Below are 226,906 nucleotides of genomic sequence, written 5' to 3' on the forward strand. Positions count from 1 at the left end.
TCACCGTCACCGGCGCTTCGTCGGTCTCGATGATCACGGCCTCGAACTCGGACATCGACGCCTATCTCGACGGTGTGCAGTACACGCGGATCACCGGGGCGAGCAGCTGGTCGACGCTGTCGACCGAGACGGTCAACGCCGACGGTGACACCGAGCTCACCGATCCGACGTCCTCGGACCTGTGGCGAACGGTGGAGACGCAGGACAGCCCCCTGACCATCGACGTGGCGGACTTCTACGCCGGAGAGTCCGGAGAGGACGAGCAGGTGTATCGCGCGATCCTGCTGGTCACGGACGGGTCCTCGGCTGGCGCGGACTCCGTCAGCATCACCTGGCCGGTCGACGACACCAACGAGTGGGTGCCCTATGCCTACGCGGGAGGTGCCGCGGTCGCCGTGGTCGGGCTGATCCTGCTCGTGCTCTCCCTCGGCTCCGGTCGCCGTCGGCGCGGTGAGGGCGAGATCGACGAGGTCGAGGCCGCCGAGGACGCCCTGGGTGACGATGCCCTCGACGACGAGGATGTCCCGGAGGTCGAGGCCGCCGACGACGCCGAGGACGCCGAGGACCCCGGGATCATCACCGTCCCGGGCGGTGCAGCGCGCACGCACCGCGCTGACGATGAGGAGCCCGGCGGGGAGGAGTCCGACGAGGCCTCCTCCGAGGAGACGACCGACGCGCTGCCCAGGATCGACGACAGCGATCCGCAGGACAGCGAACCGAAGGACACGGAGGAGCCCCGATGACCCGCAGCCCTCGCCATCAGCCCGGACTCGGCCGACGCGGTCTCCTGCTGGGCGCCGGCGGCATCCTGGTCTCCGGGGTGCTCAGCGCCTGCTCCCAGGAGGAGGACATCCCACCGGCGCCGCCGACGGGTCCTGAGCTCGCGGCGCCCACCCCGATCGCCGACGCCGGCCAGTTCGGCACCTATGTCGAGGAGGTCAACAGCGCCCTCGTCTCGGCCGATGAGGCGCTCGACGCCGATGAGCTCGCACCGCGGGTGACGGGATCCGCGGCCAGCTTCCGCGAGAAGATGTACGCGATGATCAAGGAGGACGACGCGTGGAAGGACTCCGTGTCCACGCCGTCGGCCGAGCTCATCGTCCCGATGACCTCGACCTCCGAGGAGTTCCCCCGCACTGTGCTCGGTCTGGTCTCCGACTCCGCGGAGAGCGGCGTCCCCTTCTTCATGGTCCTGCAGCAGCAGGATGCGAAGTCCCCGTACACCACATGGGGATGGGCTCAGCAGGCGCAGGACGTGGAGATGCCGACCGTGCCCAGCGACCTGGTCGGGTCCGAGCCCGTCGCCCTGGATGCGGACGGCCTGGTCTCCACGCCGTCGGATGCGCTGGCGCTGTATGCGAAGGTCCTCAGCGACGGCGATGCGGCGGATCCCGATGACATCCTCGCCGAGAACCCGTATCAGACCAACGTCCACGCGCAGATCCAGGCGGAGCGCGAGATGCTGAACCAGGTCCAGAACGCCGAGGACGCCGACCGCGACGAGTACGCCACCATCAAGGAGGTGTACACCGTCGGCGAGGAGGAGTTCGCGGGTCTGCGCACCGACGACGGGGGAGCGATCGTGATGGCGACGTTCACCTCCACCCGCACCATGACCCTCCTGAACGAGGCGACGGTGACGCTGGACAGCGACAACGAGTTCTACGGGCGCTACATCGAGCTCATCGGAACATCGACCCTGACGGAGAAGTTCGTCCGCTCCTTCGGGACCACGGTGGCGCTGTTCATCCCCTCCGCCGAGGCCGGCGGACAGATCCAGCCCATCGGCGCGACCCGCGTGCCGCTCGGGGCCAGCGGGTCCTGATCCCAGGGTCTCCCTGCGAGAGCCGTCATCACTAGACTGGTGCGGTCCTGACTCAGACGACAGACCTCGACGAAGGAGCATCTTCGTGACAGATCCCTACGGCATCATCGACCTCGGTTCGCTCAGGCAGCCCGCCGGCGGGGCAGGCGGCTCCACCGGTGCTGGCGGCACAGGAGCTCCGGGCGCCCATGAGGTCACGGTCACCGAGCAGGGCCTCGAGCAGCTGGTCGCGGACTCGCAGAGCGTCGCGACGCTGCTGGTCGTCACGAGCGGGAGAGTGCCCGAGGGCGACGCTTTCCTCCAGGGGCTGCGCGACGGCGTGGACCGACGTGGCGGTGCGGTGAGGCTGGCCGTCGTCGACGCGGACACGCAGCCGAGGGTCGCGGCCGCTCTGCGCGTCCAGCAGCTGCCGACGCTGCTGCTCCTGGTGCTGGGCCAGCTGCAGCCGATCACGCAGTCCGTGCTGCCTGCGGAGGAGATCGAGAACCTGCTCGGTCAGGTCGTCGAGCTCGCCCGCCAGCAGGGCCTGGACGTGAGCGCCGCCGACGGCGCCGACGCCGCAGAGGAGCCCGCCGAGGTCGAGGAGCCGCTGCCGCCGCTCATCGCCGAGGCCTATGAGGCCATCGAGAAGGGCGATCTCGACGCGGCCGTGGACGCCTATCGTCGTCAGCTGCAGCAGAGCCCCGCCGACGCCGAGGCCAAGGCCGGGCTCGCCTCCGTGGAGCTCATGCGGCGCACGGCGGATGCGGATCCGTCGACCGCCCGCACCGCGGCCGCGGAGAACCCGACGGATCTCGGCGCCCAGTTCCTTGTCGCTGATCTCGACATGCTCGGGGGTCACGTCGAGGACGCCTTCGCGCGACTGCTGGACCTCCTGCGCGGCGCCGACCCGGAGACCAAGGACTCAGTCCGGGGACGCCTGCTCGAGCTGTTCGAGGTCGCCGGTCCTGAGGACCCCCGGGTGCCCCCGGCCCGCAAGCGCCTCGCGAACCTCCTCTTCTGAGACGCCCGCCGTCGGTCGACGATCGCCGGGCGGCCCCGTCGAGGATGCGGGCGGCACCCGTCGGGGAGCTCGGCGTCAGTGCTCGCGAAGGCGCTCGGGAATCAGCACGACGGACCCCAGCGGCGGAACGGACAGGCGCACCGAGTGATCGCGTCCGTGACTGGGCAGCGTCTCGGCATGGACCTTCCCGAGGTTGCCGACGCCGCTTCCGCCGTAGACGGTCGCGTCGGAGTTGAGGACCTCGAGCCAGGCACCGCCCTCGGGGAGCGGGATGCGGTAGTCGATCCACGGTTCGGCGGCGAAGTTGATGACCACCACGACGGGGTCGCCTGCGCTGTCGCGTCGGACGAAGGCGATGAGGTTGTGGCCGGCGTCGTCGCCGATCAGCCATTCGAAGCCACCGGGATCCTGGTCGCGCTCGTAGAGGGCGGGGAACTCGGCCTGGAGGGCGTTGAGGTCCTTCACCAGCTGCTGCACACCGCGGTGCAGCGGGTACTCCAGCAGCCACCAGGGCAGTCCCGCCTGCTCGGACCATTCGTTGCCCTGCGCGAACTCGCACCCCATGAACAGCAGCTGCTTGCCGGGGTGGGTCCACTGCAGGGACAGGTAGGCGCGCGTCGACGCCGCCTGCTGCCAGTCGTCCCCGGGGGCCTTGCGCAGCAGCGAGCCCTTGCCGTGGACGACCTCGTCATGGCTGATGGGCAGCACGAAGTTCTCGGAGTACTGGTAGACCATCGAGAAGGTCAGCTCACCATGGTGGTGCTGGCGGTTGATCGGGTCCTCGCCGAGGTACACGAGGGAGTCGTGCATCCAGCCCATGTTCCACTTGAAGCCGAATCCGAGCCCGCCCGCATCGGTGGGCCGGGTCACCCCGGGGAAGGAGGTCGACTCCTCGGCGATCATCACGATGCCGGGGGCGCGCTTGTAGGCGGTGGCGTTGGCCTCCTGCAGGAAGGCGATGGCCTCGAGGTCCTCGCGCCCACCGTCCCGATTGGGGACCCATTGGCCCTCCGCGCGCGAGTAGTCCAGGTACAGCATCGAGGCGACGGCATCCACCCGCAGGCCGTCGACATGGAACTCCTCGAGCCAGTAGCAGGCGTTGGCGACCAGGAAGTTGCGCACCTCGTTGCGTCCGACGTCGAAGACGTAGGTGCCCCAGTCCGGATGCTCTCCGCGGCGCGGATCCGCGTGCTCGTACAGCGGCGTCCCGTCGAAGCGCCCCAGGGCCCACTCGTCCTTGGGGAAGTGGGCGGGCACCCAGTCCATGATCACGCCGATGCCCGCGCGATGCAGGGCATCGATAAGGTGCCGGAGCTGGTCGGGCGTGCCGAGCCGTGAGGTGGGCGCGTAGTAGCCGGTGACCTGATAGCCCCAGGAGCCCCCGAAGGGGTGCTCGGCGAGCGGCATGAACTCCACGTGCGTGAAGCCGGTCTCCCGGACGTAGTCCACGAGCTCGGTCGCGAGCTCCTCATACCCCAGCCCGGGGCGCCAGCTGCCCAGATGCACCTCGTAGATGGACATCCGGGAGGTCACGGGGGAGGTCTGCGCACGCTCGGCCAGCCAGGCGTCGTCGGACCATTCGTAGGTGCTGTCGGTCACGATCGAGCCGGTCGCGGGCGGCACCTCCGCACGGCGGGCCATCGGATCCGCCTTGTCCCGCCAGACGCCGTCGGCGCCCAGGATCCTGAACTTGTAGACGTCGCCCTCCCCGACTCCCGGCAGGAAGATCTCCCAGACCCCCGACGCGCCGAGCGAGCGCAGGGCGCTCCCACGGCCCTCCCATCCGTTGAACGAGCCGACGACCTGCACGGCGCGCGCGTTCGGTGCCCAGACGGCGAACGAGGTGCCGGGGACGCGATCGACGGTGCGCACATGCGCTCCCAGACTGTTCCACAGCTCCTCGTGGCGGCCCTCGCGGATCAGATGCAGGTCGAGCTCGCCGAGAGTGGGCAGGAAGCGGTAGGGCTCCTCGAGATCGACCGGGTCCTGGCCCTCCTGCCAGGTGACGCGGATCCGGTGCCGACGCAGCTCCGGGCGCTCGACGACCGCGACCCAGACGCCGTCGTGCTCGTGCGCCATCGGCTGGGCCGTGCCGTCCTCGAGGACGACCTCCACGGCGTGGGCGAACGGCTTGAGGGTGCGCACCGTGATCGCCCCGTCGTACTCCTGCGCCCCCAGCACCGAGTGAGGATCGTGATAGCTCCCGGTCGCGGTCGCGCCGAGCTCGTGCGCGCCGACGGGCAGTGCGTCGGGCACCGCGGTGTTCTCAGCCATGACGGTCCTCCTCGGGATGGATGATGCGCAGCACGTGCGCCGGCCGGTCCGTGGCGCTGAGGATCACGTACGGATCGCGATCCCAGCTGAAGCGCTCGCCGGTGAGCAGGTCCTCGACCTCGAAGCGGTCGCCGACGCCGAGGGCTCCGGTGTCGAGGTGGATCGTCGTCCAGGCGTCGGCATCGTGCCGGGTCAGGGAGACCACGAGCACGGTGTCGGGCTCGCCGGTGCCGCTGTCTGCCGCATCGAGGTGCTTGGAGTAGACGACCACCTGCGGATCGTCGGCCTGATGGAAGCGGATCGCGGTGAGGGACTGGAGCGCGGGGTGCTCGCGTCGGATCCGGTTGAGATCCGTCAGCAGCGGCTCGAGGCTCTCGCCGCGCGTGAGGGCTCCCGTGTAGTCGCGCGGCCGGTACTCGTACTTCTCGTTGTCGATCTGCTCCTCGGCGCCGGGCCGCGGCACGTCCTCGACCAGCTCGTAGCCGGAGTAGATGCCCCAGGTGGGCACGAGGGTCGCGGCGAGGACGGCCCGCAGGACGAAGGCCCGGCGACCGCCCGAGGACATGAACGGCGTGAGGATGTCGTGGGTCGTGGGCCAGAAGCTCGGCCGCATGTACGGAGCCGCCTCGACCAGCTCCTCCAGGTACTCCTGCAGCTCCTCAGGACTGTGCCGCCAGGTGAAGTAGGTGTAGCTCTGGTGGAAGCCGACCTTGCCGAGCGTGTGCATCATCGTCGGGCGGGTGAACGCCTCGGCCAGGAAGATCACCTCGGGGTGCTTCTCGTCGAACTCGGCGAGGAGCTCCTCCCAGAAGCGCACCGGCTTGGTGTGCGGATTGTCCACGCGGAACAGCGTCACGCCGTGCGACACCCACATCTCGAGCACATCGCGTATCGCCGCGTAGAGGCCCTCGTAGTCGGTGTCGAAGCTGAGGGGATAGATGTCCTGGTACTTCTTGGGCGGGTTCTCGGCATAGGCGATGGTGCCGTCGGGTCGCACGGTGAACCACTCCGGGTGCTCGCTCACCCACGGATGGTCGGGCGAGCACTGGAGGGCGACGTCCATGGCGACCTCGAGCCCCAGCTCCTTCGCGCGACCGACGAAGGCGTCGAAGTCCTCCATGGTGCCCAGGTCCGGATGGATCGCGTCATGGCCGCCGTCGGCCGAGCCGATCGCGTACGGCGAGCCGGGATCCCCGGGACGGGTCTCCAAGGAGTTGTTGCGGCCCTTGCGGAAGGCGGTCCCGATCGGGTGGATGGGCGTCAGGTAGGCGACGTCGAAGCCCATCGCGGCGATCCGGTCGAGGGACTGCGCCGCGGTCGAGAGGGTCCCGGAGACCCAGCCCCGGCCCTCGTCGAAGCGGGCGCCCTCGGAGCGGGGGAAGAACTCGTACCAGGAGCCGTACGAGGCGAGGCGCCGGTGCACGATCAGAGGGTGGGGACCGGAGACGGTGACGCCCTCGCGCAGGGGCCGCTCGTCCAGAAGTCCTCGCAGATCCGCGGCCAGGGCAGGGGCGACGCGTGCCGCGGGGGAGAGCGTGGTCTGGGCCAGGCTCTCGAGCGCTGCGCGCACGACCGGACCGTCGGAGGCGGGGCGTGCGCCCTGCTCGATCTCGGCCAGGACGCGGCCGAGCACCTCGATGCCCTCCGCGCAGACGAGCGCCACGTCCATGTCCACCGGGATCTTCACCTCGGCGGTGTGCGCCCAGGTGTCGTACGGCGAGGAGAACGCCTCCACGCGGAAGGCATGGTGGCCCGTGGCCTGTGGACGGACCCTCGCCTCCCAGAGATCCAGTCCGGGATTCGTCGGGCGCATGCGGGAGACGGTCTCGGTGCCGTCGGGTGCGATCAGCACGACCTGCACTCCCATGGCGTCGTGGCCCTCACGGAAGGCGTTGGCGACCACGGTGATCGTCTCGCCCTCGGCGCACGAGGCGGGGAAGCGGCCTCCGTCGACGACGGGGGAGACCAGCATGATCGGGATGCGGCCGACGCCGGCGTCGAGGCCCGCCGACGGCGCCTCGGCCGACGGCGAGGCAGCAGCCGGCACGACGCCCGACGGCGAGGACGAGGTGCCCGGGAGGTCAGAGGGTGGGGGTGCGGAGGGCGTCTTCGCGGACGGTCCCGGATCTGCGGGGGCTCCGGTGGCCCTGCGGCGCGCGCTCCTGGCGTCGGCGGCGGGGTCGGTGGTCCCTGGCATGGCTACTCCTGCCTGATGTGCGGCGCCCACGGGCGGGGCGTGGTGACGTGGTTCACGATAGTCGGTCCGGGGTGCTGATACCGACCACGATCACGCTCCCGCCGGGCACGGCGACCTCGCCCCCTCGCAGCGGTGACGCGGGCAGGTCCCCCTGCCGCTCCAGGGAGCTGTCGAACAGCAGGCGGGCCGGCCCCTGCGGCCACGGAGCCTCCGGCAGACGCACCGTGCGATCCTCGTCCTCCGCGCTGAGGATGATCAGCAGATGCTCGGTGGTCTCCGCGCCGTCCGGGCCCGATCCCGGCAGCCCCGGCCGCAGCATGGCCAGCAGATGGCGCGTCGGGTCCATCCAGTCCTCATGGGTGAGGCCCCGGCCGTCGGCCCCGAACCAGGCGACCTGCCCCGGGTCCAGCGCCGTGGGATCCGCAGGGCTCAGGAAGTCCGGACAGCGCAGCTGACGATGCGCCCGGCGCAGCGCGATCAGGGTGCGCACGCTGTCGCGCAGGGCGCTCGCATCGTCGTCGACCGTCCAGTCGACCCACGAGATCTCGTTGTCCTGGCAGTAGGCGTTGTTGTTGCCCTGCTGGCTGCGGCCGAGCTCGTCGCCCGCGGTGAGCATCGGAGTGCCGGACGCCAGCAGCAGCGTCGCCAGCACGCTGCGCGCGGTGCGACGCCGCGCCGCACGCACCTCGGCGATCGGCACCGTCGGATCCTGTGCGGCGCTCGCGGGCGCCTCCTCGCCCTCGACCCCATGGTTCCAGGATCGGTTGTCGTCCGTCCCGTCGCGGTTCTCCTCGCCGTTGGCGAGATTGCGCTTGGTCTCGTAGACGGTCAGGTCGTGCAGGGTGAAGCCGTCGTGCGCGGTCACGAAGTTGACCGACGCCCAGGAGGAGCGGAGGCTGCGCCCGGCCGGAAGATGCTCGGGATCCGTCCTCGCGAACAGATCCCGGGACCCGGACAGCCGGGTCGCGAGATCGCGCACGCCGCCGATCGCGGGGTTCCCCGTGCGACGGCGCATCCCCCGATCCGAGAGCCAGAACTCGCGCACGTCGTCGCGGAACGCGTCGTTCCACTCGGCGAAGGGGACCGGGAACCCTCCGGTCTGCCAGCCCCCGGTCCCGACATCCCAGGGCTCGGCGATGAGCTTCACGTCGCGCAGCACCGGATCCGTGCAGATCGCGCGCAGCAGAGGATGGTCGGCGCGGAACCCGCGGTCGTCGCGCCCGATCGTCGTGGCGAGGTCGAAGCGGAAGCCGTCGACATGCACCTCCTGCACCCAGTAGCGCAGGGAGGCGAGCACCAGGTCCACCACATGCACGGAGCGCGGATCGAGAGTGCCGCCCGTGCCGGTCACGTCGAGGATGCTGCCGTGGTCGTTCCAGTAGTACTCGCGGCTGTCGAGCCCCCGAAGGGAGAGGGAGGGGCCGTCGTCGCCGCCCTCGGCGGTGTGGTTGTACACGACGTCGAGGATCACCTCGATGCCCTCGGCATGCAGGGCGCGGACCATCTCCTTGACCTCATCGAGCACAGCCTGCGCGCCCGCCCGCTGGGAGGCGGCTGTCGCCAGCGACGGCTCCGGAGCGAAGTACGACAGGGTCGAGTAGCCCCAGTAGTTCGTCAGCCCCAGCCTCGTGAGGTGGGGCTCGTCCATCCTCGCGTGGATCGGCAGCAGCTCGACCGCGGTCACCCCGAGGTCCCTCAGGTGCCCGGTGACAGCCGGATGCCCCAGGCCCGCGTAGGTGCCGCGCTGTGCGGCCGGGACTCGCGGGTGCCGCGCCGTGAAGCCCTTGACGTGCAGCTCGTACAGCACGGTGGACGCCCAGTCCACCATCGGGCGCAGATCGTCGCGCCAGTCGAAGGTGTCCTCGACGACCACGGACCACACCGCCGAGTCGGCGTCGTCGAGCTCGCTGCGCTCCGGCTGGTCGCCGCGGCGCGCGAGCATCGAGTCCACCTCGAAGGGGAAGAAGGAGCTCAGCAGCGGGGATGCGTGGGAGACGCCGCGCCCCCACGGATCCAGCAGCAGCTTGCGAGGATTGCAGTAGAGGCCCGCGGCGGGATCCCACGGCCCCTCCGCACGCAGGCCGTAGCGCGTCCCCGGGACCATCCCGGTCACATGGTCCCAGTGCAGGCCGGCGTCGACGTGCCGCAGACGGCGGCGGTGCTCGGTGCCGCCCTCGCGCACGCACAGGTCCACGGCCGACGCCCGGGGAGCGGCGACGGCGAAGGTCCCCCTGCCGTGCTCGTCGACCACCAGACCAGGAGCGGTGGGAGCGACCGGCAGGGTCGCGCGATCGATTCGGTCAGCATCCACGCGCGCATTCTTCCACTCCCCGTCCGTGGAGCGTCCACCATCGATGGAGGGACTGCCGCTAGGATCGGCCCGGTGCCCCGGCCGCACCGGGGACGCGACGGGGGAGCGCACGACGGACGGGGCCGATGCCCGAGGCGGACAGGCCGAGCCCGTCGTGGGTGCCCGGCGGGTCCGCCCGCCGTCGACCGCAGCAACCGCACGCCAGACGCACGACGGGGAGACGCAGCACATGAGCCAGCCACCCAGCCCGCAGACCGCACGCCCGGGAGGGCCCGTCGCGGCCGGCTCGCCCGCGGCCCCCGCTCCGGCGCGTCCCGGACCCGGACCGAGCGCGCAGAGCGCAGCCCCGGGGGCAGGTCCGGGCGTCGCGGGTCCCGGGCAGCAGCGCCGCCCGGAGTCCTTCTCGTCCTCAGCGGCCGCGGTCCCTCCGGCGGACATGGAGCGCGCCGCCTCGATCGTGCGGACGATCACCGGGGTGTTCCAGTCCCGCGTCGTCGGCCAGGAGAATCTGCGCCTGACCCTGCTGACGGCGCTCGCCGCGGGCGGCCACGTGCTGCTGGAGTCCGTGCCCGGCCTGGCCAAGACCACGGCGGCGAGCGCCCTCGCCTCCGCGATCACCGGCTCCTTCTCGCGCATCCAGTGCACCCCGGACCTCATGCCGAACGACATCATCGGCACCCAGATCTTCAACTACGGCTCGGGCACCTTCACGACGCAGCTCGGCCCCGTGCACGCGAACGTCGTGCTGCTGGATGAGATCAACCGCTCGAGCGCCAAGACCCAGTCCGCGATGCTCGAGGCGATGCAGGAGCGCCAGACGTCGATCGGCGGCGAGGTATATCCGCTGCCCGAGCCGTTCATGGTGCTCGCCACCCAGAACCCGATCGAGGAGGAGGGCACCTACGTCCTCCCCGAGGCGCAGATGGACCGCTTCCTCATGAAGGAGATCCTGACGTACCCGCGCCCCGGGGAGGAGCATGAGATCCTCGACCGCTCGACCGCGGGCAGCCTCACCGGGCCCCGCCAGGCTCTCGCGGCGGTGTCGCTGGAGGACATCCGCTTCCTGCAGGAGAAGGTCGATGACGTCTACGTCGACCCGGCTGTGAAGCGCTACATCATCGACCTGGTCTTCACCACCCGCGGATCCGGCCCCCGCCCCGTCCCGAACCTGACCCAGTCGGTGCGGGTGGGAGCGAGCCCTCGCGGATCCCTGGCGCTCATGCGCGTGGGCCAGGCCCACGCGCTGATCCACGGCCGCGACTACGTGACGCCGGACGACGTGCGCGCCATGCGGTACGGCGTCCTGCGCCATCGCCTCGTGCTCACCTTCGACGCGCTGGCCAGCGGCATCAAGCCCGAGCAGATCATCGACGCGGTCTTCCACGCCGTGCCGATGCCCTGAGAGCGACCTGGGGGAGACGGATGGCGACCTCGCTGATGACCCGGGTGAAGGCCCGGGTCGACCTGCACACCTCGAACCGGGCTCGCGGTCTGATCCAGGGCCGTGGGAAGTCCCTGTTCAAGGGCAGCGGCGAGGACTTCGACGACCTGAAGTACTACCAGCCCGGGGACAAGATCTCCGACATCGACTGGAAGGCCACCGCCCGTTCCGGGGAACCGCTGATCCGGCAGTTCAACGAGGAGCGGGTGCGGCACCTGTCGATCGTGGCGGACACCTCCTCGGCGATGGCCGCGACCGCCGCGGACGGCACCTCGAAGCGCGATGCGATGGTGATGGCGGCGGGTCTGATCTGCTTCCTCGGCCAGAAGAACGGCGATCTGGTGGGGCTCGTCGGCGGCTCGCAGGAGCGCCCGATCCAGCTCCCCTCGCGCTCGAGCGACGGGCATCTCGAGCTGCTGCTCCGCTCGATCCAGCAGGGGGCGACCACCGCCTCCTCAGCGCCCGACAGCTCCTGGCTCCTCGAGCGCGCCTTCCGGGTGACGACCCGCTCGACGCTGATGACGATCATCACCGACGAGGCGCATCCGAGAGTCGAGGACTTCTCGCTGCTCAGACGCCTCACGACGCGGCATGACGTGCTGATGATCCGCATCGCCGACGCGGATCCGCTCCTCTCCGAGGACCTCGGCCACGAGGTGGTGGACGTGCTGGACCCTCGGGAGATCGCCGAGCTGGCCCGCACCTCCCGGCGCGTCCGGCGCGACGTGGAGGCGTACCGCCGGGCACGCACCGACGGCATCTCCGAGATGCTCGACCGGCTGCACATCTCCCACGTGCTGACACAGGGCGAGTCGACCGTGGTCGAGGACATGGTCTCCATGCTGCGATCGAGGGAGTACCGCCATGCCCATGCCTGAGGCCATGGGGCGGCTGCTCGCCGACCCCTCTCCCGAGCAGATCATCGATCCGCCCCAGTACTCGATCGCCTGGCTGATCCTCGCCCTGCTGTGCGTGCTGGTGATCGTCGCGCTGATCGTGGGGACCCTGCGCATCACGCGTGCGATCGAGAAGCGCGCCGCCTACCGGGGCCGGCCCACGGACGTCGAAGGGCTGAAGGCCGAGTTCCTGCGCGCGGTCAACGACATCGCCGAGCGCCATGACGTCGGGGGGCTCGACGCCCGCGCCGGCCACCACGAGCTCACCGGCGTGATGAGGCGGTTCGTGCGCCGCACCACGGGCCACGACGTCACCAGCCAGGACTTGGCGACGCTCCGCGCCGACGAGCGCACGCGCGAGGTCGGCGACCTCATAGCGACGCTCTACGAGCCCGACTTCGCCCTCTCCTCGGACGCGGAGCTGCGCTCCTCGGTCCGCCGCGCGCGGGAGGTGATCCGCCGATGGTCATGATCCTGTGGTGGGTCGCCGCTCTGCTGCTGCTGGCCGCGATCGCGGTCTGGGGGATCACCTTCTGGAACCGCCGAGCCATGCGGAAGTCCCCGGTGCTGGTGGCGAACACGTCCTACATGAACCGGATCCCGAGCTTCGCCCGAGCTCAGCGGACGGCGAAGGTCCTGCGTGTGCTGCAGGTGGGCCTCGCCGTGGTCGGCGTGGTCGCAGCATCGGTCCTCGCGGGGCGCGTCGCGACCGAGCGGATCGAGACGCCGTCGTTCGCGTCGCGCGACATCGTGCTGTGCCTGGACGTGTCCAGCTCGATGTACCAGTACGACACGGAGATCCTGCAGACCTTCGCCGAGATGGTCGACGACTTCGACGGGGAGCGTGTGGCGCTGTCGATCTTCAACTCCACCAGCCGCACCGTCTTCCCCCTGACGGACGACTACGACCTGGTCCAGCGCGAGCTCGAGGAGGCATCGGAGGCCATCGACTTCGACGAGTACGGGTACCGCCTGGGCAGCACCGACTACTCCGACGAGAAGGTGCGCCAGTACGTCGACTTCGTCGAGGGGACCCAGGGCATCGCCGAGGAGGCGTCCATCGTCCCCGACGGGCTCGCCTCCTGCGGCATGCTCTTCGACCAGGCGGAGCAGGACCGGTCGCGGTCGATCATCTTCGCGACGGACAACGAGGTCAACGGGACCCCGATCTACTCGCTGGACGAGGCCGCCGAGTCGGTCGCAGCCCGTGACATCGCGCTCTACACCTTCTATCCCGGCGCCTTCGAGTGCGAGGCGACCTGTCGGGATGAGCTCGAGACCGCGACAGAGGCGCACGGCGGGAGCATGTTCGAGTCCTCGGACCCGAACGCGATCCCCTCGATCATCCAGCAGATCCAGAAGACGCAGGCCACCGACATGGGAGCGACCCCGAGCGTCATCCGCACCGATCGTCCGCTGCCCGCGTTCGTGATGGTCCTGGTCTCGCTGGTCGCCGTCCTGCTCCTGGGATGGAGGGCACGATGAGGCTCGAGCCCCTGATGTCCCTCTGGGTGATCGTCCCGCTGTTCACGGCGATGGTCGCGCTGTGCGTCGTGCTCCTGGTGCGCCGTCCCCGCCAGAGGGTCGCCTGGCTGCGGCGTACGCTGATGGTCCTGCTGCTGCTGGTCGTCGCCCTGAGGCCGGTCACGCCTCTGGAGGGGGAGCAGACCCAGCGGATGAACGCGAACGTCTTCTTCGTGGTGGACCGCACGGGTTCCATGAACGCCGAGGACTACGACGGCGACCAGCCGCGTCTGGAAGGGGTGAAGGCCGACATGCTGCGGATCATGGACATGACCGAGGGCTCCCGATACGGGGTGATCGCCTTCGACTCCACCGCGACGCAGCAGCTGCCGCTGACGACCGACGCCGGTGCCGCGACGGCATGGATCGACACCCTGACCACTGAGGCCACGGCCTACTCCCAGGGGTCGAACATCGACCGTCCGCTGGTCACCCTGGTCACCGAGATCCAGCAGACCCGGATCGACGACCCCGACTCCTCGATCCTCGTCTACTTCCTCTCCGACGGCGAGAACACCGACGGGGAGGAGTCCGAGTCCTTCGCTCCGGCGGCGTCCCTGATCGACGGAGGCGCGGTGCTCGGCTACGGCACCGAGGAGGGCGGTCCGATGAAGGCCCAGGGAGGCGGCAGCGACGGCGAGTACATCACCGACGGCTCCGGCCAGCAGGGCATCTCGCGGATCGACGAGGACCAGCTGCGGACGATCGCCGGCCAGATGGGCCTGCCGTATCTCCACCGCACCGACCCGGAGGCGGAGATCGAGGGCACCATGGAGGGCATCACCCTCACCCCGGTGCCGATCGAGAGGTCTCGCCGGGTGGCGAGCTTCGAGGACTGGTACTGGATCGCCGCGATCCCGCTCGCGGCCCTGATGATCTGGGAGCTGGGGGAGATGACCTACCGCCTTCCGCGGCGGCTGGACCGCCAAGACATCCGAGGAGCCCAGCGATGAGCGCACCGTCCGCACCGTCGGCGCCACCCGTACCTCCTTCCGGGCCGGGCGGACCAGGATCCCTGTCCGCCGGCGAGGGGTCCTCGAGAGGAGCGTCCGGTCCCTCGGGCGCATCGGGGAGCGCCGACGGATCCGGCGCGCTCGCCCAGGAGATCCCGAGGCGTGCGGGAGACTTCGGGCTGAACGTGAAGCGTCTTCGGCGCGTGCGGATCATCGTCTTCGCGATCCTCGCCCTGCCCATCGCGGTGCTCGCACTGCTCGCCCTCAAGTTCGTGTCGATGCCCCTGACGCAGGCCTGGCACGACGGCGCCTACGACGACGGCCGCTACGACACGGCGATCGAGCGCCTCGAGCCGGTGCAGGTGGCCAACTGGTTCGAGCCCTACCTCCCTCATCTGACGGAGGGCACCGACCTCCTGCAGCAGGGCAAGAACGCCGAGGCCGAGGAGGAGCTGCGCATCTCCCTCCAGGAATGGCAGAGCGGCAGCGACCTCAACCAGCCCCTGCATGCCCAGTGCAAGATCATCAACAACCTCGCCATCTCGATCGAGCGTCAGGCCGATGAGATCGAGGATGCGGGGGAGCGGGCCGATCGTCTCTATGAGGCGGAGGAGCTGATGGCCGCCTGCGCCGGCGGCGGCGGAGAGGGCGAGGGCCAGGGCGGCGGAGGCGGCGAGGGCAACGAGGACGAGGAGACCACGGGGGAGAACGGGGAGCGGATCCAGGAGAAGCGCCGCGAGGCCGACGAGGAGGCTGGGAACGACCCCGACGATCGCGCCACCGAGCAGGGCGGAGGCTCCCCCATGGATCCGGGGGATCCGACCCGGGAGGATCCAGAGGGCGAGGAGGATCCCGAGGAGACGGTCACGGACGGGCCCAGCACGGATCAGTCCAAGGACGACGAGGTCGAGCAGCGGAACAAGGACGCCCAGGGCGGGGACGGAGAGACCGATCCCGGCGGCGAGGACGAGGACCCGGTGCAGCCATGGTGACGGGGCGCGGCCCGGTGCGCCGCGTCTATCTCGACCACGCGGCGACGACCCCGCTGCGCCCGGCCGCCCGCGACGCCTTCCTCGAGGCGGCCGCCGCGACCGGCAACCCCTCGTCGATCCATGCCTCCGGACGTGCCGCGCGCGGCACCCTCGACGACGCCCTCGAGAGGATCGGCGAGCTGCTGGGCGTCCCCTCCTCCTGGCTGATCATGACCTCAGGCGGCACGGAGGCGGACAACATCGCCGTGCGGGGGGCGGCCCTCGGGATCCGCGACTCCGACTCCTCGCGCAGCGCAGCCGCGGTCTCGGCGACCGAGCATCCTGCCGTTCTCGCCACGGCGGGTTCGCTCGCCCGCGGACCGGAGCCTCTGGACGTCCGGGTGCTGCCGGTGGACGGGCAGGGCATGCTGCGCTCGGAAGCGGTCGCCATGGCGCTGGCCGACGGCGCGGTGAGCGTCCTCAGCGCGGCGCTGGTGAACAACGAGACCGGGGCTATGCAGGATCTGGGTGCTCTGCGCGCTCTCGCCCAGGGGCACGGGACCCTCGTGCACACCGATGCCGTGCAGGCGGCCGGGCACGTGCCGCTGCCGGTGCCCGGCGAGGACGTCGACATGATGACCCTGTCGGGCCACAAGATCGGCGCGCCCGTCGGCACGGGTCTGCTGGTGGCCCCTCCCGACATCCCCCTGGCCGCGATCAGCACCGGCGGAGGGCAGCAGCGCGGGGTGCGATCCGGCACGCTCGACGCTCCCGGTGCCGCGGCCTTCGCGGCGGCGCTCGCGGAGGCCCTCTCGGAGCAGGAGAGGGAGGCCGAGCGCCTCGGCAGGCTCTCGGAGCTGCTGCGCGCGGGCATCCGTCGGACGGTCCCGGATGCTCGACTCACGCTGGATGGCACCACTCCTCGCTCGGGGTCGATCGTCCATGCCGTCTTCCCCGGAGCGGACACGGATGCCCTGCTGTTCCTCCTGGACCAGCAGGGCATCGACTGCTCCGCCGGTTCGGCCTGCACCGCTGGCGTCACACAGGACAGCACTGTCCTGGCGGCGATGGGGATCGTCGGCTCCGATGCCCGGGCAGCGCTGCGCATCTCGCTGGGATGGACCAGCACCGAGGATGATGTGGGCTCGCTGCTGGAGGTGCTCCCGTCGGCTCTCGAACGGGCACGTGCGGTCGGCTCCCTGATGGGCTGAGGGCTCTGGCAGCGGCACCGGCGGCGGCACGGGCAGCGGCACGGGTGCCGTCGCGCATGTCACGGTCCGCAGTCACGGCGGGAGAGGCTCGCCTCCGTAGACTGTGCGGGGCGATGACGCGGTCCTGACGATTCGGTGCGGCATCGCCCGGAGTATGCCCGGTGGCAGCTCCCGGAGCCTCCGGGGCGACGACCGGCGTCGACGGAGGTGCAGGCGGAGGAGGTGCCGGGTCATGAAGGTGCTCGCAGCGATGAGCGGCGGAGTCGACTCCGCGGTGGCCGCAGCCCGCGCGGCGGAGGCCGGGCACGAGGTGGTCGGCGTGCACATGGCCCTGTCGAAGGACCGCGACCAGCGGCGCACCGGCTCGCGAGGGTGCTGCACTGTGGAGGACGCCGCGGATGCCCGCCGAGCCGCGGACCGCATCGGCATCCCCTACTACGTGTGGGATCTCTCCGACGACTTCCATGATCTCGTCGTCGAGGACTTCCTGTCCGAGTACGCCGCCGGCCGCACCCCCAACCCGTGCGTGCGCTGCAACGAGCGCATCAAGTTCGCGTCCCTCCTCGACCGGGCGACGATGCTGGGTTTCGATGCCGTGTGCACGGGCCACTACGCCTCGGTGCGGGCCGAGGGCCCAGGCGGTGCCCCGTCGCTGCATCGCTCCCGCGACAGCGCCAAGGACCAGTCCTACGTGCTCGCCGTCATGGGGCCTGAGGCCGCGGCGCGCTCCCTGTTCCCGCTGGGGGACATGGAGGACAAGGCGCAGGTGCGTGCCGAGGCCCGTGCTCGCCGTCTGGGCGTCTCCACCAAGCCGGACAGCTACGACATCTGCTTCATCCCCGACGGCGACACCCGCGGATTCCTCGAGAGGAACCTGGGGGAGGCCCCCGGCGAGGTCGTGGACGCCGACGGCACCGTGCTGGGCAGCCATCGCGGCACCCATGGGTTCACGGTCGGCCAGCGCAGGGGGCTGGGCGTCGAGCGTCCTGCCCCGGACGGGCGCCCCCGCTACGTGGTGGACGTCGATCCCGCCTCCCGTCGCGTGGTGATCGGTGCCTCCGAGCTCCTGTCCACCTCCGAGCTCGTGGCCAGCGATCCGGTCTCCTTCGACGAGCTGGTGCCCGGACGCGCGGTGTCCGCGCAGATCCGCGCCCATGGCGAGGCCATCCCCGCCAGCATCCTCACGACCCCCGGGGGTGAGGATCGGCTGCTGCGCGTCGCGCTCGAGCGACCCGTCCGCGGCGTCGCCCCTGGGCAGACCCTGGTGCTGTACGACGGGGACCGTGTGCTCGCGGCAGCCACCCTGGAGCGGCGCGCATGAGCGCAGCCGCACCCCTGGTCACCGTCGCCGGCGACGGCAGCTTCCGGGTCCCAGCCGGGGACGACGGCGCGGACGGTGCCCTGGATGCTCCGCTGGCCGCGCTCGTCCGCCTGCGTGGCCTGCTGGGGGACGATCTCGACCCGCAGATCGCGACCCGGCTGCCGCTTCCCGCCGCGCTCGGCACCGACCCCACCGATCATCTTCTGCCCGGGACGCTCTCCCTGCTCGCAGGGACCACCGGTGACCTCGCCCCCTACGGCTGGCGGATCGGCCCCGGCCTCGGCCGTGCATGGGCGCATGCGATCGAGACGCGCGAGCTGATCCGGGACGCCGCCCGGATCGCTCTGCTGGGCTACGAGGGCCCGCTGCAGTCCACGGTGCTCGGCCCGGCCTCGCTGGCCGCCGCCACCTACCTGTCCAGCGGGGAGCGCACGCTCAGCGACCCCGGCGCCGTGCGCGACCTGCCCCTGCTGCTCGCAGAGGGCCTCTCCGAGCAGCTCAATGCCCTGCGCGAGAGGATCCCCGGCGCTCGGCACCATCTGCTGGTGCGGGAGGACGCCGTCGCGGCCGTCGTCGGGGGCACGGTGCCGACCCCGTCCGGGAGGCGGCGCTACGACCCGGTGCCGCCGCCGCAGGTGGGGGAGCGCTGGCAGAGCCTGCTGCGGGCGCTGGAGTCGGATGCCGGGCTCCCCGCGGAGCAGGTGACCCTGGGAGTGGGCGCCGATGCGCGCCTGGTCGTCGCCGCCCGTGGGGCCGGTGCCCGTCGGCTCGCCCTGGTCCCGCGTCGTCTGCCCGGCCTCGCCGGGACGGGCCGGGCGCTGTGGGAGCAGTTCGCGGAGGCGCACGACGCCGGCTGCGCGCTCGAACTGGTGGTGGATCCGCGCCCCGGAGGGCGGATGGAGCGGGAGCTCGACGCCGTGCTGCAGATCTGGCAGCAGCTCGGGCACAGCGCATCCGACGCCGCCGGGTTCACCCTCATCGCCCACACGGGGGCCTCCCACCTCGTGCACGCCGGTCAGGTGGATCCTGCCGCGGCGCCGCGAGCCACGGACCTGCTGGACGAGTCGGCGCTCGAGGCGCTGCTGCGTGCGGCCCCGGCCTGGGCGGAGCGGGTCGCCGACTGAGCGTCGTCTCTGCGAGGGGGAGAGGCCCGAGCGTCGGCCCCATGCGGGACAATGGCATGCGTGACGCACGACGACACCCCCACCGCTGCCGAGCTCGACTCCCGGACCCGTGACGCGCAGGAGCGCATCGCGGAGCTCACCGCCCGCATCGAGCGCGCGCGCGAGGAGTACTACGAGCACGATGCCCCGTCCCTCAGCGACGGCGAGTACGACGCGCTCGAGCGTGAGCTGCGGGAGCTCGAGGAGCAGAACCCGCAGCTGGCGAAGGAGGACTCGCCCACCCGCACCGTCGGCGGCCGCGCCGCCGAGGGGCTCGCTGCGATCGATCACGCCGAGCGGATGCAGAGCCTGGACAACGTCTTCTCCGTGCAGGAGCTGCGGGACTGGTGCGCCCATGCGGGTGCCGAGATCGGCAGCGAGGTGCGGTGGCTGACCGAGCTGAAGATCGACGGCCTCGCGATCAACCTGCGCTATGAGCATGGGGAGCTGGTCACCGCCGCGACCCGCGGCGACGGCCGCACCGGCGAGGACATCACCGCCAATGCCCTGCGCATCGAGGGGATCCCTCAGCACCTCGCCGGGGAGGGGCATCCCCCGCTGGTCGAGGTGCGCGGCGAGGTGTACATGCCCACTGCGGACTTCGAGCGTCTGAACGCCTTCCAGGAGGAGCTGCGCGATCGGGCCGTCGCGGAGTCCCGCACCCGATGGGAGTCCCGTCAGTCGACCTCCCGTCCCTTCGACGAGGAGCGCGAGCGCCTGGCCGCCACGCGACGGTTCCCGTCCTTCGCCAACCCCCGCAACACGGCCGCGGGCGGTCTGCGTCAGCAGCTCGACAAGAAGGAGGGGCTGGAGCGCGAGGCCGGCGAGGCACGGCTGGGTGCCCTGAGGCTCACCGTCCACGGCCTGGGCGCCTGGCAGGAGCCGCCGGTCGGCTCCCAGAGCGAGATGTACGACCTGCTCGCCTCATGGGGGCTGCCCACGAGCCGCTACCGGAGCGTGGTCACCTCGATCGATGAGGTCGTCGCCTATGTCGAGCACTATGGCGAGCACCGCCACGACGTGGAGCACGAGATCGACGGGATCGTCGTGAAGGTGGACCACTTCGCCCAGCAGCGCCGCCTCGGGTCCACTTCCCGCGCCCCCCGCTGGGCGATCGCCTACAAGTATCCGCCGGAGGAGGTCACCACCCGTCTGCTCGACATCCAGGTGCAGGTGGGTCGTACTGGACGCGTCACCCCCTTCGGCGTGATGGAGCCTGTCAGGGTCGCGGGCTCCACCGTCGAGAAGGCGACACTGCACAACCAGTTCGAGGTGGAGCGCAAGGGCGTCCTCATCGGTGACATGGTGCTGCTGCGCAAGGCCGGGGACGTGATCCCGGAGATCCTGGGTCCCGTGGATGCGCTGCGCGACGGCTCCGAGCACGCCTTCGTCATGCCCGAGCGCTGCCCTTCGTGCGGCACCGGCATCCGACCCGAGAAGGAGGGGGACAAGGACTGGCGCTGCCCGAACACCCGGGACTGCCCCGCTCAGGTCACCGGCCGCGTGGAGCATGCCGCCTCCCGCGGCGCCTTCGACATCGAGACCCTCGGCGAGGAGAGCGCGATCGCGCTGACGGACCCCGAGGGCCGCCGCGAGGAGGCGCTCGCCGCGCTGCGCGCCGGACACGCGATCTACCTCCCCGTGCGTCGCGAGGAGGAGTTCGATTCCCCGGCCTTCGTCACGGTCCGCGGCGGACAGGAGTCCCAGGGGACCGATGGAGTCCCCATGCTCCGCATCACCGAGCAGACCGCCGGGCTCCTGCCCTCCCCGCAGGAGCCTGTGGTCACCACCGGTGCGAACCTCTTCGACATCACTCCTGAGCAGCTCGAGGAGGTCTCCGTCTGGCAGCCGCTGCGCCGGGACGGGGAGCCGACCGGCAACTGGCAGCTGGTCCCCGTCTTCTGGTCCCGCGCGCAGTGGCGCTACTACAAGTCCCGCAGCAGCTGGACGCTCACCAGGCCCGCGGCTCCCGGCGCCAACACTCTGAAGCTCATGGATGAGCTCGCCAAGGCCAAGGACCAGCCGCTGTGGCGGGTGCTCGTGGCGCTCTCGATCCGTCATGTGGGCCCCACCGCGGCACGATCGCTCGCCACCGCCTACGGCTCGATGGATGCGATCCGCGAGGCGGACCTCGAACAGCTCACCGAGACGGACGGGGTGGGCGGCATCATCGCCGAGTCCGTCCGCGAATGGTTCGCGGTGCAGTGGCATCAGGAGATCGTCGAAGCCTGGGCCGAGTCCGGCGTGCGCATGGCCGACGACGTCGCCGAGGGCTTCGTCAGGACCCTCGAGGGGCTCACCGTGGTGGTCACCGGCGGGCTCGAGGGCTTCACCCGCGACGGCGCCAAGGAGGCGATCATCTCCCGAGGAGGCAAGGCGTCCGGCTCCGTCTCCAGGAAGACCGACTTCGTGGTGGTGGGGGAGAACGCCGGCTCGAAGGAGACGAAGGCTCGGGATCTGGGCCTGCGGATCCTCGACGAGGCCGGCTTCGTGATGCTGCTGGAGGGCGGCCCGGAGGCTGTCGCTCAGCCGGAAGCAGTGGAGGACGACGCCCCCTGAGCGCCCGATGATGCATCGCACCGTGCTCGCTGCCGGGCGCTGGCACTCCCTGGGTCTCCGCGCGGACGGGACGGTGCTCGCGGCAGGAAGCGACCCTGCTGGCGCCTGCCGTGCGGAGGACTGGCGGGAGATCGTGTCGGTCGCCGCCGGAACCGTCCACGCGGCGTCGAACACGGGACGCTCGCACTCCGTGGGCCTGCGGGCGGACGGCACGGTGCTCGCCACCGGCTGGGATGCGCACGGCCAGTGCGCGGTGGAGGGATGGCGCGGCATCGTCGCCGTCGCCGCCGGCTGGCGACGCACGGTCGGACTGCGGGAGGACGGCACCGTCGTCGCCGTCGGCCGCGCCGCTGAGGGGGCCTGCGAGGTCATCGACTGGCGGGACATGACAGCGGTCGCCTGCGGAGACTGGCACACCGTCGGGCTCGCGGCCGACGGCACGGCCCGAGCCGCAGGCAATGATGCGCGCGGTCAGTGCACGGTCGGCGGATGGCGGGATCTGCGCGCTGTCAGCGCGGGGCACCTGCACACCGCTGGTCTCCGGGCCGACGGCCGGGTCCAGCTCGCCGGTCATCTGCCGGGGGCCGCCGAGGTCACCGCCTGGGAGGGCGTGGTGGAGATCGCCTCCGGCAGCGACCACCTCCTGGCGCTGCGTGGTGACGGCCGGGTCCTGCTCGCCGGGGCAGAGGAGCAGCGGCCTGCTGTGGGGAGCTGGGACGAGGTGATCGCCCTCGCCGCCGGCGCACGCCACAGCCTGGCCCTGCACAGGGACGGAAGGGTGCTGGCCGTGGGGGACGGCATCGTCGACCTCGACGGGATCGCCGCTTGGGATCTCGGCCCCCAGGGACTCGATGCGCTTCAAGGGCCGGTGGAATGACACCGGGTCGCGCGCATTGGGCTCCTTCGGGGTCACCCGGGTGCGCAGGAGGCCGAAGACGCAGCGGAGTCGACGGTGCCGCGCCTGCTGAGGTCCGTCAGGGGCACCTCATCCCAGGCCCTGCTGCCCGGACCAGCGCTGCGCGGCCACGTCGGCGGCGCGAGAGATCAGATCGTGGATCTCCGGGTAGATGGCCAGCGCGCTGACCCTGATATCCATGCGTCCTACCCCTCTGTCCCCTCTGTCTCCTCCGTTCGCTCTGCCCGGACCCGCTGCGCCGAGCCCATCCGTCACCGGCACGAGCACGATGAGGCACGCCTCGTGCTGCTGCGGAGCCTCATGCCTGCTGGGCCAGCGCGAGCGGCAGCACCGGTCCGGCACCGACTCGACGCAGGAGCCGCGCGGCGATCGTCATGGTCCAGCGCGTGTCGATCACGTCGTCCACGAGCAGGATCGGCGCCCCGTCCAGGGCCTCGAGCCGTGCCCGCAGCTCCTCGCCCACGGCGAGACGATCCCACAGCGCCGCGACCCGGAATGCGCTGTTGCGAGCACCGCGCAGCGGGGCCGCGTCGGGAGAGAGGTCCAGCGCGCCCAGGTCCTGCAAGCGGCCGATCGAGGCGATGCCCTCGGCGAGCGAGCCGACCAGCTGCGGCCGCGTCGTGGAGGGGACGGCGACGACGGCCTCCGGCCGCTGCTGCCAGTCCCATTCCTTCAGCACCTCGACGATCCGGTCGCCGATGCGGGAGGGCACGGTGGCGTCCACCGGATGGCCGTGCTGGTCGGTGCGCAGGAGATCCCTCAGCGGCACGGCCCACCCGAGGTCGGACATGCGGGCGATGACCCGCCCCTCCTCGGCGCGCTCGCCCGCGGGGATGCGACCCTTGGGAGCGCCTGGTCCCAGCAGACGGTCCAAGCCCGAGGGCCAGGTCCCGCGCGGCTCCACGGGCACACCCACGCGGTCCAGCAGGGCGGAGACCCGAGCGTCCTCGTCGGCGGTCCCGGCACCGTCGCCCGCGGTGCCCGGGCCGGCGCCCTCGCCGACCGCTCCTGGCGCGTCGGGCGCCGGATACCAGGGGCCCGTGCACACGTCGCAGCGACCGCACGGGGCGGCTGTCGTGTCGTCGAGCTGTCGGGCCAGGAACACCATGCGGCACTGCTCGGGGCCTCCGGCGAGCTGCTCGTAGGCGATCATGGCCTGCTGCTCCTCGCGGCGCGCCCGAGCCACGGTCTCGTAGCGTTCGGCGTCGTAGCGCCAGGGGGCTCCGGTGGCGATCCATCCGCCCTTCACGGACTGCACGGCGCCATCCACGGCCAGCACCTTGAGCAGCAGCTCGAGGGCGCCGCGGCGCACGTCCACCCGCGCCTCCAGGGCCGGCGTGCTGAGCGGGCCACCCGATTCGCCGAGCGCGGTGAGCACCTGTGCGGCGGACTCGGGGGAGGGCATGGAGGCGGTCGCGAAGTACTCCCAGATCGCCCGGTCCTCGCGGCCCGGGAGCAGCAGCACGTCGGCTCGGTCGGTCGCGCGGCCGGCACGGCCGACCTGCTGGTAGTAGGCGACGGGGGAGCTGGGGGCACCGAGGTGGACCACGAAGCCCAGGTCCGGCTTGTCGAACCCCATGCCGAGTGCACTGGTCGCGGCGAGCGCCTTCACCTCGTCGGCCTTGAGCGCCTGCTCGAGCTCTGCGCGCTCCTCCGGATCGGTGCGTCCTGTGTAGGCGCGCACGCGCCGACCCGGACGGTCCAGCAGGGTCGCGAGGTCCTCCGCCGCAGAGACCGTGAGGGTATAGATGATCCCTGATCCCTCGAAGGAGTCCAGGTGCCTCACGAGGTAGTCCAGCCGCTGTCGGTCGTCGGACAGGCTCAGGGATCCCAGGCGCAGGGACTCGCGGGTGAGGGCGCCGCGCAGCGTGAGGACCTCTCGCCCCCGGGCGCCGGATCCGTTGTCGGCCCTTCCGCCGTCGGCCGGTCCGCCGTCGGCCGCTGCCCGCGGGCACATCGTCCCCAGCTGCTCGGCGACGTCGGCGACCACTCTCGAGTTCGCGGTGGCCGTGGTGGCGAGCACGGGCACGTCGGGGCCGAGCTGCCCCACCAGATCGCGCAGTCGCCGGTAGTCGGGGCGGAAGTCATGCCCCCAGTCGGAGATGCAGTGCGCCTCGTCGATGACGAGCAGGCCGCAGCGGTCCACCAGGCGCGGCAGCTGCTGCTCCCGGAATCGCGGGTTCACGAGCCTCTCGGGGGAGACCAGCAGCACGTCCACCGCATCCTGAGCGAGCCGCTGCTCGATCTCCTCCCACTCGGTGGGATTCGCGGAGCTGATCGCCTCCGCCCGCACCCCTGCGCGGGATGCTGCGGCCACCTGATCGCGCATGAGGGCTATGAGCGGTGAGACGATGAGCGCAGGTCCTGCTCCGCGCCGCCGCTGCAGGAGGGCGGCCAGGAAGTACACGGCAGACTTGCCCCAGCCGGTGCGCTGGACCACGAGCACCCGGCGCCTGTCGGCCACCAGAGCCCGGATGGCCTCGAACTGGCCGGTGCGGAATGTCGCGTCGGCCCTGCCTGTGAGGGCGCGCAGCGCGTCGAGGGCCTCGGTGTGCAGGGCGTCTGCGGTCGGGGAGGCAGATGCGGCGGTCGTCTCGCTCATGCCTCCAGTGTGACCGTCGGATACGACCGGTGGGCTCCGCTCGCCCCGCTGTGGACGACCAGCAGTGGGGAGGAGCGCATTCCGACGCCCGAGGACCGGGTGAGGCGGGACCCGCAGTCGAGCCGGAGGCGGGCCGGAGCAGAGGCGGGGACGGGCGCGGGGCGGCGCCGTTACCGAGTCGACGCCGGAGCATCCATATGTCGGACACCGCTTCTGTTGCGTAATTCGCTGAGTCTAGCCTCAGCCAGCTCTGACATGGCGGTGAGGGCTCCCGGCTCCGGACCCACCGCCTCCGTCGTCGGGACGGACCGAGCGCGGTGGACCAGGAGGAGCCATGGCACGCACCCACCGCACCGGCACCGGGCTGTACGACGCGACGGCGGAGCACAGCGCCTGCGGCGTCGGATTCATCGCGCGCAAGGACGGCATCCCCTCCCACGACGTCATCCTCCGCGGCGATGCGGCGCTCTGCGCGATCCCCCATCGCGGCGGCATGTCCGCCGAGGGCGTGGGCGATGGTGCGGGCGTGAACATCGATCTCTCCGCCGAGTTCTACTCCGCAGTGGTCGGGCGCGCCCTCGAGCCGGGGCGGTTCGGCGTCGCGAACCTCTTCCTCCCCGACGACCCTGCGGAGGAGGACGCCGCGCTGCGGCTCGTCGGCCGCTCCCTCGAGGAGGCCGGCCTGGCTGTGCTCCTCGACCGCGAGCTGCCGGTCGACGAGAAGGTGCTGCGACCCGCGGCCGTCGCGCTCCAGCTGCCCATCCGTCAGTGGGTGTTCGAGGCGCCCGAGAGCATGGACCGCAGCGACGCGGATCGTGCCGCCTATGCGGCGCTGCTGGCGATCGAGGCAGAGGCGTACTCCGAGCCCTCGCTGCGAGGCCTCTACCCGCTGTCCCTGTCCACCCGCACCCAGGTGCTGAAGGGGCGGCTGAACTCGAACGAGGTCATCCCGTACTTCCGTGATCTGGTGGATCCGCGCCACAGTGTGCGGACCCTCTACTTCCACACCCGCTTCTCCACCAACACCGAGCCGCATCCGACGATGGCGCAGCCCTTCCGGATGATGGCCCACAACGGCGAGCTCAACACGGACCGCAAGAACCGCCTGACCGACGAGACCGTCGCCCGTGCCCGCTCCCGCAGCATCGTGCGCCCGCCCGGCCAGTCCGACTCCAGCCGCCTCGACCAGACCCTGCACAGCCGAGTGCTGGACGACGGGCTGGACATCGTCGAGGCGGTCGTCTCCCTCATGCCGCCGGCCTGGGAGAACGACACGACGCTGCCGCAGGATGTGCGGGACATGCTCGAGTTCTTCTCCCTGTACGAGGAGAAGAACGACGGCCCCGCCGCGGTGATCTTCTCCGACGGCGACGTCGTCGGCGCGCGACTGGACCGGCTCGGCCTCCGCCCCCTGCGCACGATCGAGACCGAGGAGTACCTCATGGTCTCCTCCGAGGCCGGGCAGCTGCACGCTCCCGCTGAGGAGGTCGTCTCCCGCGGCCGCATCGAGGCCGGCGGGATGCTGTTCCTCGACCATCGCACCGGGGAGATCAGGGGAACCCGCGAGACCCTCGAGATGCTGGCTGCGCGCCGCGACTACGCGGAGCTCGTGCGCCGCGCCCGCGTGCGGATCGACGAGATCGACGTCGAGGACGTCCAGCGCGGACGCAGCACGCTCGGCTACGACGGCGATCTCACCGTCGACGGTCGGTTCGTCGCCTACTCCCTGAACCAGGAGAGCTTCCGGTTCATGCTCGACCCGATGCTGTCCACGGGTGCCGAGCGCATCTCCGCGATGGGCTACGGGAACGCGATCAACGCGCTCTCCGACCAGGAAGGAGGGATGGCGAAGTACTTCTCGCAGCGGTTCGCGCAGGTCACGAACCCTCCGCTGGACTCGATCCGCGAGGCCGACGGCATGAGCTTCCGCGTGGCGCTCGGCGCCAAGCCCGATGGTCAGGGCGATCCGGCCGAGCAGGGCACCCGCCAGATCGTCGTCGACTCCCCGATCCTGTCCCACCTGGACATGGTCCGGCTTCGCCACCAGGATGTCGCGCCGCTGCGGCGCATGGACATGCTCTTCGAGCCGCACCCCCATGACACGGCGCGCAACTCCCGCAGCATGCTGAGCGCGCTCGATCGGCTGTGCGACCAGGTCGAGGACTTCGCCCGCGCCGAGGGCGGCATCGCCGTGCTGACCGACCGCGCCGTCGACTCCCGCCGCGCACCTCTCCCGCTGCTGCTGGCCCTGGCCGCGGTCGACCAGCGCCTCATCGAGGCCGGTCTGCGACTGCGGGTCTCCCTCGTGGCGGAGAGCGGCCAGCTCCCCAGCTCCCATCATGTGGCCTCGGCGCTGGGCTTCGGTGCGAGCGCCGTGTACAGCCTCAGCGCACGGCTGCGGGCCGAGCAGAAGCATCCCGTCCCGACCGTCGCCGCCGAGGACCAGACCGAGGCGGACCGCGCTGCGGACCGCTTCCGCAAGGCGGCGCTGAAGTCGCTCGGAAAGACGATGGGACGCGTCGGGCTGTGCACGGTCGAGAGCTATATCGGCGGTGAGTTCTTCGAGCCCAACTATCTCGACACGAACGACCCGGTCCTCGCGCGGTGCTTCCCGCACCTGGACGCCCCCGTGGGCGGCGTCGGCTTCGACCGCATCGCGCTCGCCGCCGCCCAGTGGCATGAGCGGGCGCTCGCGGTGCTCGAGGAGAAGGACGTCCCCCTGATCGGCCTGTTCAAGGAGCGCTCGGAGGGCGCCGGCCACTCCTTCGGGGTGACCGCCGTGCGCGGCTTCGGCACCATGACCGACGAGCCGCTCGCGCTGCCGAAGGCCGACGACGACTCCGAGGGCCTGCGGATGCTCACCCTCGGCCAGCTCGAGGGAGCCTTCGGGCTCGACGACGGCGCGTACACGAACGCGGGCTTCGGAGAGCTGACCGACGAGGAGATCGACACCTTCGAGATCACCCGCGGCTATCGCGAGTTCGTGGACGCCACTCTCGCCGAGCGCGACCAGCGCCCTTCCGCCCTGCGTGATGTCCTCTCCCTGCCGCCGGACCTGACGGGGTCCCTGACTGCGGAGGACTTCGCCGACCGGCTGGACGGCCTCTCCCTCACGGGCAACGCGTCGATCACCGTGCGCGGACTGCGCGTCGAACGGGCGGGTGAGCGGGTCCTGCTCTCGCTCGGCGACGCGGAGCCGGGTCGCCACGAGGCCCTCGGTCACTATCTGACCAGCCGGTTCCCCGGTGAGATCGTCGACATGGAGGCGAGCCCCGAGCATCTGCGCGTCGTCGCTCGCGGCCGCGCACGCGACCTGCTGGAGCTGCTCGAGGCCGCGCCGGCGAGCATCCCGCTCGAGCAGGTCCAGGACGCTCACGAGATCACCCGCACCCTCGCCTCCGGAGCCATGAGCCATGGCGCCCTGGTCGCCACGGCCCACGAGGCCGTCGCCCACGGCACGAACATGGTCGGCGGCATGTCCAACTGCGGCGAGGGCGGGGAGCATCGCACCCGCTACGGGACGATCCGCGGATCCCGGATCAAGCAGTTCGCCTCCGGACGCTTCGGCATCTGGACCGGCTATCTCGCGGATCCGCAGCTGCAGGAGCTCGAGATCAAGATCGGTCAGGGCGCCAAGCCCGGGGAGGGCGGGCAGCTGCCCGCCCCCAAGGTCACGGTCGACATCGCCGCAGCTCGAGGCGGCACCCCTGGCGTCGAGCTCATCTCCCCGCCGCCGCACCACGACACCTACTCGATCGAGGACCTCGCCCAGCTCATCCACGACTGCAAGGCCGCTCGCGTCCGCGTGATCGTCAAGCTGGTGTCCTCTGAGGGCATCGGGACGATCGCCGTCGGCGTCGCCAAGGCCGGAGCCGACGTGATCAACGTGGCCGGCAACACCGGGGGCACCGGTGCCGCAGCGGTCACGAGCCTGAAGTACGCGGGGCGCTCGGCGGAGATCGGCATCGCCGAGGTCCACCAGGCTCTGCAGGTCAACGGTCTGCGCGACAAGGTGGTGCTGCGCTGCTCGGGAGCCCACCAGACGGGTCGCGACGTGGTCGTGTCCGCGCTGCTGGGCGGTGACAGCTTCGAGTTCGGCACGACGGCGCTGATGATGCTGCGCTGCGTGATGGCCAAGAACTGCAACATCAAGTGCCCTGCCGGACTGACCACCAACCCGGAGGCCTTCGACGGCGACCCGCGGGCACTGGCGCAGTACCTGCTGAACATCGCCCACGACGTGCGCGGGATCCTCGCCTCCCTGGGGATGTCCAGCCTGCGCGAGGCCCGCGGCCGCAGCGACCTGCTGCAGCTTCTGGATCATCCGGCGAGCGTCGGCCGCCTCGACGTGCGCTCCATGCTCGAGCGCGTCGACGAGAAGCACGTGACCGATCCGGTCTACCTCGAGAAGGACTTCGCGCTGGACGACTCGCTGCTCGAGCGCGTCCGGGAGGCGCTCATCGAGCAGAGGAGCACCTCCCTCGAGATCGAGGGGGTGCAGCTCGGCAACCGTCACAAGTCCGTCGGCGGGCAGCTGTCCATCGACATCGAGCGTCTGCTGAACAATCAGCTGGCAGGATCCGTCGTCGATGCGCTCCCGGCCGTCCGCCGTGACGACCGAGGTCGCGCGACCCTCGTCGAGGACGCGCTGGTCGTCCGCTCCACGGGCGCCGCCGGACAGTCCTTCGGCGCGTTCTGCAACGATGGCATCCGTCTCGAGCACACGGGCGTGGCCAACGACGGCGTCGGCAAGAGCCAGAGCGGCGGCCGCATCATCGTCCGCAGCCCCGGCGGAGGCTCCGCGGAGCCCGGAGGGAACGTGCTGATCGGGAACTTCGCCCTGTTCGGAGCGACAGGCGGACGCCTCTTCGTGGAGGGTGAGGCCGGAGACCGCTTCGCCGTGCGCAACTCCGGTGCGACCGCCGTCGTCGAGGGCATCGGCGAGTTCGGCTGCGAGTACATGACCAACGGCGCGGTGCTGAACATCGGGGCGTTCGGCAAGGGGCTCGGCAACGGCATGAGCGGTGGCTTCCTCTATCAGTACGATCCCGACGGCGAGCTGGCAGGCAAGGTCAGCCACGACTCCCTGCTGGTGACGCGGCTCAGCGACGCCGGAGACGCCGCCTACCACGAGGACGCGGCGAAGCAGCTGCTCACCTGGCACCTCCAGGCCACCGGGTCGGAGCTCGCCGCGGCGCTGCTCGCCGACTGGGGGACCACCCGAACGCACCTGTACTGCGGCATGCCGCGTGCGCTGCTGCTGTCGCAGGATGCCGAGCGCATCCTCGCCGCCGCCACCCGCAAGGAGCTGCAGGATGAGCTGGTGACCTCCCTCGCCGGAGACCGCCTGCGCGCCCTCAGGTCGACTCTGCGCAGCGGAGGTCTCGTCGCCGATGGCCGTGCCCCCGGGGCGGGTGCCGCGGGGCTGGCCGATCGTGTCGCCCTTCTCGCCGCCTCGGCGGTGATCACGAGCGCCCGCGACGTCGCCCGAGACCGGGACCCGGCGCTCGCCGCAGCCGGTGAGGCGGCCGTCGAGGCCGCCGCCCACCGCCTCATCCTGACCGAGGACTTCTTCGTCATGCAGAAGGTCGCCAAGCATCTGCGCAGCGCGCTCGACGATCTCGACGACCTCGAGCTCGCCACGCTGATCTCGGCCAAGCGTCTGGCGGACTACCGCACCTCGCTCGAGGAGCGCAATGTTCGGGACATCGACGCCCCCGGCACGCGTGCCTGGATCGCCGATCAGGAGCGGCGCAACGCCGAGAGGGTCGATGAATCGCGCTTCGACCGCGCCCTCGCCGACGCCTCGCTCGAGGACCTCGTCCGCACCTGGCGCGAGAGCCAGCAGGAGGTGGACGCGTGAGCACGACCCTGTTCTCCCTCGCCCCGTTCAGCGACGTCCAGCGCGCCTGGCTCGAGGGATACCTCGCCGGCATCGATGCCGGACGCGCCGAGAGCGCCCAGAGCACCGGTGCGACCCTCACGGTCGACGTCCTGTACGGGAGCCAGACCGGCAACAGCGCCGATCTGGCCGAGCAGTTCGCCGCTTCGCTCGGGGACGCAGGCCTCGGAGCCCGTGTCCGCGAGCTGGATGACGCGGGCATCGCAGGACTGACCGACGCCAGCCACGTCGTCGTCTTCACCTCCACCTACGGCGAGGGGGAGATGCCCGACGGCGCCGGCCTGCTGTGGGAGGAGCTCTGCGCCCCGGACGTCGCCCGCCTGGACGGCCTCCAGTACGCCGTCCTCGCCCTCGGGGACAGCGGCTACGACGGCTTCTGCCAGGCCGGTCGGATGCTCGACGAGCGCCTCGCCGAGCTCGGCGGGACCCGCATCGCTCCGCGGGTCGACTGCGATGTCGACTTCGAGGAGCCCGCCGCCGCATGGTCCGAGGAGGTCAAGGCGCTGATCTCGGCGATGGCACCGGCCGCGCCCGTCACACCCGTACCCGTCGAGACTCCCGGTGCGGCCCCGCGGCCCCGCTCGAAGTGGACGCGGAAGAATCCCTTCCCGGCGCGACTGGTCGAGAACCGCCTGCTGTCCGGTCCCGGCAGCGCCAAGGAGATCCGGCACTACGAGATCGACCTCGCGGACAGCGGCATCACCTACAGCGCGGGCGACGCTCTCGCGGTCGTGCCGCGCAACGACCCGGCACTGGTCGCGGCGCTGCTGTCCGAGCTCGCCCTCGACGGTCGTGAGGAGGTGGAGGGCATGACGCTGGAGGAGGCGCTGAGGACGACCCGCGAGATCCGCACCCCCGGGCGCGATCTGCTCGCGCATCTGGCCGCAGGGCATCCCGACGGCGAGCTCTCCGCTCTGCTCGGGAAAGAGGACTCCTCCGACCTCGAGGCCTGGCTGTGGGGCAAGGACCTGCTCGATGTCCTGCGGATATGTCCCACCCCGAGGATCAGCGCCACCGAGCTGCTGGGGCTGCTGCGTCCGCTGCAGCCGCGCTCATACTCGATCTCCTCGAGCCCGCTGAGCAGTCCCGACCGCATCCACCTCACCATCGCGTCCGTGCGCCACGGCGAGGACCGTGAGCGCGGAGGCGTGTGCTCCACCTTCCTCGCGGACCGGATCGGCGCCGACGAGGACCTGGGCATCTTCCTCCAGCCCAACTCCTCCTTCAGCGTGCCCGAGGACCCCTCCGCTCCGGTGATCATGATCGGGCCCGGCACGGGCATCGCACCCTTCCGGGGCTTCCTCCACGAGCGGGCCGCCTCCGGTGCCACCGGCGGGAACTGGCTGTTCTTCGGGGACCAGCACCGCGCGAGCGACCACCTCTACGAGGAGGAGCTCGAGGATCTCGCCGAGCGGGGTGTGCTCACCCGGCTGGACCTCGCCTTCTCCCGGGACCAGGAGGAGAAGGTCTACGTCCAGACCCGCATGCGCGAGAGCTCCGCGGAGATCTTCGCCTGGCTGCAGGACGGCGCATACGTGTACGTCTGCGGCGACGCCTCCCGCATGGCCAGGGACGTCGAGCAGGCGCTGCTGGACGTCCTCGCCGAGCACGGCGGCGGCGAGGACGCGGCCCAGGAGGCCCTCGCCGCGCTGAAGCGGGAGAAGCGCTATGTCCGAGACGTCTACTGAGGAGAGCACGTGCCCTGCGCCGATGATGGCGCCCGTTGCGACTGCGGAGGGAGATGGTCGTCCCGCCCTGTCGGCACCGCGGAGGCCCTCGACGTCCTGCCGCGGCTCGACCTGGCCATGGCCAGCACCGACGTCTCCGCTGTGCGGATCGATCAGGCAGCGCTCTATGCGGACGTCCAGGAGACCGGGACCGCGCTGAGAGCGCCGGCGGGGCGCATCAGCCTGCGGGTGGATCCGTATCTCCTGCCCGGCGGCAGCACCATGGCGACGCGACCCGATGGTCAGCGTGCGCTCCTGCTCGGCACGGGACGGGACCGGCCGCCCCGGCATCGGGTCGGGATCCGGGCCGACGCCTCCGCTGCGATCCTCGACGATCTTCCCGGCGCCACGTCGGCCGTGCGGGGCGTCGTGGGCGATCCCCGGATCCCGTGGCAGGAGGCCGATCAGATCGCGCAGCTCGACACCCTGGTCCGCGGAGGCTCGTTCGAGCGACGGCGCGCGCTGGGAGAGGTCTATCCGGAGCAGGCGGCCTCCGTGGATCTGCGCTGCCTGCCCGAGATCCTGCTGCACCTGTGCGGCATCGGTCTCCCGCTCAGCGTCGCCGTGGTGGGCGAGGGGATCGCGCACCTGACCACGGGCAGGATCGCACTTGTCGAGGAGCGCGTACCGGGAGAGGTCGAGACCGTGCTGGACAACGCGATGGTGGGCATCCGCACCGACCGCCTGCGGGAGATGCTGCTGGTGGTCTCTCACGGACCCTGCGGTCCGACGCCCTCCCTGGAGCTCTACGATCCCCGTGGTGAGGTGGTGCTGGTGCTCACGCAGATCGGAGCGGTCGGGGCCGCCAGGCACTCCGCATGGGCGGACATGGCGCACTCCCTGCCCCCCCCGGCCCGGGGATGACCGCATGACGACGACCGGGGCCCGATGCCATGCGACGGGACCTCTGCCATGCGATGGGGGACCGCGGGGCGGCCTTCAGATGTCGTAGCCGGGGCCGGCCTCGCGCTCCTTCTCGGCGCGCTGCCGCTCCTCCTCGGCATCCTCGGCCGCCTGACGTCGCATGCGCTCCACGGTGGACTCGGCATCGCGCATCGGATCATCCTTCGTCGCGAGTGCCCGGCGCATGCGCCGCTCCAGGAGCTGCGCCTCCCGGATCCGGGGGTCGTCGGAGAGCTCCTCCTCGTCGTGGGGGTCGTGGGAGCCGTAGTCGATGCTGGGGTCGACGGTCATGACGGGCACCTTCCGGTCGAGCTGCAGTGTTCTCCGGGTACGGCAGTCTAGTCCGTCGGCGGCCGCTCCCCGATACGATCCCCTGATGAGCCGCACCAGCCGCACAACCCGCCCCGCCCGGTCCTCCCGCCGCACGGGAGCCGGTTCGGGGACGACAGGTCGGGGGATGGTCCGAGCCGCAGCACCACTGCACGGCAGACGCCTCGTCGAGACGCTGATCGGGGGCTGGCGTCCGCTCGCACGGATGGATGCGGACGGCTTCGCCCTGCTGCGATCGCGCGGGGTCACCCGTCGTGCGAACTCCGTGGTGCTCATCGATCCTCCGGCCGACGACGCAGCGCTCGCGTCCGCCGTCGACCGCATGGAGCAGCTGGTCGCGCTCACAGGAGGGGCTCCGGTCTTCCGCGTCTTCTCCCCGGAGGCGATGGGGTCGACGGGGCCGACGGCTCCGAAGGGTCCGAAGGCTACGACGGGGAAGGCTGATGGCGCGGTCGGCGCGGTCGGCGCGGCCGACGGGCTCGAGGACCACGAGCAGGCATGGTCACCGCTCGAGGCGCTGCTGATCGAGCGCGGTTATACCGCCGAGGGCACGAGCCGCATCATGGAGATCGCGCTGGACACCGGGCGACTCCCTGCCCCGGACGGCAGGGCCCGGACCGAGGTCGGTCCGCCGAGCGCGAATTGGGAGGAGGCAGCCTGGAGGCTCGCTCCACGCTCCGAACCGGGAGCTCGCGAGACCCTCCACGACATCATGGCCGGCACCCCTGCGGTCCATGTCGCGATCGAGGACGAGGAGCACCGGCTCGAGGACGGAAGAGCGCTCGCGGTCGGGCGGGCTGCGATCGTCCCGGTCGGCCGGGGTGCCGCCGCAGTGCTGAACCGCGTGGCCGTCGCCCCCGAGGTTCGTCGGCGCGGGCTCGGGACCTCGGTGTCCCGGAGCCTCCTGGCGGCTGCCGCCGTCCAGGGGGCCGAGCGTGCCCTGCTCGAGGTCGAGGACGACAGCACCGCGGCCATCGCCCTGTACCGCGGCCTGGGCATGGTCCGCACCGGCGAGTACCGCTACCGGGTGAGAGCCTGAGCACTCTCTGGGGCGCTCGCCGGCCGGTGCCATGGTCACGAGGCGGTCGCTGAGCGGCCCGAGCCTCGGCCGGCCCGGCCGTCGGCCTAGAATGACCGCATGCCTACCATCGGACGAGACGACGTCGTGCGCCTCGCCGACCTCGCACGGATCCAGCTCAGCGATGAGGAGGTCGACCGCCTGGCAGGCGAGTTCGACGCCATCATGGACGCTGTCGCCTCCGTGTCCGAGGTCGCGAGCTCCGACGTCCCCGCGACCAGCCACCCGATCCCGATGACGAACGTGTTCCGCGAGGACGTCGTCACCACCACCCTGACGCAGGAGCAGGCGCTCGCCGCCGCGCCCGATGCGCAGGACGGCCGCTTCGCGGTCCCGCAGATCCTGGGGGAGGAGTGACCGCATGAGCGAGAGCACCGAGAGCACCGCGGGGGACGTCATCCGGCTCAGCGCCGCCGCGCAGTCCGCCGCGCTCGCCGCAGGGGAGGTCTCCTCCGAGGATCTCACCCGCGCGCACCTGGACCGCATCGCCGCCGTCGACGGCGACCTGAACGCCTTCCTGCACGTCTCGTCCGACGAGGCGCTCGCGACCGCCCGCGCCGTCGACGCGAGGCGCGCGGCGGGCGAGGAGCTGCACGCCCTCGCCGGCGTGCCCGTCGCCGTCAAGGACGTCATCGTCACCGAGGGCACGCCCACCACCGCGGGCTCGAGGATCCTCGAGGGCTGGATCCCTCCCTACGACGCGACGCTCGTGGAGAAGCTCCGCGCAGCGGGTCTGCCCATCCTCGGCAAGACCAACATGGACGAGTTCGCCATGGGCTCCTCGACGGAGACCAGCGCGTACGGCCCGACCCGGAACCCGTGGGACCGCGAGCGGATCCCCGGCGGCTCGGGCGGCGGCTCGGCCGCGGCGGTGGGCGCCTTCGAGGCGCCGCTCGCGATCGGGACCGACACCGGCGGCTCGATCCGCCAGCCCGCGTCGGTCACCGGGACCGTCGGCGTCAAGCCCACCTACGGATCCGTCTCGCGCTACGGACTGATCGCCATGGCCAGCTCGCTGGACCAGGCCGGCCCCTGCACACGCACCGTCGAGGATGCTGCGCTGCTGCACGAGCTGATCGCCGGTCACGATGCGCGCGACTCGACGTCCCTGCCGGATCCGGTCGGCGCCTTTGCCGCGGCCGCCGGCCGGAAGGACGTGAAGGGCCTGCGGATCGGCGTCATCGAGGAGCTCGAGGGCGAGGGCTTCGCTCCCGAGGTGCAGGCGCGCTTCACCGAGTCGCTCACCCTCCTCGAGCAGGCCGGCGCCGAGATCGTGCGCGTGTCCTGCCCGAACTTCCGTTACGCGCTGGGCGCCTACTACCTGATCATGCCGTCGGAGGCGTCGAGCAACCTCGCGAAGTTCGACGGCATGCGCTTCGGCCTGCGGGTGATCCCCGAGGACCATCCCACCGCCGAGTCCGTCATGAAGGCCACCCGCGGAGCCGGCTTCGGCGCCGAGGTCAAGCGGCGCATCCTGCTGGGCACCTACGCCCTGTCCGCCGGCTACTACGACGCGTACTACGGCAGCGCCCAGAAGGTGCGCACGCTGGTCCAGCGCGACTTCGCCGCCGCCTTCGAGAAGGCCGACGTGCTCGCCTCGCCGACCGCTCCCACCGTCGCGTTCCGCCTCGGCGAGAAGGTCGACGACCCGCTGGCCATGTACATGAACGACATCGCCACCATCCCGGCCAACCTCGCCGGGACGCCCGGCATCTCGCTGCCCAGCGGCCTCGCGGAGGAGGGCATGCCCGCCGGCATCCAGTTCCTCGCCCCGGCCCGCGGCGACGAGCGCCTGTACCAGGTCGGCGGCGCTCTCGAGGCGCTGCTGGAGGACTCCTGGGGCGGCCCGCTGCTGGGCAAGGCTCCCGAACTCGCAGGAGGTGCACGATGACCGCAGCGACCCCGGTCGACTACGACGAGGCGATCGAGCGCTACGACCCGGTGCTCGGCATCGAGGTCCACGTGGAGCTCGGCACCGCCACCAAGATGTTCGACGGCGCGCCGAACGTGTTCGCCGCCGATCCCAACACGGCGATCACTCCGGTGTCCCTGGGGCTGCCCGGCACCCTCCCCGTCGTCAACGGCAGAGCCGTCGAGCATGCGATCCGCATCGGCCTGGCGCTGAACTGCCAGATCGCCGAGACGTGCCGCTTCTCCCGGAAGCAGTACTTCTACCCGGACCTGACGAAGAACTTCCAGACCTCCCAGTACGACGAGCCCATCGCCTTCGACGGCTGGGTCGACGTCGAGCTCGAGGACGGCGAGGTCGTCCGTGTGGAGATCGAGCGCGCTCACATGGAGGAGGACGCCGGCAAGAACACCCACGTCGGCGGCTCCACCGGTCGCATCCAGGGCGCCACCCACTCCCTGGTGGACTACAACCGCGCTGGCGTTCCGCTGGTCGAGATCGTCACCAAGCCGATCCCGGGCACGGGCGCGAGGGCTCCCGAGGTCGCCGCCGCCTATGTCCGCACCCTGCGGGACATCTTCCGGGCGCTGGACGTCTCGGAGGCGAGGATGGAGCGCGGCAACGTCCGGGCCGACGTCAACGTCTCCCTCCGCACCTCCCCGGAGGCGCCGCTCGGCACCCGCACCGAGACCAAGAACGTGAACTCGTTCCGGTCGATCGAGCGCACCGTCCGCTCGGAGATCTCCCGTCAGGCGGGTGTTCTGGACGCCGGTGAGGCGGTCATCCAGGAGACCCGCCACTTCCATGAGGACACGGGCGACACCTCCTCGGGGCGCGTGAAGTCCGACGCCGAGGACTACCGCTACTTCCCCGAGCCCGATCTGGTGCCGGTCGCTGCGAGCCGCGAGTGGGTCGAGGAGATCCGCCGGAGCCTGCCCGAGCTGCCGGCGGCGCGCCGGCGGCGCCTGCTGGGCGAGTGGGGCTTCAGCGACCTCGAGATGCGCGACGTCATCAACGCCGGTGCGCTTGACCTCATCGAGGAGACCGTCAGTGCGGGAGCCTCTGCGCAGTCCGCTCGCAAGTGGTGGATGGGTGAGCTCGCCCGCACCGCCCGCGAGCAGGAGGTCGAGATCGAGGCGCTGGCCGTGACGCCCGCGCAGGTCGCCGAGCTGCAGGGCCTGATCGACGCCAAGAGGATCAACGACAAGATCGCCCGCAAGGTCCTCGCGAAGGTCCTCGAGGGCGCGGGGGAGCCGGCCGCGATCGTGGAGGCCGAGGGTCTCGCCGTCGTGTCGGACGATTCGGTGCTCACCACCGCTGTGGATCAGGCGATCGCCGACAACCCCGACGTCGTCGCCAAGATCCAGGGCGGCAAGGTGCAGGCGATCGGTGCGCTGATCGGTCCGATCATGAAGGCTACCCGCGGCCAGGCCGACGCCGGCAGGGTCCGAGAGATCATCATGGAGAAGCTCGGCGTCCAGGGCTGAGACTCCGCTCGGCCCCACGGCCCTTCGGCCGCTCGGCCGCCTGGCCGACGACGCCCGGTCCCGCGCATCGCGGGGCCGGGCGTCGTCGTCCTCGGGCGTTCTCTCCTCCGATGGTGCGGAGAGCTCGCTTCTCTCACGTTGTACGCTGCATGACCTGGGAGAACGTCGGATCGTTCGAGCCTGTACGATCCCTCCATCGTGCACGCGACCGGGACCGTGCGGTGGATGGGGGAGGTGCTGATGGGCCGCTGGATCGTTCGCCTGCTGCTGCTCGCGACGTCGGCAGTGCTGCTGATCTGGGCGTACGAGGGGCTGACGGGCACTGACCAGTCGACGTCGAAGCTGCCCTTCCTCTCGGGCCCGCATGGAGGCTATGGCGCGATCATCATGGTCGGTGTCGCCTGGGGCTTCCTGCTGATGACTCCGGGGGCCGACCTCTTCGGCCGGAGCCCGTCCTCGCCCTCGGCGGGCGGCCTCGCCGCTCGACGCATGACCGAGGTGGCCGTGGCCACGGTCATCGAGATGAGCCCCACGGGAGTGACGATCAACGACGTCCCGCAGTACGACCTGTTCCTTCGGGTGGCTCCCAGCGGGCAGGAGGAGTTCATCGCCCGGATCCGCACCCTCCTCGGCGTCCTAGAGCTGGAGGCGGTGGGCCCGGGGGCGCCGCTCCCGGTGCGCTATGACCCAGCGTCGAAGGAGGCTGTCGCCCTCGCGGACACGGAGGACCCCCAGGTCCGTGAACGGCTGCTCCGCTGGCGCATCGACGAGGGGCTGATCGAGCCGGCGCTCGTCGGCGCCCGCACCCGGGGCATCTCCTCACCGGCGAGCGTGGTCTCCCTGCGGCCGACGGGCGAGCGTCGGCACGGGCAGGTGCAGCTCGACGTCAACCTGCTCGTCACACCCGATGATCGCAGTACTCCATGGAACGCCTCCACACGGGTGTTCCTGTATCCGCAGGCGCTCTCGCGCGTGCAGGTGGGCTCGCCCGTCGTCGCGATGTACGAGCCCCATGCGCCGCTGCTGGTGGCGCTCACCCTCGAGGCTCCGGAGGTGCATTCCCGATGACGAGCTCCGCTTCTCTTCTGGACATCCTGGTCTGGCTCGCCCACTTCCCTTCCACCCACGGCTTCGTGATGATCTTCATCGCGGCCTTCAGCATCGCCGGCCTCCTCGCCCGCTCCTTCGGCGGGTCAGGCGGCGATGCCCGGCTGCGGGCGCTGCGGGCCGAGGCAGGGCAGGCACCCGCCGGCGGCGACGCAGCGCGTCGGATCCTTCAGGGTGTGCAGAGGCTCTTCTATCGCGCTCTCGCCCTGGTGGTGATCTCCGGTGGCGTCCTCGGCCTGTGCGCGGTCATCTTCGGTCCCCTCACCGGCGGCTACATCCTCGAGCATGGTCTGGAGGCGCAGGGCGTGTACGACGGCGAGGTCGTGCGCTTCACGGCGGAGGACGGCACCGAGTACGTCCTGCCCTTCGACTTCTTCTCGACCCCGATCTCGCCGAGCGACGCCTTCCTCTTCAGCGATCAGCCTGTCGTAGTCCGCTATCTCGAGGGCCATCCGCAGGCGTACATGGTCGACGGCGAGGCCAGCGGCGCCTACTGATCGCTCTCGTCCTGATCGCTCTCGTCATCGGCCGCGGTGCTCGCGAGATGCTCGACGCCCTCGCGGGTGCGATCGTCGAGCGGGAGGTAGGTGATCAGGTTCAGCTCCGGCACATCCTGGGGGACGAGGTTGACCTGCTCGAAGGCGAGGCACCCGACGACGGGATGGGTGAATTCGCGGCGTCGTGAGGTGAAGCGGCGGACCTCTCCGGCATCCCACACCGCAGCGAACTCCGGACTGACGGCACGCAGGTGCCGGAGCAGCCGCACGTGCTGTGCCGTGCTGACGCGGGGGCCCGCCTCCGACCGGTATTCGGCGAGGAACTGGCGGCTGGTGACCTCCCACTGGGGGAGCATGGCGCGCACCCGCGGGTCGGTGAAGACGAACAGCAGCAGATTGCGCTCGGACGGATCGGCGTCGGCGACCCCGGGGAAGAGGCCCTGGTAGGAGCGGTTCCAGGCGGCGATGTCCCAGTGCGGCGCGAGGGCGAAGGCGGGGGAGGGGGACAGGGCGTCCAGCAGGTGCTGGACATGCGCCGGAACGGGCTCCGGCTCGGAGAGCTCCGGACGCGGAGCCGGGGCGAAGCCCGCCAGCCCCAGCACGTAGTCGTGCTCTGCCTCGGTGAGGCGCAGGTTGAGCGCGACCGCGTCGATGACCTGGCGGGAGGGATTGATGTCTCGCCCCTGCTCGAGCCACGTGTACCAGGTGACCGAGACGCCGGAGAGGAAGGCGAGCTCCTCGCGCCGCAGGCCCGTGGTGCGCGCTCGGCCGACGGGCGGGAGGTCGTGGTCAGCACGTGAGGCGGCGTTGCGACGGCTGCGCAGGAAGGCGCCGAGCTCCTTGCGGCGAGCCTCGTCCATCGACATGCGGGAACGCTCCTGAGGGCGGTATGTGCGACGGGCAGAGCCTGCCGTCGGGCTGAAAACTATCACTCTCACCACTAGTAGTGAGACCGTCTTGGTCAGTTTGCTGACGCCGTGGCCTAATAGGAGCATGCCTCAGCTCCGTTCCCGCACCTCGACCCACGGCCGCAACATGGCCGGCGCCCGCGCTCTGTGGCGCGCCACCGGCATGGAGAAGTCAGACTTCGGCAAGCCGATCATCGCCATCGCGAACTCGTACACGCAGTTCGTCCCGGGTCATGTCCACCTCAAGAACCTCGGCGACCTGGTCGCCGGTGCGGTCAAGGAGGCCGGCGGCATCGCTCGCGAGTTCAACACCATCGCGGTGGACGACGGCATCGCCATGGGGCACAGCGGCATGCTCTACTCGCTGCCCTCGCGGGATGTCATCGCCGACAGCGTCGAGTACATGGTCAACGCGCACTGCGCGGACGCGCTGGTGTGCATCTCCAACTGCGACAAGATCACCCCGGGGATGCTCATGGCGGCGATGCGCCTGAACATCCCGGTCGTGTTCGTCTCCGGCGGGCCGATGGAGTCCGGGAAGCCGGTCGAGGGCGTGGTCGAGCACCGTCTCGACCTGGTGGATGCGATCTCGCTCTCCGCCGACGACTCGATCACCGATGTGCAGCTCGCGGAGATCGAGGAGAACGCCTGTCCCACGTGCGGCTCGTGCTCCGGCATGTTCACCGCCAACTCCATGAACTGCCTCACCGAGGCCCTGGGGCTGTCACTGCCGGGCAACGGCACCACCCTCGCCACGCATGCCTTCCGCAAGGAGCTGTTCCTGCGCGCCGGTCGCACCGTCGTGGACCTGTGCCGCCGCTACTACGAGGAGGACGACGAGTCAGTGCTCCCGCGGAACATCGCCACCAAGGCGGCGTTCTCCAACGCCATGAGCCTGGACGTGGCGATGGGCGGCTCCACCAACACCGTGCTCCACATCCTCGCCGCGGCGATCGAGGGCGAGGTGGACTTCGGCCTGGAGGACATCGACCGGCTCTCCCGCTCCGTGCCGTGCCTGGCGAAGGTCGCGCCGAACAGCCAGAAGTTCCACATCGAGGACGTCCACCGCGCCGGCGGCATCCCCGCGATCCTCGGGGAGCTCAGCCGGGCGGGCCTGCTGGACCACTCGGTGCACTCGGTGCATGCCCCGGACCTCGACACCTGGCTGGGGGACTGGGACATCCGCAGCGGCCGCACCACCGAGGAGGCCGAGGCCTTCTTCCACGCCGCCCCGGGCCGGGTGCGCACCACCCAGGCGTTCTCGCAGACCGCCCTCTGGGAGGAGCTCGACTACGACGCCGAGGGCGGGGCCATCCGCGCTGTTCCTCACGCCTACACCAAGGACGGCGGGCTCTGCGTGCTCAAGGGCAACCTCGCGACCGATGGCGCGGTCATCAAGACCGCCGGCATCACCGAGGACCTGTTCCACTTCGAGGGCACCGCGGTGGTCTGCGACTCCCAGGAGGAGGCGGTCCAGAAGATCCTCGACAAGACCGTCTCGGCCGGGGACATCGTCGTGATCCGCTACGAAGGGCCGCAGGGCGGGCCCGGCATGCAGGAGATGCTCTACCCGACGTCCTTCCTCAAGGGGCGCGGACTGGGCAGGACCTGTGCGCTGATCACCGACGGCCGCTTCTCCGGCGGAACCAGCGGCGTGTCCATCGGGCACATCTCCCCGGAGGCCGCGGAGGGCGGTCTCATCGGGCTGGTCGAGGACGGCGACCGCATCATCCTCGACGTCGACAAGCGGCTGCTCGAGCTCGATGTCCCCGATGAGGAGATCGAGCGGCGTCGTGAGAGGAAGGGGCCGCTGCCGTGGCGCCCCGAGAACCGTGACCGCCAGGTCTCGCAGGCGCTGAAGGTCTACGCGCACCTGGTGCGCTCGGCGACCTACGGCGCGACCCGCCGGCCCCTGGACTGACCCGGGCCCGACGGCCGACGACATGCGGAGGGCGGCACCTGCTCGGCAGGTGCCGCCCTCCGTGCCCTCCGGATGCCCGTCAGTGCGGCATGTCCGCCGGCACGATCGGCTGCGACCGCGAGGCCGAGCCGACATCATGAACTCCATGAGCAGATGCCACGAGCTGTGCGTCGACAGCTCGGGCTGGGTGCCGACGGCTCGGGCTGGGCGCTGACGGCTCGGGCTGGGCGCTGACGGCTCGGGCTAGGCGCCGACGGCGGCGCGGAACCGGTCGACGACGATGTCCGCCACCAGGGGATGGTCGCCGAGGGGAGCCGCCACGGCGTCGGCGCCGACCTCGTAGAGGGTCGACTGGAAGTACCCCGGCACCAGCAGATAGCTGGCCACGAGCACGCGACCGCCCTCGGGCAGCTGCGATCGGGCGGCGGCGACGGCCTCGGGAACGGTGGGCGACGCGGCGGCGATGAAGGCCGTGGACACCTCGCGTCCCAGCTCCCTGGCCAGGAGCGCGGCCATCCTGGTGGCCATCTCCTGCCCCGCCCTCTCGCGAGTGCCGGCCACGGCCATGACCACGGCATCGCCGGAGGCGAGTCCGGCTTCCGCGAGGCGCTCCGCCATGACCGTCGCGAGGCGCGGATCCGGGCCCAGCGGGGAGGCCGCGAGAGCGCTGAACCCGTCGATCGCGGCGGCGACGTCGTGGCCGACGTGATAGCCGGTCGACAGCAGCAGCGGCACCACCACCGCCTCCACCTCGTCGTCGCGCCGTGTTCGGGTCGCGTCCCCGAGCGGACGGGCGACCTCGCGCACGACCTCGTCGAGCTCGGGGGACTGCACGTCGACATAGGCCTCGCGGACCTCTGCGTGCGGCAGCAGCTCATCCACCTGCATGAGGAGGGACCGGACCACGTCGCGGCCCTGGCGGCTGCGGGTGCCATGGGCGCATCCGACGAGCACGGGACCCGCCGAGCGGCGGACCGCCGCCGTGCGCTGGACCTCCACGGCCTCGGCGCGGCTCTCCCTCGCTCGCGCCGCCGCCTCGCCGGCGGCGGTGACCTCCTCGGTCGGCACCAGCGCGGACGGCCCTTCGGGACCGGGCTCGCGCAGCGCCTCACGGCCGGAGCCGTGCACCTCGTCCACCGGCTCGGGCGGCACCAGGAACCCTGCTTCGGCAGTGCGGCCGACGACGATGACGGCCGGGAAGCCGATGCCCTCGTCCCGGACGATGCGCTCGATCGTCCCCAGCGTCCCGTGGACCTGGCGCTGCCCCTCCATCGTCGCGTTCTGCACGACCGCGACGGGCACCTCGGGGGAGATCCCGTTCAGCAGGGCCTGCGAGACGAGGCGCGGCAGCCAGCCCACGCCCATCATCAGCACGGTCGTCGTGCCCGGATCGGCGATCGCCGCGAGGTCCGCCGGCCCCAGATCCCCATGGGCGTTGACCACATGCACCGCGACGGCGGTGCCACGATGCGTGACAGGGATGCCGCCCGCGGCGGGCCCGGCGATCGCCGAGGTCACCCCGGGGACGACCTGCACCGGGATCCCCGCGGCCGCGCAGGCCAGGACCTCCTCGCCGCCGCGGCCCAGCAGGAACGGGTCCCCGCCCTTGAGCCGCACCACCCGTCGTCCGGCACGGGCCTGCCGGATCAGGACCTCCTCGATCTCGTGCTGGCGCATCGACGGCCGCCCAGGGGTCTTGCCCACCGGGATCACCTCGACGCCCTCGTCCAGGAGGTCGACGATCGCCGCCGGCCCCAGCCGGTCCACCACCACGACATCGGCCTGCCGCAGCAGGGCGAGGCCGCGCACGGTGATCAGGTCGAGCGCCCCCGGCCCCCCGCCGACGAGGGCGACCGCACCGGGGTCGAGGACGACGTCGGACAGTCCCTCCGCGCTCAGCGCGCCGGCAGACGCCATCAGGAGCCGGCCCCGGCGGTCGCGCCCGTCGTCCCGCTGCCCGTCGTCCCGCCGCCCGCCGTGTCGCGGGCCGACGGGGAGCCCGGGGCGATGCGGCGCGGCCCGGTCGCGACGAGGACGCGGCCGTCGCGGATCTCGACCTCGAAGACATCGAGATCGCGCTCCTCGCCGCCGGCGGCGTCGAGGACCTCGCCGGTGTCGAGGTTCCACACCTGCTTGTACATGGGAGAGGTCAGCGTCGGCACAGCGACCGATCCCGATCCGCCGTCGGTCCCCGCGGCCCCGACCACGTGGCTGCCGACGATCCCGCGCGAGAGCACGTTCGCGTCCGAGTACGGATCATGCTGCTGCACGGCGCGCACGCTCCCGTCCTCGAGCCGGAAGAGCGCCACCTGGCGCTCTCCCAGGATCGCGCCGGCGCCCCGCTCGGGCATCAGCTCATCGAGCGCGCACACGTCGATCATGCGGTCTTCCTCGTTCATCAGTGCTCCTCCTCGTCACCGAGTACCGGGGCATTGTCGCCCATCGGCGTCATCGCGTGCCCTGCCAGCTCACGGACGCGCGCCGGATCGCTGTCCGTGACAGCGTCCTGGGGCGAGGACGGTCGCACCTGTCCGCGCGACGGGGCGAAGGACAGCTCGGGATCGCCCATCGTCGGAGCGTTGATGAAGGTCACGAAGCGACTCATCCGGGACGGGTCCGCGAGGGTCTCGGCCCACTCGTCCACGTAGGTCTCGACGTGGCGCTCCATCGCCGCCTCGAGCTCGTCGCCGATGCCCAGGACATCGTCGACGATCACGCGACGGAGCTCCTCGATCCCGCCCGGTCGCTCCTCGACCCAGCGCGCGGTGCGTTGCAGGCGATCCGCCTCCTGCACGTAGAGCATCAGGAAGCGGTCGATGCACCGCACCAGGGTGTCATCGTCGAGATCCTCCACCAGCAGCTGGGCGTGAGCGGGCTGCGAGCCCCCGTTCCCGCCGACGTACAGGTTCCATCCGCGATGCGTCGCGATCACGCCGACGTCCTTCGCCCGCGCCTCCGCGCACTCGCGCGCGCAACCGGAGACGCCCACCTTGATCTTGTGCGGGGAGCGCAGGCCCCGATAGCGCCTCTCGAGCGAGACCGCCATCGTGGTGGAGTCCTGCACCCCGTAGCGGCACCAGGTCGAGCCCACGCACGACTTCACCATGCGCAGCGACTTGCCGTACGCATGTCCGGACTCGAAGCCCGCGTCGATCAGCCGCCTCCAGATCTCCGGCAGCTGATCCAGGCGCGCTCCGAACATGCCGATGCGCTGGGCGCCGTTCAGCTTGAGGTACAGACCGAAGTCCTTGGCGACCTCCGCGACCACCGCGAGCTGCTCCGGAGTGACCTCCCCGCCAGGCATCCGCGGGATCACGGAGTAGGTGCCGTTCTTCTGGATGTTCGCCATGACATGGTCGTTGGTGTCCTGCAGGGACCCCAGCTGCTCGCCGACCGGGCTGTGCAGCTCGCCGGAGGTCGAGCCGAGCGTCGAGAGGATCGAGGCGACCGTCGGCCGGCAGACCGCGCAGCCGCGGCCCGTGCCATGGGCGGCGACGATCTCGGTGAAGGTCTTCTGCCCGCCGTCCTTGACGAGCCGGTACAGCTCGGCGCGGGACATGGCGAAGTGCTCGCACAGAGCCTTGGAGACGGTGATGCCGTTCTTCTCGAGCTCCTTGTTCAGCAGCTTGGTCAGCGTGGGCACGCACGAACCGCAGACGGTGCCCGCGGTCGTGCACTCCTTGACCTCTCCCACCGTGCGGCAGCTGTGCTCGGTGACGGCTCCGCGGATCGTTCCGGCGTCCACGTTGTTGCACGAGCACACCACCGCGTCGTCGGGCAGCTCCGTGTCCGCCATCGCGCCGGCGCCCTCCGGAGCGATCACCGCCGACGGATCCGCGCCGAGCTTCCGCCCGGTCAGCGGGCGCAGCTGCGAGTACAGGGAGATGTCGCCGACGAAGACGCCGCCCAGCAGGGTCTGCGCGTCGTCGCTCATCACGAGCTTGCGATACTTGCGGTTGACCGGGTCGACGAAGGACACCTCGAGGGCGTCCGGGCTGAGCGCGTTGACGTCGCCGAAGGCCGCCGCGTCCACGCCCACACCTTTGAGCTTGGTGCCGTCCTCGGCACGGCGATGCGTGCGCTCACCGCCGAGCAGACGGTCGACGACCACGTCGGCCATGTCGTTGCCGGGCGCGATCAGGCCCGCGCACACGCCGTCGAACGAGGCGCACTCGCCGACCGCCCAGATGTCCGGGTCGGAGGTCTGGCAGGCCTCCGAGACGACCACGCCGCCGCGCTCGCCGATCGCCAGCCCGGCTTCGCGGGCGAGCCGATCGCGGGGGCGAATGCCGGTCGAGAAGACGACGACGTCGGCCCCGACCTCGCTGCCGTCGGTGAGCTCGGCGGTGGCGACGGCGCCGTCCCCGGCGGGGCGGAACGCGGTCGCACCCACACCGGTGCGCACGGCCACGCCCATGTCCTGGATCAGCAGGCGCAGCATCTCGCCGCCGCCCTGGTCGAGCTGGACCGCCATCAGACGGTCCGCGAACTCGACGACCGTGACCTCGACGCCGAGCTTCTGCAGCGATGCCGCGGCCTCGAGACCGAGCACTCCGCCGCCCACGACGACGCCGCGCAGCGGCCGGTCGAGGGCGCCGCCGCGCAGACGGGTCCACTCCGCCAGGCGCTCGACATCCTCGACGGTGCGGTAGGAGAAGGTGCCGGGGAGGTCCTTGCCCTCCGCCCGCGGCGCCCAGGCCCAGGACCCGGTGGCCAGCACCAGGCGGTCGTAGCTGAGCACCGTGCCGGAGAGCGTGGTGATCGTGCGCCCGGCGCGGTCGATGGACTCGGCCTTGTCACCGGTGCGCAGCCTGATGCGCGGATCGTCCCAGACGCTCGCATCCAGCTCGAGCATCTCGCAGCTGCGGGAGGAGAACCAGTTCGACAGGTGCACGCGGTCGTAGGGGCGCTGCGGCTCCTCGCCGACGACGGTGAGGCTCCAATCGCCCTCGGGATCCTGCGCACGCAGGCGTGCCGCGACGCGATGGCCGGTCATGCCGCCACCGATGACGACGATGCGCGCGCCGTGAGGGAGGGCGCTGCCGGTGGGAGAGGTGAGGGGAGAAGGGCCGGGTGAGGTCATGAGCGGGACTCGCATCCTGTTCCGAGGGACGACGACAGGACCACGGTATGGCCCGATATGGGCTCTCCGCAGGACTTTCGGCGCGCCGGTGCAGGTCCTCGCACCGTGCCCGCAGGCTGCCGACGGGGTCGCGTCCGCCTCCGCACAGCACGAGGCCGGGATCGCCCGGTGGGGCGGTCCCGGCCTCGTGATCGGACGGCTCGGATCAGGTCCTCAGGCGCGCAGCTCGGCGCCGACCATGCCGGCGGCGAGGGTGTTCCCGCCCTGCGGATCGATGACCACGAAGGATCCGCCCTCCCGTGAGGAGCCGTAGGGCTCCAGCGGAAGGGCCTCGGCGAACACCAGGTCCGCCTGGACCAGGTCGTTGAGCTCCGCGCCATCGGTCGGCACGCGCTCGAGCGTCGTGACGTCGAGCTTCTCGTGGATGCCGGTGACGCGGGCCTGGACGGTCCGGGAGCCGTGCTTGACCAGGACTCGGGCGCCCTCGCGCAGCGGGGACTCCGAGAGCCAGCACAGGACCGCCGAGGCGGACTGCGCGGGCACCGGCAGGTCGCCGCCCGCCAGCAGGTCCCCGCGCGAGATGTCGAGCTCGTCGGCCAGTCGGAGGGTCACCGACAGGCCGGCGTCGGCCCGCTCGACGGACACGTCGGCGCGATCGATGCCCACGACCCGGGTGCGGCGCCCGGAGGAGGCCACGCCGATCTCGTCGCCGACCGAGATCGCCCCCGACGTGATCAGCCCCGCATAGCCCCGGTAGTCCACATGGGCCGGGTCGACGGCGCCCTGCTGCGGGCGGATGACCAGCTGCACGGGCAGGCGGAAGGGCCCCTCGCGCAGATCCTGGCCGGGCTCGAGGGTCTCGAGCAGCTCGAGCAGCGTGGGTCCCTCGTACCAGGGGGTCTGGTCGGACGGGGTGACCACGTTGTCCCCGCGCAGGGCGGAGACGGGCACGACCTGCAGGTCGCGCAGGGAGAGCGCGCCGGCGATCTCGTCGAGCTGGGAGACGACGGTCTCGTGCACCGAACGGGGGTCGTCGACCAGGTCGATCTTGTTCAGCGCGACGATCACGTGCGGCACGCGCAGCAGCGCGGCGATCGCGAGATGGCGGCGCGTCTGCTCGACCACGCCGTGGCGGGCGTCGACGAGCATGACGACGACGTCGGCCGTGGAGGAGCCCGTGACCATGTTGCGCGTGTACTGCACGTGACCGGGGGTGTCGGCGAGCACGTAGGAGCGCTCGGCGGTGGCGAAGTAGCGGTACGCCACATCGATGGTGATGCCCTGCTCGCGCTCGGCCCGCAGGCCGTCGGTCAGCAGCGCGAGGTCGGCGAGCTCGCCCTTCCAGCCCCGCTGGCGGCTGGCGGCCTCGACGGAGGCCAGCTGGTCCGCCAGGACGGACTTCGTGTCGTGCAGCAGTCGCCCGATGAGGGTGGACTTGCCGTCGTCCACGCTGCCGGCCGTGGCCAGACGGAGCAGGGTCGGGGCGGTGCGGCCCTCGACGTCCCCGGCAGGGTCGAGGAGGATGTCGGCGGTGGTGCTCATCAGAAGTAGCCCTCCTTCTTGCGATCCTCCATGGCGGCCTCGGAGATGCGGTCGTCGGCGCGGGTGGCCCCGCGCTCGGTGATGGTGCTGGCGGCGACCTCGGCGAGGACCGCCTCGACGTCATAGGCCACCGACTCGACAGCACCGGTGCAGGACATGTCGCCCACGGTCCGGTAGCGGACCGTGCGGACCTCGGGGGTCTCGCCGTCCCGCAGGCCTCCCCATTCCCCGGTCGACAGCCACATGCCGTCACGGCGGACCACCTCGCGCTCGTGCGCGTAGTAGAGGGAGGGGAGCTCGATGCTCTCCCGGGCGATGTACCGCCACACGTCCAGCTCGGTCCAGTTCGACAGCGGGAACACGCGCACGTGCTCCCCCGGGCGGTGACGGGTGTTGTAGGTGTGCCACAGCTCGGGCCGCTGGTTCTTGGGGTCCCAGTGGCCGAAGGCGTTGCGGAGCGAGAAGATCCGCTCCTTCGCGCGCGCCTTGTCCTCGTCGCGGCGGCCTCCGCCGAAGACGGCGTTGTAGCGCCCCGCCTCGATGGCGTCCAGCAGCGGGATCGTCTGCAGCGGGTTGCGGGTGCCGTCGGTGCGCTCCTGCAGGCGACCGTCGTCGATGTAGTCCTGGACCGATGCGACGACGAGCTCGACGCCCTTCTCCGCGACGGCCCGGTCGCGGAACTCGAGCACCTCGGGGAAGTTGTGGCCGGTGTCCACATGCAGCACGGGGAACGGCACCGGGGCGGGCCACATGGCCTTTGCCGCCAGATGCAGCATCACCACCGAGTCCTTGCCGCCGGAGAACAGCATGACCGGGTGCTCGAGCTCGGCCACCACCTCGCGGATGATGTGGATGGCCTCGCTCTCGAGGACGTCCAGGAGGGAGGAGCCGGCATCGCCGGTCCGGACCTCCTGGGTGGGCTGGGCGATGGCGGTCATCGGTCCTCCTTGTCGGTGCGGACGGAGATCAGGTTGAGGACGGTGGGGACGGACGCCGCCGGGGCGTCTCCCGTGCCGTCCGAGCTGGATTCGGCGGTGCTCGAGCTGTCCGCTGCGGCGTCGACGCCCCCGGAGGCGGGGTGCAGGCCGCACTCGGTCTTGGCCGAGCCCGCCCAGCGCCCGGAGCGGGGGTCGTCGCCGGGGGCGACGGGCAGGGTGCAGGGTGCGCAGCCGATCGAGGGGTAGCCCTGGTGGATCAGCGGATTCTCCGGCAGGCCGTGATCGCGCGAGTACGCCATCAGACGGTCGAAGGACCAGGTGACGAGAGGGTTGATCTTCACCAGGCCGAAGTTCTCGTCGAAGGTCACCACAGGGGTGCTGGCCCGGGTCGGCCCCTCGTCGCGGCGCACGCCGGTGACCCAGGCGTCATAGCCGCCGAGGGCCTTCTTGAGCGGCGCCACCTTGCGCATCCCGCAGCAGGAGGCGGGATCGCGATCGTGGAGCTTCGGACCGAACTCGGCGTCCTGCTGGGCGACGGTCCTCTCGGGAAGCACGTCGACGATGGTCACGTCGAGCTCCGCGGCGACGCGGTGCCGGGTCGCGAGGGTCTCCGGGAAGTGGTATCCGGTGTCCAGGAACAGCACGTCCACCCCGGGACGCTCGTCGGCGACGACGGCGGGCAGCACGGCGTCGGCCATCGAGCAGGCGACCGTGAGGCCCGTGCCGAAGGTCTCCGCCGCCCAGGCGGAGGCCGCGGAGGCGAGCTCCTCGGGACCGAGCTCCTTCTCGAGCTCGGCGAAGCGGGCGGCACCCTCCTCGGCGAGGGCCCGAAGACGGGTCGTGCGCTCCTCAGGGGACTCCAGGCGGGCGTCCGCCTGCTCCCGGGCGGTCGGATGATGCGCGGTGGTCATCGCAGCTCCTCGTCATCGGCTCGGTGCGCCCAGGCCGCGAAGCTCTCCCCGTCCTCGCGCGAGTCCACGAACCTGCGGACGACCCGCTCGACATAGTCGGCGAGGTCCGACGCCGCGACCTTGTGCTGGCGGAGGGTGCGTCCCAGCTGAGGCTGCTCCTGAGTGTGGTCCGTGAGTGATCCTCCCAGGTGCACCTGGAAGCCGGGAACCTGCTCGCCGTCCGCGGTCGTGATGATCTGGCCCTTGAGACCGATGTCCGCGGTCTGGATGCGGGCGCACGAGTTCGGGCAGCCGTTGACGTGCAGGCTGATCGGCTCCTCGAGCTTCTCCTGGACGTCGGCCAGGCGTCGTTCGAGCTCGTCGACGGTCCTGGCCGCGGTGTCCTTGGTGTCCACGATCGCGAGCTTGCAGAACTCGATGCCGGTGCAGGCCATCGTCGACCGGCGGAACGGGCCGGGCCTGGTGCTCAGGCCCAGGCCCCCGATGCGCTCGACGGCCTCGTCGAGACGATCGGCGGGCACACCGAGCACCACGAGCTTCTGGAAGGCGGTCAGGCGCACGGCGTCGGCCCCGAGGTCCTCGACGATCTCGGCCAGCCGTGTGAGCAGATCGCCGCCGACCCGACCGACCGTCGGCGAGGCGCCGATGTAGTAGCGGCCGTCCTTCTGCAGATGCGCGCCGACGTGGTCGCCGGGCCCGACGGCCCTCTTCGGCGCAGGGCCATCGGGAAGCGCATAGCCGAGGTACTCGGTCTCGAGCACCTCGCGGAACTTCTCCGTGCCCCAGTCCGCCAGGAGGAACTTCAGACGGGCCTTGTTGCGCAGACGGCGGAAACCGTAGTCGCGGAAGATCCGCACCACGCCGTGCCAGACGTCGGCCGCCTGCTCCTCGGAGACGAAGGCGCCGAGGCGCTCTGCGAGCCGCGGGGTGGTCGACAGGGCGCCGCCCACCCACAGGTCGTAGCCGGGGCCCAGCTCAGGATGCTCGACACCCACCAGCGAGATGTCGTTGATCTCGTGGACGACGTCGAGGCTGGGGTGCCCGGTGATCGCGGTCTTGAACTTCCTCGGCAGGTTCGCCAGCTCGCGGTCTCCGATGTAGCGGCGCTTGATCTCGGCGATGACCGGAGTGGGATCGATGATCTCGTCGGCCGCGATGCCGGCGACCGGGCTCCCGAGGAAGCCGCGCGGGGTGTCTCCGCAGGCGGTCGTGGTCTCGAGCCCCACCGTGTCGAGGCGGCGCCAGATCTCCGGCACGTTCTCGATGTCGATCCAGTGGTACTGGATGTTCTGCCGGTCGGAGATGTCCGCGGTGCCGCGGGCGAAGTCCGTGGAGATGCCGCCGAGCACGCGCAGCGCCTCGGGGGAGAGGGCGGCGCCGTCGGTCCGCACCCGCAGCATGAAGTAGCGGTCCTCGAGCTCCGTCGGGTCGAGCTGGGCCGTGCGCCCGCCGTCGATCCCGGGCTTGCGCTGGGTGTAGAGGCCCCACCAGCGGAACCGGCCGTGGAGATCGTCGTCCGTGATGGAGTCGAACCCCTCGATGGCGTAGGTCTCCTCGATCCGCTGGCGGACATCGATGCCGTTGCCCGCCGCCTTGACCTCCTCATTGCTGTTCAGAGGGGTCGTGCCGTCGACCTTCCACTGCCCCTGCGGCTTGCCCGAGCGCGAAGGACGGACGCGGGCGGGCGCGGGGGCCTCCTGGGTGAGGGTGGCGGCGGACGAGGTCGTCGCGGTGTCGGTGCGATCCATGGGCCCATAGTGGCCCGTTATGGGGGCGAGTACAAACGCTTGGGGGGAAATGTGACGCCGTGAGTCCGTCTCCCCGCACCTCGTGCCCGATCGAGCACCCGAGGGATGTGGCCCACATCGCTGAGGGTGCCCTCACCTGCGCGGATCTCCGCAGTCAGCCATGCCGTGGCCGCCGTCGGCCGATCCTGCCCGGGCCGGCGTCCGCGCCCGCCCGCCGTCTCGGGATCCGGACCGGTCGCGCACGACCCTGTGGAGGGCCTAGGGTGTGGGGCATGCAGACGAACCTTCTCGTAATCGACGCGCGCGGCTGACGCCCGCTCGTTGTTCGAGAACGTCTCCGCGCCCCTCCAGAGCCCCAGGCCGAGGGGCTTTTTCGTGTCCGCATCGCGGGTGCGGACCTGCCGGGGAGGGGCAGACGGGCGGCGGTCCGCCCCATTCCACAGGTCCGAGACGACGAAGGAGTTCCGATGACCGGACAGAAGATGACCGGTGCGCAGTCGCTGGTCGAGTCCCTCGAGCATGCTGGGGCCGAGGTCGTCTTCGGCCTTCCCGGCGGCGCGATCCTGCCGACCTACGATCCGCTGCTGGACGCCAAGCGCCTGCGCCACATCCTCGTGCGGCATGAGCAGGGAGCCGGGCATGCCGCGAGCGGTTATGCGCACGCGACGGGGAAGGTCGGCGTGTGCATGGCGACCTCCGGCCCCGGCGCCACCAACCTCATCACCCCCATAGCGGACGCGCAGATGGACTCGATCCCCATGGTCGCGATCACGGGGCAGGTCGGATCGAGCTTCATCGGCACCGACGCCTTCCAGGAGGCGGACATCGTCGGCATGACGATGCCGGTGACCAAGCACAACTTCCTGGTCAAGGACCCCGCAGAGATCCCGCGCACGATCAAGCAGGCGTTCCACATCGCCTCCACCGGCCGCCCGGGAGTGGTGCTGGTCGACGTCACCAGGGACGCCCAGCAGGCCACCGCCGAGTTCGAGTGGCCCGAGGGCCTGGACCTCCCCGGGTACCGACCCGATGCGCGGCCCCACCACAAGCAGATCCGCGAGGCGGCCTCGCTGATCCTCGAGGCGAAGCGTCCGGTCTTCCTGATCGGCGGCGGCGTCATCCGCGGTGCGGCCTCGAAGGAGGTCACGGAGCTGGTGGACATCTCCGGCGCTCCCTTCGTCACCACCCTCATGGCGCGCGGTGCGCTGCCCGACTCCCATCCCGGCCACCTCGGCATGCCGGGCATGCACGGTGCGGTCGCTGCGGTCTCCGCCCTGCAGCGAGCGGACCTGATCATCGCGATCGGTGCGCGCTTCGACGACCGCGTGACCGGACGTCTGGACTCCTTCGCTCCCGGCGCGAAGATCATCCACGCCGACATCGATCCCGCGGAGATCTCCAAGAACATCGAGGTCGACGTCCCGATCGTCGGCCAGGCGAAGGATGTCGCGACGGCCCTGGCATCAGAGCTGCGCACGCGCCTGGCCGCATCCGATCCACGCGACTACGAGGCCTGGTGGGCCACCCTGTCGATGCTCCGGGAGACCTATCCGCTGGGCTGGACGGAGACCGCCGACGGGCTCACCGCGCCGCAGAAGGTGATCTCCCGCATCGGTGCGATCTCGGGCCCCGAGTCGATCTACGTCGCGGGCGTGGGCCAGCACCAGATGTGGTCCAGCCAGTTCGTGAAGTACGAGCACCCCAACACCTGGATCAACTCCGGGGGCCTGGGCACGATGGGATACTCGGTGCCCGCCGCGATGGGCGCGAAGGTCGGGCAGCCGGACCGCGCGGTCTGGGCGATCGACGGCGACGGCTGCTTCCAGATGACGAACCAGGAGCTCGCGACCTGCGTGATCAACCAGATCCCGATCAAGGTCGCCGTGATCAACAACAGCTCGCTGGGCATGGTCCGCCAGTGGCAGAACCTGTTCTACGAGAAGCGGTACTCGAACACGGACCTGAACACCGGCCACGGTTCGCGGCGCGTGCCCGACTTCGTCAAGCTCGCCGACGCCTACGGAGCCGCGGGCCTGCGCTGCGAGCGCGACGAGGACATCGACGCGACCATCGAGAAGGCGATGGAGATCGACGACCGCCCGGTGGTGGTCGACTTCACGGTGAGCGCCGACGCCATGGTGTGGCCGATGGTGCCCTCCGGCGTCTCCAACGACGAGATTCAGATCGCGCAGGGCATGAGCCCCGAGTGGGAGAGGGACATCTGACCATGACCGCCATCGATTCCGCGGCCTCGCCGAACACCCAGACCCTGTCCGTCCTGGTGGAGAACAAGCCCGGCGTGCTCACGCGCGTCGCCGCCCTCTTCGCCCGGCGCGGGTACAACATCTCCTCCCTCGCCGTCGGACCGACGGAGCATCCGGAGATCTCCCGCATCACGGTCGTCGTCGACGTCGACCAGCATCCGCTCGAGCAGATCACGAAGCAGCTCAACAAGCTGGTGAACGTGCTCAAGATCGTCCAGCTCGATCAGCGCCAGACGGTCCAGCGCGAGCTCATCCTCATCAAGGTCTCGGCCGACAACTCCACCCGCACCTCGGTGCTGGAGATCGTCCAGATGTTCCGCGCCAAGGTGGTCGACGCCGCCTCGGACGCGGTCACGATCGAGGCCACCGGCACCGACGACAAGCTCGCCGCGCTGCTGGGGATGCTCGAGCCCTTCGGCATCCGTGAGATCGTCAAGTCCGGAGCGGTCGCCATCGGCCGCGGCGGGCGGGCGATCACCGATCGCAGCCTGCTCTCCTGACCCCGGGAGAACGGGCCGGACGGCCGGGGCTCATCACGGAGAGCCCCGGCCCGACGAGGGTGTCTCGAATCCGGAGACCCTCTCTCATAACGTAAGACAACTGGCGATAGGATCCTTCCATCGTCGGCACACCGCCGCACATCACGCACGCAAGGAGCACACACGTGGCTGAGATCTTCTATGACGACAACGCAGACCTCTCGATCATCCAGGGCAAGAAGGTCGCCATCATCGGCTTCGGCTCGCAGGGCCACGCCCACGCGCTGAACCTGCGCGACAGCGGCGTCGAGGTCCGTGTCGGCCTCCGCGAGGGTTCGAAGTCGGCAGCGAAGGTGCAGGAGGAGGGGCTCGTCACCGGGACGGTCGCCGAGGTCTCCCAGTGGGCCGACGTCATCATGATCCTGACCCCGGACCAGGACCAGCGGAAGGTCTACGCCGAGTCCATCCAGCCCCACCTGTCCGAGGGCAAGGCGCTCGCCTTCGCGCACGGCTTCAACATCCGCTTCGGCTACATCGAGGTCCCCGCGGGTGTGGACGTGCTGCTCGTCGCCCCGAAGGCGCCCGGCCACACCGTGCGTCGCGAGTTCGTCGCCGGCCGCGGCATCCCGGACATCGTCGCGGTCGAGCAGGATGCCTCCGGCCAGGCCTGGGAGCTCGCGCTCTCGTACGCCAAGGGCATCGGCGGCACCCGCGCGGGAGTCATCAGGACGACCTTCACCGAGGAGACCGAGACCGATCTGTTCGGTGAGCAGGCCGTGCTGTGCGGCGGCGTGAGCCACCTGGTGCAGGCGGGCTTCGAGACCCTCACCGAGGCCGGCTACCAGCCGCAGATCGCCTACTTCGAGGTGCTGCACGAGCTCAAGCTGATCGTCGATCTCATGATCGAGGGCGGCATCACCAAGCAGCGCTGGTCGTGCTCCGACACCGCCGAGTTCGGCGACTACGTCTCCGGCCCGCGCGTGGTGACCGACGAGACCAAGGCCGCCATGAAGGCGATCCTCTCGGACATCCAGGACGGCACCTTCGCCAAGCGCTTCATCGACGACCAGGACAACGGCGCGGTGGAGTTCAAGGAGCTGCGCGAGAAGGAGGCCTCGCACCCGATCGAGTCCGTCGGCAAGGAACTGCGCAAGATGTTCTCGTGGAACCAGGACTCCGTGGACTCCGACTACGTGGAGGGGTCGGCGGCACGCTGATCCCGTCGGCCGGGTTCTGAGCCCGGCCTCGGACGCGGAGGGTCCTGCATCGCCGGTGCGGGACCCTCCAGCGTCAGGAGCGGTCACGACGGGGTGGCCGACCCCAGCTTCCTGCACCACCCCATCCCGGGCACGTCTCGGATCATGACCGCCGTGATCGCATGGCGGACACGGACGTATCCTTTCCTCGGCCCTGCTCGCGCCGCCATCCTTCCGGAGGTAAACCCTGTGACCCGTCCCGTCGTTCTCATCGCCGAAGAGCTCTCACCCGCCACCGTCGACGTGCTCGGCTCCGGCGTCGAGGTGCGCCATGTCGACGGCACCGACCGCGCGGCGCTCCTGTCGGCGGTCGCCGACGCCGATGCTCTCCTCGTGCGCTCCGCCACCAGCGTCGATGCCGAGGTGTACGCAGCGGCGAGCAGACTCAAGGTCGTCGCCCGTGCGGGCGTGGGCCTGGACAACGTGGACGTCCCCGCCGCCACGCAGGCCGGCGTGATGGTCATCAACGCCCCGACCTCCAACATCGTCTCCGCCGCGGAGCTCGCGATCTCGCTGATCCTCGCCTCGCTGCGCAACGTCGCCCGTGCCGACGCCTCCGTGAAGGCCGGCCGCTGGGACCGCAAGAAGCTCAGCGGCATCGAGCTGCTCGGCAAGACGGTCGGCGTCGTCGGCTTCGGGCGCATCGGCCAGCTCGTGGCCGAGCGCCTCGCCCCGTTCGGCGTGACGCTCCTGGCCTACGACCCCTACGTGAACCACACGCGCGCCGCGGAGCTCGGTGCTCGGGTGGTGGAGCTCGATGAGCTCATGCGGGAGGCGGACGTCGTCACGGTGCACATGCCCAAGACTCCGGAGACCACCGGCCTGATCGGCGCCGAGCAGTTCGCCGTCGCCAAGCCCTCCCTGCACGTGGTCAACGCAGCCCGCGGCGGCCTGATCGACGAGGAGGCCCTGTACGAGGCGCTGACCTCCGGGAAGATCGCCGGCGCCGCCCTGGACGTGTACAGCTCGGAGCCCCCGGCGAAGTCGCCGACGGCATCCAAGCTCCTCGAGCTCGACTCCGTCACCCTGACGCCGCACCTGGGCGCCTCCACCGCGGAGGCCCAGGAGAAGGCCGGCATCGCCGTCGCCAACTCCGTCCGCCTGGCCCTGGCCGGCGAGCTCGTCCCCGATGCGGTCAACGTCGCCGGCGGCGCCATCGATGATCTCGTGCGTCCGGGCGTGGCCCTCGCTGATCGTCTCGGTCAGCTGTTCACGGCGATCGCAGGCGGTGCTCCCGAGGTCCTCGACATCATCGTGCGCGGCGAGATCGCCTCGCGCGACGTGACGGCGCTGAAGCTCTCGGCACTGCGGGGGATCTTCCGCAGCGTCGTGACCGAGCAGGTCAGCTACGTCAACGCACCGGTGATGGCCGACGAGCGCGGCATCACCGTCCAGCTGGTGACGGAGGAGGAGTCCGAGCGGTTCCGCAACGTCGTCGCGATCCGGGGCACGCTGCGCGACGGCAGCGTCGTCCATGTGGCCGGCACCCTGAGCGGCACCGAGCAGGCGCAGAAGCTCGTCGGCATCGGCGATCACGCCCTGGACGTGCCGCTCAGCGACCATCTGCTGATCATCCGCTACGAGGATCGGCCGGGCCTGGTCGGCCAGTACGGCGCGAAGCTCGGTGAGGCCCGGGTGAACATCGCCGGCATGCAGGTCTCCCGCCTGGGCGACGTCCCCGGCGCCGAGGCGCTCGTGATCCTCAACCTCGACGAGTCCGCGCCGCGCGAGCTCGCCGACGAGATCGGCGAGGCCATCGGCGCCCGGTCGATCCACGCCGTCGACCTCGTCTACTGACAGCTGCCGAGCAGGCATCCGCATCCCATCGTCGATCCCGCTGACACCAGCATCGCCCGCCCGCGGGCGGAGTACCGGAGGACCCATCCCATGAGCACCACGTCCGCATCCGAAGCCGGCTCCGCGCTGCGCCTCGCCGTCATCGAGGGCGACGGCATCGGCAAGGAGGTCGTCCCCCAGGGGCTGCGGGTCCTGCGGGCCGCTCTCGAGCCGTCCGGCATCGAGGTCGAGACCACGGCCTTCGACCTCGGGGCGGGCCGCTGGCACCGCACGGGCGAGACCCTCACCGATGAGGACATGGCCCGCCTCGCCGAGCACGACGCGATCCTGCTCGGCGCGGTGGGCGACCCCGATGTGCCATCGGGCGTGCTGGAGCGAGGACTGCTGCTCAAGCTCCGCTTCGGCTTCGACCACTTCGTGAACCTGCGCCCGACCCGCCTGTTCCCGGGGGCCTCGACCCCGCTGGCCGATCCTGGCGAGATCGACTTCCTGGTGGTACGCGAGGGCACCGAGGGGCCGTACGTCGGCAACGGCGGGGCCATGCGCGTGGGCACCGAGCTCGAGGTCGCCACCGAGGTGTCCCTGAACACCGCCGTCGGCGTCGAGCGCGTGGTCCGCTACGCCTTCGAGCAGGCGCAGCTGCGCCGCCGCAAGCTGACTCTGGTGCACAAGCACAACGTCCTCGTGCATGCCGGGCACCTGTGGCGCCGCATCGTCGAGTCCGTAGGGGAGGAGTTCCCGGAGGTCTCCGTCGACTACGCCCATGTCGACGCCGCGATGATCTACCTGGTCACCGATCCCTCCCGCTTCGACGTGATCGTCACCGACAACCTCTTCGGCGACATCGTCACCGACCTCGCGGGTGCCGTCGGCGGAGGCATCGGCCTCGCCGCCAGCGGCAACATCAATCCCACGGGGGCCTTCCCCTCGATGTTCGAGCCGGTGCACGGTTCGGCCCCGGACATCGCGGGCAAGGACCTCGCCGATCCCACCGCCACGGTGCTCTCGGTCGCCCTGCTGCTGGACCATCTCGGCCACGCCGAGGCCGCCGCAGGCGTCCGCGCCGCCGTCGAGGCCGATCTCGCCGCCCGCGCGGAGCTCGGTCCCCGGGGCACCATCGCCATCGGCGATGCCCTGGTCGCCGCCGTGTCTGGTCGCTGAACCACCCAGCATCACCCCGTCCCGTCAGGAGTCATCGATGAGCGCGCTCACCTTCACCCCGTCCACGGCCACCCGTCGCGTCGGCGACGACGAGCGCGCCGCCATCCTCGCCGACCCCGGCTTCGGAGACCACTTCACCGACTTCATGGCGCATGCGCGCTGGACCGAGGGATCCGGCTGGTCCGAGGGGGAGATCCTCCCCTACGGCCCCCTCGCGATCTCACCGTCCTCCGCGGTCCTGCATTACGCGCAGGAGATCTTCGAGGGCCTCAAGGCCTTCCGCCATGAGGACGGCTCGGTGTGGACCTTCCGGCCCGAGCGCAACGCCGCGCGCATGCAGCGCTCCGCGCAGCGCCTGGCGCTTCCGGAGCTGAGCGCAGAAGACTTCCTCGCCTCGCTGGAGGCACTGGTCGCGGCCGACGAGCCCTGGGTCCCCGCACCGGCGGGGGAGACCTCGCTGTACCTGCGTCCGTTCATGTTCGCGAACGAGGACTTCCTCGGTGTGCGGGCATCGCGGACCGTCGACTACTACGTGATCGCCTCTCCGGCCGGTGCGTACTTCCCTCGTGGCGTGCAGCCGCTGGTGGTGTGGGTGACCGATGAGTATGCGCGGGCGGGCGCCGGCGGCACGGGAGCGGCGAAGTGCGGCGGCAACTACGCCTCCTCGCTGCTCGCGAAGAAGGAGGCCGGTGCGAACGGAGCCGACGAGGTCATGTTCCTGGACTCCGAGACGCACACCTGCGTCGACGAGCTCTCGGGGATGAACGTCTTCGTCATCACGTCCGACGGGAGGATCCTCACCCCGTCCCTGACCGGATCGATCCTCGAGGGCGTCACCCGCGAGTCGATCCTCCGGCTGGCCGCCGATCGGGGTCTCGAGCCCGTCGAGCAGCGCCTGGTCCTCGCGGACCTGGTCAAGGCCATCGACGCCGGCGAGATCGTCGAGATGTTCGCCGCGGGCACCGCGGCGGTCATCAACCCGATCGGGGAGCTGCGCGCCACGGGCGGCAGCTGGACCATCGGCGACGGCGGATCGGGGGAGGTCACCCTCGCGCTGCGGGACGAGCTCACCGGGATCCAGTACGGGCGGGTCGAGGACCGTCACGGCTGGCTGCACCGACTGGTCTGATCGGGACATGAGCACCATGGCCGACGACGTCCTCGGCGCTCCCGCGCCGCTGGACGGCTTCCATCTGTACGACACCACTCTGCGGGACGGCTCCCAGCAGGAGGGGCTGACCCTCTCCGTCTCCGACAAGCTCGCGGTCGCGCGTCTGCTCGACGAGCTCGGAGTGACCTACATCGAGGGCGGGTGGCCCGGCGCTGTTCCGCGCGACACCGAGTTCTTCGAGCGCGCGCACGACGAGCTGGAGCTGACGAGCGCGCGCCTCGCGGCCTTCGGCGCCACCCGCAAGGCCGGTGTCGACGTCGCGGAGGACCCGCAGGTCGCAGCGCTGCTGGCGTCCGGCGCACCGACCATAACCCTGGTCGCGAAGTCCGACCTCCGCCACGTGACCGGGGCGCTGCGCACCACGGGCGAGGAGAACCTCGCGATGGTGCGCGAGACCGTCGAGCATCTCGTCGGCGCCGGGCGCGAGGTGTTCGTCGACGCCGAGCACTTCTTCGACGGCTTCCTCCACGACCCGGACTACACGACCGCCGTCGTGTCCGCCTCGCTCTCTGCGGGCGCGCGCGTCGCCGTCCTGTGCGACACGAACGGCGGCATGCTCCCGCATCAGGTGACGGAGATCGTCGAGGAGCTGCGCCGACGGCTCGCGGCCGCCGGCATCGTCGACCCGCGCCTGGGCGTGCACACCCACAACGACTCGGGGTGCGCGGTCGCGAACGCTCTGACCTCCGTGCGCGCAGGCGTCAGCCATGTCCAGGGCTGCATCAACGGCTACGGCGAGCGGACCGGCAATGCCGACCTGCTCACGATCCTCGCCGATATCCAGCTGAAGATGGGCGTCGACCTGGTGCCCGAGGAGACCCTGGCCGACATGACGCGGATCGCCCACGCCATCGGCGAGATCGTCAACATGCCCGTCAGCCCGCGCTCCCCGTACGTCGGCCAGAGCGCCTTCGCCCACAAGGCGGGGCTGCATGCGAGCGCCATCCGGGTGGATCCGGACCTCTACCAGCAGATCGATCCGCGCCGAGTGGGCAACGACATGCGCATGATCATCTCCGACATGGCGGGGCGCGCGAGCATCGAGCTGAAGGGCCGGGAGCTCGGATTCGATCTCACGGGCCAGCAGAACCTTCTCACGCGCCTCGCGGCGACGGTGAAGGCGCGCGAGGCCAAGGGATACTCCTACGAGGCCGCCGACGCCTCCTTCGAGCTGCTCCTCCTCGACGAGATGGAGCGCCTCCCGCGCTACTTCGAGGTGGAGTCCTGGCGGGCCATCTCCCATCAGCTTCGCGACGGCTCCCTGGAGACCGAGGCGACGGTCAAGCTCCACGGCGACGGTGCCGGTGCGGCGAGGGCGGTCGAGATCGCCGAGGGGAACGGTCCGGTCAACGCCCTGGACACCGCGCTGCGCCGGGCGCTGAGGGGCCGCTTCCCGATCATCGACGAGCTCGAGCTGCAGGACTTCAAGGTCCGCATCCTCGACTCCCAGCACGGCACCGACGCGACCACCCGTGTTCTCGTGCGCACGGCGGGAGCGGGCCTCGAGTTCCAGACCGTGGGGGTCGGCCCCAACATCATCGAGGCCTCCTGGGAGGCCATCGTCGATGCGTACACCTACGGGTTCCACAAGGCAGGGCTCTGACCGACGCCGTGGGCCGCTTCTCCGCTCTCGCTGCTCGAACCGGGGACAGCCGGGGGCGCACCGGCCTAGCCTGAGACCATGACCACCTATGTGCTCACCGCCATCGGCGTCGACCGCCCCGGCCTCGTCTCCGCCCTCGCCGCCGTCGTCGACGAGCATCGCGGCAACTGGGTCGACAGCCAGATGTCGCTGCTCGCCGGGATGTTCGCCGGCATCGTCGAGGTCGAGCTGCCGCCGCAGAGCGTCCCCGGCCTGCTCGAGTCGCTGACCCGTCTCGAGGAGGAGGTCGGCCTCGCGGTCTCGGCGACGCCGTCGCGAGGACCGAGGGCCGACGAGGACTCCCAGGTCCTGCACCTGCACCTGCTGGGCCAGGACCGCAGCGGCATGGTGCGCGAGGTGTCCACGGCCCTCGCCGTCTCCGGCGCGACGGTCGACGGCCTGCGCAGCTGGACCCGCGCGGCACCCGAAGGGGGCGGGCTGCTCTTCGAGGCGGAGATCGAGGCGCGTCTGATCGCCGGAACCGAGATCGCTGCCGTGCAGGAGGCGCTCGAGCGGATCGCCGCGGAGCTCATGGTGGACATCGAGGTCGACTCGCTCGTGTGAAGGCTTCTGCCCCCGGGGTCCTGCACGTCTGCGGGCTCCAGCGCGCCGTTCGTCCAGGGTGCCGGGGTAGGACGGACGCATTCTGGCGGCGGAGAGCGCGGCTATCCCATGCGATGCGCGTCACAGGGCGTAGGGTGGTTGCTGACACGTTGCCAGGAACCGAGCTCGTGAGGCCGAAGGTCCCGTGAGCGGGGCCGATGGTCGAGCAGGCTTGGTCCGTACCAGTGCCCGAACAGGAACGGCCGGATCCCAGGGTCCGCCGACCGCCCGTCATAGTGGAGGTCCACGGATGTCCGCAGTCCCTTCGCCCAGGCCGAACACCTCGTCACCGACTCGGACCACGACCTCCGGCACCGCCGGCTCGTCCGTCGATGCAGCGTCCTCCATGCATCCCGGCGCCTACCGGGCACTGCTGCTCGCGACCCTGGGCTTCGGCGCCAACTTCTGGGCCTGGGCGCTGCTGAGCCCGCTCGGCCCCATCTTCGTCGAGCGCGGGATCGCCCCCGAGGCGTCCCTGATCGTCGCGATCCCCGTCCTCGTCGGCTCGCTGGGACGCATTCCGATCGGCGCCCTCACCGACCGCTTCGGCGGCAAGGTCCTCTTCCCGCTGGTCACCCTGGTGACCGTGATCCCGGTGCTCTTCATCGGCTTCGTCGGGCAGTACACCTACGCGACGCTGCTGGTCGGCGGGTTCTTCCTCGGGATCGCCGGCACCACCTTCGCGATCGGCGTGCCGTACGTGAACTCCTGGTTCCCGCCCGCGAAGCGGGGCATGGCCACCGGCATCTACGGCGTCGGCATGGGTGGCACCGCCATCGCCGCGTTCACGACCGTCCCGCTCGTGAACGCCGGCGGCAGCGCCACGCCGTTCGTGGTCACCGCGATCGCTCTGGTCGCCTTCGCCGTCGTCGCCTGGTTCCTCATGCCGACCTCTCCGGACTGGGCGCCGTCGAAGCGCAGCATCGTCGCCCAGACGGCCTCGGTCATGAAGATCAAGCTGACCTGGCAGGCCTGCTATCTCTATGCGCTGTCCTTCGGCGGCTACGTCGCGTTCTCGGTCTTCCTGCCGACGATGCTGAGCACCTGGTACGGCCTCGAAGCGTCCGACGCCTCCTTCCGCATGGCCGGCTTCGTGATCGCCGCGGTGGGCATGCGTCCGATGGGAGGCGTGCTCTCGGACCGGATCGGCGCACCGAAGACCCTGCTCATCTCCTACATCGTCGTCGCCGTCTGCGCGCTCGTGCTGATCTTCCGTCCGGCGCTGATGCCGCTGGGGACGATCGACTTCATCCTCATGGCCGCTGGCCTCGGCCTCGGGTCGGGCGCCGTGTTCGCGCTCGTGGCCCGCACCTCCGAGCCCTCGATGGTCGGCTCCGTGACCGGGTTCGTCGGCGCCGCCGGCGGTCTGGGCGGATTCGTCCCGCCGCTGGCGATGGCGGCCGTCCATCGCGCCTCCGGGAGCTACTCGCTCGGCGTCGCCCTGCTGCTGCTGGCGACCCTCGGAGCGATCGCCGTGACGCTCGTCGTCGCCCGACGTCGGAAGTACCCCGCCCCCGATCCCGCCTGAGACGGCGGTCGGCGCTCCGAGAGACGTCGACCGCCCCGTCATCCGGCCGCTCGACCTCCCCCGACACACCACCGCGAAGGAGCACCCCATGACGATCCAGGACCGAGAAGGACGTCAGGACGCCGAGACCTCTGCAGGGTCGGGCTCCGCAGGAGCGGCGCGCGGCGGGGGAGGGGACGTCGGGATCGACAGCCCGGCGTGGGATGCGCTGATCGGTGCGCGCAGGATGTTCAGCCGCTCCGAGAGGATCACGGACGACAACCGCGAGACCCATCGGGTCGGCGGACGCAGCGGGGACTCCTTCTATCGTGAGCGCTGGAGCCACGACAAGGTCGTGCGCTCGACCCACGGGGTCAACTGCACGGGCTCGTGCTCGTGGAAGGTGTACGTCAAGGACGGTGTCATCACCTGGGAGTCGCAGGAGACGGACTATCCCTCGGCGGGTCCCGACAAGCCCGAGTACGAGCCCCGCGGGTGCCCGCGCGGCGCCTCCTTCTCCTGGTACACGTACTCGCCGACGCGCGTGCGCTACCCCTATGTCCGGTCCGAGCTGCTGCGGATGTACCGCGAGGAGAAGGCGAAGGCGCCCGGTCATGATCCGGTCGAGGCCTGGAGGGCGATCGTCTCCGATCCGCAGAAGGCGATGCGCTACAAGCGTGCGCGCGGCAAGGGCGGCCTGGTGCGTGCCGACTGGGACGAGACGATCGAGATGGTCGCGGCCGCATACGTGCACACGGTCAAGGAGTACGGCCCGGATCGGGCCACCGGCTTCTCGCCGATCCCGGCCATGAGCCAGGTGTCCTTCTCCTCCGGCGCCCGCTTCCACCAGCTCATCGGCGGCTCCATGCTGTCCTTCTACGACTGGTACGCGGATCTTCCGCCGGCGTCCCCGCAGGTCTTCGGCGACCAGACCGACGTCCCCGAGTCGGGGGACTGGTGGGACGCCGCATATCTGATCATGTGGGGCTCCAACGTCCCGCAGACCCGCACCCCGGACGCCCACTGGATGACCGAGGCGCGCTATCGGGGCCAGAAGGTGATCTCCGTGGCCCCGGACTACGCGGAGTCCGTGAAGTTCGCCGACGAGTGGCTGGCCCCGAACCCCGGCACCGACGCGGCCCTCGCGATGGCGATGGGCCACACGATCCTGCGCGAGTTCTACGTCGAGAAGGAGACCCCGTACTTCACCGCGTACTCCAAGCAGTACACGGACCTGCCCTTCCTCGTGCAGCTCGAGAAGCGCGACGACGGCGACCTCGTCCCCGGGAAGTTCCTCGTCGCGACCGATCTCGGCAGCGCCTTCACCCCGGAGGCGGACACCGAGCACGGCGACTTCAAGCCCATGGTGCTCGACGCGGTCACCGGCTCGCCCGTCGTCCCCAACGGCACCCTCGGGCATCGGTACTCGGCCGACGGCGAGGGCCGATGGAACCTCGAGCTGGGGGACATCGATCCCGCGCTGAGCCTGCTGGGCCATCACGAGGACGTCGCCGAGGTGCTCATGCCCCGCTTCGACACCGCGGGCCAGGGAGGCCGTGGCGACGTCGTCCGCGGCGTGCCGGTGCGCACGGTCGGCGGGCGCACCGTCACCACCGTCTTCGACCTGCTGCTCGCCGAGTACGGGGTGGGTCGCGAGGGGCTGCCCGGCGAGTGGGCCGCAGGCCCCGAGGACGCCGACGCCCTGTACACCCCCGCCTGGCAGGAGGCCATCACCGGGGTGCCCGGACCGGCCGCGGCCCGCATCGCGCGCGAGTTCGCGCAGAACGCGATCGACTCCGGCGGCCGCTCGATGATCATCATGGGGGCAGGCACCAACCACTGGTTCCATTCCGACACCATCTACCGCTCCTTCCTGACGCTCACGAACCTCTGCGGCACGCAGGGCGTCAACGGCGGCGGCTGGGCGCACTACGTGGGCCAGGAGAAGGTCCGGCCGATCACGGGCTGGCTGCATCTGGCCAACGCCCTCGACTGGTCCCGGCCCCCTCGGCAGATGACCCAGACCACCTACTGGTACATGCACACGGACCAGTGGCGCTATGACGGATTCGGGGCGGACACGCTCACCGCGACCACCGGCGCAGGGCGCTTCGCGGGAACCACCACGGCCGACGCCGTCGCCCTCTCCCAGCGCCTGGGCTGGCAGCCGTTCTTCCCGCAGTTCGACATCTCCTCCCTCGACGTCGCCGATCGGGCGAAGGAGGCCGGGCGCGAGACCATCCCCTATCTCGTGGACTCCCTCAAGGACGGGTCGATCCGGTTCGCGGCGGAGGATCCGGACGCACCGGAGAACTTCCCGCGCATCTGGTCGATCTGGCGGGCCAACACCCTGGGATCCTCCGCCAAGGGTGACCAGTACTTCTTCCGCCACCTGCTGGGGGTGGACTCCTCCGTCACCGACGCGGAGACCCCCGAGCAGTTCCGTCCTCGCGACGTCGTGTGGAGGGAGGAGGCACCGATCGGCAAGGTCGACCTCATGCTCACGCTGGACTTCCGCATGACCAGCCACACCCTCCATTCCGACGTCGTGCTGCCGGCCGCGACCTGGTACGAGAAGCATGATCTCTCGACGACGGACATGCATCCGTTCGTGCATTCGTTCAACCCGGCGATCTCCAACCCCTGGGAGTCCCGGACGGACTGGGAGACCTGGGCCTCCATCGCCGAGAAGTTCTCGGATCTGGCGACGTCCCATCTGGGCACCCGCACGGACGTCGTGGCCTTCCCCCTCCAGCACGACAGCCCCGGGGAGCTCGCGACCCCGCGCGGCGAGGTCAGGGACTGGAAGCGCGGGGAGTGCGAGCCGATCCCCGGCAGGACCATGCCGACGCTGGTCGAGGTGGAGCGCGACTACACGCAGATCCATGCGAAGTTCACCTCGGTGGGACCCCTGCTGGACACGCTCGGCGCGACCACCAAGGGCGTGACCTACGACGTCAGGAAGTACGTCGAGGACCTCGGCCATCTCAACGGCGTGCACCATCACGGTCCCGCCGCCGGGCGCCCGAAGCTCGAGACCGATCTGCAGGCCTGCGAGTTCATCCTCAGCCTGTCGGGCACGACCAACGGGCACATGGCGACGGAGGGGTTCAAGACGCTCGAGAAGCGCACCGGCGTCCACCTGCACGATCTGGCCGGGGAGAACGAGGGCAAGCGGATCCACTTCGCCGACACCAAGGCGGCTCCCGTCCCGGTGATCACGAGCCCGGAGTGGTCGGGCTCGGAGTCCGGCGGACGGCGCTACAGCCCCTTCACCATCAACGTCGAGCGCAAGAAGCCCTGGCACACCCTCACCGGGCGCCAGCACTTCTACCTCGACCACGACTGGATGCTGGAGATCGGCGAGGCGCTGCCGGTGTTCCGTCCCCCGCTGGACATGACCGCGCTGTTCGGGGAGAAGCCCGTCGGTCAGGACGACGGGACCTCGATCTCGGTGCGCTACCTGACGCCCCACAACAAGTGGTCGATCCACTCGATGTACATGGAGAACTTCTTCATGATGAACCTCTCGCGCGGCGGGCAGACGATCTGGATGAGCGTGGAGGATGCCGAGGCCGTCGGGATCACCGACAACGACTGGATCGAGGCCGTCAACCGCAACGGCGTCGTCGCCGCGCGGGCTGTGGTCAGCCACCGCATGCCCCGGGGCACCGCGTACATGTACCACGCGCAGGACCGCACGGTGAACGTGCCGCTGACCGAGCGCGACGGCAAGCGCGGCGGAATCCACAACTCGCTCACCCGCATCATGCTCAAGCCCTCCCACCTGATCGGCGGATACGCGCAGCTGTCCTACGCCTTCAACTACTACGGACCCACCGGGAACCAGCGCGACGAGGTGACGGTCATCCGCCGGCGCACCGCTCCGGTCGAGTATTGAGTCGAGCACCGATCACCCGCTGACGATCCCCCGTCGGAAGGAACCCCGCAATGCGAGTCATGGCCCAGATGTCGATGGTGATGAACCTCGACAAATGCATCGGCTGCCACACGTGCTCCGTCACCTGCAAGCAGGCCTGGACCAACCGAGCCGGCACGGAGTACATCTGGTTCAACAACGTCGAGACCCGTCCCGGTCAGGGATATCCCCGCGGCTACGAGGACCAGGAGAAGTGGAAGGGCGGCTGGGAGCTGGGCTCCAACGGACGCCTGCGGCTCAAGGCCGGCGGACGCATCAAGAAGCTGCTCACCCTGTTCTCCAACCCCCGCCTGCCCGGCATCGAGGACTACTACGAGCCCTGGACGTACGAGTACGACAAGCTGCTCAACGCCCCCGCCCAGCAGGACACCATCCCCACCGCACCGCCGAAGTCGCTGATCACCGGCGAGAAGGTGCAGGTGCAGTGGTCGGGGAACTGGGACGACGATCTCGGCGGCACGTACCTGCACAAGGACAAGGACCCGATGCTCAAGGGCATCGAGGACAAGGTCCAGTTCGAGTTCGACCAGACCTTCATGTTCTACCTGCCCCGCATCTGCGAGCACTGCCTGAACCCGACGTGCGTGGCGTCGTGCCCGTCGGGCGCGATCTACAAGCGCGAGGAGGACGGCATCGTCCTGGTGGACCAGGACGGCTGCAGAGGCTGGCGCATGTGCATCACCGGCTGCCCCTACAAGAAGATCTACTTCAACCACCGCACCGGCAAGGCCGAGAAGTGCACCTTCTGCTACCCCCGCATCGAGCAGGGCGAGCCGACCGTCTGCGCGGAGACCTGCGTGGGACGCCTGCGCTACATCGGCCTGGTCCTGTACGACGCCGACAAGGTCACCGAGGCCGCCTCGACCCCCGATGAGAAGGACCTCTACCGGGCCCAGCGGGACCTGATCCTGGACCCGAACGATCCGGAGGTGATCGCCGGGGCGAAGGCGGCAGGCATCCCGCACGACTGGCTGATCGCCGCGCAGAAGTCGCCGACCTACAGGCTCATCAAGGAGTACGAGGTCGCGCTGCCGCTGCACCCCGAGTACCGGACCATGCCGATGGTCTGGTACATCCCGCCGCTCTCGCCCGTGGTCGACGTCGTCAAGGACACCGGCTACGACGCCGAGGACGCCGACAACCTGTTCGCCGCGATCGACGCGCTGAGGATCCCCGTCGAGTACCTCGCGAACCTCTTCACCGCCGGCGATGTGCCCACGGTCGAGCGGGTCCTGTACCGGATGGCGGCGATGCGCTCCTACATGCGGGACATCAACCTCGGGCGCGAGCCCAAGGAGGGCATCGCCAACGCCGTCGCGATGACGGGCGAGTCCATGGAGGAGATGTACCGTCTGCTGGCGATCGCCAAGTACGAGGACAGGTACGTGATCCCGGTCGGGCACCACGAGTCCGCGCACTCCCTCGAGGGCACCGGCACCGACTGCCCGCTGAACTCTCCCGGCGGCCCGGGCATGGGCATGTCGCTCCCCGAGGAGTCGCTGGGCATGGCCGGCCCCGGATATGTCACCAAGCGGCAGCAGAACGGTCCCGCCGAACGCCCCCACGGCGTGACGGTCAACCTCCTGAACTGGGACGGCAAGGGCAGACCGGACGGTCTGTTCCCGACGCCGTCGCCCTCGGCGGGCGGCGTCTGATGGGTGCGCTGGCCAGGCTCCTCGGCCGACGCGGAGACACCCCCGACGGCACCGATCCGTCGCCGGCGACGCCGTCGGGCCGGTCCCTCGCGACCCTGCCGGCTATGCCGGGGGCACGGGTCAAGGACCTCCTGCACGCCTCCGGCATGTCGACCCCGCAGCTGCGGGCCTGCTGGCTCGCGGTCTCCTGGCTGCTGAGCTACCCCGACGCGGCGACCCGCGAGCGACTGGGGCAGGTGCGCGCGCTCGCCGAGGAGGCTGCCCCCGTCTCTCGAGACCATCTGCTCACGACGATCGACGCTCTGGAGTCCCGGGACGCCCTGGACCTCCAGGAGGAGTACGTGGACACCTTCGACACCCGGCGCCGGGGCTGTCTGTACCTCACGTACTTCAGCCAGGGCGACACCCGTCGGCGGGGGATGGCGCTGCTGCGGATCAAGCAGGACTTCCGGGCGGCCGGAGTCGAGGTCGGCAGCAAGGAGCTTCCCGACCATCTGCCGCTGGTCCTCGAGTTCGCCGCAGTCCATGATCCCGAGCGGGGAGCGAAGATACTCCGCTCCAACCGTCCCGGTGTCGAGCTGCTGCGCCTGCATCTGGCGGATGTCGGCTCGCCCTGGCACGGCGCCCTCGCCGCGCTGTGCGCGACGCTCCCGCCGCTGGACGCCGACGACCGCGCAGCCGTCCTGAAGCTCGCCGAGGAGGGACCCGCGGAGGAGACCGTGGGCCTGGACGGGTACGGGCTCGACGGCGACGCCGCGGACCTCGCCGGACAGACCTTCGCCTCGGCCTGCGGATCCGACGCCGCCGCGCCCGGACCCGTCCCCGTGGACCTGATGAGAGGAAGGCCCTCGTGAATCCCGATTCCGTCGCCGCGACCCTGCTGTGGATCGTCTATCCGTACATGGTGCTGGCCGTGTTCGTGCTGGGGCACGTGTGGCGCTTCCGCGCCGACCGCTTCGGCTGGACCAGCCGCTCCAGCCAGATCTACGAGTCGAAGCTGCTGTCGATCGGCTCGCCGATGTTCCACTTCGGGATCATCGGGATCTTCTTCGGCCATGTCGTGGGCTTGGGCATCCCGAAGTCGTGGACCGAGGCCATCGGCATCTCGAACCACATGTATCACCTGATGGCGGTGACGATCGGCCTGGCCGCGGCGGTCGCCTGCGTCGGCGGTCTGCTGATCCTGCTGTACCGCCGCCGCACCAACTCCAGGGTGTTCGGCGCCACGACGGTGAGCGACAAGATCATGTATCTGCTGCTGAGCCTGGTGATCCTGTTCGGCGTGCTGGCCACGCTCGTGCACTCCACCTTCGGCGTCTATGACTACCGCGAGGGCGTGTCGATCTGGTTCCGCGACTTCTGGACGCTTCGCCCGACGACGGACCTGATGACGCAGGCTCCGATCTTCTTCCAGCTGCACGTGCTGAGCGCGCTGACGCTGTTCGCGGTGTGGCCGTTCACCCGGCTCGTGCATGTGTTCGCCGCACCGATCGGGTACCTGACCCGCCCCTACATCGTCTACCGCAGCAAGGATCCCGCCAAGGAGGCCGAGCGCCGCGGCTGGGAGAAGGTGAGGTTCTGATGGGCGGGCATGCCGATGGCCGTCACGGAGCTGGCCACCACGGAGCTGGCCGTCCTCCGGTCACTGAGCAGGAGGACTGGGAGTCGGTGCTCCTGCCCTGGATCCGGGAGGTCCAGGACGGCCTCGGGATCGCCGACAGCGTGATCGACGTCGACCGTGTGCACGCGATGACCGGTGTGGTCGCCGGGGAGGTGCAGCGCTCGATGGCTCCGATCTCGTCCTTCCTCGTGGGACTGGCGATGGGGCGGGGCGCGGAGCTCGAAGACGCCTGCGCAGCGGTCGAGCGGATCACCCTCGCACCCAGCAGGGCATCGGCCGGGGCCGACGAGCAGGCGACCGGTCGACAGGACGAGCAGCCGGCAGGCCGACCGGACGAGCAGCATGCCGGCCTGCGGAAGGCCGATCGCGTGCGCTGATCGGCTGCGGGTCCGACGGGTGAGGATCGTCCGGAGCCTTCGACGGGGCGCTGCATCTCAGGATGCGGCGCCCCGTCGTCTGCATCCGCGGGTCGGCATGCGCGGGTGCAGGGACAGCGTGTCGTCGACCTGGGCCGGGGGCGAGGCCCGACGTCCCTCGTGACTCTTCCGTGACCATACGTCCTGCGCACGCGCCGGACCCCTCGCCCGACAGCGACGACGGGCGACGCTGTCGGCGACCGCAATCCTCTCGTGGAAGCCGAGGCACGCCCGTGACAGCCGAGACCTCTGAGACCGTGCAGGCAGCCGGAGGTCCGGCCCGGGCTTCCGCCGATGGCGCCGTCGGCACCGTGGATGCCCCGGTCGTCGCTCCTGTCGCAGACCCCGGCGGCGCAGGGCGGAGCTCCGCCCAGGCTGCTGCGGGCGCGACCAGGGCACCCGCGGGCGCGACCAGGGCGCTCGTGCTCGCGACCCTCGGCTTCGCCGTGAACTGCTGGGCGTGGGCCCTGCTCAGCCCGCTCGGACCGGTGGCGGTCGAGCGGGGCATCGCCCCGACGTCGGCCCTCGTCGTCGCGATCCCCGTGCTGGTGGGATCGCTCGGGCGCATACCCGTCGGCGCTCTGACCGACCGCTTCGGCGGCAGCGCCATGTTCAGCGTCGTCTCCCTGCTGGCCGTGGTGCCCGTGCTGTTCCTCGGCCTCATCGGCCAGTACACGTATCCGACCCTCCTGATCGGCGGGTTCCTCCTGGGCGTGGCCGGCACGGTGTTCGCGATCGGGATCCCGTACGTCACCTCCTGGTACCCGCCGGCGCAGCGGGGGAGGGCCCTGGGGATCTTCGGCATGAGCATGGGCGGCACGGCGATCGCCGCCTTCACCACGGTCCCGCTGCTGACATCCGTGGGTGACCGTGCGCCCTTCGTGCTGACCGCCGTCGTCCAGGTCGCCTATGCGGCCGTCGCCTGGCGGTGGATGCCGACCTCGCCGACGTGGTCGCCCAGCGGGGGAGACATGGTCGCGCGGACGGTTCGCGCACTGCGCCACCCGGTCAGCATCCCTGCGGCCTATCTCTACGCGGTGTCCTTCGGCGGATACGTCGCCTTCACGGTGCTGCTGCCGACGATGCTGGGTGTGCGGTACGGCCTGAGCGCGGCCGATGCGTCCTTCCGCATGGCCGGCTTCGTCGTCGTCGCGGTGCTGCTGCGACCGGTCGGCGGGATGCTCGCCGATCGGATCGGTCCGGCCCGGACGCTGTTGATGTCCTATGCGGTGGTCGGCGCGTCCGCCGCCGCACTGGCTCTGCCCCTGCCGCTCATGCCCCTCGGGTCCCTCGCCCATCTCGCGGCCGCCGGAGGTCTCGGGCTCGGCTCGGGCGCGGTGTTCGCCCTGGTCGGCAAGGTCGCCGAACCTTCGGAGGTCGGCGCGATCACCGGTCTCGTCGGGGCCGCCGGAGGCCTGGGCGGGTTCGTCCCGCCCCTCCTGATGGCGGCGATCCTCTCGGCCACGGGAACCTACGCCCCGGGGTTCGTGCTGCTGGCGCTCGGCGCGGCCGCCGCAGCGATCGTCACCGCGCGCCTGGCCCGCAGCTGAGCTCTCAGTCCCCGAAGCCGCCGATCTCGCCGACGCGGGTGATCGCGAGGACCGGCTCGCCCGCCTCGTCGGTCGCCTCGAGGTCGAGCTCCGCCTCGATCGCCCAGTCGTGGTTCCCCTCGGGATCGTCGAGCAGCTGGCGGATGCCCCACAGCCTCGACTCCTCGGTGATCTGCAGCAGCTTCGGCGACCGGGCTGGGCCGTCGATGCCGACCTCGTCGTAGGTGTCGTAGTACTCGTCCATCGCCTCCGCCCACGCCCGGCGGTCCCAGCCTGATCCGGCGTCGAGCTGCCCCAGCCGCTCCTCCCGCTCGAAGGCGAAGTGCTCGACCCTCTGCCACATGGCTGCGCGCACCATCGTGCGCAGGACCTTCGTCTGCGCGGAGAGCCCTCGGGGACTGCTGGGGCGCACCTCGGAGGCGGCGTCGGACTCGGGATCCTCCGGATGCGAGAGGGCCTCCCACTCGTCGAGCAGGGAGGAGTCGATGCCCCGCACCAGCACGCCGAGCCATTCGATGAGGTCCTCCAGCTCATCGGTGCGCAGATCCTGGGGGATGGTACGGCGCATCGCCTGGTAGGCGTCCGAGAGGTAGCGCAGGACGATGCCCTCGGAGCGCTGCAGCCCGTAGCGCTGGACGAACTCGGAGAAGGTCTGCCCCGTCTCGTGGATCTCCCGGACGATCGACTTGGGGGAGAGGTCCGACTCCCGCACCCAGGGATGCGTGCGCCGGTAGATCTCGAGCGCGGCCTCGAGATCCTCCGCGAGCGGCTTGGGCCAGGTGACCTCGTCGAGCCGCGCCATCCGCTCGTTGTACTCGACGCCGTCGGCCTTCAGCTCCGCGAGCAGCTCACCGCGCGCCGCGTTCTGCTGCGCCAGCAGGATCTGGAAGGGGTCCTCGAGGATCGCCTCGACGATCGAGATGGTGTCCATCGTCAGCGTCTCGGACTCCTCATCGAGGGAGTCGATCATCGCGATCGCGAACGGGGCCAGCGGCTGGTTCATCGTGAAGTCCAGCTGCAGGTCCTCGACCAGCACGATGCGTCGGCCCAGGTGATCGGGCTCGGGCAGGATCTCGACGATGTCGGCGTCCCGGAGGCCGCGCAGCAGCTCGATCGCCTCGCGGGCGAGCTTCAGCTTCTGGGTGGGCGTCTGATGACTGGAGAAGATCAGGTGCCGTCCTGCCGCGACTGCGCTGCCGGGCCGGGAGATCAGGGCGAGCAGCATCGAGGCGGTGATGCGCAGATGCGGTCGCAGGGCCTCCGGCTGGTTCTGCACGAGCCGATCGAGGTTCTGCTCCGACCAGGAGACTGCTCCCTCGGGGACCCGCGGCTTCGGCTCCTTCTTGCGCTTCTTGGCGCTGTTGGGGGCCTTCCCGGACTCCTCGCGAGCCCTCTGCTTCGCCCTCTCGCGCTCGAACTCGATGGTCCAGGTCGGTGCCTGCACGACGACATGGCCCACCGTGTCGAAGCCCGCGCGGCCCGCGCGCCCGGCGATCTGGTGGAACTCGCGCGTGTTCAGCAGACGCATCCGCCTGCCGTCGTACTTCGCGAGTCCCGTCAGCAGCACCGTGCGGATCGGCACGTTGATGCCCACCCCGAGCGTGTCGGTGCCGCAGATGATCTTCAGCAGCCCGGACTGCGCGAGCCTCTCGACCAGACGACGGTACTTCGGCAGCATGCCGGCGTGGTGCACGCCGATGCCCTCCCGCACGAGCTTGGAGAGGATCTGCCCGAACCCCTTGGAGAAGCGGAAGTCGCCGATGATCTCCCGGATCCTCTCCTTCTCCTCTCGCGTCAGCACCTTCGTGCCCAGCAGCGCCTGCGCCTGCTCGAGGGCGTCCTTCTGCGTGAAGTGGACGATGTACACGGGAGCGTCGCGGTCCTGCAGGATCGTGGAGATCGTGTCCGGCAGGGGGTCGAGCGACCAGCGGAAGTCCAGCGGAACAGGGCGCGGGGCGTCGGCGATCACGCTCACGTCCCGCTCGGTCCGCTCCTCGAGGTCCTCCACGAACCCGGTCACGTCCCCGAGGGTCGCGCTCATCAGCACGAACTGGCAGCGGGGCAGCTCGATCAGGGGAACCTGCCAGGCCCACCCGCGCTGAGGATCGCCGTAGTAGTGGAACTCGTCCATCACCGCGAGGCCGACGTCGGACGTCGCTCCGTCGCGCAGCGCATGGTTGGCGAGGATCTCTGCGGTGCACACGATGATCGGCGCATCGTGGTTCACCGCCGAGTCGCCCGTCATCATGCCCACCATGTCCGCGCCGAACATCTGCACCAGGTCGAAGAACTTCTCCGACACCAGCGCCTTGATCGGAGCCGTGTAGCAGGCCCGCTCGCCCCGGGCGACCGCCGCGAAGATCGCCGCGTAGGCGATCGTGGTCTTGCCCGATCCGGTGGGCGTCGCCGCGATCACATGATCCCCCGCGGCGATCGCCAGCAGCGCCTCCTCCTGATGGGGATAGAGGGTGCGGCCGACGGACTCCTGGGCCGCGACGAACCCGTCCACGATCGCCTCCTGTCCGGCAGGGGAGGCGGCATCGGGCAGGAACGGGGAGAGGAGGGGCATGGGGCCAAGTCTGCCAGGCGGCCCGCGTGCTCTCGAACTCCCGGCGCTCAGCGCAGCAGCGGTTCGATCTCCGCGAGGATCCGGGTCCGCAGGGCGTCGGCGCCGACCGCCAGCTCCCGCTGGCGCCGCACGTACTCGGCCTTCCCCGCAGCCGTCTCGATCGGGACGACGCCGTAGCCCAGCGGCCTGACGTCGTAGGGGCTCGCCTCCATGTCCAGCACGCGCGTGGACCGGGCGTGCTCGAAGCAGTCCAGCACCAGCGAGGACGGCAGCAGCGGCGTCAGCTTCATCGCCCACTTGTACAGGTCCATCCCCACGTGCAAGCATGCCGGGTTGTCGAGCGCCACCTGCGTGGACCGGTCCGGCTGCAGCGCGTTGCGCGGGGCCGACGACGGTGTGAAGAAGCGGAACGCATCGATATGGGAGCACACCAGGCTCTCCCTCTCGACCACCGCGTCGGTCTCCGCCTGGCCGAGCCGCAGCGGCAGGTCCTCGTGCCGCTGCTCGCCCTCCCGGAGACCGTGCACCATCGCCCACTCATGCAGCCCGAAGCATCCGAACTGCGGCCGACGCGCCTCGAGCGTCGAGGACGAGAGCAGGCGCGCCATGAAGCCCAGTGCGGAGGCCCGCTCGGACAGATAGCGCTCGACGTCGGCCCGGCGCAGCACTCGCCCGCACGACGTGGGGGAGGCGGGGGAGCCGGAGCCCCCGGGGCCCGCTGAGCGCTCGGTGCCGGTCGAGCCCTCGGCGCCGGTTGAGTCTTCGGCGTGATCGATGTACCAGGAGCGGCGGCCAGCATCGTCGACGTCAGCGATGGTGCTCATGCCGTGCTCGTCGACGTCGGCAGCGGCGTCGTAGGCGATCCGCCACCCGGGATGCCAGCGGCGCAGCCGTGCGGGGGAGAACGGATAGTAGGAGAACAGGAAGTCCTCGACGGGGTGCTTCTGCCCGAGCCGGCGCCGCTCGCGATGCCCGGCGGTCAGGGCATCGGCCCTCTCCTCGTGCTCCCGGCGCGCCTGCGCAGCCTCTTCGAGCGACAGGACGCTCGTCGGTGCGGCGAACGGGGCGGCGGTCACGACGGCTCCTGTGATGCAGACGGGTGGGATGGGCGACCCTTCCATCGTACGAGCGGAGCGCCGTGGAGGCGCTGTGCGGTCGACCTCAGCGGTGCTGAGCCGTCGGCCTCGACCCGGGTCAGCTCCTCCCCAGAGGCCCTGCTTCCACATCCGACGACGGGACCGTGCGGAGCGGTGCCGGGTGCGCCTAGCGTGCGGGGACCGGGATGCGCCCCCGGTGCCACCGGATCCGCCGACCGCGAGGAGCAGCCCCCATGACCGACATCGACGACGTCCGCTCCTGTCACGGATCGCAGCGGCGATCCGACATCACTCCCGACGCCCTCTGGCCCGAGATCGGATTCCGTCGCCCGGATGAGCTCCTGCGTCGAGGGCCCGACGGTCCGCCCGCACTCGCCGACGACGAGCTCTGCGTGATCCGTCGTGAGGACGGTGACGACTGCTACCTCCGCGCGACCCTGATCCTTCCGATCGTCGGCGGGAGCGGGTGCATGGTCTACGGGCCCTGGGCCCAGGTGTGCGCCTGCTCCTTCTACGACTACTGCGATCGCTTCGACGATCCCGATCATCGTGTGCGCTATCCCGGGGGACTCGCCACGGCGATACCCGGCTACGACGACGTCCTCGGTCTTCCGCTGCAGGTCGTCACCCAGGGTGCGCAGCGTCCCCGTCTCGTGCCGGAGCCCGACGTCGACCATCCGCTCGTGCGCGACTTCTATGACGGGATCACCGGTGCGGAGGCGGAGCTGCGCCTGCGCTCGCTGCTGCTGATCCGGCAGCGGCCATGACATCACCCGGGCATGCGCACGGGCATGGGGACCTCTCCCCATGGACGCATCGCGCCGAGCGGCGGAGGATGGCCGAAGAGCGCGCGTCGTCGGCGACCTCCGGGATGGCGATGGCGTGCGCCGCGCACCGAACCCTTTCCCCCGAGGAGCACACCATGTCGACCACCCGCACCCGCACCCGCCGCGTCCTGGCCCCTCTCGCCCTCGCAGCCATGGGCGCGCTCGCGCTGAGCGCCTGCAGCTCGAGCGTCTCCGCGGACGACGTCGAGGAGCAGATCAGCACGCAGTACGAGGACCAGATGGGCGCCGCGCCCGATGAGGTCACCTGCGATGAGGACCTCCCTGCCGAGGTGGACTCCCAGATCTCCTGCTCGATGACCGTGGAGGGCCAGGAGGTTCCGCTGACGGTCACGGTCACCTCCGTCGAGGACGGCACTGCCAGCTTCGACATCGAGGTCGCTGAGTGACCCGCGCCTGATCTGCAGGTCCCGACGGCATCGTCCGACGTCGTCGGCACTTCTCGCCGTCGCAGCCCCCGGGGCGGAAGCACCCCCGGAGGGCGGCGTCGCGACGCCCTAGACTTGCGCCCATGCGCATCGCCCGATTCACCACCGGTGAAGACCCCATGTACGGCATCGTCCAGGACCGGGACGGTGAGGACATGGTCTTCGGCATCACCGGCGACCCCCTGTACACCGAGATCCGTCCCACGGGCGCGATCCATCCTCTCGCCGACGTGCGACTGCTCGCCCCCGTCATCCCGCGCTCCAAGGTCGTCTGCGTCGGCCGCAACTACGCCGCCCACGCTGCGGAGCTCGGCAACGCGGTGCCCGAGAGCCCGCTGCTGTTCCTCAAGCCCAACACCGCCGTCATCGGCCCCGGTGATCCCGTCGTGCTGCCGCCCTACAGCAGCGAGGTCAGCCTCGAGGCCGAGCTCGCGGTCGTGATCCAGCGGATGGCCAAGGACGTCGACCCCGAGAGCGTCGCCGACGTCATCCTCGGGTACACGTGCGCCAACGACTTCACCGCGCGCGATGCCCAGCGCGAGGAGAAGCAGTGGTTCCGAGCCAAGGCGTTCGACACGTCCTGCCCGATCGGCCCGTGGATCGAGACCGATCTGGATCCCGCCTCCCTCGCGATCGGATCCTCGGTCGACGGCGAGGTCGCCCAGGAGGGCACCACTGCCGACATGCTCCGCTCCGTGCCGGAGCTCGTCGCCGAGATCTCCCGCGTCGTCACGCTGCTCCCCGGGGACGTGATCCTCACGGGAACACCGGCCGGGGTGCGCACGGTCGAGGCCGGTGCCAGGGTCGACGTGACCATCGAGGGGATCGGCACCCTCACCAACCCCGTCGTGCGGCGCTGAGCACCCTCACCCGCTGAGCCCCCGACCTTCCGCATACTCCGTCCGTCGCCCGATCGCCGCCGGACGCCATCGCCCCTCGTCCCCGGTGACAACCGCCGGGCTGACGAAACCTTCGAAGGAGAGACCCCGCGTGACCCACGCACCTGCCTCCGCACCCACCACCGACGCCACCGGCGCCGAGGTCCGCGTGCGCTTCTGCCCGAGCCCCACCGGCACCCCCCACATGGGGATGGTGCGCACGGCACTGTTCAACTGGGCGCACGCTCGCCACCACGGCGGCACGCTCGTCTTCCGCATCGAGGACACCGACGCCGCCCGCGACAGCGAGGAGTCCTACCACCAGCTGCTCGACGCGATGCGGTGGCTCGGCATCGACTGGGACGAGGGCGTCGAGGTCGGCGGTCCGGACGGCCCCTACCGGCAGTCGCAGCGCGGCGAGATCTACCGCGACGTGATCGAGAAGCTCAAGGCCGGCGGCTTCATCTACGAGTCCTACTCGACCAACGAGGAGATCCGTGCCCGGCATGAGGCCGCCGGACGAGACCCGCAGCTGGGCTACGACGGTCACGACCGCGATCTGACCGACGAGCAGAAGGCCGCCTTCCGCGCCGAGGGCCGGGAGCCCGTGTGGCGTCTGCGCATGCCCGACGAGGACATCGTCTTCGAGGATCTCGTGCGCGGTGAGATCACCTTCAAGGCCGGTTCCACTCCCGACTTCGTCGTGGTGCGGGCGAACGGGCAGCCGCTGTACACGCTCGTGAACCCCGTCGACGATGCGCTCATGCGCATCACCGATGTTCTCCGTGGTGAGGACCTGCTCTCCTCCACGCCTCGCCAGATCGCGCTCTACCGTGCACTCATCGAGATCGGGGTGGCGGAGACGATCCCGCGCTTCGGCCACCTTCCGTACGTGATGGGGGAGGGCAACAGGAAGCTCTCCAAGCGCGACCCGGAGTCCAATCTCTTCCTGTACCGGGAGAAGGGCTTCCTGCCCGAGGGAATGGTCAACTACCTCGCACTGCTCGGCTGGGGCTACAGCGCGGACCAGGACATCTTCAGCCGCGAGCAGATGGTGGAGCGCTTCGACGCCGCCGATGTGAACCCCAACCCGGCGCGGGTGGACTTCAAGAAGGCCACGGCCATCAACGCCGACCACATGCGCCTGCTGGCTCCGGCGGAGTTCACCGAGCGCATGATCCCCTACCTCCAGCAGGACGGGCTCCTGGAGGAGCCGCCGACCGCCGACCAGCTCGCCCTGCTCGAGTCCGCCACCCCCCTGGTGCAGCCGCGGATGAACCTGCTGGGAGAGGCGCCGGACATGCTGCGCTTCCTGTTCGTCTCCGATGCCGACCTGGTCATCGAGGAGGACGCGCTCAAGAAGCTGGGGGAGGACCCGGTCGCGGTGCTCGATCGTGCGATCACCGAGGTCGAGGCGGTCCCGGAGGGTGCCTTCGACGCCTCAGCGCTCGAGGAGCGGCTGCGCGCCGCCATCGTCGAGGACATGGGCATCAAGCCGCGTCTGGCCTTCGGGCCCCTCCGCAGCGCGATCTCCGGCCGCCGCATCTCCCCGCCGCTGTTCGAGTCCATGGAGCTCCTGGGCCGGACCTCGAGCCTGACGCGTCTGCGAGCTCTGCGCGAGAGGCTCGCATCTGCGTGATGACCTCCCCGAACGCTGTGAGGCCGGGTGGTCAGCCTCACAGCGTTCAGGGCCCGTTTCGATTTGTGCGGGCGTCCGCCAGCGGGTAGTGTTCTATCTCGTTGCGGCACGGAAGTGCGAAACAGCAGAGGCTCCGGAGTGTTCAGGGAATCGGCTGGATCGCGTTGTGGAAGTGTTCGCTCACCATGGGGTATGGTGTAATTGGCAACACAACGGTTTCTGGTACCGTCATTCTAGGTTCGAGTCCTGGTACCCCAGCGCTGATCGATTCTTCGGAGTCGAGCAGTCCGCGCCCCGTTCGTCTAGCGGCCTAGGACGTCGCCCTCTCACGGCGGTAACACCGGTTCAAATCCGGTACGGGGTACGACGCAGGATCCTCGGATCCTGCGGGAGCCCCGTTCGTCTAGCGGCCCAGGACGTCGCCCTCTCACGGCGGTAACACCGGTTCAAATCCGGTACGGGGTACGGACAGGAGCCGGTGCCATATGGCACCGGCTCCTTCTCGTCTCCGCGCCTTTCTCCCCATGCACAGGAGATTGCTGGTCAGCGGCTCGGATCTATGGTCAGGCGTCGTCGCGCAGGGTATCGTCGGACTATGACGCCCATCACAAGACCGAGGATCACTGTCGGCGTATTCGACGCCGAGGAGTCGGATCACGCCGTGCGATGGGGCGCGCGCCACGCGCACCGTGTCGGCGGGACCCTGAACCTCGTCCACGCCTTCGTCTGGACCGAGCTCGACGTCAACACCGATCCCGTTCCCGGCCTGACCGGATCGGGGATCCGTGCCGCTGCGAACGGGCTGATGAAGGACGCCGCAGCCATCGCTCGCGCAGAGCATGAGGATCTGGAGATCTCCTCGCAGATCATCGACGGGAACGCTGTCCCGGTCCTCGTCGAGACGAGTGAGGAGTCCGACGTGATCGTCCTGGGCGGGAGAGGGCTGGGTCGCCTGCTCACCCTGATCGTCGGATCCAAGAGTCTCGCCCTGGCCGCACGATCCCACTGTCCGGTGGTGGTCGTTCGCGGAGCCGTCGACGCCGAGGGGCCCATCGGCCTCGTCCACCATGAGACCGCCACCGAGCATGTCCAGCGCGCCGGGGACCTCGCCCTCGCCTATGGCCGGGACATCGCCCTGATCGTGCGCGCCACGACCACCCCGGAGCAGGCCGAGGAGATCCTCGCCGACATCCGCGGACGCCTGAGCGTCACGCATCCGCAGGTCTACGTGCAGGGCGTCCATGCCGCCGCCTCCAACGGCGCCCGCGAACTCGTCCAGGCCAGCCAGGACGCCAGCATCATGGTCGTCGCGGGGGAGCGGACGGCGCCCGATGCGCCGGTCACCGCGCCGCGGCAGCTGGTGACCGTGCTGCGCTACGCCAACACTCCCGTGTGGATCGAGCGCGACTGACTCCTGAGCCCCGCTCGCCGCGCCTTGCGCAGCGAGCTCCGTGCCCGGAGGGCGGGGTCAGCGGTGCACTGCGCCCAGCGGTGAGGCGCAGCGACCGTGATGTCCTCAGGAGCCGGCGCGGCGCAGCAGCTCGGTGAGGTGGTTCGCGCTGCTCATCACCGAGGCGGCGTGGAGGCGACCGGGCTGACGGGTGATGCGTTCGATGGGGCCCGAGACGCTCAGGGCGGCGACGACGCGACCGTTGGGGCCGCGGACAGGTGCCGACACCGATCCCACACCGGGTTCGCGCTCCCCGATGGACTGCGCCCAGCCCCGGCGGCGGACCGCGGAGAGCTGGGTGGCGGTGAAGCGTGCACCGAGCAGGCCCCGGTGGAGTCGGTCGGGCTCCTCCCAGGCCAGGAGGATCTGGGCGGCGGATCCGGCCTTCATGGTCAGGGCCGAGCCCAGCGGCACGGAGTCGCGCAGGCCGATCGGACGCTCCGCGGCGGCCACGCAGATGCGATGGTCGCCCTGGCGCCGATAGAGCTGGGCGGACTCGCCCGTATGGTCGCGGAGGGCGGCGAGCACCGGTCCGGCGGATGCCAGCAGGCGGTCCTCCCCGGCCGCCGCCGCGAGCTCGCCCAGGCGCGGGCCGAGGATGAAGCGGCCCTGCATGTCGCGCGAGACCAGATGGTGGTACTCGAGCGCCACGGCGAGGCGGTGCGCGGTGGGTCGGGCCAGTCCTGTGGACTGGACGAGCTGCGCGAGCGTGGCGGGGCCGGCTTCGAGAGCCCCGAGAACGATCGCGGCCTTGTCGAGCACGCCGACGCCGCTGCCGTTCTCCTCCGGTGGGGTGTTGTCCATGCACCGATATTGACGTCTTATTTTGTGAGACGCAAGTGCATGGCCCTAGGATCCCTCCGACCATTGACCTTGCACCCGCACCACGGGTGCGCAGCGACACCACGTCGGCCCAGCGGAGGGACGGCGACGAGAAGCATCCGCATCACGGGTGCGAGGAGGTAACGATCATGGCGGGCACGCTCGCGGAGAAGGTCTGGGCGGATCATGTGGTCCGCCGCGGTGAGAACGGTGAGCCGGATCTGCTCTACATCGACCTCCAGCTCCTGCACGAGGTCACCAGCCCGCAGGCCTTCGACGGCCTCCGCCAGGAGGGGCGCGCCCCGCGACGCATCGACCAGACGCTCGCGACCGAGGATCACAACACCCCCACGATCGACATCGACAAGCCGATCGCGGATCTGACCTCCCGCACCCAGATCGACACGCTGCGCCGCAATGCCGAGGAGTTCGGCGTGCGCATCCACTCCCTCGGCGACAAGGACCAGGGGATCGTCCACGTGGTCGGTCCGCAGCTGGGACTGACCATGCCGGGGATCACGGTCGTCTGCGGCGACTCGCACACCTCGACGCATGGCGCCTTCGGTGCGCTGGCCTTCGGCATCGGCACGTCCGAGGTCGAGCATGTGCTGGCCACCCAGACGCTCCCCCTGAAGCCGTTCAAGACCATGGCGATCACCGTCGACGGCGATCTCAAGCCGGGCGTGACCGCGAAGGACATCATCCTCGCGGTGATCGCGAAGATCGGCACCGGCGGCGGCGCCGGATATGTGCTCGAGTACCGCGGTGAGGCGATCAGGAAGCTCTCCATGGAGGGCCGCATGACGATCTGCAACATGTCCATCGAGGCGGGCGCCCGCGCCGGCATGATCGCTCCGGACGAGACCACCTTCGAGTACGTCAAGGGTCGCCCTCATGCCCCGACCGGTGCGGACTGGGACGAGGCCGTCGCCTACTGGCGCACGCTGCGCAGCGACGACGACGCCGTCTTCGACGCCGAGGTCCACATCGACGCCGACGCCCTCGAGCCCTTCGTCACCTGGGGCACGAACCCCGGCCAGGGCCTGCCGCTGTCGGCGGCCGTCCCGGCCCCGGAGGACTTCACCGACGACACCGCGCGCGTGGCCGCGGAGAACGCCCTGCGCTACATGGACCTGGTCCCCGGCACCCCGCTGAAGGACATCAAGGTCGACACCGTCTTCATGGGGTCGTGCACGAACGGACGCATCGAGGACCTGCGCGCCTTCGCCTCCATCGTCCAGGGTCGCCGCAAGAGCCCGGACGTCCGCGTGATGGTCGTGCCGGGCTCCGCCCGCGTGCGCCTGCAGGCCGAGCAGGAGGGGCTGGACCGCATCTTCCTCGAGTTCGGTGCGGAGTGGCGTCAGGCCGGCTGCTCGATGTGCCTGGGCATGAACCCCGACCAGCTGAAGCCGGGAGAGCGCGCCGCCTCCACCTCGAACCGCAACTTCGAGGGACGCCAGGGCAAGGGCGGGCGCACCCATCTGGTCTCGCCGGTCGTCGCCGCTGCGACGGCTGTGCGCGGCACGCTGTCCTCGCCGTCGGACCTCGATCCGGTCGACACCCTCTCCGCGGTCGCCTGAGCCCCCGCGCCGGACCCGCACGCAGATTCTCCAGGAGCACCTGATGGAAGCCTTCACCACCCACACCGGCATCGGCGTCCCGCTGCGCCGCAGCAACGTCGACACCGACCAGATCATCCCGGCCGTCTACCTCAAGCGCGTCACCAAGACCGGCTTCGACGACGGACTGTTCAACGCCTGGCGCACCAACGATCCCGACTTCGTGCTCAACCGTCCGGCCTACGCGAAGGGCTCCGTGCTCGTGGCGGGCCCCGACTTCGGCACCGGCTCCTCGCGCGAGCATGCGGTGTGGGCGCTGCGCGACTACGGCTTCAAGGCCGTGCTCTCCTCGCGCTTCGCCGACATCTTCCGGGGCAACTCCGGGAAGCAGGGCCTGGTCGCCGGCGTCCTCGCGCAGGACGACATCGAGCAGCTGTGGAAGATCCTCGAGGAGGCGCCGGGGACCGAGGTGACCGTCGATCTCGTCGAGCGCCAGGTGCACGCGGCGGATGCGACCTTCCGCTTCGACCTCGACGACTACACCCGCTGGCGGATCATGGAGGGGCTGGACGACATCGGTCTGACCCTCCGCCATGAGGAGGACATCACCGCCTTCGAGGCGAAGCGCCCTTCCTGGATGCCCAAGACGCTGCCGGCGCGCACGGCCGACTCGGTCTGACCCCCGTTCACCCGGCTCACCGCGACCCAGGTTCCCGGACCTGGGTCGCGGTGCGTCCGGAGACTGCTCCGGTATGGTGACCTGGTCAGAATCCGGGCGCCCGGGCGCCTGAGCCTCGAAGCAAGGACACCATGACCTCGACATTCCATGTGCGCGGAGGACGGCCGCTCGACGGCGAGATCACTGTCCGCGGTGCCAAGAACCTCGTCTCGAAGGCGATGGTGGCCGCGCTGCTGGGGGAGTCCCCGAGCATCCTCCACTCGGTTCCGGACATCCGCGACGTCCAGATCGTCTCGCAGCTGCTGTCGATCCATGGCGTGAAGGTAGAGCGGGACGTCGCCGGCGGCACCATCCGCATGGATCCCTCGAACGTGGAGCGAGCGCATGCCACGGAGATCGACGCCCACGCCGGCAGCTCGCGCATCCCGATCCTGTTCTGCGGTCCGCTGCTGCACCGGCTGGGGGAGGCGATCATCCCCGACCTCGGAGGGTGCCGCATCGGCGATCGGCCGATCAACTATCACCTCGACGTGCTGCGGAAGTTCGGCGCGGTGGTGGACAAGCGGGAGATGGGCATCTCCATCACCGCGCCGAACGGCCTGACCGGGACCCGAATCCATCTGGAGTACCCGAGCGTCGGCGCGACCGAGCAGGTGCTGCTGACGGCGGTGCGTGCTCAGGGCATCACGGAGCTGTCCAACGCCGCGGTGGAGCCGGAGATCGAGGACCTCATCGCGGTGCTGCAGAAGATGGGGGCGCTCATCACCCTGCAGACCGATCGCACCATCACGATCGAAGGGGTGGAGCGCCTCGGAGGCTACGAGCACGTGGCCATCCCCGACCGGATCGAGGCAGGCTCCTGGGCGTGCGCGGCGCTGGTCACCCGGGGATCGGTGTTCATCCGGGGCGCGCAGCAGAAGCCGATGGCGACGTTCCTGAACACCTTCCGTCGCATCGGCGGGGGCATGGACATCACCGATGCCGGCATCCGCTTCCACCATCCCGGCACGCCGCTGCGCGCGGTCGCCGTGGAGACCGACGTGCATCCGGGCCTGATGACGGACTGGCAGCAGCCCCTGGTCGTCGCGCTCACGCAGGCCGACGGCATCTCCATCGTGCATGAGACCGTGTACGAGAACCGCCTGGGGTTCACCTCGGCGCTGAACGACATGGGCGCACGGATCCAGGTGTACCGCGAGTGCCTGGGCGGCTCCAGCTGCCGGTTCGGGCGGCGCAACTTCAACCACTCCGCGGTGATCTCCGGGCCGACGCCTCTGCGGGGCGCCGAGATCACCGTCCCCGACCTGCGCGGCGGCTTCTCGTACCTGATCGCGGCGCTCGGCGCGGAGGGGGAGTCCACGATCCACGGCATCGACCTGATCGATCGCGGGTACGAGCTGTTCCGCGAGAAGCTCACGGCGCTCGGCGCCGAGTACTGGGAGGACTGATCCGCCGATGAGCCACGACGGCGACACCACCGACCTCGCGGGACACGTCGAGGACGTCGACGGCCAGCTGCTCGAGCCGACATCCAGCATCGAGGGCGCGGCCGTCGGCGGGACGACGTCGGCCGCAGCGTCCTCGATCGCCTTGCGGGACATCCCGATCCCGGACTACTGCGATGTCGTGATCGTGCCGACCGGCGGCGTCGACGAGCAGGATCCGCGGGTGTGGGCGGAGGCGATCTTCTCCCACGAGAACACGCCCCTGACGAAGCGGGGTGTCCGCGCCCTGCGCGACGAGGCTGTGCGTCTGTTCGACATGGTGCCTCCTCCGGAGAAGGAGTACGCCGCCGATGAGGTGGTCGGAGGCGAGGCCCTGATCAAGGACGACGACGACCGGTGGCGCATGCGGATCGGCGTGGCCGTCCTCCCGGGCGGGAAGCTGCTCCAGGTGACCACGGCCGTCCAGTTCCGGTCGATCCGCGGTCGCGTGGCCTTCGCCCCGAGGCGGCTGATGCATGCCGCAGCGGTGAACACCCTCGCCCGTCGGGCGCCGACGACGATCCGGCGGCGTGCCATGGTCGCCGGGCGTTCGCCGGTGCGGTCGGTGGGCGGCCAGGCCGCCCGCAGGGCCCTGGGCCGCGGCCGCGACGCGGTCGCCGACTGATGCGCGGACGCGGGCCGTCGGTCGGTCGCGGACCGTCCGACGGGGTCGTCGATCTGCCGCCGCCGGCGCGCACGCCCCTTCGCCGCAGCTGGGGCCTCGGGGCGGCGCGTCCGCCCGAGCGCAGGGCGGGCGCCGTGATCGGTCTCGCCCAGATCCCCCTGCGACCTCTGCTTGCGGTGATCTCACGACCGCTGTGGCTGGGCGCGGACCGGTTCCCTGCACGCGGAGGTGCAGTGGTCTGCGGAAATCACACGGGGCCGCTGGACGCGCTCGCGTACGGGCACCTGCTGCAGGCCTCCGGCATCGCGCCGCGGTTCCTCGCCAAGGAGGCGATGTTCCGCGTTCCCGTGCTGGGGACGCTGCTGCGGGCCACCGGCCAGGTACCGGTGCATCGCGGTTCGCGTCGCGGGCAGGACGCCCTGGCCAGTGGCCGGGAGGCGCTCGCGCGCGGAGAGATGATGATGATCTTCCCCGAGGGCAGCTACACGCGGGATCCCGAGGTGTGGCCGATGCGCGGGCGCCTCGGCGCGGCGCGCCTGGCGCTGTCGACGGGGGTCCCGCTGGTCCCGGTGGCCTGCTGGGGCTCACGGGCGCTGTGGCCCGTCGGCACTGCGCTCCCCAGACCCGGCCGGGGGCGGCGCATCATCATGAGCGTCGGGGAGCCGATCCGTGCCGAGCGCCGCGAGGGGGAGAGCGAGCATGCGGCCGCCGTCCGCGTGACGGGCGAGGTGATGGCGGCCATCGCCGCGCAGCTCGGCGCCCTGCGCGGGCAGACGCCTCCGACGACCCTGCATGATCCCGCCTCGGACGCTCTGCGACCGGAGAGCGGGCAGAAGCTCAGCCGGGAGGATCTGCACTGCCTGCGCGACGCCGCCGCAGCGGCGCTGGTGCGGGCGCAGACCGCCCTCCCGGAGACTGCCAACGCGCAGGACGGGACCGAGCCGGGCGGCAGCGAGCCGGGCGGCACCGAGCAGGGCGGGACCGAGCCGGACGGCATCGGGAGGCACCGCACCACGGAGGAGACCGGATGAGCAGAACCCGTCTGGCTGTGCTGGGCGCCGGGAGCTGGGGCACCACCTTCGCCCAGGTCCTCGACGACGCCGGCGCCGACGTCGTCCTCTGGGCGCGGCGGGAACAGGTCGCTCGGGAGATCGAGCACGAGCACCGCAACAGCGCCTATCTCGGCGAGCACGAGCTGCCGTCCGCGCTCCGGGCCACCGCGTCGATCGCGGAGGCCCTCGAAGGGGTCGACGGGATCGTCGTGGCCGTCCCCGCGCAGTCGCTGCGCGCCACGCTCGGGAGCTGGAGGGAGGAGCCGGGCCTGGCCGGAGGGCTGCCGCATGTGCCCGTGCTGTCGCTGGTCAAGGGCATCGAGCGGGGGACCGACGCCCGGATGAGCGAGGTCCTCGCCGACGGCGGCGGTGTGCCCTCGGAGCTGGTGGGCGTCCTCTCGGGACCGAACCTGTCCGGGGAGATCGCCGAGCGGCGGCCGTGCGCCTCGGTGGCGGCCGCTCCCGCGCAGGAGCTCGCCGAGACCTTCGCCTCGTGGTGCGACGCACCCTACCTGCGGGTGTACACATCGACGGATGTGGTCGGGGTCGAGATCGCCGGCGCCGTGAAGAACGTCATCGCGATCGCCGTCGGCGCCGCGTCGGGCCTGGGCCACGGGCACAACACGACCGCGAGCCTGATCACCCGGGGGCTCGCCGAGATCACTCGCCTGGGCGTCGCCCTCGGAGGTCGCCGCGAGACCTTCGCAGGGCTCGCGGGCATGGGCGATCTCGTGGCGACCTGCGCCTCCCCGCTCAGCCGCAACCACCGCCTGGGGCTCGCCCTGGGACGCGGGATGGACGTCGCTGCGGCCGCCCGCGAGGTGGGTCAGACAGCGGAGGGCGTGGCCACGGCGCGAGCCGTCGCGGATCTCGCCTCGCGCCTCGGGGTGGACATGCCGATCACCCGTTCGGTCGTCGCCGTGGTGGACCAGGGCGCGGGGATCGAGCAGGTCACAGCGGCCCTGCTGGCGCGATCCGTGCGTCCCGAGTGACTACGCTTCCCCCTATGAGAACGACTGTCGCCCTCCTCTTCGGCGGCCGCAGCGGCGAGCACGGCATCTCGTGCGTCACCGCCGGCGGCATCCTCGGTGCCATCGACCGCGAGCGCTATGACGTGGTCGCCGTCGGCATCACCCGCGAGGGTCGCTGGGTGCGGGTCTCCGAGGATCCCGCCGACTGGGCCCTTGCGGACGGCGAGGCCCCCGAGGTACCCGACGACGGTGCCGAGGTGCTCCTGCCGCCCGGGCGCAAGCTGCCCGGGGAGAGGGCCGTGCTGCGCACGGTCGACGCCGACGGTCGGATCGTGCCGCTGGCAGGCATCGACGTGGTGCTGCCGCTGCTGCACGGGCCCTACGGAGAGGACGGCACCGTCCAGGGGCTGCTGGAGATGCTCGACATCCCCTATGTCGGCAGCGGCGTGCTCGCCTCGGCGACCGGCATGGACAAGGCGGCCACGAAGGCCGTGCTGCAGGCTGCGGGGATCGCCTGCGCTCCCGGCATCGTCGTCCACGAGGACCGTTGGGCCCAGGGCGCCGAGCAGGTGCGAGCGCACCTCGAGGCGCGTCATCCGCTGCCCTGGTTCGTCAAGCCCGCCCGCGCTGGCTCGAGCCTCGGGGTGAGCCGCGTGACCAGCGTCGATGAGCTGGACCAGGCGATGAAGACTGCTTTCGCCGAAGACCCGAAGGTGCTCATCGAGGAGGGCGTGGTCGGTCGGGAGGTCGAATGCGGCGTGCTCCAGGGCCGCGACGGCGCCGAGCCGCGCACCACCGTCCCCGGTGAGGTGCGGGTGGGGGAGGACCTCGACTTCTATGACTACGAGGCGAAGTACTTCGGCAAGGGCACCGTCGTGATCGACGTGCCGGCAGCGCTGCCGGATGCGCAGCTGGAGGAGGTCCGCGACATCGCCGCGCGCGCCTTCGAGGCTCTCGGCCTGGAGGGCCTCTCGAGGGTGGACACCTTCGTGACCCCCGAGGGACGCGTCATCGTCAACGAGGTCAACACCATGCCCGGCTTCACCCCGTTCTCGATGTTCCCGGTGCTGTGGGAGAACATGGGAGTCACCTACTCCGAGCTCATCACCGATCTCCTGGAGCAGGCCCGCACCCGTCGCATCGGCTCGCGCTGAGCGCACCGCATCCGCACCGGCATCGGTGTCCGCACCGGATCTGTGCTGAGGCTGCGGATCCCTGCTCCTAGCCGACGTCCTCGACGCCGACGCATCGGGCGCTGACCGTGGTGGCGGCGTCCACCACGCCTGCGAGGTCCAGGGCCGCGGCCGAGGGCTGGTCCGGCGCGACCGTGCGCGGGACGGAGATGTCGAGCGCAGGGCTGCGACCGAAGGTCGTGTATGTCACGATGCCGTCCTCCTCCTTCACGATCCAGTCCACCTGCACGCCCGAGGCATCCTCGAGGGTCGTGCACATGTCGGTCGTGGGCCCTGGATCCGTGACGCCGCAGCGCAGGGCGATCGTGTCCTCGCCGGTTCCCCAGGCGGCCGTGCCCTGGCTCGTGGTCTCCTGACGCGACTGCCCCAGGAGCGACTCGGGCAGGCCGAGCACGATGTCGGCGCAGGCCGGGTCGGAGGCATCAGCGCCGGCCGGTACGGAGACGGCGCCGCAGGAGGTCAGACCGGCCAGCATGACGAGACCGCCGACCAGGGCGAGACAGCGGGATCGGAGCACGCCGAGAGCCTATCGGGGATCCCTGGACGGGGCCGTCGGGCGGTCGGCGGAGCCGCCGTCGGGCAGACTGTGCTCATGACCGGAACCGCGCACCTCGGGGAGGCCGGGCTGCTCGCCCGGATGCTCCCGCAGCTGGCCGTCGATCCGCGCACCGAGGTGGGACCCGGGGACGACTCCGCGGTGATCGAGCTCGCGTCCTCGCAGCTGGTGATCTCCACCGATGCGGTGGTCGAAGGATACGACTTCCTGCGCACGACGACGACCGCCCGCTGGCTGGGAGCGCGGATCGCGGTGCAGAACCTCGCCGATGTCGCAGCGATGGGGGTGCGCCCTCAGGCGCTCGTCGTCGCGATCTCGGCTCCCCGCGGAGAGGATCCCGCCGTCTTCGTCGGGATCACCGAGGGGTGCGCCCGGCGAGCCGAGGCCGACGGCGCGAGCATCGTCGGCGGGGACCTGGGGCGCTCCGACGCGCTGACCGCGACCGTCACCGCCGTCGGCGCGCTCGAGCCGGGGCAGGAGCCGGTCCGGCGGTCCGGAGCCCGCCCGGGCGACGTCCTCGCGATCGGGAGCGAGCAGCTGGGCCGCTCCGCCGCCGGCCTCGCGCTCGTGCTCTCCGGACGCGTCAGCATGGACTTCGCCTCAGGTGAGGATCCAGACATCCGTATCGACGGGTTCGACGGGTTCGGCGGGGTCGAGGGGGCCGGCGGGGTCGAAGGGTCCGACGGGGCCGACGGACTCGACGGGTTCGCCCGCGGGCTCCTCACCTGGCATGACGCTCCGGATCCCGATCTGTCGCTCGGATGGACCGTCGGCCGGGGCGCGCACGCGATGATCGACCTGTCCGACGGGCTCGTGCGGGACGCCGGCCGGCTCGCTGCGGCGAGCGGTGTGCTGGTCGACCTCGACCGGTCTGCGCTCGAGGCCGATGCCGCGCATCTGGCACCGATGGCGCGGAGCCTGGACGCCGATCCCTGGCAGTGGGTCCTCCACGGCGCCGAGGAGCACGCCATGCTCGCGGCGTTCCCGCCCGAGGCGGTGCCCGAGGGCTTCCGCCCCATCGGCCGGATCCGTCCTGCCGGCACCGCCGTCCCAGGCTCCGGCACCGTCGTCCCTGCCGACGGGCACCCGGGCGTGCTGCTCTCGGGGGCCGCAGTCCCCGTCGGCGGCTTCGATCACTTCTCCTGAGGCGTTCCGGGGCCGACGTTCCAGGGCCGGCGTCTCAGGGGCCTCGACGCTCGGCCCGCGCCCGCGCCCCCGGGCCGAGCGCCGAGGCATCCGACAAGGTGGGAGATGGCGGTGCGGGAGCGGGACTAGGCTGGCCCCCGGCCATCTCCCGATAGCCCCACTCCCAGGAGGAGCATCATGCCGATCGCCGTGAAGGCACTGCAGAAGACCGGGCCCGAGGAGCCCTTCCGCGTCACCGTCATCGAACGGCGCGATCCTCGTCCCGCCGACGTCGTCATCGACATCCGGGCCGCCGGCATCTGCCACAGCGACATCCACACCATCCGCAACGAGTGGGGCCGGGCGAGGTTCCCGCTCACCGTCGGGCACGAGATCGCGGGGGTCGTGTCGGCCGTCGGCGAGGGCGTGACCCGCTGGAAGGTCGGCGACCGCGTCGGAGTGGGCTGCATGGTCGACTCGTGCGGGCACTGCGAGCAGTGCCTGGCGGGGGAGGAGCAGGCCTGCCTGGAGGGGAACGTCGGCACCTACAACGCGATCGACGTCGACGGCACCGTCACCCAGGGCGGGTACGCCGAGAAGGTCGTCGTCGACGAGCGCTTCCTGTGCCGGATCCCCGATGCCCTCAGCTTCGAGGAGGCGGCGCCGCTGCTGTGCGCGGGGATCACCTCGTACTCGCCGCTCGCCCGCTGGGGCTCCGGACCCGGGAAGAAGGTCGCGGTGATGGGGCTGGGCGGCCTCGGCCACATGGGAGTCCGCATCGCCGCCGCGCAGGGCGCCGAGGTCACCGTGCTCTCCCGCTCCCGCAAGAAGGAGCAGCTGGCGATCGATCTCGGGGCGAGCGAGATGCTCTCGACCACCGAGGACGGCTTCTTCGCAGCCAACCGCGGCCGCTTCGATCTGATCCTCAACACGATCAGCGCGGACATCGACGTCGACGCCTACCTCTCCCTGCTCAGGCCCCGCGGGGTCATGGCGGTCGTCGGCCTGCCGCCCGCGCAGCAGAAGCTGAGCTTCGGCACCCTCATCGGCGGCGGGAAGGTGCTCGCCGGATCCAACATCGGCGGCATCGCCGAGACCCAGAAGATGCTGGACTTCTGCGCCGAGCACGGATTCGGCGCCCAGATCGAGACGGTCGGGGTGACCGAGGTCGATGCGGCCTACGACCGTGTGGTCGCCGGAGAGGTGTTCTTCCGCGCCGTCATCGACACCTCGACCTTCGCGGACGTCGACGCCGTCGCCGTCTGAGGCGGCCGGGAGGCTCGGGCGCACGCTCCTCCCGGCAGTCCGTCAGGAGGTCATCGCAGCAGGCGGACCGGCAGGGCGGTCTCGATCGCCCCGCCGGCGCCGTCGGCCTCGATGCGGCAGGCTGTCGCTCCTTCGATCTCCGCGACGGCCTCGACCAGATCGGTGCCGCGGAACAGCAGACCGGCACCGTCGTCGGTGCACAGCGCCGTCGGCAGCGTCCCGTCCGCGACGAGGGTGCGCAGCAGCGGGCGGCGGCCGGGCTCGGAGTCCATGTGCACGCCGTTCGCGCCGGGCAGGAGGCCCAGCCCGTTCGTCACCTGGGCGAGCTGCGGGCCGAAGGAGTCGGTGATGCCGCCCTCGAACCAGCAGATCGAGCCGGCCGAGATGCCTGCGAGCACGACGCCGTCGAGCCAGAGCCGCCGGAGGATCTCCTCGAGGCCGTGGGCGCGCCACACCGCCAGGAGGTTGACGACCGAACCGCCGTTGACCCACAGCACGTCGAAGCCGCGCAGATAGTCTTCGACGTCCTCGACGTTGGGTGCGGAGAACAGGCTCAGATGGTGCAGCTCGATCCCGGCCTCGCGGGCCGCCTCCTCCATGTCCCGCTGGAAGCGGGAGTCATCGCCGCTCGCGGTGGAGATGTTGCAGATCCGGCGGCGTCCTCGGTCCGCAGCGGTGGTGGAGGCCGACGACGGGGCGACCTCGCCCGCGAGCTCGAGGGCGAGGTCGATCATCGGTCCGAAGCGGAAACGCAGCCGCGGATGCGGCAGATAGCCGGCGCTGGTGGCGAGGATGGTCGGCTGCGCGGCGGTCATCGCATCTCCTGGAGGGCCTGAGAGAGGGTATGCAGAAGCCCCCTGCCGGCGGACCGGGAGGGGGCTTCGGGCCGAGCTGAGCGGTGAGGCTCAGGCGCCGAGCTTCTGCACCTTGCCGGCCTTGAGGCAGGAGGTGCAGACGTTCAGGCGCTTCGGGGTGCCGTTGATCACGGTGCGCACGGACTGGATGTTCGGGTTCCAGCGGCGCGAGGTGCGGCGGTGCGAGTGGGACACGCTCTTGCCGAAGCTCGGGCTCTTGGCGCAGATTTCACACGTGGAAGCCACTGTCGTCTCCTGAGGTCGAGGTCTGATCGGATGCCCTACCGCACCCTGCGCCCGCGGCCGGGAGGGCCGATTCTGCAGGAGTCGATGACCTGGGCATCGCGCAGGGACGCAAAGCCCCCGGAAGGTCAGGGCAACCACGGAATCATAACCCAGAAGCGGCGGAGCCCTGAAGGCCGACCGGCGGCGCCGGCCTGTGGATTCGGACACAGGGTCTGCAGGTGATGGCACCATGGTCATCAGACGTCCGGGACATCATCGCAGCAGGAGGCACGCATGGCCAGCAGGTCCCCTCGCGCCCTGGAGCCGATCTCCGCACCCGGGTCGATGCCCCTCGGGGAGCTGCTCGAGAAGAAGGAGCAGAGGGCGCTGGCCTCCTTCGGCGTCCGGGACCTCGACGGCCTGGTCCGCTTCGCTCCTCGCCGCTACAGCATCCCCGCACCCCTGCGATCCCTGCATGACGTGCGCGAGGGCGAGGAGATGAGCGCGCTGGTCGAGGTCCGGAGCATCCGGGACCGCCGCATGCGCAGCCGCCACGGCTTCATCCTCGAGGCGATCGTCTCCGACGGCGCCGACGAGATCACCCTCACCTTCTTCCTCGCCCAGCAGCACCTCGTGGACTGGCATCGTGGCCGCCTCCCGGTGGGGGCGAGGATCCTCGTGCGCGGGACGGTCCGCTGGAACGGCCGCACCCCGCAGCTCGCCCATCCCGACTACGAGCCCTACGAGGACACCCCTGAGGGACGCGCCTTCGCGATGCGGCCCCGGCCCGTGTACCCGCTGCGGAAGAACATCGCCCAGCGCACCATGCGCGAGGCGGCGCTCAAGGGCGTCGAGTACGCGGGGCTCGCGACCCGCGTCGTCCCCGAGCAGATCCTCGAGCGGCGAGGCATCCTCCCTCTCGAGGAGGCCGCCCGGAGGATCCACGATCCGCGCACCGTCGAGGACACCCGCACGGGCCTGGCGCACCTCGTCTACGAGGAGGCATTCGTCCTGCAGGCGATCTTCGCCCGGAGACGTGCTCAGGACACCCGCACCGCCGCCCCCGCGCTGCGGGAGACCGGACCGCTCCAGCAGGCGCTCGACGCGAGACTGCCGTTCTCGCTCACCGACGGCCAGCTCGAGGTCGGCGGGCAGATCGCCTCCCGCCTCGAGCGCGAGCACCCCACCAGCGCCCTGCTGCAGGGCGACGTCGGGTCGGGGAAGACGGTCATCGCGCTGCGGGCGATGCTCCGCGCCGTCGACTCGGGGCACCAGGCCGTGCTGCTGGCACCCACCGAGGTCCTCGCCGAGCAGCACCATCGCACCATCATCGGTCTCCTGGGCGAGCTGGCCCGCGCCGGCCAGCTCGACGGCCATCCCGATGCCACGCGGGTGCGCCTGCTGACCGGCTCGCAGCGCACCGCCGACCGGCGACGCACCCTGCTCGACGTGACCAGCGGCGAGGCCGGGATCGTGATCGGCACCCATGCGCTGCTCACCGAGAGCGTCGAGTTCGCCTCCCTCGCCCTGGTCGTCATCGACGAGCAGCATCGTTTCGGCGTCGACCACCGTCGACGTCTGCGCTCCAAGGGGCCGGGCGGCGCGAGCCCCCATGTCATCGTCATGACGGCGACGCCGATCCCGCGCACCGCGGCCCTCGCCACCGTCGGCGATCTCGACGTGCTCACCCTGCACGACCGGCCCGGCATGCGCGCGGGCGTGTCCAGCTTCGTCGTCCACGAGAGCGATCCCCGCTGGGAGCAGCGCATGTGGGAGCGCGCCGGCGAGGAGATCGCTCAGGGGAGGCAGGTGTTCGTCGTCTGCTCCCGGATCGACGAGGACGAGCCCGACGTCGGACCCCAGGACGGCGCCGCACCTCCACCGCCCGATCTCGGGACGGATGAGGCCGGACCGCCAGCGGACCCGCCGCGCGGGGTCGAGCAGACCGCCCGCCGCCTCGGCGCTCGCCCCGAGCTGCACGGCGCACGCATCGGCGTGCTCCACGGCCGGCTCACGAGCGAGGAGAAGCAGCAGGTCATGGACGACGTCCTCGCCCGCCGCATCGACGTGCTGGTGGCGACCACCGTCATCGAGGTCGGCGTGGACGTGCCCAACGCCTCGGTCATGGTGGTCCTGGATGCTGAGCGCTTCGGCGTCTCCCAGCTGCACCAGCTGCGCGGCCGCGTCGGGCGAGGCGAGCATCCCGGCATCGCCTTCCTCGACACACGCGCCCCGCACGGGTCGCCGACCTCCCAGCATCTCGAGCAGATCGCGGCGGCGGCCGACGGCTTCGCGCTCGCCGAGCTCGACCTGCAGCGGCGCGGCGCCGGGGACCTCGTCGGCGAGGCCCAGTCCGGGCTCGCCCGCACGCTCAAGCACCTGGACGTCATCCGCGATGCCGACGCCATCGCACGCGCCCGCGAGGACGCCCTGGCCGTCGTCGGCGCCGATCCTGACCTCGCCGACCATCCGGCGCTCGCCGCCGCCATCGACCACAGGCTCCGGGACGCCGATCCCGATGTGGAGAGGAGCTGAGATGCCCCGCATCATCGCCGGCGACCTGGGCGGACGCACCGTCCCCGCGACCGTCGCCAAGGGCACCCGCCCCACCTCCGACCGTGTGCGCGAGGCCCTGTTCTCGCGCCTGGCCGGATGGGACGCGATCGCAGGCGCGCGCGTCCTGGACCTCTACGCCGGAACCGGCGCGCTGGCCTTCGAGTCGCTCTCGCGGGGCGCCGCATCAGCGCTGCTGGTCGAGTTGCACGGCGCGACCGCCCGGAACCTGGGGCGGGCAGCTCGCGAGCTGGGCCTGGCCGACCGGGTCGAGGTGCGGTCGGCGAAGGCGGAGACCGTCGCCGCGCAGCTCGCCGCCGAGGGCGGTGCGGACGGGGGAGGGGGCGGCGGGGTCCCGACGCCCTTCGGACTGGTCTTCCTCGATCCTCCCTACGAGGTGCCCACCGAGGTGCTCGAGGCGATGCTCGTGACGCTGCGTCCGGCGCTCACGGACGACGCCCTCGTGGTCATCGAGCGCTCGAGTCGGTCGCGTCCTGTGGAGTGGCCGGCTGGCTGGGGCGATGACGGCACGAAGGCGTACGGCGAGACCGTGCTCCGGTACGGCGGTCCGATCAGCGCCTGAGGAGGGTCCGGGGGAGCAGGACCTCGCCGACCCTCAGGCCTCCCAGCCGCCGTCGAGCTTCACGATCTCCTCGGGGGTGATGACGGCGACCGGGGGATCGGCGACTGCTCCCGGTGTGGTCGACTCGACCATGACGGTGATGTGGTCCGTCTGGATGGTCCAGGTGCTCGGCGGCCAGGGGGTCGCGTTGGTGAAGGTCACGACGTTCTCGTCCTGGTTCCAGTCCATCGTCCAGCGGTATCCGGTCGGGGCCTCCTCGACCTCGGCGAGGGTGATCTGGCTCCCTTCGGGGACCGTGACGGTGACCGTGACGACTCCGCCGGGGATGTCCGTGGTGTTGGGCCAGTTCCCCGTCCGGAAGTTCAACGACCAGTCGAGCGTCCAGATCGTCTGGGCCTCGTTGGAGGTGATGCTGCCGCCGGAGTACACGTCCACGCCGGTGAGATCCGGGGTAGGGCTCGCCGCCATCGCCGGGGCGGCCATCGCGATGATCGCCGTCGGCGCGGTCCACGCGGCTGCAGCCAGGAGGGTTCTCCGTGCGGGCGCGGGCGTGGGTGCTGGCGAGGCGAGTGCGGCTGGGTTCTCGACCGTCCGGGTCATGGGCTGCTCCTGGGGTGCGCAGAGGGCGACTTCGGTAGCAACCCTTCCAGAAGACGCTTAGTTCGGTGTCGAAAGTAAGACAAGGGGTGGTCGTCCCCGGCGCCACACCCCGGACTGGAGACGTGCGCCCAGCCGCGAGTGCGGAGCGGAGATGGGAGGCGTGGGAGGCCTGAGCGCGTGCGCACCTCCCAGACCTCGCGCGCTCGCCGGGCCTGACGGCGGACCTCAGCCCCAGTTCTTCGCATCGGTCAGGCAGAAGGCGTGGCCCTCCGGATCATGCATGACGGTCCAGGTCTCGCCGGGCTGCGGCTCGGCACGAACGGCGCCGAGCTCCTCGCAGCGCCGTGCGGCGGCCTCGATGTCCTCGACGGCGAGATCGAAGTGGAACTGCTTGCGCCCGTCATCGGGCCAGGACGGGCGCTTCCGATCGGGGATCCTCCCGATCCCGAGGATGTGGCTCGGGCCCTGGAGCATGGCGTAGTCCTCGTCGAGATGGAGGATCGGCCATCCCAGGACGGCGCTCCAGAACTGGACCACGGGCCCGGTCCGCTCGGCGTCGAGGGTGATCATCGCCAGGCGTGCGATCGGCGGCCGGTCGTCCAGGGGGCTCTGGGTGCTCTGGTCCTCCTGCGCGGTCCGGGCGTTCTGGTCGTCTGCGGCGGTGCTCTTGTCCGTGCTCATGTGCGTGCTCTGCGTCATGCCTGCCAGACTGGCTCCATGGCACCGCCGCCGGATTGGACGAATGCGACACCGCCGCAGATGCGCGGTCGCGTCCTGCATCCGCGGGAGCTTCTCGCCCGGGTGCGCTACGACAGCGCCGCGCCGGATCCGGCGCTCGCGCCGTTCGTCGAGCGCTACTGGTCCGTGTCCTGGGACCTGCCGGAGCAGGAGGTCCTCGAGCCCTCGACCCTCGACGACCCTGCGGTGAACCTCACCTGGGAGCGTGGCGGCGCTCGCCGGGAAGGAGCCGAGGGGCCCGGCCCATGGATCACCGGACCGATCTCGCATGGACGATTCGACGTCCGCCTCCGGGGCAGGGGCGACGTGGTCGGTGTGCGACTGGCCGTCGGCGGACTCCCCGCCTTCCTCGGACCCGGCCGCACTCCGCGCCGACGGGACCTGCGAGAGCTTCGCGACCGCACCGTGCCCTTGGTGGACTGGCTCGAAGGAGACGTGGAGCCGCCGGCCGGAGCCGCTGCTGCCGCACCGATCCTGGATGCCTGGCTGCTGGGCCTGGAGCCGCAAGAGCCCGAGGGATGGGCCGCCTTCAGCTCGGTGCACAGGCTGCTCCTCGACCCCGATGTCACGTCCTCGGCGGAGCTGCAGGCGAGGTCGGGGATGAGTGCCCGGACCCTGCAGCGCCTGTTCGCCCGCTTCGTCGGCGTGGGCCCGAAGCGGATGCTCCTGCGAGCGCGGGTGATGGACGCGGTCGCCCTGCTCGACGACGGCGATGAGCGCCCTCTCGCAGAGATCTCCGGCGAGCTCGGATGGTTCGACCAGTCCCACTTCGTGCGGGACTTCCGGGCGGTCGTCGGCGTGGCGCCGTCGGACTACGCCAGTCGGCGGTCCGCTCACGGCGGGAGCGTCGCGGACGGAGCGTGAGCGGAGCGGCCTCAGTCCTCAGACGTCGGAGGCGGCGACCCAGCCCTGGTCCCGTTCACAAGGCTTCGCTGACAGCAGGTGACGACGGCCGCTGAGAAGGACCTCAGCCCTCCTTGCTGCGGGTGAAGTCCCAGCCCTGGCCCTCTTTCTGGATCGAGTCAGGGGTCACCGAGATCACCGGCGGGTACTGGAACTGGACGGCGGCGGTGCAGTGGAGATGGACGGTGATGTCGTCCGTCCTCGTCTGCGAGCTCCGCGGCCAGTCGGTCGCGTTGGTGAAGGAGACGGTGCGGTCGGTGAGGCCCATGGTCCACGGATATGAGGTGTCGCCATGGGAGTCCGTGCTGTCCATGTCCACGACATCGCAGTCCGCGAACGTGACGGTGATGGTGACCGTCCCCGCGGGGATGGTCCCACCCTCGAAGAGGTGGGAGTCGTAGTTGGGGGAGAGATCGATGACTCACTGCAGACCGGAGGCGGAGTCACGGATCCCGTTCGACCCGTAGGCGTAGAGCTGCACCGTCGAGAAGTCGTCGACGGGGCTCGCGGCGAGCGCGGGGGCAGCGGTCGCGATGATCGCGACAGGGGCGGCCCAGGCGGCGGCTCGCAGCAGGCTCCTGCGCTGCAGGGGAGTATCCAGAGGGTGGCAGGACGATGTCGCCATGGCGAACTCAGTTCGATGGATGGGTATCGAGATGCTGCATCGATCATCCCGCATCTGCAGGGCCCCGCACGGGGACCTTCGGCGAGCTGCGGAGCCGGATAGGCTCGCACGGTGGGAGCGCAGCTGAACGAGCCTCAGGAGACCGAGGGGACAGCCGGATCCGCGGTCGTCGCCGCCTACGGGAGCCGGGCTGAGGAGTACACGACCCTGCTGGGCGGGATCGACGACGGCGGCGGCCAGGACGCCCGCCGGATCGCGGAATGGGCGAGCGCGGTCGACGGTCCGATCCTGGACCTCGGCTGCGGTCCGGGCCGATGGACCGCTCACCTCGCCGAGCTCGGCCACGACGTGCTCGGCGTCGATCCGACGCCCGAGTTCATCGAGATCGCGCGACGTGACCATCCGGGAGTGCGCTTCGCGAACGGCTCCGTCGCATCGCCCGGTATCGACGACTTCACGCAGGGCGGGGTCCTCGCCTGGTACTCCCTGATCCATCTCGACGAGGCGGAGCTGCACGCCGCGCTGCGGAGCATCCGTCGCATGCTCCGCCGCGGAGGCCGTCTGCTCCTCGGGTTCTTCGACGGGCCCGACGGCGAGCCCTTCGGCCACAAGGTCATCACCGCACGGACCTGGTCGGTGCAGGGGATGACCGGACTGCTCGAAGACGCCAGGTTCACGGTCGTCGCCAGCGAGAGGCGCACCGATCCGGGAGCGCGCCCTCACGCCGCGGTCGAGGCCGTCGCCTCGATCGCCGCCGAGGAGCAGATCGATGCGCTGCTCGAGATGGTGCCGGCCGACGGCGTCCTCGCGCTGGGCGGACCCCGCGTACCGTGGCGTCGTGACCTCTGAGCAGACAGCGCCCGACGCGACGTCCCGACCCGTGGCCGCAGCAGCATCGCGGCTGGACGCGCTCGACTGGCCGCTGCGCACCGAACGCCTCGTCCTGCGCCGACAGCGGATGGAGGATGCCGACGCCGTCTGGCCCTGGTACCGGCTGCCCGAGGTCCAGCAGTGGACCACGGCGCTGCCGGCGGACCTCGACGCGCTCCGCGAGCGCTGGGAGCAGACCCTCGAGCACGGCATCGTCGGCCTCATCGGCGACGAGATCGTCGCCACCGGTGTGATCCGCATCCAGGACGCCTGGGCGCAGACCGACGTGGCCGACCGGGCGAAGGGCACACAGGCCGAGCTCGGCTGGATCATCTCACCGCAGCATCAGGGCAGAGGGATCGGCACCGAGTTCGCCGCCGAGCTGCTCCGCATAGCGATCGAGGAGCTGGGGCTGCGTCGGGTCGAGGCCGCCTGCTTCGCCGCGAACACGGCCTCCTGGCGGATCATGCAGCGGATCGGGATGCGCCAGGAAGGACTGTTCACGGAGGAGTCGCTCCACCGCAGCGGACGCTGGATGGACGGGATGAGCTGGGCGATACTGGCCAGCGAGTACCGGGCTCAGCATCCCTGAGCGCCGACCCCCGACCGAGGAGTCCCCGTGACCGTCAGCGCCGCATTCACCGTCTCCATGACGCCCGCCGAGTCCCTCCAGCCGGGGACCGCCCGCTTCGAGCTGGTCAAGACCTGGACCGGTGGCATGGAAGGGACGAGCACCGGCACCATGATGACCGCCGGTGACCCCGCCACCGGCAGCGCCGGATACATCGCGATGGAGGTCTTCGACGGGACGGTCGACGGCCGTCGCGGCACGCTCGTCCTCCAGCAGCTCGGCGCCATGACCTCCGGCGAGCCCGACCTGACCTGCCTCATCGCCCCGGGGTCGCCCACCGGCGACCTCACCGGCGCGACGGGGACGCTCACCATCGGGAGGATCGACGACGACGGCGTCCATCACGTCGAGCTGGATCTCGACTGAGCACCTCGATCTCGACCTCGGCCGAGCGCAGAGTCCGGGCCGATGCCGTCACGGCAGCGGCCCGGGTGCACGCTCGCACCGCATCGTCGCACTACAGTTGCGTCATGAGCACCGTCGTCCTGCCCGGCTCGTTCGATCCCTTCACCCTCGGCCACCTCGACCTGGCCCGCCGGGCCGCGGCGCTCGCCGACACCGTCATCATCGCGGTCTCCCACAACCCCTCGAAGACGCATCTGCTCGACCTGGATGACCGGCAGAGCGCGATCGCCCATGCGATGGCCGATGAGGGTCTCGCGGGCCGCGTCCATGTCCGCACCCTTCCGCGAGGGCTGCTGGTCGACTTCTGCCGCGAGGTCGGTGCGCGAGCCGTCGTCCGCGGGCTGCGATCCCAGCTCGACCTCGCCTACGAGGAGCCGATGGCGCGGATGAACCAGCACCTCGCGGGCATCGACACGCTCTTCCTCCTCACCGACTCCGCCTACTCGCACATCTCCTCGAGCCTCGTGCGGGAGGTCCATGGTCTCGGGGGCGACGTCTCCGACATGCTTCCCCCGGCCTCCCTCGGAGCGCTCGCCGCTCAGCGCGACGTATCCTGAACGGCCGCCCTCGCACCGCACGACACCACGAACAGGAGCACGCCACGATGTCCACGGTCTCCGACACGCCATTCGGCACCGCCCTGCGCTTCGACGCCGTCGACCTCGTCGGCCGCACCGGCTCGCACCGGCACGTCGAGCGCACGCTGCCCGCCCCCGCCCTCGATGAGCTCGGACCCGCGATGCAGGTCCCCGAGGACGAGGAGATCTCCCTCGAGCTGGAGCTGGAATCGGTGGTCGAGGGCATCTACGCCCATGGCACCCTGACCGCCCACCTCGAGGGCGAATGCTCGCGCTGCCTCGATCCCGTCGAGGAGGATCTCGCCGTGAGCATCGGCGAGCTGTTCATGTATCCCGAGAAGGTCAAGGCCGACGAGCGCGAGGACACCCCCATGCTCGACGGCGACGACGTCGACCTCGCGCCGATCGTCCACGATGCTCTCGCGGTGGAGCCCGAGGAGCGGCCATTGTGCCGCCCCGACTGCCTGGGCCTGTGCCCCCAGTGCGGCTTCCGCATGGAAGACGATCCGGACCATCACCACGACGTCATCGACGACCGCTTCGCCGCCCTCCAGGGACTGTTCGGCACCGAGCCCGGCACGGACTCCTCCCGCGAGGCCTCCGACGAGGACCGCGACGAGCTCGACCGCCCCGAGGCCGGGCGCTGATGGCGCGCAAGCGCCGGGCGGTCGAGGCCGCTGATCCCCGCCGGCTCCTGGACCGGCTGCCTCTGGATGCCGCCCAGCAGCAGGACCTGCTGGGATCGGGACTGCTGGACCTCGCCCTGACCCACCGCTCCTACGCCTATGAGCATGACGGCCTGCCGCACAACGAGCGCCTCGAGTTCCTCGGGGACGCCGTGCTGCAGCTGGCCATCACCGAGCGCCTGTACGCCGCCCATCCGACCCTGCCCGAGGGCGATCTCGCACGTCGCCGAGCGGGCACCGTGAGCGCCCGGGCGCTTGCGGTGATCGCCTCCCGGCTGGACCTCGGCGCCTATGTGAAGCTCGGCCGCGGTGAGGATCTCACCGGCGGCCGTCAGAAGATCTCCATCCTCGCGGACACCACCGAGGCCGTCATCGGATCCGTGCACCTGGCCCTGGGGCAGGACGTGTCGCGACGGTTCGTGCTGGACCTCATGGCACCGCTGCTGGACTCCGACGAGTTTCTCGAGACCAGCTATGACTTCAAGTCCCGACTGCAGGAGATCGCCGCGGAGACCGGGCAGACCGTGCGCTACGACATCAGCGAGTCGGGCGCAGAGCATCGCAAGACGTTCACGGCCACGGCCACGGTCGAGGGCGTCGTCACCGGCTCCGGCGAGGGCGCCTCCAAGAAGGACGCCGAGCTCGCCGCCGCGCAGAACGCGGTGCGCGCGATACTCGCCGAGCGCGGCGAGAGCCTCATCCCGCGCGGCTGAGCCGCGCACCGTCCCGAGGAGGAACAGCCCTCGTGCCCGAGCTGCCTGAGGTCGAGGTCGTCCGTCGCGGTCTTGTACCGCATGCCATCGGACGCACGATCGATGCCGTCGACGTCGTCGACCCCCGCATCATCCGTCGCCAGGGCGGAGGCGCCGACCGTCTGCAGAGCGCGCTCGTGGGCAGCCGCATCACCGCCATCGCCCGACGCGGGAAGTTCCTGTGGTGGCGGCTCGCCGACGAGCACGGCGAGGACACGGGCGAGGCGCTCATGGGCCACCTCGGGATGAGCGGTCAGCTGCGCGTGCGCACCGTCGGGACCGTCAGCATCGAGAGCATCGAGAACATCGGTGCCGTTCCGTCGGAGGGGCCCGCCTCGGACCCGTTGCGTCACCGCCGTCTCTCGCTGCAGCTGGACGACGGCACCGTGATCGACATGATCGACCAGAGGATCTTCGGAGGGCTCTGGACGAGCCCGCTGGAGGAGACTGCGGATCGGAGGATCGCCGGTCAGGGCAGCCCCGACACGCTCCTTCCGGCCGACGCCCGTCGTATCGCCCGGGATCTGCTGGACCCGGCCGTCGACCTTCCCGCGATCGCCAGGACGATCCGCTCCCGGAGAGCACCGGTGAAGGCGCTGCTGCTGGACCAGGGGATCGTCTCGGGCATCGGCAACATCTACGCCGATGAGGGCCTGTGGGCGGCGCGCACCCGCTTCGACACTCCGGGAGAGGCGCTCAGCCAGCGCAAGGCGCTGCAGCTGCTGCGCGCGACCGGCGCCGTGATGGAGCGGGCTCTGGAGGTCGGCGGGACCAGCTTCGATGCGCTGTACGTGAACGTCGACGGCCGCAGCGGGTACTTCGCCCGCTCGCTGAATGCCTATGGCAGAGAAGGCCTTCCGTGCCGGCGCTGCGGATCCCTGCTGCTCCGGGAGCAGTTCATGAACCGGTCGAGCCATCTCTGCCCGCGCTGCCAGCGAAGACGTTAGCCGACCGGTCGTGCCGACGCGACCCCAGTCGGGTCGTCTCCTTGGTGTCAGGCAACCTGGATGCGCTGATCGCCTATGACGTACTCGATCGCGAGTCCGCCGCCGACGGCCTCGAGGTAGCTGCGGATCGTGCCGATCTTCGCGCTGTCGAGGTCGCCGTGCTCGATCTTGGAGACCTGGCGCTGGCCGACGCCGATGCGTTCGGCGAGCTGCGCCTGGGTGAGTCCGGCCTGCTCGCGCAGCTCGCGGAGGCGGTAGGCGCGGACTTCGGCGAGCATCCTCTCCTTGTGGGCCTCGACGCTCTCGCGATCCACGGGGTGTTCGGCGACGAAGTCCTTCAGGGTCATGGTCATCTCGGTCGCTCTCCTCACAATCTGCGCAGGTGGTCGTCGAACAGGTCGTCGGCCAGCGGGATGATCTTCTTGTACCAGCGGATCCAGATGCCCGCCTTGTCGCCGGCGATCAGCATGATGGCCGATCGCGCGGGGTCGAAGGCGAACAGGACCCGGAGTTCGGAGCGTCCGGAGGATCCTGGTCGGAGCTCCTTCATGCTGCGATGCCTGGACGCTGTCACCGTGTCGACGATGAGCCGTCCGAGCTGCGGGCCGCGGTCCTCCAGCAGCTCGATGGCGGCGACCACCTGCTCGCGCGAGTCGTCGTCCAGCGAAGCGAGCCATCCTGCGCTCAGCTCGATGTCCACGCTCTACAGGGCACCAGTGTGGACCTTGCAAGGTCTATGGGTGATGACGGATGGCGATCACCACTGCGTCCGACGTCGGCCCGGTCGGGACCTCGAGTGCCGCCAGGGAGCATCCGGGGCGGCGAGCGTCTCGAGCGTGAGCTGGCACCAGACCTGAGCCGCGCCGACGGCGAGTCTGATGCGTCGCCGACGCTGTTCCTGAGAGTGCGCCGTTCAGCCGCGAGCGGCCAAGTCCCCGGCGACCTCGGAGATCGCGGTCTCGGCGATCGCCCTGTCCTGCTCGCCGCGTCCTCCGCTGATGCCGACCGCTGCGACCGTGGAGCCGTCGACGACGACGGCGACCTGGAGGCCCTGCGCGGTCACCGCCCTCTCGGCGGCGTGGACCAGTGCCAGGGCGGCCACGCGAGTCAGGCGCGGGACGGAGCGGAGGAGGGGTGTCGCGTCGGGGGCGGAGCCATCCTGGTCGCGGCTCATCCGTCCGCGAAGAGGTCTTTGGTGACGCCCATGGCGGCCATGCCCTTGGGTCAGTCGACGTAGAAGGCGACATGGGTGATGGCCTCGATCAGCTCTTCCTGGGAGACGCCGTTCTCGACTGCGCGGCCGAGGTGGAAGCCCAGCTGGCGGTGTCCCCGCCGGCGGCGAGGACAGGGACGGTGATGAGGCTGCGGTCGCGATCGGACTTCTCTCCTGTGAGCTCCCGGGCATGCTCGACTAGCCCGGGGTCCAGATCGACGCTGGCCATGGCCATGGCGTGTCTCTCTCGCCGCCGTCTATGTGGCTGAGTGCATGTCTGCTGCGTTCACGAGGGCGAGCGTGTGGACGAATGGGCCGATCGGCCCCTAGGGCGCCGGTTGAACGCTTCGGGATCAGCAGGGCCGGTCACGAATCGGTCACCGGGCAGACTCCCTCTTCCGGCGGTGTGAGCTGCGGCATACGCTCGAGGAGCCTGCGGGCTCGGGGCCCGCTGCTGACAGCGACGAAGGAGTTCCGTCATGAGCAGATCCCTCCCATCCTCCCATCCCACGCGGCGCACGGCTCTCGCCGCGGGCGGCCTCGCGGCGACAGCGCTCGGTCTGGCCGCCTGCGGCACCTCGGGCGACGACGACTCCTCCGACGGGGGAGGTGCCGCGGCGGCAGACTTCGAGGAGCGCGGCCCGATCACGCTGGTGCGCGGCAAGGACACCACCGGCGCGCTCGCGGAGTTCCTCTCCCGATGGAACGACGACCATCCCGATGAGGAGGTCACCCTCATCGAGCTCCCGGAGAGCGCGGACGACCAGCGCTCCCAGTTCATCGCCAACGCGCAGGCCCAGTCCGACTCCTACACGGTGCTGGGGCTGGACGTGGTGTGGACAGCGGAGTTCGCGGCCAACCAGTGGGTGGTCGAGCTGCCCCGGGAGAGCTTCGACCTGGATGCGCTGATCCCCGCCACGGTCACCACGGGCACCTACTTCGACAAGCTCTACGCCGTTCCGTTCACCACGAACGCCCAGCTGCTCTTCTCCCGCAAGGATCTGCTCGAGGAGGCGGGATACTCAGAGCCTCCCGCGACCTTCGACGAGATGTGGGAGATCGTCGCGAAGGTCCAGGAGAAGCATCCGGACATCAACGGTTTCGGCTCCCAGTTCGCGAAGTACGAGGGACTGACCTGCCAGCTCACCGATGTCGTCGCATCCGCCGGGGGTGCGCTGTTCGATGATGAGGGCCAGCCTCAGGCTGACTCCGCCGAGGCCGCCATCGCACTGCAGACCCTGCGCGACGGGTTCGACGACGGGCACATCCCGCAGGAGGCGCTCACCTACAAGGAGGAGGAGTCCCGGCAGGCCTTCCAGGACGGCAACCTGGTGTTCCTCCAGAACTGGCCGTACGTGTGGGACCACTTCCAGAACGACGACGGCTCCTCGCAGGTCGTGGACAAGGTGATGGTCTCCCTGGTGCCCGCGGTGTCCGGCGAGGGCACTTCCACGATCGGCGGGGCGAACTACGCGATCAGCGCCTTCGCGAAGAACAAGGGCACGGCGGTGGACTTCATCGCCTTCATGACCGCCTTCGATCAGCAGAAGGCATGGATGATCGAGACGGCCACTCCCACGGCCACCGCGGCAGTCTATGAGGACGACGAGGTCGCGGAGACCTTCGAGTTCCTCGATGAGCTCAAGAGCGCGATCGACAACGGCGTCAGCCGCCCGCAGGTCGTCAAGTACGGCGACGTCACCCAGGCGATCCAGGAGGCCGCCTACTCCTGCATCTCCGGGGAGGCGGAGGCGGCGGACGCCCTCGCACAGCTGCAGGAGCAGCTCAGCTCTCTCGTCGAGGGCTGAGGATGAGCGCCGCTCCGCATCCGCGCCGGGCGAAGGGCGACGGGCAGGAGGGCCTCGCCGGCCTCCTGCTGTCTCCCACGCTTCTGCTGCTCGCGCTCGTCGTCGGCTTCCCGCTCGTGCTGTCCGTCTGGCAGTCGCTGTTCCGAGGCGGTGACGAGATCGATCCGGTCACGGGGATCATCCAGCAGGGCGACACCTTCGTCGGCCTTCAGAACTATCTCGACGCCTTCACCTCCGCGGGGGCGGGCGCCGGGTTCTGGAACGCGTTCTGGAACACGACCCTGTTCACCGTGGTCGGCGTCTCCATCGAGACCGTCCTGGGCGTGGCGATGGCGCTGATCATGGCGAGGGCCATGCGGGCCACGGGGCTGATCCGCGCGTCGATCCTGGTGCCCTGGGCGATCCCCACCGTGGTGTCCGCACTCATGTGGCAGCTGATCTTCGACGCCAACGGCATCGCCAACGAGATCATCGGCCAGCAGATCCTGTGGACCACCGAGGGGATCCAGGCGAAGGCCGCGGTCCTCATCGCGGACATCTGGAAGACCGCCCCGTACATCGGCCTGCTCACGCTGGCCGGGCTGCAGACCATCGACGACCAGATCTATGAGGCGGCCAGGGTGGACGGGGCGAATCGCTGGCAGACGCTCTGGCGCATCACGCTGCCGCTGGTGCGTCCGGTGCTCATGGTGGCCGTGCTGTTCCGCCTCCTGGACGCCATGCGCATGTTCGACCTGCCCTACGTGCTGCTGGGGCGCCTGCGCTCCGGCCAGACGCTGTCGATGCTCGCGGCCGATGCGGCCTCGAAGACGGACTTCGGCATGGCATCCGCCTATGCCGTGATCCTGTTCGTCTACATCTGCCTGGTCGCCGTCATCTTCGTGCGCGGGCTGGGGGCCGACGTCATCGGCGATGCCGAGGGCCGTGGCCGGCGCCCCCGTCCGCGCCGACTGCGCACCACTGCTGAAGGAGACCTCCCATGACGACGACCGCCCCCTCCGTCCCGGGCACGGCCCCGGGCGGCTCTGCAGGCTCCGGCGGCTCCGCGGGCTCCGGCCGATCCGCAGCGGTCCGGCGCCGACGACGACTGGCTGCCCTCGGAGTAGGCATCGGCATGGCGGCGATCCTCGTGTACTGCCTGGCCCCCTTCGTCTGGATGATCATCTCCTCGCTGCGACGACCCAGCGACGGACGCTCCACCGCGCTCATCCCCTGGCCGATCAGCGTCGAGAACTACATCGCCGTGTTCGACCCCTCGAACCATTTCGGCCGTGCGCTGGTGAACTCCCTCGTGGTGGCGGGCGGCACGACCGTGCTGGTGCTGTTCCTGGCGACGCTCGGCGCCTATGCGCTGGCACGGCTCAGCTTCCGGGGGAAGATCCTGGTCATGTTCCTCATCGTGGCCACCTCGATGTTCCCCGTGATCATCCTCGTGGTGCCGCTGCTGAAGCTGTTCACCGGAGGGTTCGAGTGGTGGCCGTGGAACTGGATCAACACCTATCAGGCGATGATCCTGCCCTCGATCTCCTTCGCTCTGCCCCTTGCGGTGTGGAACCTGAACGCCTACTTCCGTCAGCTGCCGGTCGAGCTCGAGCAGGCGGCGATGGTCGACGGCACCACCCGCTTCGGTGCCTTCGCGCGGGTGATCCTGCCGCTCGCGACGCCGGGGATGTTCACCACGGCGATCATCACCTTCATCGCCGCCTGGAACGAGTTCCTCATCGCGCTGACGATGGTGAACCGGCCCGAGATGCAGACCGCGAACGTCGCGATCTCGAAGTTCACCGGCATCTCGCAGTTCGACACCCCGTACGGCACGAAGATGGCCGCCGGCGTCATCGTCACGGTGCCGCTCATCATCATGGTGCTCGCCTTCCAGCGCCGGATCATCGGCGGTCTGGCGGCGGGGAGCGTCAAGTAGCCCTGGTCGTCGGCGATCGCGTCCAGGATCATGGTCCCGATTGGGGTAGGTTGGTCCAGGACCGCCCGTCTGGGGCGGAGGAGCCATGTCCGCCCCGGATCTCCAGCGTCCGCCTCCGGCGGAGCCGCGCGACGCAGCGGGGCTGCGAGGGAAGGATGCCTGTGACTGCGAGCGAAGAGCCCACCCCGATCCGGGTGATGCTGGTGGACGACCACGAGGTCGTCCGGCGCGGCATCGTGACCGTCATCGATGCGAGCCCCAAGCTCAGCGTCACCGGTGAGGCCTCCTCCGTCGCCGAGGCGAACCGCCGCCTCCCGGCGATCCGTCCCGAGGTGCTGGTGGTCGACCTGCAGCTGCCCGACGGCACCGGCATCGACGTCATGAGGAAGGCCCGGGAGATCGATCCCGAGCAGAAGATGCTGGTGCTGACCAGCTTCGACGACGACGCGGCGCTGCGTGAGTCGCGCGCCGCGGGCGCCGCGGGCCTGATGCTGAAGTCCGCACGGTCGCGGGAGATCGTCGATGCGATCGTCGCGATCCACGAGGGCGGCCACATGTGGCCCGCCGGCCAGGAGGACGACGAGCCCGATCTGTCGGACACCGACCGTCGGATCGTCGATCTGATCGGTGACGGCCACTCCAACCGGGAGATCGCCGAGGCGCTCGGGATCGCCGAGAAGACGGTCAAGAACCGGGTGACGGTCATCCTGCAGACGCTCGGGATGCAGCGTCGCACGCAGGTCGCGGCGATGGTCGCCGCACGCCGTCGCGCCGGCTGGAAGTGACCCTCCGCGCGTCCGGTCCCGCGGCTGGGATCGCGGAGCGCTGACCGTCAGGGGTCGCTGATCGTCGCTGGCCGCCGGGGGTCGTTTGTCGCCGCCGGGCGATCACTGCGGAGGCAGGGTCACCCGCCACGAGATCATGGTCCCCGGTTCCAGGCTGATCGCGTCGACCCAGCCCGAGTGACGGCGCGCCCGCGAGGACATGTTGGCCAGTCCGCTGCGTCGGCGCACGGTCGGGTCGATCCCGCGTCCGTTGTCCGAGACGTTCACCTGGACCACCTGATCCACCCCCTCGGAGAAGATGCTCACCGATGCTGCGACGGCCGTCGCATGCGCGTGACGGGCGGCGTTGGCGAGGCACTCGCGGACCACCGCGACGACGTCCTCGGCGATCTCTGGCGGGAGGTCCCGGTCCAGCTCGGGGGCGCTGGGGGAGAGGCGCAGGGTGGGCACGAACCCGAGCCCGGAGGTCGCGAGCCCGACCTCGTGGCGCAGCCTCTCGCTGAGCGTCGCCTCGCTGCGCTCCCGGCGCAGCGACTGCACGATCTCGCGGATCTGCGCGACGGCGTTCTCCACGCCCTGCACCGAGCTGGCGACAGTGGTGCGGATCCGGGCGTTGGTGGGCGGCTCTCCGGTGCTGGAGAGCGCCTCGGTGAGCCCTTCGAGCTCCATCCCCACCGCGAACAGCTCCTGGATCGCGAGATCGTGGAGGTCGCGGGCGATGCGGCTGCGCTCGTCGTCGACCTCGGCGGCAGATCCCAGGTCCGGCACCCGCAGGGCGAGTCCGACGACTCCCGCGAGGGCGTCCAGCCGCTCGCGGTCGGCGAGGGTGAACCCCGCCGGTGCACCGTCGACGCGCCCATCGCCGGACCCATCGTCGGACCCATCGTCGTGCGCATCGTCCGGGGCGGCCTCCGGGCCGTCGGCGAGGTCGCCGTGATGGGCGGGGTGATCGCTCACCCGGCAGCGCAGCGCCACGAGCAGGCCCGTGCCGTCGGCACCGGCGTCCACGACGCTCAGCAGCGCCTCAGCCGGAGGCAGGTGCACCGCCAGGGAGCCGGCTTCCGGGTCGAGGATCGCGAGCTCGTCGAGCCCCTCGAGCAGGTCCGTGTCCCCGGCGGCGAGAGCTCGGCCGACGGGGGAGCCCGGGTCGACCTCCTGGCCGAGCAGGTCCCGGGCATCTGCGCCCTCGACGATCTCCACGCCCCAGGATCCGTCCTCGCCCAGCGGCATCACCAGCAGCGCCGAACGGGCTCCGAGATCGCTGCGGGCAGTGCGCAGCATCAGGTCGAGGAGCTCATCGGTGTCGGCTCCGGAGAGGACCGCGCCGACGAGGTCCTGGACGCGAGCGCGGCCTCGACGGACCCGGGCGGGAGCTGAGGCGGGGGCTGGTGTCATGGTCGTCGCTCCTGGGACTGCTGGACACTGGGGATGCCGGCCTCGTCGATCCTCAGCACATCGGTGCCGGCGGGGATCGCCTCGGTGCGGTGCGTGACCACGACCACGGTGGTCGTGCTCGGCACCAGCGTCTCATCCCCGGGGTCCAGCAGGGAGAGCAGAAGGTCATCGCCCCGCGCCGTGTCCAGGTGCTCGGTGGGCTCGTCCAGCAGGAGCACGGGTGCGCTGCTCACCACCGCACGGGCCAGCAGCAGGCGGCGGCGCTCTCCACCGGAGATGGTCGTGCCGTCCGGGCCGAGCATCGTGTCCAGGCCGCGGGGGAGCGTCGCGAGCCAGTCCTCGAGCCCCACGGCACGCAGCGCGGCGAGGACCGTCCCGTCGTCCAGGCCCCCTCGCACGACCTTGAGGTTCTCGCGCACCGTCGTCGCGAAGACATGCGCGTCCTCGGCGAACATGATCGCGTGACGACGCACCTGCTCCTCGCTCATGCCGGCGATGTCGATGCTGTCGAGCTCGACCCTGCCCGCGACAGGGGAGAGGAGCCCCGCGAGCGTCGCCAGCAGCGTGGACTTCCCGATCCCCGAGGGGCCGGTGATCGCCAGACGGGCCCCGGGCGGCAGATCGAGATCGAGCCCGTGCACGCGCACGGCGTCGGCCGACCAGCCGGCATCCAGCCCGCGGGCGCTCAGCCGGACGCTCCCCGGCGTCGACGCGTCGACCGCCCGATCGCTATCGGTCGGCCGGTCGCCCGCCCCGACGGCGGGGCCGACGACCTCGTCGAGCCGAGCGGCGGCGGCGCGTGATCGCGCGTACTGGGCGGCGGCCGCCGGCAGCGCGGAGGCGGCCTCGAAGGAGGACAGCGGGAGCAGGAGCAGGATCCCGATCTGCCCGGCGCTGGCTCCGCCGTCCATCCACACGGCGCCCGCGGCCAGGAGCGAGCCCAGGGTCGCGACGAGGATCGCGACGGGCACCGCCGCGGAGGCGATCGCCCCGGGCAGGGCGGCCCGGTCGATCGCCGCATCGTGCGCGCGCTGGTCCTCCTCGAGCCTGGAGAGGGCCTGGTCGAGCCGGCCGTCCAGCCGCAGCGCGGTGGCGTCGTCGAGGATCTCGAGCGCCGATGCGGTCAGCTGCCCGCGGGTGCCGATGACGGCCTGCTCCCGCAGCGAGGCCGCCCGGAAGCTCGCGAGGGGCGCGAGGATGCTCGCGAACAGCAGCGCCAGGAGCATCGCCGCAGCGGCCGCCGGGGAGATCGGGGCGATCGTCGCGAGCACGACGACGGCCATGACGATCGAGACGAGGCCCGGCACGATCGCCGTGATGACGTGATCGCCGAGCTCTTGGGCGTCGTCGCCGAGGCGAGCGAGCAGGTCCCCGCGCCGCAGACGCGTCAGAGCGTCGTCCGTCCTCGCGGCGAGCGCCGTGAACAGGTTGGTGCGCAGGCGCACCACCCCGCGCAGGGCCACGTCGTGGGCGATCATCCGATCGAGCCAGCGGAAGACGCCGCGGGAGACGCCCAGAGCGCGCACGGCGACGACGGCGACCGTCAGGTCCAGCACGGGCGGCATGGTCCAGGCGCGGGTGACGAGATAGGCGGAGACGGCGGCGAGGGCGAAGGCGGAGCCGAGCGTCGCGGCCGCGGCGAGCACCGCGGCCAGCAGCCGCGAGCGGGGGATCTCCAGCGCGCGCTCGGCCTGTCGCAGCGCCCTCTCGGGGGAGGTGGGCACAGGGGAGGTCGGCGCATGGGAGGCCGGTACAGCGGAGGCCTGTGCGGGCGGGGTCGCTGAACGCTCTGCGCCGGTGGTGCTCACGATGCGCTCCCTTCGATGACAGCGACCTCGTCGGCCGCATCGACCAGGCGGGAGCGGTGGGCGATGACGAGCACGCTGCGACCGTCCTCGCGCATGCGTGCGATCAGGTCGAGGACCACCTGCTCCGTGCCGCCGTCGAGATGGGCGGTGGGCTCGTCGAGCACGACCACGGGAGCGTCGGACAGGAGCGCGCGGGCCAGGGCGAGGCGCTGCCTCTCACCGAGCGAGATGCCGTGCCCGGAGCGACCGAGGTCGGCGTCCCAGCCGCGCTGGGCGATCACGGGGGCGAGGCCGGAAGCGGCCGCTGCGGCTTCGAGCTCGTGATCCGAGACGCCCGGGCGGGAGTCGATCAGGACCTCACGGATCGTCCCCGGGGGCAGCGCAGGGCGCTGGGGGAGATGGACGACCTGGTCCCACAGGCTGCGGCGACGCAGGTTCCGGACGTCGTGCGCGATGCCGTCGGCGCCGATCACCTCGGCGCACCCGGCGTCGGGCTCGACCAGCCCCAGCAGCACCTGAACGGCGGTCGACTTGCCGGCGCCGGAGGGGCCGGTCACGGCGAGCACCCGGCACGGACGCAGCTCGAGCTCGGCGCGGTGAGGGGCGAGGCCGTCGCGCGACCGGACGGAGACGCCGCGCAGGGCGAGGGTCGCAGAACGAAGGTCGGGAGCCTCGACCGTCCCGTCGGCGGGGACCTCCTCGTCGAGGACGGCGAAGGCCCCGCCGACAGCGGCGAGACCGTCGGTCGAGGCGTGGTACTGGGCTCCGACGCTGCGCAGCGGGAGATAGACCTCGGGGGCGAGCACGAGCACTGCGAGCGCGGGAGCGAGCTCCATGTCGCCGTAGACCAGACGCATGCCGATGCTCACGGCGACGAGGGCGACGCAGAGGGTGGCGAGCAGCTCGAGCACCATCGACGAGAGGAACGCGTAGCGCAGCGATCCCATGGCCGATGCCCGGTGGCGGTCCCCGAGCGCGCGGACCGTGCGCTCGGGCCCCTTCTCGCGGCCGAGGGCGCGCAGGGTCGGGAGACCGTCCACCAGGTCCAGCAGCTGCGACCACAGGGTGCGCATATCGGCGATCAGCCGCTCGGAGCGGCCGGCGGTCAGCTTCCCCACGAGGATCATGAAGATCGGGATCAGCGGCAGGGTGACGGCAGCGATGAGGGCGCTGAGAGGGTCGAGCACGGCGATGGTGATCAGGCACAGCGGTGTCACGGTCGCCGTCAGCAGCAGCTGCGGCACATAGCCGACAAGATAGGGGCGGAGCTTCTCCAGACCCGTCGTCGCCAGCGCCGTCACGTCGGCCCCGCGCCCGGCGGAGCTCCGGGGGCCCAGAGACGCGGCATGGGCGACGACCCGGCCGCGCAGATCGGCGATCGCGGCGGTGGCCGCGCGGTGCGCCGTGCGCTGCTCGACGAGCGCGGCCGCCGCGCGCACCCCCAGAGCCAGTGCGAGCACGGCCAGGAGCATCGGCGCGGAGGTCGGCGTCTGATGCTCCGCCAGCAGCCGTGAACCGAGAGCGGCCAGGGCCAGTGCGGTCACGATGACGCAGCCGGCCTGGACGAGCCCGAGCAGGGAGGTCCGCACCACATGCCCGCGTGCGGCGCGGACCTCCCGCACGAGACGCGGGTCCAACGGGGCCCGGGAGGACGTCATTCCTGCTCGAACGCCTCGCGGTACCCGCGGCGCGCCTTCTCGATCAGGCTCGCGCCGGGCGCCGGGGTGCTCTCGTCCTCCGCCACGCGATGCCGGAAGACGCGGTAGGTCCAGATCGTGTAGGCGATGACGACGGGGGTCAGGATCGCGGTGGCGACCAGCATCACGGTCAGGGTGTGCGCCGAGGAGGAGGCGTTGGCGACCGTGAGCGAGAGAGCCGCATCGTTCGTCGCCGGCAGGACGTAGGGGAACAGTCCGCCGAACAGCGTCACCACGGCCATGGCGATCGCTCCGGCGGTGGCGGCGAAGGCGAGCGCCTCGCGCCCCAGCCGGTTCAGCGGCACGACCGCGATCAGGGCGACGGCCGCGACGGCCAGCGGTGCCCAGGTCCATCCGTGATGGGAGTGGGCGAGCTGGAACCACAGCAGGTAGGCGGCCCCGGCGACGATCGTCGGCCACACCAGGATCCCTGCCAGGCGGTTGGCCTCCGCCCGCAGGGCGCCGTCGGTCTTGAGGGTCAGGTAGAGCGTCCCGTGCAGCCAGAACAGCAGGACGAACACGATCCCGCCCAGCAGGGCGAAGGGGTTCAGCAGACCCAGCAGAGAGGTGGTCACCCAGCGGTGCTCGTCGATGCCGACGCCGGCGACGATGTTCGAGAAGGCCACGCCCCACAGCAGCGCCGGGGCGAAGCCCCCGATGACGTGGACGATGTCCCAGCCCCGCTTCCACCGCTCGGAGTCGACCTTGTCGCGCCACTTGAAGGCGCACACGCGCACGATCAGCACCAGCAGCAGGAGCAGCAGAGCCAGGTAGAAGCCGGAGAAGAGGGTCGCGTACCACTCGGGGAAGGCCGCGAACATGAGGGCGCCGCCGGTGATCACCCACACCTCGTTGCCGTCCCAGACGGGTCCGATGGTCCTGAGGATCGTCCCCCGCCGGGCGCTGCCTCCCCTCCAGAAGGCGGCGACGTTCATCTGCACTCCGAAGTCGAAGCCCTCGAGCACGAAGTAGCCCAGGAAGAAGAAGGCGATGATCGCGAACCAGAGGGTCTGGAGTGCGGTCGGATCGAGCATGGCATCCATGGTCGTCTCGTTCCCTTCTCAGTAGTCGAAGGACAGGGTCGGGGTGTCCAGCTGCTGCGTCTCGGCATCCCGCTTCGGCAGGGGTGCGCCCTTGAGCGCGGCCCGGCGCATCATCCCGAACCAGAGGACGGCCAGGACGCCGTAGACGAGGGTGAAGGCGACCAGGGAGGTGATCACCATCCATGCGGGGTGGTCGGATACGCCCTGGAGCGTCATCAGCCGCACCGTGGGATCGTCCGGATTGGGGTGGACGACCCAGGGCTGGCGCCCCATCTCGGTGAACACCCAGCCGGCGGAGTTCGCGAAGAACGGCATGGGGATCGCCAGCACTGCGAACCACTGGAACAGCTTCGACCCGGAGGTCCGGGCCTTCTCGCCCTTGCCGCGGGTGATCCACAGGGCCCAGAGGGCGAGGATGCCGCTGAAGACCGCCAGGCCCATCATCAGGCGGAACGACCAGTAGGTCACGAAGAGGTTCGGGCGGTAGTCCGCGGTGACGGTCTGCCCGTCGGCCGTCTCAGCGGTCTCGCCGAACTCCTCCTTGTACTGCGCGTTCAGGTCGTCGACGCCCTGCAGGGTCGCGTCGAAGGTGTGGGTGGCCAGGAACGCGGTCAGGTACGGGATCTCGATGAGGTGGGTGACGCCGTCGCAGTCGGTGGAGAAGGCGTCGGGGCCGCCGACGGCGAGGATCGAGAAGCTCGAGCCGCTCTCCGTCTCGCACAGAGCCTCGGCGGACGCCATCTTCATGGGCTGCTGCTTGAACATGATCTGCGCCTGGAAGTCGCCGGAGACCACCAGCACCAGCGCGGAGATGAACATGGCCACGACGCCGAAGCGCACCGTGGGCCGATACAGGTCGCGCGCCGCGCGATGCTGCTCCTGGCCCTCCTCGGTCTCCAGTCCCGCGTCACGGGCCGCTCGATGGTGCTTGACCATGTGCCAGGAGGCGATGCCGGTGATGAACGCCGCGGCGACCAGCCAGGCTCCGGCGATGACGTGGGGGAAGGCGGCGAGAGCGGTGACGTTGGTGAGCACGGCGAGGAGCCCGCCCTGATCGGGGTCGAGCTCAGCGCGGCCGGTCTCGGGATTCAGGGTCGCGCCCACCGGATGCTGCATGAAGGAGTTCGCGGCGATGATGAAGTACGCCGAAGCCATCGTGCCGACCGCGACGGCCCAGATGGTCAGCAGATGGATCTTCTCGGGGAGCCGACCCCAGCCGAAGATCCACAGGCCCAGGAAGACGGACTCGAGGAAGAACGCCACGAGGCCCTCGAGGGCGAGCGGGGCCCCGAAGACGTCGCCCACGTAGCGGGCGTACTCGGACCAGTTCATCCCGAACTGGAACTCCTGGACGATGCCGGTGGCGATGCCGATGCCGAAGTTGATGATCAGCATCGACCCGAAGAACTTCGTCATCCGGGTCCAGGCGTCCTTGCGCAGCTCGTCCTTCGACCTCACCGCCATCGTCTGCATGAGGGCGACCATCAGCGACAGACCGATCGTCAGCGGTACGAAGATGAAGTGGTACACGGTGGTGATGCCGAACTGCCACCGTGCCAGATCGAGGGCTTCCATGGGACCTCCCGGAGTACGACACGCTGTCACGAAACTAGAGCTGAGCGGCGGAGGCCGACGGGACCATGGTCCCCGTTCGGCCGTGGTACCGCCAGACCCGGTCCGCGGATGCGACGCGGCGGGACGGCGGATCAGCCGGCAGGGACGACGGAGCCTCGGGCGCCGGGTGGCGGGCGGCGGGTGGCGGGCAGGGGGGGCGCCGACGCGCCGATGCGCTCGTCGCCCCCGCCCTCCCGGCCGACGGGCTGTGCTGTGCCATACTGACCGGAGGCACTCTCCCGGTCCGTACCGGTCGGGAGAACCTCCCGGCGTCGACGCGTCGGAGCGCCGGTGACGCGACCTCCGCGACCGTGCGCGCTCCCTCGATCGGCATCGCTGCGCTCCCACCAGGAGCAGCGCGACGGCGAGGGCTTGAGACTTCCGTCCTCAGGGACGATGACCGCACAGGGCCAGGGTGCGCTGGTCCTGTGATAAGGAGACGGCCTGATGGCTGACAGCACCCATGACCAGACCTCGAAGTCCTCAGAGGGCTCGGAGAGCGCACCCGTCAAGCGGACCCGACGTCGTGCCGTCGCCCCTGCCGGTCCGCCAGCTCCCGTCACGGCACCTGAGCCCTCGAGCTCCGCTCCGCGCACCTTCGTCCCCGCGCAGGATGCCGTCGAGCCCGCCCCCGCTCCCCGCACCCGCCGGCCGCGCCGACGGGTCGTGGCTCCCGCGGGCGCTCCTGTCCTGACGCCGGCCGGCGGCGACGAGGTCGTCGACGACGCTGCGGGCGAGGAGACGGGCACCGCCGAGGTCGAGCGCACCCCGCAGGCGACGTCGGAGAGGTCGGAGAGGACGGAGTCCCCGCTGTCGGACGCCGCCTCCGCCGACGCCGAGGCGCCGCAGACCGACTCCGAGCAGCATGCCGAGGCTGAGGAGGACGCCGACGCCGAGGAGGACGTCGACGCTGAGGACGAGACCGAGGTCGAGCACGGGGAGGACGCCGCCTCGAGCGTCGTCGATGATCTGAAGGTGCTCGCCAGCCGGCGAGGCGCCTCCGCCTCCTCCCATGACGGCGAGGGGGAGAGGTCGCGACGCGAGCAGGTGCAGCTGGACTTCGCCTCGCTCCTGTTCCGGGCTCCCACCGCGCCCGAGCCCCGCAGCGCCGGGGTCGACCGTCAGGACGCGCCCGTCGGCAGCGCCGATCTGGCGTTCGACGCCGGTGACGCGGTCCGAGGGGAGTCCTCCTCCCGACGCGCCGCCCGTCCGTCGTCGGACCGGGACGAGCGCGAGGACGCCGACGGGAGTGCAGAGCGCGATGGGCGCGGCGCAGACGCGGAGAAGTCCTCCGGCGACGGCTCGGCCGAGAGCGGATCCTCCTCCGATGAGCAGCAGGACGAGGGCTCCGGGACCTCCCGCCGTCGCCGGCGCCGTGGGGGCCGCGGCCGCCGAGGTCGCGGACGCGGCGACGACGAGCGCCGCTCCGAGGAGGGGTCCTCTGACGGTGACGAGGAGAGCTCGAGCGCTCATGACGGCCGGGACGGCTCCGCCGGCGACGGCACCGCCTCGGACGCGGAGACCGATGATGCTTCGGCCACGGGCGAGCGAGACGGCGAGCAGCGCTCGGCGTCCGACGAGGGCTCGGGCTCGGGCTCCACGACCTCGCGTCGCCGTCGTCGGCGCCGACGGTCCGGCTCCGACTCCGGTGACGTCTCCTCGCCGGACGATCCGCCCAACACCGTGGTGAAGGTGCGCGAGGCGCGTGACGAGGTCAAGGCCGTCAAGGGCTCCACGCGCCTGGAGGCCAAGAAGCAGCGCCGCCGCGAGGGCCGCGATGCGGGCCGACGCCGCAATGTGATCACCGAGGCCGAGTTCCTCGCCCGCCGCGAGTCGGTCAAGCGCTCGATGATCGTGCGCGAGCGCCCCGGGCGCACCCAGATCGCCGTGCTCGAGGACGACGTCCTGGTCGAGCACTACGTCGCCCAGAAGTCGCAGACCTCGATGGTCGGCAACGTGTACCTGGGGAAGGTGCAGAACGTCCTCCCGTCGATGGAGGCCGCCTTCGTCGACATCGGCAAGGGGCGCAACGCCGTGCTGTACGCCGGCGAGGTGAACTGGGACGCCGCAGGCCTCGAGGGCCAGCCTCGCCGCATCGAGCTCGCGCTCAAGAGCGGCGATCCGGTCCTGGTGCAGGTCACCAAGGACCCGATCGGTCACAAGGGCGCCCGCCTGACCAGCCAGATCTCCCTGCCCGGCCGCTATCTCGTGTTCGTGCCCGGCGGCTCCATGACCGGCATCTCCCGCAAGCTGCCCGACACCGAGCGCGCACGGCTGAAGAAGATCATGCGCCAGATCATCCCCGAGGACGCGGGCGTGATCGTGCGCACCGCCGCGGAGGGCGCGAGCGAGGAGGAGCTGACCCAGGACGTCGAGCGCCTTCGCGCCCAGTGGGAGAAGATCCAGAAGGCGCAGAAGTCGAAGTCCGCACCGGTGGCCCTGTCCCAGGAGCCCGACCTTGCCATCAAGGTGGTGCGCGACGTCTTCAACGAGGACTTCACGAGCCTGATCGTCGAGGGCACCTCGGTGTACGAGGACGTCCACGAGTACGTCGCCTCGGTGGCCCCCGACCTGCTGGAGCGGGTGACCGCCCATGTCGGCCCCAAGGACGTCTTCGCCAAGTACCGGGTGGACGAGCAGCTGCTCAAGGCCATGGACCGCAAGGTGTACCTGCCCTCGGGCGGATCCCTCGTGATCGACCGCACCGAGGCCATGACGGTGGTCGATGTGAACACCGGCAAGTTCACGGGCTCGGGCGGTTCGCTCGAGGAGACCGTCACCAAGAACAACCTCGAGGCGGCCGAGGAGATCGTCCGCCAGCTGAGGCTGCGCGACATCGGCGGCATCATCGTCATCGACTTCATCGACATGGTTCTCGAGGCCAATCGCGACCTGGTGCTGCGGCGCCTGGTCGAGTGCCTGGGGCGCGATCGCACGAAGCATCAGGTCGCCGAGGTGACCTCGCTGGGCCTGGTGCAGATGACCCGCAAGCGCGTGGGCCAGGGTCTCGTGGAGACCTTCTCGACGCCGTGCGAGCACTGCAGCGGTCGCGGCCTCGTCGTGGACATCGACGGCACCCACTCCCATGGAGGGAACGGCTCCGGTCCGTCGTCCTCGGGAGGCGCGCACGGCGGCGAGGAGGGCTCACCCCGCTCGGGCAAGCGGCGACGCGGACGCGGACGCGGAGGCAACGGCTCCTCCAAGGACGCCGAGGCGACCGAGAGCGCCGAGGAGGAGAGCACCGATGTGCATCGCCTCCATGACGACTCCTCCCGCGACAAGGCCAGAGCCACCATCGCCTCCATCGCCGCCGCCGCGTCCTCGCACCACAGCGCGGGCGAGAGCTCGGCGGACGAGCAGGGGACCGGCGGTGCCGATGCGCCGTCAGAGCCCGCGGCGAGCGCATGGGAGCAGGATGCCCCTGCCGAGCCCGCTGAGGAGCAGTCCCAGCAGGGCGAGCGGCCCGAGCAGGACGAGCGGCGCGAGCAGGGCGGCGCGACGGAGGACGGCCCCTCGGGACAGTGACGTGTTCCACAGCGTTCATGCAGGTCGGGACGCTGTCCGTGGTTGACCCCATGGTCCGGGGGAACGTAAGCTGTCCCCTGGCGCAGAACGCGCCGACATCGCGCAGTCCCTCGGGTCCCGCGCGACCGCACCTCCCCTTCACGGTCCCGGTCCCCGGGGCCAGGAGCAGGTCGACGGTCGCAGGTCCGCGGTCCGTTCCGGTGGGGACGCGATGACCAGAGCAATTCCGGTAACAAGATGGAGCAGTGACGTGGTGTACGCAATCGTCCGCGCAGGCGGTCGGCAGGAGAAGGTGTCGGTCGGCGACTCCATCGTGATCAACCGCGTGGCCGGCGAGGCGGGCGACAGCGTCGAGCTCGCTCCCGTCCTGCTGGTCGACGGTGACAAGGTGACCTCGGCTCAGGCCGATCTCGCCAAGGTCAAGGTCACGGCGGAGAAGGTCGAGGACCTGCGCGGTCCGAAGATCCGGATCCTCAAGTACAAGAACAAGACGGGCTACAAGAAGCGCCAGGGCCACCGCCAGGAGCTCACGCGCCTCAAGATCACGGGCATCGCCTGACGATCCGCCTCCCAGGCTGTAACGAGAGAAGGTAACTCCTCATGGCACATAAGAAGGGCGCGAGCTCCTCGAAGAACGGTCGCGACTCGAACGCGCAGCGCCTCGGCGTGAAGCGCTTCGGCGGCCAGGTCGTCGGCGCCGGCGAGATCATCGTGCGCCAGCGCGGCACCCGCATCCACCCGGGCGCCGGCGTCGGCCGCGGCAAGGACGACACCCTGTTCGCCCTCACCGCCGGCACCGTCGAGTTCGGTCGCTCCCGCGACCGTCGCGTGGTCAGCGTCGTCGAGAGCGCCTGACGCGCTCCCCGGGGAACCGGGGAACCCAACGCCTTCGAGGGGCGGAGCCGACTGCTCCGCCCCTCGGTGCGTCTCCGGGACGCGTCTGCGCACGCATCCTCCTGCATCATCCGCTCCCGACCATCGGAGATCCCCCATGGCCACGTTCGTCGACCGCGTCGTGCTGCACGTCGTCGGAGGTTCCGGCGGCCACGGCGCCGCCTCGATCCGCCGCGAGAAGTTCAAGCCGCTGGCCGGACCCGACGGGGCCGACGGCGGCCGCGGCGGCGATGTCGTGCTCGAGGTGGACGCCTCCACCACGACACTCCTGGCCTACCACCACAAGCCCCATCGCAAGGCCACCTCCGGCGGCTTCGGCAAGGGCGACATGCGCCGTGGGGAGAACGGTGAGGATCTTGTCCTCCCCGTCCCCGACGGCACCGTGGTCAGGACCGAGGACGGCACCGTCCTGGCGGACATGGTGGGGATCGGCACCCGCTACATCGCCGCCCAGGGCGGACAGGGAGGCCTCGGCAACGCGACCCTCGCGAACAAGCACCGCAAGGCTCCCGGCTTCGCGCTGCTCGGCGAGCCGGGGCAGGAGCGGCGGCTGGTCCTCGAGCTGAAGTCGGTGGCCGACGTCGCGCTGGTCGGCTACCCCAGCGCCGGCAAGAGCTCCCTCATCGCCGCTATGAGCGCGGCCCGCCCCAAGATCGCCGACTACCCCTTCACCACCCTCGTGCCGAACCTGGGCGTCGTCGAAGCGGGCCAGCACCGCTTCACCATCGCCGACGTGCCCGGCCTGATCCCCGGTGCGAGCGAGGGGAAGGGGCTGGGACTGGACTTCCTGCGGCACATCGAGCGCTGCCATGTGATCGTGCATGTCCTCGACGCCGCCGCCCTCGAGTCGGATCGCGACCCGCTGAGCGATCTCGAGACGATCGAGAACGAGCTCGCGACCTATGCCGCGGGCCTGGACGACGACGGCGAGGGCAGGGTCCCGCTGATGGAACGGCCCACCGTCGTCGTCCTGAACAAGACCGATCTGCCCGACGGCGCCGACATGGCGGACCTCGTGCGCGATCGCCTCAAGGACCGCGGCATCCCGGTGCTCGACGTCTCCGCGGTCTCCCGCAAGGGACTGCGTGAGCTCGGGTTCGTGCTCGCCGAGATCGTCGAGAAGGCGCGCGCCGAGCTGCCCGAGCCCGAGGCCGCACCCATCGTCATCACGCCCCGAGCGGTCGACGAGCGGCCCTTCACCGTCGTCACCGAGGAGTTCGAGGGCTCGACCGCCTACCGGGTCGTCGGTGACAAGCCGGAGCGCTGGGTCCGCCAGACCGACTTCCGCAACGACGAGGCCGTCGGCTATCTCGCGGATCGCCTTGCGAAGCTGGGCGTCGAGGAGTCGCTGTTCAAGGCAGGAGCCGTCGCCGGCTCGACTGTGCTGATCGGGCCGAGCGACGATGCGGTCGTCTTCGACTGGGAGCCGACGATGGTCGGCGGGGCGGAGCTGCTGGGCCGTCGCGGGACCGACAAGCGCATGGAGGACAACCACCGTCCCACCCGCGAGGCGAAGCGCGAGGAGCAGAAGGCCCGCACCGCAGCACGGCTGGACCGGCTGGCGGCGATGGAGGACGAGCGGCGCGCCGGCCACTGGGCCGATCCCGCGGTCGACGACGAGGCCCGCTGACCGTGACGGGAAGCGAGTCCACGGTCCTCCTGCACGGCACCGGCAACGGGGGAGAGCTGCGCCAGCCCTCCCGCATCACCGGTCGCGGTCAGATCCCGGGCGCCGGCCGCATGGTCGTCAAGATCGGCTCCTCGAGCCTGACGGACGAGCGCGGACGCCTCGACGATGCGAAGGTCCGCGCGATCGCCGACGTCGTCGCGGGCATGCGCGAGCACGGCACCGAGGTCGTCGTCGTCTCCTCCGGCGCGATCGCCGCTGCACTCGGTCCGCTGGGACTCGATGAGCGCCCCCGCAGCGTCGCGCTGCAGCAGGCGGCGGCGAGCGTCGGCCAGTCGATCCTCGCGGTCTCCTGGGCCAACGCGCTGCGTGCCCACGGGCTCATCGCCGGCCAGGTGCTGCTCACCGAGGCCGACGTGATCCGCTCCCAGACCTACCGGAACGTCCGCACTGCGCTCGAGTCGCTGCTGGCGCTGGGCACGGTGCCGGTGATCAACGAGAACGACACCACGGCCACCCACGAGATCCGCTTCGGCGACAACGACCGCCTCGCCGCGCTCGTCGCCCAGCTGCTCGGCGCGGATGCGCTCGTGCTGCTCACCGACGTCGACGCGCTGTACACGGCGCCCCCTCGGGAGCCCGGCGCGCGGCGCATCGGCGAGGTGGAGGATGCCGCCCGCCTGCAGGGCGTGTCGATCGGATCGGTCGGCTCGAAGGTCGGCACCGGCGGCATGGTCACCAAGCTGTCGGCCGCTCAGCAGGCCGCGACCCTCGGCACCGCCACCGTCATGACCTCCGCCGCGCAGTTCGCCGCCGCGATCGCCGGTGAGGACGTGGGCACCTTCTTCCCCGCTCACCACGGTCGCCGTCGCTCACGCCTGGTGTGGCTGCGCTTCGCGACCCGCGGCGCAGGAACCCTGCACCTGGATGAGGGCGCCGCGGAGGCGGTCCGCAGCCGCCGTCGCTCGCTCCTGCCGGTCGGGATCATCGAGGTCGAGGGGACGTTCCCGGCGGGAGTGCCCGTCGACATCGCCGATCCTGAGGGCCGCACCATCGCCCGCGGTCTCGTGGGCTTCTCGAGCGAGGAGCTGCGCGTGATGATCGGACGTCCGACGGGCGAGCTGCGCGACGTGCTGGGGGAGCGCTATCGCAAGCCCGCCGTGCACCGGGACCAGCTGGTCGTCCTCTGAACCCGGTCGCTGAGGTCGCTCCGGCCGCTCCGGCGGTCCCGTCGCTCGGCTCCCTTCCGTCAGTGTCCTTCGCCGTCGTGCCGGGCAGGTCCGTCGTCGGACCGGGCGGACTCGTCGTCGTTCCGGGCCGACGGGGGGAGCACCGGCAGCCCGGCCCCGCGCTGGGGATAGCTGCTCTGCGCACCGGGCGCGGTCACCGACGCCGCGGCGAAGCGTGATCCGTGCAGAGCTGCCGCGAGGAGGCCGTCGCCGCGGGCGAGGCGTGCGGCGAGGGCGCCGATGAAGGCGTCACCTGCTCCCGTGGTGTCGACGGCGGCGACCTCGGCCGCGGGGATCGCGCGGACGGTGCCATCGCCGACGAGTGCTCCTTCCCCTCCGAGAGTGAGCACGGCGGAGCGGACTCCGGCCTCGAGCAGCGACCGCAGGAGAGAGCGAGCACCGTCGGCCGGGCGCGGTCCCGGGGCGAGCAGCTGCTCGAGGACGGCTGCGGCCTCGTGCTCGTTGACCACCAGCGGGTCCGCAGCGCGGAGGACGTCGGAGTCCAGCTCGAGCACCGGTGCCGGGTTCAGCACGAGGCGCCCGCGGCACAGCCGTGCGGCCTCCTCGATCCCCGAGCGCGGGATCTCGCCCTGCAGCACGACCACCGCGGCGGAGGAGATCGCCCCCGCGTGCGATCGGACCATCGCGGCGTCGACGGCGCCGTTCGCCCCGGGCACGACGACGATCGTGTTCTCGCCGCTGCGGTCGACGGTCACGACCGCCAGACCCGTCGGCCCTTCGACGCGTGAGACGCCCGAGAGGTCGACGCCGTCGTCGGCCAGGAGGGAGAGGGCGACCTCGGCGTCGCCGGCGCCTGAGGCGTCCGCGCCGACGGCACCGATCATGGCCGTGCGCGCCCCGGCGCGAGAAGCGGCGAGCGCCTGGTTCGCACCCTTCCCTCCGGGGGACCGTGCGGCGTCGCGGCCGACGACCGTCTCCCCGGGCCGCGGGCGACGGTCGACCTGCAGCGAGAGGTCAACGTTGAGGGATCCGACGACCAGCACGTCGGGCGCCGGCACAGTCGTCCGAGGAGTCGTCTGGGGAGTCGTCTGGGAAGTCGTCTGCGGCGACGCGTGCGTCGCCGCCTGCGGGATCGTGGCCGCGGTCGGGCGGGGAGGCGGTGCGGGCATGCGCCCATGCTCCCATCCGCGCCCGTGCCGTGGACACCCCGAGCCGTGGCGCTGACCTGCGACGTATCCTCGGAGCATGACTGCTCAGCACGAGATCGACGACCGCACCGCCGAGCTCACCGACGTGGAGCGCGCCGTCCGCGGCGCCGCCCGCGCGGCCCGTGACGCACAGCCGCGTCTGGCGCGCCTGCACCGGGACACCAAGGATGCGGTGCTGCTGGCCATGGCCGATGCGCTCGTCGCGTCGGCCGAGGAGATCGTGGCCGCGAACGCCGAGGACCTCGAGGCGGCCGATGCTGCGGGCATCGAGCCCGGACTGCGCGACCGTCTCGCCCTGGACGCCGGGCGCGTCGCGAAGATCGCCCAGCAGCTGCGCGACGCCGCCGCGCTCCCGGATCCCGTGGGGGAGGTCATCCGCGGCTCGGTCCTCGCCAACGGTCTCGAGCTGCGCGAGGTGCGGGTTCCCATGGGTGTGGTCGGCATGGTCTACGAGGCGCGGCCGAACGTGACCGTGGACGCCGCGGGCCTCGCCCTGAAGTCCGGCAGCGCGGTCGTCCTGCGCGGAGGATCGGCCGCCCTGCACTCGAACACGGCGCTGATCGCGGTGCTGCGCCGGGTGCTGGCCGAGCAGGGGCTGCCGGAGGACCTGATCGTCGGCATCGATCAGCACGGCCGTGCCGGCGTCGACGCCCTCATGCGGGCCCGCGGTCTCGTGGACGTGCTCATCCCGCGCGGGGGAGCGGGCCTGATCCGCCGGGTCGTGGAGAACTCGATCGTCCCCGTGATCGAGACCGGGACCGGCAACACGCACGTTCTCGTCGACGCGTCGGCCGATCTGGACCAGGCCGTCGAGATCATCGCCAACGCCAAGACCCAGAGGGTGGGCGTGTGCAACGCGCTCGAGACCCTGCTGGTGCACCGCGACATCGCCGAGCGCGCCCTGCCGCTGATCGCCGTGCGGCTCGGAGCGGCGGGCGTGACCCTGCACGTCGACGAGGCGGCCGGGGCGATCCTCTCGCGCGACGATGCGGGCGATGCACCGGCATCGGTCGCCGTGGTCCCCGCCTCCGCCGAGGACTGGGACACCGAGTACCTGTCCCTGGATCTCGCGGTGAAGGTCGTGGACGATCTCGACGAGGCGCTCGCGCACATCCGCGAGCATTCCACGGGCCACACCGAATCGATCCTCACCCGGGACCTGGTGAACCAGCAGAGGTTCCTCGCGGAGGTCGACTCCGCGGTGGTCATGGCCAACGCCTCGACCCGGTTCTCCGACGGCGGGGAGTTCGGCTTCGGCGCCGAGATCGGCATCTCGACCCAGAAGCTGCATGCTCGCGGTCCCATGGGGCTGACCGAGCTGACCACCGCCAAGTGGATCGTGGTCGGTCAGGGCCACGTGCGCCCCTGAGGGGACGCTCCGTCGTGATCACGCTCCCATGCGCGCGTGTGCGTCCAGGTGGGAGGCCCGCGCTGTGGGATGATGGGGCGGTCTCACGTCGAAAGGGCATCAGATAATGATCGACCAGCTCATGATCCTCGCCGAGGCCGGCGCCGAGGGATCCCACGGCATCGCTCCCGGATTCGTGGGCGGCGGCGCCCTCGTGCTCCTGCTGTGCCTGCTGGGGATCACCTTCCTGACCAGCGGCCAGCACCAGCGGGGCGAGGAGAGCTCCTCCGACGACTCCGACCGCTGACCGCATGGAGCAGCAGCGGCGACGCATCGGCGTGATGGGCGGGACCTTCGATCCGATCCATCACGGCCATCTCGTCGCCGCCAGCGAGGTCCAGAGCGTCTTCGCGCTCGACGAGGTCGTCTTCGTGCCCACGGGCAGGCCCTGGCAGAAGGCGGACCGCGACATCTCCGACGCCGAGCATCGCTACCTCATGACCGTCGTCGCGACGGCGGCGAACCCCGTGTTCACGGTCTCACGGGTCGACATCGACCGTCCGGGGGCGACCTACACGATCGACACGCTGCGCGACCTGCTCAGGAAGTACGGTGATGCGGACCTGTTCTTCATCACCGGCGCCGACGCCCTCCAGTCCATCCTGACCTGGAAGGACAACCAGGAGATCTTCGAGCTGGCCCACTTCATCGGCGTCACCCGCCCCGGGCACGAGCTGGACACCTTCGGTCTGCCGGACGACGGCGTCACCCTGATCGAGGTCCCCGCCATGGCGATCAGCTCCACCGACTGCCGCACCCGCGTCGCGGCCGGCGCGCCGGTGTGGTACCTCGTGCCCGACGGAGTGGTCCAATACATCAACAAGTACGCCCTCTACACAGGTGGTGACGCAGATGAGTGAGCCCCAGAGCGGCCGTCGGCACGGCCGTCGTGCGCGGCAGCTGAGCCCCGAAGAGGCCGCGGCCCTGGAGTCGCGCACCGGAGCGGAGCTCAGCGGCGAGATGCCCGTGGTCCCGGGTGCGCGCGGTGCGGTCGCACCTCCCACAGCCGACGCCCCGCTGCCGACGCTGCGCAAGTTCGGGCGTCGCGCCCGGATCATCGAGCTGACCGACGAGCCGATCCCCGCCGACGCACCCGCCGAGGACAGGCTCCACCCGGCCTCGCCGTCGGTCGCGCCGACCTCCCCGCGGTCCGCCGGTTCTGCGTCCTCCGCCGGTTCTGCAGGATCGGCTGGTTCTGCAGAATCGGCGGGTTCGGCAGGTTCGGCGGCGTCGCCCGGGACCATCTCCCCGTCGGAGATCACCGGTTCGCTCGCGCGCGCCGAGGACCCTGACGCCCCGTCGGACGATGCGACCACGCTGGTCTCCTTCCGGACCATCGGCTCGGCCGCGAGCCCCGCCGAGTCGGTCGACGACGATCCCGCTCCCGTGGCATCGGACTCCTCAGACCCCTCGGATGCGGCGGGTCAGGCCTCCGCTGCGTCGACGGCGGCCTCCGCAGCGTCGGCCACCGGCGGAGCACCCATCGACCGGGACTCCGACGGCGCCGAGCTCGGCGAGCTCGCCGTCGGCGATGCCCCGGCCCCGCGCCCTGCGCCCCGCTTCGACGGCAAGGTGCTGCATCGGCCCGAGCGCTCCGGCGGACGCCCGCTGGTGTGGGCGGTGTGGGCGCTCATCGCGCTGGCTCTGATCGTCCTGGTCGCCCTGCTGATCACCGGCGTCCTCGGGCCCGGCAGCACCGACGCACTCGTCCCGGGCTCTGCGCATGAGGCGATCACCGCCGCGGCGTCGGCCCTCACCCCTGATGCCCATCACCTGCTGGAGGTAGTCGCCGCGTGAGCGCTTCCGAAGAATCCCTCGACCTCGCCCGCGTCGCCGCGCAGGCCGCCGCCGACAAGCTGGCCCAGGAGGTGATCGGCCTGGACGTCTCCGAGCAGGTCGTCATCACCGACGTGTTCCTGGTCTGCTCCGGCGACTCCGAGCGCCAGGTGTCGGCGATCGTCGGCGGCGTCGAGGAGGAGCTCCTCAAGGAGCGCCGTCGCAAGCCGATCCGTCGCGAGGGCGAGCGGGACGCCCGCTGGGTGCTCCTGGACTACGGCGACATCGTCGTGCACGTCCAGCATGCCGAGGATCGGGCCTTCTACGCGCTCGAGCGCCTGTGGCGCGACGCGCCCCTGATCGACCTGCAGATCGACGACCGCACGCCCGGGACCGGGCAGGACCGGCCGCAGGCGCAGGCGTGAGGCAGGGCCCCGCCTCGGCGCGAGGCCATGCCCGTACGCGCCTGGTGCTCGTGCGGCACGGCCAGACCGACTACAACCGTGAGGGTCGGCTGCAGGGTCAGGTCGACATCCCGCTCAACGCCCACGGCCTGCGGCAGGCGGCGGCACTCGCTGCGTCGGTCGCACTGGACCCGCCGGACGTGATCGTCGCCTCCCCGCTCCAGCGCGCCCATGAGACGGCGAGGATCATCGGCGAGGCCTGCGGACTGGACGTCTCCACGGACGAGTCCCTCCTCGAGCGCAGCTTCGGGGTCTGGGAGGGGCTGAAGGGCGACGAGATCCGCCGGCGCTGGCCCGAGCAGCATGCCGACTGGCGCAACCATCGTCCGGTGCTCGGCGTCGACGTCGAGGATCGTCCCGAGGTCGGCGCCCGGATCTCCACTGCCTGCCGGGAGCTGGTGGCCGAGCATCCCGGCCGCACCGTCATGGTCGTGGGCCACGGCGCAGCGATCACGCTCGGCATCACCGCGCTCCTGGGGCTGGACACCAACGGCTTCCGCGGCGTCAGCGGTCTGGAGAACTGCCATCGGTCCGTCCTCGAGCCTCTCGCGGCCGACACCAACGGCGAGCTGATGAGGTTGCTGTCACACAACATCCCGCCGGATTTCCCCTGAGGCCTGCAGGGATGTAACCTTGGTGAGTCGCCGCGGCAGGCTCCGGGAACGGATCCGATCGCATCGACACCCACTACGGGGCTATGGCGCAGTTGGTAGCGCGCTTCCATGGCATGGAAGAGGTCAGGGGTTCGAATCCCCTTAGCTCCACTCGAGAAACCGTGAGACAGTGACTCGTTCAGAAGGCCCCCGCCCCGGCGGGGGCCTTCTGCGTTCCCGGTGCGTCCCGACGATGGTGTGCGCGGACGTCGGCAGGGCGGGGGAGCGCTGCTGCGCAGAGCAGCGGCCGACGAACGGCGACGGCGGGCGACCGGCTGGGCCAGACCGATGGACGTGGCGCAGTGCATAGGCGTTCGGGGCGTCCTGGTTTTGGCCCCGGTGCAGGGACGATGTAATGTGGGGGAGTCGCCGCGGCGGGTTCCGGGAACGGATCCGATCGCATTGACACCCACTACGGGGCTATGGCGCAGTTGGTAGCGCGCTTCCATGGCATGGAAGAGGTCAGGGGTTCGAATCCCCTTAGCTCCACCATAAGAGGCTTACTGCAATCGGCGTCCTCGTAAACGCCGCCAGGCAGGTCAAGCCAGAGGTTTGTTAGTTCGGCCAGGCCGCCCTTCGGGGCGGCTTTTGGCGTTTCTGGGTCGCTGTGGCGCGCTGTCGCGGCCTGAGTGGCGGCGCGGGCAGCCTCGGGTGTTGCGCCCGCTGTGAGGGCTTCCCAGCCGCGTTCGGCGGCGAGAAGTTCCCGTAACGGAGAGCGGATGTCGTCGCCGACGACTTCGTCGTGGGCGACGTAGACGTGGGCGAAGACCGCCTGGTTGAGCTTGCGTCGGGTCGCTTCACTGGCGTGGAGATGCAGCTCGTAGGGGTTCTCGAGCAGATCGAGGTGGGCGTCGAGGAACGCTCGGCCGCTGGAGAGGTCGCCGTGTACCTCGCTGAGTTGCTCGGTCACGCGCTGCCGGTCACGGGCGATGTCGCGCAGGCGCTGGCGGATGCGTTCTTGCGGGAGCGAGCTATCGGCGGCGAGGTCGAGGAGGTTGTCTTCTTTGACGGTGAGCTGTGCGAGTTGGTCTTCGAGGTTCTTGCGGAGCAGTTGCTGCGCGGCGACCTGGTCGTTCAGGGCGGTCTCGATGTGGTTGCGGACGGCGGCAACGAACGCGGGGCTGAGTCGGATGGTTTTGTAGTGCTCGGCGACGGCGTCTTCGACGCGGTCGATCGAGGAGTATGGGGCGTCGCAGACGTGGTCTTGTCGCGCGTCAGTCGGTGATCCGGACCAGCATCTTGCCGGTGTTCGCGCCGCGCATCATGGCGAGGAACGCGTCGACGGTGCTCTCGATGCCGTCGACGACGGTCTCGTCGTAGGCGATCTCACCGGAGGCGAAGCGGGGCGCGATGAGCTCCCGGAAAGCAGGCGCACGGTCGAGGTACCCGGCGAGGGTGAAGCCCTTCAGCGTGAGGCCGCGGATGATGATGTTGGCCATGTTGTCGGGGCCGGGGGTGCGCTCCTCCTCGTTGTATCCGGAGATGGCTCCGCACAGGGCGGCGCGGCCTCCGTCCTCGAGGACGTCCAGCGCGGCCTCGAGGTGGTCGCCGCCGACGTTGTCGAAGTACACGTCGATGCCGTCGGGGGCCGCGGCGGCGAGCTGCCCTCGCACATCGCCCTGCTTGTAGTCGAAGGCGGCGTCGTACCCGTACTTGCTCGTCAGCAGCTCCACCTTCTCCGGGCTCCCGGCCGAGCCGATCACGCGACCGGCCCCCAGGATCTTCGCGATCTGGCCGACGGCGGTGCCGACTGCTCCTGCGGCGCCCGAGACGAAGACGTTCTCCCCGGGCTGGAGGTCGGCGATCGCGGTGAGGCCGACGTAGGCGGTCAGGCCGGTCATCCCCAGGATGTGCAGGTGGACCGAGGACGGTGCGCCGGGCACCTCCGGGACGGCGCGGAAGGTGGAGGCGTCGTCCTGGACCAGGTCGCTCCAGCCGTGCTGGTGGAGGACGAGGGTCCCCACCGGCAGGTCGGGCGCCTCGGAGGCGACGACACGGCCGACGGCGCCGCCGGTGATGGTCTCCCCGAGCGCATACGGAGCGACGTAGCTGCGGGCGTCGTTCATCCGGCCGCGCATGTAGGGGTCGACGGAGATGAACTCGTTGCGAACCCGCACCTGTCCCGGAGCGAGCTCGTCGAGGGGCACGCTGACGGTGCGGAAGTCGGTGGGGTCCGGCCAGCCCTGGGGGCGGGAGGCGAGCTGGATGCGGGTGCTGAGGGCGTCGGTCATGAGGGGACTCTCCTTCTGTCGGACGGTGGATCTGAGCAGCGGGTGCCGGCGGGCGAGGCGTGCGGCGGCGGGTGCAGCGGGTCGAGGGATGCGGGCGGGGCTGGGCTCAGAGGGCGAGGCCGAGCGCCAGCAGGATCGTGCCGAGAGCGGGCAGCGTTCCCTGCTTCAGGGCGGCACCGCGCTTGTCCGGGCTGCTGATGAGCAGGACGGTCGCGGCCGCGGTCATGGAGCCGGTGCCGACGAGCACGAGAGCCGCGCCCGCCGCCGAGCTTCCGGCGGCGAGCAGGATGATGCCCACGGTGACCGAGATCGCCAGGAACAGGTTGTAGAAGCCCTGGTTGAAGGCGAGCTCCCGGGTGGCCTCCGCCTCCTCGGGTGTGGTGCCGAACGTCGCTCGGGCCTTCTCTCCCGTCCAGGCGATCGACTCCAGGCAGAAGATGACGACGTGGACCAGCGCTGCCAGGGCGGCGAGCACGAGACCTGCGATGACCATGGGGACCTCCTCGAGTCCTGCACCCATTGTGGAATGTGCACTCCACTATATATGGTCGGCGGTCCGCGGCGGGAGGCGGGAGGCGGGAGCACCAGGATGATGGTGTGAGCGTACGCACGTCGAGCATGAGAAGAACCCTGGGCCGTCACCCCCTCCACGAGGTGACGGCCCAGGGCCGATGAGGGTCCGCGCAGTGCGGACTCAGCTGAGGATGCGAGCGGCTGCGGCTCTCACCTCCAGCTGTCGGAGAGCGTCAGCGTGCCGTCGCTGCCGACGGTCGCGCTGCGGTTCCCGCCGGATTCCCAGGTGACGTTCCCGCTGCCGTCGATCTTCACGTACTTGTACTCGAAGGTCGTGCCGGCGGGCAGGTCGACGCTCGCGGTCCACACGGGATAGGTGTCGGCCGACAGGGCGACGCCTGCGGAGGGGGTCCAGCTGCCGAGTGCGCTGATCGAACCCACCAGGTAGACGTTCTGCCCCCACACGGTGGAGACGTTCGCGCCGACGGAGGTGGTGCCGACGACGGTCTCGCCGGAGCCGTCGTCGGATCCGTCATCGCCCGAGCCGTCGTCGCAGGGGTTGCCCTCGGCGACGGAGCCGCCGGTGACGGTGACCTCCTCACCCTTGAGGGTGTAGTCGTTCGAGCCGTTGTTGTCCCAGGTGCCGCTGCCGTCGTTGAAGGCTGCGGTGAGGGTGTCGGAGCTGTCGACGGTGGTGGAGTACCAGCCCTCGCAGGCCTCGGTCATCTCGGTGCCGGGCGCGGTGGTCCAGGTGCCGGAGCCGGCCTTGTAGTGCATGTAGTAGTCGTCCCAGCCGGCCTCGGTGGAGTAGTACACCGTCGTGGTGTCGTAGTCGCCGGTCGAGCCGTCGTCGCCGCCATCATCGCCGCCATCGTCGCCGCCTCCGTCGGAGTCGGATCCGACGTGGATCGCCAGAGCGCCATAAGCGGGGATGGTCGCGGTGAAGGTGCCGTCGGAGGCGACGGTGATCGTCTCCGAGCAGTCGTCCGAGGCGATGACGTCGCAGTAGGTGCCTTCGGCCATCGAGGTCTGGTACGTGTGCGTCACCGAGGAGCCGGTGTTGTTGATCGCGACGTAGCCCTTGTCACCGCGGCCGTAGCCGATGTTGTTGCTGCCGTCGTCCCACCAGTTCGTGACCGAGGTGCCGTCGACCGCGTTGTGGAAGCCGACCATGCCCTTGATCTCGGTCCAGCGCTGGGTGCAGTTCCACTCGTCGGAGTCGCAGTCGACGTCCGGCACGGAGGTGGCGGTCGCGCCGGGCGCACCGGCGTCGGTGTCGTCGAAGGTGTAGCCCGAGTAGACCGACGGGGAGCCGTACGGCCAGGAGAGCATGAAGGTGTTGGCCAGGATGTACTTGGCGCCCCACTTGTAGTTCATGGTCTCGCCGTTGCGCTCGGTGTCGTGGTTGTCCACGAAGACGCCCGCGACGTCGGAGGAGAGCTTGCCGTCGGCGATGTATCGCAGGTTCTTGATCTGGCCGTCGAAGTCCGACTTCAGCTGGCGACCGTAGTTGAACTCGTGGACGTCGCCGGTGCCGACGTACTCAGAAGGCTGGATCGGCTCGCCCGAGGCGCCGATGACCTCCTGGACCCAGTAGATGTCGGGGTCGGAGAGCTTGGACTTGATCGCCGCGAGGTCCGACGCCGGGATGTGCTTGGCGGCATCGATGCGGAAGCCGGCCACACCCAGGTCGATCAGGTCGTTGAGGTAGCCCGCTATCGTGCTCTGCACGTAGTCGGACCCCGTCCGGAGATCCTGCAGCGAGACCAGGCGGCAGTTCTGGACGTTGTAGCGATCGCCGTAGTTCGAGATGTTCTCGCGGCAGTCGTTGAAGTCGTTCGCGCCGTACAGGCCGGGGAAGTAGTCGATCCCGAACGGCGTGCCGGCCACGCCGGTGCCGCTGCCGTTGTCGGCTCCCGTCATGTGGTTGATGACCGCGTCGGCGATCACCTCGACGCCCGCGGCGTTGCAGGTGTCGACCATGTTCTTGAACTCGGCGCGGGTGCCGAGCTTGCCCTCGATCTTGTAGCTGACCGGCTGGTACGAGGTCCACCACTCGGTGCCCTGGATCTCCTCCTGGGGCGGGGAGACCTGCACGTAGCCGAAGCCCTCGGGGCCGATGGTGCTGGTGCACTCGGCGGCGACGGAGTCCCAGTTCCACTGGAACAGGTTCAGGATCACGTCGCCGTTGCTGCCGTCGGCGGACACCGACGAGTCGGGCGCGGTCGCGGCGGCCGGGACCGGCGCCGAGCTCAGGCCGCCGGCGGCGACCAGGGCCGCGGTCGACAGCGCGAGCGCGATCCGGCCCAGCCCCTTCCCGCGGCGCGATCTCGTGAGGGTGGACTGCATCGTTCTCTCCTCTGCATCGGGGCGGCCCGCCGTCGGACCGCCGTTCCCGGCTGCTCTGCCGGGATGTACTGCAAGAACTGCAAGATCATGCATGGTTCGTGCGGTGAGAGTACAGCGAGCGATCAGGGGAGTCGAGCAGTGTGAGCCTCCCATGGGGTGGCGGGAACGCTCTCACGGCGAGAGCGGATCAGTGCTGCCATCGGTCGTGAGGGCTGGCATCAGGGCGCCTGGCCTGCAGGAACACCTCTACTTCGGCGGCGGCGAACCCGCCCGGGGAGATCTGGCAGGCTTTGCCGAATCTTTATCGGACCCCATCTCGTCGGGTGGGACGATGTCATCGTCGTTGCCGACAGGGCTGGTGGCTTGCGTCATCTTGCATGCAGAGGAGGGCCCCGGTGCCCGCCTCGAGGGAGGCGGGCGCCGGGGCCCTGATGCGGGTGCTCCCGCGGTGAGAGCGGCTCGGCTGCCGCTCAGGCTCCGCTGGGGATCAGCGGGGCCGTCGGATCATCCGTCGGCTCACTCGGAGGCGGAGTCGGCGGTGTGCTCGACATCGATCGCGACAGCGCTCTTGGCGCCCACGGTCGCCTCGAACGAGCCGTCCTCAGAGACGGTCACCGTCTCGGAGCAGTCGGTCCCGGCGGCCACGTTGCAGTAGGTGCCGGCGGGCAGCGAGCTCTGGTAGGTGTTCGTCACCTCGCCCTCGGTGTTGTTCAGGGCCACGAAGCCCTTGTCGCCGCGCCCGAAGGCGATGTTGTTGTCGCCGTCGTCCCACCAGTCGGTGACCTCGGTGCCGGCGACGGCGTTGTGGAAGGCCACCATGCCCTGGATCTCGGGCAGGCGCTGCGTGCAGGTCCACTCGTCGGAGTCGCAGTCGGCGTCCGGCACCTCGGTGGCGGTCGCCCCGGGAGCGCCGGCGTCGGTGTCGTCGAAGGTGTATCCGGTGTAGACGCTGGGCTGGCCGTAGTCGTAGGCGAGCATGAACGCGTTGGCCAGGGTGTAGGTGTCCCCGTCCTTGTAGTTCAGCGTCTCCCCGTTGCGCTCGGTGTCGTGGTTGTCCACGAAGACGCCGGCGTCGTCGGAGTCGAGCTTGCCCTCGGCGATCGAGTCCAGACCCGCGATCGAACCGCCGAACGCCGACTTCAGCTGGCGGCCGTAGTCGAACTCGTGGACGTCGCCGGTGCCGACGTACTCGGAGGGCTGGATCGGCTCGCCGGAGGCGCCGATGACCTCCTGGACCCAGTAGATGTCCGGATCAGAGAGCTTGGACTTGATCGCGGCGAGATCCTCCGCCGGCATGTGCTTGGCGGCATCGATGCGGAAGCCCTCGACGCCGAGGTCGATCAGGTCGTTCATGTAGGCGGCCAGGGTGTCCTGGACCTCCTCGGAGCTCGTCTTGAGGTCCTGCAGCGACACCAGACGGCAGTTCTGCACGTTCTCGCGATCGCTGTAGTCCGAGATGTCCTCGCGGCAGTCGTTGAAGTCGTCGGCGTCGTAGATGCCCGGGAAGTCGTCCTCGGCGTAGCTGCTGCCGGCGGTGCCGGTGCCGGCGCCCTGATCGGCGCCGGTGGTGTGGTTGATGACCGCGTCCGCGATGACGCCGACGCCCGCCTCGTCGCAGGCCTGGACCATGTCCGCGAACTCCTCGCGGCTGCCCATCTTGCCTTCGATCTTGTAGCTGACGGGCTGGTAGGAGGTCCACCACTCGGTGCCCTGGATCTCCTCCTGGGGCGGGGAGACCTGCACGTAGCCGAAGCCGGCAGGGCCGATGGTGCTCGTGCACTCCTCGGCGATCGAGGTCCAGGACCACTGGAACATGTTGAGGATGACGTCGCTGTTGCGTCCGTCGGCCGACGAGGAGTCCTCTGCCGCCGCGGCTGTCGTGGTCGCGTCGGTGTCGGCCGCGTCGGTCTCTGTGTCCGCGGATGCGGTCAAGGAGGCGCCGGACCAGGCGCTCGCCGAGAGCATGACGGCGGCACCGAGCGTCGCGGCTGTCCGGCCGATCACGCTCCTGGAGGTGCGGGTCGTCGTGTCCATGAGCTGCATTGCTTACTCCTGTTCGTCACTGCGAGCCCGGTCTCCCGAGCTCGTCTCCGGACGGCGGTGCCCGGAGAGGGATTGCAAGAACTGCAAGAGGGCTGCGATCCCGGTCCAGGACCGTACTCGTCAGCTCGATGGCGGTCGAGGCCCGGATCACGGTGAGGTCACGACGAGAGAGCGCAATCATCGGACATAGCGGACTCGCGCACTGGCGCGGTCCGCCGGAAAAGCGGCGACATCGTCGGGGCTGCCCTGGGGATTCGGCAGGTACGGCAGAACGCAAGCGGAACGACCCAGATTTGTGACGGATTTTGCCAGAGTTTTGAGGAATCTGGTCGGCGCGTCGGCGGGCCGACGCCGCCGAGCAGCCCCTCAGAGTGCGGAGGTGGAGGCCCGCGGCACGAGGGGCGAGGGTGCCGCCCGGTCGACGGCCCCCGGCTGGACCTCGCCGTGCAGCAGCCCGATCAGCAGCGATCCGGCCATCTGGCCCATCTCGAAGGGGTGCCGGGCGAGAGCCGTCAGCGACGGTGCGCTGACCTCCGCGAGGAGGGAGTCGTCCCAGCTGACCACCCCCATCGAACCGGGCACGTCGATCCGCGCGAGGGTCGCGCCCCGCAGCGCTCCGATCGCCAGCAGATCGCTCGCGGCGATGACGCCCGGCCGCTGCGACAGGTCGTGCTCGAGCTGGCCGAAGCCCTTCAGCCCGCCGTCGATCGTGCCATCGGTCTCGGCATAGCCATGGGGCAGACCGAGCCTCGCGCACAGCCGCTGGACGATCATCAGGCGACGCTGCTCGTGACGGTGCGCGATCGGCCCCGTCAGCTGCAGCACCCCGTCATAGCCGCAGGCGACGAGATGCTCGAGGGCGCACGCGGCATCTGCCTCCTCGTCGCTGGTCACCCGTACGCAGCCCGGCGCGCCGTCGTCTCCGCCGAGCATCGCGAAGGGCATCGACAGATCGGCCAGCAGGGCGGGCCGCGGATCGGACGCCGTCAGGTCCAGGAGCACCACGCCGTCGACCCGCCGACGGTCGCACCAGTCGCGGAGCACGTCGAGCTGCTGCTCGGTCCCGCCGTCGGCGAAGCGGATCACCAGCTCGTAGCCGAGCGAGGAGATCGCGGACTCGATGCCTGCGGTGACCGCGGAGTGGAAGGGCTCGCGGGAGAGCTCGCGCGCATCGCGCGTCAGGACCAGTCCGATGTTCCCGCTGAGACCGCGGCGCAGAGCCTGGGCCCCGGCGTGCGGGGTCCAGCCGACCTCGTCGGCATGGGCGATGATCTTCGCGCGCAGCCTCTCCGAGACGCCGCGCTTGCCGTTGAGGGCGTAGCTCACGGTCGCGGGGGAGATCCCCAGGTCACGTGCGATCGTCGCGACCGTGGGGCGAGAGGAGGAGCGCGCCATCGCCCCATCGTACGAGCGATCGGGCCGCCGACGGCGTCGCCCGGCACGACGCGGCTCCTGCCTCGAGCAGATGCCTCCCGACGACGCTCAGGGCAGCACCAGGATCCTGCCGTGCACCCGGCCCTGCTCGAGCGCGGCATGGGCGTCGGCGGCGTCGGCCAGATGCACCGTCATGCCGACGCGACCGCGCAGCGAGCCCGCGGCGAGCAGCCGGGAGATGTCCTCGGCGGCGACCGCGAGATCGCCCACCGACGCATTGGAGACGGCGAACCCATGCAGCGAGACGTCACGGGTGTACAGGTCTCCGACGGGCAGCGACGCCGTCTCCCCGAGCCCCGCCGTCAGGATGATCCGGCCTCCCGGGGAGACGAGCGACAGCGCGTCGGCGAGTGCCATCCTGCCGCTCGTGTCCCAGAGGAGATCGGCGCCCCCGTCGCCACCCCCGTCAGCGCCTCCGCCGCGCTCGGCCAGCGCGCCCCGTAGCCGCTCGACCAGATGCGGGGCGCGATGATCCAGCATCTCCGCGGCGCCCAGCTCCCGGCACCAGTCGGCGTCCTGCGCGGAGGCCGTCGTGACGACGTGCGCGCCTGCCCCCGCCGCCATCTGGACCGCCGCGGAGCCGACGGCGCCCCCGCCTCCCGCGATCACCGCGGTCCGGCCGGCCTGCAGGCCGCCCTCACGGAACAGACCGAGATGCGCGGTGAGCGCACCGTGGAGCACGACGGCGGCGTCGGCCGGATCCGTGCCGCTCGGCAGAGCGTGCAGGCGTTCGGCGTCCACGAGGACGTACTCGCTGAAGGAGCCCTGGCGGCCGCCGTGCCCCAGGCTCGCGCACCACACGCGCTGACCGGGGGTGAAGTCTCCGGCGCTCTGCCCGACCTCGACGACGGTCCCCACCAGATCTCGGCCGATGATGAAGGGCGAGGGCATCAGGGTCCGGTAGGCGCCCGAGCGGACGAACAGGTCCACGTGGTTCACCTCGCTCGCCTCGAAGCGCACGAGGACCTGGCCCGGGCCGGGTGCGGGGACGGTTAGGGAGAGGATCTCGATAGAGCTCGCCGGTCCGGGCTCGCGGATGCAGGCGGCGAGCATGCTGTCCGGGTGATCGAGGCTCACGGCAGGGGTCGTACGGGGTGCGGTCTCGGAGTCGCTCACCCCACCACTGTGCCACCGGAGCCTGGATCACCGGGATGGGCGGGATCGGTCAGACCGGTGCAGCCTGCGGTCCCGGGCCTCGGCGGCGCGTCGATCGCCCCATGCGGCGACGAGCGCTCCGACGACCGTGCAGCACAGCAGCAGCGCGGTCGAGACCGCGCCCAGAATCGTGGCCGCGGCCGAGCGACCGGCGGCGGAGACCAGCACGGTCGCGATCACGTCCTGGACGACGAGCCCGGCGAGCAGCCCGCCGAGAGCTCCGAGCGCACCGATGCCGACCGTCCGCATCCGGCTCACCTGCGGGTCCCCTCCGGCGGACGATGATGCAGCGCGGACTGCAGACCGGCCGCGATCGCCCCGCACACCAGTCCCCAGAGGAGGTTCGTCAGCAGCATCGGCACGATGGCGAGAGGATTCGCGAGCGGCCCGGACAGCTGCCCCAGGAGGATCGGGGAGAGGACGGCGCTCAGCGTGATCGCGAGCACGGCGTAGACGACGCCCGCCGCCGCGAGCGTCGCCACGGGCGCCGGAGGCGGGGACGTCCGGGCGAGCACGACGGCGCCGATCCAGAACAGTGACACCAGAGCTGTCGCTGCCAGCGGCAGCAGGGGACCGGAAGGGTCGTTCCCGGTCTGCTCCAGCAGGATCCGCATGATCGGCCTGATCAGGGCGAAGGCGCCGAGGACGAGTGCGAGGGGCCAGTGCGGGCGGAAGCGGGAGGCGGTGCTGCGTGAGGCGGTGCTGCGCGGTTCGACGTCCATGCTCCGACGGTAGGGACGGCCGCTCGGATCCCGCGTCCGCCCGGGAGCGCGGGCCTGCGCGTCCCGGAGCGTCCTGCGCCTACGTCGAGGAGCGACATCGGCATCAGACCCCGGTCGCATGCGGGGGAGAGGGTCGCCTCCTAAGCTGATCACGGCCGCCGGCCGCCGGCCGCCGAACGCCGTCCGCCGTCCGCATCCGCAGCTCGTGGCGGCGTGCTCGCATCGGGTCGGATCACGAGGATCTCGGGCAGGAGGGGGAGAGCATGCCGGACCACCCGGGAGGGGTCCTCCGCCGTCTCCGCGACTCGCCGTCGACGATCGACGTGCTCCTCGGCCTCGCCGTGACGATCGTCCTCGTCGTGATCATCGCGCTCGCACCCGTCGGCGACGGCGTCGGCGACGCTCCAGGGGGTGCCACGGTCGGCGGTGCCGGCGACGCATCCGCCGCCCTGGCATACCTCTTCGCGCTCGGCTTCGGTGCCGTGCTGCTGCTGCGTCGTCAGCTCCCGATCGGGGTGCTCGTCCTGAGCGTGCTGGGCACCTTCGCCTACTACAGCCTTCAGCTCCCGACGATCGGCGTGGCGCTGCCCGTCGTCGCCGCGATCGGCTCGGCCGCCGAGCGGGGCTGCACCCGCGCGGCCGGCATCGCCGGAGCGGTCGTGGTCGCCGTCGCCCTGGCCTTCCGCGTGCGCGACGACCCCCAGCCGCTGGGATACCTGCTGGGGACCGACACCGCCATGAACCTCGCGCTGGTCGCCGCAGCCCTGGCCCTGGGGCACGCGATCCGCTCCCGCCGCGAACGGGACCGGCAGCAGCGGGTCATCGACGAGCTCACCGCCGAGCGCGCCGACCGGGAGTCCGAGCAGCGCCTGCGCAGCGAGCGCGAGAGGATCTCCCGCGAGCTCCACGACACCCTCGGCCATGCCCTCTCCGTGATCGCCCTGCACGCCGGCGTCGGGCGCGAGGCGCTGCCGGAGGAGCCCGACGACGCATCCGTCGCCGAGGCCGCGAAGGCTCTCGAGGGCATCCGCGAGCAGTCCGCCTCCTCCCTCCAGGAGCTGCGGGCGATGGTCCGCATGCTCCGCCGGGACGATGCCGCGCGCGAGCGGCACGTCCGCTCCCTCGAGGATCTGCCCGCCCTGGTCGGAAGGATGCGCGACGCCGGGCTCGTGGTCGACCTCCGCATGGGTGCGGGCCTCGACGGCGAGCCCCTCCCGCCCGCCGTCGAGGCTGGCGCCTACCGCATCGTCCAGGAGTCCCTGACCAACGTTCTGCGCCACGCCGACGCCACGCGCGTGCAGCTGCGCATCGACCGCGAGAGCGCCCAGGAGGGCGAGCGGCTGCGGATCCTCGTGCGCGATGACGGACGCGCTCCCCGCATGCCGGGCCGAGCCGCGGCGGCGGACGCCGGTGAGCGCGACGCGGACGGCGGGGGAACCGGCCTCGCCGGGATGGCCGAGCGCGCCCGGCTCCTCGGCGGAGCCCTCGACGCCCGCGACCACCCCGACGGCGGCTTCGTCGTCGACGCCCTCATCCCCATCCCGCCCCCACGGAGGAACCCATGATCCGCACCGTGCTCGTCGACGACCAGGAGATGGTCCGCACCGGCCTGCGCGCGCTCGCCGAGCGCGACGGCGACATCGAGGTCGTCGCCGAGGCGGCCGATGGGGAGGACGGGCTGAGGCGGGTGCGTCTGCTGCGTCCCGACGTGGTCCTCATGGACATCCGCATGCCGCGCCTGGACGGCATCGCGGCGACGCGCCGCATCACGGAGGATCCCTCGCTCGACGGGGTGCGGGTGATCGTGCTGACCACCTTCGACGAGGACGATGACGTGCTCGGCGCGATCGCGGCCGGTGCCTCCGGGTACCTCCTCAAGGACGTCGCGCCGGCGGATCTCCGCGAGGGGGTGCGCACTGTCGCCTCGGGGGACTCCCTGCTGTCTCCCGCCGTCGCGACCACCGTCCTCGCCCACCTCGGCGAGCACCTGTCCTCCCGCACCCGCCCGGAGCTGATCGAGCGGCTCACCGAGCGCGAGCGGGAGGTCCTCGCCCGCGTCGGGCGCGGCGAGTCCAACGAGGAGATCGGACGGAGCCTGCACATCAGCCCGGCGACCGCCCGCACCCACGTCTCGCGCCTGCTGACGAAGCTCGGCGCGCGCGACCGCTCCCGACTGGTCGTCCTCGCCTACGAATCCGGTCTCGTGCGCCCGGGAGAGGGCGGAGCAGGAGGATGACGATGCGGTGACGGGTGCGCCCCGGGCTTCGCGAGGCCCCTGGGCGGTGCAACAATCCCCGCGTGCAGATCATCGAGGCGACCAGCGCGCATCTCCCCGCCATCACCGCCATCCACAACGAGGCGGTCCAGCACACCACCGCCATCTGGAACGACGTCGCCGTGACGGTCGAGGATCGGGCCGCCTGGCTCGCCGCGCACCAGGAGAAGGGCCACCCGGTGCTCGCGGCGGTCGACGCGGAGCCCGGGGCGCCGGCCGGCACCGCACCTCTGCTGGGCTACGCGACCTTCGGGCCGTTCCGCCCGCATGACGGCTACCGGCGCACGATGGAGCACTCCGTCTACGTCGATGCCGCTGCGCGGGGCCGCGGCGTCGGCACCGCTCTCATGCGCGAGCTCATCGAGCGCGCCCGGGAGCTCGGAGTGCACGTGCTGGTCGCCGGGATCGATGCCGACAACGCCGGCTCCCTGCGCATCCACGAGAAGCTCGGCTTCACGAGCGTGGGCCTGATGCCGCAGGTCGGCATGAAGTTCGGGCGCTGGCTCGACCTCGCCCTGCTGCAGCTCGTGCTCGACGACGCGGTCCGGCCCGACGACGCCGTCCGGCCCGACGACCCGCTCAGCGCGGACGCGCCCGAGCGGATCCGATAGCGGCCTTCCCCTCCTCGACGATGAGGCCGTGCAGCTCCGCGAGCTCCGCCGCATCGAAGTCAGCGCGGGCCAGAGCCGGGGCGATCCGGCGTCGGAAGGCGGCGTAGGAGGCAGGGACATCATGGCCGCGCCCTGTCAGCAGACGGCGTGCGTACTCGTCGCACACCAGCACCGGGCGTTCGAAGCAGTACAGGGCGATCGCATCGGCCGTCTCCTGGCCGACGCCCTCGACCCCCAGCAGCGCCGATCGCAGTGCCGCATCGTCCAGGGACCCGACCGCGTCCCCATGCTCATGCATCCAGCGGGCGAGGGCGAGCACCCGTCGGGGCTTGGCGGAGGGGAAGCCCGCCGGGCGGACGAGCCGGCGCACCGTGCTCTCATCGGCGCTGGCGAGAGCGGCGGCCGAGAGCAGGCCCGCGGAGCGCAGACCATCGATGGCGCTCGCGGCCTGCACCCAGCGCGAGCGCTGCACGAGCACTGCGCCGACGGCGATCTCGAAGCGCTCCTGCCCTGGCCACCACCATCCCTGGGGGCCGTGGCGGGCCAGGAGCTCCGCCTGCACCGCGCGCAGATCCGTCTCCTCGAGCGGCACCGCGGGAGCGGCGGGGAGGGCGGGGGCCTCGAGCCCACCGGATGCTGTCGAGGTCACGCAGAGTCCTTCTCGCCCGCGGCCTCTTCCTCTTCCGCCTCCTCGTCCTCGTCCTCGTACCAGTCCGGCAGCGGCTGGGGCGAGAGGTGCTCCTCGGCACCGGGCCGGGACAGCGTGAGCATCGCGCGGCGGACGCTGGGCTGCTGCTCCAGCAGATCCTCGATGGCCTGCACCTTCTCCTGCAGCATGGACTCGCGCATATCGCCCACCAGGTCCACGGAGGCGACCACGAACAGCTGCTCCGCACCCACCCACTCGGTGTGCAGGAAGCTGACGGTCTCGACGTCGGGATGCTCGAGCAGCAGCTCGAGCACCTTCTCGCGGGCGAGCGGCGAGCCGCCCTCCCCGGTGAGGAAGGCGGTGTTGCGGGAGATCAGCATGATCGCCACGAAGCCGAGCAGGATGCCGACGAGGATCGAGCCGATCGCATCCCATACGGGATCCCCGGTCACCTGGTGCATGGCCATGCCGCCGGCGGCGAGCACGAGGCCGATCAGTGCGCAGGAGTCCTCGGAGAACACGGCGCGCAGCATCGGATCCGAGGTGGTGCGGACATATCGCAGCGGGCTGATGCGTCGGGCCCGGGCCCCGCTGCGCGCCTGCCGCAGCGCCTGCAGGAAGCTCGTCCCCTCGAGGACGAAGGAGATCCCCAGGACGAGGTACGCCCATCCGTAGCTGGTCTCTCCGCCCTCTTCGGCGCCCAGGGAGAGGATCCCGTGCCACACGGAGACGGCGGAGCCGAGTGCGAACAGACCGATCGCCGCGAACATCGCCCACACGTAGCCGTCGCGCCCGTAGCCCAGCGGATGGCTGCGGTCGGGCTCGCGACGGGAGCGCCGCTCGCCGATCAGCAGGAAGATCTCGTTGCCGGTGTCGGCCCAGGAGTGCGCCGCCTCGGCGAGCATGGACGCGGATCCGCTGATCGCGGCGACGATCGTCTTGGCGATCGCGACCAGCAGGTTCGCGGTGAAGGCGAGCAGGACCGTCATCGAGCTCTCGCCCGAGCCGGAACCGGAGCTGGGATCGGTGCCGCTGCCGTCTCGGGGGCCTGTGCCGGGAGCGGGCTGCGCGAGGTGTTGGGACGCGGCGGTCATCGATTCTCCGGGGGAACGAGGGGAGCGGGTGAGCACCATTGTGCTCCTGGGCCGTTCCGCCGTCGTGCCCGTTCCGCCGTCGTGCCCGTTCCGCCGTCGTGCCCGGACGTCGGAGGCCTCAGACGGATGCGACGACGGTCTGCACGGGGGAGACGGCGTGCACGGCGACGTGCTGCGGGGAGACGATCGCCTGCACGGCGTCGCCGGGTCGCAGGGAGAGCTCGGCGATCCGCTGCGGTGTCAGATCCGCGACGAGGTCCTCGGTGCGCACCCGCACCAGGTCCCCGTGGGGATCGAGCCGTCGGACCGTCCTGCGCAGCGGGGCGCGGACGGGCCCCGACGGATCGGTGCCGGGGGAGTTCCCGGGAGCGTCCGCGACCTCCTCCCGCGCTTCGCCGTGGGGGAGCAGGTGTACCTCGGAGGGGCGGAAGACGGCTCGGACGCTCGTGCCGTCGGCATGCAGGGAGCCGACGGATCCCAGGGCCCCGACGGAGCCGCCGACGCCGTGCAGGGGGTCTGCGACCGCGAGGCGTGCGCCGTCGGGCAGGCGGACCGCACCGTCCTCCCAGATGCCCTCGAGCATGTTGAGCCCGGCGAACCGGGCCGCGAACGCCGTCGCCGGACGGGAGAGCCTGTCCAGAGTGGGTCCGTGCGAGACGACCCGTCCGGCCTCGATGACGGCGAGCTGGTCGGCCAGTGTGATGACGTCGAGGACGTCATGGGTGACCATCAGGGCGGGCGTGGTGGACAGGACGGCGGCGAGCTGCTCCCGGATGACCGGCGTGACATCGACGTCGAGCGCAGCCATGGGCTCGTCCAGGAGCAGCAGATCGGGGCCGGCAGCGATCGCCCGGGCGATGGCGATCCTCTGCGCCTGGCCTCCGGAGAGCTGGCCCGGTCGGCGTGCGGCGAGATCCTGGAGGCCGAGCTCCGCGAGGAGGGCACGAGCACGGGAGGCGGCCTCACGGCGGCCGACGCCCTGGGAGCGCAGCGCGAACACCACGTTGCCGAGCGCCGTCAGATGCGGCAGCAGGAGCGGATCCTGGGACAGGGAGGCGACGCGACGGGAGTGCACGGGCACCCAGGTCCGCACCCGTCCGTCCACGACGTCCGTCAGGACGCGGCCGTCCAGGACGACCTGTCCGTCCTGGGGGCGCAGCAGACCCGAGACGAGCTGCAGCAGGGTGGACTTGCCGGCCCCGTTCGGGCCGACGATCGCGACGGTGCCGCCGTCGGCGCGTCCTGCGCCGTCGGGACGGAGGTCGATCTCCAGGTCGATGTCCACCCCGCGCTGCGGGACGGAGGCGCGGATCTGCAGGGTCACGGCGACGGCCTCCTCCGGGCCACGGCGATGACCAGCACGGCCACCACGATCAGCAGGAACGACAGGGCGACAGCGGCGTCGGGCTCGACCTCGCGCTGCAGGTAGATCTCCAGGGGGAGGGTCCGGGTGGTGCCCTGCAGGGACCCGGCGAAGGTGATGGTCGCACCGAACTCGCCGAGAGCCCGGGCGAAGCTCAGCACGGTCCCCGAGATCAGGCTCGGCGCGACCAGCGGCAGCGTGACGGTCAGCAGCACGCGGGTCGGCCGCGCGCCGAGCGAGGCCGCGGCCTGCTCGTAGCGGGTGCCCGCGGTGCGCAGGGTCCCTTCGAGGCTCAGCACCAGGAAGGGGAGCGCCACGAAGGTCTGCGCGAGGACCACGGCGGTCGTCGAGAAGGCGATCTGGACCCCCATGATCTGCATCGTCGAGCCCAGCAGCCCCTGCCTGCCGAAGGTGTACAGCAGCGCGAGGCCGCTGACGACGGGCGGCAGCACCAGCGGGATCAGCACCATCGCCCGCAGGATCGCGATGCCCGGGATGGTCGATCGGGCGAGGACCACGGCCATCGGCACACCCAGCAGCACGCACAGCACGGTGCTGACCGCGGCGGTGCGCAGGCTCAGCCCCAGGGCTGCGAGCGAGCTCTCCGAGGTGACCAGGTCCAGGTAGTTCGCCCAGTCCACCCGGGAGGCCATGGCCACCAGCGGCAGGAGCACGAACAGGCCGCCCACCGCCGCGGGCACGAGCGCCCAGCGGGGCAGGGTGCCGGCGGCGGCGCGGGAGGCGGTCCGGCCGGCGGACGCCTCGCGGGCGTCCGCCGACCGGACCGGGGGGAGAGCGGGGGAGGTCACCGCGCTGTCATTCCCCCGGAGCGAGGAAGCCGGCCTCGGAGAGGGCGTCCTGGCCGTCGGCGAGGACGTAGTCGACGAACTCCTGGCCGAGCTCCGGGTTCTCGGAGCCCTCGATGGTGGTGATCGGGTACGTGTTCACCGCTTCGGCCGCCTCGTCGAAGGCGATGCCCTCGACGTCGTCCCCGGCCTTGGCGACGTCGGTGACGTAGACCAGGCCGGCGTCGGCCTCGCCGGAGGTCACCTTCGTCAGCACGTCGGTCACGGACTGCTCCTCGGAGACCGGCGCGAAGTCCAGGCCGGCGGCCTGCTCGACCTTCGCGGTGGCGTTCCCGCACGGCACCTGCTCCGCGCAGACGACCAGCGTGAGATCGGGGTCCTCGAGATCCGCGAGGGTCTCGACCCCGGCGGGGTTGCCGGCAGGCACCGCGATCATGAGCGTGTTCGTCGCGAAGTCGACGGGCTCGGTCGCATCGAGTCCATCGGCGACGAGATCGTCCATGGTGTCGGTGTCGGCGGTGGCGAGCACGTCCGCCGGGGCGCCCTGCTGGATCTGCGCGACCAGGTCCGAGGAACCTGCGAAGCTGAACTCCAAAGAGACCCCCTCGTGGGCGGCCTCGAAGTCCTCGCCGATCTGCTCGAAGGGCACCTGCAGCGACGCCGCCGCGTACACGGTCAGCGTCGTCTCCGACGCGGCTGCGCCGTCGGAGGATCCTGACGAGGAGCCGGAGCCGTCGGCCGACGACGAGCAGGCGGTCGCCGATCCCAGCAGCACCAGGGCTGCGGCGGCGGAGGTGAGGAGTCGCTTCATGCGGTGGGTCCGTTCTCAGGAAGGGGGTGGATGTCCTCGACAGAGGCCGCCTCGATGACGACGTTGGTGGCCTTGACGGAGGCTGTGGCTACGCTGCCGGGCTCGAGCCCCAGCTCCCGCACGGCCTCGCTGGAGATCAGCGAGACCACGCGGTAGGGACCGCACTGCATCTCGACCTGCGCCATCACCGTGTCCGTGAGGACCCGGGTGACCAGACCGGTGAAGCGGTTGCGGGCCGAGCTGCGGGAGGGGTCGCCGATCCCGGGGGCGACGGCGTTCTCGCGCGCGAGGCGGGCCACCTCCGTGCCCTCGAGGACCTTCCGGCCGGCGGCATCCGTGGTGGCAGGGATCGCCCCACGATCGATCCAGCGACGGACCGTGTCCTCGCTGACACCGAGGAACAGGGCCGCCTCGCGTACTCGCAGATGCGTCATGCAGACCATCCTAGGCGCGCGGATGCGCTCACCACGGGGCCATCGGCCCGCAGTTGCCGTCTCGTGATCAGGCGGCGCGGGCGGTGGGCTCCTGGACCCCTGCACCCCTGGACGTCTGGGTGTCTCAGGACGTGACGAGCACGCCGGCGAGGGCGGTGCCGGCGATCAGCAGCGTGGAGAGCGCTGCCAGGGCGAAGGGTCGGGGTCCGACCCGCAGCAGCGTGCGCAGGCGCACTCCGCAGCCGAGGGCGAACATCGCTGCGGCCAGGAGGGTCGTCTGCGCGAGCTGCGCCGCCGAGAGCAGCTCGTCAGGAAGCGGCGCCAGCGACCGCACCAGCACCATGGCCAGGAAGCCCAGCACGAAGAGCGGCACCAGCGGAGGGTGGCGGCCGACGGTCTCCGCATCCTCGAGCGAGGGCAGTCCGGCCGACGGTGCGACGCGGTCGGCGCGGCGCTGCACGATGCCGAGCACGGCCATGACCGGTGCGAGCATCAGGATGCGGGCCAGCTTCACCATCACCGCGACCGACAGAGCACCGCCCCCGATGACGCCGCCGGTGGCGACCACCTGCGCGATCTCATGGATCGATCCGCCCGCCCAGCGCCCGGCGTCGTCGGGGGAGAGGCCCAGCAGGTGCGAGGCCGCCGGGATCGTCGCGATCATGAGCGAGCCGAACAGGACCACCAGGGCGACGGCGGTCACGGTGTCCTGCTCGGCCTCCTCCTCCGGATCGACGACGCCCGCGGCGGCCGCCACGGCGGCCGCTCCGCAGATCGAGAAGCCGCAGGCGATCAGCAGTGTGAGTGTGCGCTCCATCCGCAGCATCCGACCGATCGTGACGGTCCCGAGGATTCCGACGACCACGATCGCCACCACGACCAGCAGGGTCGGAGCGCCGAGGGCGACGATGTCGGAGAGCGCCAGCTGCAGCCCCAGCAGCACGATGCCTGCACGCAGCAGATGCTTCGAGGCGATGCCGAGCCCGGGCGCGGTCGCCGTCGGCAGCGTGATCAGGTTCGCCGCGGCCACGCCGAGGATGATCGCGATCACGAGCGGGCTCAGCAGCGGGACGTGCGGGGAGATGAGCTGGGAGAGCACGGCGACAGCAAGGGCGAGGAGCGCCCCGGGCAGTCGGGCCGCTCGGGTCCCGCCCTGGTCTGCGCCGGAGCCGATGTCGGCCTGTGAGGGGGCGGTCATGCGGTCAGGCTGCAGGGCGGAGCACATGTCATAGAGGTTCATGCAAACGGCTCATATCCGGTAGGCATGACTTCCGGATAGGGGCATATCATCGCGATATGGCTGATCCGCTGCCCGACCTCTCCGCCCTCGAGCTCTTCGTCGCCGTCGTCGACGAGGGAGGTCTCGGCGCCGGTGCCCGGAAGCTCGGCATCCATCAGCCCAACGCCTCCCGCACCCTCGCCCGCCTCGAGGCGCAGGCCGGCATGTCGCTGCTGGACCGCGGGGCACGGGGATCGCGGCCCACCTCCGCCGGACTGCTGTACGCCGCGCACGCGCGCGAGCTGCTGGGATCCGCGCGCGCCTTCTCCTCCTGGCTGCAGCATGCTCGCGGCGAGGACGGCCAGGAGCTCGTCGTCGGCGCGAGCCTCACCATCGCGGAGAACCTCATGCCCGCGTGGCTCGCCCGCCTGCGCCGGGTCGACCCTCAGGTGCGTGTCGAGCCACGGGTGCTGAACTCCTCGCGGGTGCTCGAGCGGGTGAGAGAGGGCGGCCTGTCCCTCGGGTTCATCGAGAGCCTCCACGTCCCCGGCGATGTCAACGCCGTGACCGTGCTCCGCGACGAGCTCGTCGTGGTGGTCTCCCCGGAGCATCCCTGGGCCTCGCTCCGCGCCCCGCTCCCGCGCGCCGAGCTCGCCCGCACCCCGCTGGTCGTCCGCGAGGGCGGATCCGGCACCCGTGACACCTATGAGGAGCTCGTCCCCGGTGCCGGCGATGTCGAGCCCGCGCAGGTGCTCGGCGGCATCGGCGCGGTGAAGGTCGCCGTGGCCGCCGGGATCGCGCCCGCGGTGCTCAGCATCCTCGCGGTGCGGGCCCAGGTCGCCGCGGGAGAGCTCGTCCGCGTGGAGGTCGAGGGCGATCCGCTGCGTCGGCCCCTGACCGCCGTGTGGACGGGCCCGCGGCGCCTGCGCGGACCGGCCGCGGATCTGGTGGCCGTCGCCCTGGAGGGATGAGCCGACGGCGCCCCCGCGCCATGGCCGCGGCGCGCATGGGAGATCATCGGGGGACGTCATCGTGCCCAGGAGGATCCATGACAGACAGCGCCCCGAGACCTCGCGTGATCGCCGACACGGCGGACCTGCCCGAGACCCCCGCGCGCGGCGCGGTCTGGTCCATCGACGACCCCGATCGCGAGCTCGACTCCAATGTGATCCGGCTGCCGGCCGGCGAGGAGATCGAGCTCCATACCGGTGCCGAGGTCGACACCCTCGTCCACATCGTCTCCGGCTCCGGAGTCCTGCTCACGGATGACGGTGATGTGCCTCTGCGACCTGGGCTGGTGCTGCTCCTCCCGCGGCGCAGCCGGCGCGGGTTCCGGGCGGGTCCCGAGGGGCTCGAGCACCTCACCGTGCACCGCCGTCGGCAGTCCCTCCGGATCGGCTCCGCACCGAGCTTCTGAGCGGTGCGGACCGGGACGGGCCGCACCGGGACCGGCTGAGACATCGTGTCACAGGAAGGTCACGGCGACGTCCGGGTGCTCGGGACGAGGGATGGCGCGCATACCTTTGCCGCGTTCCCGCTGCTCGGCGTCGAGCTGGCAGAGCCCCCGACTCCCCGGAGGTCCAGATGTCATACGTCAAGCCCGCCGATCTCGTCACCCGCATGGTCGACGCCGGTGCCCACAAGGTGAACCTCTCCACCAGAGACACGCTCATCCGCTCCTACATGGGCGCGGCGTTCCTGACCCTGGGCGCGGCCTTCGCGGTCACCGTCTCGACGCAGACGGGTGAGCCGCTCCTGGGCGCTCTGCTCTTCCCGATCGGGTTCGTGCTGCTCTACCTTTTCGGCTACGACCTCCTCACCGGAGTGTTCACGCTCGCCCCGCTCGCCCTGCTGGCCAAGCGTCGCGGCGTCACCGTCAAGGCGGTCGCCCGCAACTGGGGCCTGGTGTTCCTCGGGAACTTCGCCGGCGCCTTCACCATCGCGGTCCTGATGGCGATCTACTTCACCTACGGGTTCACCACCGCACCGAGCGAGGTCGGGCAGGCGATCGGCGAGATCGGCCATGGCCGCACGGTCGGCTACTCCGACCATGGCGCAGGCGGCATGCTCACCCTGTTCGTCCGCGCGATGCTGTGCAACTTCATGGTGTCCACCGGCGTCGTCGCCGCGATGATGACCGACGACCTGATCAGCAAGGTCGTGGCGATGTGGCTGCCGATCACCCTGTTCTTCTACATGGGCTTCGAGCACTCCATCGTGAACATGTTCCTGTTCCCCTCCGGCCTGCTCCTGGGCGCTGACTTCACGCTCCTGGACTACCTGCTGTGGAACGAGATCCCGACCGTCGTCGGCAACCTCGTGGGCGGCCTCCTGTTCGTCGGCCTCGCCCTGTACATCACCCACGGCCGCACCGCTCCGTACCGCACGGCGGCGGCCCCGACCCCCGGGAAGGACCCGCTCGTGCCGGTCACCACCATCCCCACCGCGACGCAGACCGAGACCGCGGGGGCGACCCGATGAGCGCCCCGCGCTACCTGGGCGGCGAGCGCATCGTCGTCATCGGCGCCGGCATGGTGGCCCATCGCTTCGTGGAGAGCCTGCTCTCGCGCACCGAGGATGCCGTGCAGCTCACCGTGATCGGCGACGAGCCCCGCACTCCCTACGACCGGGTGAACCTGTCCAAGCTGTTCGGCGGCGCCGCTCCGGAGGAGCTGCACCTGGACGAGTCCGTCTTCGACGATCCCCGGGTGACCCTGGTCCGCAGCGACCAGGCCACCGAGCTGGACCGCTCCCGAAAGATCGTCCGCACCGCGGCCGGCACGGAGCACCCCTACGACCGGCTGGTGCTGGCCACCGGCTCGTACGCGGTCCGTCCCCCGGTCAAGGGCGGGGACCTGCCCGGCTCCTTCGTCTACCGCACGATCGAGGACGTCGAGGACCTCAAGACCGCCGTCGCGCGGCGCGCCGAGGAGCTCGGTCGCCCGGTGCGCGGCGTCGTCATCGGCGGTGGCCTGCTCGGTCTGGAGGCGGCGGGCGCCCTGCAGGGCCTCGGCGCCGAGGCCGTCATCGTCCAGTCCGCCGACCGCCTCATGTCCGCTCAGCTGGATCTGCCCGCGGGCAACGCCCTGCGCCGCCTGATCGAGCAGCGCGGCATCGAGGTGCACACCCTCTCGCGGACCTCCGAGGTCCTCGCAGGACCGGACGGGAGCATCCGCAAGGTCCTCTTCGAGGACGGGCGCTCGACGCTCGCCGACATCGTCGTCTACTCCATCGGCGTGCGCCCCCGCGACGAGCTCGCCCGCGGGAACGCCGCCTCCAAGGGGCGGGCCCGCGTGGAGGGCCTCACCATGGGCACCCGGGGCGGCGTCGAGATCGATGCGGGATGCCGCACCTCCGATCCGTCGATCTGGGCGATCGGCGAGGTCGCGAGCTTCGACGGGATGTGCGTGGGCCTGGTCGCCCCGGGCTACGCGATGGCCGAGGTCGCCGCGGACCGCCTGCTGGGCGGGGACGCCGTCTTCCCCGGCTACGACCTCTCCACCAAGCTCAAGCTCTCGGGTGTGGACGTGGCCAGCTTCGGCGACGCCTTCGCGACCACCCCGGGCGCCCTCGACGTCGTCTACGCGGATCCGGTCCACGGCGTCTACAAGAAGCTCGTCCTGTCCGACGACGCGAAGACGCTCCTGGGCGGCATGCTGGTCGGCGACGCCTCCTCCTACGGTGCGCTGCGCCCCCTGGTCGGCGGCCAGCTCGGCGGCGACCCCGCCGCCTACCTGCTGCCCTCCGACGGTCTCGAGGCGCCCAAGGCCGAGCTGCCCGACGAGGCGGTCGTCTGCTCCTGCGCCTCCGTCACCGCCGGCCGCATCCGCGAGGCGGTCCGCGAGGAGGGCTGCTGCGACGTCGCCTCCATCAAGGCCTGCACCAAGGCCGGCGCGACCTGCGGCTCCTGCGTCGTCATGGTCAAGGGCCTGGTGAACGACGAGCTCGCCAAGACCGGCCAGACCGTCTCCAACGCCCTGTGCGAGCACTTCGACATGTCCCGTCGTCAGCTGTTCGACGCGGTCCAGGTCTCGGGTCTCGACACCTTCAGCGCGATCATCGAGCGCTTCGGCACCGGACGCGGCTGCGACACCTGCAAGCCGGTCATCGCCTCGATCCTCGCGGTCCTCGTGCCCCGCCACGTGCTGGACGGCGGCAACGCCGCGCTGCAGGACACCAACGACCACGTCATGGCCAACATGCAGAAGGACGGCACCTACTCGGTGGTCCCGCGCATGGCCGGCGGCGAGGTCACCCCCGAGGGTCTGATCGTGATCGGCGAGATCGCCCGCGACTACGGCCTCTACACGAAGCTCACCGGCGGCCAGCGCATCGACATGTTCGGAGCTCGCCTCGAGGAGCTCCCGGAGATCTGGAAGCGACTGGTCGACGCCGGCTTCGAGTCGGGGCAGGCGTACGGCAAGTCCCTGCGCACGGTGAAGTCCTGCGTCGGCTCCACCTGGTGCCGCTACGGCGTGCTGGACTCGGTCGGGATGGCCGTGAACCTCGAGCTGCGGTACCGGGGCCTGCGCTCCCCGCACAAGCTCAAGCTCGGCGTCTCCGGCTGCGCCCGCGAGTGCGCGGAGGCCCGCGGCAAGGACGCGGGCGTGATCGCCACCGCGAACGGCTGGAACCTGTACGTCGGCGGCAACGGCGGGGCCACCCCGCGCCACGCCGACCTGCTCGCCGAGGGCCTGAGCGACGAGGAGCTGATCCGCCTCATCGACCGGTTCTTCATGTACTACATCCGCACGGCCGACAAGCTGCAGCGCACCGCCCCCTGGGTCGAGGCGCTCGAGGGCGGCATCGACGAGCTGCGCCGCGTGATCATCGAGGACAGCCTCGGGATCTGCGCCGACCTCGACGAGGCCATGGCCGCGCACGTGGACTCCTACGAGGACGAGTGGGCGGCGACCCTCGCCGATCCGGACAAGCTGCGCCGCTTCGAGTCCTTCGTCAACGCGCCGTCCACTCCCGACCCGGACCTCGCCTACGTGCCCGAGCGCGGTCAGGTCCGTCCCGCAAGCCCCGAGGACCGCCGCACCGGCGGGGTCCTGATCGCCGGCACTCGCCTGGAGGTGCGCTCATGACCACGCCGACCCTCGACAAGACCCTCGCCCCCGGCTCCTCCTGGGTGCGCATCTGCCCGCTCTCCTCGCTGGAGGTCGAGCGCGGTCGGGCGGCCCTGGTCGACGGGACGCAGGTCGCTCTGTTCCTCCTGCACGACGGCGCGGTGAGGGCGGTCTCCAACCATGACCCCTACAGCGGCGCCAACGTGATCTCCCGCGGCATCGTCGGCTCCCGGGGCGAGGTCCCCACCGTCGCGTCGCCGCTGTACAAGCAGATCTTCGACCTGACCACGGGGGAGTGCCTCGACACCCAGGGCAAGGAGCCGAAGGAGGGCGAGGTCGGCCACCTGCGCGCCTGGGACGTGCGGATCGAGGGCGGCGAGGTCGAGCTGCTGTGGACCGCGACGCGTTGACATCGGTTCATCCGCCTTTGGGGGACGGAGCATCGGTGGGGGACCATGCACCCATGGGACATGACGACCGCCCCTCCGCCCCCGCAGCTCCGTCGGCCCCCGCCGAGCCGCGACCCGAGCAGCTCTCCGACCTCCTCGCCGGGCGCACGATCGTGATCGCGGTGGACCGTCGGGCCGACGAGCTCGCTGCAGCCCTCGAGCGCCACGGCGCCGAGGTGCTGCGGGCTCCCGCACTGTCCACGATCCCGCACATCGACGACGCCGCCCTCCTCGAGCGGACGCGCGAGCTGATCGCCGACCCGCCGGAGATCGTCGTGGCGACCACGGGCGTCGGCTTCCGCGGCTGGTTCGAGGCGGCGGAGGCCGCCGGGCTCGCCGACGATCTGCGCGATGCCCTGTTCGGTGCGCGCATCCTCGCCCGCGGCCCCAAGGCGCGCGGTGCCGTGGTCGGGGCCGGGCTGACCACCTCCTTCGTCGCGGCGTCCGAGACCGCGGCGGAGATCGGCGAGCACCTGCGCACCCTCGAGACCGAGGGCCGCCGCATCGCCATCCAGCACCATGGCGCCGGCGCCGACGGGCTCGACGAGCTGGCCGCGGAGCTCGGCGGCCAGGTCACCAGCCTCACCGTCTACCGCTGGGGCCCCTCACCCGACCCCGAGGGGGTGCGCCGCTCCGTCGAGCTCACCGCCGACGGGACGGTCGACGCCCTCGTGTTCACCTCGGCGCCCGGAGCCGCCGGCTGGCTCGGCACCGCGCGGGAGCTCGATCGCCTCGAGGCGATCCGGGAGCGCGCGGACACGGGCGCCCTGCTGGTCGCCGCCGTCGGCCCCGTCACCGCTCTGCCGCTGCAGGAGGAGGAGATCGACGTGCTCATCCCCGATCGCTCCCGCCTCGGAGCGCTGATCCGCGCGGTCGTCCACCACTACGAGAGCCTCGACCCGCGCGCGCACCACGACTCCCCGCAGGAGGATCGCCCATGACCACCTTCGTCGCCTGCTCCCACGGGACCCGGTTCGCCGAGGGACGCGAGACCATCGCGTCGATCATCGCGCGCCTGGCTCAGCATCTGCCGGGCACGCGCGTGGTCCCCGCCGTCGTCGACGTCGAGGACCACGAGATCGCCGGCGTCGTCGAGAGCGTCGCCGCGGACGGACCCGCCGTCGTCGTGCCGCTGCTGCTGTCGACCGGCTACCACACCGGTGTCGACATCGCCCGCGCCGTCGCGCCGTTCGAGCAGATCGTCGCCGCGGACGCGATGGGTCCGCATCCTGCTCTCGTGCGCACCCTGCTGCGTCGGCTCGCGGAGCTGCCCGGCGGCGACGCCGGACGCCGCCCCGGCGACCATGTGGTCCTCGCGGCCGCCGGATCCTCCGACCCGGCGGCCGCCCGCGCGGTCGAGGAGATGCGGGACCTCCTGGCCGAACATCTCGAGGCCCCCGTCACCATCGGATACGGAGCGGGGGCCAGCCCCCGCATCCGCGAGGCCGTCGCCGCCGCCCGCGAGGCGGGCGCCGAGCGCGTCATCGCCTCGAGCTATGTGCTCGCACCCGGCCACTTCGCGAACCTCGTGGTGCGCTCGGGCGCGGATCTCGTGAGCGCACCGCTGGGCGTGGACGACGACGTCGTCGGCGTGCTGTTCGAGCGCTTCCGCGACGCCGCGTCGAGGATCCCTGCGCGCGCCGCCTGACATCGCGCCCGCGACGGTGGATACTGGCAGGCCCCGGGGACGGCTCCCCGGGGCCTGCTCGCCGAAGGAGAGGGACCGATGAACATCCTGCTGTGGATCCTCGCCGGGGCGCTCGCGGTGGTCTTCGTGATCACCGGTGCCTCCAAGCTCGTCTCGAGCAGGGAGCGGCTCGCGCGGCGCACCCCCTTCGTGGAGGACTTCCCGCTGGGCGCCGTGAGGGGGATCGGGGTACTCGAGATCCTCGGCGCCGTCGGACTGATCCTCCCCGGACTGCTCGGCGTCGCCCCGCTCCTCGTGGCCGGCGCCGCCGCCTGCCTCGCCATCATGATGGTCTTCGCCCTGCTGGTGCACGTGCGCCGCGGGGACGGCATCGCCATCATGGCCGGACCGATCGCCCTCGCGATCGCCGCGACCCTGGTCGCCTGGGGCCGCATCGGCCCTTACTCCTTCTGATCCGGCTGATCCGGGAGCCTCAGCCCTCGCGCGGCACGACGCGCAGCCGGGTCGGGGGCCGATCGAGGATCCGCGGCACCGGAGAGGCCCCGGGCAGCAGCGCCCCCAGCACGCTCGCATGCCGGGCCCCTGTCGCCGACGGCGCCGTGCCGGGCATCCCGTTCGCGGTCAGCAGGCCGAGCACCGCGAACGCCAGCGCCTCCTTGGCACCCGAGGGGATGCCCAACTCGTCGCTCGTGCGCACGGGCGTCCCCGCCAGCTGCTCGCGCAGCATCCGCATCATCACCGGGTTGCGGGTCCCGCCGCCGGAGACCACGATCTCGTCGGCCTCGCCCCGGACGGCGTCGGCCACCGTGCGGGCCGTCAGGGCCGTCAGCGTCGCCACCAGGTCCGCAGTGCCCCTGCGCGGCTGTCCGGCGAGGAAGCCCGCCGTGTATCCGGCGTCGAAGAGCTCCTTGCCGGTGGTCCTGGGCGGGGGGAGCGCGTAGTACGGCTCCGCGAGCATCCTCGAGAGCAGCGCCTCGTCGACGGTGCCGAGCGAGGCCATCCGGCCGTCGCGGTCGAAGGCCTGCGCGCCGCCGGTGCGCTCGAGCACCAGCGCATCGATCAGGGCGTTCGCCGGCCCGGTGTCGAAGGCGACCGGTTCGCGCTCCGGGCCGACGAGCGTCGCGTTGGCGATCCCGCCGAGGTTCACCGCGGCGCGGCGCGCGTCTCCGAGCCAGAGCGCATCGACCAGGCTCACCAGGGGAGCGCCCTGCCCGCCGGCGGCGACGTCGCGCGGGCGCAGGTCCGCGACGACCGGGCAGCCGGTGGCCTCGGCGATCCATGCGGGCTGGCCCAGCTGCAGGGTCCCCAGGACCGCGCCGTCCTCGACCCAGTGGTGCAGGGTCTGCCCGTGCGAGACGACGAGATCGGCCTCGCCCTGGCACAGCTCGCCGACCGCCCGTCGAGCGACCTCCGCGAACGCCTGCCCGATGAGCGTGTCCAGGGCGCACACCTGGGCCATGGTCACCTTCGCGGGCGGCAGCGCGTCGCGGATCATCCGGCGCAGGCGCGGGGGATACGGCACGGACACCATCCCCAGCACCTCCATGCAGAGCGTGTCGCCGTCGGCGCGCAGGCGGGCCGCGGCGGCGTCGATCGCGTCGTGCGAGGTCCCCGACATGAGGCCGACGACGGTCGCCCGATCGGCTGCGGGAGCTGGGCAGGAGCCGGGAGCGGAGGGGACGGAGGCGGTGGTGGCCATGCCCAGAAGGTACCGCCGTCTCAGCCCGGGATCTCCTCCTGCTCCCCTCCGCGGGGTCGGTTCGCCCGGGCGACGGTCGTGGCATCCCGGGTGGTGGTCCCGATGCGGTAGAGGCTGGTGGTGGCGGCGATGTAGAGCGTGGTCCCGTCGTCCCCGCCGAAGCAGAGGTTGGCCGTGCGCTCGGGCACCGGCAGGTCCAGGATCCTCTCGCCCTCGGGGGTGAGCACCTGCACGCCGGAGCCGCTCGAGCTCCAGATGCGGCCCTCCGCGTCGACCTTGATCCCGTCGGGCACACCGGGGGAGACCTCTGCGAGCACGCGGCCGTTCTTCGCGTGCTGTCCCTCGACCACGTCGTACACCCGGATCGCATGGCCGCGGGGCCGCGCCGGATTCTCGCGGTGAGGATCCGCGGGGGAGGCCGACGAGTCGGCGACGTACAGCAGGGTCTCGTCGGGGGAGAGCGCGAGCCCGTTGGGCGCCTCGACGTCGATCACCATCGGGCGCACCTCCCCGGTCGACTCGTCGTAGCGGAACACGTAGCGGTCTCCGTACTCCTCCTCGCCGGCGATCCCCTCGTCGGGCCGGTAGATGCCGTAGGAGGGATCGGTGAACCAGATGGAGCCGTCGGAGGCGACGATGACGTCGTTGGGGGAGTTGAACCGCCTGCCGTCCCATCTCTCCACGAGCTCCTGCGGGCGGTGCTCGTCGCCGGGCCGCACCGCGCGGTCGCGCTGGATGGAGCGCTTCCCGTGCGAGCAGGAGATGACCATCCCCTGCAGGTCGAGGGCACGGCCGTTGGCGAACATGACGTCCCGGGCGAACTCGGTCGTCTCACCGGTCTCCTCGGAGAACTCGAGGATGCGGTCGCCGGGGATGTCGCTGAAGCGCACGGCGCGACGGCCGGGGATCCACAGCGGTCCCTCCGCCCATCGCGCGCCGGTGGCGACGCGCTCGAGGCGGGCGCCCTCGGCGAGCAGGGGGGAGGCGGGGGTCTGGCTCACGGGATCTCCTTCGACGACGGGCGAGCGATGCGCCTCATTCTGTCGGAGTCATCCCTGCTCGGCCAGCACCTCGAGCACCGCGTCCCCGTAGGTCGCGAGCTTCTTCGCGCCCAGCCCGCTGACTCCGCCCAGGGCGCCGATCGTCGCGGGCCGGGCTTCGACGATCCCCACCAGGGTCGCATCGGAGAACACCATGTACGGCGGGATCTGCTTCTCCTTGGCGACCTCGGTGCGCCAGCGCCGCAGCGCCTCGAAGACCTCCTGCTGCGCGGGCTCGAGGGACTCCGCGGCCCGCGATCCCGCTCCTGCCGACCCGCCGCCGGAGCCGGACCGGCCGCGGGGCGCGCGCCGGGGCGACCGGTCGACGGCCAGCTCGAGCGGGTGCTCGCCGCGCAGCACCGGCCCGGCGCCCGGACCGGGCACGAGGACGCCGTACTCGCCGACGGCCTCGACGATCCCGCGGGCGATGAGCTGCCGCAGCGCCGAGCGCCACTCGCGCTCGGTGAGCTCCTGGCCGATCCCCCAGACGCTCAGCTCGTCATGCCGGGACTGGCGGGAGCGCTCGTTCTCGCGCCCCAGCAGGACGTCGATCACCTGGGTGGCGCCGAACCTCTGATCGCGCTCGCGATCCAGACGGATCAGAGCCGACAGCAGCTTCTGGGCGGCGACCGTCGCATCCCAGGTGCTCGCGGGGGTGATGCAGGTGTCGCAGTTGCTGCAGCTCTCGCCCTCCATCTCCTGCCCGAAGTAGCGCAGCAGCTGCTTGCGTCGGCAGGTGACGGTCTCGCACAGGGCGAGCATCGCGTCGAGGTGCGAGCGCGCATTGCGCTTGAACGCCTCGTCCCCCTCGCCGGCGTCGATGAACCTCCGCTGGCTGACGACGTCCCCCAGCCCGTAGGCCATCCAGGCGGTCGAGGGCTGGCCGTCGCGGCCGGCCCGTCCGGTCTCCTGGTAGTAGCCCTCGATGGACTTGGGCAGATCCAGATGGGCGACGAAGCGGACGTCGGGCTTGTCGATGCCCATCCCGAAGGCGATGGTCGCGACGATGATCAGCCCGTCGGCCCGCAGGAAGCGCTCCTGGTTGCGCCGGCGCTCCTCGGCCGGCATCCCCGCGTGGTAGGGGAGGGCGGGGATCCCGCGGTCGGCGAGCCACTGCGCGGTCTGCTCGACGCTCTTGCGGGAGAGGCAGTACACGATCCCCGACTCGCCCTCGTGCTCGGCGGCGATGAGCCGCAGCAGCTGCTCCCGCGGCCTGTCCTTCGGCTCGATCCGGTACTGGATGTTGGGGCGGTCGAAGCTGGAGACGAAATGCTGCGCATCCTGCATCCGCAGCCGCTCGGTGAGCTCCTGGTGGGTGGCGCGGGTCGCGGTCGCGGTCAGCGCGATCCGGGGCACGCCCGGGAACGTGTCGGCGAGCATGCTGAGCCCGAGGTAGTCGGGGCGGAAGTCATGCCCCCACTGGGAGACGCAGTGCGCCTCGTCGATCGCGAACAGGGCCAGGCGCGCCCGCTGCAGCAGCTGGATCGTGCGCGGGAGCACCAGGCGCTCCGGAGCCATGTACAGCAGGTCGATCTCGCCGGCGAGCAGCTGCTGCTCGACGGCCTGCGCCTCCTGCGGCGAGAGCGTGGAGTTCAGGAACGCGGCGCGCACCCCGTTGGCCTCGAGGGCGGCGACCTGGTCGCTCATCAGGGCGATCAGGGGGGAGACGACGATGCCCGTGCCCTCCCGCAGCAGCGCGGGGATCTGGTAGCACAGGGACTTGCCTCCACCGGTGGGCATCAGCACGATCGCGTCGCCGCCGGAGGCGACCCGCTCGATGATCGCCGCCTGGTCCCCGCGGAACGCCTCGTACCCGAACACCGTCGAGAGGACCCGCAGCGCCCTCTCGGCGAGGGAGCCGGACGAGCCCTCGCCGGCAGGGGCGGCGAGGAGGGCGGCGGTGTCGGCGGCTCGGGCGGAATCCATGCCGACCACTGTATTCGCCTCTCCCGCCGCCCTGCTCGTCAGGAGCCGGTGGTCGCGGGGACCCTCTCCTCGTCGTGGGCCGCGCCGTCGACGCTGGCCTCGGTGATCGCCGCGGAGGCGACATCGGGGCCGTCCCCGGTGCCGATGACGGAGGACTCGTCGACGCTGCGGTCGATGGTCTCCGAGAGCGCCTTCTCCTTCACGAAGAGCATCACGATGATCACCGCGATCGCGAGCGGGGTCAGCCACTGCACGATCGGCAGCAGCGCCTCGTTGTAGGAGGTGATGATCGGGATGCGGAGGACGTCGGGCAGGTCGAGGACCGCCGACGGCGTCAGCGTGTTCGCATCGATGCCGTCGGCCGCAGCGAGCTCCTCGGGGCTGGCGGAGGCCAGGGCCGAGGTCATGTTCTCGGTGAGCAGGCTGGTCAGACGGGTGGCGAAGACGGCGCCCACGATCGCAGAGCCGACGGTCGCGCCGACCTGCTTGAAGTAGTTGAACGAGGCGGTGGCGGTGCCGACGATGCGGACGGGGAAGGCGTCCTGCACGATCAGCATCAGGATCTGCTGGCCCAGTCCCAGACCGATGCCGAAGATCCCCACGTACGTGCACAGCACCCAGGTGGGCGTGTCGATGGTCATCGTCGAGATCATGTGCAGCCCGACCGCCATGATCGCCGAGCCGATCAGCGGGAAGATCTTGTACCGGCCGGTGCGGGTGACCAGCTGGCCGGAGATGATCGAGGAGACCAGCAGGCCGCCCATCATGGGGATCATCAGCAGCCCGGCGACGGTCGCGGAGACCCCCACGACCATCTGGATGTAGGTCGGCATGTAGGAGAGCACGCCGAACATGGCGATGCCGGTGAGCAGGCCCGAGAAGGTCGCCAGCACGAAGCTGCGGTTCCGGAACAGCGCGAGCGGCATGACCGGCTGCGCGGCACGCGACTCGACCAGCACGAACAGCGCGCCCAGCACGACGGCCGCGGCGATCAGACCGAGGATCTGCGGGGAGATCCAGTCGTACTGGCCGCCGCCCCAGGTGCACACGAGCACGATCGCGACGGTGGCCGCGGCGATGAGGGCCATGCCCAGGTAGTCGATCCTCGCGCGCTCCGTGCGCACGGGCCTCGGCAGATGGAGGAACAGGGCGACGGCGACGATGGCCAGGACGCCGAACGGGATGTTCAGCCAGAAGGCCCAGCGCCAGCCGGGCCCCTCGGTGAGCCAGCCGCCGACGAGCGGGCCGGCGACGGAGGACACCGCGAAGACGGCACCCATGATGCCCATGTACTTCCCGCGCTCGCGAGCGGGCACGACCTCGGCGATCGCGGCCTGGGAGAGGATCATCAGCCCGCCGCCGCCGAGGCCCTGGATGACGCGGGCGACGACGAGGAAGTCGATGGAGTTCGTGGTCGCTCCGAAGACGGAGCCGATCATGAACAGCACGATCGCGGCGATCAGCATGGGCTTGCGGCCCAGGATGTCGCTCATGCGCCCGTAGACGGGCATCATCACGGTCGAGGCGAGGATGTAGCCGGTGATGACCCAGGTCATCTGCTCGACGCCGCCGAGCTGACCGACGATCGTCGGCAGCGCGGTGGACAGGATGGTCTGGGACAGCGATGCCATGAGCATCGTGACCATCAGGCCGACGAAGAGCAGGGCGATGGTCCTGCCGGACGGGGTCGGCTCCTCGCTGGAGCTCGGCCGCGCGATGGTGTCTGCGCGTGAGGTCATCAATCCTCTTTCAGGAGGTTGCGGAAGGTGGAGATGGAGCTGTCGAGGGCGGACAGGTCCTCGTCCTCGAGGATTCGGGGGTCGGTGTCGTACGCGTAGCGCATGACGGCGGCGGCCAGCAGGACGAGGGCACGGGCCCGTTCGATCGAGCCCGCGACGTGGTCGCCCAGCTCGGAGTCGGGGCTGGTGAGCGCCTCGAGGACGAGGTCCTGGATCTGCTGGGTCTGCCGTTTGATGCGGTCGCCGAGCTCCGGCATCTGATCGATCAGCTGGCGCCGACGGGCGGAGCCGCCGACGGTCAGGCGCGAGGCGCGCGCGGTCAGGGTCAGCAGATGGACCGCGCGACGGAGGTCGTCGTCGGACGACCCGGCGTCGGCGGCCTCGTCGAGGATCTCCGAGGGGATGCTCGGACCGATCAGTCCGAGGACCGCGTCCTCCTTGCCGGCGTAGTAGTTGAAGAACGTGCGGCGCGAGACGCCCGCCCGCTCGGCGATCGCGTCGACCGTGGTCGCGGCGAGGCCGTCGGCCTCGGCGAGCTCGGCGGCGGCGACGTGGAGGCGCTCGAGGGTCTCGAGGCGCTGTCGCTCGCGGAGGCTCAGATCAGCTGTTTGCACCCGTGCATTCTTGCACCGGTGCACAGTGTGCATCAAGGCAGACGGCAGTCTCGTCCGTCACGCCGACGCCCTGCCGGGCCGCTCCCGCTCGGGGCCGTCAGCTCCAGGAGACGGGGAGCTCCGGATCCGCCATGTCCACCGACGGCACGGAGATCGAGTTGCCCCACCACAGCGAGCAGGTGCCGCTGACGCCGTCCTGCGTGCACTGCATGGTGGTGTCGACAGTGCCGACCACCTCGCCCTTCACGTAGGTGGGGTCGTCGTACGACGGGGTGGCGGTCATCGTGTCGATCGCGCGCTGGGCGTCGTCGGTGAGGCTGCGCTCGACCGTGCCCTCCTCGGCGATGATCCCGTTGGCGTCCTCCTCCGCGGAGATCGGGTCGAGTCCGCAGCCGGACTCGAGGGTCGTCATGGCGATGCACTCGTCGACCGCGTCCTGCACGGCGCCCCGGAAGACCTCCAGGCCGTCCTCGGTGAGCGCAGGATCCGGCCAGTCCGAGTTCTCGTAGTCGCTGGTCACGGTGAAGGGGTCGGTCGAGGCGAGGGTGAAGTGCTCGGCGCCCACGGCGAGCTCGTAGGCGCCGGGCAGGAGGTGGAGGCTGTCGCCGTCGGCGACCTCCTCGCCCGCGACGGTCAGCCCCAGTCCGCTGAGGCTGTCGGGCACGAGCACCGTCGCGTAGGACTGGTCCAGCTCGAAGACGCCGTCGCCGTCGTAGTCCGAGACGCTGAACTCCTCGGTGGCGGCCGTGCCGCCGACGGTGTACTCGACCGTGATGGTGGCCCCGTAGTCGGAGTCCATGATCGGATCGGAGATCGTGACGTCCGCGATCGGGCCTGCCGCGAGGGCGGCGTCGTAGGCCTCGGTCGACAGCTGGGTGCCGCCGTCGGCCGGGCGCAGCTCGAGCGCGGTCGCCGAGTCGCCGGCCACGAGAGCATCCATGTACTCCGTGACCAGTGCGGTCGCCTGCTCCTGCGGGGAAGCCGCCTGCGTGGTCTCGCTGCCTGCCGAGCCTCCGCCGGCATCCGAGCCGCCGCGCAGGGCGAAGAAGGCGATGAGGGCGATCACCACCACTGCGACGATCACCAGGCCGAGGCAGCCGAGGCCGAGTCCGATGTAGAGGCCCTTGCGGCTCGTCGGCTGCTGCGCCGGATCGGGCGCGGGCGTCCAGGGCCCTGCGCCGGATTGGCCGGACGGGCCGGAGCCGGGTGCGGGCGGGTACGGGCCGGGCGAGCTGGACATGTCGATTCCCCCTCGAGCGTCTCAGGTGCCGCCCAGGATAGCGTCGCCCCGGCGCTCACGCGTCCTTCGCCCAGGCCCCCTTGTCCATGGGCCTGCCGAGGGCGAAGGCAGCGATCAGGCCGACGAGCGACAGCGCCACCGGCAGGAGCATCGCGTCGGCCATGGCGGCGGCGAAGGGAGCCTGCAGCTGGTCCGGCAGCGCCTCGCCCCCGGTCCCGCCGGAGATCTCGGAGACGGAGCCGCCGCCGGCGCTCGCGGCGTCGGGGCCCAGCGCCTCGGTGAACCGTGCGGCGATCCGGTTGCTCATGAGCGTGGTGATCGCCGCGGAGCCGAGCACGGAGCCGATCTGGCGGGTCTCGTTGTAGACGCCGGAGCCGGCGCCCGCCCGGGAGGGCGGGAGGTTGCGGGTCGCCGAGAAGGACAGCGGCCCCCAGATCAGCGCATTGCCGAGACCGATCAGGAAGAACGGCAGCAGGAGCGGGAGCACCCGGGCGTCGGCCGACATGATGCGGGAGAACCAGAACAGGCCGCCGGCCAGGGATGCGAAGCCGCCGACGGCCAGCCAGCGCGGGTTCACGCGCGTCATCTGCCTCCCGACGACGGGAGAGAGGCCGCCGGAGACCAGCGCCATGGGGATGGTCATCAGCGCCGCCTCGGTGGGCGACATCCCGAGCACCCGCTGCAGGTAGAGCGTGATCGGATAGGACTGCGTCAGCACGGTCGCGCCCATCATGGCGATCGCGATGTTCGCGACGGAGAAGCTGCGGTCCCGGAACAGGGAGAGCGGCACGAGCGGCTCGCTGCGGTTGAGCGCCTGCCACACGACGAAGAGGATCATCACGATGACGCCCGCGATGATGAGCGCGGGGACGGTGACCGGCACTCCGGTGTCGAGCGGTCCGATGCGCAGGGAGTCGGTGATCGTGCCCCAGTCGTAGGTGCTGCCCTCCTGGATGCCGAACACCAGCAGGAACAGTCCGACGGCGGACAGCACCACGCCGAGCCAGTCGAAGGAATGCGCTCGGCGCGAGAACCTCGGCACGTTCCGCCAGGCCAGTCCCAGGCCGATGATGCCGACGGGGATGTTGACGAAGAAGATCCACTCCCAGCCCGGTCCGTCGACCAGCAGGCCGCCCGCCAGCGGGCCGACGAGCGTGGCGACCCCCGCGGTCGCTCCCCACAGCGCCATCGCCTGGCCGCGCTGGGCGGGCGGGAACATGCGGGTGATCATCGACATGGTCTGCGGGGTCATCATGCCGGCCCCCAGTCCCTGCACGATCCGCGCGATGATCAGCATCTCGACGCTCCCCGAGAGCCCGCACCACAGGCTCGCCAGGGTGAACACGCCGAGGCCCGCCATGTACATCGTCTTCATGCCGATGCGGTCCCCGAGACGGCCGGTGATCAGCAGCGGCACCGCATAGGCGAGCAGGTAGGCGCTCGTGACCCACATGAGGGAGGACAGGTCGGCGCCGAGCGCGACCTGCATGTGCGGCATCGCGACCGTGACGATGGTGGTGTCCACGAGGATCATGAAGAACCCCAGGACGATGGACCACAGCGCGGGCCAGGGGCGGTCCAGTCGCGGGTCGCGCGAGAGCTCCGACGCGGCGGAGGTCTCGGGGGAGGCGGAGGTCATGCAGTGGTCCTTCGGGGGAGTCGGGGAGAGCTGCGGGGGCCGGAAGCGCCCGGAGCGGTGCGCCGGGAGAAATCTACGCCCGCTCGGCGATCTGGGTAGCCTGCGCATCGTGAACTCGGCGCCAGCGGACGGTGCGGGGCTCGGCGCCTGGCGTCGCGAGCCCCGCACCGTCGTGCTCGAGGCGGAGGGCCTGCCGTCCGACGCGCCGGCGGCCTTCGTGATCCACACGGAGACCCATGAGGCCGCCGCCCCCACCGAGTTCCCCGAGCACACCCACCCGCTGCACGAGCTGGTGTGGGTGCGCGGAGGCACCATGAGCGCGCGCGTCGGGCGGGAGCTGATGACGGTCCCCGAGGGTCGCGGCCTGTGGTTGCCCGCCGGAACGCCCCACGCCGGGCGGCTGACCGCGGGCGTGGAGCTGTGCGACGCATTCTTCGCGGTCGATGCTCCCTCCGTCGGCCTCGACCGGGCGTGCGTGATCGAGATGAGCGCAGTGCTCGAGTCGCTCCTGCTCCGGCTGGTCCGCACCGATCTCGAGCCGGAGCAGAGGGCGCGCACGGAGGCGGTCGTGATGGACGTGCTGGAGCCCTCGGCCGATCCGCTCGCGCTCCGGATGCCGGACGACCCCCGGGTCGCGCCGATCGCCGAGGCGCTGCTGGAGGACCCTGCGGATCCGAGGGACCTCGAGGAATGGGCCCGGGACCTGCGCCTGAGCGAGCGCACGATCACCCGAGCCTTCCGTCAGACGACGGGCCTGTCCTCCGGTCAGTGGCGGCAGGTGCTGCGAGTGCACCAGGCCCTCGAGCTGCTGGGGGAGGGGGAGCGGGTGCAGGAGGTGTCGATGCTGCTCGGATACTGGAGGCCCAGCACCTTCATCGCTGCCTTCTCGCGGGTCATGGGGACCACGCCGGGGGCTTTCGCCGCCCGACAGCGCTGACCGGTTCTCTGCATCTGATGTCCCGACCGCATGGTTGCGGACATTCGCAACGCTTCTTACCCTGAACCAGGCAAGGTTGTCCTTACCTCCTCGGGGGTCCCGCGGCCTCGCGGACCCCGTCCCGCTCTCCGGAAGGACCCCATGTCCGCTCTGCCCCGCATCGCCACCGCGGTCGTCGCCCTGGCCGCTGCATCTCTCGCCCTCAGCTCCTGCGGCACCACCACCGTCGACGAGCCCACCGCCCAGGCCTCCGACGCCGCCTCCGCCATCTCCGAGGACTGCGCCGAGGACACCACGGCCACCTCGACCGACCCCGTCAGCATCGTCGACGGTGTGGGCCGGATGGTCGAGCTCGAAAAGCCCGCCGAGCGCATCGTCGTGCTCGAGTGGCAGCAGATCGAGGACGCCCTGACCCTGTGCGTCGCCCCTGTCGGCGTCTCCGACGCCGAGGGCTTCAGCACCTGGGACAGCGCCGAGGTCCTGCCCGATGACGTCACCGACATCGGCGCCCGCGAGGAGCCCGATCTCGACGCGATCTACGCGCTGGATCCTGACCTGATCGTCGTCGAGGCCTTCACCGCCGACGACGAGATCATCACCCAGCTCGAGGACGGGGGAGTCCCCGTGCTCGCGACACTCGGCGCGGACCCCGACGACCCGATCGGCAACATGCTCTCCGTGTTCACGATGATCGGGGAGGCCACCGGCCGCAGCGAGCGCGCCGACGTCGTCGTCCAGGAGTTCGAGGACCACCTCGCCGAGGCGAAGCAGGAGGTCGAGGGCGCCGACCTGCCCACCACGGACTTCCTCTTCTTCGACGGCTGGATCGAGAGCGGCAACCTCACCATCCGCCCCTACACCGACGGGGCCCTGTTCACGGAGCTCGGCAAGGAGCTTGGCCTCACCCCGGCCTGGGTTGCCGAGATCGAGGCCTCCTACGGCACCGGCGGCGTCTACCCCGACTACGGCCTGACCACGACCGACCTCGAGGGCCTCACCGCCGTCGGGGACGCGAACCTGTTCTATGCCGACGACGACGGCGCCGGCAGCTACGTCGAGGAGATGGAGAAGAACGAGATCTGGACGTCCCTGCCGGCCGTCGAGGAGGGGCGCGTCCACAAGTTCCCGCCGCGGATCTGGGGCGCCGGCGGCCCCCGCTCCTGCGAGCAGGCGATCGACGCCTACGTCGACGCGATCACCGGTGCCTGAGGTCCGGGAGATCGCTCTGGCGGGCGGCGGCTCCGTGCGAGTCGCCGCCCGTCCGCGCACCGCGAGCTGGAGCGTGCTGTCGCTCGACGGCGAGGAGGCGGATCTGCTCGCCGCGGCCCGCGCCGAGGGAATCGTCCGCGTGGTCGGTGACGACCGACGGGATCCGCTGGCTGATCCAGCCCCCCGTCGGCCCCGTTCCCGCGCACCGCCGTCAGAGCACACCCTTCTCCTGCGGTGCCTCGGCCGCGCTCATGGCGCTCTCGATCGACCGGGCCGACGACGCGACCCCGGCCTCCCGGGAGGCGGAGCTGCGCCTGTGGCGGGAGGCGACGAACCATCCGTCGATCGAGCCCTTCGGCCTCGCCGTCGCCCTGCGCCGGGCGCACCCCGAGCTGCCGCTCGAGATCCGTCTGGACACGGAGCGGCCCGTCATGCTCGAGCACCTCGAGGGCGACGAGGTCTCCTGGCGGGCGATCCTCCAGCGGGCCTTCCGCGACGATGCCTGAGCCCTCGGCATCCCCGCGAGCCGTGATCGCCTGACGATCCCCGAGGTCCGCGCCGCCCTCGACGCGGGGAGGCGGGTGCTGCTGCTGGTCTCGCTCCAGGAGTGGATGGGTGTGGAGGTGCCCCACTGGATCCTCTGCCACACGGCGCTGGACGGCGTGATCCTCGTCGAGGATCCCTGGGTCGACGAGGGCACCGATCCCTCGGCCTCCCATCTCCTGCCGATCGCCGACGACGACCTCGACGTCCTCGCGACCCTCCACGACGACGGCTACCGCGGGGGCGTGATCATCGGCTGACGCCCTCTGCGATCCGCAGGGCGTTCGCCAGGATGGTCAGCACGGGGTTCGCTCCGCCGTTGGTCACGTGCACGGAGGCGTCGGCGACGATGATCCCGTCGTGGCCCCACACGCGGCCGTCCGGATCCACGACCGAGCGCGCGGGGTCCTCGCCCATCCGGCAGGTTCCCGCCTGATGCTGTCCGGCGGAGACCGGCGTCGGCCAGCGCATCGGGCCCATCGGCACGATCGCGGATGCGCCGGCCTCGTGGAGCCAGTCGGCGGCCCGCGAGGACAGCAGATCGCGTCCGCGCAGATCCTCCGGGTGCAGGCTCCCGGACAGCCTCACGATCGATCGACCGAAGCGGTCCCGGCGGGAAGGGTCGATGCGCACACGGGAGTCAGCGGTCGTCACCTCCTGGATCGGCCCCATGACACGTCCCAGCCTCAGCATCGCGCGCTCCATCGACGCGGCCCCGACGGCCGCATCCGCGTCGACGAGACCCGTCTCGCGCAGCATCCGCTGGGTGGAGGCCGGCGTGGGGACGAACTCGTCGGCGAGGATCCCGCCACCGATGACCCCGTCGTTCCCATGGCGCAGGTCGGCGGTCGCGATGTCGGGACCCGGCCCGCGGAGGTCCACGACCTGCTCGTCGAACAGCGCGGCCGCTCCGCCGTACGCATGCCCCTGGAGGTGGCGGCCGACCTGGTCGCGGGCGTTGCCGAGGCCGTCGGGGTGGTCTGCGGTCGCGCTGTCCAGCAGCAGGCGGGCCGACTCGATCGCCCCTGCCGCGAGGACCACGAGCTCGGCGGAGACCCGTCGTCGCCAGATCCCCCGCGAGCGGTGGTCAGGATCCTCGCCGACGAGCTCGGCGCCCTCGGCACGACCGCCTGGTCCCACGAGGATCCGAGAGGCCTGCGCGCCGGCCAGCAGCGTGGCCCGCCCGGTCGCGAGAGCGGCAGGGAGCGTGCTGTTGTGACTGCCGGCGCGGGCACCCACCGGGCAGTCGAAGCCCACGCACTGGGAGCAGCGGATGCATGCCGCGCGGCCCCTGTAGGGAGTGCTGTTGACCAGCAGCGGCACGGGCTGGGTGCCCATGCCCATGCGGGCGGCGGCCTCATGGAGGCGCTCGCCGAGGGGCGAGCGCGCGAGGGGACCCATCGGCAGAGGCGCGGAGCGGGCACCTTCCCAGGGATCGTTCGCGGGGCCGCCGCTGACGCCGAGCATCTGCTCGATGCGGGTGTAGTACGGCTCGAGGTCCTCGTAGGAGATCGGCCAGTCGGCGAGGGACGAGCCCTCCGGCACCCCGTATCGGCTGGCCATCAGGAAGTCCGCAGGTCCGAATCGCCAGGCCTGCGCTCCGTAGACACGGGTGCCTCCGCCTATCGTCATGGCGTTCCCGCTCCATGCTCCCTGTCCGGCGACCGCGTCCTGCCATCGTGCATCGGCGTCGTCCGGGCCCTCGGGCCCGACCAGGCTCTCGCGCACCTCGGACCCTGCGAGCGGACCGGACCACGCGAAGAGGCCGAGCCCTGCGCGCGGAGTGCGCAGATGGTCTACGAGCAGGGACCGACGGGCCGGGAGGGTGCCGCGCTCGACGACGAGCACTCTGCGACCGGACTCGGCGAGCACCTTCGCGGCCACCCCGCCGCCGGCCCCCGAGCCGATGACGATCGCGTCATAGCGCTCGCGGAGGTCCTCGGGGCCTGCGAGGTCGGTGCGGTCGATGACCAGCGGCTCGAGCTGCTGCGGATCGGGTGGCGACCAGGCTCCGACATGCGGTGCCAGCACCGGTCCCACCCGGTCCGCGGAGAGTCCCCGCTCGTACAGGACGTCGCCGACGATCGCGCGCACCGCCCGTTCGTCGGCCGGATCGCCGTCCTCCGCACCGAGCAGCCGATCGACCCATCCGACGGGCGCGCTCGCATCGAGCTCGATGATCCGCGTCAGCAGATCGTCGACGAGCGCGGGCGCGGCGAGCGACGGGTCGAGGGCGCGGGCGATGCGTCGGCGGAGACTGCCGGTTTCAGCGAGACGGCGGTCGGCCTCACCGCTCGGCATGCTCGCCCGCGATCCGCTGCCACACCTCGTCGCCGCCCGCGTCCCAGATCTCCCCGGGGTCGCCGACGACGACGAGCAGGGAGCGGGCACGGGACAGCCCGACGTACAGCAGGTGAGGTGCCCGCTCGTCGGAGTGGAAGCCGTTGACGGCGAGGACGACGACGCGCCGTTCGAGGCCCTTGAAGTTCAGCACGTGCCCGTAGAAGACGTCCTCGCCGGAGAAGTACTCGTCCCAGTAGCCGTCGTGCCCGGCGTGCTCGATGCGGGCGATCTGCTCGGGGTGCCGGCTGCGCGTGGTGAGCAGGGCGATGTCCCCGGGCTCCCAGCCCTCGGCGAGGAGCTGCTCGACCGCGTCGTCGGCTGCGGAGATCGCCTCGGACGTCCGGGCGCGGACGTATCGCACGGGCTCTCCCTCGTCGAGGCGGGGCGTCTGCTCGATGGGGGTGAGGGGTGCGAAGGTGCGGGCGATGCGAGCGGTCGAGCGGAGGTTGTCGTCCAGGGGGAACGGGTTCAGGGTGATGGGGGCGACGCCCTCGCGGTCGAACACGCTCTGGTGCTCGTCGGTGAACACGAAGAGCACCCCTGTGGCCTCGTCGCGCAGGCACGGCAGCAGCCCGTCCCACCAGGCGTCGGCGAAGTCCTGGCCCTCGTCGACGACGATCGCGTCGAACAGCTGATCCTCGTTCTGCTCGCGGGCGACGTCGGCGAGCCGCTGGGGAAGATGATGCTCGTAGTAGGTGACGGCGTCGCCGCCGAACTCGTCCACGGCCTCGACGCCCCAGTGGACCGGCAGGTCGTGGAAAAGGCCGACGAACGCGGGCCGCTCCTCCTCCGGCCATGTGGAGGACAGCAGCTGGAAGTAGCGCGCCAGTCCGCGCGAGTAGCACATCAGCGCGGTCCGGAAGCCGTCGCGGGCGAGCGTGCGCGCCTTGATCATCGCCAGATGGGTCTTGCCGGAGCCGGCGCCGCCCATGATCTGAGCCCGGTGCTGGAAGCGCAGCATGCCGATGGCGCGCTCCTGCTCGCGGGTGAGCTGATTGCTGCGGTCCTCGATCTCGCGGCAGGTCAGCCGGACGCTCTCGATGGCCCGGTGGGTGCGGCGCAGCATCGCCACCGCATGGTCGCGCTGGTCGGAGTCCAGCGGGATGTATCCGGCCTTCTCCTGACGGTGGAGGGCCTCGGCGATGCGCTCCGGGAGGCGTGCCATGTCGGTGCTGTCCAGGACGATCTCCCGCGGCGCATCGGGCACGTCCCAGTCCGCGGGCAGCTGCGTGTACGGCAGGGCCACGAGATGGGCGCTGCGTCCGATGACCCGTGAGGAGGTCGCGTTGAGGTAGCGCACGAGCTCGTGCTTGGCCCGCTGGGCCTGCTCGACGGGGGAGGGCTGCAGGGGGTGGGCTCCGTGGCGGTCGGACTGCAGCCATGTGCCGTCCTCGACGCCGACGCGCCCGCCCTTGACCTCGATGACGGCGGTGCCGACGTCCGGCCACAGCACCAGCAGGTCGATCTCGATCTCGTGCCCGTGAGCGGTGATCCGCTGGCCGGCGATGACGGTGGCGTCCTCGGGCAGCTGGTCGCGCAGACGCTCCCAGACGGCCTGCTCCGCGCTGGAGGCGAGGGCGGGGGTTTCGGGGAGCAGGTGCGGCATCGGACGCCTCCTCGAGTGACGACACGCAGCGTCATCGCTGCGGACCCCCAGGCTATCGGGCATTCCGGTCCGGTGGCGGGGTTCCGGCCGTCCGCGCCCGGACTGTCCTGGCCCAGACCTTCACCGGTCGATCCGCTCGACGAGCCCCATGGTGCTGTCCCGGATCCCGGCGATCATGTCCGGCAGGGTGACGGTGGACGTGCCGTCCCTCTGCTGGGCGCCGTAGGACCCGAAGCTCGCATGCGATGCTCCCTCGATCTCCACCATGGTCGCGTCGTCCGGAAGCATGTCGCGGTTCTCGGCGATCTTCTCGGGGGTGGACAGGCCGTCCTCGCTGCCGGAGATGCTGAGGACCGGCAGGTCGGTGCCGGACAGGTCTGTCGAGCAGTAGGAGCCCAGCAGGAGCAGCGCGTCGGCGTCCTCGGCGAGCATGCAGGCGCGCACGCCGCCGAGGGAGTGCCCGCCGACGATCCAGCTGCCGATCGACGGGGCGAGGTCGGTGAAGGTGTCGAGTCCGCGCGGATCCAGGAGCGCGAGATTCAGCCAGGGCTTGGCCACGACGACGGTCATGCCCTCATCGATGACGAGACCGGAGAGGACGCCGGCGTACGCTTCCGCTTCTACCTTCGCTCCCGGCAGGAGCACGAGGCCGACGTCGAGGGCGGGCCCGTCGGCGGGGGAGAGGATGAGCCCCGTGTCCGTCTCGGTGATCGTCATCTCGGGAGAGCTCTGCGCCAGCGACCAGACCGAGTCGTCCGCTGCATGCACCCCGGTCTTCGCCCAGATCACCGTCCCCACTACGGCCACCACGGCGAGAGCGAGCAGGCCGACGAGGATGCGCAGCAGCCAGGTGCGGAGGCGGTGATAGGGGGTGCGGGTGTCCTCGGCTGAGCGGGCGGTCATGACCTCGACGGTAGACCGTACGGGGTCGAGCTCGTCTCTGATGAACGTGAGATTCGTGGCTGAACCCGATCCCGCGACGGCGAGAACCACAACTCTGACACCCCCGCAGAGTAAGCTGCTCGTCAGAGGTCGGCCCTCTGCCTCGGACGTGCTTACGAGATGCTCGCTCCGGCGCACGATAGGCTGCCCTGACAAGGAGCAAGCATCGACGGAGGTGGCCTGGTGCCGAGCTATGTCCTGGGCGAGATGTTCAGCGGTCCGGGCGGGATCGCTCTCGGGGCGGAGCGGGCCAGCCGTCAGATCTCCGGCAAGGAGGGCGGGTCATCGATCCGCCATGGTTGGGCCGTTGAATATCATGCGGACACGGCAGAGACCTATCGGAAGAACATCCCGGGCGCCTCCGAGGAGACGGTCTTCACGGCAGATGTCCGAGGATTCGACCTCCGACAGGTTCCAGAGTTCAACGCCTTCGCCTTCGGCTTCCCATGCAACGATTTCAGCACGGTCGGGGAGCATCGCGGGCTCGAAGGCGATTATGGGGCCCTGTACACCTATGGCGTGCATGCTCTCGCGCTCCATTCGCCGGACTGGTTCGTGGCGGAGAACGTATCCGGTCTCTCCAGGGCCAACGGAGGCAGAGCATTCGGAAAGATCCTCTCTGCTCTGCGCGATCCAGGTGCCGCGGCACTGACGGACCCGAGCTTCGTGGAGTTCTATGGGGAGGACGCCGTCGACACCCGCTCCGAAGTCGGTTACGACCTCGTCGTCCACCTCTACCGATTCGAGGAGTACGGGCTACCTCAGAAGAGGCACCGTTTCCTCATCACGGGCATCCGCCGAGACCTCAGCAGAGACCTGGGTGTTGAGTTCAAGGTCCCCAAGCCGACTACGCCGCACAAGAGTCAGCAGAAGACAGCGCGCGAGGCGATCGAGATGGATCCTATCCACCCTGAGGCGTACAACAACGGCCGCATCAAGCACAAGCAGTCAGTGATCGACCGTCTCATGGCCATTGCGCCGGGAAAGAACGCGTTCAACACCAAGTTCGATGACGATTCCCTCAGGCTCAATGTCAAGGGAGCGACACTCAGCAACATCTACCGTCGACTGAACCCGGACGAGCCGTCGTACACCGTCACCGGATCGGGCGGAGGCGGGACGCACATGTACCACTGGTCCGAGCCGCGCGCTCTCACCAATCGCGAGCGGGCGCGCCTTCAGACCTTCCCGGACAACTATCGGTTCTACGGGACCGGACCGAGCGTCCGCCGCCAGATCGGCATGGCTGTTCCGCCGGAAGGCGCGCAGGTCGTCATCGAGGCGTTGCTCCGGACCATGGACGGCGTCGAGTACGACTCGGTGGCGCCGAGCCTCGACGTCGATGAGCTCATCCGCTCGTATGAGCTCTCGGAGAGTGCGATCGATGTGCAAGGAGCGCTGGAGCTGGATGGGGTGAGTTTGCCGAGGCTGGGGCTCATCCGCGGCGATGGGGAGGCTGACTCCGGCCCATCCGGGGCATCGGAGCCTTCCGAAGCTCGGAGAGCCGTCTCGCTGTGATGACTCCACCGGGATCGCTGGCGATGGTCTAGGACGATGAACCTCACTCCTCCCTTGCCCAGCAGCGACGCTGCGCATCGGACGATGGTGGCGAACCGTCGGAGGGACACCTCTCCCGAGCTGGAGGTCCGTCGTCGCCTTCACGCCGCTGGGCTCAGGTATCGGGTCGACTTCGCCGCAGACCAGACGGACAGGCGCCGCAGGGCGGACATCGTCTTCACCCGCGCTAGGGTCGCGGTCTTCATCGACGGCTGCTTCTGGCACGGATGCCCCGAGCACTATGTGGAACCCAAGAGCAACGCAGACTACTGGCGTCCGAAGATCGCTCGGAACATGGAGCGCGACAAGGAGTCCACAGAGAGGCTCGAGGCGCTCGGGTGGACGGTACTCAGATTCTGGGAGCACGAGGATCCGGAGCGCGTCGCCGCGCTCGTCTCCGCTGCCGTCCGGCCCTGATGACCGAAGTCCGTTCGGATGTCACCGGTGCTGGATACTCTGAAGCAAGAGTTCTGATCCCCATGACAGGAGTGTCCCGATGGCCGATGTTCCGCTTGACGACGAGCTGTTCCGGCAGGCGCTCGGCGCGTACGAAGGGCTGATGAAGGCGAAGGTCGGCAGCATCAATCAGGATGCAGCGCATCAGGAGACGCTGACGCTGGTCGATACCCGGCTCTTCCCAGGGTTCCGCGCCGCATACGAGGCGTACGAGGAGGAGCAGCGCAACAGCGTCCAGCTCATCCATCTCGGCAGCCTGATCCGCAAGGACGGCGGCCGGCCGGCCTGGTACGGGGGAGCGAAGTCCGTGGCAGGGAAGTGGCCCGACTATCGGAGCCGGCTGGAGAGCAGTCTTCCGGAACGGGCGGTTCGTGACATCCACGAGTCCACGGAGCGGATCCTCGACCGCGTCGCCAACCCCAAGGCGGTCGGAGATCGGCGCAAGGGTCTCGTCATCGGCTACGTCCAGTCAGGGAAGACAGCCAACTTCACCGGGGTGATCTCGAAGGCCGTCGATGAGGGCTATCGGATCGTCATCATTCTCGCTGGCATGTACACAAACCTCCGTGTCCAGACTCAGATCCGGCTCGACAAGGACCTCGAGCTCGACAGGGTCGATGACCGCGCAGGTCTCACCTGGTACAAGCTGACCAGCAGGAATGCCGACATAGGCACGGAGAACAGCCCGAGCACGCTGTCAGGAGCGAGCAACGTCGCCGTCATCGTTGTGAAGAAGCACGAGAAGCGGCTGACGAATGTGACCGAGTTCCTGAAGTCCATCCCGGACGACACTCTCAAGCGCCGTCCCGTCCTCATCATCGACGACGAGTCGGACCAGGCGACTCCGAACACCCTCGGATCCAAGGAGCTGGTGTCGACGATCAACCGTCGGATTCGCGATCTCTGGGCGGAGGTCCCGACAGGAACCTATGTGGCGTACACGGCGACTCCCTTCGCCAACGTCTTCATCGACCCGTCCGATGATGGAGATCTCTATCCGGATGACTTCATCTCCGTGCTCCCCAAGCCGCAGGGATACATGGGCTCGGAGCTCTTCTTCGACGTCACCCAGAATGCGGAAGCCGATGAGGACGAGGCGATCCACGAGCTTGCCCATGAGGTGCCGGAGAGCGAGGCTCGTGTCTTCACCCCGCGCCCCAAGGAGATCGAGGACTTCTCGCCGGAGATGACTCCGACACTCGAGACCGCGATCCGCTGGTTCATCCTCGCGACGGCGATCAGGGAGCTGCGGACGGGGGAGCCCAAGGACTCGTCCATGCTGATGCATACCTCGCAGCGGATCGCGGTGCACCAGCGCACCAAGGAGGTCATCTCCACCTTCATCTCCTCGATGGCCTTGGAGGTGGACGGGCAGGAGGAAGCCTTCCGTTCGGTGTTCGAGATGGAGAGGGACCGTGCGGCGTCCCTGCGCGATGGGGAGGAGATGCCAAGCTGGGACGAGGTCTGGCCGAAGGCGATGAAGGTCCTGGAGACAGTCGTCGTCAAGATCGACAACGGCGCCTCCGACGACCGACTGATCTATGAGAAGGACAAGCCGCAGACGGTCATCGCCGTCGGAGGCGGCACGCTGTCCCGGGGGCTCACCCTCGAGGGTCTCGTCGTCTCCTACTTCCTCCGGTCCAGCAACACGTATGACACGCTGCTCCAGATGGGCCGCTGGTTCGGGTTCCGACCGCGATACCGCGATCTCGTGCGAGTATGGATGGGGCCTGGACTTCGCGACGACTATGCGCACCTTGCACGCGTCGAGAAGCAGCTTCGTGACGAGGTCGAGGAGATGGAGAAGGAGGGCCGGACTCCCCGGGACTTCGCGGTCAAGGTCCGGAGCCATCCTGGCCGTCTCGAGATCACGGCGAAGTCCAAGATGAACGCCGCCCAGCTGGTCCGTGCGGGGCTCGGGGGAACCCGTCGACAGACGATCTATCTCGATCGTTCGCCAGAGGGCATCGCGAGGGGCCAGCGCGCGGCCGAGATGCTCGTCCGCCGGGCGGTCGAGCGTGGTGGTGATGTGCTGGAGAGGTCCACCCGATCCTCTAAGGACAGGCCGTCTCTGATGTTCCAAGGGCTTCGGAACAGCGATGTCGTCGAGTTCCTCGAGCAGTACTGGGTCGCGCCCTCTGATCGTTGGCTCCAGGCGCCTGCGATGCAGAGCTGGCTGGACCGGCACGGAGCAGACGCGACATGGAACCTCGTTCTGGTGTCGGGTCCGAAGGACGGCACTCACGAGTACGCGGAGGGTGTCTCCGTAGGCCTGTCCAGCCGTGCTCCGCTCAAGGAGGATTACTGGTCCCAGGAGCGCCTCGACGGCGAGCTTCCGACCGGGGCGAAGGTCGTGAACATCCGGGCGCTCATGTCAGGCGAGGACTACGTCATCGACCTGCGCATCCTCGCCGATCAGGGGCTTCTGAGCGACGATGATCTGAAGGTCCTCGACGGAGTGGACAAGAGCAAGGCGCCACAGATGAAGGCGGCGCGGGCGCTCATCCGTCCCGATGAGGGAACCATCGTGCTGTATGCGGTCGACGGAGCCTCGGAGCCCGATCCGAAGGCCAAGGCGAAGACCCAGACCAGGACTGCCATGAACGCGGAGGGGACTCTGATCGGTCTCGGCGTGGTCTTCCCGAACGCCGCCGCCGAAGATCCTGGCGAGTACTGGGCCGTGCAGCTCGACGACGAGGATGCTGAAGACACCGTCGAGCTCGTCGACGACGAGGCAGACTTCATCAAGGAGGCGGAAGCATGATGAGCGGTTACGCCCGGACTGAGAATGCCTTCGCACAGCTCCGGAACTCGATCGCGACCGAAGGAGCATCGGCGAGCCTCCCGCTCGGTGCTGCCGGGCGCCTGAAGGATGCGATCCTGGTCAAGGACCACCTCGGTCTCTACCACCTCCTCACCAGGCTCCCGGAGGGGCGCAAGCCCTTCGACGTCCCTCTCGGCAGGGTGCTGAAGGCCGCCTGGGTTGAGAGCGACGGGGATGGTGGCGATGGGACGTGGCTCGACGTCACCTGCACAGATGCTCGTCTCCTTCGGACCTTCCTCTCCCTGATCGGCGAGATGCTCGATCGCTCTGACGAGAGCGGCCGTCCCTGCATCGATGAGCTCTCCGAGGTTCTCGAGGACTGGCGAGCTGCCATCTCGCGCGCCCGGCGGGAGATCGCCCGAGCAAGCGCGATCGGTGTGTTTGGCGAGCTCGTGATCCTCGAGAAGCTCGCGATCAGCGATCCGATGGCGGCACTCTCCGCATGGAAGGGCAGGGAGGGTCACCGTCATGATTTCGCCCGGACCAACGCTCTCGAGGTGAAGACGTTCTCCGGGACGGGATCGCCGACCGTCACCATCCATGGACTGCGTCAGCTGGACCCGCCGACCTCGGGCAGGCTGCACCTCGTCGCTATGCGCATCGTCGAGGAGGACGCGGGCGACTCCCTCGGAGATCTGATCGACAGGATCACTGCCCTCGGGATCCCTCGCGAGACACTCGCGAGGAGCCTCGGTGACGACGCTCCGGAGATCGAGGACAGGCGTCGCCGATTCACGCTCGAGGAAGTGCGCCTCCATGCGGTCGGCGATGGATTCCCTGGGATCAGGGAGTCCGCGCTCGATCCTTCAGCACTCTCCGGTGTCGACTCTCTGAGCTATCGGTTGAACCTCGACGCCTGCCCGGGGTCGCTCGATCCGGGACAGCTCGACCGAATCCTTGAGGAGCTCTGAGGCGACCTCATGGAGAAGGCACTGCAGTGGTTCCCCAAGCGCTTCGGTCCCGGGGACATGGACGCTTCCGGTGGCGATCGAATGCTCGGGAAGACCGAGCTCTCGCGCCTTGCGATCGTCGTGCGAGAGACTGCGCAGAACAGCTGGGACGCGAGGCTCCCGGAAGCCCGACCGCTGTATGGCGTCTCGCTTCGCCGCACCAGCTTCCGATATCGGGAGGATCTCGCCTCCCTATTCGATCACGGCGGTCTCGAGGAGATGAGGGCGCTGAAGAAGCAGGCGAACTTCCGTGTGCTCGAGATCTTCGATCGTGGAACCTCAGGTCTCGACGGACCTGCTGATCTCTCCCCTGCTCGCAGGGGCACCGGGGCCCGTTTTCAGGATCTGATCCTGAAGTTCGGCGTCCCGCACAACAACGGGTCGACCGGGGGGACCTATGGCTTCGGGAAGACCGCCGCATACGCATACAGCGGCATAGGAACGGTCATCTACTGGACGCGATGCGTGAATCCCGACGGGGTACTCGAGGATCGGTTCATCGCATCGGCTTTTCGTGACTCCTATGAGGAGAAGGGCGTCCAGTACACGGGCCGTCACTGGTGGGGGATCATCGACGCGGAGGAGGACTCGGTCCTCCCCGTGGTCGGGGAGGAGGCGGCCCGCTTGGGCGAGAAGTTCTTCGAGCGCGGCTTCGGGGAAGGGGAGACCGGCACCTCGCTCCTCGTGCTCGACCCGTTGATCGCGGATGAGGAGGACTCCGAGGAGGCTTCGGAGGAACCGCTCGACAGGTTCTCCTCCGCTCCCGATGCGGTGGAGAGCGACTTCATTAGACGCTCGCGGCACGCCATCAGGGCAAATCTCTGGCCGAAGATGGTTCCGGCGCCGGGCGATACCGAGCCTCCGATGAGGCTCGAGCTCCGGGTCGATGCCCAGGAGATCGACCTCGGAGAGCCGGAGGACGGGGTCCTGCGGCTCTGGGGGACGTGTCTGAACGCCATCCGCAGTGCGAGGTCGGGTGCTGATCCCGTCACGAGGAGCCCGTACGGGCTGCCGGTCGAGGTCACCGAGGTGACTCGCTACCGCAAGGTGATCGGCCACCTCGCGGTGGTGATGCGAGTACCTGAGATCGAACAGCATGTTCCGAATGACGATCTCGATCCTGCCCTGGGCGACGATGCGAGGATCCTTCGGATCGCTCTCATGCGCGGGCAGGCCGAGCTGGTAGTGAACACGGTCGACTGGATCGAACGCGATCCTGGACTCGGGGAGGACTGGCTAGCCGTCTACAAGTCTGCGGATGAGTTCGATCAGCAGTACGCCGAGGCGGAGCCGCCGGCGCATGATGACTGGGTGATGGACGGTTCGAGCTCCGAGTCCTCGAAGATCATCCGCTGGACAAGGAGACAGGTGAAGCGATCCATCAATGATCTCCTGAATCCGCGTGCCGAGGACGTCGAAAGCGCGCCGACTCGTATCTCGCTCTCGACCGGAACGCTGTCACGCCGCCTGGGGACCATGCTCCCGGTGCAGGTGCCGGTACTCGCAGCCGGAGGCTCAGAGGACTCCAGGGCGGGACGGAGACGTGCGAAGTCTGGTCCGAAATGGGCGGTCGACGCAGAGCCTCCGCGACTGGTCGGCACCGGGCCTGATGGGAGACAGATGCAGGAGATCCAGTTCAGGGCGAGCGGTCCGGAACCTGTCGCCCGGGTGAAGCTGAGCGTGAGCCTCCTCGGGGACGAAGGGCTTCATGAAGCTGTGCCTCCGGATCAGCTCGAGACCAGCTGGACTGACGCGAGCGGCATCGGCCAGGACTCTGCCGAGGTGGTGATCGGCAGGACAGCTTCAGTGAGGTTCGTCGGTGCTCCTCGTCGCGCGCTGCGCGTAGAGCTCTCAGCAGGAGCGGTCGATGGCCGTTCTTGAGTCCCGTCCGTTCCTCGCACCCTCCCGGAGCTCCGTCCGGGCGCAGATCGACGTCGTCGAGCCCGATACCTCGATCGAGAGGATCGGCGACGTCTGGGAGCCGGGGCAGAGGATAGTGCTCCGCGTCGATGCAGAGCTCTCTCCGGAGTTCTGGAGCCAGACCGAGATCGATCGGAGCGAGGAGATCCTGCTCGTCGGAATCGCCTCCTGCCTGCCGGCCAGGGAGAGCTGGAGGGGACGCGCCATCTTCACCGAGCGAGAAGGAGCCTGGCGGGCCGAGACGCTCGTGGAGATCGACGGATCGGTCGCTGCCGTCGAGATCTCGGCTGATGCCTGGATCGTCGGTCCAGGCAGGACAGGCAGCCATGATCCCGAGAACGCCGTGCATGCCGGTGCGAAGCTCTGGCAGCTGGACCGTCCGATCAAGCTCGACCTAGAGAGCGACCAGGCGGCGTTCCCGACGACGGCGATCTCCTTCTCCCAGACAGGGAGGAGGGATGTCCCCTGGACGGTGGAGATGAACCCCGATGCTGACCCGCACTGGAACATCAGCTCGGCCATCCGTCTCTACATCAACACCGACTCCGACCTCGCGGAGGAGATCGTGACCGGGACCGCCGCGGAGGACATCTATGCGCTCATCCAGTCGGACATCCATCTCGTCGTGCTCCACCGGCTCGCAGGATGGACCGACACGGTCTCTCCGACAGCCCTGGCCGGCCTTGCGGAGACGGAGATCGAGTCGCTCGCGGCCTTCGGAGCGACGCTAGCGCAGAGCCTCGGGATCCCGCTGGGCGAGGCGCTGAGGCTGGCCGAGGAGGAGCCCCTCAACCTGGCTGCTCGTTCTCGGGAGGCGTTGTCGTTCGGCACCAGGCGGGAGGAAGCATGAGTCTCATCTATCCGGAGCTCAGCGACGAGGATGCTCTGTCGATCCTTGAGGAGCTCGAGGAGACTGTCCGCGCAGGCGGGCAGCCGAAGTCCCTGCCTGATGGATCCCTCGACCCGAGGACTCGGTTCAGCGGATTCGGCGGCGCACCGGTTCATCTCGGACGTCTTCGTGAGATGCACTCCTCGCTGTCGGCAGTCGTCGCAAGGATCACATCGAGCGGGCGCGATGCGGACAGACGCTTCGACATCGAGGTCGGCTCCTTCCTCGTCGACTGGTTCGAGAAGGACGGGCGGAGCCAGGCCTCGAACCCGCGGATCTGGGCGTACCTGGCGATCGTGGTCCTCCCGGACATCGCCCTGCGGAGATTCGGTCTGAACGGGAAGGGCAAGCTCCCCAGGGAGCGCTTCCTCGCAGGGCGGCGCAATGTCTTCTATCGTGCATATCTCCGCAGCTGGATCCTCGGCGACCTGCTGGACGACCCGGACCTCCCACTGTTCGAGGACGAGCTCGTCGGACTCGTCGACCGCAACCTCTCCGCGGATCACCTGGTGGCGCGGCTCATCTCGGAGCAGATCCGCAGCGCACCCGTAGAGGCGAAGCGCCGCGAATGGGTCAGGAACGGTCTGAAGTCTGTCCAGTACGAGCTTCGGGTCACTGACATCTCGTCTATGGGCGAGGATGCCGCACGCGACACCATCGAGAGGGCCTTCGCGTCCTCTTGAGGCGGGTCGGCGGGCACCCGTCATTCCTCCTGCACCAGCGCCCCGTCCTCCACGATGAACGCCGCCTGGCGGACATGCGGCTCGCAGTCCTCCCCGTTGGGGCTGGTCACCTCCGGGACCTTCACCGACTCGGCGGCGAAGGATTCATCCCCGTCGGCGCCGTGCAGGACCACCTCGACGGCGGAGAGCGTCTGCATCTCCTGGGCGGGGACGTCGAGCCAGAACGAGGCATCGCCGTCGGCCGCCGCCCCGTCGACCACCTGCTCGGTCGACGAGGTGTGATCGCCTGCGCGGGCCGCGAGCGTCAGCGACCGGGCACCCTCGAGCAGCTCGGCGGGGACGGTCACCGAGACCCCGTCGGACGCCCCGATCTGCGTGCAGGCGACTGCGTCGCTGTCGCTGGCGCGCATGCCGATGATCGCGGCGAGACCGCCGATCCCGATGCCGACGACGAGCGCGACGACGCAGGCGATCACCAGCACCGTGCGTGCACGGTGCGGGGCGGGCACGTCGGCCTCGTCGTCCATGGCTGCCATCCAAGCCCACGCACGGGCCCGCGTCCAGGGCTCAGCGCTTGTGCCAGAGCCCCTTGCGCTGGAAGACCGGCTCGGAGGTCACCGAGATCCCGAGATTGCGGAAGATGCTCTCGTCGACCTCGCCGAGGATCGTCGTCGTGTGCACGTCGCAGCCGGCGAGGCTCTTCAGCGCCGCGAGCGATCGGCGGGCGGCGTCGTCGTCGGACGCCGAGACGGACAGCGCGATCAGCACCTCATCGGTGTGCAGCCGCGGGTTCCGCGATCCCAGATGCGCGGTCTTCAGCGTCTGGATGGGCTCGATGGAATCGGGGGAGAGCAGCCGCACCTCCGGGTCGATCCCGGCGAGATGCTTGAGCGCGTTCAGGAGCATCGCCGCCGAGCAGCCCAGCAGCGGGGACGTCTTCCCGGTGATGATCGTGCCGTCGGCCAGCTGGATCGCCGATCCCGGCTCTCCGGTCGCCTCCTGCACTGCGAGCGCCGGGCCGACGACCGCGCGGTCCCGGGTCGTGCACCCCGCCCGGCTCATCACCATCGCCACCCGCTGGCTCAGGGTGTCGTCGAGATCGCTGATGCGCTCCTCGACGACCGCCCGGTAGTAGCGGCGGATGATCTCCTGGCGGGCGGCCTCGCGGCAGGCCTCGTCGTCGACGATGCAGTGCCCCGCCATGTTCACGCCCATGTCGGTGGGGGAGGCGTAGGGAGAGAAGCCCGTGAGCTGCTCGAGCAGGGTGCGCAGCAGCGGGAACACCTCGACATCGCGGTTGTAGCTGGTGACCTGCTTGCCGTATGCGGCGAGATGGAACGGGTCGATGAGGTTCAGGTCCGCGAGGTCGACGGTGGCGGCCTCGTAGGCGAGGTTCACCGGATGCTCGAGCGGCAGGTTCCAGATCGGGAAGGTCTCGAACTTCGCATAGCCCGAGCGGATGCCCCGCTGATGGTCGTGGTAGATCTGCGAGAGGCAGGTCGCGAGCTTCCCGGAGCCCGGCCCCGGCGCCGTCACGACGATCAGGTCCCGGGTGGTCTCGGAATGCTCGTTGATCCCCAGGCCCTCCTCGGAGACCACGCGGGCGGTGTCCTGCGGATAGCCGGGGATCACGCGATGCCGGGCGACCTTCAGCCCGAGGCGCTGCAGACGCTCGATGAAGGCGATGGCGACCTGGTTGGAGTCCTCCAGCTGGGTCAGCACGACGTTCTCGACCAGGAACCCCGCCTCGCGGAACACGTCGATCAGGCGCAGCACGTCGTCCTCGTAGGTGATGCCGAGATCCGCGCGGACCTTCTGGCGCTCCAGATCCTTCGCGTTCAGGCACACCAGGATCTCGAGCTCGTCCTTGAGACGGTGGAGCATCGCGATCTTGTTGTCCGGGGTGAAGCCCGGCAGCACGCGGGAGGCGTGCATGTCGTCGAACAGCTTCCCGCCCATCTCCAGGTAGAGCTTCCCGCCGATCTGCCGACGGCGCTCATGGATGTGCTGCGACTGCAGCTCGATGTACTTCTCGCGGTCGAAGCCGACGCGACGGGCAGGAGCAGAGGTATCCGTGGCGGTCACCCCGGCACGCTAGCACCGGGATTCTCAGACTCCCGCGAAGAACGCCCGCGCCACCTGGTCCTCGACGGGCTCCTGCTGATCCGTGGAGCGCTGCACCGACCACAGCTCGCCGTCGCGGTCGAAGGTGCCCGCGATCTCCTCCTCGGTGAGCAGCTCGGAGCCGTCATCGCAGGAGTACCAGCTGAACAGGTCGTTCCAGTGCTGGGAGTGGTCGTGGGAGATCACCTGGCAGCGAGTGCCGTCCAGGAGATCGACGTACAGAGGGATCGCCTCGCCCTCACGGTCGTAGTGCTCGGCGTCGGGATCGACGGCGGTCGGTGAGTCGAAGGCGACACCTCTCTTCGAGGCCGCGTCGGTGATGCAGACGACGGACCCGTCCTCGTCGGCCAGGCAGGCGAGAGCGCTCGCGGCCGTGGGCCCGCAGGTGAAGACGTCCTCCTGCTCGGAGAACGCGCTGGGCGAGATCCCGCCGCCCGCGCACAGGTCCTCCTCGACGCTCTCGACCTCCCATGCCGCATCCGGCCACACCAGGCCGATCGACGTCGCGGCAGACTCCTCCTCGGTCGTCTCCGCAGGCTCCGTCGTGGTCGTGGTCGTCGTCTCCTCCGCAGGAGCCGTCTCCTCAGCTCCGCATCCGGCGAGGGCGAAGGCGAGGGTCGGGACGGCGAGCAGGGCGATGGCGCGGGCGGTCTGACGGTGCATGGCGGGCTCCAGGGGAGAGGGGAGAAGGGAACGGGGAGAGGGCCAGGGGCCGGGCGACATCCATTCCACCGGCCGATCGGCGGACGCGCAACCGGGCCCGTGAGGACATCTGCGGATGCAGACACGTGACCTGCATCTCCTTGCATGGAAGACTCCAGGGCGCGCTCGGGGCCCGCCCCCGGAACCAGCGCCCGCTCCACGCACCCCCGGAGGCCCCTGTGTCCGCAGAACCCTCCCCCTCCCTCCTCTCCAAGCTCGCCGCCGAGGCGCTCGGCACCTTCTGGCTCGTGCTGGGCGGCTGCGGCGCCGCGATCTTCGCCGCGGGCTTCCTCGACGCCGACGGCACGCATCTGGGCATCGGCTTCCTCGGCGTCGCCCTCGCCTTCGGCCTCACGGTCGGGTGGTGTCAATGCGTCGAAGCAACATGGGGCTCGCCGGCCAGTAGTCGGGCGAAGGATTCTGTCGGGGTCAGGAAGCCGAGTCGGCGGCGGGGGCGGTTGTTGATCTCCTCCGCGATGGTGGTGAGGTATGGCTGGTGATCGGGGATCTCGGTGCCCTTGGGGAGGTACTCGCGGTAGAGCCGGTTGGTGTTCTCGTTGCTGGGTCGTTGCCAGGGCGAGTGGGGGTCGGCGAAGTAGACCGGCATCTGCGTGGCCAGGGAGACCTTCGCGTGCTGCGCCATCTCGCTGCCCTGGTCCCAGGCCAGCGACGCCTTCATCATCTCGGGCAGGGCGTTGAAGTACTCGATGACCGCGTCCGCGGTCGGTTCGGCGTGTTTGGAGGGCAGGGCCAGCAGCCCGGTGAACCCGCTCATCCGCTCCACCAGCGTCGCTGCGCACGAGGTGCCGTTCTTCCCGATGATCAGGTCGCCCTCCCAGTGCCCCGGCACGCGCCGCTCGGCGGCGTCCTCGCCCCGCTCAGCGATCGGGACCATGCCCACGATCGGGCCGCCCCTCGTCCGACCTGTCGTGCGGGGTCGGCGCTTGGTCCGCTTGGACTGCAAGAAGATGCCCCGCCGGGCGAGCTCGCCCTTGGGGAGCGCGTAGATGTACTGGTAGATCGCTTCGCCGGAGACGGTCTGGCCGCGTGCGTCGGGAGAGTTCGCCATGCGTTCAACGGTCGGGTCTGCGGCCTCCAGGCGCAAGCGGCCCGCGATCTCGTTCGGCGTCCAGGACGCGGCGAGGTCCGCGTCCACCCTGGCCTGCAGCACCGGGTCCTTGGCAACCTTCCGCTGCTGCGGACGGGCCCGGCGACGCTGCGCGGCCACGTCCGCGGTCACGGCCTGGTAGCCGCGGGTCTTCGTCGAGGTCCGGTGGAGTTCCCTGGAGATCACCGAGGGATATCGCCCCAGGTGACGAGCGATCCTCCGCACGGACCAGCCCGCTTTCGACGCTGTCGAGATCTCCGACCTGTCACTGAACGTCAGCCCCACTCGCGCCACCCGTGCAGCTCACCGATCAGACCCCCGCCGACCGGGAGTGTTGCCTCGACGCTATGACACCGCCCCCGCCTGTCGGTGCCACAAGGTAGCGTGAAGGAACTTCGCGTTCTTGCGGGGTAGCACACAACTAAAAAGGTTTGATATGAAGCATGTTCAGAGGCGTACCGCGTTGGTCGCTCTTACGGGCTTGTCGGTTCTCGGGGCTGCGCCGGCGGCTTTTGCAGAAGGTAACGGGGGCGAGGTTAGCGAGAGTGAACTGGCTCTTCACAGATGACGGTGTAGTTCGGTTCTGAATCCTCCGGTGTCCAGTAGGGCGCGGATGACGTAGTGGGCAAGGTTGCGGAAGCCCAGAGCGGTGCCGCGGAGGTGTTCGAGTCGGCCGTTGATCGCCTCGGTGGGGCCGTTGCTGGTGCCGGGGTGGTCGAAGTAGGCCAGCACGTCCAGGGCCCGCCGTTTCAGGGTCCGGCCGAGGGTAATCAGCTCGGTGAGCTGCTTGGGCACCCCCTCGGTGAGGTCGTCGATCACCGCCTGCAATGCTTTCTTCCCCGCGGCGCGGTCTGGATTGCGGTAGGCGGCGACGATGCGCTGGTAGATACCCCAGGTCGCTTCGACCTCGGCGTGCTCATCACTGGCGAACACGGCCTTCAGGCGGGTGATCTGCTTGTCGGTGAGCAGGTCCGCGCCGGTGTGCAGCACGCGGCGGATCCCGTAGAGCGGGTCCCCGGACCTGCCCCGATGGCCGAGGGTGGCCTGTTGGACGCGTTGGCGGCACTGATCGATCTTCTCGCCGGCCAGGGCGACGACGTGGAACGGGTCCATCACCGATGTCGCCTCGGGCAGCTCCTCGGCGGTGGCGGTCTTGTAGCCGGAGAACCCGTCCATCGCGACGATCTCGACTCCGTCACGGAACTGGGCGGTCTGGCCGTCGAGCCAGGTCTTGAACACTTTCTTCGAGCGTCCCGGGACCATGTCCAGGAGCCTGGAGGGGCCGGTGCCGTCGCGGATCGGAGTCAGGTCGATGATGACGGTGACGTACTTGCTGCCCCGACGGGTGTGGGACCACACGTGCTCGTCCACGCCGATGACGCGGACCCCGTCGAGGCGGGTGGGATCGTTGATCAGCAGCTGCTGGCCGGTGGCCAGAATCGCATCGTTGGCGGTGTTCCAGGCGACTGCGAGCCCGGCGGCGATCCGGGCGACGGACAAGCGATCGATCACCACGCCCTTGAGCGCCCACAGCGCGGCGTGCCGGGAGAGGACAGCGCGGGGCTCGGCCGCGGTCGAGGTGTCCTGACGCCACACGCTACGGCAGTCCGGGCACCGGTAGCGGCGCACCCTGACCTGCAACATCGTGGGCCTCCAGCCCAACGGGACGTGGGCGAGGCGACGGATGACAGTTCCACGGGAGACGCCCTGCTGACCGCACTGGTGGCACCAGTTGTCCGGGTCGAGCACGCGACACTCCAGCACCGATCGGTGCGGCTCGATCCGCTGCCCGGTGGCGGTCAGGCCCAGCCGGTCGAGCTGGCAGAAGGTATCGAGATCGGGCGCGGTGAAGGTAGCGTTGGGCACGTCGAGGTCTTCCAGATGGTGAGCGTAGGAACTTCCATCTTCGGGAGACCTCGACGTCTATCCCCGGACCGACGCGCCCACACCACCACCGACCGCTACACCCTCATCTGTGAAGAGCCAGTGAACTGCAGGACGCTCGTGACTTGATTGCGGAGATCGACAGCGATCTGGCGGCGCAGGGAACCTCTGTGAGCGAGCAGCTAGCGCTCCTCGAGGAGGAGACCGGGGAGACGTTCAGTACAGGCGTTCAGGTTCAGCGTAGGAAGGTTTCCGAGGAAGACCTCCTTCGGGCCGCCGTGGCATCGATCGCAGCCTCGTTCACTGCCCTCAACTACAAGCTGGCAGCTGAGCTCCTGATCCGCTCGACCAAAAAGAGCGGCGCCCTCTATGTTCCAAAGTTCGGAACTCGCGCTAGTAACAGTCCTGTGATCTCGAAGATCAAGAAGGGCGCACCCCTGGCCGGCTCATCGGCTTTCAAGAAGACGAGTGGTGGGTCATATCCGGCCGATCTCTACTATGCCATCCACAAGTTCAACTTCTCGAAGACCGGGGTGAAGAACCCCAAGGTCACCGTGACAGACGTGTATGACTTCGCAACCGAGAAGTACCAGGGCATTCAGGGTAAAGCCGTGGCCACGATGGCTCTCGCGCAGAAGAAGGGAGTGGTGAAGAAGTGCACGCTGAAGATCACCGTGTAGCCAACCGAGGAGGTGGGCCCGACTCTGGGCCCACCTCTCCCGCGTCAGAAGATCTCTTCGAATATGTAGAAGTTACCGTCCACGGGATTGAAGCAGGAAATTAGATAGTTCTGGTCGCGCTCTTCGGGACCTCGGCACCTGATTGACTCAAACAGCTCTCCATCGAGGTCCGCCTCAGAATTCTCGGCGATTGATTCTGGAGAAGTTTCTCCGCGCACCCCTTCGGAAGAAGTGAACGTGTATTCCGATTCATCCCAGTAGCCAGATCGATCAGACTCCGCCATCGATATCACGTAGACATCTTCTCTCCCGCCCTGAAAGTCGGAGTCCGTGCTGTAGTATTCTACAGTTTCGGCACTCTCGGGGGCTTCTATCTCCCAGTTTTCTTCAATGAATGATATATCGCCTTCCGGCTGCGTCGAGTCGGTCGACGAGCAGGAAGAGAGAGTTGCGAGAGAGGCGCCAAGAACAGCCATACTGGCGAGACGTTTGAAATGCTCTCGGATCATGTTTAGTCCTCCCTGGGGTGGCGGCCTTGTGGTATCGATGGGTTTCTTCAGGTGGTCGTGCCGCGGGGTCACTGTGCTTGGCCGACTTCGCCCTGGCTCCTCGGAGGTTGTACTCGTCAACGACCGCACCGAAGCTTAGTCAGTCCCCTGCGGGGATGCGTCGCGTGCCGACGAAGGCGGTGCCGTTGGAGCGGGCGCGGGAGACACGAACGGGACTGGTGCAGCGATAGGTGACAGCTGGGGTTAGGCCGCCAGGCTGACGGTCGGGTTCATGATGGTCTCGTACTCGATGGGGGTCAACCGGCCCAGGCTGTCCTGCCGGCGGCGGCGGTGGTAGGTTTGTTCGATCCAGGTGGTGATCGCGATCCGGAGCTCCTCGCGAGTGCGCCACCGTTTGCGGTTCAGGACGTTCTTCTGCAGCAGCGCGAAGAAGGACTCCTTCGCGGCGTTGTCGCCGGCAGCGCCGACTTGCCCCATCGATCCGATCAGGTGGTGGCGGTGCAGAGCACGCACGAACTTCCTTGATCGAAACTGCGACCCACGATCCGAATGGACGATACAGCCGGCCGTGTCGCCGCGGCGGATCACCGCGTTGTCCAGGGCGTTCACCGCAAGTCGAGACTTCATCCTGGAGTCCATGGAGTAGCCCACGATCCGACCCGAGAAGACGTCCTTGACCGCGCAGAGGTAGAGCTTGCTCTCGTCGGTCGGGTGCTCCGTGATATCTGTCAGCCACAGCTCGTTGACATCGTCAGCGGAGAAGTCGCGCTGGACGAGATCATCGTGGACGGGCGGGCCGGGGCGCTTGCCGTTCCTGCCCTGCTTCTTCCCGAAGGCGGAGAACCACTGGTTGTCCCGGCAGATCCGCCACGCGGTTCGCCGACACATCACCTCCCCGGCGACCGCAGCCTCGTCCGCCAGCAGTCGATAGCCGAAGGTGTCATCGTCGCGGTGCGCGTCGAACAGGGCGTTGGCCCGGTGGGCCTCGACCAGTTCGGCCTCGGTGACCTGCTGTTTCCGCCAGCGGTAGTAGGGCTGGCGGGAGAGCTTCAGGACCCGCAGGGACACCGCGACGGGGATCCCGTCGGCGGCGAGCTCGCTCACGAGCGGGTAGAGCTGTAATGGCCTCTGGCGGGCCTGCGGCCGGCTGGGATGCTGAGCCGTAGCTCGGCCGAGTGACTCCGGGTAGAACCGACTCGTGGAGATTTCACGATGTCTTCAAAAGGACGTGTCCTCGGTTGGGCTTCGGCTCGGTCTCTCCGCGCAGATGCCTTGATCAGAAGCCTGTCCGTCCCCAGGGGCGTGACTCATTACAGATGTGACTCTGAGCGACCCGGGCCAGCCCGCTGAAGTGCTGACGACTGGAGGGGCTCACCATGGCCACCGTTACTGAACGCTACGAGCACGTCGTGGGGATCGATACCCACGCGCGTACTCACACGTATTGCATCATCGAATCTCGGACGGGAGCGGTGGTTGATACTAAATCGTTCCCGACTACTGCTCCAGGGATGCAGCGTGCAGTCTCCTGGATTCGACGAAGGACTCACGGGACGCCGATGCTCGCTGCCGTGGAGGGTACTTCCTCGTATGGTGCCGGCATCACCACCGCCCTTCTGACCGAGGGGATCGAGGTGGCCGAGATCCGAGCTCTCTACCGGCGTTCCCGAGCACGAACAGGCAAGTCGGACCCGCTGGATGCAGAAGCAGCCGCTCGAACTGCGCTTTCCACGGACGCCGAGAAACTTGCTCAGCCACGTCGCTCTGGTGACCGCGCGGCGCTCCGCGTGCTGCTGGCGAGCCGGTCACTAATTGATCAGCAGCGCACGGCCAACAAGAACGCGCTCACAGCACTCCTGCGCACCACCGACGTCGGAATCGATGCGCGAAAACCGCTCACAGATGCGCAGATCGCCACCATCGCGGCCTGGCGGACCGGGCGAGATCAGCCATCGCAACGAGTCTTCCGGGAAGAGGGAAGAAGGCTGGCCAAGTTGATCATCGAGCAGACCAGGTCACTTCAGCAGAATCACCAGGCGCTGTCCGTGCTGGCCGAGGCTCTTGCCCCGGGCCTCCAGAACATTCCGGGGGTCGGCGCGGTCACAGGAGCGATTCTGGTGGCCTCGTACTCACATCACGGGCGGGTGCGCTCTGAAGCGGCTTTCGCCGCGCTCGGCGGCATAGCTCCGTTGCCGGCCTCCTCGGGCAACACCAGTCGACACCGGCTCTCCCGCTCGGGCGACCGGCAACTCAACCGTGCCGTCGATGTCGTCGTCCGCACGCGGATGAGCTACGACCCCGCCACCTGCGAATACGTTGAGCGCCGGCGTGCCGAAGGACTCTCCAAGCGCGAGATTCGACGGTGCCTCAAGCGATACGTCTGCAGGTCTCTGTTCCGAGAACTTCGGACTCGGATGGCTTGACACGGAGGCATAGAAGCGTCCTTTTCCCGGCAGGTTCGCCTGGGAGAGGTAGGCGGCGGCGCGGCGGAGGACCTCGTTCTCCTGCTCGAGCAGCCGGTTCCGGCGACGAAGGTCGCGCAGTTCGCTCGACTCTTCCCGGGTCTTGCCGGGGCGATTGCCGTCCTCGATGTCGGCCTGGCGCATCCAGTTCGTCAGGCACGACTCGGAGATCCCGAAGTCCCGCGCGATCTGAGAGAGCTTCTGGCCAGGTTCACGGTTCCTCGCGACGCGCACGACGTCGTCACGGAACTCCTGGGGATAGGGAGCAGGCATGATGCACATCCTTCCCTGCAACGCTGTCCAGCGCCACAGATGATGTGACACCTACACGTGCACCAGTCCCCGGTTCACAATCGTTATGAGTCCGTTGCGCCTACCACTGGAGGTTTCTGGCGCGGAGGTCTTCAATCTGTGCCACGGGTCAACGAGGACCCCACCACAGGAAGGCATCGCGCCATGACTGCATCCGCATCACGTCGTCCCTCCATCGGAGCCTCCCGCCGCACGTTCCTCGCCGGGGCCGGTGCCGTCGGCGGGACAGCCGCCCTCGCCGCCTGCGGCGGCGCCACCGGAGGCGGCGGTGGGACCAGCGCCGGGACCGGAGAGCTCGCCGGCGTCGGCAACAACGGCCAGGCCGGCTCCGGCCGCAGCGGTGACTCCGCCGACCAGCTGTTCATCGCCGGATTCCAGTGGAGCCCGCCCACGAACTTCAACACCTTCGCGGGCGCCCCCGCCTGGCCGGCCTCCGCGAACGTCGCCCAGTACGTCTACGAGACCCTCCTGCGCTTCCACCTCATCTCCGGCGAGCTGCTGCCGGGCCTCGCCGCGAGCTTCGAGGTCGATGGCAACGAGTCCATCAGCCTCACCCTCCAGGACGGGATCACCTGGCATGACGGCAGCGAGTTCACCGCCGACGACGTGCTCTACACCTTCGAGCTCGGCAGGATCGACCCGACCCTCGGCGTCGCCGCCTTCTGGACCGAGGTCGACGAGATGACCGCCGACGGCTCCACCATCTCCATCGCCGTGAACACCGAGCGCAAGAACGTCGACGCCGTCCTGAACTCCCTCGCCACCCAGTTCATCGTCCCCAAGTCCGTCTTCGAGCCGGTCGCGGAGGAGACCGGGAACAAGATCGCGTCCTGGGAGACGACCGAGGCGATCGGCACCGGACCCTTCACCCTCGAGAGCTCCGACCAGACGCAGATCATCCTCGCCCGTTACGACGACTACTGGGGCCAGGACTTCTACGAGGGCCTCCCGCCGATGACGAAGATCATCCATCCGATCTTCAAGTCCAACGAGGACGGCAACCTGAAGTTCCAGAACGGCGAGCTGGACGTCATGCAGCAGTTCATCCCTCAGATCTCCAAGATGTGGGAGTCGGGCAAGCCGGTCGGCACCTACCTCCAGGAGGAGCCCTACTTCGTCCCCGGCTCGATGCCCATGCTCCTCATCAACACCACCAAGCCGGGCCTCGACGACGCCGCCGTGCGCAGGGCCCTCGCCTTCGCCGTCGACTACGCGTCCATCGCAGAGACCGCCATGTCGGGCTACAGCGCCCAGGTGCTCTCCTCACTGATCATCCCCGACGGCGCCGAGGACCAGTGGATGGACAAGGACGCCGCCGAGGCCGACGGCTGGACCTACGACCCCGATCAGGCCGAGTCCCTCCTGCAGGGGGCCGGCTACGAGAAGGGATCCGACGGGTACTACGCGAAGGACGGCGAGAAGCTCGGCCCCTTCACGCTGATCACCCCGCAGGGCTGGACCGACTGGAACGCTGCGCTCGAGATCGTCGCCGACAACCTCCAGGCGATCGGCGTGGACGCCTCCACGAACTTCCCTCAGCAGGCGCAGACCACGACCTCCATACAGAACGGCGACTTCGACATGGCCTGCTGGTACGTCGCCGGGATCGGCCCGTCGACCCCCTGGCTGCGCTTCAGCGACGTCATGAGCAACGTCGACATGGCCGGCCTCGGCGCCACCGCCTACCGCAACTTCGGGCGCTGGGAGAACGACCAGGTCGACGACCTGCTCGAAGCGGCCTCCTCCGCGGCCGACGACGAGTCGAAGAAGGCCGCCCTGCAGGCGCTCGACGACCTCTACCGCCAGGAGGTCCCGGCGTTCCCGCTCATGTACCGGCCCGACGAGTTCTTCGAGTTCAACGCGACCAACTGGTCGAACTTCCCGACCGAGGAGAACGACTACGCGCCGCCCATGTTCCGCGGCGCCGGCAACGAATGGATCTTCAGGCTGAAGAAGATCGAAGGCTGAGCCCTCCATGAACCTCGGCCGCTACATCGCCCGCAAGACGGTGTGGTACCTGGTCGCGCTGGTGGCAGCGGTGGGCCTGAACTTCCTGCTGCCCCGGCTCGTCCCGGGCAACCCCGTCGACGTCATCGTCTCCAACCTCGCCCGCGGCTCCAACGCCACCGGCGAGCAGCAGAGGCAGATCTACGAAGGCTTCGTCGCCGAGTTCGGGCTGGACAGGCCCCTGTGGGAGCAGTTCCTCACCTACCTGGGCAAGGTCTTCACCGGAGACCTCGGCACCTCCTTCGCCAACTACCCGGCCTCCGTGAACGACCTCGTCGGCCAGGCCCTGCCCTGGTCCATCGCCGTCCAGCTGCCGGCGGTGCTCATCGGCTGGATCATCGGCAACCTGATCGGCGCGATCGCCGCCTTCCGCGGCGGGAACTGGGACCGCAGCGTCTTCACCACCTCGCTGTTCGTCTCCGCGATGCCGTACTACTGCCTCTCGATCCTGCTGCTCTACATCTTCGCCGTCGTCGCCGGGATCTTCCCGACCGGAGGGGCCTACTCCCTCGGCCTCACTCCCGAGCTGAGCATCCCGTTCCTCTGGGACGCGCTGAGCTACTTCTGGCTGCCGTTCCTCTCGCTCGTGGTCGTCTTCATCGGCGGCCAGGCCGTGGGCATGCGCTCGATGGCGATCTACGAGCTCGGCGGCGACTACGTCGGCTACGCCCGCGCCATGGGCATCGGCGACAACCGCATCACCCAGTACATCTTCCGCAACGCCATGCTCCCCCAGGTGACGGGCCTGGCCCTGTCCATCGGCACCCTGGTCGGCGGCGCCCTGATCACCGAGCTGGTCTTCAACTACCCGGGGGTGGGCACCCTGCTGTTCAACGCGATCTCCCAGAACGACTACCCGGTCATCCAGGCGATCACCCTGATCATCACCGTCGCGGTCCTCGTCGCGAACTTCCTGGTGGAGATCGCCTACGGCATCATCGATCCGCGCATCCGCGCCGCGAAGGCAGGGGAGAAGTGATGGCCACCCCCAACGCCCCCGTCACCGACACCACCGTGCGCACGAGCTTCCTGCGCACCGTCAACGTCTCCACCCGCTTCTGGATCGCGCTCGCCCTCATCATCCTCGTGGTGCTGCTGGGCCTGGCCGGCATCGTCTACCCCACGGGCCCCGGAGAGAAGGTCGGCTCCCTCTACGACCCGCCCGGAGGCGGGCTCCTCCTCGGGACCGACAACTTCGGCCATGACGTGCTCGCCGTGCTCATGGCCGGAACCCGCACCTCCCTCATCATCGGACTCGTCGCCGGGAGCATCGCCACCTCCATCGGGGTCGTCATCGGCCTGATGGCCGGCTACGTCGGAGGCTGGGTCGAGGAGCTCCTGATGGGCGTCACCAACGTGGTCCTCGCGATCCCGTCGATCATCGTCCTGATCCTCATCTCGATCTCGCTGCCCGACTCGAGCATCTGGTCCCTCGCCGTCGTCATCGGCATCACCTCCTGGCCCTGGACCGCCCGCGCCGTGCGCGCCCAGGCGTCCTCCGTCGCGACCCGCGAGCACATCGACATCGCGCGCCTCTCCGGCGTCCGGCTCCCGGGGATCCTCCTGCGCGACGTCCTGCCGTACATCCTGTCGTACACAGTGATGGCCTTCGTCCTGCAGGTCTCCGGAGCGATCCTCGCCGAGTCCGCCCTGTCGATGCTGGGCCTCGGCCCCTCCGGCACGGACTCGCTGGGCACCCAGCTGCACTGGGCGCTCGCCTTCCAGGCCGTCGCATCCGGCGCCTGGTGGGCGTTCCTCCCGCCGACGATCGTGCTCACCCTCGTCTCCTTCGGCTTCCTGCTGCTGCAGGCGAGCCTCGACGAGGTGTTCAACCCGCGCCTGCGGCGCGGACGCCGCAAGCAGATCCGACAGGCCGAGGCCCGTCGCGCCGAGGAGGCCCGCCGCCTCGCCGCGGAGATCGAGGAGCAGGGGGAGGCCGCATGAACGACCAGCCCGACGAGACGACGCGGCCGATCCTCGCCCGCGCCCGGGACATCCGCTGCGTCTACGGAGGCGGCGCCGAGGACTTCACCGCCGTCGACGGCGTCTCCCTCGAGCTCGGCGAGGGCGAGATCCTCGGCCTGGCCGGGGAGTCCGGCTGCGGGAAGACCACCCTCGGCAGTGCTCTGGCCATGATCGCCCTGCCGCCCCTGTACGTCCTCTCCGGAACCCTGGAGATCGACGGGCGCACCATCGACCTCGCCACCCTCTCCGCGAAGGACGCCAAGCGCCATCGGCCCTACCGCGGCGGCGTCGTCTCTATGCTCCCGCAGGGCGCGATGAACTCCATCAGCCCCACCCTGCGCATCTCCAGCCTCGTCGTCGACGTCCTGCGCGCCCACGACCCGAAGATCACCAAGGACGAGGCCCTCGACCTCGCCCGGGACCGGCTGACGATGCTCGAGATGCCCGTCCGCGCCCTGCACTCCTACGCCCACCAGCTCTCCGGCGGCATGAAGCAGCGCATGATCGCCGTCATCTCCACCCTCCAGAACCCGCGCCTGCTGATCGCCGACGAGCCCACTTCGGCCCTCGACGTCTCCAGCCAGCGCATGCTCGTGGAGATGCTCCTGGCGATGGTCGAGCAGGACATCATGTCCGGCGTCATCTTCGTGACCCACGACCTGCCCGTCCTCTCGCAGGTCTCCGATCGCCTCGCCATCATGAGCGCCGGCGAGATCGTCGAGCACGGACCCACCCGCCGGCTCGTGGAGGAGCCCCGCCACCCCTACACCAGAACCCTCCTGTCGAGCGTCCTGGACCCCACCCGCGAGACCCGCGCCCGCGGACTCACCCGACAGACGAAGGAGGCATGAGGGCCATGAACCCCATGCTCAGCAGGTCCCTCGCCGAAGGCGAGATCGTCCTCGGCTGTCGCGGCGTCACCAAGGAGTTCTCCGTCGCGGGCCACCGCATCACCGCCGTCGACGACATCAGCCTCGACTTCCCCGCCTCGAGCGCCCTCGCCGTCGTCGGGGAGTCCGGCTCCGGGAAGTCCACCCTCGCCCGCATGCTCCTGCGCCTGATGCCTGTCACCTCCGGCAGCATCGAGTTCCGCGGACAGGACGTCACGCACCTGCGCGGCCGTGCCCTGCGCCAGTACTGGACGGAGGTGCAGGCCGTCTTCCAGGACCCCTTCGCCTCCTTCAACCAATTCTTCACCGTCGGCTCGCTGCTGCGGCGCAGCCTCGCGCTCGCCGGGATCTCCCGCGACGAGGCCGATGCGCTGATCGAGGAGTGCCTCGGCTACGTCGGCCTGACCCCGAAGGAGGCGCTCCACAAGTACCCCCATCAGCTCTCCGGCGGGCAGCGGCAGCGGGTCATGATCGCTCGCGCGCTCATGATGCGCCCGACCGTGCTGCTGGCCGACGAGGCGACGTCGATGCTCGACGCGACCCTCCGGGTGAACGTGCTCAACGTGCTGCACGACCTCAAGCGGGAGCTGGGGATGACGATCCTGTTCATCACCCACGACATCGGTCAGGCCTGCTATCTCGCCGACCGTGTCGCCGTGATGGAGCGGGGGAGGGTCGTCGAGCGCGGCACGACGGAGGAGGTGATCTTCAGCCCGCAGGCCGACTACACCCGTCGTCTGCTCGCCGACGTCCCCGACCTCCGCGGCAGCCTCAAGCAGTAGCGCTCACGCCGTCCCCGGCGTCGTCGGCGCCAGCAGCGCCGCGAACGTCTCGAGGGTGCGCTGGAGCTCGATCGACGGCTCCAGCAGCCACTGGATCTGCAGCCCGTCCGAGGCGGCGACCAGCAGCGCGGCCATGTCCGCGGCATCCACGTCGCCGCGGACCGTCCCCGCCTCCTGCCCGGCCCGGAGCTTCTCGGTGAGCTCCTCGCGGACGCGGGAGAAGCGCGCCGTGAAGAACTCGTGGGCGGGGGACCCGTCGACCGCGAGGGCCGTCGCCACGAGCGTCGTGTACAGCTCGACGAGGCCCGGCACCTCGACGTTGATCATCGCGGCAGTGACGATGACATCGACCGCGGAGGCGCTGTCCGTGTACACCTCGTCCGCGTCGCGCTGCTGCTCTGCATGCTCGTAGACCGCCACCAGCAGCTGCTCGCGCGAGTCGAAGTAGTGCAGCAGCGCCGCGTGGGAGACCCCGATGGCGGTGGCGATGCGCCGGAGGGAGGTCCCGTCGGCACCGCGCTCGCGGAACACCTCGATCGCCCGGTCGAGGATCTCCTGCCGACGGGCGACGCCCTTGGAGTACGAGCCGGCGCGACCGATCACGCGGCGCGGGATGGGGGGAGCTGCATCGCTGTCCATCCCGAGAGGCTACCCCGAAAACCTTCGATCGGAAGGTTTTCGATGCTAGCGTCGGGCCAGCGCCCGAGCGGGCGACGACGACGTCACGAAAGAAGGTCACCCCATGGCCCTGCCCATCGCCTCCGTCCAGCTCTACACCCTGGCCGAGGAGTTCACCGCCGACATGGCCGGCTCCCTCGACCGTCTCGCCGGCATCGGCCTGAAGAACGTCGAGGCCTTCGACTTCGTCCGTCGGCCGAAGGAGATCCGCGCGGCGCTCGACGCCTCCGGCCTCGCCTCGCCGACCGGCCATGCCCCGCTGCTCTCCGACGAGCTGTGGACTCCGGACGGCTCCATCCCCACCCCGAGCCAGGACGTGGTCTTCGAGGCCGCCGCCGAGATCGGCATGAGGACCGTCATCGACCCGATGGTCCCCGCTGAGCGCTGGCTCACGGAGGACGGCGTGAAGGACATCGCCGAGCGCCTCAACGCCGCCGGGGAGAAGGCGAAGGAGTACGGCCTCACCGTCGGCTACCACAACCATGCGCAGGAGTTCGTCGCGAGCTTCGACGGACAGACCGCCTACCAGCGCTTCCTCTCCCTGGTCTCGCCCGACGTCGTGATCGAGCTCGACCTGTTCTGGGCGCTCGTGGGCGGTCAGGACGTCGTCGGCCTCGTGCGCGAGCTCGGCGACCGCCTCGCGGCCGTGCACGTCAAGGACGGCGTGGCGCCGGCCTCGAACCCCTTCGCCCCGGGCGCCCCGGCCTTCAGCTCGGCCGATCTCGATCAGCGCCACGCGGGCAGCGGCGACGTCCCCACCGTCGAGGCCCTCAAGGCCGCGACCGCGGTGCAGTACGCCGTCATCGAGTACGACAACGCCCCCGGCGACGTCTTCGCGGACGTCGAGAACAGCTACCGCTTCCTGATCGACGGCGGGCTCGCCGTCTGACCTCCTCGGCCGTTCCGCGCATCGTCTCAGACCCCGAGAGGCAACGATGAAGTTCTTCCAGTGACTGGGCAGATCCCTGATGCTGCCCGTGGCCGTCCTCCCCGTCGCCGCGATCCTCAGCGGCATCGGGTACTGGATCCTCACAGCGACAGGCAACGACGCCAACATCGTCGGCGTCTTCTTCCAGACGGCCGGCGGCGCTCTCCTGGACAACCTCGCGCTCCTGTTCGCGATCGGCGTGTCCATCGGCATGGCCACCAAGCCGGACGGCACCTCGGCCCTCGCGGGCCTGGTCTCGTGGCTCGTCGTCACGACCCTCCTGGACCCGGCGAACGTCGCCCTCTTCCAGGGCATCGAGGCCGACGCCGTCAACCCCGCCTTCGACAACCTCCAGAACGTGTTCGTCGACATCCTGTGCGGGCTCATCGGCGCCTACGCGTACGACCATTTCAAGGACACCAAGCTCCCCGACGCGCTCTCCTTCTTCTCCGGGCGCCGCTGCGTCGCCATCATCACCGCCGGCATCTCCCTGGTGCTCGCGCTGGTCCTCTTCTTCGTCTGGCCGCTGGTCTACACGGGCCTGGTGAGCTTCGGCGAGTTCATCGTCACGCTCGGCCCGGCGGGCGCCGGGATCTACGGCTTCCTGAACCGCCTGCTCATCCCGCTGGGCCTGCACCACGCCCTGAACTCGGTGTTCTGGTTCGACGTCGCCGGGATCAACGACCTCGGCAACTTCCTCAACAACACGGGCACCTATGGAGTGACCGGCCAGTACATGACCGGATTCTTCCCCGTGATGATGTTCGGCCTGCCCGGTGCGGCGCTCGCGATGTACGTGACCGCGAAGACCTCCCGGCGCAAGGTCGCCGCCGGCGTCCTGCTCTCGAGCGCCGTCGCGTCGTTCTTCGTGGGCGTCACCGAGCCCCTCGAGTTCTCCTTCATGTTCCTCGCCCCCGGGCTGTACGTCGTGCACGCCCTGTTCACGGGCATCTCGATGGCGGTGAGCGCGCTGCTGCCCGTGCGCATGGGCTTCGGCTTCTCCGGCGGCTTCATCGACCTGGTGCTCGGCTGGGTCAACCCGATGGCGCAGAACCCCTGGGGGATCCTCGTCATGGGAGTCTTCTGGTTCGTGGTCTACTTCCTCGTGTTCCGCTTCATCATCCGTCGGTTCGATCTCAAGACCCCGGGGCGCGAGGATGACGAGGGCCTCGAGGGCGGCGTCGCCGCCTCCTCCGGTGCCGCCTCCGGGGCGGGGGCCGACAAGCATGTGGTCGCGGCCTCGGCCTTCATCCCCGCGCTCGGCGGGAAGGAGAACATCCTCGACCTCGAGAACTGCGCGACCCGTCTGCGCATGGAGATCGCCGACCCGTCGCTCGTCGACGACGCAGCCCTCAGGCGGGCGGGCGCCGCGGGCGTCATGAAGCCCGGCGGCAGGTCCGTCCAGGTCGTCTACGGCACCTCCGTCCAGTTCGTGAAGGATGCGATGGATGCACTGATGGCCGGGCGGATCACGCCCGTCGAGGCGCATGAGGCCGCGGACCTCGAGGCCGGGGCCCATCCCGACGGCGGCGTCGCCACCCGCACCTCTCACCTGGTGCGCCTGCGCCAGCCCCTCGCCGGCGTGCCCGTCGACCTCTCGACCGTGCCGGATGCGACCTTCGCCGAGGGGATCATGGGTCCGGGCGTGGCGATCGAGCCGTCCGACGGCGAGGTCGTGGCTCCGGCCGCCGGCACTGTCACCCATGTCTTCGACACCGGTCATGCTGTGGCCCTCACGCTGTCCGACGGCACCGAGCTGCTCATCCATGTCGGCCTGGACACCGTGAAGATGGGCGGTCAGGGCTTCACAGCACATGTCGGCACCGGCGACACGGTGACCGCCGGGGACCCGCTGCTGAGTGTCGATCTCGACGCCGTGCATGCGGCGGGACATCCGGTCATCACCCCGATCATCGTGCTCAACGACAAGGAGGCGAGCATCGAGCTGGTCTGAGGACTGCTCCGGGGACTGCTCCTCCCGCGCGGGCGGTTGTCCACAGTCGGCGCGGAGGGCTGGCGCACCTCGAACATATGTTCTATGCTGGGCTGGTCTTCGCAGGTCAGGGGTAGCTTCTGGGGGCCTGCAGGGGTGCAGTCGCGATGCCTCTGCGCCCCGGTCCGCATCGGTTGAGCAGGGGGAGGGGTCATGGTCCGCAGGAGGGATGCGCGTCCGCGGCGCGGGAGGCGGCGGCATGCAGGTCGCCCTCCCGTGCTTCACTCCCTCCTGCTCCGGCTGCCCTGCCGACAGCACCTAGCACCTGCCCCTGCCGCCGCTCCGCCCGCCGACCGCGGCACTCCGTCGTCGGCCTTCGGTCCTGCCGTCGCCCGCTGCCTCGCCGATCCGGCCGACGGCGCTCGCGCGATCAAGCCCGCCGGGATGGGCCGCGCCCGCAGCGCAGCCTGGAACGACGGCGAGAAGGTGGGGCGCGCACGTGGTGAGGCCTCGGGTGCCGCCCGCGGCTTTCGGGCCGGGAGGAGAGCAGGCCGGAAGGAGCGCGAGGGCGAGCTGCTGCCGCCCTGCCGGCCGGTCCGCGCCCGTCGGCCCCTGGACCCGGAGTCCTTCGCCGAGCGCTCCCAGGTCGAACCCGGATCCTTCGAGGCCCTCGCCTCCCGCGAGCTCTTCGCCATGCGCGCGCGGGTCAATCGCATGCACGCCGAGCAGATGCGCAGCACCGCCATGCTCTGGGACGACGAGGACCCGGACCCCGCCGGGGACTCCTTCGCGCTCCTCGTCGCCGATGCCCGCCGCGTCTCCCTCCCGCGCGCGAAGTCCCTGCTGCGCGACGCGGTCACCGCCGTCTCCGAGATGCACCGGACCTTCGACCGCTTCGAGAAGGGCCACTTCCCGGTCGAGTGGCTCGAGATCATGCTGCGGCGCGTGCGCCGGCTCACCCTCGGGCAGCGGATCCTCGTCGACGCGCGCGTCAGCGAATGGGATCTCGAGAACATCGCCATGGACACCTTCCTCCGGCACCTGTCGCTGCTCATCGCCTGGTTCCGCGATCGCAGCGAGGAGCCCGCGGCGATCGAGCGCCGCCAGGTCGCCCTCGATGTCGACTCCGACGGCGACGGCACCGCCACCCTCACCGTCACGGGCCCCAGTCCCGAGATCCTCGACCTCGCCCGGCGTCTCGACCTCGCCGCCCGCTCCGTGCAGGACGCACAGCGCCGCGCCCTCGAGGACGGCGAGGAGATCCCCTTCGATCTCGACGGCCAGGCGCAGGCCGCCGGTCGGGCCAGCGGTCTCGGCGCCCTCCGCTACGCGATCCTCCAGCGCACCGTGCTCGAGACTCCCGGCGTCGATACCCGGGGCTCCCGCTTCCGGATGCAGGTCGTCGTGCCGATGCTGACCCTCCTCGGCCTCTCCGAGGCGCCCGCCACGATCGACGGCATCCATCCGCTGCCGGCGAGCCTCGCCCGCAGGCTCGCCGCCGACGAACCCACCTGGCACCGCATCCTCACCGATCCCGCCGACGGACGCTTCCTCCCCGTCCCCGCCGCGCAATACCGGCCCACCACCGAGATGGCCGAGCACCTGCGCCTGGTCAACCCCGTGTGCGCCGTCCCCGGATGCACCATCGACGTCGGCGCCATCGGGGAGATGGACCACACCGAGGAGTTCGACCACCGCGACCCCGCCGCCGGGGGCCCCACCGCGATCGAGAACCTCCACCGGCTGTGCCGCCGCCACCATCGGATGAAGACCGACGGGGAGATCGACGTCGTGCGCGAGTCCGACGGGACCTGCACCTGGATCGTGCGCGGGCGGCGCATCGAGTCCGTCGAGGAGAACCGGGACCTCATCACCCCGATCCACGCCGCGATGCTCGAACGGATCGCCCTCGACCACCGGGAGCAGGAGATCTGGGAGTCGATGGTGCGATTCTTCGCCGAGTCCGACAGCATGGACGAGGTGCTCGCCGAGATCTTCGCGGACGACCACCCGCCCGACCCGCTGGCCGATGTGCTCCCGCCGACACCGCCGGACCCGATGCTCCGTCAGCGACCGCCCTTCTGAGCCTGGATCGAGTAAGGTCCTCGGGTCGTCCTCATCGCCCCAGGAGGCCACTCATCTCCGGATTCCTCGCCCACCTGCCCGCGCTCGGCACGGGGGAGTGGCTCCTCGTCGTCCTCGCCGCGCTCATCGTCGGCTTCTCGAAGTCCGCGCTGCCCGGCGCCGGCACCATCGCCGTAGGGCTGTTCGCCATCGCCCTCCCGCCCAAGGAGTCGACCGCCGCGCTGCTGCTCCTGCTGATCCTCGGCGACTGGATCGCCCTGTGGATGTATCGGCGGGAACCCGACTGGCGCACCCTCGTGCGGCTGATCCCCAGCGTGCTCGTCGGACTGATCGTCGGCGCCGCGTTCCTCGCCCTCGCCGACGCCGGCGCCGTGCGCGGAGGCATCGGCGTCATCCTGCTCGTGCTCGTCGGGATCACCGTGTGGCGCCGCCGAGCCGCCCGGACGACGGACGGCGACGGGCCCGCCGTCGGGCGTCTCGCCCGCATCGGCTACGGATCGCTCGGCGGGTTCACCACCATGGTCGCCAACGCCGGCGGACCGCCGATGTCGATGTACTTCTACGCCATGCGGATGCCGGTGCTGACCTTCCTCGGCACCTCCGCCTGGTTCTTCGCGGTCATCAACATCCTCAAGCTGCCCTTCTCGGCATCGCTCGGACTCTTCCGCACCGAGTACCTGCTGATGGATCTGCTGCTGGCGCCGCTCGTGATCGGCGGCGCGCTGATCGGCCGACGCATCGCCCAGCGCGTCCCGCAGAAGGTGTTCGAGAAGGCGATCCTGGTGCTGACCGTCGTCTCCGCCCTCGCGCTGATCGTCGGGGCCTGATCAGGCGGTGACGGAGAACCCGCCGGTCCAGGAGATCTTCTCGCCCGCGGCGAGGGTCAGCTGAAGGAACCCGAGGCTCTCCAGCTCCCGAGCACGCTTGAGCGAACCGGCGTCGATCGCCCCGAGGCCCGCCTTCTCCACGGCCGAGAGCAGCGTCGACTTCGCCTCGGCGTCGTCGCCCGCGACCAGGACGGTCGTGGTCGAGGAGCCGATGGTGCCCGCCGAGAGCGTGCCTGCGAAGTTCGTGTTGAACGCCTTGAGGACCTTCGAAGCGGGCAGCTTCTTCTGGATCTCGGCGGCGGCCGACGAATCCGACGGGACGACGAGCGCGTCGAAGGTCTGGAAGTCCAGCGGGTTGGTGATGTCGACGACGACCTTGCCGGCGAGCTGCTCGCCGTGCTGCGCGATGATCTCGTCGACCGCCGGGTAGGGGACCGCCAGGACGACGATGTCGCCCGTGACCTGCGCGCTGCCGACCTGGTCGTGGGAGATGTGGGCGACGTCCGCGCCGCCCTTGCCCAGCACTCCTGCGATCGCGCTGGCCATGGCCCCGGTCCCGAAGATGGTGGCTGTCGTCATGATGCTTCTCCTTCTGAGGGGTTGATATCTCAACTAGATCCCCGGTCGCGGGAGAAGGCGCCTGTGAGGTGCGAGACGTCGAGCGCTCAGATGTCGCGGAAGGTCTCGATGCGAGCGCCCAGCGCATTCAGGCGCTGCGCGAGGTCCTCATAACCTCGGTTGATGACGTAGACGTTCCGGAGGACCGAGGTCCCCTTCGCCGCGAGCATCGCCAGCAGCACCACGACGGCCGGACGCAGCGCCGGCGGGCAGACGATCTCCGTGCCCGACCAGCGTGTCGGCCCTTCGATCAGCACCCGGTGCGGATCCATCAGCTGCACCTTCGCGCCCAGCTTCGTGAGCTCCGTCAGGTAGATCGCGCGGTTCTCGTAGACCCAGTCGTGCAGCAGAGTCTGACCCTCGGCGGTCGCGGCGATGACCGCGAAGAAGGGCAGGTTGTCGATGTTCAGGCCCGGGAACGGCATCGGGTGGATCTTGTCGATCGGTGCCTTCAGGGTCGACGGGAAGGTCGTGATGTCCACCAGGCGGGTCCGGCCGTTCTCCGCCATGTACTCCTCGGAGCGCTCGTAGCGGAAGCCCATCTCCTCGAGTATCGCCAGCTCGATCTCCATGAACTCGATCGGCACCCGGCGCACCGTGATGCTCGAGTCCGTGACGATCGCGGCGGTGATCAGGCTCATCGCCTCGATCGGATCCTCGCTGGGGGCGTACTCGACATCGGTGCGGATCTCCGAGCGGCCCCGGACGCGCAGAGTGGTGGTGCCGATGCCCTCGATCTGCACGCCCAGCTCCACGAGGAAGAAGCACAGGTCCTGGACCATGTAGTTCGGACTGGCGTTGCGGATGATCGTCTCGCCCTCGTAGCGGGCGGCCGCCAGCAGGGCGTTCTCGGTGACCGTGTCGCCGCGCTCGGTGAGCACGATCGGACGCGTCGGCCCCGCGCCCGGCGTCGCATGGGCCTGGTAATGGCCCTCGGTCGCCACGACGGAGAGGCCGAACGGCCGCAGCGCCGTCATATGCGGCTCGACGGTGCGGGTGCCCAGATCGCAGCCGCCCGCGTACGGGAGCTGGAACTCCTCCTCGCGGTGCATCAGCGGGCCCATGAACATGATGATGCTGCGAGTGCGCCGCGCGGCCGCGGCATCGATCGAGGCGAGGTCGAGGGTCTCGGGTACGACGATCTCGAGGTCGTTGTGCTCGTTGAGCCAGCGTGTACGCACACCGATCGAGGTGAGCACCTCGAGCAGGCGGTTGACCTCCTCGATGCGGGCGACCTTGCGCAGGATCGTCGTGCCCGTGTTCAGCAGCGAGGCGCACAGCAGGGCGACGCCGGCGTTCTTCGAGCTCTTGACGTCGATCGCGCCGGAGAGGGTCGTCTGCCCGTGCACGCGCAGATGGCTGGGGCCGGAGGTGCCCAGACCCACCAGCTCGGTGTCGAGCGCCGAGCCGATGCGCGAGAGCATGTCGAGGGTGAAGTTCTGCTGGCCCTTCTCCATGCGGTTCACGGCGCTCTGACTGGTGCCGAGCTGCTCGGCGAGCTGGGCCTGGGTGAGACCCGTGTGCTGGCGGGCGTCCCGGATGAGGGCGCCGATCCGGGCGCGGTAGGTCAGATCTGACTCGTCGACGGTCTGCGTATCGGTCATGACCTGACGTTATCTCAGACATGAGATATCGGGGAGATTGTGGCGGGAGGTGTCGGTCACCTCGGCCACCCCATAATGGAGCGCATGTCGATCGAAGGTCTCGAGCTGGTGGCAGTGGTCGCGGTGCTGATCATCGTCGCCGTCTCCTACTTCGCCGGCAAGCTCGGCGTCGCCGCACCGATCCTGCTGCTGCTCGTCGGCCTCGGACTCGGCGCGCTGCCGGGCATGCCGCCGATCGAGCCGGAGCCCGAATGGATCCTCGCCGTCGTGCTCCCGCCGCTGCTGTACTCGGCTGCGGTGAACATGCCGGTCATAGACCTCCGGCGTGACCTCGGGACGATCGGGGCGCTGTCCGTGCTCCTCGTGCTCGTCTCCGCCTTCGGCGTCGGACTGCTCCTGTGGTGGATCTTCCCGGACCTCAGCTTCGCGGCCGCCGTGGCCGTCGGCGCCGTCGTCTCCCCGCCCGACGCCGTCGCCGCGACCTCCATCGGCAAGCGGCTGGGTCTGCCGCCGCGACTGCTCACGATCCTCGAGGGTGAAGGCCTCGTCAACGATGCGACCGCCCTCGTGCTGCTGCGCACCGCCGTCGCCGCGACCGCCGGCGCCTTCTCCTTCACCCATGCTCTCGGCGACTTCGCCTACGCCGTGGCGGTCGCGCTGGTGATCGGCGGCGTCGTCGGCATGGTCTCCGTCTGGGTCCGCTCGAAGATCGACCAGCCCGCCCTCAGCACCGCCATCTCCTTCGTCGTCCCGTTCATCGCCTTCCTCCCCGCCGAGTCCCTGGACGCCTCGGGAGTCATCGCCGTCGTCACCGCCGGACTGATCACCGGCGCCACCAGCGCCCGCAAGCTCCGCGCGGCCGACCGCAGCGCAGAGCGCACCAACTGGCTGACCATCCAGCTGCTCCTCGAGAACGGCGTCTTCCTGCTGATGGGCCTCCAGCTGGTGACGCTCGCCGACGCGGTGGAGAACGTGGGGCTCTCGGTCTGGAACGCCGTATGGATCGGTGTGATCGTGACGATCCTGCTCGGAGCGATCCGGGTCGTCTTCGTCGTCCCCCTCGTCTTCCGGCTCAAGCGCCGACGCCACACCAGCGAGCGCATGATCGGCCGCTTCGAGGAGATGCTCGATCACGTCGAGAACGACGAGCGCCTCGCCCAGCACCCCCGCGCCGAGCGCGTGACCCGCTGGCTCCGGCGGGAGCGCGCCGATGCCCGCTTCTACATCGACAACGGGCTCGGCTGGCGCGGCGGAGCGGTCCTCGCCTGGTCCGGCATGCGCGGGGTCGTCACTCTGGCCGCCGCCCAGTCCCTCCCCACCGACTTCCCCTACCGCACCCAGCTGATCCTGCTCGCCTTCGTCGTCGCCCTCATCACCCTCGTCGGTCAGGGCGGCACCCTCCCGCTGCTGATCCGCGTGCTCGGCATCCGCGGCACCGACGAGGAGCATGCGCGCCGCGAGCTCGAGCTCCTCCTCGGCGAGATCTCCGAGGCCGCCACCACCCAGGTGCTCGACAACCCCGACCTCCGCCGCCGTGACGGCAGCGCCTTCGACGACGACGTCGTCGAGGAGGCGCGCGACCGGATCCGGAGGATCGACCAGACAGAGCGCCCCGGCGACCGGATCCGCCGGCAGAACCTCGAGCTGATGCAGGCGATCATGGACGCGCAGCAGGACGCGCTCAACGAGGCCCGCTCCGCCGGCACCTACGACTCCCACACCATCAGCGCCGCGCAGAAGCGTCTCGATCAGGGGATGACACGCATGTCAGAGGGATGACGAGCGCCACGCGGAGATCGCCGTATCGACGAGGTCGACCCGCGGACCGGCGTCGTCCAGCTCATCGAGCGGGATCCACTCGGCGCGGTCAGTCGTCCCGCCGATCTCGAGGGTGCCGAGCTCGCCGCCCGTGATCCGGGCCCGATAGATCGCGCGCACAGACCTCGAGGGGCGACCCGACTCCTCATGTCGGGAGGAGGTCTTCACATCGATCGCCAGCAGCTCGCCGAGCTCGGCCGTGTACCCGGTCTCCTCGAGGACCTCCCGCACTGCGGCCTGCTCGCAGGTCTCCCCGAACTCGACGCCTCCTCCCGGCATCGTCCAGCCGGGAGCGGAGCCGTTGAACCAGCTCAGCAGGATTCGATCCCGCTCGTCGACGATGACGGCGTAGGAGGCCAGGCGGGTGTCGTACTCGGTGAAGTGCATGGGGGAGAGCGTACGGGTCGCGACATCGCCCAGGCCTATTTCACCGCGCCCTGCGTGAGACCCGAGATCACCCAGCGCTGTGTCAGCAGATAGACGATGATCGCCGGCGCCATCGCCATGAGGTAGCTGGCGAAGGCGATGTTGTAGCTGTTGTTGAACTGCGTCTGGAACATGTTCTGCAGCACCGGGAGCGTCTGCAGGGTGGGATCCGAGGTGATCAGGCTCGGCATCATGAAGTCGTTCCATGAGCCCAGGAACGCGAAGATGCCGACGGTCGCCGCCATCGGGCCGAGCAGCGGGAAGATCAGCCGCCAGAACACCTGCCAGGTGGTCGCGCCGTCCACGCGCATCGACTCCTCCAGCGACAGCGGGATCGAGCGCAGGAACGCCGAGAACAGCATCGTGTTGAACGCCAGGGCGAACACGATGTGCAGGATCGCCACACCGATCGGGTTGTCGAGTCCGACCATCCCGGTCAGCTTCACCTGCGGGAGCGCGACGACCGGGAACGGGATGAACATCGCGGCCAGCAGGTAGAAGAACGACCAGCGGAACAGCCGACTGTCCCAGTTCCGCACGATCGCGTATGCGGCGAGCGAGGAGATGACGATCTCGCCGACGACGGCGATGACCGTGATGAACGTCGACATCGCGAGCGAGCGGGGGAAGCTCGTGAGGGTCCAGGCCTCGGCGAACGAGCCGACGCTGAACGGCGAGGGCAGGGTGAAGGCCTCGCCGTCGACCGCCTGGGCATCGGTCTTCAGCGACATGTTGATCGTGACCAGCAGCGGCACGATGACCGCGAGCGAGCAGACCAGCAGGATGATCGTGGCGGGCCAGTTGGGCCGCTCCCTCCCTATGCGGGAGCGGCGGCGGGTGTGCGTCGTGGTGCTCATGCTCCGAAGGTCGCTTTCCCGCGCGTGATCCGCAGCTGGATCAGCGCGATGATGATGCTGATGACGAAGAAGACGGCGGCATTGGCCATCTGGTAGCCGTAGTCGCCGCCCTCGAAGCCCTTGAAGATCGACATGGCGACCGAGCGGGTCGCCGTGCCGGGACCGCCGTCGGTGAGGCCGACGATGATGTCGTAGGCGTTGAGGTAGTTCTTGAAGCCGAGGATCGTGTTGATGACGACATAGCCGGAGACCAGCGGCAGCGTCACGTGCCACAGACGTCCCGCGGGGCCGGCGCCGTCGATCGAGGCGGCCTCGTAGATGTCGCCGGGGATGGTGACCAGGCCGGCGATGTAGATGAGCATCGTCGAGGGGACCGTCGACCAGGCGGTCACGATGACGATCGCGACCCAGGCGAGATCCTCGTTCGCGAGCAGCGACGTCGAGAGGATGTCGATGCCGAGCGCCTGCCCGATCGCCGGGAGGGTGTTGGCGAAGAGGAACTTGAAGACGAAGGCGATGATGATCCCGGAGATCACCATCGGCAGCACGAAGATCGTGCGCAGCGCCGCCTGGAATCGGATCCTCGAGGTGAGTCCCAGCGCGATCGCGAACGCGATGATGTTCACGACGATCACGGTGACCAGCGAGAAGCCGATGGTGAAGCTGTAGGCGCTGAGGATCCCCTCGTCGCGGAACACGGCGATGTAGTTGCGCAGGCCGATGAACTCCCAGTCGCCGAACCCTATGGAGTTCGTGAACGAGTAGAAGAATCCCATCACTGCCGGGAGCGCGATCGCCAGGGTGAAGATCGCCAGCGCCGGGAAGAGGAAGAAGTAGTAGATCGGGTCGGTCCGGTTCGTCTGTCTCATGGGACGGTCCTCGGTCTCTCAGGAGCGGAAGGCCAGGCGCGCCCAGTCGGAGTCCAGGCGTGCGAGCACCTGCTCCGGGTCGGCGCCGAAGATGATCGACTGCAGGTAGTTCTCCCACGGGATCGTCAGAGGGATGAACTGGGACGGGCCGCAGGTCACCATGCCGGCGTCGTAGAACTCCTGCATCGGTGCGATCCGCTCGTCGGTCGCGGGCGGCGCATCCTTGGTGGTGCCCAGGGCCAGCAGCGCCTCGTTGTAGCCGTTCTGGACCTCGGGGGTCATGAAGTACGACAGCAGCTCCCGTGCGCCCTCCTTCTGGTCCGCGGCCTCCGGGATCCACAGCGACAGGTCGACGCTCACGCGGATCTTGCGCTCGTCGGGGTCGTCGGTGGCGGGCAGCGGGAAGGTGGACAGGTCCGGCTCCTCGCCGGTCTTCTCGACCTCCGCGAGCGACCAGGGGCCCTGGAAGAGCATCGCCGCCTCGCCGCGGGCCATGGCGGTGTTGCCGTCGCCGTAGGAGCGGGAGGACGCGTCGTCCTGGTGGTAGGGGAGCAGCTCGAGCATCCGCAGGATCGGCTCGAGCATCGTCGTCCGGAAGGAGACCTCGGAGTCCGGTCCGACGTCCTCCCCGATCTCGTTCATCGTGTCGTAGAACGAGCGCACGTCGATCATCCCGCCGACGGTGTAGTCGAACAGTCCCTGGTTCACGGTCCAGGCGTCGGCGAAGGTGCCGTAGATGGGGGTGACGCCCGCGTCCTGCAGGGTGTCGCACACCTCGATGAACTCGCTCCAGGTGGTCGGCACCTCGAGATCGTGGTCGGCGAAGATCGTGCGGTTGTAGATCACCGCGGCGCCGGCGACGGAGAAGGGGATGACGCTCGTGCGCCCCTCGTAGGTGGGGTACCAGTCGGCGAGGTCCTGGACGTCCTCGCGGATCATGTCCGCCTCCGGCATGTCGGCGAGGTCGCTCAGCGCCCCGCGCTCCATGAACCGGGCCATCTCGAGGTTGTAGTTCTGGCAGGCGATGTCCGGCGGGTTCTGCCGCACGAAGCTCGCCGACAGGTTGGTGGAGATGTCATGGATGACCCGGAGGTCGGGATGCTCTGCGTCGAAGTCGGTGAGCAGGCCGGAGAAGTACTGGATCGCTTCGCGCTTGGACTGGTAGAAGGTCACCGGCGTGCGGCCTGCGCCGCTGCATCCGGTGAGGCCCGCGGCCGCGAGCGCTCCGCCGGCCCGGAGAAGGCCGCGCCGGCTCATCCGCAGGCCTGGAGGGGAGGAGGACATCGTCGTCTCCTTCGGTCTGGTCGGTCAGAACTCCTCGTCGAGTCGTATCGACAAATCACGCACGGAACAACTCGTGACTCCCGTCACGCCCGTGTGCGAGACGGCCAGACTAGAGGGTGGATGCGCTCTGCGGCGACACCCCGCCGGACTCCGGCGCGTCGCGAGGTGCGCTCGGCGATGCGGCACGAGCGCGTCGGGTCGTACGGAAGCATCCGCAGCGGCATCCCCGCCTCCTCGGGCGTGCGGTCGGCCTTCCGGTTGTTGCACTCCTTGCACGCGCACACGAGGTTCAGCCATGAGGACTCTCCGCCCCGCGAGGACGGCAGCACATGGTCCACCGTCGCGAGCAGCGCATCGCACGGCGGGGTCTTCGAGACCGCGCGCCCGCAGTACGTGCAGGTCCAGCCGTCGCGCTCATGGACGGCGCGGTAGGAGAAGCCGACGGAGCGGGAGCCGATCCCCTCGACCCAGGCTCCGCTGAGCTCGCGGGTCAGCTCGAGGACGGTGGGAACGATCCGGTCCTCGAGGAAAGCCAGCTCGACAGGGACCGCGACCCCGCGGCGGATCATCCCGAAGGCGTGGCGGACGCTGGTCGTGTGCAGCATCTCGCCGATCCCGGTCTCGACGTCATAGCCCTTGTTGAACACTCTGACCTGAGCCATCGCCGACACCTCCTCGGATTGCGGGATGCGCTCAGGGATCAGTATGTCGTGCGCAGAATGTGATGCGCACACCATTTTCGGCCGTGTCGGAGGGCGTGGTGCGGAATTCCTCGACCCGTCAGCAGCCGTTCATCCCCGGGATCATCCGACGGCCGCTCCCAGCAGCTGCGCGAGGGCCACGACGACCGGTCCGCCCAGGATGAAGTTGTTCAGGCCGTGCATGAGCAGCACTTGCCAGATGTTGCGCGTCCAGAGGTAGACCAGGTTCATCAGCAGTCCGGCTCCGGCATAGCTGAGAGTCAGCAGCAGATGTCCGCCGAAGTTGTTGTAGTGGACGGCGCCGAACAGCAGGGCGTTGCCGATCACCAGCAGTGCGGCGGTCCGCCAGCGGCCCCAGGCGGGGAAGGTCAGCATGAGGGTGTGCCGGAAGGCGAAGTCCTCGATGAGCGCCGTGACCGTCGGCCCGAAGGACGCCACCAGGAGGATCCCGAGGGCGACCGATGCGCTGGCGTCGGTCGTCGTCGAGTCGGCGGCGGTGTAGCCCGTGGCGCTCCGCAGGAGCGCGCCGAGCACGCTGATCACCACCTGGATCGCGATCATGCCGAGGAGGACCAGTCCGAGGCTGCGCACCGGCGCCCGCCAGAACGCCTTCCAGTGCCGAGCCAGGCGCTCCCGGTTGAGCACCACGACGACGGCGAAGATGATCACCCGCAGCAGGGTGTCGGCGATCGCGCGGACCCCGACGTCCTCGGTGGCCAGCGAGCTCAGCCAGCCGCCGAGGAAGATCGCGGGCACCGAGGCGAGCGCCGCCCATTCCGGAGCGCCCCAGCGCAGCGTCGTGGGCAGCTCCTCCGCCCGGACCCTCTCCAGGAACCCTGCGCCGCCGCTCGTGACCCGCTCTTCGCTCATGGGCCCGTCCTCCTCCGGAGATGAGCGGAGCACGTCATCCCCGGGGATGACCGGGTGATGCTCAGGGAGTGATGCGGGCGACGGCGACCGCGCCGGCGGCGACGGCGAGCTGCTCGCCTCCCTCGACCGCGAGCACGTGGTCCTCCTCGGTGTGGTTGATGCCGATCAGGAAGCGGGTGCCGTCCTCGCCGGCGCGCTCGAGCAGCTCCACGTCGGCCGGGAGGTCCCGGATCGGGATCCCTGCGTCGACGAGCGGCCGCGCGAGGACCGGCGCGAGATCGTCGACGTCGAGGTCCGCGGCGACATACCAGGCCCTGCCCTCGCCGAAGGCGTTGGCGGTCAGCGCGGCTCCGCCGGCGACGGGGCCGTCAGCGAAGCGGGCTCGCACCTCGGCGGTCGTCGGACGCACGTCCTCGGTCCAGATCCTCGCGGTGATCGCCGCACCGTCGAGCTCGGCGTGCGCGCGATCGCCCTCGCGCAGCGGGCAGAACTCGTGGACCTCCGCGCCGAGCACGCTCGCGAGCGCCGCGTTCAGTCCGCCCGCTCGCACACCGTCCTCGGCGTCGACGACGCCGGAGAAGGGGCCGACGACGAGCTGACCGCCGCCGCGGACGTACTCCTCGAGGTTCTCCGCCGCCGCGTCCGTGAGCAGGTACGAGGCGGGAGCGAGGACCAGGCGGTATGCGGAGAGATCGTCCTCGGGATGGGCGAAGTCGACGCTCACATGGTCACGCCACAGCCGCTCGTACCAGGTCTGGATCTGCATGCGGTGGCTGAAGTCGTCCGCGGGGCGCCAGGGGAGGTCCTGCGCCCAGTGCGACTCCCAGTCCCACAGGATCGCGACGTCGGAGCGCACCCGGGATCCGCGCATGTCGGCCAGCTCCCGGAGCGTGCCTCCCAGCTCAACGACCTCCTGCCAGACGCGGCTGCCCGTGCCGGCATGCGGGAGCATCGCCGAGTGGAACTTCTCCGCCCCCTTGCGGGACGCCCGCCACTGGAAGAACATCACGGCGTCCGCACCGCGGCCCGCATGCGAGAGCGAGTTGCGCGCCATCTCCCCGGGTCGCTTCGCGACGTTCCGGCCCTGCCAGTTCACGCCCGAGGTGGAGTGCTCCATGAGCATCCACGGGCGGCCGCGGGAGAGCGAGCGGGTGAGATCGGCGTCCAGCGCGAGCTCGACGTGGTTCCGCGGGTCGGCGGCGATCAGGTAGTGGTCGTTCGCGACGACGTCGACCTCATCGGCCCACTTCCACAGATCGATGTTCGGGCAGGTGTGCGCCATGAAGTTCGTCGTCACCGGGATGTGGGGGGTGACCTCGCGCAGCACGTCCCGCTCGGCGCGGAAGCACTCGAGGATCTGCTCGGAGCTGAAGCGGCGCCAGTCCAGCTCGAGGGAGGGGTTCTGCATCGACGGGGTGGGCAGCGGGGCATGGATGTCGGCCTCCTCGCCCAGGACCTGTCCCCAGAAGCGCGTGCCCCAGGCCTCGTTGACGCCGTCGAGGGATCCGTGGCGCTCGAGTGCCCAGCGGCGGAAGGCGTCCTGGGCGAAGGGGGAGAAGCTCTCGCCGACAGGGGCGCCGTACTCGTTGTGCACATGCCAGAGCGCGAGCGCCGGATGCTGGCCGTAGCGCTCGGCGAGGCGGCGGGCGATGCCCGTCGCCGCCTCCCGGTAGGCCGGGGCCGACGGGCAGGCCATGCCGCGCGATCCCGGGCCCAGGGCGCGACCGTCCCGGTCGACGACGCGCGCCTCGGGGTGCTCGCGGAAGAACCAGGCCGGGGGAGCGGCCGTGGGGGTGCCCAGGTCGATGCGGATCCCGTTGTCGTGGAGGATCGCGAACACCTCGTCCAGCCACTCCCAGCGGAACTCGCCGCGGCGCGGCTCGAGGCTCGCCCAGGAGAAGATCCCGACGCTGACCAGGTTCACGCCGGCCTCTCGCATGAGGCGCGCGTCCTCGGCCCAGGTCTCCCGCGGCCACTGCTCGGGGTTGTAGTCGCCGCCATGGACGGGTCCGTCGACGCCGAGGGGCCAACGGGGACGTTCGGAAGGCTGGAAACGATCACGGTTCATGGAGCGGAACCTTGGCATGTCGGTGGGGAATCCGCAACCGATACCCGGTGTGTTCGGTGCACTTGACTGGAATCGATCACAATTCTACAGTTCCGCGTCTCGCCAACACCTACTGGGCGGTCCTGCTGCCGAGCATCCTGAACCCGTACGGCATCTACCTCGCCCGCATCTACGCCGGCGCCTCGGTGCCCCGGGAGATGATCGAGGCGGCCCGCACCGACGGCGCCGGGGAGATCCGCATCTTCACCCGCTTCGCCGTGCCGATGATGATGCCGGGCCTGGTCACGGTGTTCCTCTTCCAGTTCGTCGGGATCTGGAACAACTACATGCTCCCGTACATCATGCTCGGCGACGACAAGCTGTTCCCGATCACCGTGGGCCTGTCCACGCTCATGAACCAGGGTGCGTCCCAGCCTGCGATGTACACGACCGTCATCACCGGCGCACTGGTGTCGATCATCCCGCTGATCGCCCTGTTCCTGCTGCTGCAGCGGTACTGGCAGAGCGATCTGACCGGCGGCGCCGTCAAGGGCTGAGCGCTCCTGCGGCTCGTCCATACTGGAGGGCGGGCCGCAGGTCGCGTCCCCGGAGGGAGGAACGGCGCGATGGCAGCACGATCGGGAAGACGGCCCACCATCTCCGAGGTCGCCCGGCGGGCCGGCGTGTCCACCGGCACCGTCTCGCGGTACCTCAACGGCGGCCGCTGGGTCTCGGCGGAGTCGTCGGCCGCGGTGGCGCGAGCGATCCGCGAGACCGGATACGTGGCCAGCTCGACCGCGCGATCCCTGCGGACCGGCCGCAGCGGCACCGTCGCCTTCGTCATCGACGAGAGCCCGGCGCGCTTCTTCGAGGACCCGAACTTCGAGGCGCTCGTCGTGAAGGTCGGTGCCGTGCTCGCCGAGCGAGGACGCACCCTGGTGCTCCTGCTCGCCGGGGACGCCTCCGGGGCCGAGCGCGCCGAGGCGTTCGTGAGCACCAGCAGCGTCGACGGCGCCGTCACGGTCTCCGCGCGCCCCGAGCACGGACTCGTGGAGAGGCTGCTCGACGCCGGCATACCGCTCGTGAACATCGGGGCCCCGGCAGGGCTCGACGACCGGGTCTCCTACGTCGCCGCCGACGACAGCGCAGGCGGACGCGCCATGGCCGAGCATCTGCTCGCCCGCGGCGCCCGGCGCCTCGCGGTGGTCGCCGGTCCCGCGGACTCGCCGGGCGGCCTGCTGCGGCCGCAGGCGTTCCGCGCCGCGATTGAGGCCGCCGGGCCCGAGGCCGACGCCCGGGTGGTCGCCGTCGTGCACGGCGACTACACGCAGGAGAGCGGGCGCCTCCTGGGCGCCCGGCTGCTCAAGGAGCATCCCGGGATCGACGCGGTGTTCGCGGGCAGCGACCGCATGGCACGCGGCGTCATCGCGGCCGTGCAGGAGAGCGGACGCACGGTCCCCGACGACATCCTGGTCGGCGGCTTCGACGACTCCGTCGGCGCCGACGTCGAGGAGCCGACCCTCACGACCATCCGCCAGGACTTCGACCGGATCGCCGTCGAGGTCGTCGACGTGCTCGACAAGCAGGCAGCCTCGGGGGTGCGGACGGCCGCCGTCGTGCCCGTCGAGCTCGTGGAGCGGCAGTCGACCCTCGCGCCCCTCAGCCGTCGCTGAGGGACGCCAGATGGGTCCGCTTCGCCTCGACGGCGACGTCGGCCTCTGCGGCGGCCCGCTCCAGATCGGCGCCGCCGGCGGCGACGGCGGCAGCACCTACCAGGCCCTCCACCAGAGGCGCCGGGCTCAGCCGCACACGGCCGGCGAGCTGCGGATCGAGCATCTCGACTGCCATCTCCGCGGACATCAGGGCGCTGCCCAGATCCATCAGCACGAGGACGCCCTGATCGTCGGCCGCCCGCTCGATCGCCTCCTGGATCGCGACCGCGTCGGTGCCCAGCTCCGTGTCCGACAGACCCGCGGCGACCTCGATCCGCGGACCGTCCCCGCCGAGCATCTGGGCGGCGAGCGCGGCCGCCGCCTCGGCGAGCGGGCGCGAGTGCGAGACCACGACGATCCCGGTCATGCCGCACCTCCGAGGGTCTGCTCGGCGGCTCGCCAGATCAGCACCGTCGACTCCGTCCCCGGGTCGACATGGCCGACGGAGCGCTCGCCCAGGTAGGAGGCGCGGCCCTTGGTGGCCTGCATCTCCTTCGCGGCGTCGCGGCCGGCCTCGGCCCCGCGCGCGGCGGCGGCGATCCCGTCGGCCCGCAGCGCCTCGAGGGCCGGGTACCAGGCGTCCAGCATCGTCTTCTCGCCGCGCTCGGCCTTACCGCGCTGGGCGATGCCCTCGACGCCCGCGGCGACGGCGTCGGCGAAGGCTCCCGCATCGAGCTCCTCGGCCCCCGGCTGGGAGGTGCCCAGGCGGAGGAAGAAGGTGCCGTAGAGGGGTCCGGAGGCCCCGCCGACCCGGGAGACGAGCGTCATCCCGACCTTCCTCATCAGAGCGTCGACGGTCGTGAGGTCCTCCGCGTCGAGGACCTCGAGGACGGCCCGGAAGCCCCGGGACATGTTCGCGCCGTGGTCGGCGTCGCCGATCGCGGCGTCGAGCTCGGTCAGATGCGCCGACTCCTGCTCGATCAGCTCGGCGCTGCGGCGCAGCCAGGCCTTCAGATCCTGTGTCGTGATGGTCCCTGCCATGGTGCTCCTCCTCAGATCCCTCGTCGCAGTCCCGGGGTGCGGACCGGGGCGTCCCAGAAGCGGGTCAGCTCCTCGTCCAGCCGCAGCAGCGTCAGCGAGCATCCGGCCATGTCGAGGCTCGTGATGTAGTCGCCGACGAGAGAGCGCGAGACCTGCACCCCCGCGGCGTCCAGCAGCTTCGCGACCTCGGCGTACATGACGTACAGCTCGATGAGCGGCGAGGCTCCCATGCCGTTGAGGAAGCACAGCACCGGTCCGTCGCCGGGGAGCTCCTCGAGGACCGGCTCGACCAGCTGCCGGGCGATCTCCGAGGCCGGGGCGATCGGTTCGCGATGCCGCCCCGGCTCCCCGTGGATGCCGATGCCGATCTCCATCTCGTCCTCCGGCAGGTCGAAGGACGGCCTGCCGTTGGCGGGGACGGTGCAGCTGGTCAGGGCCATCCCCATCGACCGGCCGTAGGAGCTCACCCGAGAGGCGATCTCGGTGACCTCGGTCAGGTCCAGGCCCTCCTCGGCCGCGGCGCCCGCGATCTTCTCCAGAAGCACGGTCACGCCCACGCCGCGGCGACCCGCGGTGAAGGAGGAGTCCTCGACGGCCACGTCGTCATGGGTCACCACGGCGGTGACCTCGATGTCGGACTCGGCGGCGGCGAGCTCGGCGGCCATCTCGAAGTTCATGACGTCGCCGGTGTAGTTCTTGACCACGTGCAGGACGCCCGCACCGCGATCCACGGCGGTGGTGGCAGCGAGGATCTGATCGGGAACGGGGGAGGTGAAGACCTCGCCCGCGCAGGCGGCATCGAGCATCCCGTGGCCCACGAAGCCCCCGTGCAGGGGCTCGTGCCCGGAGCCGCCGCCGGAGACGATCGCGACCTTCCCCCTCTCCTTGGGGTCGGCGCGCAGGACGATGCGGTTCTCCAGGTCGATGTCGAGCTCGTCGGGATGGGCGGCGGCCATCCCGCGCAGGGCGTCGACGACGACGTCGTCGGGGGAGTTGATGAGCTTCTTCATGCTTCCGGAGCCTAGCCTCCCGCTGTGATCCGCGTCTCGTCCTCGGCGCGGCAGGATGGAGCAGTGCCCCGTCCACGCCCCCCTCTGCTCCTCGCGGCGATCGCCCTGCTCTGCGTCTCCTCCGCCGTCTCCTGCGCCTCCGGGCCGCCGTCGGCCTCGGTCGGCTTCGACTACCAGCTCGGCGGGGCCGACGACCTCGCCGGCCTCGACGTCGTCGTGCGCGATGCCGGGGATCCGCCCCTCGAGGGCGCCTACAGCATCTGCTACGTCAACGGCTTCCAGACCCAGCCCGGCCAGGGAGAGCTCTGGGGCGGCGCACCTGAGGCGATCCTGCGCGATGCTGCGGGCCAGGTCGTCGTCGACCCCGACTGGCCCGATGAGCAGATCCTGGATCCCGGCTCCGAGCAGTCGCGGGCGGCGATCCTCGAGCGCATCGGCCCGATCATCGCCGGATGCGCCGACGACGGGTTCGACGCCGTCGAGATCGACAACCTCGACAGCTTCACCCGCGTCGAGGGGATCGAGCAGGATGACGCGCTCGAGCTCGCCCGCTCCTATGCGGAGCTCGCCCATGCCGAGGGGCTCGAGATCGCTCAGAAGAACGCTCCGGAGATCGCCGAGGTCGTCCACGGCGAGCTCGGCTACGACCTCGCGATCGCCGAGGAGTGCGGGAGCTGGCACGAGTGCGACGCCTACGCGGACGCGTACGGGGAGCGGGTGCTGCAGATCGAGTATCCGGACTCCCTCGCGGCCGCGGGGATGGACTTCGAGGAGGTGTGCGCGGACCCGGATCGTGCGGCGATGACGATCCTGCGGGATCGTGATCTCGTGCCCTCCGGGCAGCAGGGCCATCTGCGCGAGAGCTGCTAGCTGCCCAGCTGCCGGCCCCGCCCCGCTCCGCCATGGACAGGATATCGGCGGACCGGGGGCTTGCGGCAAGGGCCCCTCCCGGGAGGAGGATCACGCTCCTGCCCTTCGCCGCACACCCACGGGAGCACGTCATCTCCAGCATCTTCGCCCTGCCCGACCACCGGTCCACCACCTTCGGCCCTGCCCTCCTCGCCAGCGACGAGGAGCACTTCGCACGCGTCGCCCGTGCGCTCGAGCGCCGCATCGCCGACTCCGAGCACGCTCTCGAGGAGGCGCTCGCGGAGGGCGCGGACGACAGCACAGCGCGCGTCGACCGAGAGGCCCGCATCCGCCACCGCCGGGCGCGGCTGCGCGCACTGCGGGCAGTCCGCCTCGACACCTGCCTCGGGCGCATGGACCTCGAGGACGGCCGCAGCGTCCACATCGGCCGGATCGGCGTCCAGGACGACGACGGGAGCATCCTGCTGCTGGACTGGCGCAGCGATGCCGCCGCCCCGTTCTTCTCCGCGACCCGCGCCGCGCCCCAGGGCGTCCGGTCGAGGCGCCGGTACCGCTGGTCCGGCGGCAGGATCCGCGACTGCTGGGACGAGTCCGTCGGCGCCGCCGTACCCGGCGCCGGTCTCGACGAGGACTCCGCGCTGCTGGCGAGCCTCGAGGCGGCCCGCACGCCGCGCATGAGCGACGCCCTGAGCACCCTCGCCGCCGACCAGGACGCGATCATCCGCGCCGACGCCCGCCGAGCACTGGTGGTCGACGGGGGACCCGGCACGGGCAAGACCGTGGTCGCCCTGCACCGCGCCGCCTACCTGCTGCACGCCGATCCCCGGCTGCGGGAGGGACGCGCCGGGGGGATCCTCGTCGTCGGCCCGCACCGGCCCTACCTCGAGCACATCGCCGACGTCCTGCCGAGCCTCGGCGAGGACGTCGCCGTGAGCACCCTCGCCGAACTCGTCCCCGAGGGGGAGCAGGCGGCGGCCGAGGCCGATCCCGCCGTCGCCGCCCTCAAGGCCGACGCCCGCATGGTCCAGGCGATCGGGACCGCCGTCGGCCTCCACGAGCAGCCGCCGACCCTGGCCCTCGAGGTCGAGACCTCCTGGGGCCCGGTGATGCTCGGGCCGGACGAGTGGGAGGAGGCCTTCGACGCCGTCGAGCCCGGAGTCCCGCACGACGGCGCACGCGAGAGGATCCTCGAGGAGCTCGCCGAGATCGCGCTCGCCCGGCTGGAGGGGGCGAGCGCGCAGGAGCTGCGCCGCGAGCTCGGAGCCGACGAGGAGATCGAGGCCGCGCTGCATCGGGCCTGGCCGCAGCTCGACCCTCTCGCCGTCGTCGCCGCCCTCTGGGCCGACCCGGCTCACCTGCAGCGCTGTGCTCCGTGGCTCGCACCGGAGGAGGTCGCTCTGCTGGGACGGAGCGACCCGCGAGCCTGGACCGTCGCCGATCTGCCGCTGCTCGATGCGGCCCGCGACCGGGTCGGCGACCCCGGTGCGGAGGATCGACGCCGCCGCCGCGAGCACGCCCTCGCCGCCGAGGCTGAGCAGATGGACACGATGGTCGACCAGCTCATCGCCTCCGACGCCTCGGAGATGCACGAGATGGCGATGCTGCGCGGCGAGGACCTCCGCCGTCGCCTCGCCGCCGAATCGCTCATGGCCGAGGACCTGACCGGTCCCGGGACCGACGCGCTCGCGGGTCCCTTCGCGCATGTGATCGTCGACGAGGCGCAGGAGCTGACCGATGCCCAGTGGCCGATGGTGCTGCGTCGCTGCCCGAGCCGGCGCCTCACCGTCGTCGGGGACCGTGCCCAGTCCCGATCGGGGTTCCCCGAGAGCTGGACCGAGCGGCTCGAGCGGGTCGGGATCCGCGGGGCCGAGGTGCGCCGCCTGACCCTGAACTATCGCACCCCGGCGGAGATCATGGAGGCCGCCGAGCCCGTCATCCGCACCGTGCTGCCGGACGCGAACGTTCCCGAGTCGATCCGGCGCACCGGTGCGGTCGTGCGCCGCGGACGTCCGGAGGACCTCGCGGCCGTGCTCGAGGAGTGGCTCTCCGTCCACGACGAGGGCACCGTGTGCGTGATCGGCGGGAGCACCCGCGGCATCGGCGGGGACCGGGTGCGGGAGCTCGCCCCTGCCGATGCCAAGGGCCTCGAGTTCGACCTGGTGGTGCTGGTCGAGCCCGAGGCCCTCGATGCGGTCGACCGCTACGTCGCGATGACCCGGTCCACGCGGGATCTGGCGGTGCTCAGCGCACTCCCCGCATCGCCCGGCCGATCGGCTTCGCGATCGCGAGCATGACCAGACCGATGACGATCGTCACCGCGCCGAGGCCGCCGAAGTACGCGACCTCGTTCTCCGCCGAGTAGAACTGCGCGAGGGAGCCCGACAGCGCCGTGCCGAGCGCCGTGGCGAGATAGAACAGGGCCATCATGAGCACCGGGTACGCCTTCGGTGCGAGCTTGGAGGCCAGCGACAGCCCGACGGGCGACAGCGAGAGCTCTCCGAGGGTCGCCACGAGCATGATCAGCGCGATCCACAGCACCGGGACGCTGTCGACCGCCGCCATCGGCAGGAACAGCACGAAGGCGAGGCCGATGAGCATGATGCCGAGGGAGAACTTCACGGGCGTGCCCGGGTTGCGTCGGCCCAGCTTCGTCCACAGCGCCGCGAACACCGGAGCCAGGATGATGATGAAGAAGGGGTTGAAGGACTGCACCCACGAGATCGGCATGGTCCAGCCCAGCAGATCGCGGTCCAGGCGGGTGTCCGAGTACAGGGTGATCACGGTGAACTGCTGCTGGAACAGGGCGAAGAACGCCGCCACGCCGATGAACAGCGGGATGAAGGCGATCACGCGGGACCGCTCGTCGGCGTCGACCTTCGAGGAGGTCAGCAGCAGCGCGAAGATCACCACGGCCGCGACGACCGCGAGGCCTGCGACGATGTCCGCGAGGTTGCCGGGGTTGATGACCCCCGTGAGGACGAGCACCAGGACCAGCGCCACGGCCGCGATCGCGATGCCGGACCACACCGGATAGGCGCGCCGGGGCAGAGGATCCGGGACGCGGTGCACCGAGGCGGGCAGCGAGGACCGGGTCAGCGCGTACTGCACCAGGCCGATCGCCATGCCGATCGCGGCGAGGCCGAAGCCCAGGTGGAAGCCCCACATCTGCTGCGCCAGGCCCGTCACCAGCGGTCCGAGCAGGCCGCCGATGTTCACGCCCATGTAGTAGATCGAGAAGCCGGCGTCCCGACGCGGATCATCGACCGCGTACAGGTCGCCGACGAGGGTCGCG

The 226,906-nt window shown here is 70.3% G+C and carries 191 protein-coding genes, 5 tRNA genes and 5 pseudogenes (2 of these 201 running past the window's edge); 121 read left to right on the forward strand and 80 right to left on the reverse strand.

The annotated features are described in order from the left end of the window. The 3 genes from ACZ5AJ_RS04660 to ACZ5AJ_RS04670 form a co-directional block, all read left to right on the forward strand. On the forward strand, positions 1 to 743 hold the 3' portion of the coding sequence (locus ACZ5AJ_RS04660; protein WP_464137515.1) for a hypothetical protein. 184 nt of this gene lie to the left of the window's left edge; the window shows 743 of its 927 coding nt (coding positions 185-927); the start codon falls outside the window, past its left edge; its stop codon occupies positions 741 to 743. Beyond that, the gene (locus ACZ5AJ_RS04665; RefSeq protein WP_464137517.1) at positions 740 to 1,825 is read left to right on the forward strand and encodes a DUF8094 domain-containing protein; all 1,086 of its coding nucleotides are present in this window, start codon (positions 740 to 742) and stop codon (positions 1,823 to 1,825) included. The genes ACZ5AJ_RS04660 and ACZ5AJ_RS04665 overlap by 4 nt, the downstream gene beginning before the upstream one ends. A gap of 85 nt (positions 1,826 to 1,910) precedes the next feature. Beyond that, complete coding sequence (locus tag ACZ5AJ_RS04670; protein ID WP_464137519.1) at positions 1,911 to 2,828, forward strand: co-chaperone YbbN; 918 nt, start codon at positions 1,911 to 1,913, stop codon at positions 2,826 to 2,828. Between the two features lie 75 nt (positions 2,829 to 2,903). On the opposite strand, the gene glgB is transcribed toward ACZ5AJ_RS04670, so the two are convergent. The 3 genes from glgB to glgX form a co-directional block, all read right to left on the reverse strand. Further along, positions 2,904 to 5,102, reverse strand: a complete 2,199-nt coding sequence (gene glgB, locus ACZ5AJ_RS04675; RefSeq protein WP_464137521.1) for a 1,4-alpha-glucan branching protein GlgB — start codon at positions 5,100 to 5,102, stop codon at positions 2,904 to 2,906. Continuing rightward, positions 5,095 to 7,074: an alpha-1,4-glucan--maltose-1-phosphate maltosyltransferase gene (locus ACZ5AJ_RS04680; RefSeq protein WP_464138690.1), complete on the reverse strand. Its 1,980-nt coding sequence runs from the start codon at positions 7,072 to 7,074 to the stop codon at positions 5,095 to 5,097. The genes glgB and ACZ5AJ_RS04680 overlap by 8 nt, the downstream gene beginning before the upstream one ends. Before the next feature lie 277 nt (positions 7,075 to 7,351). Continuing rightward, positions 7,352 to 9,610: a glycogen debranching protein GlgX gene (gene glgX, locus ACZ5AJ_RS04685; protein WP_464137523.1), complete on the reverse strand. Its 2,259-nt coding sequence runs from the start codon at positions 9,608 to 9,610 to the stop codon at positions 7,352 to 7,354. 229 nt (positions 9,611 to 9,839) lie between these two features. On the opposite strand from glgX, the gene ACZ5AJ_RS04690 reads away from it, so the two are divergent. From ACZ5AJ_RS04690 to ACZ5AJ_RS04740, 11 genes are all read left to right on the forward strand, one after another. Beyond that, entirely contained in the window at positions 9,840 to 11,012 is a 1,173-nt protein-coding gene (locus ACZ5AJ_RS04690) for an AAA family ATPase (protein ID WP_464137526.1), read from the forward strand. Positions 11,013 to 11,032: 20 nt separating this feature from the next. Beyond that, the gene (locus ACZ5AJ_RS04695) at positions 11,033 to 11,929 is read left to right on the forward strand and encodes a DUF58 domain-containing protein (RefSeq protein ID WP_464137527.1); all 897 of its coding nucleotides are present in this window, start codon (positions 11,033 to 11,035) and stop codon (positions 11,927 to 11,929) included. After that, a complete protein-coding gene (locus ACZ5AJ_RS04700) occupies positions 11,916 to 12,419 on the forward strand; it encodes a hypothetical protein (protein WP_464137528.1) in 504 nt (167 codons plus the stop codon). Before ACZ5AJ_RS04695 ends, ACZ5AJ_RS04700 begins: the two co-directional genes overlap by 14 nt. Further along, the gene (locus ACZ5AJ_RS04705; protein ID WP_464137530.1) at positions 12,410 to 13,432 is read left to right on the forward strand and encodes a vWA domain-containing protein; all 1,023 of its coding nucleotides are present in this window, start codon (positions 12,410 to 12,412) and stop codon (positions 13,430 to 13,432) included. The genes ACZ5AJ_RS04700 and ACZ5AJ_RS04705 overlap by 10 nt, the downstream gene beginning before the upstream one ends. Then, positions 13,429 to 14,424: a vWA domain-containing protein gene (locus tag ACZ5AJ_RS04710; protein WP_464137532.1), complete on the forward strand. Its 996-nt coding sequence runs from the start codon at positions 13,429 to 13,431 to the stop codon at positions 14,422 to 14,424. Before ACZ5AJ_RS04705 ends, ACZ5AJ_RS04710 begins: the two co-directional genes overlap by 4 nt. Continuing rightward, the gene (locus ACZ5AJ_RS04715; protein ID WP_464137533.1) at positions 14,421 to 15,416 is read left to right on the forward strand and encodes a hypothetical protein; all 996 of its coding nucleotides are present in this window, start codon (positions 14,421 to 14,423) and stop codon (positions 15,414 to 15,416) included. The genes ACZ5AJ_RS04710 and ACZ5AJ_RS04715 overlap by 4 nt, the downstream gene beginning before the upstream one ends. Beyond that, complete coding sequence (locus tag ACZ5AJ_RS04720) at positions 15,410 to 16,606, forward strand: cysteine desulfurase family protein (RefSeq protein WP_464137535.1); 1,197 nt, start codon at positions 15,410 to 15,412, stop codon at positions 16,604 to 16,606. The genes ACZ5AJ_RS04715 and ACZ5AJ_RS04720 overlap by 7 nt, the downstream gene beginning before the upstream one ends. Positions 16,607 to 16,838: 232 nt before the next feature. Continuing rightward, positions 16,839 to 17,927: a tRNA 2-thiouridine(34) synthase MnmA gene (gene mnmA, locus ACZ5AJ_RS04725; protein WP_464137537.1), complete on the forward strand. Its 1,089-nt coding sequence runs from the start codon at positions 16,839 to 16,841 to the stop codon at positions 17,925 to 17,927. Further along, positions 17,924 to 19,051: a hypothetical protein gene (locus tag ACZ5AJ_RS04730; protein ID WP_464137538.1), complete on the forward strand. Its 1,128-nt coding sequence runs from the start codon at positions 17,924 to 17,926 to the stop codon at positions 19,049 to 19,051. Before mnmA ends, ACZ5AJ_RS04730 begins: the two co-directional genes overlap by 4 nt. Before the next feature lie 51 nt (positions 19,052 to 19,102). Then, positions 19,103 to 21,649, forward strand: coding sequence for an NAD-dependent DNA ligase LigA (locus ACZ5AJ_RS04735; RefSeq protein WP_464137539.1), 2,547 nt, complete (start codon positions 19,103 to 19,105; stop codon positions 21,647 to 21,649). A 7-nt stretch (positions 21,650 to 21,656) separates the two neighbouring features. Next, positions 21,657 to 22,526 carry an RCC1 domain-containing protein gene (locus tag ACZ5AJ_RS04740; RefSeq protein WP_464137541.1) on the forward strand — a complete coding sequence of 290 codons (870 nt, stop codon included), beginning with the start codon at positions 21,657 to 21,659 and terminating at the stop codon, positions 22,524 to 22,526. A gap of 337 nt (positions 22,527 to 22,863) precedes the next feature. Here ACZ5AJ_RS04740 and ACZ5AJ_RS04745 read toward each other — a convergent pair whose 3' ends face one another. Further along, the gene (locus ACZ5AJ_RS04745) at positions 22,864 to 25,167 is read right to left on the reverse strand and encodes a DEAD/DEAH box helicase (protein ID WP_464137543.1); all 2,304 of its coding nucleotides are present in this window, start codon (positions 25,165 to 25,167) and stop codon (positions 22,864 to 22,866) included. Positions 25,168 to 25,501: 334 nt separating this feature from the next. Between ACZ5AJ_RS04745 and ACZ5AJ_RS04750 the strand changes: the two genes are divergently transcribed. Genes ACZ5AJ_RS04750 through ACZ5AJ_RS04760 form a run of 3 tightly spaced genes read left to right on the forward strand, consistent with a single transcriptional unit; the run spans position 25,502 to position 33,660 of the window. Beyond that, on the forward strand, positions 25,502 to 31,030 hold the full coding sequence (locus ACZ5AJ_RS04750) for a glutamate synthase-related protein (RefSeq protein WP_464137545.1): 5,529 nt from the start codon (positions 25,502 to 25,504) through the stop codon (positions 31,028 to 31,030). After that, a complete protein-coding gene (locus ACZ5AJ_RS04755) occupies positions 31,027 to 32,757 on the forward strand; it encodes a sulfite reductase subunit alpha (RefSeq protein WP_464137546.1) in 1,731 nt (576 codons plus the stop codon). Before ACZ5AJ_RS04750 ends, ACZ5AJ_RS04755 begins: the two co-directional genes overlap by 4 nt. Before the next feature lie 9 nt (positions 32,758 to 32,766). Further along, the gene (locus ACZ5AJ_RS04760; protein ID WP_464137548.1) at positions 32,767 to 33,660 is read left to right on the forward strand and encodes a hypothetical protein; all 894 of its coding nucleotides are present in this window, start codon (positions 32,767 to 32,769) and stop codon (positions 33,658 to 33,660) included. 75 nt (positions 33,661 to 33,735) lie between these two features. On the opposite strand, the gene ACZ5AJ_RS04765 is transcribed toward ACZ5AJ_RS04760, so the two are convergent. Beyond that, positions 33,736 to 33,990 (reverse strand): hypothetical protein, encoded by a 255-nt coding sequence (locus ACZ5AJ_RS04765; protein ID WP_464137549.1) that lies wholly within the window; start codon positions 33,988 to 33,990, stop codon positions 33,736 to 33,738. Between the two features lie 85 nt (positions 33,991 to 34,075). On the opposite strand from ACZ5AJ_RS04765, the gene ACZ5AJ_RS04770 reads away from it, so the two are divergent. From ACZ5AJ_RS04770 to ACZ5AJ_RS04795, 6 genes are all read left to right on the forward strand, one after another. Then, the gene (locus tag ACZ5AJ_RS04770) at positions 34,076 to 35,068 is read left to right on the forward strand and encodes a GNAT family N-acetyltransferase (protein WP_464137551.1); all 993 of its coding nucleotides are present in this window, start codon (positions 34,076 to 34,078) and stop codon (positions 35,066 to 35,068) included. Positions 35,069 to 35,167: 99 nt separating this feature from the next. Next, positions 35,168 to 35,464: an Asp-tRNA(Asn)/Glu-tRNA(Gln) amidotransferase subunit GatC gene (gene gatC, locus ACZ5AJ_RS04775; protein WP_464137553.1), complete on the forward strand. Its 297-nt coding sequence runs from the start codon at positions 35,168 to 35,170 to the stop codon at positions 35,462 to 35,464. A 4-nt stretch (positions 35,465 to 35,468) separates the two neighbouring features. Further along, positions 35,469 to 36,998, forward strand: a complete 1,530-nt coding sequence (gene gatA / locus ACZ5AJ_RS04780) for an Asp-tRNA(Asn)/Glu-tRNA(Gln) amidotransferase subunit GatA (RefSeq protein WP_464137555.1) — start codon at positions 35,469 to 35,471, stop codon at positions 36,996 to 36,998. Further along, positions 36,995 to 38,503 carry an Asp-tRNA(Asn)/Glu-tRNA(Gln) amidotransferase subunit GatB gene (gatB, locus tag ACZ5AJ_RS04785; protein WP_464137557.1) on the forward strand — a complete coding sequence of 503 codons (1,509 nt, stop codon included), beginning with the start codon at positions 36,995 to 36,997 and terminating at the stop codon, positions 38,501 to 38,503. Before gatA ends, gatB begins: the two co-directional genes overlap by 4 nt. Before the next feature lie 198 nt (positions 38,504 to 38,701). Beyond that, positions 38,702 to 39,571, forward strand: a complete 870-nt coding sequence (locus ACZ5AJ_RS04790; protein WP_464137559.1) for a hypothetical protein — start codon at positions 38,702 to 38,704, stop codon at positions 39,569 to 39,571. Beyond that, the gene (locus tag ACZ5AJ_RS04795) at positions 39,568 to 40,107 is read left to right on the forward strand and encodes a hypothetical protein (RefSeq protein ID WP_464137561.1); all 540 of its coding nucleotides are present in this window, start codon (positions 39,568 to 39,570) and stop codon (positions 40,105 to 40,107) included. The genes ACZ5AJ_RS04790 and ACZ5AJ_RS04795 overlap by 4 nt, the downstream gene beginning before the upstream one ends. Here ACZ5AJ_RS04795 and ACZ5AJ_RS04800 read toward each other — a convergent pair. Beyond that, complete coding sequence (locus ACZ5AJ_RS04800) at positions 40,101 to 40,973, reverse strand: helix-turn-helix transcriptional regulator (RefSeq protein WP_464137563.1); 873 nt, start codon at positions 40,971 to 40,973, stop codon at positions 40,101 to 40,103. The two genes, ACZ5AJ_RS04795 and ACZ5AJ_RS04800, sit on opposite strands and share 7 nt — an antisense overlap. 127 nt (positions 40,974 to 41,100) lie before the next feature. Here ACZ5AJ_RS04800 and ilvD point away from each other — a divergent pair, with 127 nt between their 5' ends. Beyond that, positions 41,101 to 42,936, forward strand: a complete 1,836-nt coding sequence (ilvD, locus tag ACZ5AJ_RS04805) for a dihydroxy-acid dehydratase (RefSeq protein ID WP_464137564.1) — start codon at positions 41,101 to 41,103, stop codon at positions 42,934 to 42,936. Positions 42,937 to 43,179: 243 nt separating this feature from the next. Here the strand turns inward: ilvD and cobA are convergent, their stop codons facing one another. The 7 genes and pseudogenes from cobA to ACZ5AJ_RS04840 all read right to left on the reverse strand — a co-directional run bounded on the left by cobA (position 43,180) and on the right by ACZ5AJ_RS04840 (position 53,158). Further along, positions 43,180 to 44,853 (reverse strand): uroporphyrinogen-III C-methyltransferase, encoded by a 1,674-nt coding sequence (gene cobA, locus ACZ5AJ_RS04810; RefSeq protein ID WP_464137566.1) that lies wholly within the window; start codon positions 44,851 to 44,853, stop codon positions 43,180 to 43,182. Further along, entirely contained in the window at positions 44,853 to 45,335 is a 483-nt protein-coding gene (locus ACZ5AJ_RS04815; RefSeq protein ID WP_464137568.1) for a nitrite reductase (NAD(P)H) small subunit, read from the reverse strand. Before ACZ5AJ_RS04815 ends, cobA begins: the two co-directional genes overlap by 1 nt. After that, a complete protein-coding gene (gene nirB / locus ACZ5AJ_RS04820) occupies positions 45,335 to 48,019 on the reverse strand; it encodes a nitrite reductase large subunit NirB (protein WP_464137570.1) in 2,685 nt (894 codons plus the stop codon). Before nirB (ACZ5AJ_RS04820) ends, ACZ5AJ_RS04815 begins: the two co-directional genes overlap by 1 nt. A 213-nt stretch (positions 48,020 to 48,232) precedes the next feature. Then, positions 48,233 to 49,561, reverse strand: a complete 1,329-nt coding sequence (locus ACZ5AJ_RS04825) for a sulfate adenylyltransferase subunit 1 (RefSeq protein ID WP_464137572.1) — start codon at positions 49,559 to 49,561, stop codon at positions 48,233 to 48,235. Beyond that, positions 49,561 to 50,499 (reverse strand): sulfate adenylyltransferase subunit CysD, encoded by a 939-nt coding sequence (gene cysD / locus ACZ5AJ_RS04830; protein ID WP_464137573.1) that lies wholly within the window; start codon positions 50,497 to 50,499, stop codon positions 49,561 to 49,563. Before cysD ends, ACZ5AJ_RS04825 begins: the two co-directional genes overlap by 1 nt. Before the next feature lie 140 nt (positions 50,500 to 50,639). Next, positions 50,640 to 51,410: pseudogene (locus ACZ5AJ_RS04835) on the reverse strand (phosphoadenylyl-sulfate reductase); the annotation flags it as partial. Further along, positions 51,407 to 53,158 (reverse strand): nitrite/sulfite reductase, encoded by a 1,752-nt coding sequence (locus tag ACZ5AJ_RS04840; protein WP_464137575.1) that lies wholly within the window; start codon positions 53,156 to 53,158, stop codon positions 51,407 to 51,409. The pseudogene ACZ5AJ_RS04835 and the gene ACZ5AJ_RS04840, both read right to left, overlap by 4 nt. Before the next feature lie 467 nt (positions 53,159 to 53,625). Here ACZ5AJ_RS04840 and ACZ5AJ_RS04845 point away from each other — a divergent pair, with 467 nt between their 5' ends. The 15 genes from ACZ5AJ_RS04845 (at position 53,626) to ACZ5AJ_RS04915 (ending at position 74,220) form a co-directional block, all read left to right on the forward strand. Further along, positions 53,626 to 55,383, forward strand: coding sequence for an acetolactate synthase large subunit (locus tag ACZ5AJ_RS04845; RefSeq protein WP_464137578.1), 1,758 nt, complete (start codon positions 53,626 to 53,628; stop codon positions 55,381 to 55,383). A gap of 2 nt (positions 55,384 to 55,385) precedes the next feature. Continuing rightward, positions 55,386 to 55,922, forward strand: coding sequence for an acetolactate synthase small subunit (gene ilvN / locus ACZ5AJ_RS04850; protein ID WP_464137580.1), 537 nt, complete (start codon positions 55,386 to 55,388; stop codon positions 55,920 to 55,922). 164 nt (positions 55,923 to 56,086) lie between these two features. Then, a complete protein-coding gene (ilvC, locus tag ACZ5AJ_RS04855; RefSeq protein WP_464137582.1) occupies positions 56,087 to 57,118 on the forward strand; it encodes a ketol-acid reductoisomerase in 1,032 nt (343 codons plus the stop codon). A 228-nt stretch (positions 57,119 to 57,346) separates the two neighbouring features. After that, positions 57,347 to 58,954: a phosphoglycerate dehydrogenase gene (gene serA / locus ACZ5AJ_RS04860; protein WP_464137583.1), complete on the forward strand. Its 1,608-nt coding sequence runs from the start codon at positions 57,347 to 57,349 to the stop codon at positions 58,952 to 58,954. A 90-nt stretch (positions 58,955 to 59,044) separates the two neighbouring features. Beyond that, positions 59,045 to 60,115, forward strand: coding sequence for a 3-isopropylmalate dehydrogenase (locus tag ACZ5AJ_RS04865; RefSeq protein WP_464137586.1), 1,071 nt, complete (start codon positions 59,045 to 59,047; stop codon positions 60,113 to 60,115). 37 nt (positions 60,116 to 60,152) lie between these two features. After that, complete coding sequence (locus ACZ5AJ_RS04870) at positions 60,153 to 61,244, forward strand: branched-chain amino acid aminotransferase (RefSeq protein ID WP_464137588.1); 1,092 nt, start codon at positions 60,153 to 60,155, stop codon at positions 61,242 to 61,244. 7 nt (positions 61,245 to 61,251) lie between these two features. Further along, complete coding sequence (gene cimA / locus ACZ5AJ_RS04875) at positions 61,252 to 62,889, forward strand: citramalate synthase (protein WP_464137591.1); 1,638 nt, start codon at positions 61,252 to 61,254, stop codon at positions 62,887 to 62,889. A 78-nt stretch (positions 62,890 to 62,967) separates the two neighbouring features. Then, positions 62,968 to 63,492, forward strand: a complete 525-nt coding sequence (locus ACZ5AJ_RS04880) for a glycine cleavage system transcriptional repressor (protein WP_464137595.1) — start codon at positions 62,968 to 62,970, stop codon at positions 63,490 to 63,492. 289 nt (positions 63,493 to 63,781) lie between these two features. Then, on the forward strand, positions 63,782 to 65,059 hold the full coding sequence (locus ACZ5AJ_RS04885; RefSeq protein WP_464137599.1) for an MFS transporter: 1,278 nt from the start codon (positions 63,782 to 63,784) through the stop codon (positions 65,057 to 65,059). An 88-nt stretch (positions 65,060 to 65,147) separates the two neighbouring features. Further along, entirely contained in the window at positions 65,148 to 68,939 is a 3,792-nt protein-coding gene (locus ACZ5AJ_RS04890) for a nitrate reductase subunit alpha (RefSeq protein WP_464137600.1), read from the forward strand. 50 nt (positions 68,940 to 68,989) lie between these two features. Beyond that, complete coding sequence (narH, locus tag ACZ5AJ_RS04895; RefSeq protein WP_464137602.1) at positions 68,990 to 70,633, forward strand: nitrate reductase subunit beta; 1,644 nt, start codon at positions 68,990 to 68,992, stop codon at positions 70,631 to 70,633. Between the two features lie 104 nt (positions 70,634 to 70,737). Beyond that, positions 70,738 to 71,487, forward strand: a complete 750-nt coding sequence (narJ, locus tag ACZ5AJ_RS04900; protein WP_464137604.1) for a nitrate reductase molybdenum cofactor assembly chaperone — start codon at positions 70,738 to 70,740, stop codon at positions 71,485 to 71,487. A 47-nt stretch (positions 71,488 to 71,534) separates the two neighbouring features. Further along, on the forward strand, positions 71,535 to 72,215 hold the full coding sequence (gene narI / locus ACZ5AJ_RS04905) for a respiratory nitrate reductase subunit gamma (RefSeq protein ID WP_464138691.1): 681 nt from the start codon (positions 71,535 to 71,537) through the stop codon (positions 72,213 to 72,215). A gap of 86 nt (positions 72,216 to 72,301) precedes the next feature. After that, the gene (locus ACZ5AJ_RS04910; RefSeq protein ID WP_464137606.1) at positions 72,302 to 72,631 is read left to right on the forward strand and encodes a DUF6457 domain-containing protein; all 330 of its coding nucleotides are present in this window, start codon (positions 72,302 to 72,304) and stop codon (positions 72,629 to 72,631) included. Positions 72,632 to 72,903: 272 nt separating this feature from the next. Beyond that, on the forward strand, positions 72,904 to 74,220 hold the full coding sequence (locus ACZ5AJ_RS04915; RefSeq protein ID WP_464137608.1) for an MFS transporter: 1,317 nt from the start codon (positions 72,904 to 72,906) through the stop codon (positions 74,218 to 74,220). A gap of 4 nt (positions 74,221 to 74,224) precedes the next feature. Here the strand turns inward: ACZ5AJ_RS04915 and ACZ5AJ_RS04920 are convergent, their stop codons facing one another. Further along, on the reverse strand, positions 74,225 to 76,789 hold the full coding sequence (locus ACZ5AJ_RS04920) for a DEAD/DEAH box helicase (protein ID WP_464137610.1): 2,565 nt from the start codon (positions 76,787 to 76,789) through the stop codon (positions 74,225 to 74,227). 47 nt (positions 76,790 to 76,836) lie between these two features. After that, positions 76,837 to 77,865: a 3-methyladenine DNA glycosylase gene (locus ACZ5AJ_RS04925; protein ID WP_464137612.1), complete on the reverse strand. Its 1,029-nt coding sequence runs from the start codon at positions 77,863 to 77,865 to the stop codon at positions 76,837 to 76,839. 254 nt (positions 77,866 to 78,119) lie between these two features. On the opposite strand from ACZ5AJ_RS04925, the gene ACZ5AJ_RS04930 reads away from it, so the two are divergent. From ACZ5AJ_RS04930 to ACZ5AJ_RS04965, 8 genes are all read left to right on the forward strand, one after another. Next, positions 78,120 to 78,653 (forward strand): DUF2199 domain-containing protein, encoded by a 534-nt coding sequence (locus ACZ5AJ_RS04930; protein WP_464137614.1) that lies wholly within the window; start codon positions 78,120 to 78,122, stop codon positions 78,651 to 78,653. A gap of 155 nt (positions 78,654 to 78,808) precedes the next feature. After that, a complete protein-coding gene (locus tag ACZ5AJ_RS04935) occupies positions 78,809 to 79,120 on the forward strand; it encodes a DUF4333 domain-containing protein (RefSeq protein ID WP_464137615.1) in 312 nt (103 codons plus the stop codon). Positions 79,121 to 79,242: 122 nt separating this feature from the next. Further along, on the forward strand, positions 79,243 to 80,019 hold the full coding sequence (locus ACZ5AJ_RS04940) for a fumarylacetoacetate hydrolase family protein (RefSeq protein WP_464137617.1): 777 nt from the start codon (positions 79,243 to 79,245) through the stop codon (positions 80,017 to 80,019). Between the two features lie 130 nt (positions 80,020 to 80,149). Beyond that, positions 80,150 to 81,676: a glutamate--tRNA ligase gene (gene gltX, locus ACZ5AJ_RS04945; RefSeq protein WP_464137618.1), complete on the forward strand. Its 1,527-nt coding sequence runs from the start codon at positions 80,150 to 80,152 to the stop codon at positions 81,674 to 81,676. A gap of 186 nt (positions 81,677 to 81,862) precedes the next feature. Further along, a tRNA-Gln gene (locus ACZ5AJ_RS04950) sits at positions 81,863 to 81,934 on the forward strand. Between the two features lie 33 nt (positions 81,935 to 81,967). After that, positions 81,968 to 82,040 (forward strand) — tRNA-Glu (locus tag ACZ5AJ_RS04955). A 28-nt stretch (positions 82,041 to 82,068) separates the two neighbouring features. After that, a tRNA-Glu gene (locus ACZ5AJ_RS04960) sits at positions 82,069 to 82,141 on the forward strand. Between the two features lie 130 nt (positions 82,142 to 82,271). Further along, entirely contained in the window at positions 82,272 to 83,087 is an 816-nt protein-coding gene (locus tag ACZ5AJ_RS04965; RefSeq protein WP_464137620.1) for a universal stress protein, read from the forward strand. Positions 83,088 to 83,192: 105 nt separating this feature from the next. Here the strand turns inward: ACZ5AJ_RS04965 and ACZ5AJ_RS04970 are convergent, their stop codons facing one another. Next, the gene (locus ACZ5AJ_RS04970) at positions 83,193 to 83,930 is read right to left on the reverse strand and encodes an IclR family transcriptional regulator (protein ID WP_464137621.1); all 738 of its coding nucleotides are present in this window, start codon (positions 83,928 to 83,930) and stop codon (positions 83,193 to 83,195) included. Positions 83,931 to 84,097: 167 nt separating this feature from the next. Here ACZ5AJ_RS04970 and leuC point away from each other — a divergent pair, with 167 nt between their 5' ends. From leuC to ACZ5AJ_RS05005, 7 genes are all read left to right on the forward strand, one after another. Next, a complete protein-coding gene (gene leuC, locus ACZ5AJ_RS04975; protein WP_464137623.1) occupies positions 84,098 to 85,528 on the forward strand; it encodes a 3-isopropylmalate dehydratase large subunit in 1,431 nt (476 codons plus the stop codon). A 43-nt stretch (positions 85,529 to 85,571) separates the two neighbouring features. Further along, positions 85,572 to 86,186, forward strand: a complete 615-nt coding sequence (gene leuD, locus ACZ5AJ_RS04980) for a 3-isopropylmalate dehydratase small subunit (RefSeq protein ID WP_464137624.1) — start codon at positions 85,572 to 85,574, stop codon at positions 86,184 to 86,186. A 131-nt stretch (positions 86,187 to 86,317) separates the two neighbouring features. Further along, positions 86,318 to 87,634: a UDP-N-acetylglucosamine 1-carboxyvinyltransferase gene (gene murA, locus ACZ5AJ_RS04985; protein WP_464137626.1), complete on the forward strand. Its 1,317-nt coding sequence runs from the start codon at positions 86,318 to 86,320 to the stop codon at positions 87,632 to 87,634. Between the two features lie 7 nt (positions 87,635 to 87,641). Then, a complete protein-coding gene (locus ACZ5AJ_RS04990; RefSeq protein WP_464137629.1) occupies positions 87,642 to 88,295 on the forward strand; it encodes a hypothetical protein in 654 nt (217 codons plus the stop codon). Beyond that, positions 88,295 to 89,326 (forward strand): lysophospholipid acyltransferase family protein, encoded by a 1,032-nt coding sequence (locus ACZ5AJ_RS04995; RefSeq protein WP_464137631.1) that lies wholly within the window; start codon positions 88,295 to 88,297, stop codon positions 89,324 to 89,326. Before ACZ5AJ_RS04990 ends, ACZ5AJ_RS04995 begins: the two co-directional genes overlap by 1 nt. After that, complete coding sequence (locus tag ACZ5AJ_RS05000) at positions 89,323 to 90,339, forward strand: NAD(P)H-dependent glycerol-3-phosphate dehydrogenase (protein ID WP_464137633.1); 1,017 nt, start codon at positions 89,323 to 89,325, stop codon at positions 90,337 to 90,339. The genes ACZ5AJ_RS04995 and ACZ5AJ_RS05000 overlap by 4 nt, the downstream gene beginning before the upstream one ends. 14 nt (positions 90,340 to 90,353) lie before the next feature. Continuing rightward, positions 90,354 to 91,472, forward strand: a complete 1,119-nt coding sequence (locus ACZ5AJ_RS05005) for a D-alanine--D-alanine ligase family protein (protein ID WP_464137636.1) — start codon at positions 90,354 to 90,356, stop codon at positions 91,470 to 91,472. A gap of 67 nt (positions 91,473 to 91,539) precedes the next feature. Here the strand turns inward: ACZ5AJ_RS05005 and ACZ5AJ_RS05010 are convergent, their stop codons facing one another. After that, positions 91,540 to 92,028 (reverse strand): DUF3515 family protein, encoded by a 489-nt coding sequence (locus ACZ5AJ_RS05010; RefSeq protein WP_464137638.1) that lies wholly within the window; start codon positions 92,026 to 92,028, stop codon positions 91,540 to 91,542. 75 nt (positions 92,029 to 92,103) lie between these two features. Between ACZ5AJ_RS05010 and ACZ5AJ_RS05015 the strand changes: the two genes are divergently transcribed. Continuing rightward, a complete protein-coding gene (locus ACZ5AJ_RS05015) occupies positions 92,104 to 93,213 on the forward strand; it encodes a thiamine-phosphate kinase (protein WP_464137639.1) in 1,110 nt (369 codons plus the stop codon). Between the two features lie 177 nt (positions 93,214 to 93,390). Beyond that, positions 93,391 to 94,458, forward strand: a complete 1,068-nt coding sequence (locus ACZ5AJ_RS05020) for an NAD(P)-dependent alcohol dehydrogenase (protein ID WP_464137641.1) — start codon at positions 93,391 to 93,393, stop codon at positions 94,456 to 94,458. A 50-nt stretch (positions 94,459 to 94,508) separates the two neighbouring features. Here ACZ5AJ_RS05020 and ACZ5AJ_RS05025 read toward each other — a convergent pair whose 3' ends face one another. Continuing rightward, positions 94,509 to 95,273, reverse strand: coding sequence for a Type 1 glutamine amidotransferase-like domain-containing protein (locus tag ACZ5AJ_RS05025; protein WP_464137642.1), 765 nt, complete (start codon positions 95,271 to 95,273; stop codon positions 94,509 to 94,511). A 90-nt stretch (positions 95,274 to 95,363) separates the two neighbouring features. Next, positions 95,364 to 95,558, reverse strand: a complete 195-nt coding sequence (gene rpmB, locus ACZ5AJ_RS05030) for a 50S ribosomal protein L28 (protein WP_464137644.1) — start codon at positions 95,556 to 95,558, stop codon at positions 95,364 to 95,366. Between the two features lie 273 nt (positions 95,559 to 95,831). Here rpmB and ACZ5AJ_RS05035 point away from each other — a divergent pair, with 273 nt between their 5' ends. Together ACZ5AJ_RS05035 and ACZ5AJ_RS05040 are read left to right on the forward strand one after the other, a co-directional pair. Beyond that, entirely contained in the window at positions 95,832 to 98,072 is a 2,241-nt protein-coding gene (locus ACZ5AJ_RS05035) for an ATP-dependent DNA helicase RecG (protein ID WP_464137646.1), read from the forward strand. A 1-nt stretch (position 98,073) separates the two neighbouring features. Next, positions 98,074 to 98,673: an RsmD family RNA methyltransferase gene (locus ACZ5AJ_RS05040; protein ID WP_464137647.1), complete on the forward strand. Its 600-nt coding sequence runs from the start codon at positions 98,074 to 98,076 to the stop codon at positions 98,671 to 98,673. 33 nt (positions 98,674 to 98,706) lie between these two features. Here ACZ5AJ_RS05040 and ACZ5AJ_RS05045 read toward each other — a convergent pair whose 3' ends face one another. After that, complete coding sequence (locus ACZ5AJ_RS05045) at positions 98,707 to 99,273, reverse strand: hypothetical protein (protein WP_464137649.1); 567 nt, start codon at positions 99,271 to 99,273, stop codon at positions 98,707 to 98,709. A gap of 225 nt (positions 99,274 to 99,498) precedes the next feature. Beyond that, positions 99,499 to 99,972, reverse strand: a complete 474-nt coding sequence (locus ACZ5AJ_RS05050; protein WP_464137650.1) for a VOC family protein — start codon at positions 99,970 to 99,972, stop codon at positions 99,499 to 99,501. Positions 99,973 to 99,990: 18 nt separating this feature from the next. On the opposite strand from ACZ5AJ_RS05050, the gene ACZ5AJ_RS05055 reads away from it, so the two are divergent. Further along, the gene (locus tag ACZ5AJ_RS05055) at positions 99,991 to 100,875 is read left to right on the forward strand and encodes a helix-turn-helix domain-containing protein (protein ID WP_464137652.1); all 885 of its coding nucleotides are present in this window, start codon (positions 99,991 to 99,993) and stop codon (positions 100,873 to 100,875) included. Between the two features lie 103 nt (positions 100,876 to 100,978). Here ACZ5AJ_RS05055 and ACZ5AJ_RS05060 read toward each other — a convergent pair whose 3' ends face one another. Both ACZ5AJ_RS05060 and ACZ5AJ_RS05065 read right to left on the reverse strand, forming a co-directional pair. Beyond that, positions 100,979 to 101,227, reverse strand: a complete 249-nt coding sequence (locus ACZ5AJ_RS05060) for a hypothetical protein (RefSeq protein ID WP_464137654.1) — start codon at positions 101,225 to 101,227, stop codon at positions 100,979 to 100,981. Between the two features lie 108 nt (positions 101,228 to 101,335). After that, on the reverse strand, positions 101,336 to 101,539 hold the full coding sequence (locus ACZ5AJ_RS05065) for a hypothetical protein (protein ID WP_464137657.1): 204 nt from the start codon (positions 101,537 to 101,539) through the stop codon (positions 101,336 to 101,338). Positions 101,540 to 101,650: 111 nt separating this feature from the next. Here ACZ5AJ_RS05065 and ACZ5AJ_RS05070 point away from each other — a divergent pair, with 111 nt between their 5' ends. The 7 genes from ACZ5AJ_RS05070 to mutM all read left to right on the forward strand — a co-directional run bounded on the left by ACZ5AJ_RS05070 (position 101,651) and on the right by mutM (position 106,408). Next, entirely contained in the window at positions 101,651 to 102,388 is a 738-nt protein-coding gene (locus tag ACZ5AJ_RS05070; protein ID WP_464137658.1) for a class I SAM-dependent methyltransferase, read from the forward strand. Then, positions 102,378 to 103,001 carry a GNAT family N-acetyltransferase gene (locus ACZ5AJ_RS05075; protein ID WP_464137660.1) on the forward strand — a complete coding sequence of 208 codons (624 nt, stop codon included), beginning with the start codon at positions 102,378 to 102,380 and terminating at the stop codon, positions 102,999 to 103,001. The genes ACZ5AJ_RS05070 and ACZ5AJ_RS05075 overlap by 11 nt, the downstream gene beginning before the upstream one ends. Positions 103,002 to 103,028: 27 nt before the next feature. Further along, positions 103,029 to 103,406, forward strand: coding sequence for a DUF3224 domain-containing protein (locus ACZ5AJ_RS05080; protein WP_464137663.1), 378 nt, complete (start codon positions 103,029 to 103,031; stop codon positions 103,404 to 103,406). A 104-nt stretch (positions 103,407 to 103,510) separates the two neighbouring features. Beyond that, positions 103,511 to 104,002 carry a pantetheine-phosphate adenylyltransferase gene (gene coaD / locus ACZ5AJ_RS05085; protein ID WP_464137665.1) on the forward strand — a complete coding sequence of 164 codons (492 nt, stop codon included), beginning with the start codon at positions 103,511 to 103,513 and terminating at the stop codon, positions 104,000 to 104,002. Between the two features lie 47 nt (positions 104,003 to 104,049). After that, a complete protein-coding gene (locus ACZ5AJ_RS05090; RefSeq protein WP_464137666.1) occupies positions 104,050 to 104,670 on the forward strand; it encodes a YceD family protein in 621 nt (206 codons plus the stop codon). Continuing rightward, entirely contained in the window at positions 104,670 to 105,422 is a 753-nt protein-coding gene (rnc, locus tag ACZ5AJ_RS05095) for a ribonuclease III (RefSeq protein WP_464137668.1), read from the forward strand. The genes ACZ5AJ_RS05090 and rnc overlap by 1 nt, the downstream gene beginning before the upstream one ends. A 32-nt stretch (positions 105,423 to 105,454) precedes the next feature. After that, the gene (gene mutM, locus ACZ5AJ_RS05100; RefSeq protein ID WP_464137671.1) at positions 105,455 to 106,408 is read left to right on the forward strand and encodes a bifunctional DNA-formamidopyrimidine glycosylase/DNA-(apurinic or apyrimidinic site) lyase; all 954 of its coding nucleotides are present in this window, start codon (positions 105,455 to 105,457) and stop codon (positions 106,406 to 106,408) included. Positions 106,409 to 106,455: 47 nt separating this feature from the next. Here the strand turns inward: mutM and ACZ5AJ_RS05105 are convergent, their stop codons facing one another. The 4 genes from ACZ5AJ_RS05105 to ACZ5AJ_RS05120 form a co-directional block, all read right to left on the reverse strand. Next, on the reverse strand, positions 106,456 to 106,761 hold the full coding sequence (locus ACZ5AJ_RS05105) for a helix-turn-helix domain-containing protein (protein WP_464137673.1): 306 nt from the start codon (positions 106,759 to 106,761) through the stop codon (positions 106,456 to 106,458). A 14-nt stretch (positions 106,762 to 106,775) separates the two neighbouring features. Then, a complete protein-coding gene (locus ACZ5AJ_RS05110; protein ID WP_464137675.1) occupies positions 106,776 to 107,108 on the reverse strand; it encodes a type II toxin-antitoxin system RelE/ParE family toxin in 333 nt (110 codons plus the stop codon). Between the two features lie 213 nt (positions 107,109 to 107,321). Continuing rightward, on the reverse strand, positions 107,322 to 107,582 hold the full coding sequence (locus tag ACZ5AJ_RS05115; protein WP_464137677.1) for a hypothetical protein: 261 nt from the start codon (positions 107,580 to 107,582) through the stop codon (positions 107,322 to 107,324). A gap of 50 nt (positions 107,583 to 107,632) precedes the next feature. Next, the gene (locus tag ACZ5AJ_RS05120; protein ID WP_464138692.1) at positions 107,633 to 107,725 is read right to left on the reverse strand and encodes a carboxymuconolactone decarboxylase family protein; all 93 of its coding nucleotides are present in this window, start codon (positions 107,723 to 107,725) and stop codon (positions 107,633 to 107,635) included. A gap of 375 nt (positions 107,726 to 108,100) precedes the next feature. Between ACZ5AJ_RS05120 and ACZ5AJ_RS05125 the strand changes: the two genes are divergently transcribed. The 4 genes from ACZ5AJ_RS05125 (at position 108,101) to ACZ5AJ_RS05140 (ending at position 112,135) form a co-directional block, all read left to right on the forward strand. After that, positions 108,101 to 109,429, forward strand: coding sequence for an ABC transporter substrate-binding protein (locus ACZ5AJ_RS05125; protein WP_464137679.1), 1,329 nt, complete (start codon positions 108,101 to 108,103; stop codon positions 109,427 to 109,429). A gap of 2 nt (positions 109,430 to 109,431) precedes the next feature. Further along, entirely contained in the window at positions 109,432 to 110,412 is a 981-nt protein-coding gene (locus ACZ5AJ_RS05130) for a carbohydrate ABC transporter permease (protein WP_464137681.1), read from the forward strand. After that, complete coding sequence (locus ACZ5AJ_RS05135; RefSeq protein ID WP_464137683.1) at positions 110,409 to 111,350, forward strand: carbohydrate ABC transporter permease; 942 nt, start codon at positions 110,409 to 110,411, stop codon at positions 111,348 to 111,350. The genes ACZ5AJ_RS05130 and ACZ5AJ_RS05135 overlap by 4 nt, the downstream gene beginning before the upstream one ends. A gap of 155 nt (positions 111,351 to 111,505) precedes the next feature. Then, on the forward strand, positions 111,506 to 112,135 hold the full coding sequence (locus ACZ5AJ_RS05140; protein ID WP_464137685.1) for a response regulator transcription factor: 630 nt from the start codon (positions 111,506 to 111,508) through the stop codon (positions 112,133 to 112,135). 102 nt (positions 112,136 to 112,237) lie between these two features. Here the strand turns inward: ACZ5AJ_RS05140 and ACZ5AJ_RS05145 are convergent, their stop codons facing one another. From ACZ5AJ_RS05145 to ACZ5AJ_RS05165, 5 genes are read right to left on the reverse strand one after another with little or no spacing between them, the layout of a single operon-like run. Next, positions 112,238 to 113,530 (reverse strand): sensor histidine kinase, encoded by a 1,293-nt coding sequence (locus ACZ5AJ_RS05145; RefSeq protein WP_464137687.1) that lies wholly within the window; start codon positions 113,528 to 113,530, stop codon positions 112,238 to 112,240. Next, positions 113,527 to 115,338 carry a thiol reductant ABC exporter subunit CydC gene (cydC, locus tag ACZ5AJ_RS05150; RefSeq protein WP_464137689.1) on the reverse strand — a complete coding sequence of 604 codons (1,812 nt, stop codon included), beginning with the start codon at positions 115,336 to 115,338 and terminating at the stop codon, positions 113,527 to 113,529. The genes ACZ5AJ_RS05145 and cydC overlap by 4 nt, the downstream gene beginning before the upstream one ends. After that, positions 115,335 to 116,996, reverse strand: coding sequence for a thiol reductant ABC exporter subunit CydD (gene cydD, locus ACZ5AJ_RS05155; RefSeq protein WP_464137691.1), 1,662 nt, complete (start codon positions 116,994 to 116,996; stop codon positions 115,335 to 115,337). The genes cydC and cydD overlap by 4 nt, the downstream gene beginning before the upstream one ends. Further along, positions 116,993 to 118,078 (reverse strand): cytochrome d ubiquinol oxidase subunit II, encoded by a 1,086-nt coding sequence (gene cydB, locus ACZ5AJ_RS05160; protein WP_464137693.1) that lies wholly within the window; start codon positions 118,076 to 118,078, stop codon positions 116,993 to 116,995. The genes cydD and cydB overlap by 4 nt, the downstream gene beginning before the upstream one ends. Positions 118,079 to 118,096: 18 nt before the next feature. After that, the gene (locus ACZ5AJ_RS05165) at positions 118,097 to 119,653 is read right to left on the reverse strand and encodes a cytochrome ubiquinol oxidase subunit I (RefSeq protein WP_464137696.1); all 1,557 of its coding nucleotides are present in this window, start codon (positions 119,651 to 119,653) and stop codon (positions 118,097 to 118,099) included. A 486-nt stretch (positions 119,654 to 120,139) separates the two neighbouring features. On the opposite strand from ACZ5AJ_RS05165, the gene ACZ5AJ_RS05170 reads away from it, so the two are divergent. The 5 genes from ACZ5AJ_RS05170 (at position 120,140) to proB (ending at position 126,928) form a co-directional block, all read left to right on the forward strand. Continuing rightward, entirely contained in the window at positions 120,140 to 123,217 is a 3,078-nt protein-coding gene (locus ACZ5AJ_RS05170; RefSeq protein ID WP_464137698.1) for an Rne/Rng family ribonuclease, read from the forward strand. 250 nt (positions 123,218 to 123,467) lie between these two features. Further along, positions 123,468 to 123,776 carry a 50S ribosomal protein L21 gene (rplU, locus tag ACZ5AJ_RS05175; RefSeq protein WP_464137700.1) on the forward strand — a complete coding sequence of 103 codons (309 nt, stop codon included), beginning with the start codon at positions 123,468 to 123,470 and terminating at the stop codon, positions 123,774 to 123,776. A 41-nt stretch (positions 123,777 to 123,817) separates the two neighbouring features. Beyond that, complete coding sequence (gene rpmA / locus ACZ5AJ_RS05180; RefSeq protein WP_464137701.1) at positions 123,818 to 124,072, forward strand: 50S ribosomal protein L27; 255 nt, start codon at positions 123,818 to 123,820, stop codon at positions 124,070 to 124,072. A 136-nt stretch (positions 124,073 to 124,208) separates the two neighbouring features. Continuing rightward, positions 124,209 to 125,741 (forward strand): GTPase ObgE, encoded by a 1,533-nt coding sequence (gene obgE, locus ACZ5AJ_RS05185; RefSeq protein ID WP_464137703.1) that lies wholly within the window; start codon positions 124,209 to 124,211, stop codon positions 125,739 to 125,741. Between the two features lie 110 nt (positions 125,742 to 125,851). Then, on the forward strand, positions 125,852 to 126,928 hold the full coding sequence (gene proB / locus ACZ5AJ_RS05190) for a glutamate 5-kinase (protein ID WP_464138694.1): 1,077 nt from the start codon (positions 125,852 to 125,854) through the stop codon (positions 126,926 to 126,928). A 59-nt stretch (positions 126,929 to 126,987) separates the two neighbouring features. Here proB and ACZ5AJ_RS05195 read toward each other — a convergent pair whose 3' ends face one another. Next, a complete protein-coding gene (locus ACZ5AJ_RS05195; protein WP_464137705.1) occupies positions 126,988 to 128,097 on the reverse strand; it encodes a ribokinase in 1,110 nt (369 codons plus the stop codon). Positions 128,098 to 128,173: 76 nt separating this feature from the next. Here ACZ5AJ_RS05195 and ACZ5AJ_RS05200 point away from each other — a divergent pair, with 76 nt between their 5' ends. From ACZ5AJ_RS05200 to ACZ5AJ_RS05240, 9 genes are all read left to right on the forward strand, one after another. Then, positions 128,174 to 129,505, forward strand: coding sequence for a glutamate-5-semialdehyde dehydrogenase (locus ACZ5AJ_RS05200; protein WP_464137707.1), 1,332 nt, complete (start codon positions 128,174 to 128,176; stop codon positions 129,503 to 129,505). Between the two features lie 106 nt (positions 129,506 to 129,611). Continuing rightward, positions 129,612 to 129,791: a hypothetical protein gene (locus ACZ5AJ_RS05205; RefSeq protein WP_464137708.1), complete on the forward strand. Its 180-nt coding sequence runs from the start codon at positions 129,612 to 129,614 to the stop codon at positions 129,789 to 129,791. A 4-nt stretch (positions 129,792 to 129,795) separates the two neighbouring features. Further along, complete coding sequence (gene nadD, locus ACZ5AJ_RS05210; protein WP_464137710.1) at positions 129,796 to 130,404, forward strand: nicotinate-nucleotide adenylyltransferase; 609 nt, start codon at positions 129,796 to 129,798, stop codon at positions 130,402 to 130,404. Continuing rightward, complete coding sequence (locus ACZ5AJ_RS05215) at positions 130,397 to 131,341, forward strand: hypothetical protein (RefSeq protein WP_464137712.1); 945 nt, start codon at positions 130,397 to 130,399, stop codon at positions 131,339 to 131,341. The genes nadD and ACZ5AJ_RS05215 overlap by 8 nt, the downstream gene beginning before the upstream one ends. Next, positions 131,338 to 131,745 (forward strand): ribosome silencing factor, encoded by a 408-nt coding sequence (gene rsfS, locus ACZ5AJ_RS05220; RefSeq protein WP_464137714.1) that lies wholly within the window; start codon positions 131,338 to 131,340, stop codon positions 131,743 to 131,745. The genes ACZ5AJ_RS05215 and rsfS overlap by 4 nt, the downstream gene beginning before the upstream one ends. Further along, positions 131,742 to 132,398, forward strand: a complete 657-nt coding sequence (locus tag ACZ5AJ_RS05225; protein ID WP_464137716.1) for a histidine phosphatase family protein — start codon at positions 131,742 to 131,744, stop codon at positions 132,396 to 132,398. Before rsfS ends, ACZ5AJ_RS05225 begins: the two co-directional genes overlap by 4 nt. Before the next feature lie 77 nt (positions 132,399 to 132,475). Next, positions 132,476 to 132,548: transfer RNA gene (locus ACZ5AJ_RS05230), tRNA-Ala, on the forward strand. A gap of 305 nt (positions 132,549 to 132,853) precedes the next feature. Further along, positions 132,854 to 132,929, forward strand: a tRNA-Ala gene (locus ACZ5AJ_RS05235). Positions 132,930 to 133,179: 250 nt separating this feature from the next. Beyond that, on the forward strand, positions 133,180 to 133,662 hold the full coding sequence (locus tag ACZ5AJ_RS05240) for a hypothetical protein (protein WP_464137718.1): 483 nt from the start codon (positions 133,180 to 133,182) through the stop codon (positions 133,660 to 133,662). On the opposite strand, the gene ACZ5AJ_RS05245 is transcribed toward ACZ5AJ_RS05240, so the two are convergent. The 8 genes from ACZ5AJ_RS05245 to ACZ5AJ_RS05280 form a co-directional block, all read right to left on the reverse strand. After that, positions 133,652 to 134,668: an NADP-dependent oxidoreductase gene (locus tag ACZ5AJ_RS05245; RefSeq protein ID WP_464137720.1), complete on the reverse strand. Its 1,017-nt coding sequence runs from the start codon at positions 134,666 to 134,668 to the stop codon at positions 133,652 to 133,654. The two genes, ACZ5AJ_RS05240 and ACZ5AJ_RS05245, sit on opposite strands and share 11 nt — an antisense overlap. A gap of 106 nt (positions 134,669 to 134,774) precedes the next feature. Further along, a complete protein-coding gene (locus ACZ5AJ_RS05250) occupies positions 134,775 to 135,161 on the reverse strand; it encodes a DUF1304 domain-containing protein (protein ID WP_464137722.1) in 387 nt (128 codons plus the stop codon). Between the two features lie 230 nt (positions 135,162 to 135,391). Next, positions 135,392 to 137,530: a carbohydrate-binding module family 20 domain-containing protein gene (locus ACZ5AJ_RS05255; RefSeq protein ID WP_464137724.1), complete on the reverse strand. Its 2,139-nt coding sequence runs from the start codon at positions 137,528 to 137,530 to the stop codon at positions 135,392 to 135,394. A gap of 516 nt (positions 137,531 to 138,046) precedes the next feature. Then, positions 138,047 to 139,564, reverse strand: a complete 1,518-nt coding sequence (locus tag ACZ5AJ_RS05260) for an alpha-amylase (protein WP_464137726.1) — start codon at positions 139,562 to 139,564, stop codon at positions 138,047 to 138,049. 375 nt (positions 139,565 to 139,939) lie between these two features. Further along, positions 139,940 to 140,968, reverse strand: coding sequence for a LacI family DNA-binding transcriptional regulator (locus ACZ5AJ_RS05265; protein ID WP_464137728.1), 1,029 nt, complete (start codon positions 140,966 to 140,968; stop codon positions 139,940 to 139,942). An 87-nt stretch (positions 140,969 to 141,055) separates the two neighbouring features. Further along, a complete protein-coding gene (locus tag ACZ5AJ_RS05270; protein WP_464137730.1) occupies positions 141,056 to 142,123 on the reverse strand; it encodes an NADPH:quinone reductase in 1,068 nt (355 codons plus the stop codon). Between the two features lie 27 nt (positions 142,124 to 142,150). Continuing rightward, positions 142,151 to 142,420 carry a hypothetical protein gene (locus tag ACZ5AJ_RS05275; RefSeq protein WP_464137732.1) on the reverse strand — a complete coding sequence of 90 codons (270 nt, stop codon included), beginning with the start codon at positions 142,418 to 142,420 and terminating at the stop codon, positions 142,151 to 142,153. Next, on the reverse strand, positions 142,417 to 142,884 hold the full coding sequence (locus ACZ5AJ_RS05280; protein WP_464137734.1) for a hypothetical protein: 468 nt from the start codon (positions 142,882 to 142,884) through the stop codon (positions 142,417 to 142,419). The genes ACZ5AJ_RS05275 and ACZ5AJ_RS05280 overlap by 4 nt, the downstream gene beginning before the upstream one ends. 263 nt (positions 142,885 to 143,147) lie before the next feature. Here ACZ5AJ_RS05280 and ACZ5AJ_RS05285 point away from each other — a divergent pair, with 263 nt between their 5' ends. The 3 genes from ACZ5AJ_RS05285 (at position 143,148) to ACZ5AJ_RS05295 (ending at position 145,770) form a co-directional block, all read left to right on the forward strand. Beyond that, the gene (locus tag ACZ5AJ_RS05285) at positions 143,148 to 144,449 is read left to right on the forward strand and encodes a sensor histidine kinase (RefSeq protein ID WP_464137736.1); all 1,302 of its coding nucleotides are present in this window, start codon (positions 143,148 to 143,150) and stop codon (positions 144,447 to 144,449) included. Continuing rightward, complete coding sequence (locus ACZ5AJ_RS05290) at positions 144,446 to 145,120, forward strand: response regulator (RefSeq protein ID WP_464137738.1); 675 nt, start codon at positions 144,446 to 144,448, stop codon at positions 145,118 to 145,120. The genes ACZ5AJ_RS05285 and ACZ5AJ_RS05290 overlap by 4 nt, the downstream gene beginning before the upstream one ends. 62 nt (positions 145,121 to 145,182) lie before the next feature. Then, positions 145,183 to 145,770, forward strand: a complete 588-nt coding sequence (locus tag ACZ5AJ_RS05295; RefSeq protein ID WP_464137740.1) for an N-acetyltransferase family protein — start codon at positions 145,183 to 145,185, stop codon at positions 145,768 to 145,770. On the opposite strand, the gene ACZ5AJ_RS05300 is transcribed toward ACZ5AJ_RS05295, so the two are convergent. The 7 genes from ACZ5AJ_RS05300 to ACZ5AJ_RS05330 form a co-directional block, all read right to left on the reverse strand. Further along, on the reverse strand, positions 145,739 to 146,419 hold the full coding sequence (locus ACZ5AJ_RS05300) for an endonuclease III (protein WP_464137743.1): 681 nt from the start codon (positions 146,417 to 146,419) through the stop codon (positions 145,739 to 145,741). The genes ACZ5AJ_RS05295 and ACZ5AJ_RS05300 overlap by 32 nt on opposite strands. Beyond that, entirely contained in the window at positions 146,416 to 147,513 is a 1,098-nt protein-coding gene (locus ACZ5AJ_RS05305) for a cation diffusion facilitator family transporter (protein ID WP_464137745.1), read from the reverse strand. The genes ACZ5AJ_RS05300 and ACZ5AJ_RS05305 overlap by 4 nt, the downstream gene beginning before the upstream one ends. Positions 147,514 to 147,631: 118 nt before the next feature. After that, complete coding sequence (locus ACZ5AJ_RS05310) at positions 147,632 to 148,837, reverse strand: ATP-binding cassette domain-containing protein (protein WP_464137747.1); 1,206 nt, start codon at positions 148,835 to 148,837, stop codon at positions 147,632 to 147,634. Continuing rightward, positions 148,834 to 149,595, reverse strand: coding sequence for an ABC transporter permease (locus ACZ5AJ_RS05315; protein ID WP_464138695.1), 762 nt, complete (start codon positions 149,593 to 149,595; stop codon positions 148,834 to 148,836). Before ACZ5AJ_RS05315 ends, ACZ5AJ_RS05310 begins: the two co-directional genes overlap by 4 nt. 97 nt (positions 149,596 to 149,692) lie before the next feature. Beyond that, complete coding sequence (gene modA, locus ACZ5AJ_RS05320) at positions 149,693 to 150,493, reverse strand: molybdate ABC transporter substrate-binding protein (RefSeq protein ID WP_464137749.1); 801 nt, start codon at positions 150,491 to 150,493, stop codon at positions 149,693 to 149,695. Next, positions 150,490 to 150,927, reverse strand: a complete 438-nt coding sequence (locus tag ACZ5AJ_RS05325) for a TOBE domain-containing protein (protein ID WP_464137750.1) — start codon at positions 150,925 to 150,927, stop codon at positions 150,490 to 150,492. Before ACZ5AJ_RS05325 ends, modA begins: the two co-directional genes overlap by 4 nt. A 124-nt stretch (positions 150,928 to 151,051) precedes the next feature. Further along, entirely contained in the window at positions 151,052 to 152,125 is a 1,074-nt protein-coding gene (locus tag ACZ5AJ_RS05330) for a YeiH family protein (protein ID WP_464137752.1), read from the reverse strand. Between the two features lie 98 nt (positions 152,126 to 152,223). On the opposite strand from ACZ5AJ_RS05330, the gene ACZ5AJ_RS05335 reads away from it, so the two are divergent. The 8 genes from ACZ5AJ_RS05335 to ACZ5AJ_RS05370 all read left to right on the forward strand — a co-directional run bounded on the left by ACZ5AJ_RS05335 (position 152,224) and on the right by ACZ5AJ_RS05370 (position 159,768). After that, the gene (locus tag ACZ5AJ_RS05335; protein WP_464137754.1) at positions 152,224 to 153,117 is read left to right on the forward strand and encodes a LysR family transcriptional regulator; all 894 of its coding nucleotides are present in this window, start codon (positions 152,224 to 152,226) and stop codon (positions 153,115 to 153,117) included. 77 nt (positions 153,118 to 153,194) lie between these two features. Next, complete coding sequence (locus ACZ5AJ_RS05340; RefSeq protein WP_464137755.1) at positions 153,195 to 153,563, forward strand: cupin domain-containing protein; 369 nt, start codon at positions 153,195 to 153,197, stop codon at positions 153,561 to 153,563. A 167-nt stretch (positions 153,564 to 153,730) separates the two neighbouring features. After that, positions 153,731 to 154,627, forward strand: a complete 897-nt coding sequence (locus ACZ5AJ_RS05345; protein WP_464137757.1) for a formate/nitrite transporter family protein — start codon at positions 153,731 to 153,733, stop codon at positions 154,625 to 154,627. Next, positions 154,624 to 157,236 (forward strand): nitrite reductase large subunit NirB, encoded by a 2,613-nt coding sequence (nirB, locus tag ACZ5AJ_RS05350; protein ID WP_464137758.1) that lies wholly within the window; start codon positions 154,624 to 154,626, stop codon positions 157,234 to 157,236. The genes ACZ5AJ_RS05345 and nirB (ACZ5AJ_RS05350) overlap by 4 nt, the downstream gene beginning before the upstream one ends. After that, complete coding sequence (gene nirD, locus ACZ5AJ_RS05355; RefSeq protein ID WP_464137759.1) at positions 157,233 to 157,628, forward strand: nitrite reductase small subunit NirD; 396 nt, start codon at positions 157,233 to 157,235, stop codon at positions 157,626 to 157,628. The genes nirB (ACZ5AJ_RS05350) and nirD overlap by 4 nt, the downstream gene beginning before the upstream one ends. 53 nt (positions 157,629 to 157,681) lie before the next feature. Further along, complete coding sequence (locus ACZ5AJ_RS05360) at positions 157,682 to 158,608, forward strand: uroporphyrinogen-III synthase (protein WP_464137761.1); 927 nt, start codon at positions 157,682 to 157,684, stop codon at positions 158,606 to 158,608. Then, positions 158,605 to 159,315, forward strand: coding sequence for a sirohydrochlorin chelatase (locus tag ACZ5AJ_RS05365; RefSeq protein ID WP_464137763.1), 711 nt, complete (start codon positions 158,605 to 158,607; stop codon positions 159,313 to 159,315). Before ACZ5AJ_RS05360 ends, ACZ5AJ_RS05365 begins: the two co-directional genes overlap by 4 nt. A gap of 78 nt (positions 159,316 to 159,393) precedes the next feature. Next, the gene (locus ACZ5AJ_RS05370) at positions 159,394 to 159,768 is read left to right on the forward strand and encodes a DoxX family protein (RefSeq protein WP_464137766.1); all 375 of its coding nucleotides are present in this window, start codon (positions 159,394 to 159,396) and stop codon (positions 159,766 to 159,768) included. A gap of 19 nt (positions 159,769 to 159,787) precedes the next feature. Here ACZ5AJ_RS05370 and ACZ5AJ_RS05375 read toward each other — a convergent pair whose 3' ends face one another. From ACZ5AJ_RS05375 to ACZ5AJ_RS05405, 7 genes are all read right to left on the reverse strand, one after another. Then, positions 159,788 to 161,014, reverse strand: a complete 1,227-nt coding sequence (locus ACZ5AJ_RS05375) for an anhydro-N-acetylmuramic acid kinase (protein WP_464137767.1) — start codon at positions 161,012 to 161,014, stop codon at positions 159,788 to 159,790. A gap of 20 nt (positions 161,015 to 161,034) precedes the next feature. Further along, positions 161,035 to 162,015: an SMP-30/gluconolactonase/LRE family protein gene (locus tag ACZ5AJ_RS05380; RefSeq protein ID WP_464137769.1), complete on the reverse strand. Its 981-nt coding sequence runs from the start codon at positions 162,013 to 162,015 to the stop codon at positions 161,035 to 161,037. Between the two features lie 48 nt (positions 162,016 to 162,063). Further along, on the reverse strand, positions 162,064 to 163,980 hold the full coding sequence (gene recQ / locus ACZ5AJ_RS05385; protein WP_464137771.1) for a DNA helicase RecQ: 1,917 nt from the start codon (positions 163,978 to 163,980) through the stop codon (positions 162,064 to 162,066). 38 nt (positions 163,981 to 164,018) lie between these two features. Further along, positions 164,019 to 165,719 carry an MDR family MFS transporter gene (locus ACZ5AJ_RS05390; RefSeq protein WP_464137773.1) on the reverse strand — a complete coding sequence of 567 codons (1,701 nt, stop codon included), beginning with the start codon at positions 165,717 to 165,719 and terminating at the stop codon, positions 164,019 to 164,021. Beyond that, complete coding sequence (locus tag ACZ5AJ_RS05395; RefSeq protein WP_464137775.1) at positions 165,719 to 166,333, reverse strand: TetR/AcrR family transcriptional regulator; 615 nt, start codon at positions 166,331 to 166,333, stop codon at positions 165,719 to 165,721. The genes ACZ5AJ_RS05390 and ACZ5AJ_RS05395 overlap by 1 nt, the downstream gene beginning before the upstream one ends. Positions 166,334 to 166,430: 97 nt before the next feature. Then, a complete protein-coding gene (locus ACZ5AJ_RS05400) occupies positions 166,431 to 167,573 on the reverse strand; it encodes a hypothetical protein (RefSeq protein ID WP_464137777.1) in 1,143 nt (380 codons plus the stop codon). Positions 167,574 to 167,628: 55 nt separating this feature from the next. Then, the gene (locus ACZ5AJ_RS05405; RefSeq protein ID WP_464137779.1) at positions 167,629 to 169,212 is read right to left on the reverse strand and encodes a DHA2 family efflux MFS transporter permease subunit; all 1,584 of its coding nucleotides are present in this window, start codon (positions 169,210 to 169,212) and stop codon (positions 167,629 to 167,631) included. Between the two features lie 109 nt (positions 169,213 to 169,321). Here ACZ5AJ_RS05405 and ACZ5AJ_RS05410 point away from each other — a divergent pair, with 109 nt between their 5' ends. The 3 genes and pseudogenes from ACZ5AJ_RS05410 (at position 169,322) to ACZ5AJ_RS05420 (ending at position 172,161) form a co-directional block, all read left to right on the forward strand. Then, positions 169,322 to 170,149, forward strand: coding sequence for a helix-turn-helix domain-containing protein (locus ACZ5AJ_RS05410; RefSeq protein ID WP_464137781.1), 828 nt, complete (start codon positions 169,322 to 169,324; stop codon positions 170,147 to 170,149). A 141-nt stretch (positions 170,150 to 170,290) separates the two neighbouring features. Next, complete coding sequence (locus tag ACZ5AJ_RS05415) at positions 170,291 to 171,358, forward strand: iron-siderophore ABC transporter substrate-binding protein (protein ID WP_464137783.1); 1,068 nt, start codon at positions 170,291 to 170,293, stop codon at positions 171,356 to 171,358. Positions 171,359 to 171,609: 251 nt separating this feature from the next. Next, a pseudogene (locus tag ACZ5AJ_RS05420) lies at positions 171,610 to 172,161 on the forward strand (peptidase C39 family protein). Here ACZ5AJ_RS05420 and ACZ5AJ_RS05425 read toward each other — a convergent pair. The 3 genes from ACZ5AJ_RS05425 to ACZ5AJ_RS05435 all read right to left on the reverse strand — a co-directional run bounded on the left by ACZ5AJ_RS05425 (position 172,151) and on the right by ACZ5AJ_RS05435 (position 176,753). Continuing rightward, on the reverse strand, positions 172,151 to 174,202 hold the full coding sequence (locus tag ACZ5AJ_RS05425) for a GMC oxidoreductase (RefSeq protein ID WP_464137784.1): 2,052 nt from the start codon (positions 174,200 to 174,202) through the stop codon (positions 172,151 to 172,153). The pseudogene ACZ5AJ_RS05420 and the gene ACZ5AJ_RS05425 sit on opposite strands and share 11 nt — an antisense overlap. Beyond that, positions 174,189 to 175,850 (reverse strand): nuclease-related domain-containing DEAD/DEAH box helicase, encoded by a 1,662-nt coding sequence (locus tag ACZ5AJ_RS05430; RefSeq protein WP_464137786.1) that lies wholly within the window; start codon positions 175,848 to 175,850, stop codon positions 174,189 to 174,191. The genes ACZ5AJ_RS05425 and ACZ5AJ_RS05430 overlap by 14 nt, the downstream gene beginning before the upstream one ends. A 120-nt stretch (positions 175,851 to 175,970) precedes the next feature. Next, on the reverse strand, positions 175,971 to 176,753 hold the full coding sequence (locus ACZ5AJ_RS05435) for an alpha/beta hydrolase (protein ID WP_464137788.1): 783 nt from the start codon (positions 176,751 to 176,753) through the stop codon (positions 175,971 to 175,973). Positions 176,754 to 176,975: 222 nt separating this feature from the next. On the opposite strand from ACZ5AJ_RS05435, the gene ACZ5AJ_RS05440 reads away from it, so the two are divergent. From ACZ5AJ_RS05440 to ACZ5AJ_RS05470, 7 genes are all read left to right on the forward strand, one after another. Beyond that, a complete protein-coding gene (locus ACZ5AJ_RS05440; RefSeq protein ID WP_464137790.1) occupies positions 176,976 to 178,310 on the forward strand; it encodes a DNA cytosine methyltransferase in 1,335 nt (444 codons plus the stop codon). A 54-nt stretch (positions 178,311 to 178,364) separates the two neighbouring features. Continuing rightward, a complete protein-coding gene (locus ACZ5AJ_RS05445; RefSeq protein ID WP_464137792.1) occupies positions 178,365 to 178,766 on the forward strand; it encodes a very short patch repair endonuclease in 402 nt (133 codons plus the stop codon). A 79-nt stretch (positions 178,767 to 178,845) separates the two neighbouring features. After that, positions 178,846 to 181,569: a Z1 domain-containing protein gene (locus ACZ5AJ_RS05450; RefSeq protein WP_464137794.1), complete on the forward strand. Its 2,724-nt coding sequence runs from the start codon at positions 178,846 to 178,848 to the stop codon at positions 181,567 to 181,569. Continuing rightward, positions 181,566 to 182,540 (forward strand): PD-(D/E)XK motif protein, encoded by a 975-nt coding sequence (locus tag ACZ5AJ_RS05455; RefSeq protein ID WP_464137796.1) that lies wholly within the window; start codon positions 181,566 to 181,568, stop codon positions 182,538 to 182,540. Before ACZ5AJ_RS05450 ends, ACZ5AJ_RS05455 begins: the two co-directional genes overlap by 4 nt. Before the next feature lie 9 nt (positions 182,541 to 182,549). After that, entirely contained in the window at positions 182,550 to 184,460 is a 1,911-nt protein-coding gene (locus ACZ5AJ_RS05460; RefSeq protein WP_464137798.1) for a hypothetical protein, read from the forward strand. After that, positions 184,447 to 185,349 carry a hypothetical protein gene (locus ACZ5AJ_RS05465; protein WP_464137799.1) on the forward strand — a complete coding sequence of 301 codons (903 nt, stop codon included), beginning with the start codon at positions 184,447 to 184,449 and terminating at the stop codon, positions 185,347 to 185,349. Before ACZ5AJ_RS05460 ends, ACZ5AJ_RS05465 begins: the two co-directional genes overlap by 14 nt. After that, positions 185,346 to 186,071, forward strand: coding sequence for a DUF6339 family protein (locus ACZ5AJ_RS05470; protein ID WP_464137801.1), 726 nt, complete (start codon positions 185,346 to 185,348; stop codon positions 186,069 to 186,071). The genes ACZ5AJ_RS05465 and ACZ5AJ_RS05470 overlap by 4 nt, the downstream gene beginning before the upstream one ends. Before the next feature lie 20 nt (positions 186,072 to 186,091). Here the strand turns inward: ACZ5AJ_RS05470 and ACZ5AJ_RS05475 are convergent, their stop codons facing one another. From ACZ5AJ_RS05475 to ACZ5AJ_RS05495, 5 genes are all read right to left on the reverse strand, one after another. After that, positions 186,092 to 186,598 carry a hypothetical protein gene (locus tag ACZ5AJ_RS05475; RefSeq protein ID WP_464137802.1) on the reverse strand — a complete coding sequence of 169 codons (507 nt, stop codon included), beginning with the start codon at positions 186,596 to 186,598 and terminating at the stop codon, positions 186,092 to 186,094. Between the two features lie 40 nt (positions 186,599 to 186,638). Then, the gene (locus ACZ5AJ_RS05480) at positions 186,639 to 188,156 is read right to left on the reverse strand and encodes a DUF1846 domain-containing protein (protein ID WP_464137805.1); all 1,518 of its coding nucleotides are present in this window, start codon (positions 188,154 to 188,156) and stop codon (positions 186,639 to 186,641) included. A 24-nt stretch (positions 188,157 to 188,180) separates the two neighbouring features. Further along, entirely contained in the window at positions 188,181 to 188,858 is a 678-nt protein-coding gene (locus ACZ5AJ_RS05485) for a hypothetical protein (RefSeq protein WP_464137807.1), read from the reverse strand. 406 nt (positions 188,859 to 189,264) lie between these two features. After that, positions 189,265 to 190,299, reverse strand: coding sequence for an IS30 family transposase (locus ACZ5AJ_RS05490; RefSeq protein WP_464137809.1), 1,035 nt, complete (start codon positions 190,297 to 190,299; stop codon positions 189,265 to 189,267). 264 nt (positions 190,300 to 190,563) lie between these two features. Next, entirely contained in the window at positions 190,564 to 191,871 is a 1,308-nt protein-coding gene (locus ACZ5AJ_RS05495) for an ISL3 family transposase (RefSeq protein WP_464136081.1), read from the reverse strand. 143 nt (positions 191,872 to 192,014) lie between these two features. Between ACZ5AJ_RS05495 and ACZ5AJ_RS05500 the strand changes: the two genes are divergently transcribed. Then, positions 192,015 to 192,569 carry a hypothetical protein gene (locus tag ACZ5AJ_RS05500; RefSeq protein ID WP_464137813.1) on the forward strand — a complete coding sequence of 185 codons (555 nt, stop codon included), beginning with the start codon at positions 192,015 to 192,017 and terminating at the stop codon, positions 192,567 to 192,569. Positions 192,570 to 192,613: 44 nt separating this feature from the next. On the opposite strand, the gene ACZ5AJ_RS05505 is transcribed toward ACZ5AJ_RS05500, so the two are convergent. Both ACZ5AJ_RS05505 and ACZ5AJ_RS05510 read right to left on the reverse strand, forming a co-directional pair. Further along, positions 192,614 to 193,078: a hypothetical protein gene (locus tag ACZ5AJ_RS05505; RefSeq protein ID WP_464137814.1), complete on the reverse strand. Its 465-nt coding sequence runs from the start codon at positions 193,076 to 193,078 to the stop codon at positions 192,614 to 192,616. Between the two features lie 243 nt (positions 193,079 to 193,321). Then, positions 193,322 to 194,203, reverse strand: a pseudogene (locus ACZ5AJ_RS05510) (IS3 family transposase); the annotation flags it as partial. A 251-nt stretch (positions 194,204 to 194,454) separates the two neighbouring features. Here ACZ5AJ_RS05510 and ACZ5AJ_RS05515 point away from each other — a divergent pair. Next, complete coding sequence (locus ACZ5AJ_RS05515) at positions 194,455 to 195,501, forward strand: IS110 family RNA-guided transposase (RefSeq protein WP_464137818.1); 1,047 nt, start codon at positions 194,455 to 194,457, stop codon at positions 195,499 to 195,501. A 135-nt stretch (positions 195,502 to 195,636) separates the two neighbouring features. On the opposite strand, the pseudogene ACZ5AJ_RS05520 reads toward ACZ5AJ_RS05515, so the two are convergent. Further along, positions 195,637 to 195,822: pseudogene (locus tag ACZ5AJ_RS05520) on the reverse strand (transposase); the annotation flags it as partial. 174 nt (positions 195,823 to 195,996) lie between these two features. Between ACZ5AJ_RS05520 and ACZ5AJ_RS05525 the strand changes: the two are divergent. From ACZ5AJ_RS05525 to ACZ5AJ_RS05545, 5 genes are read left to right on the forward strand one after another with little or no spacing between them, the layout of a single operon-like run. Then, positions 195,997 to 197,820, forward strand: coding sequence for an ABC transporter substrate-binding protein (locus tag ACZ5AJ_RS05525; protein ID WP_464137820.1), 1,824 nt, complete (start codon positions 195,997 to 195,999; stop codon positions 197,818 to 197,820). A gap of 7 nt (positions 197,821 to 197,827) precedes the next feature. Continuing rightward, the gene (locus ACZ5AJ_RS05530) at positions 197,828 to 198,838 is read left to right on the forward strand and encodes an ABC transporter permease (RefSeq protein ID WP_464137823.1); all 1,011 of its coding nucleotides are present in this window, start codon (positions 197,828 to 197,830) and stop codon (positions 198,836 to 198,838) included. After that, complete coding sequence (locus ACZ5AJ_RS05535) at positions 198,838 to 199,803, forward strand: ABC transporter permease (protein ID WP_464137826.1); 966 nt, start codon at positions 198,838 to 198,840, stop codon at positions 199,801 to 199,803. The genes ACZ5AJ_RS05530 and ACZ5AJ_RS05535 overlap by 1 nt, the downstream gene beginning before the upstream one ends. Then, the gene (locus tag ACZ5AJ_RS05540) at positions 199,800 to 200,675 is read left to right on the forward strand and encodes an ATP-binding cassette domain-containing protein (protein WP_464137828.1); all 876 of its coding nucleotides are present in this window, start codon (positions 199,800 to 199,802) and stop codon (positions 200,673 to 200,675) included. The genes ACZ5AJ_RS05535 and ACZ5AJ_RS05540 overlap by 4 nt, the downstream gene beginning before the upstream one ends. A 5-nt stretch (positions 200,676 to 200,680) precedes the next feature. After that, positions 200,681 to 201,496 (forward strand): ABC transporter ATP-binding protein, encoded by an 816-nt coding sequence (locus ACZ5AJ_RS05545; RefSeq protein WP_464137831.1) that lies wholly within the window; start codon positions 200,681 to 200,683, stop codon positions 201,494 to 201,496. A gap of 3 nt (positions 201,497 to 201,499) precedes the next feature. Here ACZ5AJ_RS05545 and ACZ5AJ_RS05550 read toward each other — a convergent pair whose 3' ends face one another. Next, on the reverse strand, positions 201,500 to 202,135 hold the full coding sequence (locus ACZ5AJ_RS05550) for a TetR/AcrR family transcriptional regulator (RefSeq protein ID WP_464137833.1): 636 nt from the start codon (positions 202,133 to 202,135) through the stop codon (positions 201,500 to 201,502). Positions 202,136 to 202,238: 103 nt separating this feature from the next. Between ACZ5AJ_RS05550 and ACZ5AJ_RS05555 the strand changes: the two genes are divergently transcribed. The 4 genes from ACZ5AJ_RS05555 to ACZ5AJ_RS05570 all read left to right on the forward strand — a co-directional run bounded on the left by ACZ5AJ_RS05555 (position 202,239) and on the right by ACZ5AJ_RS05570 (position 207,947). Then, positions 202,239 to 203,063 carry a sugar phosphate isomerase/epimerase family protein gene (locus ACZ5AJ_RS05555; protein WP_464137834.1) on the forward strand — a complete coding sequence of 275 codons (825 nt, stop codon included), beginning with the start codon at positions 202,239 to 202,241 and terminating at the stop codon, positions 203,061 to 203,063. A 79-nt stretch (positions 203,064 to 203,142) separates the two neighbouring features. After that, complete coding sequence (nagE, locus tag ACZ5AJ_RS05560) at positions 203,143 to 205,056, forward strand: N-acetylglucosamine-specific PTS transporter subunit IIBC (protein ID WP_464137836.1); 1,914 nt, start codon at positions 203,143 to 203,145, stop codon at positions 205,054 to 205,056. Between the two features lie 255 nt (positions 205,057 to 205,311). After that, positions 205,312 to 207,120, forward strand: a complete 1,809-nt coding sequence (locus ACZ5AJ_RS05565; protein WP_464137838.1) for an HNH endonuclease signature motif containing protein — start codon at positions 205,312 to 205,314, stop codon at positions 207,118 to 207,120. A gap of 167 nt (positions 207,121 to 207,287) precedes the next feature. After that, complete coding sequence (locus ACZ5AJ_RS05570) at positions 207,288 to 207,947, forward strand: sulfite exporter TauE/SafE family protein (protein ID WP_464138697.1); 660 nt, start codon at positions 207,288 to 207,290, stop codon at positions 207,945 to 207,947. On the opposite strand, the gene ACZ5AJ_RS05575 is transcribed toward ACZ5AJ_RS05570, so the two are convergent. Together ACZ5AJ_RS05575 and ACZ5AJ_RS05580 are read right to left on the reverse strand one after the other, a co-directional pair. Then, positions 207,948 to 208,526 (reverse strand): NADPH-dependent F420 reductase, encoded by a 579-nt coding sequence (locus tag ACZ5AJ_RS05575; protein ID WP_464137840.1) that lies wholly within the window; start codon positions 208,524 to 208,526, stop codon positions 207,948 to 207,950. 86 nt (positions 208,527 to 208,612) lie between these two features. Then, on the reverse strand, positions 208,613 to 210,169 hold the full coding sequence (locus ACZ5AJ_RS05580; protein ID WP_464137841.1) for a UDP-N-acetylglucosamine 1-carboxyvinyltransferase: 1,557 nt from the start codon (positions 210,167 to 210,169) through the stop codon (positions 208,613 to 208,615). A gap of 84 nt (positions 210,170 to 210,253) precedes the next feature. On the opposite strand from ACZ5AJ_RS05580, the gene ACZ5AJ_RS05585 reads away from it, so the two are divergent. Further along, positions 210,254 to 211,948, forward strand: a complete 1,695-nt coding sequence (locus tag ACZ5AJ_RS05585) for a cation:proton antiporter (RefSeq protein WP_464137842.1) — start codon at positions 210,254 to 210,256, stop codon at positions 211,946 to 211,948. On the opposite strand, the gene ACZ5AJ_RS05590 is transcribed toward ACZ5AJ_RS05585, so the two are convergent. The 7 genes from ACZ5AJ_RS05590 to ACZ5AJ_RS05620 form a co-directional block, all read right to left on the reverse strand. Then, the gene (locus ACZ5AJ_RS05590) at positions 211,937 to 212,374 is read right to left on the reverse strand and encodes an NUDIX hydrolase (protein WP_464137844.1); all 438 of its coding nucleotides are present in this window, start codon (positions 212,372 to 212,374) and stop codon (positions 211,937 to 211,939) included. The two genes, ACZ5AJ_RS05585 and ACZ5AJ_RS05590, sit on opposite strands and share 12 nt — an antisense overlap. 35 nt (positions 212,375 to 212,409) lie before the next feature. Continuing rightward, positions 212,410 to 213,270 (reverse strand): carbohydrate ABC transporter permease, encoded by an 861-nt coding sequence (locus tag ACZ5AJ_RS05595; RefSeq protein ID WP_464137845.1) that lies wholly within the window; start codon positions 213,268 to 213,270, stop codon positions 212,410 to 212,412. Next, entirely contained in the window at positions 213,267 to 214,139 is an 873-nt protein-coding gene (locus ACZ5AJ_RS05600) for a carbohydrate ABC transporter permease (protein WP_464137846.1), read from the reverse strand. The genes ACZ5AJ_RS05595 and ACZ5AJ_RS05600 overlap by 4 nt, the downstream gene beginning before the upstream one ends. 18 nt (positions 214,140 to 214,157) lie before the next feature. After that, complete coding sequence (locus ACZ5AJ_RS05605; RefSeq protein ID WP_464137848.1) at positions 214,158 to 215,423, reverse strand: ABC transporter substrate-binding protein; 1,266 nt, start codon at positions 215,421 to 215,423, stop codon at positions 214,158 to 214,160. Between the two features lie 83 nt (positions 215,424 to 215,506). Continuing rightward, positions 215,507 to 216,085: an HNH endonuclease gene (locus tag ACZ5AJ_RS05610; RefSeq protein WP_464137850.1), complete on the reverse strand. Its 579-nt coding sequence runs from the start codon at positions 216,083 to 216,085 to the stop codon at positions 215,507 to 215,509. A gap of 141 nt (positions 216,086 to 216,226) precedes the next feature. Next, on the reverse strand, positions 216,227 to 216,994 hold the full coding sequence (locus tag ACZ5AJ_RS05615) for a lysostaphin resistance A-like protein (protein ID WP_464137851.1): 768 nt from the start codon (positions 216,992 to 216,994) through the stop codon (positions 216,227 to 216,229). Between the two features lie 61 nt (positions 216,995 to 217,055). After that, positions 217,056 to 219,062, reverse strand: coding sequence for a beta-galactosidase (locus tag ACZ5AJ_RS05620; RefSeq protein WP_464137853.1), 2,007 nt, complete (start codon positions 219,060 to 219,062; stop codon positions 217,056 to 217,058). A 98-nt stretch (positions 219,063 to 219,160) separates the two neighbouring features. Here ACZ5AJ_RS05620 and ACZ5AJ_RS05625 point away from each other — a divergent pair. Together ACZ5AJ_RS05625 and ACZ5AJ_RS05630 are read left to right on the forward strand one after the other, a co-directional pair. Next, positions 219,161 to 219,598 (forward strand): annotated as a pseudogene (locus ACZ5AJ_RS05625) (carbohydrate ABC transporter permease); the annotation flags it as partial. Positions 219,599 to 219,667: 69 nt separating this feature from the next. Continuing rightward, on the forward strand, positions 219,668 to 220,714 hold the full coding sequence (locus ACZ5AJ_RS05630) for a LacI family DNA-binding transcriptional regulator (RefSeq protein WP_464137854.1): 1,047 nt from the start codon (positions 219,668 to 219,670) through the stop codon (positions 220,712 to 220,714). Here the strand turns inward: ACZ5AJ_RS05630 and dhaM are convergent. From dhaM to dhaK, 3 genes are read right to left on the reverse strand one after another with little or no spacing between them, the layout of a single operon-like run. Further along, a complete protein-coding gene (gene dhaM / locus ACZ5AJ_RS05635) occupies positions 220,701 to 221,120 on the reverse strand; it encodes a dihydroxyacetone kinase phosphoryl donor subunit DhaM (RefSeq protein WP_464137856.1) in 420 nt (139 codons plus the stop codon). The genes ACZ5AJ_RS05630 and dhaM overlap by 14 nt on opposite strands. After that, positions 221,117 to 221,734 carry a dihydroxyacetone kinase subunit DhaL gene (gene dhaL / locus ACZ5AJ_RS05640; protein WP_464137857.1) on the reverse strand — a complete coding sequence of 206 codons (618 nt, stop codon included), beginning with the start codon at positions 221,732 to 221,734 and terminating at the stop codon, positions 221,117 to 221,119. The genes dhaM and dhaL overlap by 4 nt, the downstream gene beginning before the upstream one ends. Positions 221,735 to 221,745: 11 nt before the next feature. Beyond that, positions 221,746 to 222,744 (reverse strand): dihydroxyacetone kinase subunit DhaK, encoded by a 999-nt coding sequence (gene dhaK, locus ACZ5AJ_RS05645; protein ID WP_464137858.1) that lies wholly within the window; start codon positions 222,742 to 222,744, stop codon positions 221,746 to 221,748. 63 nt (positions 222,745 to 222,807) lie between these two features. Between dhaK and ACZ5AJ_RS05650 the strand changes: the two genes are divergently transcribed. Together ACZ5AJ_RS05650 and helR are read left to right on the forward strand one after the other, a co-directional pair. Then, a complete protein-coding gene (locus tag ACZ5AJ_RS05650) occupies positions 222,808 to 223,614 on the forward strand; it encodes an endo alpha-1,4 polygalactosaminidase (RefSeq protein ID WP_464137860.1) in 807 nt (268 codons plus the stop codon). Positions 223,615 to 223,646: 32 nt separating this feature from the next. Then, on the forward strand, positions 223,647 to 225,908 hold the full coding sequence (helR, locus tag ACZ5AJ_RS05655) for an RNA polymerase recycling motor ATPase HelR (RefSeq protein WP_464137862.1): 2,262 nt from the start codon (positions 223,647 to 223,649) through the stop codon (positions 225,906 to 225,908). On the opposite strand, the gene ACZ5AJ_RS05660 is transcribed toward helR, so the two are convergent. Beyond that, on the reverse strand, positions 225,856 to 226,906 hold the 3' portion of the coding sequence (locus ACZ5AJ_RS05660) for a peptide MFS transporter (RefSeq protein ID WP_464138698.1). Its footprint extends 368 nt past the window's final position; the window shows 1,051 of its 1,419 coding nt (coding positions 369-1,419); its start codon lies off the right edge, out of view; its stop codon occupies positions 225,856 to 225,858. The two genes, helR and ACZ5AJ_RS05660, sit on opposite strands and share 53 nt — an antisense overlap.

Source organism: Brachybacterium zhongshanense, assembly GCF_055385755.1.

What these genes read in the sequence shown, in the direction of transcription:
- ACZ5AJ_RS04665 (WP_464137517.1), top strand. Translation starts at nt 740, where the DNA reads ATGACCCGCAGCCCTCGCCATCAGCCCGGACTCGGCCGACGCGGTCTC.
- glgB (WP_464137521.1), bottom strand. Translation starts at nt 5,102, where the DNA reads ATGGCTGAGAACACCGCGGTGCCCGACGCACTGCCCGTCGGCGCGCAC.
- ACZ5AJ_RS04680 (WP_464138690.1), bottom strand. Translation starts at nt 7,074, where the DNA reads ATGCTGGTCTCCCCCGTCGTCGACGGAGGCCGCTTCCCCGCCTCGTGC.
- ACZ5AJ_RS04690 (WP_464137526.1), top strand. Translation starts at nt 9,840, where the DNA reads ATGAGCCAGCCACCCAGCCCGCAGACCGCACGCCCGGGAGGGCCCGTC.
- ACZ5AJ_RS04695 (WP_464137527.1), top strand. Translation starts at nt 11,033, where the DNA reads ATGGCGACCTCGCTGATGACCCGGGTGAAGGCCCGGGTCGACCTGCAC.
- ACZ5AJ_RS04700 (WP_464137528.1), top strand. Translation starts at nt 11,916, where the DNA reads ATGCCCATGCCTGAGGCCATGGGGCGGCTGCTCGCCGACCCCTCTCCC.
- ACZ5AJ_RS04705 (WP_464137530.1), top strand. Translation starts at nt 12,410, where the DNA reads ATGGTCATGATCCTGTGGTGGGTCGCCGCTCTGCTGCTGCTGGCCGCG.
- ACZ5AJ_RS04710 (WP_464137532.1), top strand. Translation starts at nt 13,429, where the DNA reads ATGAGGCTCGAGCCCCTGATGTCCCTCTGGGTGATCGTCCCGCTGTTC.
- ACZ5AJ_RS04715 (WP_464137533.1), top strand. Translation starts at nt 14,421, where the DNA reads ATGAGCGCACCGTCCGCACCGTCGGCGCCACCCGTACCTCCTTCCGGG.
- ACZ5AJ_RS04720 (WP_464137535.1), top strand. Translation starts at nt 15,410, where the DNA reads ATGGTGACGGGGCGCGGCCCGGTGCGCCGCGTCTATCTCGACCACGCG.
- mnmA (WP_464137537.1), top strand. Translation starts at nt 16,839, where the DNA reads ATGAAGGTGCTCGCAGCGATGAGCGGCGGAGTCGACTCCGCGGTGGCC.
- ACZ5AJ_RS04730 (WP_464137538.1), top strand. Translation starts at nt 17,924, where the DNA reads ATGAGCGCAGCCGCACCCCTGGTCACCGTCGCCGGCGACGGCAGCTTC.
- ACZ5AJ_RS04735 (WP_464137539.1), top strand. Translation starts at nt 19,103, where the DNA reads ATGGCATGCGTGACGCACGACGACACCCCCACCGCTGCCGAGCTCGAC.
- ACZ5AJ_RS04740 (WP_464137541.1), top strand. Translation starts at nt 21,657, where the DNA reads ATGATGCATCGCACCGTGCTCGCTGCCGGGCGCTGGCACTCCCTGGGT.
- ACZ5AJ_RS04745 (WP_464137543.1), bottom strand. Translation starts at nt 25,167, where the DNA reads ATGAGCGAGACGACCGCCGCATCTGCCTCCCCGACCGCAGACGCCCTG.
- ACZ5AJ_RS04750 (WP_464137545.1), top strand. Translation starts at nt 25,502, where the DNA reads ATGGCACGCACCCACCGCACCGGCACCGGGCTGTACGACGCGACGGCG.
- ACZ5AJ_RS04765 (WP_464137549.1), bottom strand. Translation starts at nt 33,990, where the DNA reads ATGACCGTCGACCCCAGCATCGACTACGGCTCCCACGACCCCCACGAC.
- ACZ5AJ_RS04770 (WP_464137551.1), top strand. Translation starts at nt 34,076, where the DNA reads ATGAGCCGCACCAGCCGCACAACCCGCCCCGCCCGGTCCTCCCGCCGC.
- gatC (WP_464137553.1), top strand. Translation starts at nt 35,168, where the DNA reads ATGCCTACCATCGGACGAGACGACGTCGTGCGCCTCGCCGACCTCGCA.
- gatA (WP_464137555.1), top strand. Translation starts at nt 35,469, where the DNA reads ATGAGCGAGAGCACCGAGAGCACCGCGGGGGACGTCATCCGGCTCAGC.
- gatB (WP_464137557.1), top strand. Translation starts at nt 36,995, where the DNA reads ATGACCGCAGCGACCCCGGTCGACTACGACGAGGCGATCGAGCGCTAC.
- ACZ5AJ_RS04795 (WP_464137561.1), top strand. Translation starts at nt 39,568, where the DNA reads ATGACGAGCTCCGCTTCTCTTCTGGACATCCTGGTCTGGCTCGCCCAC.
- ACZ5AJ_RS04800 (WP_464137563.1), bottom strand. Translation starts at nt 40,973, where the DNA reads ATGTCGATGGACGAGGCTCGCCGCAAGGAGCTCGGCGCCTTCCTGCGC.
- ilvD (WP_464137564.1), top strand. Translation starts at nt 41,101, where the DNA reads ATGCCTCAGCTCCGTTCCCGCACCTCGACCCACGGCCGCAACATGGCC.
- cobA (WP_464137566.1), bottom strand. Translation starts at nt 44,853, where the DNA reads ATGGCGTCTGCCGGCGCGCTGAGCGCGGAGGGACTGTCCGACGTCGTC.
- ACZ5AJ_RS04815 (WP_464137568.1), bottom strand. Translation starts at nt 45,335, where the DNA reads ATGAACGAGGAAGACCGCATGATCGACGTGTGCGCGCTCGATGAGCTG.
- nirB (WP_464137570.1), bottom strand. Translation starts at nt 48,019, where the DNA reads ATGACCTCACCCGGCCCTTCTCCCCTCACCTCTCCCACCGGCAGCGCC.
- ACZ5AJ_RS04825 (WP_464137572.1), bottom strand. Translation starts at nt 49,561, where the DNA reads ATGAGCACCACCGCCGACATCCTCCTCGACCCTGCCGGGGACGTCGAG.
- cysD (WP_464137573.1), bottom strand. Translation starts at nt 50,499, where the DNA reads ATGACCGCCATCGCCCAGCCCACCCAGGAGGTCCGGACCGGCGATGCC.
- ACZ5AJ_RS04840 (WP_464137575.1), bottom strand. Translation starts at nt 53,158, where the DNA reads ATGGATCGCACCGACACCGCGACGACCTCGTCCGCCGCCACCCTCACC.
- ACZ5AJ_RS04845 (WP_464137578.1), top strand. Translation starts at nt 53,626, where the DNA reads ATGACCGGACAGAAGATGACCGGTGCGCAGTCGCTGGTCGAGTCCCTC.
- ilvN (WP_464137580.1), top strand. Translation starts at nt 55,386, where the DNA reads ATGACCGCCATCGATTCCGCGGCCTCGCCGAACACCCAGACCCTGTCC.
- ACZ5AJ_RS04865 (WP_464137586.1), top strand. Translation starts at nt 59,045, where the DNA reads ATGAGCACCACGTCCGCATCCGAAGCCGGCTCCGCGCTGCGCCTCGCC.
- ACZ5AJ_RS04870 (WP_464137588.1), top strand. Translation starts at nt 60,153, where the DNA reads ATGAGCGCGCTCACCTTCACCCCGTCCACGGCCACCCGTCGCGTCGGC.
- cimA (WP_464137591.1), top strand. Translation starts at nt 61,252, where the DNA reads ATGAGCACCATGGCCGACGACGTCCTCGGCGCTCCCGCGCCGCTGGAC.
- ACZ5AJ_RS04880 (WP_464137595.1), top strand. Translation starts at nt 62,968, where the DNA reads ATGACCACCTATGTGCTCACCGCCATCGGCGTCGACCGCCCCGGCCTC.
- ACZ5AJ_RS04885 (WP_464137599.1), top strand. Translation starts at nt 63,782, where the DNA reads ATGTCCGCAGTCCCTTCGCCCAGGCCGAACACCTCGTCACCGACTCGG.
- ACZ5AJ_RS04890 (WP_464137600.1), top strand. Translation starts at nt 65,148, where the DNA reads ATGACGATCCAGGACCGAGAAGGACGTCAGGACGCCGAGACCTCTGCA.
- narH (WP_464137602.1), top strand. Translation starts at nt 68,990, where the DNA reads ATGCGAGTCATGGCCCAGATGTCGATGGTGATGAACCTCGACAAATGC.
- narJ (WP_464137604.1), top strand. Translation starts at nt 70,738, where the DNA reads ATGCCGGGGGCACGGGTCAAGGACCTCCTGCACGCCTCCGGCATGTCG.
- narI (WP_464138691.1), top strand. Translation starts at nt 71,535, where the DNA reads ATGGTGCTGGCCGTGTTCGTGCTGGGGCACGTGTGGCGCTTCCGCGCC.
- ACZ5AJ_RS04920 (WP_464137610.1), bottom strand. Translation starts at nt 76,789, where the DNA reads ATGCCCCTCCTCTCCCCGTTCCTGCCCGATGCCGCCTCCCCTGCCGGA.
- ACZ5AJ_RS04930 (WP_464137614.1), top strand. Translation starts at nt 78,120, where the DNA reads ATGACCGACATCGACGACGTCCGCTCCTGTCACGGATCGCAGCGGCGA.
- ACZ5AJ_RS04935 (WP_464137615.1), top strand. Translation starts at nt 78,809, where the DNA reads ATGTCGACCACCCGCACCCGCACCCGCCGCGTCCTGGCCCCTCTCGCC.
- ACZ5AJ_RS04940 (WP_464137617.1), top strand. Translation starts at nt 79,243, where the DNA reads ATGCGCATCGCCCGATTCACCACCGGTGAAGACCCCATGTACGGCATC.
- ACZ5AJ_RS04965 (WP_464137620.1), top strand. Translation starts at nt 82,272, where the DNA reads ATGACGCCCATCACAAGACCGAGGATCACTGTCGGCGTATTCGACGCC.
- ACZ5AJ_RS04970 (WP_464137621.1), bottom strand. Translation starts at nt 83,930, where the DNA reads ATGGACAACACCCCACCGGAGGAGAACGGCAGCGGCGTCGGCGTGCTC.
- leuC (WP_464137623.1), top strand. Translation starts at nt 84,098, where the DNA reads ATGGCGGGCACGCTCGCGGAGAAGGTCTGGGCGGATCATGTGGTCCGC.
- leuD (WP_464137624.1), top strand. Translation starts at nt 85,572, where the DNA reads ATGGAAGCCTTCACCACCCACACCGGCATCGGCGTCCCGCTGCGCCGC.
- murA (WP_464137626.1), top strand. Translation starts at nt 86,318, where the DNA reads ATGACCTCGACATTCCATGTGCGCGGAGGACGGCCGCTCGACGGCGAG.
- ACZ5AJ_RS04990 (WP_464137629.1), top strand. Translation starts at nt 87,642, where the DNA reads ATGAGCCACGACGGCGACACCACCGACCTCGCGGGACACGTCGAGGAC.
- ACZ5AJ_RS04995 (WP_464137631.1), top strand. Translation starts at nt 88,295, where the DNA reads ATGCGCGGACGCGGGCCGTCGGTCGGTCGCGGACCGTCCGACGGGGTC.
- ACZ5AJ_RS05000 (WP_464137633.1), top strand. Translation starts at nt 89,323, where the DNA reads ATGAGCAGAACCCGTCTGGCTGTGCTGGGCGCCGGGAGCTGGGGCACC.
- ACZ5AJ_RS05005 (WP_464137636.1), top strand. Translation starts at nt 90,354, where the DNA reads ATGAGAACGACTGTCGCCCTCCTCTTCGGCGGCCGCAGCGGCGAGCAC.
- ACZ5AJ_RS05015 (WP_464137639.1), top strand. Translation starts at nt 92,104, where the DNA reads ATGACCGGAACCGCGCACCTCGGGGAGGCCGGGCTGCTCGCCCGGATG.
- ACZ5AJ_RS05020 (WP_464137641.1), top strand. Translation starts at nt 93,391, where the DNA reads ATGCCGATCGCCGTGAAGGCACTGCAGAAGACCGGGCCCGAGGAGCCC.
- ACZ5AJ_RS05025 (WP_464137642.1), bottom strand. Translation starts at nt 95,273, where the DNA reads ATGACCGCCGCGCAGCCGACCATCCTCGCCACCAGCGCCGGCTATCTG.
- ACZ5AJ_RS05035 (WP_464137646.1), top strand. Translation starts at nt 95,832, where the DNA reads ATGGCCAGCAGGTCCCCTCGCGCCCTGGAGCCGATCTCCGCACCCGGG.
- ACZ5AJ_RS05040 (WP_464137647.1), top strand. Translation starts at nt 98,074, where the DNA reads ATGCCCCGCATCATCGCCGGCGACCTGGGCGGACGCACCGTCCCCGCG.
- ACZ5AJ_RS05045 (WP_464137649.1), bottom strand. Translation starts at nt 99,273, where the DNA reads ATGACCCGGACGGTCGAGAACCCAGCCGCACTCGCCTCGCCAGCACCC.
- ACZ5AJ_RS05050 (WP_464137650.1), bottom strand. Translation starts at nt 99,972, where the DNA reads ATGACGCAGAGCACGCACATGAGCACGGACAAGAGCACCGCCGCAGAC.
- ACZ5AJ_RS05055 (WP_464137652.1), top strand. Translation starts at nt 99,991, where the DNA reads ATGGCACCGCCGCCGGATTGGACGAATGCGACACCGCCGCAGATGCGC.
- ACZ5AJ_RS05060 (WP_464137654.1), bottom strand. Translation starts at nt 101,227, where the DNA reads ATGGACAGCACGGACTCCCATGGCGACACCTCATATCCGTGGACCATG.
- ACZ5AJ_RS05065 (WP_464137657.1), bottom strand. Translation starts at nt 101,539, where the DNA reads ATGGCGACATCGTCCTGCCACCCTCTGGATACTCCCCTGCAGCGCAGG.
- coaD (WP_464137665.1), top strand. Translation starts at nt 103,511, where the DNA reads ATGAGCACCGTCGTCCTGCCCGGCTCGTTCGATCCCTTCACCCTCGGC.
- ACZ5AJ_RS05090 (WP_464137666.1), top strand. Translation starts at nt 104,050, where the DNA reads ATGTCCACGGTCTCCGACACGCCATTCGGCACCGCCCTGCGCTTCGAC.
- rnc (WP_464137668.1), top strand. Translation starts at nt 104,670, where the DNA reads ATGGCGCGCAAGCGCCGGGCGGTCGAGGCCGCTGATCCCCGCCGGCTC.
- ACZ5AJ_RS05105 (WP_464137673.1), bottom strand. Translation starts at nt 106,761, where the DNA reads ATGACCATGACCCTGAAGGACTTCGTCGCCGAACACCCCGTGGATCGC.
- ACZ5AJ_RS05115 (WP_464137677.1), bottom strand. Translation starts at nt 107,582, where the DNA reads ATGAGCCGCGACCAGGATGGCTCCGCCCCCGACGCGACACCCCTCCTC.
- ACZ5AJ_RS05125 (WP_464137679.1), top strand. Translation starts at nt 108,101, where the DNA reads ATGAGCAGATCCCTCCCATCCTCCCATCCCACGCGGCGCACGGCTCTC.
- ACZ5AJ_RS05130 (WP_464137681.1), top strand. Translation starts at nt 109,432, where the DNA reads ATGAGCGCCGCTCCGCATCCGCGCCGGGCGAAGGGCGACGGGCAGGAG.
- ACZ5AJ_RS05135 (WP_464137683.1), top strand. Translation starts at nt 110,409, where the DNA reads ATGACGACGACCGCCCCCTCCGTCCCGGGCACGGCCCCGGGCGGCTCT.
- ACZ5AJ_RS05140 (WP_464137685.1), top strand. Translation starts at nt 111,506, where the DNA reads ATGCCTGTGACTGCGAGCGAAGAGCCCACCCCGATCCGGGTGATGCTG.
- ACZ5AJ_RS05145 (WP_464137687.1), bottom strand. Translation starts at nt 113,530, where the DNA reads ATGACACCAGCCCCCGCCTCAGCTCCCGCCCGGGTCCGTCGAGGCCGC.
- cydD (WP_464137691.1), bottom strand. Translation starts at nt 116,996, where the DNA reads ATGACGTCCTCCCGGGCCCCGTTGGACCCGCGTCTCGTGCGGGAGGTC.
- cydB (WP_464137693.1), bottom strand. Translation starts at nt 118,078, where the DNA reads ATGGATGCCATGCTCGATCCGACCGCACTCCAGACCCTCTGGTTCGCG.
- ACZ5AJ_RS05165 (WP_464137696.1), bottom strand. Translation starts at nt 119,653, where the DNA reads ATGGAAGCCCTCGATCTGGCACGGTGGCAGTTCGGCATCACCACCGTG.
- ACZ5AJ_RS05170 (WP_464137698.1), top strand. Translation starts at nt 120,140, where the DNA reads ATGGCTGACAGCACCCATGACCAGACCTCGAAGTCCTCAGAGGGCTCG.
- rpmA (WP_464137701.1), top strand. Translation starts at nt 123,818, where the DNA reads ATGGCACATAAGAAGGGCGCGAGCTCCTCGAAGAACGGTCGCGACTCG.
- obgE (WP_464137703.1), top strand. Translation starts at nt 124,209, where the DNA reads ATGGCCACGTTCGTCGACCGCGTCGTGCTGCACGTCGTCGGAGGTTCC.
- proB (WP_464138694.1), top strand. Translation starts at nt 125,852, where the DNA reads ATGGTCGTCAAGATCGGCTCCTCGAGCCTGACGGACGAGCGCGGACGC.
- ACZ5AJ_RS05195 (WP_464137705.1), bottom strand. Translation starts at nt 128,097, where the DNA reads ATGCCCGCACCGCCTCCCCGCCCGACCGCGGCCACGATCCCGCAGGCG.
- ACZ5AJ_RS05200 (WP_464137707.1), top strand. Translation starts at nt 128,174, where the DNA reads ATGACTGCTCAGCACGAGATCGACGACCGCACCGCCGAGCTCACCGAC.
- ACZ5AJ_RS05205 (WP_464137708.1), top strand. Translation starts at nt 129,612, where the DNA reads ATGATCGACCAGCTCATGATCCTCGCCGAGGCCGGCGCCGAGGGATCC.
- nadD (WP_464137710.1), top strand. Translation starts at nt 129,796, where the DNA reads ATGGAGCAGCAGCGGCGACGCATCGGCGTGATGGGCGGGACCTTCGAT.
- ACZ5AJ_RS05215 (WP_464137712.1), top strand. Translation starts at nt 130,397, where the DNA reads ATGAGTGAGCCCCAGAGCGGCCGTCGGCACGGCCGTCGTGCGCGGCAG.
- ACZ5AJ_RS05245 (WP_464137720.1), bottom strand. Translation starts at nt 134,668, where the DNA reads ATGACCGACGCCCTCAGCACCCGCATCCAGCTCGCCTCCCGCCCCCAG.
- ACZ5AJ_RS05250 (WP_464137722.1), bottom strand. Translation starts at nt 135,161, where the DNA reads ATGGTCATCGCAGGTCTCGTGCTCGCCGCCCTGGCAGCGCTGGTCCAC.
- ACZ5AJ_RS05255 (WP_464137724.1), bottom strand. Translation starts at nt 137,530, where the DNA reads ATGCAGTCCACCCTCACGAGATCGCGCCGCGGGAAGGGGCTGGGCCGG.
- ACZ5AJ_RS05260 (WP_464137726.1), bottom strand. Translation starts at nt 139,564, where the DNA reads ATGGACACGACGACCCGCACCTCCAGGAGCGTGATCGGCCGGACAGCC.
- ACZ5AJ_RS05265 (WP_464137728.1), bottom strand. Translation starts at nt 140,968, where the DNA reads ATGGCGCGCTCCTCCTCTCGCCCCACGGTCGCGACGATCGCACGTGAC.
- ACZ5AJ_RS05280 (WP_464137734.1), bottom strand. Translation starts at nt 142,884, where the DNA reads ATGGACGTCGAACCGCGCAGCACCGCCTCACGCAGCACCGCCTCCCGC.
- ACZ5AJ_RS05285 (WP_464137736.1), top strand. Translation starts at nt 143,148, where the DNA reads ATGCCGGACCACCCGGGAGGGGTCCTCCGCCGTCTCCGCGACTCGCCG.
- ACZ5AJ_RS05290 (WP_464137738.1), top strand. Translation starts at nt 144,446, where the DNA reads ATGATCCGCACCGTGCTCGTCGACGACCAGGAGATGGTCCGCACCGGC.
- ACZ5AJ_RS05305 (WP_464137745.1), bottom strand. Translation starts at nt 147,513, where the DNA reads ATGACCGCCGCGTCCCAACACCTCGCGCAGCCCGCTCCCGGCACAGGC.
- modA (WP_464137749.1), bottom strand. Translation starts at nt 150,493, where the DNA reads ATGAAGCGACTCCTCACCTCCGCCGCCGCAGCCCTGGTGCTGCTGGGA.
- ACZ5AJ_RS05325 (WP_464137750.1), bottom strand. Translation starts at nt 150,927, where the DNA reads ATGACGCATCTGCGAGTACGCGAGGCGGCCCTGTTCCTCGGTGTCAGC.
- ACZ5AJ_RS05330 (WP_464137752.1), bottom strand. Translation starts at nt 152,125, where the DNA reads ATGACCGCCCCCTCACAGGCCGACATCGGCTCCGGCGCAGACCAGGGC.
- ACZ5AJ_RS05335 (WP_464137754.1), top strand. Translation starts at nt 152,224, where the DNA reads ATGGCTGATCCGCTGCCCGACCTCTCCGCCCTCGAGCTCTTCGTCGCC.
- ACZ5AJ_RS05340 (WP_464137755.1), top strand. Translation starts at nt 153,195, where the DNA reads ATGACAGACAGCGCCCCGAGACCTCGCGTGATCGCCGACACGGCGGAC.
- ACZ5AJ_RS05345 (WP_464137757.1), top strand. Translation starts at nt 153,731, where the DNA reads ATGTCATACGTCAAGCCCGCCGATCTCGTCACCCGCATGGTCGACGCC.
- nirB (WP_464137758.1), top strand. Translation starts at nt 154,624, where the DNA reads ATGAGCGCCCCGCGCTACCTGGGCGGCGAGCGCATCGTCGTCATCGGC.
- nirD (WP_464137759.1), top strand. Translation starts at nt 157,233, where the DNA reads ATGACCACGCCGACCCTCGACAAGACCCTCGCCCCCGGCTCCTCCTGG.
- ACZ5AJ_RS05360 (WP_464137761.1), top strand. Translation starts at nt 157,682, where the DNA reads ATGGGACATGACGACCGCCCCTCCGCCCCCGCAGCTCCGTCGGCCCCC.
- ACZ5AJ_RS05365 (WP_464137763.1), top strand. Translation starts at nt 158,605, where the DNA reads ATGACCACCTTCGTCGCCTGCTCCCACGGGACCCGGTTCGCCGAGGGA.
- ACZ5AJ_RS05370 (WP_464137766.1), top strand. Translation starts at nt 159,394, where the DNA reads ATGAACATCCTGCTGTGGATCCTCGCCGGGGCGCTCGCGGTGGTCTTC.
- ACZ5AJ_RS05375 (WP_464137767.1), bottom strand. Translation starts at nt 161,014, where the DNA reads ATGGCCACCACCGCCTCCGTCCCCTCCGCTCCCGGCTCCTGCCCAGCT.
- recQ (WP_464137771.1), bottom strand. Translation starts at nt 163,980, where the DNA reads ATGGATTCCGCCCGAGCCGCCGACACCGCCGCCCTCCTCGCCGCCCCT.
- ACZ5AJ_RS05390 (WP_464137773.1), bottom strand. Translation starts at nt 165,719, where the DNA reads ATGACCTCACGCGCAGACACCATCGCGCGGCCGAGCTCCAGCGAGGAG.
- ACZ5AJ_RS05400 (WP_464137777.1), bottom strand. Translation starts at nt 167,573, where the DNA reads ATGTCCAGCTCGCCCGGCCCGTACCCGCCCGCACCCGGCTCCGGCCCG.
- ACZ5AJ_RS05405 (WP_464137779.1), bottom strand. Translation starts at nt 169,212, where the DNA reads ATGACCTCCGCCTCCCCCGAGACCTCCGCCGCGTCGGAGCTCTCGCGC.
- ACZ5AJ_RS05415 (WP_464137783.1), top strand. Translation starts at nt 170,291, where the DNA reads ATGTCCGCTCTGCCCCGCATCGCCACCGCGGTCGTCGCCCTGGCCGCT.
- ACZ5AJ_RS05425 (WP_464137784.1), bottom strand. Translation starts at nt 174,202, where the DNA reads ATGCCGAGCGGTGAGGCCGACCGCCGTCTCGCTGAAACCGGCAGTCTC.
- ACZ5AJ_RS05430 (WP_464137786.1), bottom strand. Translation starts at nt 175,850, where the DNA reads ATGCCGCACCTGCTCCCCGAAACCCCCGCCCTCGCCTCCAGCGCGGAG.
- ACZ5AJ_RS05435 (WP_464137788.1), bottom strand. Translation starts at nt 176,753, where the DNA reads ATGACCGCCCGCTCAGCCGAGGACACCCGCACCCCCTATCACCGCCTC.
- ACZ5AJ_RS05450 (WP_464137794.1), top strand. Translation starts at nt 178,846, where the DNA reads ATGGCCGATGTTCCGCTTGACGACGAGCTGTTCCGGCAGGCGCTCGGC.
- ACZ5AJ_RS05455 (WP_464137796.1), top strand. Translation starts at nt 181,566, where the DNA reads ATGATGAGCGGTTACGCCCGGACTGAGAATGCCTTCGCACAGCTCCGG.
- ACZ5AJ_RS05460 (WP_464137798.1), top strand. Translation starts at nt 182,550, where the DNA reads ATGGAGAAGGCACTGCAGTGGTTCCCCAAGCGCTTCGGTCCCGGGGAC.
- ACZ5AJ_RS05465 (WP_464137799.1), top strand. Translation starts at nt 184,447, where the DNA reads ATGGCCGTTCTTGAGTCCCGTCCGTTCCTCGCACCCTCCCGGAGCTCC.
- ACZ5AJ_RS05470 (WP_464137801.1), top strand. Translation starts at nt 185,346, where the DNA reads ATGAGTCTCATCTATCCGGAGCTCAGCGACGAGGATGCTCTGTCGATC.
- ACZ5AJ_RS05475 (WP_464137802.1), bottom strand. Translation starts at nt 186,598, where the DNA reads ATGGACGACGAGGCCGACGTGCCCGCCCCGCACCGTGCACGCACGGTG.
- ACZ5AJ_RS05485 (WP_464137807.1), bottom strand. Translation starts at nt 188,858, where the DNA reads ATGCACCGTCAGACCGCCCGCGCCATCGCCCTGCTCGCCGTCCCGACC.
- ACZ5AJ_RS05505 (WP_464137814.1), bottom strand. Translation starts at nt 193,078, where the DNA reads ATGATCCGAGAGCATTTCAAACGTCTCGCCAGTATGGCTGTTCTTGGC.
- ACZ5AJ_RS05515 (WP_464137818.1), top strand. Translation starts at nt 194,455, where the DNA reads ATGGCCACCGTTACTGAACGCTACGAGCACGTCGTGGGGATCGATACC.
- ACZ5AJ_RS05525 (WP_464137820.1), top strand. Translation starts at nt 195,997, where the DNA reads ATGACTGCATCCGCATCACGTCGTCCCTCCATCGGAGCCTCCCGCCGC.
- ACZ5AJ_RS05530 (WP_464137823.1), top strand. Translation starts at nt 197,828, where the DNA reads ATGAACCTCGGCCGCTACATCGCCCGCAAGACGGTGTGGTACCTGGTC.
- ACZ5AJ_RS05535 (WP_464137826.1), top strand. Translation starts at nt 198,838, where the DNA reads ATGGCCACCCCCAACGCCCCCGTCACCGACACCACCGTGCGCACGAGC.
- ACZ5AJ_RS05540 (WP_464137828.1), top strand. Translation starts at nt 199,800, where the DNA reads ATGAACGACCAGCCCGACGAGACGACGCGGCCGATCCTCGCCCGCGCC.
- ACZ5AJ_RS05545 (WP_464137831.1), top strand. Translation starts at nt 200,681, where the DNA reads ATGAACCCCATGCTCAGCAGGTCCCTCGCCGAAGGCGAGATCGTCCTC.
- ACZ5AJ_RS05550 (WP_464137833.1), bottom strand. Translation starts at nt 202,135, where the DNA reads ATGGACAGCGATGCAGCTCCCCCCATCCCGCGCCGCGTGATCGGTCGC.
- ACZ5AJ_RS05555 (WP_464137834.1), top strand. Translation starts at nt 202,239, where the DNA reads ATGGCCCTGCCCATCGCCTCCGTCCAGCTCTACACCCTGGCCGAGGAG.
- nagE (WP_464137836.1), top strand. Translation starts at nt 203,143, where the DNA reads ATGCTGCCCGTGGCCGTCCTCCCCGTCGCCGCGATCCTCAGCGGCATC.
- ACZ5AJ_RS05575 (WP_464137840.1), bottom strand. Translation starts at nt 208,526, where the DNA reads ATGACGACAGCCACCATCTTCGGGACCGGGGCCATGGCCAGCGCGATC.
- ACZ5AJ_RS05580 (WP_464137841.1), bottom strand. Translation starts at nt 210,169, where the DNA reads ATGACCGATACGCAGACCGTCGACGAGTCAGATCTGACCTACCGCGCC.
- ACZ5AJ_RS05585 (WP_464137842.1), top strand. Translation starts at nt 210,254, where the DNA reads ATGTCGATCGAAGGTCTCGAGCTGGTGGCAGTGGTCGCGGTGCTGATC.
- ACZ5AJ_RS05590 (WP_464137844.1), bottom strand. Translation starts at nt 212,374, where the DNA reads ATGCACTTCACCGAGTACGACACCCGCCTGGCCTCCTACGCCGTCATC.
- ACZ5AJ_RS05595 (WP_464137845.1), bottom strand. Translation starts at nt 213,270, where the DNA reads ATGAGCACCACGACGCACACCCGCCGCCGCTCCCGCATAGGGAGGGAG.
- ACZ5AJ_RS05600 (WP_464137846.1), bottom strand. Translation starts at nt 214,139, where the DNA reads ATGAGACAGACGAACCGGACCGACCCGATCTACTACTTCTTCCTCTTC.
- ACZ5AJ_RS05605 (WP_464137848.1), bottom strand. Translation starts at nt 215,423, where the DNA reads ATGTCCTCCTCCCCTCCAGGCCTGCGGATGAGCCGGCGCGGCCTTCTC.
- ACZ5AJ_RS05610 (WP_464137850.1), bottom strand. Translation starts at nt 216,085, where the DNA reads ATGGCTCAGGTCAGAGTGTTCAACAAGGGCTATGACGTCGAGACCGGG.
- ACZ5AJ_RS05615 (WP_464137851.1), bottom strand. Translation starts at nt 216,994, where the DNA reads ATGAGCGAAGAGCGGGTCACGAGCGGCGGCGCAGGGTTCCTGGAGAGG.
- ACZ5AJ_RS05620 (WP_464137853.1), bottom strand. Translation starts at nt 219,062, where the DNA reads ATGAACCGTGATCGTTTCCAGCCTTCCGAACGTCCCCGTTGGCCCCTC.
- ACZ5AJ_RS05630 (WP_464137854.1), top strand. Translation starts at nt 219,668, where the DNA reads ATGGCAGCACGATCGGGAAGACGGCCCACCATCTCCGAGGTCGCCCGG.
- dhaM (WP_464137856.1), bottom strand. Translation starts at nt 221,120, where the DNA reads ATGACCGGGATCGTCGTGGTCTCGCACTCGCGCCCGCTCGCCGAGGCG.
- dhaL (WP_464137857.1), bottom strand. Translation starts at nt 221,734, where the DNA reads ATGGCAGGGACCATCACGACACAGGATCTGAAGGCCTGGCTGCGCCGC.
- dhaK (WP_464137858.1), bottom strand. Translation starts at nt 222,744, where the DNA reads ATGAAGAAGCTCATCAACTCCCCCGACGACGTCGTCGTCGACGCCCTG.
- helR (WP_464137862.1), top strand. Translation starts at nt 223,647, where the DNA reads ATGGACAGGATATCGGCGGACCGGGGGCTTGCGGCAAGGGCCCCTCCC.